The 222,288-nt window shown below is 68.2% G+C and carries 213 protein-coding genes and 1 tRNA gene (2 of these 214 cut by a window edge); 105 read left to right on the forward strand and 109 right to left on the reverse strand.

Annotated features, from left to right (window positions below; translation table 11 throughout):
* Positions 1-199, forward strand: partial view of a Do family serine endopeptidase gene (locus tag ACW9TV_RS00825; RefSeq protein WP_494303980.1) — the final stretch only. 1,283 nt of this gene lie to the left of the window's left edge; the window shows 199 of its 1,482 coding nt (coding positions 1,284-1,482); its start codon lies beyond the left edge, outside the window; the stop codon is at positions 197-199.
* Between the two features lie 69 nt (positions 200-268).
* Here ACW9TV_RS00825 and ACW9TV_RS00830 read toward each other — a convergent pair whose 3' ends face one another.
* The 3 genes from ACW9TV_RS00830 to ACW9TV_RS00840 form a co-directional block, all read right to left on the reverse strand.
* The gene (locus ACW9TV_RS00830; RefSeq protein WP_494303981.1) at positions 269-691 is read right to left on the reverse strand and encodes a hypothetical protein; all 423 of its coding nucleotides are present in this window, start codon (positions 689-691) and stop codon (positions 269-271) included.
* On the reverse strand, positions 666-2,654 hold the full coding sequence (locus ACW9TV_RS00835; RefSeq protein WP_494305002.1) for an acetyl-CoA carboxylase biotin carboxylase subunit: 1,989 nt from the start codon (positions 2,652-2,654) through the stop codon (positions 666-668). The genes ACW9TV_RS00830 and ACW9TV_RS00835 overlap by 26 nt, the downstream gene beginning before the upstream one ends.
* Positions 2,655-2,850: 196 nt before the next feature.
* Positions 2,851-3,411, reverse strand: a complete 561-nt coding sequence (locus ACW9TV_RS00840) for a YqgE/AlgH family protein (protein ID WP_494303982.1) — start codon at positions 3,409-3,411, stop codon at positions 2,851-2,853.
* 102 nt (positions 3,412-3,513) lie between these two features.
* Between ACW9TV_RS00840 and ACW9TV_RS00845 the strand changes: the two genes are divergently transcribed.
* Positions 3,514-3,996 carry a peroxiredoxin gene (locus ACW9TV_RS00845; RefSeq protein ID WP_494303983.1) on the forward strand — a complete coding sequence of 161 codons (483 nt, stop codon included), beginning with the start codon at positions 3,514-3,516 and terminating at the stop codon, positions 3,994-3,996.
* Positions 3,997-4,006: 10 nt separating this feature from the next.
* On the forward strand, positions 4,007-4,723 hold the full coding sequence (locus ACW9TV_RS00850; protein WP_494303984.1) for a dienelactone hydrolase family protein: 717 nt from the start codon (positions 4,007-4,009) through the stop codon (positions 4,721-4,723).
* A 160-nt stretch (positions 4,724-4,883) separates the two neighbouring features.
* Here ACW9TV_RS00850 and ACW9TV_RS00855 read toward each other — a convergent pair whose 3' ends face one another.
* From ACW9TV_RS00855 to ACW9TV_RS00865, 3 genes are all read right to left on the reverse strand, one after another.
* Positions 4,884-5,291, reverse strand: coding sequence for a DUF2147 domain-containing protein (locus tag ACW9TV_RS00855; RefSeq protein ID WP_494303985.1), 408 nt, complete (start codon positions 5,289-5,291; stop codon positions 4,884-4,886).
* A 109-nt stretch (positions 5,292-5,400) separates the two neighbouring features.
* Positions 5,401-6,240 (reverse strand): 2,3,4,5-tetrahydropyridine-2,6-dicarboxylate N-succinyltransferase, encoded by an 840-nt coding sequence (gene dapD / locus ACW9TV_RS00860; RefSeq protein WP_494303986.1) that lies wholly within the window; start codon positions 6,238-6,240, stop codon positions 5,401-5,403.
* A complete protein-coding gene (locus ACW9TV_RS00865) occupies positions 6,237-6,947 on the reverse strand; it encodes a pyrimidine 5'-nucleotidase (protein ID WP_494303987.1) in 711 nt (236 codons plus the stop codon). Before ACW9TV_RS00865 ends, dapD begins: the two co-directional genes overlap by 4 nt.
* Positions 6,948-6,974: 27 nt before the next feature.
* On the opposite strand from ACW9TV_RS00865, the gene ACW9TV_RS00870 reads away from it, so the two are divergent.
* Entirely contained in the window at positions 6,975-9,248 is a 2,274-nt protein-coding gene (locus ACW9TV_RS00870; protein ID WP_494303988.1) for a S8 family serine peptidase, read from the forward strand.
* Here the strand turns inward: ACW9TV_RS00870 and ACW9TV_RS00875 are convergent.
* Positions 9,245-9,904: an MBL fold metallo-hydrolase gene (locus ACW9TV_RS00875; protein WP_494303989.1), complete on the reverse strand. Its 660-nt coding sequence runs from the start codon at positions 9,902-9,904 to the stop codon at positions 9,245-9,247. The genes ACW9TV_RS00870 and ACW9TV_RS00875 overlap by 4 nt on opposite strands.
* A 143-nt stretch (positions 9,905-10,047) precedes the next feature.
* On the opposite strand from ACW9TV_RS00875, the gene ACW9TV_RS00880 reads away from it, so the two are divergent.
* On the forward strand, positions 10,048-11,808 hold the full coding sequence (locus ACW9TV_RS00880) for an ABCB family ABC transporter ATP-binding protein/permease (RefSeq protein WP_494305003.1): 1,761 nt from the start codon (positions 10,048-10,050) through the stop codon (positions 11,806-11,808).
* Here ACW9TV_RS00880 and ACW9TV_RS00885 read toward each other — a convergent pair.
* The 5 genes from ACW9TV_RS00885 to ACW9TV_RS00905 all read right to left on the reverse strand — a co-directional run bounded on the left by ACW9TV_RS00885 (position 11,790) and on the right by ACW9TV_RS00905 (position 17,012).
* The gene (locus ACW9TV_RS00885) at positions 11,790-11,939 is read right to left on the reverse strand and encodes a hypothetical protein (protein ID WP_494303990.1); all 150 of its coding nucleotides are present in this window, start codon (positions 11,937-11,939) and stop codon (positions 11,790-11,792) included. The two genes, ACW9TV_RS00880 and ACW9TV_RS00885, sit on opposite strands and share 19 nt — an antisense overlap.
* A 200-nt stretch (positions 11,940-12,139) precedes the next feature.
* Positions 12,140-12,910, reverse strand: a complete 771-nt coding sequence (locus ACW9TV_RS00890; RefSeq protein ID WP_494303991.1) for an ABC transporter ATP-binding protein — start codon at positions 12,908-12,910, stop codon at positions 12,140-12,142.
* Positions 12,907-13,701 carry an MlaE family ABC transporter permease gene (locus tag ACW9TV_RS00895; RefSeq protein WP_494303992.1) on the reverse strand — a complete coding sequence of 265 codons (795 nt, stop codon included), beginning with the start codon at positions 13,699-13,701 and terminating at the stop codon, positions 12,907-12,909. The genes ACW9TV_RS00890 and ACW9TV_RS00895 overlap by 4 nt, the downstream gene beginning before the upstream one ends.
* Before the next feature lie 48 nt (positions 13,702-13,749).
* Positions 13,750-14,292 (reverse strand): SixA phosphatase family protein, encoded by a 543-nt coding sequence (locus ACW9TV_RS00900; protein WP_494303993.1) that lies wholly within the window; start codon positions 14,290-14,292, stop codon positions 13,750-13,752.
* Positions 14,289-17,012, reverse strand: coding sequence for an ATP-dependent DNA helicase (locus ACW9TV_RS00905; protein ID WP_494305004.1), 2,724 nt, complete (start codon positions 17,010-17,012; stop codon positions 14,289-14,291). The genes ACW9TV_RS00900 and ACW9TV_RS00905 overlap by 4 nt, the downstream gene beginning before the upstream one ends.
* Between ACW9TV_RS00905 and ACW9TV_RS00910 the strand changes: the two genes are divergently transcribed.
* Together ACW9TV_RS00910 and ACW9TV_RS00915 are read left to right on the forward strand one after the other, a co-directional pair.
* Positions 17,011-18,624 carry a lysine--tRNA ligase gene (locus tag ACW9TV_RS00910; RefSeq protein ID WP_494303994.1) on the forward strand — a complete coding sequence of 538 codons (1,614 nt, stop codon included), beginning with the start codon at positions 17,011-17,013 and terminating at the stop codon, positions 18,622-18,624. The two genes, ACW9TV_RS00905 and ACW9TV_RS00910, sit on opposite strands and share 2 nt — an antisense overlap.
* The gene (locus ACW9TV_RS00915; RefSeq protein ID WP_494303995.1) at positions 18,624-19,379 is read left to right on the forward strand and encodes a hypothetical protein; all 756 of its coding nucleotides are present in this window, start codon (positions 18,624-18,626) and stop codon (positions 19,377-19,379) included. The genes ACW9TV_RS00910 and ACW9TV_RS00915 overlap by 1 nt, the downstream gene beginning before the upstream one ends.
* A 52-nt stretch (positions 19,380-19,431) precedes the next feature.
* Here the strand turns inward: ACW9TV_RS00915 and ACW9TV_RS00920 are convergent, their stop codons facing one another.
* Positions 19,432-21,258, reverse strand: coding sequence for a DUF885 domain-containing protein (locus ACW9TV_RS00920; protein ID WP_494303996.1), 1,827 nt, complete (start codon positions 21,256-21,258; stop codon positions 19,432-19,434).
* A 233-nt stretch (positions 21,259-21,491) separates the two neighbouring features.
* On the opposite strand from ACW9TV_RS00920, the gene rplU reads away from it, so the two are divergent.
* The 11 genes from rplU (at position 21,492) to ACW9TV_RS00975 (ending at position 29,464) form a co-directional block, all read left to right on the forward strand.
* A complete protein-coding gene (gene rplU / locus ACW9TV_RS00925) occupies positions 21,492-21,785 on the forward strand; it encodes a 50S ribosomal protein L21 (protein ID WP_374386397.1) in 294 nt (97 codons plus the stop codon).
* Between the two features lie 12 nt (positions 21,786-21,797).
* Positions 21,798-22,064, forward strand: a complete 267-nt coding sequence (rpmA, locus tag ACW9TV_RS00930) for a 50S ribosomal protein L27 (RefSeq protein WP_374386395.1) — start codon at positions 21,798-21,800, stop codon at positions 22,062-22,064.
* A gap of 136 nt (positions 22,065-22,200) precedes the next feature.
* The gene (obgE, locus tag ACW9TV_RS00935; protein ID WP_494303997.1) at positions 22,201-23,232 is read left to right on the forward strand and encodes a GTPase ObgE; all 1,032 of its coding nucleotides are present in this window, start codon (positions 22,201-22,203) and stop codon (positions 23,230-23,232) included.
* Positions 23,229-24,356 carry a glutamate 5-kinase gene (gene proB / locus ACW9TV_RS00940; RefSeq protein ID WP_494303998.1) on the forward strand — a complete coding sequence of 376 codons (1,128 nt, stop codon included), beginning with the start codon at positions 23,229-23,231 and terminating at the stop codon, positions 24,354-24,356. The genes obgE and proB overlap by 4 nt, the downstream gene beginning before the upstream one ends.
* Positions 24,357-24,382: 26 nt before the next feature.
* A complete protein-coding gene (locus ACW9TV_RS00945; protein ID WP_494305005.1) occupies positions 24,383-25,612 on the forward strand; it encodes a glutamate-5-semialdehyde dehydrogenase in 1,230 nt (409 codons plus the stop codon).
* Positions 25,609-26,220 carry a nicotinate-nucleotide adenylyltransferase gene (locus tag ACW9TV_RS00950; RefSeq protein WP_494303999.1) on the forward strand — a complete coding sequence of 204 codons (612 nt, stop codon included), beginning with the start codon at positions 25,609-25,611 and terminating at the stop codon, positions 26,218-26,220. The genes ACW9TV_RS00945 and ACW9TV_RS00950 overlap by 4 nt, the downstream gene beginning before the upstream one ends.
* Positions 26,217-26,594, forward strand: coding sequence for a ribosome silencing factor (gene rsfS / locus ACW9TV_RS00955; RefSeq protein ID WP_494304000.1), 378 nt, complete (start codon positions 26,217-26,219; stop codon positions 26,592-26,594). The genes ACW9TV_RS00950 and rsfS overlap by 4 nt, the downstream gene beginning before the upstream one ends.
* Entirely contained in the window at positions 26,591-27,007 is a 417-nt protein-coding gene (locus tag ACW9TV_RS00960; RefSeq protein WP_494305006.1) for a 23S rRNA (pseudouridine(1915)-N(3))-methyltransferase RlmH, read from the forward strand. The genes rsfS and ACW9TV_RS00960 overlap by 4 nt, the downstream gene beginning before the upstream one ends.
* A 110-nt stretch (positions 27,008-27,117) precedes the next feature.
* Entirely contained in the window at positions 27,118-28,455 is a 1,338-nt protein-coding gene (locus ACW9TV_RS00965; RefSeq protein WP_494304001.1) for a S41 family peptidase, read from the forward strand.
* Complete coding sequence (locus ACW9TV_RS00970) at positions 28,452-28,934, forward strand: disulfide bond formation protein B (protein WP_494304002.1); 483 nt, start codon at positions 28,452-28,454, stop codon at positions 28,932-28,934. Before ACW9TV_RS00965 ends, ACW9TV_RS00970 begins: the two co-directional genes overlap by 4 nt.
* Positions 28,931-29,464, forward strand: a complete 534-nt coding sequence (locus tag ACW9TV_RS00975; protein WP_494304003.1) for a demethoxyubiquinone hydroxylase family protein — start codon at positions 28,931-28,933, stop codon at positions 29,462-29,464. Before ACW9TV_RS00970 ends, ACW9TV_RS00975 begins: the two co-directional genes overlap by 4 nt.
* Before the next feature lie 55 nt (positions 29,465-29,519).
* Here the strand turns inward: ACW9TV_RS00975 and ACW9TV_RS00980 are convergent, their stop codons facing one another.
* Genes ACW9TV_RS00980 through metZ form a run of 3 tightly spaced genes read right to left on the reverse strand, consistent with a single transcriptional unit; the run spans position 29,520 to position 31,955 of the window.
* A complete protein-coding gene (locus ACW9TV_RS00980; protein WP_494304004.1) occupies positions 29,520-30,302 on the reverse strand; it encodes a LysR family transcriptional regulator in 783 nt (260 codons plus the stop codon).
* The gene (apaG, locus tag ACW9TV_RS00985; protein ID WP_494305007.1) at positions 30,302-30,709 is read right to left on the reverse strand and encodes a Co2+/Mg2+ efflux facilitator ApaG/CorD; all 408 of its coding nucleotides are present in this window, start codon (positions 30,707-30,709) and stop codon (positions 30,302-30,304) included. Before apaG ends, ACW9TV_RS00980 begins: the two co-directional genes overlap by 1 nt.
* A gap of 37 nt (positions 30,710-30,746) precedes the next feature.
* The gene (gene metZ, locus ACW9TV_RS00990; protein WP_494304005.1) at positions 30,747-31,955 is read right to left on the reverse strand and encodes an O-succinylhomoserine sulfhydrylase; all 1,209 of its coding nucleotides are present in this window, start codon (positions 31,953-31,955) and stop codon (positions 30,747-30,749) included.
* Between the two features lie 105 nt (positions 31,956-32,060).
* Here metZ and ACW9TV_RS00995 point away from each other — a divergent pair, with 105 nt between their 5' ends.
* A complete protein-coding gene (locus tag ACW9TV_RS00995) occupies positions 32,061-32,660 on the forward strand; it encodes a glutathione peroxidase (protein WP_494304006.1) in 600 nt (199 codons plus the stop codon).
* Positions 32,657-33,094, forward strand: coding sequence for an MliC family protein (locus tag ACW9TV_RS01000; protein ID WP_494304007.1), 438 nt, complete (start codon positions 32,657-32,659; stop codon positions 33,092-33,094). The genes ACW9TV_RS00995 and ACW9TV_RS01000 overlap by 4 nt, the downstream gene beginning before the upstream one ends.
* 12 nt (positions 33,095-33,106) lie before the next feature.
* On the opposite strand, the gene ACW9TV_RS01005 is transcribed toward ACW9TV_RS01000, so the two are convergent.
* The 4 genes from ACW9TV_RS01005 to ACW9TV_RS01020 are packed head-to-tail and all read right to left on the reverse strand — an operon-like array spanning position 33,107 to position 37,597.
* Positions 33,107-34,330, reverse strand: a complete 1,224-nt coding sequence (locus tag ACW9TV_RS01005; RefSeq protein ID WP_494304008.1) for an ABC transporter permease — start codon at positions 34,328-34,330, stop codon at positions 33,107-33,109.
* A complete protein-coding gene (locus tag ACW9TV_RS01010; protein WP_494304009.1) occupies positions 34,330-35,079 on the reverse strand; it encodes an ABC transporter ATP-binding protein in 750 nt (249 codons plus the stop codon). The genes ACW9TV_RS01005 and ACW9TV_RS01010 overlap by 1 nt, the downstream gene beginning before the upstream one ends.
* Entirely contained in the window at positions 35,079-36,248 is a 1,170-nt protein-coding gene (locus ACW9TV_RS01015) for an efflux RND transporter periplasmic adaptor subunit (RefSeq protein ID WP_494304010.1), read from the reverse strand. The genes ACW9TV_RS01010 and ACW9TV_RS01015 overlap by 1 nt, the downstream gene beginning before the upstream one ends.
* Positions 36,245-37,597 carry a TolC family protein gene (locus ACW9TV_RS01020; RefSeq protein WP_494304011.1) on the reverse strand — a complete coding sequence of 451 codons (1,353 nt, stop codon included), beginning with the start codon at positions 37,595-37,597 and terminating at the stop codon, positions 36,245-36,247. Before ACW9TV_RS01020 ends, ACW9TV_RS01015 begins: the two co-directional genes overlap by 4 nt.
* Positions 37,598-37,766: 169 nt before the next feature.
* Here ACW9TV_RS01020 and ACW9TV_RS01025 point away from each other — a divergent pair, with 169 nt between their 5' ends.
* Both ACW9TV_RS01025 and ACW9TV_RS01030 read left to right on the forward strand, forming a co-directional pair.
* The gene (locus tag ACW9TV_RS01025) at positions 37,767-38,480 is read left to right on the forward strand and encodes a response regulator (RefSeq protein WP_494304012.1); all 714 of its coding nucleotides are present in this window, start codon (positions 37,767-37,769) and stop codon (positions 38,478-38,480) included.
* A 113-nt stretch (positions 38,481-38,593) separates the two neighbouring features.
* Positions 38,594-39,961: a sensor histidine kinase gene (locus ACW9TV_RS01030; protein WP_494304013.1), complete on the forward strand. Its 1,368-nt coding sequence runs from the start codon at positions 38,594-38,596 to the stop codon at positions 39,959-39,961.
* Here ACW9TV_RS01030 and ACW9TV_RS01035 read toward each other — a convergent pair.
* The 6 genes from ACW9TV_RS01035 to rpmF form a co-directional block, all read right to left on the reverse strand.
* The gene (locus tag ACW9TV_RS01035) at positions 39,958-40,686 is read right to left on the reverse strand and encodes a ParA family protein (RefSeq protein WP_494304014.1); all 729 of its coding nucleotides are present in this window, start codon (positions 40,684-40,686) and stop codon (positions 39,958-39,960) included. The two genes, ACW9TV_RS01030 and ACW9TV_RS01035, sit on opposite strands and share 4 nt — an antisense overlap.
* 55 nt (positions 40,687-40,741) lie before the next feature.
* Entirely contained in the window at positions 40,742-41,239 is a 498-nt protein-coding gene (locus ACW9TV_RS01040) for a MerR family transcriptional regulator (protein WP_494304015.1), read from the reverse strand.
* Positions 41,239-41,544: an integration host factor subunit alpha gene (locus tag ACW9TV_RS01045; protein WP_494304016.1), complete on the reverse strand. Its 306-nt coding sequence runs from the start codon at positions 41,542-41,544 to the stop codon at positions 41,239-41,241. Before ACW9TV_RS01045 ends, ACW9TV_RS01040 begins: the two co-directional genes overlap by 1 nt.
* Positions 41,545-41,725: 181 nt before the next feature.
* Positions 41,726-42,688, reverse strand: a complete 963-nt coding sequence (locus tag ACW9TV_RS01050) for a beta-ketoacyl-ACP synthase III (RefSeq protein WP_494304017.1) — start codon at positions 42,686-42,688, stop codon at positions 41,726-41,728.
* 5 nt (positions 42,689-42,693) lie between these two features.
* Positions 42,694-43,731, reverse strand: a complete 1,038-nt coding sequence (gene plsX, locus ACW9TV_RS01055) for a phosphate acyltransferase PlsX (protein WP_494305008.1) — start codon at positions 43,729-43,731, stop codon at positions 42,694-42,696.
* 118 nt (positions 43,732-43,849) lie between these two features.
* Positions 43,850-44,029, reverse strand: coding sequence for a 50S ribosomal protein L32 (gene rpmF / locus ACW9TV_RS01060; RefSeq protein WP_494304018.1), 180 nt, complete (start codon positions 44,027-44,029; stop codon positions 43,850-43,852).
* A 143-nt stretch (positions 44,030-44,172) separates the two neighbouring features.
* Between rpmF and ACW9TV_RS01065 the strand changes: the two genes are divergently transcribed.
* Genes ACW9TV_RS01065 through ACW9TV_RS01075 form a run of 3 tightly spaced genes read left to right on the forward strand, consistent with a single transcriptional unit; the run spans position 44,173 to position 46,377 of the window.
* Complete coding sequence (locus tag ACW9TV_RS01065; RefSeq protein WP_494304019.1) at positions 44,173-44,580, forward strand: MAPEG family protein; 408 nt, start codon at positions 44,173-44,175, stop codon at positions 44,578-44,580.
* Between the two features lie 16 nt (positions 44,581-44,596).
* Complete coding sequence (locus tag ACW9TV_RS01070; protein WP_494304020.1) at positions 44,597-45,613, forward strand: glycoside hydrolase family 3 N-terminal domain-containing protein; 1,017 nt, start codon at positions 44,597-44,599, stop codon at positions 45,611-45,613.
* Positions 45,610-46,377 (forward strand): segregation and condensation protein A, encoded by a 768-nt coding sequence (locus ACW9TV_RS01075; protein WP_494304021.1) that lies wholly within the window; start codon positions 45,610-45,612, stop codon positions 46,375-46,377. Before ACW9TV_RS01070 ends, ACW9TV_RS01075 begins: the two co-directional genes overlap by 4 nt.
* A gap of 22 nt (positions 46,378-46,399) precedes the next feature.
* On the opposite strand, the gene ACW9TV_RS01080 is transcribed toward ACW9TV_RS01075, so the two are convergent.
* From ACW9TV_RS01080 to sseA, 3 genes are read right to left on the reverse strand one after another with little or no spacing between them, the layout of a single operon-like run.
* On the reverse strand, positions 46,400-47,827 hold the full coding sequence (locus tag ACW9TV_RS01080; protein ID WP_494304022.1) for an amidase: 1,428 nt from the start codon (positions 47,825-47,827) through the stop codon (positions 46,400-46,402).
* Entirely contained in the window at positions 47,824-49,062 is a 1,239-nt protein-coding gene (gene metC / locus ACW9TV_RS01085) for a cystathionine beta-lyase (protein ID WP_494304023.1), read from the reverse strand. Before metC ends, ACW9TV_RS01080 begins: the two co-directional genes overlap by 4 nt.
* Positions 49,020-49,859 (reverse strand): 3-mercaptopyruvate sulfurtransferase, encoded by an 840-nt coding sequence (gene sseA, locus ACW9TV_RS01090; protein WP_494304024.1) that lies wholly within the window; start codon positions 49,857-49,859, stop codon positions 49,020-49,022. Before sseA ends, metC begins: the two co-directional genes overlap by 43 nt.
* Positions 49,860-50,019: 160 nt before the next feature.
* On the opposite strand from sseA, the gene ACW9TV_RS01095 reads away from it, so the two are divergent.
* The 5 genes from ACW9TV_RS01095 to rplI all read left to right on the forward strand — a co-directional run bounded on the left by ACW9TV_RS01095 (position 50,020) and on the right by rplI (position 56,879).
* A complete protein-coding gene (locus ACW9TV_RS01095) occupies positions 50,020-50,697 on the forward strand; it encodes a hypothetical protein (RefSeq protein WP_494304025.1) in 678 nt (225 codons plus the stop codon).
* Positions 50,698-50,826: 129 nt separating this feature from the next.
* Entirely contained in the window at positions 50,827-55,476 is a 4,650-nt protein-coding gene (locus ACW9TV_RS01100; protein ID WP_494304026.1) for an NAD-glutamate dehydrogenase, read from the forward strand.
* Between the two features lie 139 nt (positions 55,477-55,615).
* Positions 55,616-56,044 (forward strand): 30S ribosomal protein S6, encoded by a 429-nt coding sequence (gene rpsF, locus ACW9TV_RS01105; protein WP_494304027.1) that lies wholly within the window; start codon positions 55,616-55,618, stop codon positions 56,042-56,044.
* Positions 56,045-56,047: 3 nt separating this feature from the next.
* Entirely contained in the window at positions 56,048-56,272 is a 225-nt protein-coding gene (rpsR, locus tag ACW9TV_RS01110) for a 30S ribosomal protein S18 (protein WP_140929080.1), read from the forward strand.
* Positions 56,273-56,285: 13 nt separating this feature from the next.
* On the forward strand, positions 56,286-56,879 hold the full coding sequence (gene rplI / locus ACW9TV_RS01115) for a 50S ribosomal protein L9 (protein ID WP_494304028.1): 594 nt from the start codon (positions 56,286-56,288) through the stop codon (positions 56,877-56,879).
* A gap of 110 nt (positions 56,880-56,989) precedes the next feature.
* Here rplI and ACW9TV_RS01120 read toward each other — a convergent pair whose 3' ends face one another.
* Positions 56,990-58,768: a hypothetical protein gene (locus ACW9TV_RS01120; protein WP_494304029.1), complete on the reverse strand. Its 1,779-nt coding sequence runs from the start codon at positions 58,766-58,768 to the stop codon at positions 56,990-56,992.
* Between the two features lie 21 nt (positions 58,769-58,789).
* On the opposite strand from ACW9TV_RS01120, the gene ACW9TV_RS01125 reads away from it, so the two are divergent.
* Genes ACW9TV_RS01125 through msrB form a run of 3 tightly spaced genes read left to right on the forward strand, consistent with a single transcriptional unit; the run spans position 58,790 to position 60,911 of the window.
* Entirely contained in the window at positions 58,790-59,398 is a 609-nt protein-coding gene (locus ACW9TV_RS01125) for a shikimate kinase (protein WP_494304030.1), read from the forward strand.
* Complete coding sequence (aroB, locus tag ACW9TV_RS01130) at positions 59,395-60,519, forward strand: 3-dehydroquinate synthase (RefSeq protein ID WP_494304031.1); 1,125 nt, start codon at positions 59,395-59,397, stop codon at positions 60,517-60,519. The genes ACW9TV_RS01125 and aroB overlap by 4 nt, the downstream gene beginning before the upstream one ends.
* Positions 60,516-60,911, forward strand: a complete 396-nt coding sequence (gene msrB / locus ACW9TV_RS01135; RefSeq protein ID WP_494304032.1) for a peptide-methionine (R)-S-oxide reductase MsrB — start codon at positions 60,516-60,518, stop codon at positions 60,909-60,911. The genes aroB and msrB overlap by 4 nt, the downstream gene beginning before the upstream one ends.
* 9 nt (positions 60,912-60,920) lie before the next feature.
* Here the strand turns inward: msrB and ACW9TV_RS01140 are convergent, their stop codons facing one another.
* From ACW9TV_RS01140 to typA, 3 genes are all read right to left on the reverse strand, one after another.
* Complete coding sequence (locus ACW9TV_RS01140) at positions 60,921-61,370, reverse strand: nucleoside deaminase (protein ID WP_494304033.1); 450 nt, start codon at positions 61,368-61,370, stop codon at positions 60,921-60,923.
* A 41-nt stretch (positions 61,371-61,411) separates the two neighbouring features.
* Positions 61,412-62,083 (reverse strand): PEPxxWA-CTERM sorting domain-containing protein, encoded by a 672-nt coding sequence (locus tag ACW9TV_RS01145; RefSeq protein ID WP_494304034.1) that lies wholly within the window; start codon positions 62,081-62,083, stop codon positions 61,412-61,414.
* A 114-nt stretch (positions 62,084-62,197) separates the two neighbouring features.
* Complete coding sequence (typA, locus tag ACW9TV_RS01150) at positions 62,198-64,021, reverse strand: translational GTPase TypA (RefSeq protein WP_494304035.1); 1,824 nt, start codon at positions 64,019-64,021, stop codon at positions 62,198-62,200.
* Positions 64,022-64,249: 228 nt separating this feature from the next.
* Between typA and ACW9TV_RS01155 the strand changes: the two genes are divergently transcribed.
* The 3 genes from ACW9TV_RS01155 (at position 64,250) to tilS (ending at position 67,210) form a co-directional block, all read left to right on the forward strand.
* On the forward strand, positions 64,250-65,170 hold the full coding sequence (locus ACW9TV_RS01155; protein WP_494304036.1) for a helix-turn-helix domain-containing protein: 921 nt from the start codon (positions 64,250-64,252) through the stop codon (positions 65,168-65,170).
* A gap of 75 nt (positions 65,171-65,245) precedes the next feature.
* Positions 65,246-66,235 (forward strand): tetratricopeptide repeat protein, encoded by a 990-nt coding sequence (locus ACW9TV_RS01160; RefSeq protein ID WP_494304037.1) that lies wholly within the window; start codon positions 65,246-65,248, stop codon positions 66,233-66,235.
* A gap of 27 nt (positions 66,236-66,262) precedes the next feature.
* Positions 66,263-67,210: a tRNA lysidine(34) synthetase TilS gene (tilS, locus tag ACW9TV_RS01165; RefSeq protein ID WP_494304038.1), complete on the forward strand. Its 948-nt coding sequence runs from the start codon at positions 66,263-66,265 to the stop codon at positions 67,208-67,210.
* Here tilS and ACW9TV_RS01170 read toward each other — a convergent pair.
* The 5 genes from ACW9TV_RS01170 to queF form a co-directional block, all read right to left on the reverse strand.
* Positions 67,207-68,718 (reverse strand): serine hydrolase domain-containing protein, encoded by a 1,512-nt coding sequence (locus ACW9TV_RS01170; protein ID WP_494304039.1) that lies wholly within the window; start codon positions 68,716-68,718, stop codon positions 67,207-67,209. The two genes, tilS and ACW9TV_RS01170, sit on opposite strands and share 4 nt — an antisense overlap.
* The gene (locus ACW9TV_RS01175; protein WP_494304040.1) at positions 68,604-69,773 is read right to left on the reverse strand and encodes a deoxyguanosinetriphosphate triphosphohydrolase; all 1,170 of its coding nucleotides are present in this window, start codon (positions 69,771-69,773) and stop codon (positions 68,604-68,606) included. The genes ACW9TV_RS01170 and ACW9TV_RS01175 overlap by 115 nt, the downstream gene beginning before the upstream one ends.
* A gap of 46 nt (positions 69,774-69,819) precedes the next feature.
* On the reverse strand, positions 69,820-70,695 hold the full coding sequence (locus ACW9TV_RS01180) for a hypothetical protein (protein ID WP_494304041.1): 876 nt from the start codon (positions 70,693-70,695) through the stop codon (positions 69,820-69,822).
* Between the two features lie 79 nt (positions 70,696-70,774).
* On the reverse strand, positions 70,775-71,905 hold the full coding sequence (locus tag ACW9TV_RS01185; RefSeq protein ID WP_494304042.1) for a CaiB/BaiF CoA transferase family protein: 1,131 nt from the start codon (positions 71,903-71,905) through the stop codon (positions 70,775-70,777).
* Positions 71,906-71,985: 80 nt separating this feature from the next.
* Positions 71,986-72,438: a preQ(1) synthase gene (gene queF / locus ACW9TV_RS01190; protein WP_494304043.1), complete on the reverse strand. Its 453-nt coding sequence runs from the start codon at positions 72,436-72,438 to the stop codon at positions 71,986-71,988.
* 87 nt (positions 72,439-72,525) lie between these two features.
* Between queF and ACW9TV_RS01195 the strand changes: the two genes are divergently transcribed.
* Together ACW9TV_RS01195 and ACW9TV_RS01200 are read left to right on the forward strand one after the other, a co-directional pair.
* A tRNA-Thr gene (locus tag ACW9TV_RS01195) sits at positions 72,526-72,601 on the forward strand.
* 969 nt (positions 72,602-73,570) lie between these two features.
* The gene (locus ACW9TV_RS01200) at positions 73,571-73,897 is read left to right on the forward strand and encodes a hypothetical protein (protein WP_494304044.1); all 327 of its coding nucleotides are present in this window, start codon (positions 73,571-73,573) and stop codon (positions 73,895-73,897) included.
* Positions 73,898-73,970: 73 nt separating this feature from the next.
* Here the strand turns inward: ACW9TV_RS01200 and ACW9TV_RS01205 are convergent, their stop codons facing one another.
* Entirely contained in the window at positions 73,971-75,491 is a 1,521-nt protein-coding gene (locus tag ACW9TV_RS01205; RefSeq protein WP_494304045.1) for an RHS repeat-associated core domain-containing protein, read from the reverse strand.
* Positions 75,492-75,809: 318 nt separating this feature from the next.
* Here ACW9TV_RS01205 and ACW9TV_RS01210 point away from each other — a divergent pair, with 318 nt between their 5' ends.
* Complete coding sequence (locus ACW9TV_RS01210; RefSeq protein WP_494304046.1) at positions 75,810-76,181, forward strand: Hsp20/alpha crystallin family protein; 372 nt, start codon at positions 75,810-75,812, stop codon at positions 76,179-76,181.
* Between the two features lie 80 nt (positions 76,182-76,261).
* Positions 76,262-76,711, forward strand: a complete 450-nt coding sequence (locus ACW9TV_RS01215; RefSeq protein WP_494304047.1) for a host attachment family protein — start codon at positions 76,262-76,264, stop codon at positions 76,709-76,711.
* Positions 76,712-76,809: 98 nt separating this feature from the next.
* On the opposite strand, the gene ACW9TV_RS01220 is transcribed toward ACW9TV_RS01215, so the two are convergent.
* The 5 genes from ACW9TV_RS01220 to ACW9TV_RS01240 are packed head-to-tail and all read right to left on the reverse strand — an operon-like array spanning position 76,810 to position 82,218.
* On the reverse strand, positions 76,810-77,172 hold the full coding sequence (locus tag ACW9TV_RS01220) for a carboxymuconolactone decarboxylase family protein (protein WP_494304048.1): 363 nt from the start codon (positions 77,170-77,172) through the stop codon (positions 76,810-76,812).
* A gap of 21 nt (positions 77,173-77,193) precedes the next feature.
* A complete protein-coding gene (locus tag ACW9TV_RS01225) occupies positions 77,194-77,559 on the reverse strand; it encodes an ArsR/SmtB family transcription factor (RefSeq protein WP_494304049.1) in 366 nt (121 codons plus the stop codon).
* Positions 77,556-80,813, reverse strand: a complete 3,258-nt coding sequence (locus tag ACW9TV_RS01230) for an efflux RND transporter permease subunit (protein ID WP_494305009.1) — start codon at positions 80,811-80,813, stop codon at positions 77,556-77,558. Before ACW9TV_RS01230 ends, ACW9TV_RS01225 begins: the two co-directional genes overlap by 4 nt.
* A gap of 14 nt (positions 80,814-80,827) precedes the next feature.
* A complete protein-coding gene (locus tag ACW9TV_RS01235; protein WP_494304050.1) occupies positions 80,828-81,859 on the reverse strand; it encodes an efflux RND transporter periplasmic adaptor subunit in 1,032 nt (343 codons plus the stop codon).
* Positions 81,860-81,861: 2 nt separating this feature from the next.
* Positions 81,862-82,218 carry a rhodanese-like domain-containing protein gene (locus tag ACW9TV_RS01240; protein ID WP_494304051.1) on the reverse strand — a complete coding sequence of 119 codons (357 nt, stop codon included), beginning with the start codon at positions 82,216-82,218 and terminating at the stop codon, positions 81,862-81,864.
* 116 nt (positions 82,219-82,334) lie between these two features.
* Between ACW9TV_RS01240 and ACW9TV_RS01245 the strand changes: the two genes are divergently transcribed.
* The 7 genes from ACW9TV_RS01245 to ACW9TV_RS01275 all read left to right on the forward strand — a co-directional run bounded on the left by ACW9TV_RS01245 (position 82,335) and on the right by ACW9TV_RS01275 (position 90,454).
* Entirely contained in the window at positions 82,335-83,618 is a 1,284-nt protein-coding gene (locus ACW9TV_RS01245) for an NAD(P)/FAD-dependent oxidoreductase (RefSeq protein ID WP_494304052.1), read from the forward strand.
* A 12-nt stretch (positions 83,619-83,630) separates the two neighbouring features.
* A complete protein-coding gene (locus ACW9TV_RS01250) occupies positions 83,631-83,834 on the forward strand; it encodes a YgaP family membrane protein (protein WP_494304053.1) in 204 nt (67 codons plus the stop codon).
* An 8-nt stretch (positions 83,835-83,842) separates the two neighbouring features.
* Positions 83,843-85,084, forward strand: a complete 1,242-nt coding sequence (locus tag ACW9TV_RS01255; protein WP_494304054.1) for a TolC family protein — start codon at positions 83,843-83,845, stop codon at positions 85,082-85,084.
* A gap of 108 nt (positions 85,085-85,192) precedes the next feature.
* Positions 85,193-85,828: a TetR family transcriptional regulator gene (locus ACW9TV_RS01260; RefSeq protein ID WP_494304055.1), complete on the forward strand. Its 636-nt coding sequence runs from the start codon at positions 85,193-85,195 to the stop codon at positions 85,826-85,828.
* Positions 85,829-85,955: 127 nt separating this feature from the next.
* A complete protein-coding gene (locus ACW9TV_RS01265; protein WP_494304056.1) occupies positions 85,956-88,244 on the forward strand; it encodes a TonB-dependent receptor in 2,289 nt (762 codons plus the stop codon).
* A 276-nt stretch (positions 88,245-88,520) separates the two neighbouring features.
* The gene (locus tag ACW9TV_RS01270; protein ID WP_494304057.1) at positions 88,521-89,609 is read left to right on the forward strand and encodes a branched-chain amino acid aminotransferase; all 1,089 of its coding nucleotides are present in this window, start codon (positions 88,521-88,523) and stop codon (positions 89,607-89,609) included.
* The gene (locus tag ACW9TV_RS01275; protein WP_494304058.1) at positions 89,576-90,454 is read left to right on the forward strand and encodes an EamA family transporter; all 879 of its coding nucleotides are present in this window, start codon (positions 89,576-89,578) and stop codon (positions 90,452-90,454) included. The genes ACW9TV_RS01270 and ACW9TV_RS01275 overlap by 34 nt, the downstream gene beginning before the upstream one ends.
* A gap of 75 nt (positions 90,455-90,529) precedes the next feature.
* Here ACW9TV_RS01275 and ACW9TV_RS01280 read toward each other — a convergent pair whose 3' ends face one another.
* The gene (locus tag ACW9TV_RS01280; RefSeq protein ID WP_494304059.1) at positions 90,530-93,007 is read right to left on the reverse strand and encodes a hypothetical protein; all 2,478 of its coding nucleotides are present in this window, start codon (positions 93,005-93,007) and stop codon (positions 90,530-90,532) included.
* Positions 93,008-93,503: 496 nt separating this feature from the next.
* Here ACW9TV_RS01280 and ACW9TV_RS01285 point away from each other — a divergent pair, with 496 nt between their 5' ends.
* The 6 genes from ACW9TV_RS01285 to ACW9TV_RS01310 are packed head-to-tail and all read left to right on the forward strand — an operon-like array spanning position 93,504 to position 99,823.
* Positions 93,504-94,256: a glucose-1-phosphate cytidylyltransferase gene (locus ACW9TV_RS01285; protein ID WP_494304060.1), complete on the forward strand. Its 753-nt coding sequence runs from the start codon at positions 93,504-93,506 to the stop codon at positions 94,254-94,256.
* Positions 94,249-95,403 carry a CDP-glucose 4,6-dehydratase gene (rfbG, locus tag ACW9TV_RS01290; RefSeq protein ID WP_494304061.1) on the forward strand — a complete coding sequence of 385 codons (1,155 nt, stop codon included), beginning with the start codon at positions 94,249-94,251 and terminating at the stop codon, positions 95,401-95,403. The genes ACW9TV_RS01285 and rfbG overlap by 8 nt, the downstream gene beginning before the upstream one ends.
* Positions 95,394-96,602 (forward strand): DegT/DnrJ/EryC1/StrS family aminotransferase, encoded by a 1,209-nt coding sequence (locus tag ACW9TV_RS01295; RefSeq protein ID WP_494304062.1) that lies wholly within the window; start codon positions 95,394-95,396, stop codon positions 96,600-96,602. The genes rfbG and ACW9TV_RS01295 overlap by 10 nt, the downstream gene beginning before the upstream one ends.
* A 13-nt stretch (positions 96,603-96,615) precedes the next feature.
* On the forward strand, positions 96,616-97,830 hold the full coding sequence (locus ACW9TV_RS01300; protein WP_494304063.1) for a class I SAM-dependent methyltransferase: 1,215 nt from the start codon (positions 96,616-96,618) through the stop codon (positions 97,828-97,830).
* An 11-nt stretch (positions 97,831-97,841) separates the two neighbouring features.
* The gene (locus ACW9TV_RS01305; RefSeq protein ID WP_494304064.1) at positions 97,842-98,798 is read left to right on the forward strand and encodes an NAD-dependent epimerase/dehydratase family protein; all 957 of its coding nucleotides are present in this window, start codon (positions 97,842-97,844) and stop codon (positions 98,796-98,798) included.
* Positions 98,792-99,823, forward strand: a complete 1,032-nt coding sequence (locus ACW9TV_RS01310; protein WP_494304065.1) for a glycosyltransferase family 2 protein — start codon at positions 98,792-98,794, stop codon at positions 99,821-99,823. The genes ACW9TV_RS01305 and ACW9TV_RS01310 overlap by 7 nt, the downstream gene beginning before the upstream one ends.
* On the opposite strand, the gene ACW9TV_RS01315 is transcribed toward ACW9TV_RS01310, so the two are convergent.
* From ACW9TV_RS01315 to ACW9TV_RS01325, 3 genes are read right to left on the reverse strand one after another with little or no spacing between them, the layout of a single operon-like run.
* On the reverse strand, positions 99,708-101,054 hold the full coding sequence (locus tag ACW9TV_RS01315; RefSeq protein WP_494304066.1) for a pectate lyase family protein: 1,347 nt from the start codon (positions 101,052-101,054) through the stop codon (positions 99,708-99,710). The genes ACW9TV_RS01310 and ACW9TV_RS01315 overlap by 116 nt on opposite strands.
* Positions 101,051-102,373 carry a lipopolysaccharide biosynthesis protein gene (locus ACW9TV_RS01320; protein WP_494304067.1) on the reverse strand — a complete coding sequence of 441 codons (1,323 nt, stop codon included), beginning with the start codon at positions 102,371-102,373 and terminating at the stop codon, positions 101,051-101,053. The genes ACW9TV_RS01315 and ACW9TV_RS01320 overlap by 4 nt, the downstream gene beginning before the upstream one ends.
* An 18-nt stretch (positions 102,374-102,391) precedes the next feature.
* The gene (locus ACW9TV_RS01325) at positions 102,392-103,657 is read right to left on the reverse strand and encodes an outer membrane beta-barrel protein (RefSeq protein ID WP_494304068.1); all 1,266 of its coding nucleotides are present in this window, start codon (positions 103,655-103,657) and stop codon (positions 102,392-102,394) included.
* Positions 103,658-103,840: 183 nt separating this feature from the next.
* Between ACW9TV_RS01325 and ACW9TV_RS01330 the strand changes: the two genes are divergently transcribed.
* On the forward strand, positions 103,841-105,067 hold the full coding sequence (locus ACW9TV_RS01330) for a glycosyltransferase family 4 protein (RefSeq protein ID WP_494304069.1): 1,227 nt from the start codon (positions 103,841-103,843) through the stop codon (positions 105,065-105,067).
* On the opposite strand, the gene asnB is transcribed toward ACW9TV_RS01330, so the two are convergent.
* From asnB to ACW9TV_RS01365, 7 genes are read right to left on the reverse strand one after another with little or no spacing between them, the layout of a single operon-like run.
* On the reverse strand, positions 104,979-107,081 hold the full coding sequence (gene asnB, locus ACW9TV_RS01335; RefSeq protein WP_494305010.1) for an asparagine synthase (glutamine-hydrolyzing): 2,103 nt from the start codon (positions 107,079-107,081) through the stop codon (positions 104,979-104,981). The genes ACW9TV_RS01330 and asnB overlap by 89 nt on opposite strands.
* Complete coding sequence (locus tag ACW9TV_RS01340) at positions 106,975-108,540, reverse strand: hypothetical protein (protein WP_494304070.1); 1,566 nt, start codon at positions 108,538-108,540, stop codon at positions 106,975-106,977. Before ACW9TV_RS01340 ends, asnB begins: the two co-directional genes overlap by 107 nt.
* A 4-nt stretch (positions 108,541-108,544) precedes the next feature.
* Positions 108,545-109,087: a polysaccharide biosynthesis/export family protein gene (locus tag ACW9TV_RS01345; RefSeq protein ID WP_494304071.1), complete on the reverse strand. Its 543-nt coding sequence runs from the start codon at positions 109,085-109,087 to the stop codon at positions 108,545-108,547.
* A gap of 17 nt (positions 109,088-109,104) precedes the next feature.
* The gene (locus ACW9TV_RS01350) at positions 109,105-110,391 is read right to left on the reverse strand and encodes an O-antigen ligase family protein (protein WP_494304072.1); all 1,287 of its coding nucleotides are present in this window, start codon (positions 110,389-110,391) and stop codon (positions 109,105-109,107) included.
* Positions 110,358-111,203 (reverse strand): sulfotransferase, encoded by an 846-nt coding sequence (locus ACW9TV_RS01355; RefSeq protein ID WP_494304073.1) that lies wholly within the window; start codon positions 111,201-111,203, stop codon positions 110,358-110,360. The genes ACW9TV_RS01350 and ACW9TV_RS01355 overlap by 34 nt, the downstream gene beginning before the upstream one ends.
* Positions 111,200-112,402 carry a DegT/DnrJ/EryC1/StrS family aminotransferase gene (locus tag ACW9TV_RS01360; protein ID WP_494304074.1) on the reverse strand — a complete coding sequence of 401 codons (1,203 nt, stop codon included), beginning with the start codon at positions 112,400-112,402 and terminating at the stop codon, positions 111,200-111,202. The genes ACW9TV_RS01355 and ACW9TV_RS01360 overlap by 4 nt, the downstream gene beginning before the upstream one ends.
* Positions 112,399-114,450 (reverse strand): polysaccharide biosynthesis protein, encoded by a 2,052-nt coding sequence (locus ACW9TV_RS01365; protein WP_494304075.1) that lies wholly within the window; start codon positions 114,448-114,450, stop codon positions 112,399-112,401. The genes ACW9TV_RS01360 and ACW9TV_RS01365 overlap by 4 nt, the downstream gene beginning before the upstream one ends.
* A gap of 399 nt (positions 114,451-114,849) precedes the next feature.
* Here ACW9TV_RS01365 and ACW9TV_RS01370 point away from each other — a divergent pair, with 399 nt between their 5' ends.
* From ACW9TV_RS01370 to ACW9TV_RS01415, 10 genes are all read left to right on the forward strand, one after another.
* Entirely contained in the window at positions 114,850-116,088 is a 1,239-nt protein-coding gene (locus ACW9TV_RS01370; protein WP_494304076.1) for a glycosyltransferase, read from the forward strand.
* Positions 116,085-117,257 (forward strand): glycosyltransferase family 4 protein, encoded by a 1,173-nt coding sequence (locus tag ACW9TV_RS01375; RefSeq protein WP_494304077.1) that lies wholly within the window; start codon positions 116,085-116,087, stop codon positions 117,255-117,257. The genes ACW9TV_RS01370 and ACW9TV_RS01375 overlap by 4 nt, the downstream gene beginning before the upstream one ends.
* Complete coding sequence (locus ACW9TV_RS01380) at positions 117,257-117,853, forward strand: sugar transferase (protein WP_494304078.1); 597 nt, start codon at positions 117,257-117,259, stop codon at positions 117,851-117,853. The genes ACW9TV_RS01375 and ACW9TV_RS01380 overlap by 1 nt, the downstream gene beginning before the upstream one ends.
* Positions 117,825-118,730: a methionyl-tRNA formyltransferase gene (locus ACW9TV_RS01385; protein ID WP_494304079.1), complete on the forward strand. Its 906-nt coding sequence runs from the start codon at positions 117,825-117,827 to the stop codon at positions 118,728-118,730. The genes ACW9TV_RS01380 and ACW9TV_RS01385 overlap by 29 nt, the downstream gene beginning before the upstream one ends.
* Positions 118,727-119,413 (forward strand): PIG-L deacetylase family protein, encoded by a 687-nt coding sequence (locus tag ACW9TV_RS01390; RefSeq protein ID WP_494304080.1) that lies wholly within the window; start codon positions 118,727-118,729, stop codon positions 119,411-119,413. The genes ACW9TV_RS01385 and ACW9TV_RS01390 overlap by 4 nt, the downstream gene beginning before the upstream one ends.
* Position 119,414: 1 nt before the next feature.
* Complete coding sequence (locus ACW9TV_RS01395; protein ID WP_494304081.1) at positions 119,415-120,386, forward strand: ATP-grasp domain-containing protein; 972 nt, start codon at positions 119,415-119,417, stop codon at positions 120,384-120,386.
* Positions 120,383-121,060 carry an HAD family hydrolase gene (locus tag ACW9TV_RS01400; RefSeq protein ID WP_494304082.1) on the forward strand — a complete coding sequence of 226 codons (678 nt, stop codon included), beginning with the start codon at positions 120,383-120,385 and terminating at the stop codon, positions 121,058-121,060. The genes ACW9TV_RS01395 and ACW9TV_RS01400 overlap by 4 nt, the downstream gene beginning before the upstream one ends.
* Before the next feature lie 12 nt (positions 121,061-121,072).
* Positions 121,073-122,140, forward strand: a complete 1,068-nt coding sequence (locus ACW9TV_RS01405; protein WP_494304083.1) for a glycosyltransferase family 4 protein — start codon at positions 121,073-121,075, stop codon at positions 122,138-122,140.
* 284 nt (positions 122,141-122,424) lie between these two features.
* Entirely contained in the window at positions 122,425-123,114 is a 690-nt protein-coding gene (locus ACW9TV_RS01410; protein ID WP_494304084.1) for a LuxR C-terminal-related transcriptional regulator, read from the forward strand.
* 107 nt (positions 123,115-123,221) lie between these two features.
* Complete coding sequence (locus tag ACW9TV_RS01415) at positions 123,222-125,432, forward strand: GumC family protein (RefSeq protein ID WP_494304085.1); 2,211 nt, start codon at positions 123,222-123,224, stop codon at positions 125,430-125,432.
* 48 nt (positions 125,433-125,480) lie between these two features.
* Here ACW9TV_RS01415 and ACW9TV_RS01420 read toward each other — a convergent pair whose 3' ends face one another.
* From ACW9TV_RS01420 to ACW9TV_RS01435, 4 genes are all read right to left on the reverse strand, one after another.
* On the reverse strand, positions 125,481-126,935 hold the full coding sequence (locus tag ACW9TV_RS01420) for an AMP nucleosidase (protein WP_494304086.1): 1,455 nt from the start codon (positions 126,933-126,935) through the stop codon (positions 125,481-125,483).
* Between the two features lie 68 nt (positions 126,936-127,003).
* Positions 127,004-127,339 (reverse strand): 2Fe-2S iron-sulfur cluster-binding protein, encoded by a 336-nt coding sequence (locus ACW9TV_RS01425; protein WP_494304087.1) that lies wholly within the window; start codon positions 127,337-127,339, stop codon positions 127,004-127,006.
* Positions 127,336-128,487, reverse strand: a complete 1,152-nt coding sequence (locus ACW9TV_RS01430; protein WP_494304088.1) for a cysteine desulfurase family protein — start codon at positions 128,485-128,487, stop codon at positions 127,336-127,338. The genes ACW9TV_RS01425 and ACW9TV_RS01430 overlap by 4 nt, the downstream gene beginning before the upstream one ends.
* Positions 128,477-129,550 (reverse strand): cysteine desulfurase family protein, encoded by a 1,074-nt coding sequence (locus ACW9TV_RS01435; RefSeq protein ID WP_494304089.1) that lies wholly within the window; start codon positions 129,548-129,550, stop codon positions 128,477-128,479. Before ACW9TV_RS01435 ends, ACW9TV_RS01430 begins: the two co-directional genes overlap by 11 nt.
* A gap of 85 nt (positions 129,551-129,635) precedes the next feature.
* Between ACW9TV_RS01435 and ACW9TV_RS01440 the strand changes: the two genes are divergently transcribed.
* From ACW9TV_RS01440 to ACW9TV_RS01455, 4 genes are all read left to right on the forward strand, one after another.
* Positions 129,636-130,283: an alpha/beta hydrolase gene (locus ACW9TV_RS01440; protein ID WP_494304090.1), complete on the forward strand. Its 648-nt coding sequence runs from the start codon at positions 129,636-129,638 to the stop codon at positions 130,281-130,283.
* A gap of 260 nt (positions 130,284-130,543) precedes the next feature.
* Positions 130,544-130,861 carry a UrcA family protein gene (locus ACW9TV_RS01445; protein WP_494304091.1) on the forward strand — a complete coding sequence of 106 codons (318 nt, stop codon included), beginning with the start codon at positions 130,544-130,546 and terminating at the stop codon, positions 130,859-130,861.
* A 135-nt stretch (positions 130,862-130,996) separates the two neighbouring features.
* On the forward strand, positions 130,997-132,295 hold the full coding sequence (locus ACW9TV_RS01450) for a cytochrome P450 (protein ID WP_494304092.1): 1,299 nt from the start codon (positions 130,997-130,999) through the stop codon (positions 132,293-132,295).
* A gap of 9 nt (positions 132,296-132,304) precedes the next feature.
* The gene (locus tag ACW9TV_RS01455; protein ID WP_494304093.1) at positions 132,305-132,484 is read left to right on the forward strand and encodes a rubredoxin; all 180 of its coding nucleotides are present in this window, start codon (positions 132,305-132,307) and stop codon (positions 132,482-132,484) included.
* A gap of 6 nt (positions 132,485-132,490) precedes the next feature.
* Here ACW9TV_RS01455 and ACW9TV_RS01460 read toward each other — a convergent pair whose 3' ends face one another.
* A complete protein-coding gene (locus ACW9TV_RS01460; protein WP_494304094.1) occupies positions 132,491-134,281 on the reverse strand; it encodes a flavin-containing monooxygenase in 1,791 nt (596 codons plus the stop codon).
* A 150-nt stretch (positions 134,282-134,431) separates the two neighbouring features.
* Between ACW9TV_RS01460 and ACW9TV_RS01465 the strand changes: the two genes are divergently transcribed.
* On the forward strand, positions 134,432-134,755 hold the full coding sequence (locus ACW9TV_RS01465; protein ID WP_494304095.1) for a hypothetical protein: 324 nt from the start codon (positions 134,432-134,434) through the stop codon (positions 134,753-134,755).
* Positions 134,756-134,764: 9 nt separating this feature from the next.
* Here the strand turns inward: ACW9TV_RS01465 and ACW9TV_RS01470 are convergent, their stop codons facing one another.
* Complete coding sequence (locus tag ACW9TV_RS01470; protein ID WP_494304096.1) at positions 134,765-135,877, reverse strand: anhydro-N-acetylmuramic acid kinase; 1,113 nt, start codon at positions 135,875-135,877, stop codon at positions 134,765-134,767.
* Between the two features lie 25 nt (positions 135,878-135,902).
* Between ACW9TV_RS01470 and tyrS the strand changes: the two genes are divergently transcribed.
* Positions 135,903-137,117, forward strand: coding sequence for a tyrosine--tRNA ligase (gene tyrS, locus ACW9TV_RS01475; protein ID WP_494304097.1), 1,215 nt, complete (start codon positions 135,903-135,905; stop codon positions 137,115-137,117).
* On the opposite strand, the gene ACW9TV_RS01480 is transcribed toward tyrS, so the two are convergent.
* Together ACW9TV_RS01480 and ACW9TV_RS01485 are read right to left on the reverse strand one after the other, a co-directional pair.
* Positions 137,107-137,529 carry a vgr related protein gene (locus ACW9TV_RS01480; protein WP_494304098.1) on the reverse strand — a complete coding sequence of 141 codons (423 nt, stop codon included), beginning with the start codon at positions 137,527-137,529 and terminating at the stop codon, positions 137,107-137,109. The two genes, tyrS and ACW9TV_RS01480, sit on opposite strands and share 11 nt — an antisense overlap.
* Positions 137,530-137,584: 55 nt before the next feature.
* Complete coding sequence (locus ACW9TV_RS01485; RefSeq protein ID WP_494304099.1) at positions 137,585-138,046, reverse strand: copper chaperone PCu(A)C; 462 nt, start codon at positions 138,044-138,046, stop codon at positions 137,585-137,587.
* 235 nt (positions 138,047-138,281) lie between these two features.
* Here ACW9TV_RS01485 and dnaK point away from each other — a divergent pair, with 235 nt between their 5' ends.
* The 3 genes from dnaK to ACW9TV_RS01500 all read left to right on the forward strand — a co-directional run bounded on the left by dnaK (position 138,282) and on the right by ACW9TV_RS01500 (position 142,990).
* Positions 138,282-140,183 (forward strand): molecular chaperone DnaK, encoded by a 1,902-nt coding sequence (gene dnaK, locus ACW9TV_RS01490; RefSeq protein ID WP_494304100.1) that lies wholly within the window; start codon positions 138,282-138,284, stop codon positions 140,181-140,183.
* Positions 140,184-140,238: 55 nt separating this feature from the next.
* On the forward strand, positions 140,239-141,378 hold the full coding sequence (dnaJ, locus tag ACW9TV_RS01495) for a molecular chaperone DnaJ (protein WP_494304101.1): 1,140 nt from the start codon (positions 140,239-140,241) through the stop codon (positions 141,376-141,378).
* A gap of 190 nt (positions 141,379-141,568) precedes the next feature.
* Positions 141,569-142,990, forward strand: a complete 1,422-nt coding sequence (locus tag ACW9TV_RS01500) for a RyR domain-containing protein (RefSeq protein ID WP_494304102.1) — start codon at positions 141,569-141,571, stop codon at positions 142,988-142,990.
* A gap of 34 nt (positions 142,991-143,024) precedes the next feature.
* Here the strand turns inward: ACW9TV_RS01500 and ACW9TV_RS01505 are convergent, their stop codons facing one another.
* Positions 143,025-144,590 (reverse strand): AbgT family transporter, encoded by a 1,566-nt coding sequence (locus ACW9TV_RS01505; protein WP_494304103.1) that lies wholly within the window; start codon positions 144,588-144,590, stop codon positions 143,025-143,027.
* Positions 144,591-144,738: 148 nt separating this feature from the next.
* Between ACW9TV_RS01505 and ACW9TV_RS01510 the strand changes: the two genes are divergently transcribed.
* Positions 144,739-146,580, forward strand: a complete 1,842-nt coding sequence (locus ACW9TV_RS01510) for an SLC13 family permease (protein WP_494304104.1) — start codon at positions 144,739-144,741, stop codon at positions 146,578-146,580.
* 193 nt (positions 146,581-146,773) lie between these two features.
* Here the strand turns inward: ACW9TV_RS01510 and ACW9TV_RS01515 are convergent, their stop codons facing one another.
* The 4 genes from ACW9TV_RS01515 to ACW9TV_RS01530 all read right to left on the reverse strand — a co-directional run bounded on the left by ACW9TV_RS01515 (position 146,774) and on the right by ACW9TV_RS01530 (position 149,649).
* Entirely contained in the window at positions 146,774-146,953 is a 180-nt protein-coding gene (locus ACW9TV_RS01515) for a hypothetical protein (RefSeq protein WP_494304105.1), read from the reverse strand.
* A gap of 53 nt (positions 146,954-147,006) precedes the next feature.
* A complete protein-coding gene (gene hslU, locus ACW9TV_RS01520) occupies positions 147,007-148,338 on the reverse strand; it encodes an ATP-dependent protease ATPase subunit HslU (RefSeq protein WP_494304106.1) in 1,332 nt (443 codons plus the stop codon).
* Positions 148,338-148,880: an ATP-dependent protease subunit HslV gene (gene hslV / locus ACW9TV_RS01525; protein ID WP_494304107.1), complete on the reverse strand. Its 543-nt coding sequence runs from the start codon at positions 148,878-148,880 to the stop codon at positions 148,338-148,340. Before hslV ends, hslU begins: the two co-directional genes overlap by 1 nt.
* 148 nt (positions 148,881-149,028) lie before the next feature.
* Positions 149,029-149,649 carry a PEPxxWA-CTERM sorting domain-containing protein gene (locus tag ACW9TV_RS01530; protein WP_494304108.1) on the reverse strand — a complete coding sequence of 207 codons (621 nt, stop codon included), beginning with the start codon at positions 149,647-149,649 and terminating at the stop codon, positions 149,029-149,031.
* A gap of 207 nt (positions 149,650-149,856) precedes the next feature.
* Between ACW9TV_RS01530 and ACW9TV_RS01535 the strand changes: the two genes are divergently transcribed.
* Positions 149,857-150,972, forward strand: coding sequence for a DUF2157 domain-containing protein (locus tag ACW9TV_RS01535; RefSeq protein WP_494304109.1), 1,116 nt, complete (start codon positions 149,857-149,859; stop codon positions 150,970-150,972).
* The gene (locus ACW9TV_RS01540) at positions 150,969-151,466 is read left to right on the forward strand and encodes a GDYXXLXY domain-containing protein (protein ID WP_494304110.1); all 498 of its coding nucleotides are present in this window, start codon (positions 150,969-150,971) and stop codon (positions 151,464-151,466) included. The genes ACW9TV_RS01535 and ACW9TV_RS01540 overlap by 4 nt, the downstream gene beginning before the upstream one ends.
* Here ACW9TV_RS01540 and ACW9TV_RS01545 read toward each other — a convergent pair.
* The 3 genes from ACW9TV_RS01545 to ACW9TV_RS01555 form a co-directional block, all read right to left on the reverse strand.
* A complete protein-coding gene (locus tag ACW9TV_RS01545) occupies positions 151,438-152,538 on the reverse strand; it encodes a M48 family metallopeptidase (protein ID WP_494304111.1) in 1,101 nt (366 codons plus the stop codon). The two genes, ACW9TV_RS01540 and ACW9TV_RS01545, sit on opposite strands and share 29 nt — an antisense overlap.
* A complete protein-coding gene (locus tag ACW9TV_RS01550; protein WP_494304112.1) occupies positions 152,507-153,616 on the reverse strand; it encodes a DUF898 family protein in 1,110 nt (369 codons plus the stop codon). The genes ACW9TV_RS01545 and ACW9TV_RS01550 overlap by 32 nt, the downstream gene beginning before the upstream one ends.
* Before the next feature lie 108 nt (positions 153,617-153,724).
* The gene (locus ACW9TV_RS01555) at positions 153,725-155,170 is read right to left on the reverse strand and encodes a lipopolysaccharide biosynthesis protein (protein ID WP_494304113.1); all 1,446 of its coding nucleotides are present in this window, start codon (positions 155,168-155,170) and stop codon (positions 153,725-153,727) included.
* Between the two features lie 73 nt (positions 155,171-155,243).
* On the opposite strand from ACW9TV_RS01555, the gene ACW9TV_RS01560 reads away from it, so the two are divergent.
* The gene (locus ACW9TV_RS01560) at positions 155,244-156,584 is read left to right on the forward strand and encodes an MFS transporter (protein ID WP_494304114.1); all 1,341 of its coding nucleotides are present in this window, start codon (positions 155,244-155,246) and stop codon (positions 156,582-156,584) included.
* Here the strand turns inward: ACW9TV_RS01560 and ACW9TV_RS01565 are convergent.
* A complete protein-coding gene (locus ACW9TV_RS01565; protein ID WP_494304115.1) occupies positions 156,581-157,666 on the reverse strand; it encodes a GGDEF domain-containing protein in 1,086 nt (361 codons plus the stop codon). The two genes, ACW9TV_RS01560 and ACW9TV_RS01565, sit on opposite strands and share 4 nt — an antisense overlap.
* 138 nt (positions 157,667-157,804) lie before the next feature.
* On the opposite strand from ACW9TV_RS01565, the gene acnA reads away from it, so the two are divergent.
* The 3 genes from acnA (at position 157,805) to ACW9TV_RS01580 (ending at position 161,640) form a co-directional block, all read left to right on the forward strand.
* Positions 157,805-160,489, forward strand: a complete 2,685-nt coding sequence (gene acnA / locus ACW9TV_RS01570; protein WP_494304116.1) for an aconitate hydratase AcnA — start codon at positions 157,805-157,807, stop codon at positions 160,487-160,489.
* A gap of 112 nt (positions 160,490-160,601) precedes the next feature.
* Positions 160,602-161,393 (forward strand): hypothetical protein, encoded by a 792-nt coding sequence (locus ACW9TV_RS01575; RefSeq protein WP_494304117.1) that lies wholly within the window; start codon positions 160,602-160,604, stop codon positions 161,391-161,393.
* A complete protein-coding gene (locus tag ACW9TV_RS01580) occupies positions 161,383-161,640 on the forward strand; it encodes a CBU_0592 family membrane protein (RefSeq protein WP_494304118.1) in 258 nt (85 codons plus the stop codon). The genes ACW9TV_RS01575 and ACW9TV_RS01580 overlap by 11 nt, the downstream gene beginning before the upstream one ends.
* On the opposite strand, the gene ACW9TV_RS01585 is transcribed toward ACW9TV_RS01580, so the two are convergent.
* Complete coding sequence (locus tag ACW9TV_RS01585; protein ID WP_494304119.1) at positions 161,628-162,263, reverse strand: TetR family transcriptional regulator C-terminal domain-containing protein; 636 nt, start codon at positions 162,261-162,263, stop codon at positions 161,628-161,630. The two genes, ACW9TV_RS01580 and ACW9TV_RS01585, sit on opposite strands and share 13 nt — an antisense overlap.
* Positions 162,264-162,333: 70 nt before the next feature.
* On the opposite strand from ACW9TV_RS01585, the gene ACW9TV_RS01590 reads away from it, so the two are divergent.
* Together ACW9TV_RS01590 and ACW9TV_RS01595 are read left to right on the forward strand one after the other, a co-directional pair.
* Positions 162,334-163,509 (forward strand): aromatic ring-hydroxylating oxygenase subunit alpha, encoded by a 1,176-nt coding sequence (locus ACW9TV_RS01590; RefSeq protein ID WP_494304120.1) that lies wholly within the window; start codon positions 162,334-162,336, stop codon positions 163,507-163,509.
* Between the two features lie 4 nt (positions 163,510-163,513).
* Positions 163,514-165,142 (forward strand): phytoene desaturase family protein, encoded by a 1,629-nt coding sequence (locus ACW9TV_RS01595; RefSeq protein WP_494304121.1) that lies wholly within the window; start codon positions 163,514-163,516, stop codon positions 165,140-165,142.
* On the opposite strand, the gene ACW9TV_RS01600 is transcribed toward ACW9TV_RS01595, so the two are convergent.
* The 4 genes from ACW9TV_RS01600 to ruvB form a co-directional block, all read right to left on the reverse strand.
* Positions 165,113-166,342 carry an APC family permease gene (locus ACW9TV_RS01600; RefSeq protein ID WP_494304122.1) on the reverse strand — a complete coding sequence of 410 codons (1,230 nt, stop codon included), beginning with the start codon at positions 166,340-166,342 and terminating at the stop codon, positions 165,113-165,115. The two genes, ACW9TV_RS01595 and ACW9TV_RS01600, sit on opposite strands and share 30 nt — an antisense overlap.
* A gap of 77 nt (positions 166,343-166,419) precedes the next feature.
* Positions 166,420-168,819: a TonB-dependent receptor gene (locus tag ACW9TV_RS01605; RefSeq protein ID WP_494304123.1), complete on the reverse strand. Its 2,400-nt coding sequence runs from the start codon at positions 168,817-168,819 to the stop codon at positions 166,420-166,422.
* A 123-nt stretch (positions 168,820-168,942) separates the two neighbouring features.
* A complete protein-coding gene (locus ACW9TV_RS01610; protein ID WP_494305011.1) occupies positions 168,943-170,541 on the reverse strand; it encodes a sulfotransferase family protein in 1,599 nt (532 codons plus the stop codon).
* Between the two features lie 33 nt (positions 170,542-170,574).
* Entirely contained in the window at positions 170,575-171,606 is a 1,032-nt protein-coding gene (gene ruvB / locus ACW9TV_RS01615) for a Holliday junction branch migration DNA helicase RuvB (protein ID WP_494304124.1), read from the reverse strand.
* A 36-nt stretch (positions 171,607-171,642) separates the two neighbouring features.
* Between ruvB and ACW9TV_RS01620 the strand changes: the two genes are divergently transcribed.
* A complete protein-coding gene (locus ACW9TV_RS01620; RefSeq protein ID WP_494304125.1) occupies positions 171,643-172,755 on the forward strand; it encodes a dipeptidase in 1,113 nt (370 codons plus the stop codon).
* Here the strand turns inward: ACW9TV_RS01620 and ruvA are convergent.
* The 5 genes from ruvA to ACW9TV_RS01645 form a co-directional block, all read right to left on the reverse strand.
* Positions 172,752-173,351, reverse strand: a complete 600-nt coding sequence (ruvA, locus tag ACW9TV_RS01625; protein WP_494304126.1) for a Holliday junction branch migration protein RuvA — start codon at positions 173,349-173,351, stop codon at positions 172,752-172,754. The two genes, ACW9TV_RS01620 and ruvA, sit on opposite strands and share 4 nt — an antisense overlap.
* A complete protein-coding gene (gene ruvC, locus ACW9TV_RS01630; RefSeq protein WP_494305012.1) occupies positions 173,348-173,830 on the reverse strand; it encodes a crossover junction endodeoxyribonuclease RuvC in 483 nt (160 codons plus the stop codon). The genes ruvA and ruvC overlap by 4 nt, the downstream gene beginning before the upstream one ends.
* Positions 173,830-174,570: a YebC/PmpR family DNA-binding transcriptional regulator gene (locus ACW9TV_RS01635; protein ID WP_494304127.1), complete on the reverse strand. Its 741-nt coding sequence runs from the start codon at positions 174,568-174,570 to the stop codon at positions 173,830-173,832. The genes ruvC and ACW9TV_RS01635 overlap by 1 nt, the downstream gene beginning before the upstream one ends.
* Before the next feature lie 220 nt (positions 174,571-174,790).
* Positions 174,791-175,570 carry an FAD binding domain-containing protein gene (locus ACW9TV_RS01640; RefSeq protein ID WP_494304128.1) on the reverse strand — a complete coding sequence of 260 codons (780 nt, stop codon included), beginning with the start codon at positions 175,568-175,570 and terminating at the stop codon, positions 174,791-174,793.
* Positions 175,571-175,575: 5 nt separating this feature from the next.
* Complete coding sequence (locus ACW9TV_RS01645; protein WP_494304129.1) at positions 175,576-176,061, reverse strand: (2Fe-2S)-binding protein; 486 nt, start codon at positions 176,059-176,061, stop codon at positions 175,576-175,578.
* A 94-nt stretch (positions 176,062-176,155) separates the two neighbouring features.
* Between ACW9TV_RS01645 and ACW9TV_RS01650 the strand changes: the two genes are divergently transcribed.
* Entirely contained in the window at positions 176,156-176,644 is a 489-nt protein-coding gene (locus ACW9TV_RS01650; RefSeq protein ID WP_494304130.1) for a GNAT family N-acetyltransferase, read from the forward strand.
* A gap of 4 nt (positions 176,645-176,648) precedes the next feature.
* Here ACW9TV_RS01650 and ACW9TV_RS01655 read toward each other — a convergent pair whose 3' ends face one another.
* Complete coding sequence (locus ACW9TV_RS01655) at positions 176,649-176,894, reverse strand: DUF2312 domain-containing protein (protein WP_494304131.1); 246 nt, start codon at positions 176,892-176,894, stop codon at positions 176,649-176,651.
* Between the two features lie 77 nt (positions 176,895-176,971).
* On the opposite strand from ACW9TV_RS01655, the gene ACW9TV_RS01660 reads away from it, so the two are divergent.
* Together ACW9TV_RS01660 and ACW9TV_RS01665 are read left to right on the forward strand one after the other, a co-directional pair.
* A complete protein-coding gene (locus tag ACW9TV_RS01660; RefSeq protein WP_494304132.1) occupies positions 176,972-178,339 on the forward strand; it encodes an MATE family efflux transporter in 1,368 nt (455 codons plus the stop codon).
* A complete protein-coding gene (locus ACW9TV_RS01665) occupies positions 178,336-178,974 on the forward strand; it encodes a queuosine precursor transporter (protein ID WP_494304133.1) in 639 nt (212 codons plus the stop codon). Before ACW9TV_RS01660 ends, ACW9TV_RS01665 begins: the two co-directional genes overlap by 4 nt.
* A 245-nt stretch (positions 178,975-179,219) precedes the next feature.
* Here the strand turns inward: ACW9TV_RS01665 and ACW9TV_RS01670 are convergent, their stop codons facing one another.
* From ACW9TV_RS01670 to ACW9TV_RS01735, 14 genes are all read right to left on the reverse strand, one after another.
* Positions 179,220-179,987, reverse strand: coding sequence for an SDR family NAD(P)-dependent oxidoreductase (locus tag ACW9TV_RS01670; protein WP_494304134.1), 768 nt, complete (start codon positions 179,985-179,987; stop codon positions 179,220-179,222).
* Positions 179,988-179,998: 11 nt separating this feature from the next.
* Complete coding sequence (locus ACW9TV_RS01675) at positions 179,999-181,945, reverse strand: S9 family peptidase (protein WP_494304135.1); 1,947 nt, start codon at positions 181,943-181,945, stop codon at positions 179,999-180,001.
* A gap of 9 nt (positions 181,946-181,954) precedes the next feature.
* Positions 181,955-183,304 carry a flavin-containing monooxygenase gene (locus tag ACW9TV_RS01680; protein WP_494304136.1) on the reverse strand — a complete coding sequence of 450 codons (1,350 nt, stop codon included), beginning with the start codon at positions 183,302-183,304 and terminating at the stop codon, positions 181,955-181,957.
* A gap of 14 nt (positions 183,305-183,318) precedes the next feature.
* The gene (locus ACW9TV_RS01685) at positions 183,319-183,990 is read right to left on the reverse strand and encodes a YoaK family protein (protein WP_494304137.1); all 672 of its coding nucleotides are present in this window, start codon (positions 183,988-183,990) and stop codon (positions 183,319-183,321) included.
* Positions 183,991-184,095: 105 nt separating this feature from the next.
* Positions 184,096-184,269, reverse strand: coding sequence for a hypothetical protein (locus ACW9TV_RS01690; RefSeq protein WP_494304138.1), 174 nt, complete (start codon positions 184,267-184,269; stop codon positions 184,096-184,098).
* Between the two features lie 205 nt (positions 184,270-184,474).
* Positions 184,475-185,341 (reverse strand): N-formylglutamate amidohydrolase, encoded by an 867-nt coding sequence (locus tag ACW9TV_RS01695; protein ID WP_494304139.1) that lies wholly within the window; start codon positions 185,339-185,341, stop codon positions 184,475-184,477.
* Positions 185,338-185,700: a HesB/IscA family protein gene (locus tag ACW9TV_RS01700; RefSeq protein WP_494304140.1), complete on the reverse strand. Its 363-nt coding sequence runs from the start codon at positions 185,698-185,700 to the stop codon at positions 185,338-185,340. The genes ACW9TV_RS01695 and ACW9TV_RS01700 overlap by 4 nt, the downstream gene beginning before the upstream one ends.
* Positions 185,697-186,155: an SUF system Fe-S cluster assembly protein gene (locus tag ACW9TV_RS01705; RefSeq protein ID WP_494304141.1), complete on the reverse strand. Its 459-nt coding sequence runs from the start codon at positions 186,153-186,155 to the stop codon at positions 185,697-185,699. Before ACW9TV_RS01705 ends, ACW9TV_RS01700 begins: the two co-directional genes overlap by 4 nt.
* Positions 186,152-187,378, reverse strand: a complete 1,227-nt coding sequence (locus ACW9TV_RS01710) for a cysteine desulfurase (protein WP_494304142.1) — start codon at positions 187,376-187,378, stop codon at positions 186,152-186,154. The genes ACW9TV_RS01705 and ACW9TV_RS01710 overlap by 4 nt, the downstream gene beginning before the upstream one ends.
* On the reverse strand, positions 187,375-188,100 hold the full coding sequence (locus ACW9TV_RS01715; RefSeq protein WP_494304143.1) for a SufD family Fe-S cluster assembly protein: 726 nt from the start codon (positions 188,098-188,100) through the stop codon (positions 187,375-187,377). Before ACW9TV_RS01715 ends, ACW9TV_RS01710 begins: the two co-directional genes overlap by 4 nt.
* Entirely contained in the window at positions 188,097-188,837 is a 741-nt protein-coding gene (sufC, locus tag ACW9TV_RS01720) for a Fe-S cluster assembly ATPase SufC (RefSeq protein ID WP_494304144.1), read from the reverse strand. The genes ACW9TV_RS01715 and sufC overlap by 4 nt, the downstream gene beginning before the upstream one ends.
* Positions 188,837-190,321, reverse strand: coding sequence for a Fe-S cluster assembly protein SufB (gene sufB, locus ACW9TV_RS01725; protein ID WP_494304145.1), 1,485 nt, complete (start codon positions 190,319-190,321; stop codon positions 188,837-188,839). The genes sufC and sufB overlap by 1 nt, the downstream gene beginning before the upstream one ends.
* Positions 190,318-190,743: an SUF system Fe-S cluster assembly regulator gene (locus ACW9TV_RS01730; RefSeq protein ID WP_494304146.1), complete on the reverse strand. Its 426-nt coding sequence runs from the start codon at positions 190,741-190,743 to the stop codon at positions 190,318-190,320. Before ACW9TV_RS01730 ends, sufB begins: the two co-directional genes overlap by 4 nt.
* 96 nt (positions 190,744-190,839) lie before the next feature.
* Positions 190,840-192,675 (reverse strand): DUF885 domain-containing protein, encoded by a 1,836-nt coding sequence (locus ACW9TV_RS01735; RefSeq protein ID WP_494304147.1) that lies wholly within the window; start codon positions 192,673-192,675, stop codon positions 190,840-190,842.
* 68 nt (positions 192,676-192,743) lie between these two features.
* On the opposite strand from ACW9TV_RS01735, the gene ACW9TV_RS01740 reads away from it, so the two are divergent.
* Together ACW9TV_RS01740 and ACW9TV_RS01745 are read left to right on the forward strand one after the other, a co-directional pair.
* Positions 192,744-193,688, forward strand: coding sequence for a cation diffusion facilitator family transporter (locus ACW9TV_RS01740; RefSeq protein WP_494304148.1), 945 nt, complete (start codon positions 192,744-192,746; stop codon positions 193,686-193,688).
* Positions 193,688-194,254 (forward strand): thymidine kinase, encoded by a 567-nt coding sequence (locus ACW9TV_RS01745; protein WP_494304149.1) that lies wholly within the window; start codon positions 193,688-193,690, stop codon positions 194,252-194,254. The genes ACW9TV_RS01740 and ACW9TV_RS01745 overlap by 1 nt, the downstream gene beginning before the upstream one ends.
* Positions 194,255-194,360: 106 nt before the next feature.
* Here ACW9TV_RS01745 and ACW9TV_RS01750 read toward each other — a convergent pair whose 3' ends face one another.
* The 4 genes from ACW9TV_RS01750 to ACW9TV_RS01765 form a co-directional block, all read right to left on the reverse strand.
* Positions 194,361-195,185, reverse strand: a complete 825-nt coding sequence (locus tag ACW9TV_RS01750; protein ID WP_494304150.1) for a cold-shock protein — start codon at positions 195,183-195,185, stop codon at positions 194,361-194,363.
* A 249-nt stretch (positions 195,186-195,434) separates the two neighbouring features.
* Positions 195,435-195,848, reverse strand: a complete 414-nt coding sequence (locus ACW9TV_RS01755) for a hypothetical protein (RefSeq protein WP_494304151.1) — start codon at positions 195,846-195,848, stop codon at positions 195,435-195,437.
* A 92-nt stretch (positions 195,849-195,940) separates the two neighbouring features.
* Positions 195,941-197,023, reverse strand: a complete 1,083-nt coding sequence (locus ACW9TV_RS01760) for an NADH:flavin oxidoreductase (RefSeq protein WP_494304152.1) — start codon at positions 197,021-197,023, stop codon at positions 195,941-195,943.
* Positions 197,024-197,048: 25 nt separating this feature from the next.
* Positions 197,049-197,447 carry a DUF1244 domain-containing protein gene (locus ACW9TV_RS01765; protein WP_494304153.1) on the reverse strand — a complete coding sequence of 133 codons (399 nt, stop codon included), beginning with the start codon at positions 197,445-197,447 and terminating at the stop codon, positions 197,049-197,051.
* Between the two features lie 135 nt (positions 197,448-197,582).
* On the opposite strand from ACW9TV_RS01765, the gene pyk reads away from it, so the two are divergent.
* Positions 197,583-199,013 (forward strand): pyruvate kinase, encoded by a 1,431-nt coding sequence (gene pyk / locus ACW9TV_RS01770; RefSeq protein WP_494304154.1) that lies wholly within the window; start codon positions 197,583-197,585, stop codon positions 199,011-199,013.
* A 6-nt stretch (positions 199,014-199,019) separates the two neighbouring features.
* Here pyk and ACW9TV_RS01775 read toward each other — a convergent pair whose 3' ends face one another.
* The gene (locus ACW9TV_RS01775) at positions 199,020-199,277 is read right to left on the reverse strand and encodes a DUF6356 family protein (RefSeq protein WP_494304155.1); all 258 of its coding nucleotides are present in this window, start codon (positions 199,275-199,277) and stop codon (positions 199,020-199,022) included.
* Between the two features lie 116 nt (positions 199,278-199,393).
* Here ACW9TV_RS01775 and ACW9TV_RS01780 point away from each other — a divergent pair, with 116 nt between their 5' ends.
* Both ACW9TV_RS01780 and ACW9TV_RS01785 read left to right on the forward strand, forming a co-directional pair.
* Positions 199,394-199,873: an Lrp/AsnC family transcriptional regulator gene (locus tag ACW9TV_RS01780; protein WP_494304156.1), complete on the forward strand. Its 480-nt coding sequence runs from the start codon at positions 199,394-199,396 to the stop codon at positions 199,871-199,873.
* A gap of 107 nt (positions 199,874-199,980) precedes the next feature.
* Positions 199,981-201,273 (forward strand): MFS transporter, encoded by a 1,293-nt coding sequence (locus ACW9TV_RS01785; protein ID WP_494304157.1) that lies wholly within the window; start codon positions 199,981-199,983, stop codon positions 201,271-201,273.
* A gap of 27 nt (positions 201,274-201,300) precedes the next feature.
* Here the strand turns inward: ACW9TV_RS01785 and ACW9TV_RS01790 are convergent, their stop codons facing one another.
* The 5 genes from ACW9TV_RS01790 to map form a co-directional block, all read right to left on the reverse strand.
* Positions 201,301-202,464 carry an iron-containing alcohol dehydrogenase gene (locus ACW9TV_RS01790; RefSeq protein ID WP_494304158.1) on the reverse strand — a complete coding sequence of 388 codons (1,164 nt, stop codon included), beginning with the start codon at positions 202,462-202,464 and terminating at the stop codon, positions 201,301-201,303.
* On the reverse strand, positions 202,464-203,792 hold the full coding sequence (locus ACW9TV_RS01795) for a spinster family MFS transporter (RefSeq protein WP_494304159.1): 1,329 nt from the start codon (positions 203,790-203,792) through the stop codon (positions 202,464-202,466). Before ACW9TV_RS01795 ends, ACW9TV_RS01790 begins: the two co-directional genes overlap by 1 nt.
* 98 nt (positions 203,793-203,890) lie before the next feature.
* Entirely contained in the window at positions 203,891-204,979 is a 1,089-nt protein-coding gene (locus tag ACW9TV_RS01800) for an alpha/beta fold hydrolase (RefSeq protein ID WP_494304160.1), read from the reverse strand.
* Between the two features lie 51 nt (positions 204,980-205,030).
* Positions 205,031-205,672 (reverse strand): RadC family protein, encoded by a 642-nt coding sequence (radC, locus tag ACW9TV_RS01805; protein ID WP_494305013.1) that lies wholly within the window; start codon positions 205,670-205,672, stop codon positions 205,031-205,033.
* An 86-nt stretch (positions 205,673-205,758) separates the two neighbouring features.
* On the reverse strand, positions 205,759-206,565 hold the full coding sequence (gene map / locus ACW9TV_RS01810; protein WP_494304161.1) for a type I methionyl aminopeptidase: 807 nt from the start codon (positions 206,563-206,565) through the stop codon (positions 205,759-205,761).
* A 62-nt stretch (positions 206,566-206,627) separates the two neighbouring features.
* On the opposite strand from map, the gene ACW9TV_RS01815 reads away from it, so the two are divergent.
* From ACW9TV_RS01815 to ACW9TV_RS01850, 8 genes are read left to right on the forward strand one after another with little or no spacing between them, the layout of a single operon-like run.
* On the forward strand, positions 206,628-207,404 hold the full coding sequence (locus tag ACW9TV_RS01815) for a competence/damage-inducible protein A (protein WP_494304162.1): 777 nt from the start codon (positions 206,628-206,630) through the stop codon (positions 207,402-207,404).
* Entirely contained in the window at positions 207,401-207,730 is a 330-nt protein-coding gene (locus tag ACW9TV_RS01820; RefSeq protein WP_494304163.1) for a LapA family protein, read from the forward strand. Before ACW9TV_RS01815 ends, ACW9TV_RS01820 begins: the two co-directional genes overlap by 4 nt.
* Before the next feature lies 1 nt (position 207,731).
* The gene (gene pyrF / locus ACW9TV_RS01825) at positions 207,732-208,409 is read left to right on the forward strand and encodes an orotidine-5'-phosphate decarboxylase (RefSeq protein ID WP_494304164.1); all 678 of its coding nucleotides are present in this window, start codon (positions 207,732-207,734) and stop codon (positions 208,407-208,409) included.
* Between the two features lies 1 nt (position 208,410).
* Positions 208,411-209,049 (forward strand): phosphoribosylanthranilate isomerase, encoded by a 639-nt coding sequence (locus tag ACW9TV_RS01830; RefSeq protein ID WP_494304165.1) that lies wholly within the window; start codon positions 208,411-208,413, stop codon positions 209,047-209,049.
* A gap of 10 nt (positions 209,050-209,059) precedes the next feature.
* The gene (gene trpB, locus ACW9TV_RS01835) at positions 209,060-210,268 is read left to right on the forward strand and encodes a tryptophan synthase subunit beta (RefSeq protein ID WP_494305014.1); all 1,209 of its coding nucleotides are present in this window, start codon (positions 209,060-209,062) and stop codon (positions 210,266-210,268) included.
* Between the two features lie 29 nt (positions 210,269-210,297).
* Positions 210,298-211,074: a tryptophan synthase subunit alpha gene (trpA, locus tag ACW9TV_RS01840; protein WP_494305015.1), complete on the forward strand. Its 777-nt coding sequence runs from the start codon at positions 210,298-210,300 to the stop codon at positions 211,072-211,074.
* Positions 211,071-211,913 carry an acetyl-CoA carboxylase, carboxyltransferase subunit beta gene (gene accD, locus ACW9TV_RS01845; RefSeq protein ID WP_494304166.1) on the forward strand — a complete coding sequence of 281 codons (843 nt, stop codon included), beginning with the start codon at positions 211,071-211,073 and terminating at the stop codon, positions 211,911-211,913. The genes trpA and accD overlap by 4 nt, the downstream gene beginning before the upstream one ends.
* Positions 211,910-213,238, forward strand: a complete 1,329-nt coding sequence (locus ACW9TV_RS01850) for a bifunctional folylpolyglutamate synthase/dihydrofolate synthase (RefSeq protein ID WP_494304167.1) — start codon at positions 211,910-211,912, stop codon at positions 213,236-213,238. The genes accD and ACW9TV_RS01850 overlap by 4 nt, the downstream gene beginning before the upstream one ends.
* 105 nt (positions 213,239-213,343) lie before the next feature.
* On the opposite strand, the gene ACW9TV_RS01855 is transcribed toward ACW9TV_RS01850, so the two are convergent.
* A complete protein-coding gene (locus tag ACW9TV_RS01855; protein ID WP_494304168.1) occupies positions 213,344-214,099 on the reverse strand; it encodes an SDR family NAD(P)-dependent oxidoreductase in 756 nt (251 codons plus the stop codon).
* Between the two features lie 117 nt (positions 214,100-214,216).
* Between ACW9TV_RS01855 and ACW9TV_RS01860 the strand changes: the two genes are divergently transcribed.
* The 4 genes from ACW9TV_RS01860 to ACW9TV_RS01875 all read left to right on the forward strand — a co-directional run bounded on the left by ACW9TV_RS01860 (position 214,217) and on the right by ACW9TV_RS01875 (position 218,363).
* On the forward strand, positions 214,217-215,077 hold the full coding sequence (locus tag ACW9TV_RS01860; RefSeq protein ID WP_494304169.1) for an enoyl-CoA hydratase-related protein: 861 nt from the start codon (positions 214,217-214,219) through the stop codon (positions 215,075-215,077).
* Positions 215,078-215,119: 42 nt separating this feature from the next.
* Positions 215,120-216,388, forward strand: coding sequence for a serine--tRNA ligase (gene serS, locus ACW9TV_RS01865; protein WP_494304170.1), 1,269 nt, complete (start codon positions 215,120-215,122; stop codon positions 216,386-216,388).
* 16 nt (positions 216,389-216,404) lie between these two features.
* Complete coding sequence (surE, locus tag ACW9TV_RS01870) at positions 216,405-217,163, forward strand: 5'/3'-nucleotidase SurE (RefSeq protein ID WP_494304171.1); 759 nt, start codon at positions 216,405-216,407, stop codon at positions 217,161-217,163.
* A gap of 336 nt (positions 217,164-217,499) precedes the next feature.
* The gene (locus ACW9TV_RS01875) at positions 217,500-218,363 is read left to right on the forward strand and encodes a peptidoglycan DD-metalloendopeptidase family protein (protein ID WP_494304172.1); all 864 of its coding nucleotides are present in this window, start codon (positions 217,500-217,502) and stop codon (positions 218,361-218,363) included.
* 34 nt (positions 218,364-218,397) lie between these two features.
* Here ACW9TV_RS01875 and ACW9TV_RS01880 read toward each other — a convergent pair whose 3' ends face one another.
* Positions 218,398-219,024, reverse strand: coding sequence for a hypothetical protein (locus tag ACW9TV_RS01880; RefSeq protein WP_494304173.1), 627 nt, complete (start codon positions 219,022-219,024; stop codon positions 218,398-218,400).
* Positions 219,025-219,113: 89 nt separating this feature from the next.
* On the opposite strand from ACW9TV_RS01880, the gene gyrA reads away from it, so the two are divergent.
* Together gyrA and tsaD are read left to right on the forward strand one after the other, a co-directional pair.
* A complete protein-coding gene (gyrA, locus tag ACW9TV_RS01885) occupies positions 219,114-221,849 on the forward strand; it encodes a DNA gyrase subunit A (protein ID WP_494304174.1) in 2,736 nt (911 codons plus the stop codon).
* A gap of 13 nt (positions 221,850-221,862) precedes the next feature.
* On the forward strand, positions 221,863-222,288 hold the beginning of the coding sequence (tsaD, locus tag ACW9TV_RS01890; protein ID WP_494304175.1) for a tRNA (adenosine(37)-N6)-threonylcarbamoyltransferase complex transferase subunit TsaD. 609 nt of this gene lie beyond the right edge of the window; 426 of the gene's 1,035 nt are visible here — the first part of the coding sequence; its start codon is at positions 221,863-221,865; the stop codon falls past the right edge of the window.

Below are 222,288 nucleotides of genomic sequence, written 5' to 3' on the forward strand. Positions count from 1 at the left end.
GCCGGCCGCCCGCACAGGTTTCCCCCGGCCCGGCGACATCGTCGAAAGCGTGAACGGCACGCGCGTCACCAGCGTCGGCGATGTGCGCGCTGCGGTCGCCGCCAGCCCGGGGCGAACCCTGTTCGGCCTCAACCGCGGTGGCCAGCGGGTCGAATGCCTGTTCCAGGCCCCGTCCAGCTTCGGCTGCCGGGCGGCCTGATCCCCTGAACGACCGAAGGGGGCCTGCGCCGCCATGGCGCAGGCCCCCTTTGCATCGCCTTAGGCGGGATCAGGCCGGCAGCAGGCCCGTGGCGGGCAGGTTCGGCGTGCGCTCGCCCGGCTTTTCGCCGATGCCGTCACCCATCGCCAGGCCGAAGATCCCGGCCAGAGACACGCTGATCACCCAGAAGTGCGGCGAAACCAGGGTTTCGTATGTAAAACCGGAAAGTGCTGCAATGCAGATCGCGGTCAGAACCACCGAAGATGCAAGAGCGGCAGAGAATTTAGCGACGTTCATCATTGTTTTTCTCCCGGTTTCCTTATGTGCCCTCTTCGGGGCCCCGAGTGTTTCGTTGGGATCATATTGCGCATTAACCTTGACCGACGCAACGGCGTCATTGTGAAGGAATGCAACGATAAACGGCGCCGCGAGGGCGCCGTTCAGTCGATCCGAAAAATAATTTAAGTTACTCGAATTCAATGATAATTGCATCGACTGCCAGGCTGTCACCCGGCATGGCGTGCAATTTGGAAACCGTCGCAGCCTTCTCGGCGCGAAGGATGTTCTCCATCTTCATCGCCTCCACAACAGCCAGCGGCTGCCCGGGTTCGACCTTGTCGCCGACGGCCACGGAAATGGAAACCACAAGCCCCGGCATCGGGCACAGCAGGAAGCGCGAAAGATCCGGCGCGACCTTCGGCAGCATATGGCCCTGAAGCGCCGCCGCCCGCGGCGTCAGCAGCCGCATCCGGTGCTGCCGGCCCTTGCGGGTCAGACGGAATCCGGTGCCCTGGCGGTCCACCTGAACCGCCACAGGCTGGCCGTTCACCTTCGCCTCGACCACGCCGAAAGGCGGCACCCGCCCCTGGATTTCCACCAGCTGCAGCACGCCATCGACCGTCACCTTCGTGCCGGCCCCGTTTCCGGCCACCGTCACGCGATGCTGTTCGCCGTCAAGCTCCACCACCCAGTCGGCCCCGGCATCGCCGTCGCCGCCCAGCCGTCCATCGACATGCGCGGCGCGGTTCGCCGCCGCGCGGCCGACGACCGCGGCGACCGCCAGCAGCGCCGGCAGGTCAGACGGATCCGTTTCGGCGCCGTTGAAGCCTTCGGGATATTCCTCGGCGATGAAGGCGGTCGTCACCTTTTCGCCTGCGCGGAAACGCGGATGCTGCATCAGGGCCGACAGGAAATCGGAATTGTGGCTGATGCCGCGCACATAATAGCGATCGAGCGCCGCGATCTGCAGGTCCGCCGCTTCCAGCCGGGTCGGCGCATGGGTGATCAGCTTGGCGATCATCGGATCATAGAACATCGAGATCTCGCTGCCCTCGACCACGCCTGTGTCCACCCGGACACCGTTGCCGGCCTCAGGTTCCCGATAATCCGTCAGCCGGCCCGTGGAAGGCAGGAACCCGCGATAGGGATCCTCGGCATAGAAGCGCGTCTCGATGGCGTGGCCGTTGATCCCGACATCGGCCTGACCGAACGAGAGCTTCTCGCCGGCGGCCACGCGGATCATCTGCTCCACAAGATCCAGCCCGGTGATCATTTCCGTCACCGGATGCTCCACCTGCAGCCGGGTATTCATTTCCAGGAAGTAGAAGCTGCGGTCTGCGCCGGCGATGAACTCGACCGTTCCGGCCGAAAAATAGCCGACCTTCTTCGCCAGTTCCACGGCCTGCTCGCCCATCGCCCGGCGCATGTCCGGCGTGACGAAGGGCGACGGCGCTTCCTCCACCACCTTCTGGTGGCGGCGCTGGATGGAGCAGTCCCGCTCGTTCAGGTAGACGACATTGCCATGCTTGTCGCCCAGCAGCTGGATCTCGATATGGCGCGGCTCTGTGATGAACTTCTCGATGAAGACCCGGTCGTCGCCGAAGCTGGACAGGCCTTCCCGCTTCACCGATTCGAAGCCTTCGCGCACATCGGCTTCCGAAAAGGCCAGCCGCATGCCCTTGCCCCCGCCGCCGGCGGATGCCTTCATCATCACCGGATAGCCGATGCCGTTGGCGATCTCGACGGCGTGCGCGGTGTCGGTGATCTCGCCAACGAAGCCCGGCACCACGTTCACGCCGGCGGCCTTCGCCAGCTTCTTGGATTCGATCTTGTCGCCCATGGCGGCAATGGCGGAAGCCGGCGGCCCGATGAAGGCGATGTTCGCGTCCTCCAGCGCCTTCGCGAACCATTCCCGCTCTGACAGGAAGCCATAGCCCGGGTGAACGGCCTGCGCGCCGGTGGCCCGGCAGGCCTCGATGATCTTTTCGCCCAGCAGATAGGATTGCGCAGCCGGCGGCGGGCCCAGATGGACGGCTTCGTCGGCCATCTCCACATGCACCGCCGCGGCGTCTGCGTCCGAATAGACGGCAACGGTGCGGATCCCCAGCTTTCGAGCGGTTCGGATCACCCGGCAGGCGATCTCGCCCCGGTTGGCGATCAGGATCTTGTCGAACAGCTTGGCCAACGCCCACCCTTCCCTGCGATCATGTGCATCTTACCGCGCGTGCGCTGTCAAAGACGAGTAACTGCGCGTGCGCGGTCAAAGACGAGTAACTGCGCGTGCGCGGTCAAAGACGAGCGACGGCCACCCGTCAAGTCGGGCAGACCTATGCATTCCGCAAGCGCAGCGACGCCGGCCGGCTGCCAGGCGTTCAGGCGTGGCCCATCTCGGCCGAGAGCAGGCGGGCGTCGATCCCGGCGGCGCGGAAGCCTTCCGCCCAGCGCGTGCCGCAGCGGCCCTCCCAGATCAGGCCGACGGTCGCCGGGGTGGGGAACCAGCCGTTCAGCGACAGTTCCATCTCCAGCTGGCCCGCAGACCATCCGGCATAGCCCAGGGCCGCGAGCCATTTGCGTGGCCCTTTCCCCTGCGCGATCGCGACCAGCACATCGCGCGAGCCCGTCAGCGCCCAGCGATCCGCGACATGGCGGGTATCCTGGCCGCCCCAGTCTGGCGAATGCAGCACGAAACCGCGCTGCGGATCGACCGGCCCGCCCATCAGCACCGGCACGTCCGGCGTGTTGCCCGGATCGATTTCCAGCTGGCGCATCAGTTCGGGAACGGTCAGATCCGGAAGTGCTTCGTGCAGGCAGATGCCCATCGCGCCGCCCGGATCATGCGAACACATCGCCACCACGCTCCGCTCGAATCGCGGATCGCCGATGCCAGGCATCGCCAGCAGGAACTGGCCCGGCAGATAGGGCGCCTCGGTCATGCGCCCTCCCTACGCCTGCCAGCCTGTCATGAACAGGCGCTAGACGTGGTGAACTCCGGGCATTAACGCCGAATTTCCGAACCCGAAGAGGAGGATTTTCCCATGACGATCAAGGTCGGCGATGCCGTGCCCCAAGCCACGCTCACGAAGATGACCGAAAATGGGCCGGAAGCGGTCGATACGGCCGCCCTGTTCGCGGGCCGCACGGTCGCGCTGTTCGCAGTGCCCGGCGCCTTCACCCCCACCTGTTCGGCCAAGCACCTGCCGGGCTTCATCGAGAAGGCCGACGAACTGGGCAGCAAGGGTGTGGACGAGATCGTGTGCATTTCCGTCAACGATCCCTTCGTGATGGCCGCCTGGGGCAAATCCGCCGGGGCCGACGGAAAGATCAGCATGCTGGCCGACGGCAATGGCGATTTCGCCAAGGCCCTTGGCCTGACGATGGACGCTTCGCGCTTCGGAATGGGCCTGCGTTCGCAGCGCTTCTCCATGCTGGTGAAGGACGGCAAGGTCGCCGAACTGAACGTCGAGGAACCCGGCGCGTTCAAGGTTTCCTCCGCCGACCATCTGCTGTCCCAGCTGTAAGGGGACACGCATGGACTTCGAATATTACGACGGCGGCCAGCGCTGCCTTGGCGTGCTGGAACTGCCGGATCCCGCGAAATTCCCCGGGCCGCGCCCCGGCGTGGTCGCGGTGCACGAAGCCTGGGGGCTGGGCGCACAGGTGCAGCGCCGGGCGAAGATGCTGGCGGATCTGGGCTATGTGGCGCTGGCCGCCGACATCTTCGGGAACCGGCACATTCCGGCCGATCCGCCGGAGGCCTTCAGGATCATCGGCGACTTCGCGGCCGACACCGCAGCCCTGCGCGCCCGCGCCGGGGCCGCCGTGTCTGCGCTGAAGGCGCATGCGGCCTGCAACGGGCAGATTGCCGCCATCGGCTATTGCTTCGGCGGCCGCACCGTTCTGGAACTGGCCCGGTCCGGCAACCCCGATGTGCTGGGCGTGGTGAGTTTCCACGGCGCGCTGGACAGCGTGACCCCGGCTGAAAAGGGCAAGGTCCGTGCGAAGATCCTGGTGTGCCACGGCGCGGAGGACGAACTGGTTCCGCACGAGCATCTGACGGCATTCCTGACGGAAATGGCGAATGCCGAGGCCGACTGCCAGACCATTGCCTATACCGGGGCGAAGCACAGCTTCACCAACCCGGAAGCGCAGGGGCAGCTGATGGCCACCATCATCTATGATGGCCGCACCGATGCACGCGCGTGGAAGGCGATGCAGACGCACCTGACCGAGGTGTTCGGCCAGTAACGGTTTTCCCGTGGAACAATCGATTGCCAAATCGGTTGTTCCACGTGGAACATCGTCCAACACTGCAAGATCAAGGAGTTGGCGCCCTACAGTGTTGGAAATTCAGGAAATTGTTCCACGCGGAGCGTGACCCGGGCCGCCCCGCCCCCGGGCCCGGGGCCTAGTTCCCGACCCGCGTCCAGGTTTCGCTGCGGCAGCCAGTGTTGCGCACCAGGCAGCCGCGCACGTTGATCGTGGTGGGGTTCGTGACGGTCAGTGTGCCGTTGAAGCTGCGGTTGATGTCCGGCACGAAAACGCGGCCGCTGAACGTGTTGGGGCCTGTCCGGCTGAAATTCTCGAACAGGTTCATGCCAACCAGATTGGGGTGGCCGCCGCGCGCGGCGTCCGCCTTGGCCTTCGGGCTGGCCCAGGCCACCTTGCCGCAGATGTTGGTACCGCATTTCGAAAGGCGCAGGCGGGTGTTGCCGCCCGGGCTCTGCCAGACGCCGGTGGGCGTCACCGGCTTCTGCGCCAATGCGGGCGCGGCGATCGCGGCCGCCGATACCAGACCCAGAAAGAACCGCTTCATCCTTACCCCCATGAACAATCCCCGATGATGCCGGCGGCGGGATGCCGCCCAATAACGCTGGCGGCGGGATGCCGCCCGATGATGCTGGCGGCAGGATGCCGCCGGGCCTTCAGTCCCGCAACAGCTCGTTGATGCCAGTCTTGGCGCGAGTCTGCGCGTCAACCCGCTTCACGATCACGGCGCAGGCAAGGTTCGGCCCCGGCGAGCCATCGGGCAGCGGCCTGCCCGGCAGCGTGCCCGGAACGACAACGGCATAGGGCGGCACTTCGCCGATGAAGACTTCGCCCGTGGCGCGGTCCACGATCTTGGTGGAGGCGCCCAGGAACACCCCCATCGACAGCACCGCGCCTTCGCGCACGATCACGCCTTCGGCCACTTCGGAGCGCGCGCCGATGAAGGCCCCGTCCTCGATGATGACGGGGCCGGCCTGCAGCGGTTCCAGCACACCCCCGATCCCCGCCCCGCCCGAGATGTGCACATTGGCGCCGATCTGGGCGCAGCTGCCCACCGTGGCCCAGGTGTCCACCATGCTGCCCTTGCCCACATGCGCGCCGATGTTCACGAAGCTGGGCATCAGCACGACGCCGGGCGCCACATGGGCCCCGCGCCGGACGACCGCGCCCGGCACCATGCGGAAGCCGGCCTCTGCGAACCGGTTCGCGCCCCAGCCCAGCGTCTTGAGCGGAACCTTGTCCCAGGCGGGGGCGCCGACGCCATCGGCCGGGGCATTGGCCGTCAGCCGGAAGCTGAGGAGCACGGCCTTCTTCAGCCACTGGTTCACCGTCCACTGGCCGTCCGCCCCGCGTTCGGCCACCCGCAGCGCGCCGGAATCGAGGCCCGCGATCGCGGCTTCCACAGCGGCCACGACAGCCGCTTCGCCGGGCGTCAGCGACTCGCGCGCGTCCCAGGCGGCCTCGATGGCGTCGCGGGTCTGGGTCCAGTCGGTCATAGGGGCAACTCCTCAAGCCAGTCAGTCAGGTCGGCGATCTCGTGGTCGATGAAATCGGGCGAATGCCCGTGATCGCCGCGTTCGGATCCATTGTTCACCCAGCCCGTCACCATGCCCAGCTGATGCGCGGGCTTCAGATTGTGGGCCATATCGTCCACGAAGAAGGCGCGGGTGGGATCGACCGCGTGGGCGGCGCACAGGCCGGAATAGGCCCTGGGGTCGGGCTTCGGGTGATAGGCCATCGCGTGGATGTCGTGGATGTCCTCGAAACAGTCGAGGATGCCGATCGCGGCGAGAACCCGTTCCGCATAGGGGCGGTCGCCGTTGGTGAAGACGATGCGGCGCCCCGGCAGCTTCAGCAACGCGGCCCTGAGGCGCGGATTCACATCCAGCACGGATGTGTCGATGTCGTGGACGAACGACAGGAAATGATAGGGATCGACGCCGTGGCTGAGCATCAGACCCTTCAGCGTGGTGCCATGTTCGTGGAAATAGCGCTTCTGCACGGCCCGCGCCTCGTCCCGGCCGAGGCCGAGCAACTGGCCGACATAGGCCTCCATCTTCCGGTCGATCTGGGCGAACAGGTTGACGCTGGCCTGGTAGAGGCTGTTGTCCATGTCGAAGAGCCAGCAGTTGACGCCCGCCAGCCGCCCCGGCAGGCTGGAGGTCAACGAGAAGTCGTTTTCGAAGGTCGCGCGGCGATTCATGCGCCGCCCATAGACGAGGACGAACGAATGAGGCCAGTTCCACTTTGGGCGGACGCCCGCCTGCGCGCCTGCCTGATGTCTGCCGTGGCGGCTCTTTCGCTTGCCGCCTGCGGCGGTGCGGGCGGATCCGTGACCCCGGTTTCGCAGGCGCCGGCGCCCGTGGCGCCCGCGCTGACCCCGACCCCCGCGCCCAGCCCGAATTTCGACACCGCGGAATATCGCCGGTCCACCGCGGCGGCGACATCCACGGCGATCACCGCCTGGCAGGCGAACGCGACCGGTCGCGGGATCACGCTGGGGTTCGTGGACAGCGGGATCGACACCGGCAGCGCCGAATTCGCGGGCCGGATTTCCGGACAGAGCCGCGACGTGAGCGGCCAGGGCCGGACGGTGCAGGACGCATCCGGCCATGGCACGGCGGTGGCCGCGGTGGCGGCAGCCGCGCGCAACGACAGCCAGATCATGGGCGTCGCCTTCGAATCGACCATCGCCAGCTTCCGGGCGGACAACGGGCAATGTGCCGACGGCTGCAACTATGCCGACAGCAGTATCGCATCGGGCGTGGATGCCGCCGCCAACGCCGGCGCGCGCGCGATCAACATTTCCCTGGGCGGATCGGCGGCCAATTCCGTGCTGCGCAACGCCCTGGCGCGCGCATCGGCCCAGGGCGCGGTGATCGTGCTTTCGGCCGGCAATGATGGCGCCGCAAGCCCCGATCCGCTGCCGCTGGGGGCGCTGGACGCGGCGGGGCCGGCCAGCGTGATCATCGTGGGGTCCGTGAACGCCGGCGGGACGATCAGCGGCTTTTCCAACCGGGCCGGTTCCGCGGCGGCGAATTATCTGGTCGCCGTGGGAGAAGAGGTGCGGAGCTTCGACCATCTGGGGCAGGCCTATCTCTATTCCGGCACCAGTTTCGCCGCGCCGACGGTGACGGGGGCGGTCGCGTTGCTGGCGCAGGCCTTTCCGAACCTGACAGCCGCGCGAATCACCGAGATCCTGCTGACATCGGCGGACGATCTGGGCGATCCCGGCACCGACCCGGTCTATGGGCGCGGGCGGCTGAACATCGGGCGTGCGATGTCGCCCATCGGGCAGACCCGCCTTGCAGGCACGGCCGTGCCCCTTTCCGCCACGGCGGGCGGGGCGCTGGGAAGCGCCCTTGGAACCGGGCTTTCGGCGGGTGCGGCGTTGAAATCGGTGCCGGTGGTGGACAGCTTCGACCGACCTTTCCAGTTCGCGCTAGCCGGGGCGCTGAGGCCCGCTTCGGCCGCCCGGCTGTCGGGGCGGCTGGCTGCCGCCGGGCTGGAAACGGCCGCCACAGACCTTTCCGCCGGCCCGTTCCGCGCCGGGCTGACGCTGCGTGCGACCGGCCTTCGTGACGTGCCGGCCGCCGACAGCTTCCGCGACGGGGACGCACAGGTGGCGCATCTGGGTTTTGCCCAGCGCGGGCTGGACGGGCGGGCCGCCAGCCGGAATCCCCTGCGGGAAACGCGGCTGACCTTGCGGCGGGGCGGGGAAGCGGGTTCCGGATCGGGGGATTGGGGACTGAGCCTTGCGAGCGGGCGGCTGGCGCGGGAGGCCCTGCCGGGCAGTTCGGCCGGGGGCCTTGCGGCCGGGGACGGGCTGACGCCGGACGACAATATGGGCACCGGGGGGCGGCAACTGGTGATGGCCGACTGGCGTGGCGGGGGGCTGACGCTGGCGCTGGCCGCGACGCACCGGCGGCTGGCGCTGCCCCGGCTGGAGGGGCTTTCCAGCGACAACCGGCAGGATCAGCTGCTGGCGGCAGCCAGCTGGACGCGCGGGCCGGTGGCACTGACCCTTCATGCCGCGGACACGCAGGAAAGCGGGGCCTTCCTGGGGACGCGCCTGTCGGCGGGCTACGGGCTTGTGGGCGGGCGGACGCAGACGATCGGGGCGGCGGCCGACTTCGGACGCGATGGGTTCGGCCTGCGGCTGGCGGGAACAAGGGGGTGGGCGACGCCGCACCTGTCCGCGAACAGCCTGCTTCAGGCCGATGGCGCGCTGGTGATCGAGAGCTGGTCTGCCCAGCTGCGGGCGCCGCTGGCCGGCGGGCAGCTGGACCTGTTCCTTGCGCGGCCGCTGGCAGTGACGGGGGGCGGGTTCCGGCTGGCGAACGGCGCAGTCCTTCCGGCGGGCGTGACCGCGCGGGAGACGAGCCGGGAAATCGGCTGGAGCCGGGGCGGACTGGGCGTGGCCGCGTTCAGCCGGCGCAACGCGGGGAACCAGCCCGGCCTTTCCGACAGGGGCGCGGCCCTGACCTGGAAGGCGGGTTTCTAGAGGACGGCATCACCCACGAAGGGGTTGGTCTGCCGTTCCCGGCCGAAGGTGCTGATCGGCCCATGGCCGGGGACGAACGCCGTCTGGTTGCCGAGCGGCCAGAGGCGGGTGGTGATGGATTGCACGAGCTGCTGGAAATCGCCCTTGGGGAAATCGGTGCGGCCCACCGAGCCCTGGAACAGCACGTCGCCCACGATGGCGAGGTTCGAGGGCGGGTGATGGAAGATCACATGGCCGGGCGTGTGGCCGGGGCAGTGCCAGACATCGAGCACGAGATTGCCGACCGTCACCTTGTCGCCATCGTGGAGCCACCTGTCCGGCGTGAAGGCGGTGGCGCCCTCAATGCCATATTGGGCGCCGGTGGCGGGGTTCATGTCGATCCAGAACTTGTCATCCGGGTGGGGGCCTTCGATGGGCACGCCGAGCCGTTCGGCGAGAACGCCGGTGAGGCCGCAATGATCGATGTGGCCGTGGGTGACGAGCAGCTTTTCGATGGTGACGCCATTTTCCGCGGCCACCTTCAGCAGATGATCGAGATCGCCGCCCGGATCGGTGAAGGCGCCCTTCATCGTTTCGGTGCACCAGATGAGGGTGCAGTTCTGCTGGAGGGGCGTGACCGGGATGATCACCGCCTTCATCGGAGGATTGGAAGCCATGCCCGACATGTGGCGTCGGCAGGCGCGCACTGCAACGGCTTATTGCGACAGGCCGCCCCGAGTGCCACATGGCGGGCGTGAGCCCCCCTGCCCGCCCCCCCGAGCGCCCTTCGACGGGCAGCCCCGAGCCCGGCCTTGCGACGATGCGGCGGTTCCTGCCCTATCTGTGGCCGGTGGATCAACCGCAGCTGAAGCTGCGCATCCTGATCGCGCTGGGGCTGGTGCTGGTTTCCAAGGCGATCCAGCTTTCGATGGGCTTTCTTTATGCGGGCGCCATCGACCGCATGGCGCCGGGGCTGGAATCCGGCGCGGTCATCGCCATCGCGCTGGTGATCGGCTATGCCGGCGCGCGCTTCGGTTCGGTGCTGTTCGACAATCTGCGCAATGTGGTGTTCGAGCGCGTGGGCCAGGACGCCACCCGGCGGCTGGCCGAGCATGTGTTCGCGCACCTGCACCGGCTTTCGCTGCGCTTCCACATGAACCGGTCCACCGGCGCGCTGGCGAAGATCGTGGAGCGCGGCACCAAATCCATCGACGTGATGCTGTATTTCCTGCTGTTCAACATCGCGCCGACGATCATCGAACTGGTGGCCGTGGGCGTGATCTTCTGGCTGCGGTTCGGCGTGGAACTGGTGATCGCAACGGCGATCATGGTGGTGGCCTATATCAGCTTCACCCGCCGCGTGACCGACTGGCGCAACGCCCTGCGCGAGGAAATGAACGAGCTGGACACGGCGACCGTGGCGCGCAGCGTGGACAGCCTGCTGAATTATGAAACGGTGAAATATTTCACCGCCGAGGACCGCGAGAGTCTGCATTACGGTCGGGTGGCGCGGCGCTATGCCGACGCCGCCGTGAAATCGGAGAATTCGCTGGCGTTCCTGAACATCGGCCAGTCGCTGATCACCAACCTGCTGATGGCGGGCGCGATGGCCTACAGCGTGTGGGGCTGGAGCCGGGGGCAGTTTTCAACCGGGGACGTGGTGCTGGTGAACACGCTGCTGACGCAGCTGTTCCGGCCGCTGGACATGCTGGGCATGGTCTATCGCACGATCCGGCAGGGGCTGGTTGACATGGCGGCGATGTTTGCCCTGATCGACAGCGAGGCGGAGGTCCGCGACACGCCCGGCGCGCAACCGCTGGCGGTGAAGGGGGGGGAGATCCGCTTCGAGGATGTGCGCTTCGGCTATGAACCGGATCGCGAGATCCTGAAGGGAATCAGCTTTGCCGCGCCCGCCGGAACGCGAACCGCGATCGTGGGGCCATCGGGGGCGGGGAAATCCACCATTTCCCGCCTGCTGTTCCGTTTCTATGATGTGGCGGGTGGGCGCATCCTGATCGACGGGCAGGACATCCGCGACGTGACCCAGGCGAGCCTGCGGGCCGCCATCGGCATCGTGCCGCAGGACACGGTGCTATTCAACGACACGATCGGCTTCAACATCGGTTATGGCCGCGACGGCGCGACAGAGGCGGAGATCCGGGCGGCCGCCGACGCCGCGCAGATCGGGCGCTTCATCGAAAGCCTGCCCGAGGGCTATGACACGCAGGTGGGCGAACGCGGCCTGAAGCTTTCCGGCGGGGAAAAGCAGCGGGTGGCGATTGCGCGCACGCTGCTGAAGAACCCGCCGATCCTGCTGCTGGACGAGGCGACGAGTGCGCTGGATTCCGCGACCGAGGCCGGAATCCAGGACGCGCTGGAACTGGCCGAGCAGGGCCGCACCACGCTGATGATCGCGCACCGGCTTTCCACCATCGTGGACGCCGACCAGATCCTGGTGATGCGGGGCGGGGAGATCGTGGAGCGGGGAACCCATGCCACGCTGCTGGCGGCGGACGGCCTTTATGCCGAATTGTGGGCGATGCAGGCGGCCGAAGAGGCCGATCAGCCCGCCGTGGCGTAATTGGCCGGGGAGTCGGCCGGCGCCTGCGCTGCGACCACGCCGCTCGCGACGACGACCGCCGAGAAGCCCCCGGCGAACCCCAGTGCGATCGCAATCAGCAGAATCTGCCTGTTCGACATAATGTCGCCCATGTCCCGAACCCTTTGCGATTTCGCCCGACCGCCGGATGCGGATCGAATGCGCGTTCGCGGCGACAGACTGATGACAGATGCCGGCGAATGCCAAGTGAACGATTGTAACGGGAGATTTACAGCCCGTTTTCAATGGATTGGGAAAGCGCTGCGCCGCCCTGGGGAACAGGAGGGAACAGGCGCAGGCGGGCCGGTGCGACTCAGGCCGAAGCAGCGGTTGTGATCGGGCCTTCGGCCCGTCCGTGGACGAACTGGTCCACATGGGCGTTGCCGCTGTGATCGAGCGCGGAGACCGGGCCGCTCCACAGGATGCGGCCGCCGTGCAGCATGGCGACCCTGTCCGCGATGTGGCGGGCGGAGGCCATGTCGTGCGTGATGGTGATGGCGGTGGCGCCCAGCGCCGTCACCTGCTGGCGGATAAGGGCGTTGATGACATCGGCCCGGATCGGATCGAGGCCGGTCGTCGGTTCATCGAAGAACAGGATTTCCGGATTGGCGGCGATCGCACGGGCCAGCGCCACGCGCTTCTGCATGCCGCCGGACAGTTCCGAAGGGCGCAGATCGGCGACGCGGGGCTCAAGCCCCACCTTCGCCAGCACCTCGACCGCGAGGGCGTGCATCTTCGCGCCACCGCCAAGCTTGCCCTGGGTGAGGGCGAAGGTGACGTTGCGCCAGACGGGCAGCGAATCGAACAGCGCGCCGCCCTGGAACAGCATGCCGAAGCGGGCGCGCGCCTGTTCGAGCGCACGGCCTTTCAGGCCGACCAGTTCCTGGCCGTCGAGCCGGATGGAACCTTCATCGGGGCGGATGATGCCGAGGATGCATTTCAGCAGCACCGATTTGCCGGTGCCCGACCCGCCGATGACGACGAGGCTTTCGCCGGCCGCGACATCGAGGTCGATGCCGTCCAGCACGACCTTGGGGCCGAACGCCTTCTTCAGGCCCCGGATGCTGAGGCGCGGTTCCGTCATGCGCCGAACACCAGCACGGTGATGGCGAGGTTGAACAGCAGGATCAGGATGAAGGCGGTGACGACGGCGTTCGTGGTCGCCCGCCCGACGCCGGCCGCGCCGCCGCCCGAGCGATAGCCGTGATAGCAGCCCGCGAGCGCCAGCAGGAAGCCGAACACGGCCGCCTTCACCAGCGACGAGACGATGTCGTCCGCCTCGAGATAGCGGCGCGTGGTGGCGAGATAGGTGCTGCCGTTGAAGCCCAGCCGCCCGACCGCAAGCGCATAGCCGCCGAGGATGCCGATGACGTTGGCGATGGTGACGAGGATGGGCAGCATCAGCGTGGAGGCGACGAGACGCGGGGCGATCAGGTAGGACCAGGGATCGGTGCGCAGCGTGACCATCGCATCCAGCTGTTCGGTGACCCGCATCGTCGCCAGTTCGGCCGCGATCGCGGAGGAGACGCGGCCCGCCACCATCAGGCCCGCGAGCACCGGCCCCAGTTCGCGCACCATGGCGATGACGGTAACGGCCGGGACGGTGGATTCCGCCGAGAAGCGCTGGCCGCCGACATAGATCTGCTGGGCGAGCGCGGCGCCGGTGAACAGGGCGGTCAGCCCGACGACGGGAAGCGAGAACCAGCCGACAAGCGCCATCTGTTCAAGCCAGCGCGCGGGATACCAGGGCGGCGCGAAGGCGGCCTTCACGCCATGGGCAGCGAAAATGGCGAGCCGGCCCACCCCGGCCAGCAGGGAGAGGAAGAATCGGCCCAGCGCGATCAGCGGGCGGAAGAAAAGGTCGGCTGCGGCCATCTGCGGCGCTCGTAGCGGGGGACGGGGGATCGCGGCAAGCCCGGCCGTTCAGTCATCGGGCCCCAGCGTCGGATCAAGATCCCTGGGGCGGACGAAATCGACCAGGCGCGCCGTCTGCATATGCTCTTCGGCGGCGGCCCAGCTTTCGACGTCCATCTCGATCCCGGCGAAGGTGGCGGTGGGATATTTGATCGCCGCTTCGGCCCTGAGCGCGGAGGTGTCTTCTTCGGTGGCGAGCAGCAGCAAATCCTCCAGACCGGGATTGTGGCCGATCAGCAGCAGGCTTTCATGGGCGTCGTCGGTTTCGCGGACGAGATCGAACAGGGTGGCGGCGGACGCCATGTAGATGCGTTTGTCGAACCGGGGGGCGAGTTTGCGGCCCAGCCCGGATTCAACGCCTTCGATCGTCTGCCGGATGCGCAGCGCGGGCGAGGCGATGACGAGATCGAACTGCCGGCCGCTTTCCTTCAGCCATTCGCCCATGCGGCGGGCGGCGCGGTGCCCCCTGCCGTTCAGCGGCCTGTCGAAATCGCGTTCCACCGGATCGTCCCAGCTGGACTTGGCATGGCGCAGTAGATTGAGACGCTTCATCCGGTCAGCCCGCTCTCCGTTCCGTCCGCCTGTGTTAGAGGCGGTGTGTGCGGCGCACAATCCCGAAGGAAGTCCCGGATGGCGCTTGCCGCATCCGCCAGCGACACGCGGGCGACGGGAACATCCGCCGGGAAGGCGGAGAGCAGGCGCGACGGGGTGGACGGGCCGAGCAGCACGAAGGCGCCCCTGTCCGCCGATGAGCGGATCAGGCGGCCGAACGCCTGCGAGAGGCGGTGCTTCACGGCCATGTCCTCGTGCGAGGCGCCGCCGAAGGCCGCCCGGCGCGCGGCGTTCAGGATGGTGGGGCGGGACCATGGCACGCCTTCGAACACGATGAGACGCAGCGAATCGCCCGGCACATCGACGCCGTCCCGGAGCGCGTCCGTGCCGAACAGGGTGGCGCGGCGATCCGCGCGGAACAGATCGACGAGCGTGCCCGTATCCACCGCGTCCACATGCTGGGCGTAGAGCGGCAGCCCGGCGCGGGCCATGCGATCCGCCAGCCGGGCATGGACGGCGCGCAGCCGGGCGATGGCGGTGAACAGGCCCAGCGTGCCGCCGCCCGACGCCTCGATCAGGGCGTGATAGGCGTGGGCGAGGCTGGCCGTGTTGCCGCGCTCCACATCGGTGACGATGAAGATACGGGCCTGTTCGGCATAATCGAAGGGCGACTGCACCCGGAAGACATGCGGCTCGACGGCGAGATGCGCGGCGCCGGCGGCGGCTTCGGGCGGATCGCCCAGCGTGGCGGAAGTGACGAGGACGCCATGGGCGGGGGCCAGCACCGCGCCCGCGAGCGGCTTCAGCGGATCGAGCCAGTGCCGCCAGATGCCGCAATCCAGTTCGCGCCCCTCGGTGCGGATCAGGGCGAACCAGTCGACATGGTCGGCCTCGGGCTCCCCCACGACGCGGGCGAGGAGGCGTTGCCAGGCGCCCAGCAGATCGAGGCGGAGCTGGAGCCCTTCGGCCGCGGCGGAGAGGCGGGCGATGCCGGGCTGATCGAGCCATTCGGGCTTTTCCTCCGCCAGTGCCAGCACACGGGATTTCAGCTGGATCATCGCCCGCGCCATGCGGGAAAGGCAGGCGGCGGCCGCATCGACGGCTTCGGGCAGGCCGGGCGAGAGGGCGGCAATTTCGGTTTCGAGGGAGAAGCCGCGATCTTCGTCTGTCGCGCGGGCCAGGACATGGGTCCGTATGGCGGCGATCAGCGCCTCGATCGGGCCTTCGGGTTCGCCCGCGCCGACGCGGCTGAGCCAGTCCGCGGCCGGAAGTTCGGTGGCAAGGTGCAGCACCTCTTCCAGGGCGGTGCCGCCTTCGCCGTCGTAGCTGGTGACATCCATCAGCCGGGCGGCGAGGCCCCGGCGGCGGCCGGCGCGGCGGCCAGGGCGATCCGGCCCGAGGAGCCAGCGGCGCAGTTCGATGGCTTCGCCGCCGGACAGGACGACGGCGAAGGCCGAATCGGCGGCGGCGTGCAGGTGGTGGCCTTCATCGAAGACCAGCCGCGTGAGCCCCTGCCCTTCGGCGCGGGCGCGCACCGCGTTCGCCATGACGAGGGCGTGATTGGCGATGACGAGGCTGGCCTTCTGCCCTTCGCGGACCGAGCGCTCGATGAAGCAGCGCCGCCAGTGCGGACAGGCCGAGCGGATGCATTCCCCCCGCCGGTCCGTCAGCGCGGGGAGCGCGGTGCCGCGCCGGAACAGGCCGGGGAGCCAGCCGGGAAGATCGCCGCCGACCATGTCGCCGTCGGCCGTGAAGCGCGCCCAGCGGGCGACCAGTTCCGCGAACACGGCGGGGCGGCCGGCGAAGGCGCCCTGCAACGCATCCTCCAGATTCAGCAGGCAGAGATAATTCTCCCGCCCCTTGCGGACGACGACCTGCCCGCTTTCCACCAGGCCGGGAAGGCTGCGGCGGGTTTCGGCCTTCAGCTGGCGTTGCAGGGCGCGGGTGAAGGTGGACAGCCAGACCTGTTCGCCCGTTTCGGCGGCATGCAGGCTGGCGGGGGCGAGATAGCCGAGCGTCTTGCCGATGCCGGTGCCGGCTTCCGCCACGACGAGATTGGGGCCGTCGCGGCTTTCGCGAGGCTGGAAGGCGCGGGCGGCGGCGAGCGCATAGGCTTTCTGCCCTTCCCGTGGTTCGCGGCGGCTGCCGGCGAGTTGGCGGAGGCTTTCCAGCACGGCCGTATCCGCGTGGGTGCGCACCAGCGGCGGCAGGCGGGGCGGCATATCCTGCCATTCGGGCAGGGCAACGAAGAGATCGGGCGCGTGGGCGCTGCTGCCCATCGCCTCCCCCACGGGGGCGGCCCAGAGCCAGCCCTTGCGGTGCAGCCGTTCGAGGCTGTCGCGTGCGCCGGCGCGATGCGGCCATTTCCGGTCTTCCAGCCGGGTGAGCAGGGCGGCGGCGGCGCGTTGCAGGAAGACGGCCTCGTCCGCTTCGCGGGCGGGGAGTTCGTGCCCGAGCGCATCGGCAAGGCCGCGCGCCGAGGGGACGAGGAAGGTGGCCGGCAGCACGAAGGCCCAGAGTTCGAGGAGATCGAGGCCGGAGACTTCGGGCAGGCCGAGGCGGGCGGCGACCTGCGGCGCATTGAGCAGAAGATGCGGGGTATCGGCCAGCCGCCGCACGGCTTCGGCGCGCGAAACGGCCCCGACTTCGCCACCCGCATCGGCGCGCCAGATGCCGGCATGGGTTGCAACAAGCGCGGGGATTGGCAAAGGGGCGACCATGTTCACCGGACTCGACAGCCTTTCGCCCACTGAATTGCAAGCCCTGCGCGACGAAGCGCTGGTGAGCAAGGCCTGGCCGTTCGAGGAGGCGCGCAAGGTGATTGCCCGCTATCCGCATGGCTTCCCGGCGGACGGGGTGATCTTCGAGACGGGGTATGGCCCATCGGGGCTGCCGCATATCGGCACCTTCGGGGAAGTGGTGCGCACGACCATGGTGCGCCGCGCCTTCGAACTGTTGCAGCCGGGCGTGCGGACGCGGCTGATCGCCTTTTCCGACGACATGGACGGGATGCGCAAGGTGCCGCCGCACCTGCCCAACCAGGACCTGCTGAAGGGCGCTCTGGACCTGCCGCTGACGGCGGTGCCCGATCCGTTCGGCACGCACGGCAGTTTCGGGGCGCACAACAATGCCCGGCTGCGCGCCTTCCTGGACAGTTTCGGCTTCGACTATGAATTCCTGAGCTCGACCGATTGCTACAAGTCCGGCCGGTTCGACGCCACGCTGCTGAAGGTGCTGGCGAAGTATGAAGCGATCATGGCCGTGATGCTGCCCACGCTGGGCGCGGAGCGGCAGGCGACCTATTCGCCCTTCCTTCCGGTTTCGCCCACCAGCGGCAAGGTGCTGCAGGTGCCGATCACCGCGCGCGACGAGGCGGCTGGGACGATTTCCTATGCCGACCCCGAAAGCGGCGAGACCGTGACCGTTCCCGTCACCGGCGGCCATTGCAAGCTGCAGTGGAAGGTGGACTGGGCGATGCGCTGGGTGGCGCTGGGCGTGGATTACGAGATGGCCGGCAAGGACCTGATCGATTCGGTGAAGCTGTCCAGCCAGATCGCGCGCATCCTGGGGGCGAAGCCGCCGGAAGGCTTCAACTACGAACTGTTCCTGGATGGCGAGGGCGCGAAGATTTCCAAGACCAAGGGCAATGGCCTGACGATCGAGGAATGGCTGCGCTATGCCCCGCCGGAAAGCCTGGCCTTCTACATGTTCCAGCAACCGCGCGCGGCGAAGAAGCTGTATCTGGGGGTGATCCCCAAGGCGATGGACGAGTATTTCCAGTTCGTCGCGGCCTTCCCGAAGCAGACGCCCAAGGAACAGCTGGGCAACCCCAGCTTCCATGTGCATGGCGGCCCGCCGCCGGCCTATGCGCCGCCGGTGCCGTTCGCGCTGTTGCTGAATCTGGTGGCGGTGTCCGGCGCGAGCGATGCCGACATGCTGGGCGCCTATCTGAAGCGCTATGCCCCGCAGTGCGACCCGGCGGGCGACCCCCGGCTGAAGGCGCTGATTGATGCGGCCATCGCCTTCCATGCCGATCATGTGGCCCCCACGCTGAAGCGGCGCGCGCCCGATGCGCGCGAGCGGGAGGCGCTGGCGGAGCTGGAAGTCTGGCTGCAGGGCCACCCGGACGCCGACGCGGAGGCGATCCAGTTCGAGGTGTACGAGATCGGCAAGCGCTATGGCTTCGAGCCGCTGCGCAGCTGGTTCCAGGCGCTCTACGAGATCCTGCTGGGGTCCTCTCAGGGGCCGCGCATGGGCACATTCTTCGCGCTGTATGGCGTGGACAACAGCCGTCGCCTGATCGGCGAGGCGCTGGGCGAGGTGCGGACCTGATGCGGGCTATGCTGCTGACGGCGCTGCTGCTGGCGGCGCCGGTGGCGGCCAGCCCTTCGGCGGATGCGTTCGAGGCCGGGAAGTTCGCCGAGGCGGCCGCTGCGGGCCGCCGGGAGGCGACGGCGCAATCGCTGCTCACCGCCGGGCGCGCGGCCGCGACCCAGGCGGCCTGGCAGACGACTGACCGGGAAGCGGCGCGCAGGCTGCTGGCGCAGGCGGAAGCCGATCTGTCGGCGTCGCTGGCGCTGGCGCAGGGCAATCCGGCCGCGCTGCTGCAGAAGGCGCTGGTGATCGGCTATCAGGCAAAGCTGGCGAAAAGCCCCGGCCTTGCGAAGCAGGCCCGCGCCGGGTTCGAGACCGTTTTGGCGAAGGAGCCCGGCAGCGCGCTGGCGCAGGGCGCGATGGGCGGCTGGCACGGCGAGGCGGTGGCGACGCTGGGGAAGTTCCTGGCTGGAACCGCGCTGGGCGCGAAGGAGGGCGAGGCCATCCGCTGGTTCGACAAGGCGGTGGCGACGCGGGGCGGCGACCCGGCGATCCCACTGTTCTATGCGACGACGCTGCTGGGGCTTTCCGGCGACAATGCGGCGAAGGCGAAGGCGCTTCTCCAGCGGGCGGTGAAGGCGCCGCCGGCCGACGGGTTCGACCGGCTGATGCAGGCGAACGCCCGCGCGATCCTGGCGCCGCTGGACAAGGGCGATGTGAAGGCCGCGCAGGCGACGGCGAAGCGGCTGGCCCCGCTGGGCACCGTGCGGTAGCGGCTGGGCACCGTGCGGTCGCGGGCGCCCCGTCGCGGGGCGCCCGGGCCGCTTACTTTCCGCCGGCGGCGATCCAGCGGTCGATCTTGGCGTCCAGCACTTCCAGCGGGAGCGCGCCCGTCATCAGCACCTGTTCGTGGAAGCCGCGGATGTCGAAATTCTTGCCCAGCGCCTTTTCGGCGCGCTTGCGGGCAGCCTGGATGCGCAGGTCGCCCACCTTGTAGGCCAGCGCCTGGCCCGGCATCGCGACATAGCGGTCCACCTCGTTCACGACATCGGTTTCGCCCTGCGACGAGTTGGCGAGCATGTAGTCGATCGCCTGGCTGCGGCTCCAGCCCTTGGCATGCAGGCCCGTGTCCACCACCAGCCGCATGGCGCGCAGCATCTCGTCGTCGAGGCGGCCATAATATTGGTAGGGATCGGTGAACATGCCCAGTTCCTTGCCGAGGCTTTCGGCGTAGAGGCCCCAGCCCTCGGCAAAGGCGGTGTTGCCGCCGAAGCGCTGGAAGCTGGGCAGCTTCGCGTTTTCATAGGCCAGCGCGATCTGGAAATGGTGCCCCGGCGCGCCTTCGTGGAGATAGAGGGTTTCCATCCCCGGCGTGGTGCGGCTGGGGAGATCATAGGCGTTGAAGTAGAAGATGCCCGGTCGCTTCCCGTCCGGCGAGCCCGGCTGGTAGGAGCCGCCGGCCATGTCCTTTTCGAGGAAGGGCGGATAGGGGCGGATTTCCAGCGGCGTCTTCGGCATGGTGCGGAACAGCTTCGGCAGCGCGGTGTCGACGCGCTTGCCGATGTCGTAATAGCCCTGGGTCATCGCCTCGCGGCTGGCGGGCTTGAACTTCGGATCGGTCTTGATGTGGGTGAAGAAGTCCTGGAGGCTTCCCTTGAAGCCCACTTCGGCCATCACCTTCTTCATTTCGCCCTGGATGCGGGCGACTTCCGACAGGCCGAGATTGTGGATCTCGTCCGGCGTCATGCGCGTCGTCGTCTGGGTGGAGACGAGATAGCTGTAGAGGGCAGGCCCGCCGGGCATGGAGACGAGGCCGGGGCGATCATTGCCGCGGCTGGCAGGCAGATACACATCGCGGGTGTAATCGCGCAGGCGGGCGTAGCGGGGAAGGATCTCGTCCTTGATCTTCGCCGCATAGGCCGCCTTCAGCCGGGCCTGATCCGCTGCCGGAATGGCATCGGGGAATTTCTGCACCGGCATCATCAGCGGCATCTTTTCGACCCCGCCTTCCACATGGCGGTTCAGCTGATCGAGCACCCGTTCGGACACGAGCTTCGGCTGCACCACGCCGGCGGCGACGCCCTGCTTCATGCGGTCCAGCACGCGATCCAGCGCGATTGCGAAGCCGTCGAGTCGCTTGAGATTGTCCTCATAGTCCTTCACCGTCTTGAACTGAGCGACGGAGGTTCCCGACAGGATGTCGGGCACGAACTGGTGCAGGCCGTTGAAATGATCGATCGGCAGCAGCTTGGAGACGTTCAGGATGGCGGGTTCATAGCCCTGCAGCGAGGATTCGCGCTGCCATTTGAAGACGTCGTAGCTGATCTGTTCGTCAGGCGAGAGGCTGGCCCGGTCGATCGCGGCGAGCGCTTTCAGATCGGCTTCGGCCGCCGCCTTTTCCGCCGCCAGATAGGCATCGGTGATGTAATCCCCGAACTGATCCGAAAAGCGGGTGTCGCCCCGGAACAGGGCATAGAGGGGGTTGCGCTTCAGATTCGCCTCGTCGGAGGCGGTGAAGAGCTGGGCGAGCTTCGCCGAGGGCGTGTCGGCCACCTGCCCGGCCGCGGCCTGCGCTGCGGGCTGCTGGGCCATGGCCGGCATGGCGAGCGTGAGCGCGGCAAGGGCTGCGCCGAGGCGGAAGATGTGCTTCATGCGTGCAGAGACTCCGATTGTTTGTTGTCGTCCTCTCCGTTGCAGGGGATAGCGGCTGCGGCGCCGTTCACAAGGGGGTTAGATTCCCGTGCGCGGATGTGGATTCCCGGGTGGCCCGCCGGGGCTTCGAGGTTGACAAAGGGCGAGTCGAGCCATAAAGGCGCTGGCTTTCGCGGCACCCCCTGCTTTGGCGGGGGCGGCCGCGTTTGCTATCTTGAGATGAGGATTTCCAGATGTTCGCGGTGGTGCGCACGGGTGGCAAGCAATATCGGGTTGCCGCCGATGACCAGATCACGGTCGAGAAGCTGGACGGCGAAGCCGGCAGCCAGGTGCAGCTCGACGTGCTGCTCGTTTCCGACGGCGGCGCGCTGAAGGATGCCGGCAAGGCGAAGGTGACGGCCGAGATCGTGGCCCACAACCGCGGCGACAAGGTGATCATCTTCAAGAAGCGCCGTCGCCACAACTATCGCCGCAAGAACGGCCATCGCCAGCACCAGACGGTGCTGAAGATCCTCTCGATCGCTTAAGGAGCCCCTGAAATGGCACATAAGAAGGCAGGCGGCTCGTCGCGCAACGGCCGTGATTCGAATGCGAAGCGTCTGGGCGTGAAGCTGTTCGGCGGCCAGGAAGCGGTGGCCGGCAACATCATCGTCCGCCAGCGCGGCACCCGCGTGTGGCCGGGCGTGAACGTGGGCCTTGGCCGCGATCACACCCTGTTCGCCACCGCCGACGGCCGCATCGAATTCCACGACGGCAAGCAGGGCCGGAAGTATGTTTCCGTCCGCGTGGCCGAGGCCGCCGAGTAAGAATTCCCTTTCAAGGGTTGGAATGGGGGCCGGGGCTATTCCCGGCCCTTTTTCGTTTGAGCACCCTGCAGCGCCCGGGCCCCTTGCAACTTGGGGACTTGAAGCGCGGCCGCATCTGATTGAAGACCCCAAAGCCATGATGTTCCTAGACCAGGCCAAGATCCATCTGAAATCCGGCTGGGGCGGGGACGGCTGCGTGAGCTTCCGCCGCGAGAAGTTCATCGAATATGGCGGCCCGAACGGCGGCAACGGCGGCAAGGGCGGCGACATCGTGTTCGAGGCGGTGGCCGGGCTGAACACGCTGATCGACTTCCGCTATACCCAGCATTTCCGCGCGCAGCGCGGGGCCGGTGGCATGGGCACCGACCGGCACGGCGCCAACGGCGAGACGCTGGTGATCAAGGTGCCGGTGGGCACGCAGATCCTGGCCGACGACGAGGATCGCACCCTGCTGGCCGACCTGACCGAGGTGGGGCAGACGGTGACGCTGCTGAAGGGCGGCGACGGCGGCAAAGGCAACGCCAGCTACAAGAGCAGCACCAACCGCGCGCCGCGTCAGTTCCAGAAGGGCTTTCCGGGGCAGGAAATGAGCGTGTGGCTGCGGCTGAAGCTGCTGGCCGATGTGGGGCTGGTGGGACTGCCCAACGCCGGGAAATCCAGCTTCCTGAACGCGGTGACCAACGCCAGCGCCAAGGTGGGGGCCTATGCCTTCACCACGCTGAAGCCGCAACTGGGGGTGGTGAGCCACCGGGGCCGAGAATTCGTGATGGCGGACATTCCCGGCCTGATCGAGGGCGCGGCGGACGGGGCGGGCATCGGCGACCGGTTCCTGGGCCATCTGGAACGCTGCCGTGTGCTGCTGCACCTGGTGGACGCCGACGGCGAGGCGCCGACGGCCGGATACGACATCGTCCGCGGCGAGCTGGAAGCCTATGGCGCGGGGCTGGAGGACAAGCCCGAGATCGTGGTGCTTTCCAAGAGCGATACCGCCACGCCGCAGAAGATCGCAGCTGTTTCCCGCGCAATCGAGCGGCGCACGGGGGTGCCGCCGCTGGTCGCCTCTTCCATGACGGGGGCGGGGATGGAAGGTGTGCTGAACGCGCTGGCCGAGGAGCTGTGGCCGAGGGGCGAGGCCGCGAAGACCGAAGGCGGCTGGTCGCCGCTATGACCCTGCGTGGGGGGCTTTTCGCGGCCGGGCAGGCCGCGCGGCTGACGCTGAAGGTCGGATCCAGCCTGCTGGTGGAGAAATCCGGCGAGGTGCGGACGCGCTGGCTGGAAACGCTGGTGGCCGACATCGCCGCCGCACACGCCGCCGGCCAGCAGATCATCGTGGTGTCCTCCGGCGCGATCGCGCTGGGATCGCGCCGGCTGAAGCTGGCGAAGGGCGGGCGCGCCAGCCTTGAGGACGCGCAGGCGGCGGCCGCGACCGGGCAGATCATCCTGGCGGGTCTGTGGGCCGACCTGCTGGGGAAGCATGGCATCGCGGCGGCGCAGATGCTGGTGACTCTGGGCGACTTCGAGGACCGGCGGCGGTTCCTGAACGCATCCGCAACGCTGGACCGGCTGCTGAGCCTGGGGGTGGTGCCGATCCTGAACGAGAATGACTCGGTGGCGACCGAGGAAATCCGTTTCGGCGACAACGACCGGCTGGCGGCGCGCGCGGCACAGGCAGCGCGGGCCGATGCGCTGGTGCTGCTGTCGGACATCGACGGGCTTTATACCGCCAATCCGGCGGAAGATCCTTCGGCCGAGCTGATCCCGACTGTGGGCGACATTTCGGCGGTCGCGCATATGGCGAGCCGGGCATCCTCTTCCGGGATGGGATCGGGCGGGATGGCGGCCAAGGTGGAGGCGGCACGGATCGCGCATGCCGCCGGCGTGCCGGTGGCGATCGTGGCCGGCGCGCCCGACCATCCGCTGAAACGGTTCGTCGAGACGGGGCATGGCACCCTGTTCGAAGCGCCCGATCCGCTGACGGCGCGCAAGGCCTGGCTGGCGGGCCGCATGCAGGTGGAAGGGCGGCTGACGGTGGATGCCGGGGCCGCGCGCGCGCTGAAGGCGGGCAAGAGCCTGCTGGCCGCCGGCGTGATCGGGATCGAGGGGCAGTTCCGGCGCGGTGACGCGGTGGACGTGCTGGACGAGGCAGGCAAGCTGATTGCGCGCGGGCTGGTGAGCTATGACGTGACCGATGCGCGGGCGATCGCCGGCAAGAGCCGCGAGGCGTTGCAGCCGATCCTGGGCTATGCGCCGCGCAGCGCGATGATCCACCGCGACCAGATGGTGATGCTGTGACCGCCGAGGCTGATACGGCGCAGCTGATGGCGGGGATGGGCGCGCGCGCCCGGGCGGCCGCGCGCCTGCTGGCGGCCGCGCCCACGGCCGTGAAGGCGCAGGCGCTGCGCGCGATGGCGGCGGCGATCCGGGCGCAGACGGCCGACATCCTGGCCGCCAACGCGCGCGACATGGCCGGTGCAGCGGCGCTGTCGCCCGCGATGCAGGACCGGCTGAAGCTGACGGAGGCGCGGATCGAAGGCATCGCCGCCGCGCTGGAGCAGGTGGCCGCCCTGCCCGACCCGGTGGGCGAGACGATCCGCGAGTGGCGACAGCCCAACGGGCTGGTCTTCCGCCGGGTGCGGGTGCCGCTGGGCGTGATCGGAATCATCTTCGAAAGCCGCCCGAACGTGACGGCGGATGCCGGGGCGCTGTGCCTGATGGCGGGCAACGCCTGCATCCTGCGCGGCGGATCGGATGCGATCGAAAGCAGCCGCGCCATCCATCGCTGCCTGCTGGCGGGGCTGGCGGCGGCCGGATTGCCGGCGGATGCCATCCAGCTGGCGCCGACCGCCGACCGCGCCTTCGTGGGGGCCATGCTGGGCGCTTCGGGACTGATCGACGTGATCATTCCGCGCGGGGGCAAGAACCTTGTCGCGCGGGTGCAGGCCGAGGCGCGGGTGCCGGTGCTGGCGCATCTGGACGGCAACAATCATGTCTATGTGGATGGCGCGGCCGATCCGGCGATGGCGCGCGAGATCGTGCTGAACGCCAAGATGCGGCGCACCGGCGTGTGCGGGGCAATGGAAACCCTTCTGATCGACAGGGCCTTCCCGGACGCGCGCGCCCTGATCGCGGCGCTGCTGGACGCCGGGTGCGAATGCCGGGTTTCGCCCGGGCTGATCGGCCTGGATGCGCGGCTGAAGCCGGCGACGGACGCGGACTGGGATACCGAATATCTGGAACCGGTTTGCGCCGTGGGGCTGGTGGACGGCGTGGACGGCGCGATCGCGCATGTGGAGGCGCACGGCAGCCATCATACCGATGCCATCGTGACGGCGGACGAGGCGGTGGCGGCCCGGTTCCTTGCCGGCGTGGATTCGGCGATCGTGCTGTGGAATGCATCCACCCAGTTCGCGGACGGGGGCGAGTTCGGCTTCGGCGCGGAAATCGGAATCGCCACGGGGCGGCTGCACGCGCGCGGGCCGGTCGCGCTGGAGGGCCTGACCAGCTACAAGACGCTGGTGCTGGGCAACGGGCAGGTCAGACGCGGTTGAGGAAGGGCTTCACAGTCGGGCTGCTGGGCGGCTCGTTCAACCCGGCGCACGGCGGACACCGCAAGATGAGCCTGGCTGCGCTGGAACGGCTGGGCCTGGATGAAGTGTGGTGGCTGGTTTCCCCCCAGAATCCGCTGAAGCCGGTGGCCGGCATGGCGCCGCTGAAGGCGCGCATCGCATCCGGCCGGGCCGTGGCGCGGCATCCGCGCATCCGGGTGACGGGGATCGAAGCGGAGCTGGGCACGCAGCTGACCATCGACACCATCCAGGCGCTGAAGCGGCGCTATCCGCAGGTGCGCTTCCTGTGGCTGATGGGATCCGACAATCTGATGCAGTTCCACCGCTGGGTCGACTGGCGCGACATCGCGCGGCAGGTTCCGATTGTGGTGATGGCCCGGCCGCTTTATGTTGGGCGCAGCCAGTTCGCCCCGGCCATGGGCTGGCTGAGGCGGTGGCGCCACGAAACCCCGGCCGGATGGAGGACATGGCGTCTGCCCGGGCTTGCGCTCGTGAACTTCGGACTGGACCAGAGATCCGCCACCGCGATCCGGCGGGCGGATCCGGACTGGGCGGACGACATCCTCTTGCAACAGGACACACCAGATTGACTGACGCCGAAAAGAGCGTGGAAGCGCTCCACACGCTGATCCTGAAATGCCTGGAGGACGGGCAAGCCGAGGACGTGGTGACCATCCCGCTGGCCGGGAAGAGCGCGATTGCGGACCATATGGTGATCGCATCCGGCCGATCCACCCGGCAGGTGGCGGCGCTGGCGCAGCGAATCGAAACCGAAGTGAAGCAGAAGCTGGGCCGCCTTGTGCGGATCGAAGGGCTGGCGAGCGCGGACTGGGTGCTGATCGACGCGCATGACGTGATCGTCCACCTGTTCCGCCCGGAAGTGCGCCAGTTCTATGGCCTGGAAAAGATGTGGGCCTTCGATGCCGATGGCGCGCCGCTCAGGGCTGCGGACGCCAAGCCCTGAAATTCAGCATCCTCGCCTATGGAAAGGCCGGGCGCGGAGCGGAATCCGAACTGGTCGGGCGCTATCTGAAGCGCATCCCCTGGGGTGCCAGCGTTGCCGAACTGTCGGACGGCGCGCCCATTCCGCCCGCCCCGCCGCAGAGCCGCACCGTGGTGCTGGACGAGCGCGGCACGGCGCTGGCCAGCGAGGCGCTGGCCGAACGTCTGGGCAGGTGGCGCGACGAAGGCGTGCGCGAGGTGCGCTTCCTGCTGGGGCCGGCGGATGGCCACAGGCCGGAAACGCGGCAGGCGGCAGACCTGGTTCTGGCGCTTGGGCCCGCCACCTGGCCGCACCTGCTGGCCCGCGCCATGCTGGCCGAACAACTCTATCGGGCCTGGTCCATCCTGACCGGGCATCCCTATCATCGTGAATGATGCGGGCCCCTCTTTTCAGCGGGGGTTCAAACTGCCAGTCTTACCAATTCGAATATGGGCGAATCCGGCGTGGAGGTTGCGCCGGATCCCAAGCCCGGGAAAGTGTGCCGATGAAGCCGATTGTACACACGCTTCTTGCCGGAACTGCGGGCGCCATTCTGGCGCTGACGCTGCCGACGGCCGTGAACGCCGCGCGCGGGAATGAAACCTGGCGCGAACTGGATACGCTGATGGACGTGTTCCTGAAGGTTCGCGAAGCCTATGTCGACCAGGTGGACGACCGGAAGCTGATCGAGGGCGCGATCAACGGGATGCTGGCAAGCCTGGACCCGCACAGTTCCTATCTGGATGCGCGCGCCAGCCAGAACATGCGCAGCCAGACCGACGGCGAATATGGCGGACTGGGCCTGACGGTGAGTTCCGAGGACGGCGCTGTCCGCGTGGTTTCCCCGACCGACGAAACCCCGGCCGCGCGCGCGGGGATCAAGGCGGGCGATTTCATCACCCATATCAATGACGAACTGATCTTCGGCTCCACCCTGAACGAGGCGGTGGACCGGATGCGCGGCGCGCCGGGCACCTCCGTGAAGCTGACGGTGGTGCGGCCCGGGGAAACGAAGCCGCTGACCTTCAACCTGACGCGCGAAGTGATCCGGGTGCGCCCCGTGCGCTGGGAGGCGAAGGGCAATGTGGGCGTGATCCGCATCGCCAGCTTCAACCGGCAGACGGGTGAGGCGACGAGACAGGCGGTGACCGAGCTTTCGAAGAAGCTGGGCCCGGATGCAGCCGGCTATGTGATCGACCTGCGATCGAACCCCGGCGGCCTTCTGGACCAGGCGATCGAGGTGACCGACACCTTCCTGGAGCGCGGCGAGATCGTGAGCCAGCGTGGCCGCACGAAGGAGGATATCGAGCGCTATTACGCCCGATCCGACGACCTGACGGGCGGCAAGCCGATCGTGGTGCTGGTGGACGAAGGCTCTGCATCGGCTGCGGAAATCGTGGCGGGCGCCCTGCAGGACCAGAGGCGCGCCATCGTGCTGGGGCAGCGCAGCTTCGGCAAGGGCAGCGTGCAGACTCTGATCCCGCTGGGCCCGGAAACCGGCCTGCGGCTGACCACGGCGCGCTATTATACCCCGGCCGGCCGTTCGGTGCAGGAAGCCGGCATCGACCCGGATATCCTGGTGCCGCAGCTGACGGATGCGAGCCGAAACGACAGGCCGCGCCTGCGCGAGGCCGATCTGCGCAATCACCTGGTGGCGGAGAAGAAGGCCGACGACAAGCTGATCGAGGACGACGGCAAGCCCGATCCCCGCTTCCGCATGACCGCCGACGAGCTGAAGAAGCAGGGCATCACCGACTTCCAGATGGATTATGCGGTGAAGCTGGTTTCCCGCCTTGGCGCACGGCCGGTGGCCCCGGCGCAGGTGGCGTCCGCCACGAAATGACGGAGGCCGCAAGGGTGCGCCAGGCCGCCTGGCTGCTGTTCGCGGTTTCGGGATCGCTTCTGCTGGGGGCACTGGGCTTCCAGTTTCTGGGCGGCCTTGCCCCCTGCGAGATGTGTTACTGGCAGCGCCACGCGCATCTGGCGGTGCTGGCCGTTGCGGGCCTTGCGCTGATCACGGGCAACCGGGCGGCCGGATGGCTGGCGGTGCTGGCGATGGTGGCTGCCGCGGGGCTTGGCCTGTTCCACGCGGGCGTCGAGCAGAAGTGGTGGCAGGGTGTCACGGCCTGCACCGCGCCGGTTTCGGCGGGCATGTCCACTGCGGAGATGCTGGACACGCTGATGAAGACGCCGCTGGTGCGCTGCGACGAAATCCCCTGGAGCCTTCTGGGCGTTTCCATGGCAGGATGGAATGCGCTTGTTTCGGCGGGCGCTGCCTTGTGCGGGGCCTTCATCCTGATCTTCACGCGGAGAAAGACATGACCCGGCTGGCCGGAGACCCTGCCCCCGACACGAAAGCGATGATCCGGGTGGATCAGGCCGGGGAATATGGCGCGAAGCGGATCTATGTCGGGCAGATGGCGGTGATCGGCAACCGCCATGCCTATTCGGGCGAAATCGCGCGCATGGCCGCGCAGGAGGAATCGCATCTGGCGGCCTTCAACCGGCTGATCGCGGAACGGGGCGTGCGCCCCACCCTGCTGATGCCCCTGTGGCATGTGGCCGGTTTCGCGCTGGGCGCGGCATCCGCGCTGGTGGGGCCGAAGGCGGCGATGGCCGTGACCGCCGCCGTGGAGACCGAGATCGACCGCCATTATCAGGCGCAGCGCGAAGCGCTTGCGGGCGACGACCCGGAACTGGAAGGGATGATCGCGGACTTTCAGGCGGAGGAAGTGGAACATCGCGACAGCGCCATCGCGCATGGCGCCGAGGAAGCACCCGCCTATCCGCTGATGTCGGCCCTTGTGCGCGCGGGATGCCGGGCCGCGATCCGGGTGGCGGAGAAGATCTAGCCCCGCCTGCCGGGCGGGTGTTTTGGTCGCCGCCGAGCGGGACGGCCCTGCCCGCCTATGCCAGCAGCTGTTCCACCAGCGCCTTCACCTTGGCGCTTTTCCACTGGGGCGCCGGGGCGCACAGCCAGTAGGCGTCGTCCGTCGGCACGCGACCGGCGCGTTCTTCCAGCTGGCCGGCGGCGAGGGCGGCGGCGGCGAGGGTGAGGGGCACCTGGGCTTCGCCAAGGCCGGCGATGGCCCAGTCGAGCGCCTGGCCGGCATCCGGCAGGGCGGCTGCGGGGCCTTCCATGGTGCGCCAGCCAAGGGCGCGGGGCGGGGCCCCGGGGGCGGCCACGGTGACGAGCTGTTCATCCGCCAGCTTGCGGCCGAACACGCCTTCGGCATCCGGGGCGGGGCCGAAGCTGAGCGCGAGATCGAGGTTGGCCTGGGCAAAATCGACGGGACTGTCGAGCGCGACCACCTGCACGCTGGCTTCGGGGTTCTGCTGAAGCCAGCCCGCGAGGCGGGGCATCAGCCAGTGGCGAATGGCGCCGCGCGCGCAGCCGAGGGAGAGGCGGGCTGCGCCCTGCCCTTCCTGGAGGGCGGAGACGGATTCCTCGAAGGCGGAGAAGCCGGCGCGCAGATGGGGCAGCGCGCGGGCCGCTTCGGGCGTGAGTTCCAGCCCGCGCGCGGTGCGACGGAACAGGATGACGCCCAGCGTTTCCTCCAGCGCGCGGATCTGCTGGCCGACGGCGGCGGGGGTTACGGCCAGTTCGTCGGCCGCCCGGGTGAAAGAGAGCGAGCGGGCAGCGGCGTCGAACACGCGCAGCGCGTTGAGCGGAAGGAGCGAACGCTTCATCAGTTGGCCGCCCCCCTTGAATCGGGCGAGAGGAGATCGAAGCCGGGAATTTCCACTTCGAAACGGCGGCCGCCACCGTCGATCATGCCGAAACGGCCCTGCATATGCCCCATCGGCGTGGCGAGCGGGCAGCCCGAGACATAGTCGTAGCTGCCGCCGGGCGCGATCACGGGCTGTTCGCCGACGACCCCTTCGCCCATCACGTCGCGGCGGGCGCCATGCCCGTCGATGATGATCCAGTGCCGGTCGATCAGCTGCACTTCCATCCCGGAGCCGTTTTCGACGCGGATGTGATAGTGCCAGACCCAGTGGCCGTTTTCGGGATCGGACTGGTCGCCGGCGTAACGCGGCTGCACGCGGACCGTGATGCCTTCCGTGGTGGCATTTGCCGTGAAGAGGCCCGGCAGGCTCATGCGGGTGGCCCGCTTTCAGGGACGCGCGCGTTCAAAGCCCGATGGCCCTGAGTGCCTGATCGAGATCCTCGATCAGATCGTCTGCATCTTCCAGCCCGACCGACAGGCGGAGCGTGCCTTCGCTGATGCCCATTTCCAGCCGCGCGGCTTCCGCCATGCTGGCATGGGTAGTGGAGGCCGGGTGCGTCATCAGGGTGCGGCTGTCGCCGAGGTTGTTGGAGATGTCGATCAGCTTCAACGCGTCGAGCAGGCCATGGGCCTGCGGGCGGCCGCCAGCCAGATGGAGGGCGATGATGGTGCCGCCTGCCGACATCTGCGCCATCGCCAGCGCGTGCTGCGGGTGGCTTTCGAGGCCGGGATAGAGGGTGCCGGGCGCGCGCGCTTCGAGGAAGCGGGCGACCTTCAGCGCATTCTGGCAGGCGCGCTGCACACGCAGATCCAGCGTTTCCAGGCTTTTCAGCAGCACCCAGGCATTGAAGGCGCTGAGGACGGGGCCGGTGTGGCGGGTGAAGGCGAGATAGGTCTTCTCCATCCACTCTTCCGGGCCCATCACCGCGCCGGCCAGAACGCGCCCCTGCCCGTCCATCAGCTTTGTGGCGGAATAGGCGACGATGTCGGCACCCAGTTCCAGCGGGCGCTGCACGATTGGGGAGGCGAAGGCGTTGTCGACCATCACCAGTGCGCCCGCATCATGGGCGATGGCCGAGACGGCGGGGATGTCCACGATGTCGAGCGTGGGGTTGGCGGGCGATTCCAGGAACACCGCCTTTGTGTTCGGGCGCATGGCCCGGGCGAAGGCATCGGTGTCGCGGCCGTCGACGACGGTGGTTTCGATGCCGAAGCGGGGCAGGATGGTATCGACCAGCACGCGGCAGGAGCCGAAGGCGGCGCGGCCCGCGATCAGGTGATCGCCCGCCGACAGGGTGGACATCAGCATCGCCGACATCGCCGCCATACCGCTGGCGGACACGCGGCAGGCTTCCGCGCCCTCAAGCAGGGCGAGGCGTTCCTCCAGCATTTCCACCGTGGGGTTCTGCAGGCGCGAATAGGTCATGCCCTTCGCCTCGCCCCGGAAGCGGGCGGCGGCTTCCTCGGCGTTGTCGTAGCAGTAGCCCGACGTGAGGAAGATCGCCTCGGACGTTTCGCCGTAATTGCTGCGCGCGGTGCCGCCGCGCACGAGTTGCGTGGCCGGGCGCCAGCCGCGGGTGATGGCCCTGTCCTGTCCTGTGAGCTTTTTCATTGCGCAGTCTCCCTAGCGCCAAAGGGCCGGGGGGCAAAGAGCAGGCGTTGCAGCGATTCGCCAGTTGGAGTATCGCTGATGGAATATCCTTAACGAAGGTCTCTCATGCGCATCTGGCTTCCCATCCTCAGCGCGGGCGTGCTTCTGGCCGCCGGCGGAATGGTCGTTTCCGCAACCCGCGCGCAGACCCCTTCCAGGCCGCCGGTTCCGGTGGCGCCAGCCGCGAAGACCGCCCATGATTTCACCCTGACCAGGATCGACGGCAAGCCCATGCCGCTGTCGGCCTACAAGGGGAAGGTGCTGTTGCTGGTGAACACCGCCAGCTTCTGCGGATATACGCCCCAGTATGAAGGGTTGCAGAAGCTTCAACAGGCCTATCAGGCGAAGGGCTTCACGGTGATCGGCGTTCCTTCGGGGGATTTCATGTCCCAGGAATATGACGACAACGGGAAGATCAAGGATTTCTGCGAGACGAAGTTCGGGATCAGCTTCCCAATGGCCGAGAAAGCGCATGTGAAGGGCGACAAGGCCATCCCCCTCTATCGCTGGGCGAAGTCGCAGCTTCCGGTCGAGAATGAGCCGAAGTGGAACTTCCACAAGATCCTGATCGGCCGGGACGGAAAGCCGATTGGCGGCTTCAACAGCAAGGTGGAACCCACCAGCCCGCAGCTGACGGGCGCGATCGAGAAGGCGCTGAAGGCATGAAGCAGATCCTGACCCTTTCCGCGCTGCTGGTTCTGGCCGCCTGCGGCCAGAAGGCAGAGGAAGCACCCAAGGCCGAAACCGCGGCACCCGCTGCGCCCAGCCTCGCCAAGGCGATCCGGACTGTCGCCTATACCTGCGAGAAGGATCTGCCGATCACGGCGATCTACGGCACCAATGCCCAGGGCAAGCCCGATGTCGCACTGGTCATCCGGGGCGACGATTTCACCCTGACGCCCACGGACGCCACGCCCGGCACGCGCTATACCACCCAATATGGGCTTGAGCCGGGCATGGGCCTTGCCTGGTGGGAACAGCCGGATGGCAGCGTGCAGCTGCAGCAGGCGCCCTTCAAGGAAATCGACGATCCCGCCAAGGCGACGACGCTGCGCACCTGCCGGGTGAAGACGGAGCCGGACGCCGCCGCCACGAAGTGACGGTGGGCAGCGTCAGCTTCTGAGGGCCTCGATCGGGCTGAGCTTTGCGGCGCGGGTGGCGGGCCACCAGCCGAAGAAGATGCCGATGCCGGCCGAGATGGCGAATGCGATCACCACCGAACCCGGCGAGATCACCGTGGGGAACGGGAGGAAGCGGCTGATGAACAGGCTGAGACTGCTGCCGATGATCACCCCGGCCAGGCACCCCGCGAGGCTGAGCATCAGCGCTTCCAGCAGGAACTGAAGCCGGATCGCGCCGCGTGGCGCGCCGATCGCCATGCGGATGCCGATTTCCCGCGTGCGTTCCGTGACGCTGACCAGCATGATGTTCATGATGCCGATGCCGCCGACGACGAGGCTGATGCCGCCGATGGCGCCCAGCAGCAGTGAAAGGGCCCCGGTGGTTTGCTTGAACGTGTCGCCCAGGGCGGAAACATTGGTGATGTTGAAATCGTCGACGGCGGACGGCGCAAGGCGGTGACGACGGCGGAGCAACTGGGTGATCTGCTCCTGCACAGATTCGAGCTCGTCCTGCCGCTCCACCGTGATCATGATCGTGCGGACGGAACGACGGAAGGCGCCGCCGCCCTGGACCATGCGCTGGGCGGAGTTGAGGGGCAGCACAATCGTGTCGTCCCGGTCGGCGCCGCCGATGCCCTGGCCCTTCGACGGCAGGATCCCGATCACGGTGAAGCTGATCCCGCGCACGCGCACCTGCCGGCCGATCGGATCGTTGGCGCCGAACAGTTCGTCCGCCGCCTTCTGGCCCAGCACCGCGACACGGGCGGCCTGTCGGTTTTCCATGTCCGTGAAGGCGCGGCCCTGATCAGGGAACCAATCCTGCACCTGAAACCAGGCCGGGGTGGAGGCGGTGACCGAGGTGAGCCAGTTTGCCGGGCCCGCGACGACCTGGGTGGAAAAGGCGGAAACGGGGGCGGCCGCCCCGACGCCGGCCAGCCGGCCAATGGCATCGGCATCGTCGAGGGTGAGTGTCGGCGCGGTGCCAATTCCCTGTGCGAAGCCGCCACCGGAGCGGGCGGCGCCCGCATTCACGATGAGGAGATTTGTGCCGAGCGAGGAGATCTGCCGTTCGATATAGGCCTGCACGCCGTTGCCGATCGCCAGCATCACGATCACCGCGGCGACGCCGATGATCATGCCCAGCATGGTGAGCATCGACCGCAGGCGGTTCGCCAGAAGGGCGCTCCAGGCCTCTGCGAGCATGGGGCCGAGCATCAGGCGCCTGCCCCGTCGGCGGCGACCTGGCGCCCTGCGCCCGCCAGCGCTTCGGGCGTAGGGGGGCCATCATAGGTGATGCGGCCGTCGTGGATCCGGACCATCCTGTCAGTCGAGGCCGCGACACCCGGATCATGGGTGACGATGATGGCCGTGACGCCGCGTTCGCGGTTCAGACGGCGGAACATGTCCAGCACTTCGCGCCCGGTCTTCGTGTCGAGCGCACCCGTGGGCTCGTCGGCGAGCAGCAGGCGGGGATCATTGGCGAGCGCGCGGGCGATGGCGACACGCTGCTGCTGCCCGCCCGAGAGCTGCATCGGGCGCGAGCGTTCCTTGCCGGCAAGGCCCACGAGCCCGAGCAACTGTTCCGCCTTGGCGTCGCGCTCGGCGCGGGACCGGCCTGCATAGACCAGCGGCAGGCCCACATTCTGCCGGGCCGAGAGCCGCGGCAGCAGGTTGAACTGCTGAAAGACGAAGCCGATCGAATTGTTGCGCAGATGCGCAAGCTCAGACTCCTCGAAGGCCGAGATGTCGCGCCCGTCGAACAGATACTGCCCTTCCGTCAGGCTATCGAGGCAGCCGATGATGTTCATCAGCGTGGACTTGCCCGAGCCCGAAGGCCCGACGATCGAGAGCAGTTCGCCTTCCATCACCGTCATCGAGACGCCGTGCAGCGCCCGGAAGACGCCGGCTTCCGAGGGGAAATCCTTGACGACGTTGCGCACGTCGATGACGGGGACGGCGCCCATCAGGCGGGCGGCGGGCCGGACGGCCGGGCGCCGTCCGACGGCTTCACGTCGCCCGTGATCACCCGTTCGCCGGCCTTCAGCTGGCCACCGAGCACCACGCTCCTGTCGTTGTCGGCCGCGCCGACGCGGATGCGGCGGGCTTCGGGTTCGCCCTTCGCGCCCGCCACGAAGATGGTGGTGCCATATCCCGGCAGCTTCTCCTCGTCGGGCAGGGGCCGGGGCTGCTGCTGACGGTTCCAGTTCGCGGGCTTCCAGCTCATCGCGGCGTTGGGGATCAGCAGCACATTGTCATACTGGCGCACGAGGAAACTGGCGTTCACCGTCATCCCCGGCAGCAGCGCGCCATCCGGGTTGGGCACGGCGACGATCACCGTGAAGGTGACGACATTCTGTTGCGTGGTGGGGTTCAGGCGGACCTGGCTGACGGTGCCGGCGAACTGACGCGTGCCATAGGCGTCGACGGTGAAGCTGACCTTCTGGCCCACCTTCACGCGCGCCACGTCGGCTTCGGCCACAAGCGCCTCGATCTGCATGTCCGTCAGATCCTGGGCGATGGTGAAGAGCGTGGGCGTCTGGAACGAGGCCGCCACCGTCTGCCCCACGTCCACCGAGCGGCTGACAATGACGCCCGAGACCGGCGCGCGGATGATGGAGAAGCCGAGATTGGCGCGATCCTGATCCGCCGCAGCCTGGGCGGACGCCACCTGCGCGGCCTGCGACCGGGCGGTGGCGAGCGCGGTTTCATAATCCTGCTGGCTGATGAAATCCTGCCGCCGCAGCTGGGCCGCACGGCTGGCGTTCGCCTGCGACAGCGCAGCCTGGGCGCGGGCATTGGCGAGCGCCCCTTCGGACTGGGCGAGTCGCGCCTTGAACAGCTGCGGATCCAGTTCCAGCAGCACCTGGCCCGCCGTGACCTTGTCGTTGTAGTCGGCGTAGAGCTTCTGGACGGTGCCCGATACCTGTGAGCCGACATTCACCACCCGCACGGGATTGATGGTGCCATTGGCGCTGATGACTTCGGTGAGGTTGCCCATTTCAACGGCAGCCGTCTGGAACCGTTCCGCTTCTTCCCGGTTGCGGAAGGCGAAGAACCAGATCGCGGCCGCAACCGCGGCGAGAAGCAGGGCGATGCCGAAAATCCGCCCAGCGGTGAATTTGGGGAGCGTCATTCCAGCGCATCTCCGACAGTGCCGACCGAGCGGGCAAGTTGCAGTTCCGACGCACGCAGTTGCAGATCGGCCAGAACCATCTGCTGCCGCGCGCTGATCAGGCTCGACTGCGCGTCGAGCAGTTCGGTGATTCCGGCAAGCCCGGCCTTGTAGCGGCCCTGGGCGAGGGTCGCCGCCTCTTCCGCGCTGACGAGCAGGCGGCGGGCGGTTTCGAGATTGGCGCTGGCCGTTTCCAGATCCTGATAGCGGCCCCAGACTTCCAGCGCGGCCTGCTGGCCCGCGAGGGCAAGATTTGCTTCCGCCCGGTCGCGCTCGGCCTCAGCCTCGCGCAGGGCCGCCGTGCGCCCGCCGCTGTTGAACAGCGGGATCGACAGGGTGACGCCGGCTGTTGCGATGGCGCTGTCCTGGCCCTGGGTGCCGACAGAGAGGCTGGGGCCCGCCCCCATCGAGACGCTGGGGCGGCGAGCGGCCTGTGCCTGCGCCACCGCCGCCCGGGCGGATTCGAGCGTTGCGGCCTGCAGGCGGAGATCGGGGCGGAGCCGCGCGGCTTCTTCCAGCAGGGCGCGGGCCGATGCGCGCGAGATGGCGCTGTTCGCGGGCGCGGGTTCCGCGACATCGATCGCGCCATCGGGCGGCTGGGACAGGGCTGTGAGCAGCCGCCCGCGCTGGGTTTCCAGTGTGCCCCTGGCCTGGCGCTGTTCCAGCAGGGCGCGGGCGAAGGCGGCATCGGCTTGCAGCCGATCCGACTTGATGGCGACGCCGGCCTTTTCCCGCGCCGTGGCGGCGGCCAGGCTGGCTTCGGCAAAGGCGACGCTGGCGTCGGCAGCCTTTGCCGAGGCCTTTGCGGAAACATAGCCATTGTAGGCGAGCGCGGTTTCCTGGACGACATCCTGAGCGGCGCCCGCGAACGTGGCGAGCGCGGCCGCCCGCGCGGCCTCAGCCCCGGCGAGCGCGGCCTGCCGGCCGCCGAAATCGAACAGCAGCCACTGGAGGGAGAGCTGGGCTGTTGCGGATGCGCTGCTGTCGGTGGTGGCGGGGAAGCCCGCGCCCCAGCGACGGCTGGCGCTGACATCCGGCCCAAGGGCCGCGGACAGCGACGGGCCGTAGCCGGCCCTGACCTGTGCTTCGCGGGCGGCGGCGGCGCGGACGCTGGCCCAGGCCGCGCTGGTGGCCGGTGCGCGGCAGAGCGCGATATCGAGCAGATCGGACAGGGTGAGCAGCCGATCGGCAATCCGGGCATCGGCGCAACCGGGCTGGCGCAGGCCCGCCGCCGCATAATCCGGGCGGGCCGCCGGCTGGGCGGCCTGAGCCGGCACGGCCGAAAGGAGAAGCAGGGCGGCAATCAGCAAGCGTGGCAAACAAATACTTTCTTCGGCACTTGCGAACCCCTACGCACCTAGTTCCAGACTTCCCCCGGCCTTCCGGTCAAGTCAAGCAATCAGCCGGACGGGAAGGCTTTTGCGGCAACGCGCCACGCGCTAGGGATTGTCGCCATACGTATCGAAAAGGGCGCCGCATATGCCGAATATCCTCGTGGTGGATGATGATCCCGGGATCCGAAATCTGGTTTCGGACTTTCTGGGCCGCCATGGATATTCTGTGACGACAGCGGAGGACGGCAGTTCCATGGACCGCGCCATTGCCGAGGCGGCGACCCCGTTCGATCTGGTGGTGCTGGACCTGATGATGCCGGGCGAACATGGGCTGGAGATCGCCCGCCGCCTGTCCACGCCGGGTGGCCCGGGGCTGATCATGCTGTCGGCCATGGGGGAGGACAGCGACCGGATCGTGGGGCTGGAAGTGGGCGCGGACGATTATCTGCCCAAGCCCTGCAACCCGCGCGAACTGCTGGCGCGCATCCGTGCCGTGCTGCGCCGCAGGCAGGAGCCGGGGGCGGAACCGGCGGCGGGCGTGGTGGCCGAGTTCGACGGCTGGCGGCTGGATCTGGTGCGGCGCGAACTGACCTCGCCCGAGAATGTGCTGATCGCGCTTTCGGACGGCGAATTCTCTCTGCTGCGCGTATTCGTCGAGCGGCCGCAGCAGCCGCTGGCGCGCGAGGAACTGCTGGAGCAGGCGCGCGGCCGAGATGCGGACAGCTATGACCGATCGATCGACGTGCAGATCAGCCGCCTGCGCCGCAAGCTGGACGGCGCGGTGAAGAACCGCGAGGAACTGATCCGGACAGTGCGCAACGAAGGCTATATGTTCACGCCGAAGGTCGTGCGCCGCTAGCGGTTCACGCAAGGAGAAGGTGCGCCGCGGAGCGGTTCACGAATGGACAAGGTGCGCCGCGGAGCGGTTCACGCAGGAGGAAAGGTGCGCCGCTGAGCGGTTCACGGGAACAGGTGGACGGACCGCTGAGCGGTTCGCGGGAAGCACAGGACGGCTCGCCGCGCGGCCGCGCCGCGCGCGACGTGCCGAGCAGCCTGTTCACGCAGATCTTCGCGCTGGTGCTGGCCACAGTCGCCATCGCGCAGCTGATCAACCTGGTGCTTCTGGCGCTGCTGCCGCCCGATCCGCCGCGCACGGTGCCGGTGACCGCGCTGGCCGAGGCGATCCTGACCCGGAACGACAAGGCGCTGACGTTCCAGCGCTTGCCCGTTGCCCCATTCCAGCCGGCGACGGCCGGGCCCGGCGCGCAGCGGGTGGAGGCGGAGCTTGCCGGCCTGATCGGGCGGATACCGGCGGAAGTGGCGCTGGACATGTCTGACGTGCAGGGGCGGAAGTTCCTGGAACTCTACCCCAGGGCCGGCGGCGAACCGGTTTCGGCCATTCAGGGGCATTTCCGCGTGGCCGTGCGGGAGCGGGACGGCTGGCTTCTGGCCGAGCCGCGCGACCAGCGGCTGCTCGCGACACGGGAACGGCAGTTCCTGCTTCTGTTCCTGCTGAGCGCGCTGGCCATGCTGCCGATCGCCTGGATCTTCGCCCGCCGGCTGGCCGACCCGTTCGAGCGCTTTGCGGACGCCGCCGAAAAGCTGGGCCGCGACCCGCGCGCGACGCCGCCCGGCGTGGACGGACCGGCCGAGATCGAACGCGCAGCGCAGGCCTTCCAGCAGATGCAGCAGCGCCTGCAGGCCTATGTGACCGACCGGACGCAGATGCTGGGCGCGATCGCGCATGACCTGAGGACACCGCTGACCCGCCTGGCCTTCCGGCTGGAATCCCTGCCCGAAGCCGACAGGGCGCGGCTGGCGGGCGACGTGGCCGAGATGGAGGCGATGGTACGCTCCACCCTGAGCCTGGCCCGGGCCGACAACCAGCCGGCCAGCCGACAGCGGCTGGATCTGGCCTCTCTCGCCGAGCAGGCGGCGGACGATCTGGCGATGACGGGACGCAAGGTGACGGCCGAGGCATCGGACATGCTGGTGGTGGACGGCGACCCCGGGGAGCTGAAGCGGCTGCTGACGAACCTGATGGAGAATGGCGAGACCTATGGCGCGGACGTGCGCGTGCGGGCCTGGCGCGATGGCGGAATGGCCGTTGTCGATATCGACGACAGGGGGCCGGGGATCCCTGAAAGCGAGCTGGAACGGGTGTTCGAGCCCTTCTACCGGCTGGAGCGCTCCCGCAGCCGCGAGACGGGCGGGACTGGCCTGGGGCTGGCGCTGGTCAGATCCATCGCGCGGGCGCATGGCGGCGACGTGACGCTGTCCAACCGCGACGGCGGCGGCCTGCGGGCTCGGGTGACCATCCCGCTGGCGCCGGATCGCTAGCGCAGCAGCGCCGCTTCGACCTGCGCCCAGAGCGCCGCGAAAGCGCGCGCGGGCGCGCCGGTGGGCTGGAATGCGGCGACGGGGGCGCGATGAACCGCCATCTGCTCGACCGTGCTGGAATAGGGGATCTGTGGCCAGTCCGGATGGGTCGCGACGGTCTGCCGGTGCAGCTTGCGGCGGGCATCGACCATGCTCCACACCGGGAGCAGTTTCGGCCTGTTGAAACCCCCGAGGGCCAGTTCGTCCTGTAACTGGGCGGCAGCGCGTTCCGACAGCGGGGTCGGGATCACGGGAAGAACGATCAGATCGACCGCATGGAAGATGCGCACGGCCAGTTCCGACAGCCCCGGCGGGCAATCGATCAGGATGCGATCATAGCTTTCGGTGAAGGCCTTCAGCTGCTTCCTCAGCTGCTTTTCCTTGTCGGACCGGGCGAGATCGCCTTCGAGCCGGCGCAGCGACCGATCGGCGGGGAGGATGTGGAGGTTGGGGAAATCGGTGTGCAGCACCAGCCCGGACAGGGCCTGTTCCCCGGCAAGCGCGGCGCGCGCCTTCCGGCCGGCCGCCGCTTCCCGCTGAAGGAGCCATGTGGCGGCGCCCTGCGAATCCAGATCCCAGAGCAGGGTGCGCCGTCCGCCGGCGGTGGCTGCGGCATGGGCGAGATTGACCGCTGCCGCCGACTTGCCGACGCCACCCTTGATGGAGAAGACCGCAACTGCTTTCACGCCCTGTTTATGGGGGCAGCCGCCGGCGGCGGCAAGCCGGCGGGCGTTGTGCCGGTCAGGCCGCGAGTGCGGCGGCGAGGCGGTCGCGCAGGACCAGCAGTTCCGTCAGCAACGCGGGCGAAGGGGCCGGCGCCGGTGCAGGGCCCGGCGTGGGGCCTGATGCAGGGGCAACCTCCGGCTCGGCCGTTGGTTGCGGGACCATGGCGATGACGGGCGCCGCGGCCGGGCGGCCACGGCCGCGCGGCGCGACCGGTTCCCCGTTGGCGAGTGCCACGAGGTTCGAGGCGCCATGATCGGTGATCAGCTTGCGCACACCCTTCACGGTGTAGCCATCCTGGTGGAGGAGCTTGTGAAGCGCGGCGGCGAAGGCGACGTCGCCGGGGCGATAGTAACGGCGGTTGCCGCCGCGCTGCAGCGGCTTCAGTTCGGGGAAACGGGTTTCCCAGAAACGCAGCACATGCTGGGGCACACCGAGAAGTTCCGACACTTCACGAATGGTGCGGAAGGCCGCCGGATCCTTGCCCGGCGCATCGGTTTCAGCAGGAGGCGCCATCAATCGTTGATCTTCTGCCGGAGCAGCTGGCTGGGCCGGAAGGTGAGAACGGTGCGCGGCTGGATCGGAACCTCCACCCCGGTCTTGGGGTTGCGGCCGACACGCAGCCCCTTCTTGCGAAGGATGAAGCTGCCGAAGGAGGAGAGCTTGACGTTGCCGCCCTTGAGCAGCGCTTCGCCGATGGTATCCAGAACCTGTTCGACAAGATCGGCCGATTCCGCGCGCGAAAGCCCGATGGTGCGGTGCAGTTCATCCGCCAGATCCGCCCGCGTGAGCGTCGGTACCGATTTCTGGGATTGCGCCATTCGACCCCCCGACACCTGACAATCGAATCCAAACGACTCGGACAAGACCAGCCTTGAAAAGGAATGCTAATCAAAAGCGTGACTTGGCGAAAGCCCTTACAGTCTCGTGAAATGCTTCGTCACAATGGCAACGGGGCATGGCGCCCCGGAGCGACGACAGGCCGATCCGCCGCCGGCAGGATCAGGCCCGGATCAGCACCGCGCCCCAGGTGAATCCGCCGCCCATCGCTTCCAGCAGACAGAGGTCGCCGGGCTTGATCCGGCCGTCGCGCATGGCGGTGTCCAGCGCCAGCGGAACCGAGGCGGCCGACGTGTTGGCATGGCTGCCCACCGTCATCACCACCCGTTCCATCGGCAGGCCCAGCTTCTTGGCCGTCGCCTCAAGGATGCGCGCATTCGCCTGGTGGGGCACGATCCAGTCGATGTCCTGTGCAGAAAGCCCTGCGTCGTGAAGGACTTCCTCCGTGACCGATGCAAGGTTGGTGACCGCGTGGCGGAACACCTCTCGCCCTTTCATGCGCAGCTTGCCGACGGTGCCGGTGGAACCAGGACCACCATCCACGAACAGCAGGTCGTTGTGCCGGCCGTCTGCGTGCAGCCGCGCCGCCAGCACCCCGCGCGCATCCGTTTCCTGCGCTTCGAGGACGACGGCGCCGGCACCATCGCCGAAGAGGACGGCCGTGGTGCGGTCTTCCCAATCAAGGATGTGGCTGAAAAGTTCCGCGCCGATCACCAGCGCGCGATGGTGCGCCCCGGTACGGAGCATCGCATCCGCGACCGTCAGCGCATAGACGAAACCCGAGCAGACCGCCGCGACATCGAAGGCCGCGCCCTGCCGGATGCCGAGCCGGGCCTGCACCGTGGTGGCGGTGGCCGGGAAGGTCTGATCCGGCGTGGCGGTGGCGACGATCACCAGATCGATGTCGGCCGCCTTGACGCCCGCTGCCTGCAGGGCGGCCTGTGCCGCCGCCGTGGCGAGATCGGATGTCTTGACGCCGGGCGCGGCGATCCGCCGTTCACGGATGCCGGTGCGTTCGACGATCCATTCGTCGGACGTGTCCAGGCGGGCCGCGAGATCGGCGTTGGTGACGGTTTCAGGCGGCAGCGCGCTGCCGGTGCCGGTGATGACGGAGCGACGGGCCATGGCGGTCAGGCCGCGTCGGCCGCCGGGCCCGCGCCGGGGCGGGGCGCGGGCCTGTGGGCGGCGAAATTCGCGAGATCCTGACGGATCCGGGCATTGATATCCTGCGTGACCAGATCATGGGCGACGCCGATGGCGTTGGCGAAACCCTTGATGTTCGCGCCGCCATGGCTTTTCACCACGACCCCGTTCAGGCCCAGGAAGACTGCGCCATTGTGGTTGTTGGGATCCAGCTGATCCCGGAGCGCGCGCAGGGCGGAGCGGGAGAAGAGATAACCGATCTTCGTGAGCAGCGAGGCGCGATAGGCGTTCGCCAGAAGCCCCGTTACCAGCTTGGCGGTTCCCTCCGCCGTTTTCAGGGCGATGTTCCCGGAAAAGCCGTCGGTCACGATCACGTCGGTGTTGCCCTGGGCAATTCCGTTTCCTTCGACATTGCCCAGGAATTCCAGCGGCAGATTGACGGCGGCCGTGCGGATCAGGGCGGCGGCATCCCGGATGGCTTCCGTGCCCTTCATGTCTTCCTCGCCGATGTTGAGGAAGGCGACCTTGGGCCGATCCAGTCCCAGCACGGTGCGGGCGAAGGCGGCGCCCATCACGGCAAACTGCACCAGGTTTTCGGCATCGCATTCGGTGTTCGCGCCCAGATCGAGCACGACCGAATCGCTTTTCAGCGTGGGCATCAGGGCGACGAGCGCGGGCCGTTCGATATCGGGCATGGTGCGCAGCGCCAGCTTGGCCATCGCCATCAGTGCGCCGGTGTTGCCGGCCGAGACGGCGGCCTGTGCCTCCCCCGACTTCACCGCTTCGATCGCGAGCCCCATCGAGGTGGATTTCGCGCGGCGAATGGCCTGGCCGGGCTTGTCGGTGCCGAGGACGACACCATCGACATGGACGATTTCGGCTTCCGCGGCGAGGCGGGGCGCCTGGGCGAGCGCGGCGCGGATCGCGGCTTCCTGCCCGAACAGTCGGAAGCGAATCTCGGGGTATCGCTCACGCGCGAGTTCGGCCCCGCCGATCACGACTTCGGGGCCGACATCACCACCCATTGCATCAAGGGCAATGAGCGGGCGCTTCTGTTTCTTTTCTGCAGTCACGCGGCGTGACTAGCCATGGCGGGGCGGGGCTTCAAGCGCGGTTTCGCGGGCTGTTCCCCTGATCCGCCGATCAGTCTTCCGACGCGATGACTTCGCGGCCGTCGTAGAAGCCGCAGGCCGGGCAGATGTGGTGGTTCAGCTTCAGCTCGCCGCAGTTGGAGCATTCCTGGGGCTGCACCGCGACGAGGGCGTGGTGGCTGCGCCGCATGTTGCGCCGGGAAGGCGAGGTCTTGCGCTTGGGGACGGCCATGAGGCACCTTCTTCAATCAAATGGGCGGGAAGCGCACAATCCTGCGCGCCCGAACCGCCCGGACAGTTGGGAATCGAGCGCGCGGTCTTAGCCAAAAATCGCGAAAAGGCAAGAGGCGTGCGCCCGCCGGGGGAGAATCGGACATGCAGCTGACCATGTTGACCGCCGGGCTTCTCGGCCTGCTGATCGTAGCGCTGGGCCTGCGCGTCTCCGCCATCCGGCGCAGCGCGCATGTTTCGCTGGGCGACGGCGGCAACCCGCTGCTGGAACAGCGCATCCGCGCCCATGGCAATGCCGTGGAGACGATACCGATCGCGCTGATCCTGCTGGGGCTGGCCGAACGGGCTCTGGGCCAGCCCTGGTATCTGGTGGCGATGGCGGTGGTGCTGGTGATCGCCCGGCTGATCCACCCGATCGGGATGGCGATGCCTTCCCCCAACGCGGCGCGCGTGCTGGGCATTCTGGGCACATGGGGCGTGACCGGCATTCTTGCACTGATCCTGATCGGCCACGGAATCCGTCTGTGCCGGGCTTGCCTGTTGGGGGGCTGAACGGCATGTGGGCGGCATGATCCCCGCCTTCTTCGGCCTGGCCGGCACCGAGCTTTCCCCCGACGAGCGCGCACTGTTCGGCGCCTGCGCGCCTGCGGGCTACATCCTCTTCCGGCGCAACATCGACACGCCCGCGCAGGTTCGGGCGCTGACCGATTCGCTGCGCGACCTTTCCGGCAATCCCGACGTGCCGATCCTGATCGATCAGGAAGGCGGGCGCGTCGCCCGGCTGCGGCCCCCGCACTGGCCCGAGTTCCCGCCGCCCGTGGTGTTCGGGGAGGCGTTCGCAAAGGCCCCGCTGACGGCGATGGCCGCCGCGCGCGCCAATGCCCAGGCGCTGGGCGTGATGCTGGCGGAACTGGGCATCAACGTCGATTGCCTGCCGCTGCTGGATGTGAAGGCGGACGGCATGCACGAGGTGATCGGCGACCGCAGCTATGGCAGCGATCCGGCGATGGTCGCCTCGCTCGGCCGCGCCACGCTGGACGGGCTGAAGGCCGGCGGCTGCGTCGGCGTGGTGAAGCACATCCCCGGCCATGGGCGGGGAACGCTCGATTCGCACCTGGCGCTGCCGACCGTGGCGGCGAGCGCGGCGGAACTGGAAACCGACCTGATCCCCTTCCGGCGGCTGGCCGATGCGCCGATGGCCATGACGGCGCACATCCTTTATCCGGCCTGGGACGAGACCTTCTGCGCCTCGCTTTCCCCCACGATCATCCGCGACATCATCCGGGGCGCCATCGGCTTCGACAATCTGCTGATGTCGGACGATCTCGGCATGCAGGCGCTGGGCCTGCAGCCGGGTGGCAACAGCATGGGCGGCCGCGCGACAGGCGTGATCGCCGCCGGTTGCGACATCGCGCTGCACTGTTCGGGCGACTTCGCAGAGATGCGGGAGGTCGCCGACGCGCTGGGGCCGATTTCCGGAGCGGCGGCCGAACGGCTGGCGCGCGCGATGCGCTGGACGATGGCGCCTTCGGGCACGGTCACGGAACTGGCCGCGAAACGCGACGCGCTTCTGGCCGCGGCATGACCGGGCCGTTCGCGGAGGATCCACCGCGGACCACGCCGCCCCCTGAGACGCTGATCGTCTCGTTCGAGAGCTGGGAAGGCCCGCTGGACCTTCTGCTGAACCTGGCGCGCCACCAGAAGATCGACCTGGCGAAGATCCCGATCCTGCCGCTGGTGGAGCAGTATCTGGAGCATATCCGCAAGGCCCGCGCCCTGCGGCTGGAGATCGCGGCCGATTATCTGGTGATGGCGGCCTGGCTTGCCTATCTGAAATCCGCGCTGCTTCTGCCGCGGGAGGAGCAGCCCGATCCGGACCCGAACATCCTGGCCGAACGGCTACGCTGGCGCCTGCAGCGACTGGAAGCCATGCGCGACGCCGCCGACCGGCTGATGCGGCGCGACCTTCTGGGCCGCGACGTGTTCGCGCGCGGCAGGCCCGAAGGCCTGCGCACCATCCGCCAATCGCAGTGGGATGCGACGCTGTATGATCTGCTGCAGGCCTATGGCGCGCTGAACCAGCGGCCGAAGCCCGGCCCCTGGACCCCCCACAACCGGGGCGCGATCTGCACGCTGGAAGAAGCGCTGCAGCGACTTTCGGGCCTGATCGGCACCGCACTGGACTGGACCGATCTGGCGAAATTCCTGCCCGCCACCGAAGACCCGCAGCTGACGCGCTCCACCATTGCCTCCTCGTTCGTGGCGGCGCTGGAACTGACGCGCACGGGCCAGGCGGAACTGAGCCAGTCCGGGGCGTTCGCGCCGTTGATGCTGCGTGTGAAGCAGTAGGCTGGCGGAACGGCGCGCGCCCTCAGATATGCGGGCGCCGCCCCGCCCAGGGCGCTTCGATTTCCAGTTCGGCCGCGACTTGCAGCAGCAGATCCTCCCTGCCGAAGGGGGCCATCAGCATCACGCCGACGGGCAGATGATCGTGGCTGGTGCCCAGCGGCAGGCTGATGGCTGGACAGCCGCTGATGTTGGCCAGCGAGGCGTAGGGGCTGAAGGCGGAGAATTCGGCGCCGAACTCGGCCGGGCTGTCCTGGTCCAGATCGAGGATGCCGAGATCGATGGGGGGTTTGGCAAGCGTGGGGCTGAGCAGCAGATCATGGCTTTCGAAAAAACCGTCGACGGCGATGGCGGCGGATTCGAAGGTTGCGATGGCCGCCTGAAGGTCTTCGCCGCTGCGACCGGCGGCGATGTGGCGCCACATGGCGGTGATCTTCTCGATCGAATCCGGCGTGGCTTCATGGCCGACGAGGGCCGCGTGGGTCGAAAGGGTGCGCGCGGTGCAGATGGCGATATTGGTGACGTTCGCGGCCATCAGCGCCGGCCAGTCGACATCGGGCCGGGCTTCGCGGACGCGGTGGCCCCTGTGGCCCAGCAGCAGGGCGGCATCATGCACGGCGCCATGCACATCCGGATCGACATGTTCGCCGCCGTAGGGGTATGTCATCAGGCCGATATCCAGGCGGGGCAGCCTGCGCTGGAGGGCGGCGAGCCAGCCGCCTTCGGGAACGGCGGGGCGGACCCGGTCCCCCGAGGCGGGATGCGCGAAAACATCGAGGAATGCGGCGGCGTCGCGGACGGAGCGGCTGATGGGGCCGATGCCGGACAGGCCGTTCCAGTCCTCCACCTTGCCCGGCCCGAGCGGGATGCGGCCACGCGATGTCTTGAGGCCGAGGAGGCCGCAGCAGCTGGCGGGCACCCGCACGGAGCCGCCGCCATCCGACGCCTGCGCCAGCGGAACCACACCTGCGGCCACGGCCGCGGCCGCCCCGCCAGAGGAGCCGCCCGTCGTCTTTGCGGTGTTCCACGGATTTCGGGTGATGCCGTGGGCCAGCGATTCCGTGGTGACGGTGAGGCCAAGTTCCGGCGTCGTCGTCTTGCCGAAGGTGATGAGGCCAGCGGCATCGGCGCGATCGATGAAGAGCGAGCTGGTGGCGGCGATATGATCGAGGTAGCGGCTGCCCGATCCGGTGCGGACCCCGGCGATGTCGATGCCCAGATCCTTCACCAGAAAGGGAACCCCCGCGAGCGGCGAATCGGGCAGCGGCCTGGAAAGCTGCGCCTGCGCGCGGTCCGCGCAATCCTGCGCCATGAAGTTCAGCAGCGGCTGGGTGGCCGTCGCCCGGTCGATCGCAACCTGGAGCAATTCCCCTGCCGTGACATCCCCCTTCTTCACCAGCTGCGCGAGGCCCACGGCATCTGTGTCGCGATAAAGGGATGCGATGTCGGTCATTCCAGTCTCCCCAGCCTGTCGAGCGCTGCGGACAGATCCGCGATCAGATCATCCGGATCCTCCAGCCCGACAGACAATCTTAGGCTGAGGCCGGACGGCTTGAAACTGTTGAGTCTGCGAATTTTTTCCGGGCTGGTGGGGATGGCGAGGCTTTCAAAGCCGCCCCAGGAGAAGCCGATGCCGAAGTGGCGCAGACCGTCGAAGAACAGGGGCGCATCCGCGCGGGAGCCGGTGTTGAGGACGACGCCGAACAGGCCGGAGCTGCCGGAAAAATCCCGCTTCCAGACCTCGTGGCCGGGGCAGTCGGGGAAGGCGGGGTGCAGCACGCGGTCCACAAGCGGATGCGCCTTCAGCCAGTGCGCGATCTTCAGCGCGGACTGTTCGTGGCGCGCCATGCGGACGGGCAGCGTGCGGAAGCCGCGCAGCGCCAGCGCCGCTTCATCCCCGGATACGCACTGGCCAAGCTGCCAGGCGGTGTTGCGCAGGCGGGGAAAATGTTCGGCCGTGGCGGAAACGGCGCCCATCATCACGTCGGAATGACCGCCGACATATTTGGTGAGCGCCTGGACGACCATGTCGCAGCCGGCGGCGATTCCCTTGAAGACATGGCTGGCGGCCCATGTGTTGTCGAGCAGGGTGGGAATTCCGGCGGCCCGGGCGGCGGCCGTGATGGCGGGCACGTCCTGCACCTCGAACGTGAGGGAGCCGGGCGATTCGAGCAGGACCAGCGCGGTTTCGGGGCGGAACAGGGCGGAAATGGCGCCGCCGATCAGCGGGTCGTAGGGCTGGGCATCCACGCCCAGCCGTTTCAGCAGCCCCTGTCCCATCAGCGTGGTGGGATCATAGGCGCTGTCGGGCAGGAGGATATGGCTGCCGGGCTTCGCGACCGACAGGATCGCGCCCGCGATCGCTGCCACGCCCGAGGGATAGAGCATGGTGCCGGCCGCGCCGGGTTCGAGGCCGGTCAGCGCTTCGCGCAGGGCCCAGGTGGTGGGGGTGCCCTTGCGGCCATAGAACAGGGTTTCATCCTGTGCGAGATTGGCCGCGTCCATGTCCGCGATGGTGGGATAGAGGATCGTGGACGCCCGCCAGACGGGCGGGTTCACGATCCCGCCCGTGCCCTCGCGATTCTGCGTCCATTCCGGCCGCCGCCCGGCGGCCGAGGCCCAGGTTTCGGGCTTGTCCGGCCCGCTCAAGCCCCCGTCACGACCGGCGTATCGGCCTGCGCGCCCCATTCCGCCCAGCTGCCGTCATAGAGCGCCGGCGCCTTGACGCCCAGAACGGTGGCGGCCAGCACGATGCTGGCGGCGGTGACGCCGGAACCGCAGGTGGCGATCAGCGGCTTTTCCGGATCGACGCCGGCGTCGGCGAAGGCGGCCTTCAGCCCGGCTGCATCCTTCAGCGTGCCGTCGGCGTTGTAGAGGTTCGTGTGCGGAAGGCTCTTCGCGCCGGGCATGTGGCCGGGGCGGACACCCGGCCGCGCTTCCGGTTCGCTGCCGGCAAAGCGGGCGGCCGAACGGGCATCGACGACCTGCGCCGCGCCCGACTTCAGATTTTCGCGCATCGCATCGAGATCGCGCACGCCGGAGAAATCGGCCCAGACGGTGAAGTGGCGGTGGCGCACGACCGGCTTGCCGCTTTCCAGCGCGCCGCTGGCGGCCTTCCAGGCCTCGAGCCCGCCATTCAGAACGGCGACCTGATGGGCGCCGAACACATGGAACATCCACCAGGCCCGCGCGGCGGATTTCAGGGGTGAATTGTCGTAGACGATGATGCGCGAACCGTCGCCCAGGCCCATCGCCTGCGCGCGGGAAGCGAATTTTTCCGGCTTCGGCAGCATGAAGGGCAGACCCGACGAGGCGTCGGCCACTTCCTCGAGATCCAGGAAGACGGCGCCGGGAATATGCGCGGCCTCGAACTCGGCACGGGCGTTGCGGCCATGTTCCGGCAGGAACAGGCTTGCATCGACGACGCGCACGTCGCTTTTTTCCAGTTCGCCCTTCAGCCACTCGGCGCTGACAATCGCGTCCATTTAGTCCCCCAAGATCACCATGGGCCAATATTGCCCGGACAGGCAGGCCTGGCCGGTTCCTCGGGCCTTTACCGGCCCCGGATGGCGGCGACAAGCGGCACGACATGCGGCGCGGCACGCGGATTCAAGCCGGCACCCGCCCAGCCGTGAAAGGGCCGTGATGAATGCAGGCGCCGGAACAACAGAGGCCCGCGAAGGGCCGGGCCCGTGGGCGGCACGCCGGCAGCGCGCGGCGGCCGGGCGCGTCGCGGGCGCCGGCGAGGATCTTGCGGAACCGACGCGCCCCTGCGGGCAGGCGCCGCTGGGTGTGGAACGGCGGCTGCCGAACCGGGCGGAGGCGCTGTGGATGCGGCTGCGCGGGGGGCAGCGACTGCCGCCGGCATCCGCCGCCGGGGCACTGCTGGCACCGCCGTTCGCGGCGCAGGCGTTGCGGGTGGATCTGTTCCCCGGCGGCGCGGGTGCGGTGACGCACGTGGGCGCGGACCTGGCGCAGATGGGATTCGCGGCCCCGACCAACGAACTTGTGATGGCGGGCCTTCGCGCGGACGATGCGACCCTGGACGTGGGCGCGCGGATGGCGGCCCTGGCGGTTTCGGCGATCGCGGCCGAAACCCCGCTGCACCTGGACAGCGATTTCGACCCGGACATCGGCGCCCCCCGCCCCGGCCTGCTGTTCCGGGCGGTTGCCCTGCCCTTTGCCCCGGAAGCCGGCGACGGCACATCGGGCCTGGCCGTGGCGCTGCTGTCCTGGCGGCATCTTCTGCCAGCTGCGGAAACCGCGGCCCTTTACCGCGAACTGCGCGCCGCAATCGGCTGGATGGACCAAAACAGCCGCTGAAACGCCCTGTTTTCCGCAGAATATTCGGCCCCTGCCGCAAGATTCCGACGCTCCCGCTGCGACAAGCCCTGTATGTGTAAGGAATAGCGACAAGATGGCCAAAGGCCGCGGCACAGGAAGAGCGATCAAATGCCCAGCAAGGCGAAGCCGGCGAACAGCCCCGCAGACTCCGATTCTTTCCCGCAGGCGCTGAAGCGCCAGTTCCGCGACCTGCTGTTCGGCAGCGCATCCGACAGTGAAGTGGAGGGGCTGAGCGAAGCCGATCTGGACCGGCTGGCCGATTTCGCCTTCCGCGCCTTTGCGGTGCGGCTGCCGGGCACCCACAGCGTGAACGTGGGGGCGGGCGAAGGCGAAGTGGGCCACCGCCACATGGCGGTGGCGCTTTCGACCGACGACATGCCCTTCCTGGTGGATTCGGCGACGGCCGCGATCGGGGGGTTCGGGCTGGAGATCCAGCGGCTGTTCCACCCCATCCTTTCCGTGCGGCGCGATGCCGCCGGGCAGGTGGTTTCACTGGGCGAGGCGGACGCCCCGCGCGAGAGCCTGATCCTGATGGACGTGGAACGGGCACCGGCGAAGAAGCGGGCAGACCTGACGCTGGCGCTGGAACAGGCCTATGCGGACGTGCGCGCCGCCGTGACCGACTGGCAGCCGATGCTGAAGGAACTGCGCGCGGCCGCTCGCGGGCTGAACGACAGCCCGCCGCCCATCGCGCCGCACGTGCTGGCGGAAACCATCGCCTTCCTGGAATGGCTGGCTTCGGACAATTTCACCCTTCTGGGCTTCGCCGACGGGGACAGCCGGCTGGGCCTGCTGCGGGACCGGGCGCGCTGGCCCGCGCCGGAAGAAGACGGGCAGTCGGCAGAGCCCGTCAGCATCCACAAGTCGCCGAGCCGATCCACCGTGCACCGCAGCGTGCCGCTGGACCTGATCACCGTGCGGCGATTCGATTCGAAGGGCTCGGTGACGGGTGCGGCGCACTTCCTGGGCCTGTTCGCCAGCGCCGCCCTGCGCGAAAGCCCCCGGCGCGTGCCGCTGGTGCGCCGCAAGGTGGCCGAAGTGGCCGAGGCGCTGGGCTATGCCCCGCGCAGCCACGCGGGCCGGGCGCTGACCCATGTGATCGAGACTTTCCCGCGCGAGGAAATGTTCCAGATCGACACGCAGGAACTGCTGGCGATGGCCAGAGGGCTGCTGAGCCTGCTGGACCGGCCGCGCCCGCAGCTGTTCGCCCGGCGGGATGCGCGATCGAACAAGGCCTCGTTCCTGGTCTATATTCCGCGCGAAACCTATTCGGCGGATCTGCGCGCGCGGATCGGCCGGATGCTGGAGGCGGAAACCGGCGGCCGGCTGGAAAAGTTCGATGCCGAGCTGCGCGCCGAGGGACTGGCGCGGGTGCATTATGTCGTCGACGGCGTGGCCGCCGACCCCGGCACGGCTGCGCTGAACCAGAAGCTGGTGCTGCTGACCCGTGGCTGGGATGACGAACTGGAACTGGCGCTGGTGGACAGGGCCGGGGCGATCCGGGCGGCTCGGCTGGCGCTTTCGCACGGGCGGGCCTTTTCACCCGGCTACCGATCCGAATTCACGCCGGCGGAAGCCGCCGACGACATCCTGCGGCTGACGGAACTGTCCACCCCGGAGGACCGGCATGTGGCGCTGTACCGGCGCGAGGGCGATCCGGACACGACCATCCGGCTGAAGATCTACCGCCTGGGCGAGATCATCCCGCTGTCGGAATCGGTGCCGATGCTGGAGAATTTCGGCTTCCGGGTGATCGAGGAAGTGCCCTACGACCTGGCGGACGGGGAACTGGGCTGGATCCACGACTTCAAGCTGGAAGCAACCGTGCCGGCCGAGGAGCTGGACCCTTTCTGCCGGGTGGTGAACCCGGCGCTGGACGCGGTTCTGACCGGCACGCAGGAAAATGACGCCTTCAACGCGCTGATTCCGGCCTGCGGGCTGAGCGCGGAGGAAGCCAACTGGCTGCGGGCCTGGTTCCGCTATCTGCGGCAGACGGGCAGCGCCTATTCCATCCAGACGGTGGTGGACGTGCTGAAGCGCAACCGCCCCGCGACCCTGGCGCTGGTGGCCCTGTTCCGGGGGCTTCACGGCCCGGACGCTTCGAAGAAGGCGGCCGATGCCGCGGAAGAGAACTTCCGCGAAGCACTGGACGCCGTGCAGGCGATCGACGACGACCGGATCCTGCGGCTGTTCCTTGGCCTTGTGAAGGCGATGCTGCGCACCAACGCCTTCGTGCCCGGCGGGCCGGCGGCGCTGGCGTTCAAGCTGGAATCGGCGCGGGTGCCGGGGCTGCCCAAGCCGCTGCCCTGGCGGGAGATCTGGGTGTACAGCCCGCGCGTGGAAGGCATCCACCTGCGCGGCGGCCCGATCGCGCGCGGGGGCTTGCGCTGGTCTGACCGGCGGGATGATTTCCGCACCGAGGTGCTGGGGCTGGTGAAGGCCCAGATGGTGAAGAACAGCGTGATCGTGCCGACCGGCGCGAAGGGCGGATTCTTCCCGAAACAGCTGCCCGACCCCGCGCAGAACCGGGACGCCTGGGCGGCCGAGGGGCTTGAAGCCTACAAGCTGTTCATCCGCACGCTGCTGTCCATCACCGACAATCTGGATGTCGACGGCAAGGTGGTGCCGCCGCCCCATGTGAAGCGGCTGGATCCGGACGATCCCTATCTGGTGGTCGCGGCCGACAAGGGCACCGCGACCTTTTCCGACACGGCCAACGGCATCGCGCTGGACGCCGGATTCTGGCTGGGCGACGCCTTCGCCAGCGGCGGCTCCGTCGGCTATGACCACAAGGCGATGGGGATCACGGCGCGCGGCGCCTGGGTTTCGGTGACGCGCCACTTCGCCGAAATGGGCATCGACGTGCAGTCAGACACCGTCACCGTGGCGGGCGTGGGCGACATGAGCGGCGACGTGTTCGGCAACGGCATGCTGCTGTCGAAGAGCCTGAAGCTGGTGGCGGCCTTCGATCACCGCCACATCTTCCTCGATCCCGCGCCGGACCCCGCGAAAAGCTGGGCGGAACGCGCGCGGCTGTTCGCCCTGCCGCGTTCCAGCTGGGCGGATTATGATGCGAAGCTGATCTCGAAGGGCGGCGGCGTGTTTCCGCGCAGCCAGAAATCCATCCCGCTGTCGCCCGAAGTGCGGGCGCTGCTGAAGACCGAGGCGGAGGAACTGGCGCCGGCGGAGCTGATGTCGGCCATCCTGAAGGCGCCCGTCGACCTGCTGTGGTTCGGCGGTATCGGCACTTATCTGAAGGCTTCGACCGAATCGAACGCCGATGTGGGCGACCGGGCGAACGACGCGATCCGGGTGAACGGGCAGGATGTGCGCGCGCGGGTGATCGGCGAAGGCGCGAACCTGGGCGTGACACAGGCCGGGCGCATCGAGTTCGCCAGCCATGGCGGGCGGCTGAACACCGACTTCATCGACAATTCCGCGGGCGTCGACACTTCGGACCATGAAGTGAACATCAAGATCGCGCTTGGGGCGGCCAGCCGCGCCGGGCGGCTTTCCGGCGACGCGCGCGACAGGCTGCTGGCCGACATGACGAGCGAGGTCGCCGCGCTGGTGCTTTCGAACAATGCGGCGCAGACGCTGATCCTGTCCGTCGTCGAGGCGCATGCGCGCGAACAGCTGCAGGGCCATGTGCGGCTGATGGAGATGCTGGAAGCCTCCGGCCGGCTGGACCGGCAGGTGGAAGGCCTGCCGGGGCCGCGCGACATCGAGGAGCGCAAGCGGCTGAACCGGGGGCTGACACGGCCCGAACTCGCCGTGCTGCTGTCCTACACCAAGATGGAGCTGAAGGACGCGCTGGTCGAATCCGATCTGGTGGCGGATCCGCTGCTGGAAGCGGATCTGTTCCGCGCCTTCCCGCCGATGATGCGCAAGCCTTACGAGGCGGAGATTCGCGGCCACCAGCTGCGCCGCCAGATCGTGGCCACCAAGCTCGCCAACCTGCTGGTGAACCGGGGCGGCGTGACGCTGGCCCACGACCTTTCCGCCGAGCTGGGCGTGTCGCTGCCGACGGTTGCGGCCGCTTTCGTTTCCGCGCGGACGCTGTTCGACCTGGAAAGCCTGTGGGCGGCGATCGACGCCGCGAAGGTGCCCGCCGCGCAGGCCCTGGCCTTCCACGGCGAAGCGGCCGCCGTGACACGGGTGCTGGTGGGCGACCTGGCCGTGCGCACCGGCGCGGAAAGCCCGGAACGGCTTTCGGCCCGGCTGGCGCCCGGCCTGAAGCGGGTGCTTCCCCGGCTGGACACGCTGCTGCGGCCCGAACCCCGCGCGCAGGTGGAAGCCATCCGCCAGCGCCTGACGCTGGCCGGCGCGCCGACCGACGTGGTGGACTGGATCGCGACGCTGCATGCCCTTTCGGGAGCCGCAGGCGTTGTGGCGCTGGCATCCGACCTGAGGCTGGACGAAGGCAAGACGGCGCAGGCCTATACAAGGCTGGGCGAAGCGCTGGCGATCGACTGGGCGCATGGCGCGACCCGCGCGCTGACGCCTGCCGACAGCTGGGAGCGGCTGCTGGCAGCGACCACGACGCGCGCATTCGAAACGATGCGGCTTGACCTGATCGGCCGGCTGACATCCGAAGGCGGCGACCCACTGGCGGAAACGGAAGGCTGGCTGAAGGCCCATGCCGGTGCCGCCGACGCGATCACCCGCACCATCCAGACGGCACGCAACGGCGGCGCGCCGACGCTGGCGATGCTGGCGCATCTGGCGACGGTGGCGCAGGCGGCGCTGAAGAGTTGAGCCTTCGCCCGCGCGAGGCGGCTGCGAACCTTGCAAACCGGGGCGGCTTCCGCTAGGGGCCGCCCCTTCAAGACAGCCGGAGGGGCCATGCGCGGAATTCGCCGCGAGGTCAGCGATCGGCACAGGAAGAGAGAAACGCATGCCGTTCTACGAGCATGTCTACCTCGCGCGTCAGGATCTGGCGCCGGCGCAGGTGGAAAGCATCACCGAAGCGTTCACGAAAGTCGTGGCCGACAATGGTGGCGAAGTGAAGAGCACCGAATATTGGGGCCTTCGCAACATCGCCTATCGGATCGCGAAGAACCGCAAGGCGCATTATGTGCTGCTGAACATCGAGGCCCCGGCGGCCGCGGTGCAGGAGCTGGAGCGCCAGGTGGGCCTGAACGAGGACGTGATCCGCTATCAGACCATTCGCGTGGACGCCCTGGAAACCGGCCCGTCCGCGATGATGAAGAAATCCGACCGTGGCGACCGCGCCGAGCGCGGTGAGCGTGGCGAACGCGGTGACCGTGGCGGTCGTGGCGAACGCGCGCCGCGCGCCCCCCGCGTTGAAGAAGGAGCCTGGTAAGCCATGGCACGCCCGTTTTTCCGTCGCCGCAAGAGCTGCCCCTTCTCGGGCAACAATGCGCCGAAGATCGATTACAAGGATATCCGCCTGCTGCAGGGCTTCGTTTCCGAGCGTGGCAAGATCGTCCCCTCGCGCATCACGGCGGTTTCCGCCAAGAAGCAGCGCGAGCTTTCGCAAGCCATCAAGCGCGCACGCCACCTCGGCCTGCTGCCCTATCTCGTGAAGTAAGGGAGGCGCGACAATGGATGTGATCCTTCTCGAGCGCGTTGAAAAGCTCGGCCGCATTGGCGACGTGGTTTCCGTGAAGCCCGGCTTCGCGCGCAACTTCCTGCTGCCGCGCGGCAAGGCCCTTCGCGCCACCGACGCCAACAAGGCGAAGTTCGAAGCGCAGCGCGCAACGATCGAAGCCGACAACGCCAAGCGCCGCGAAGCGGCCGAAGCGCAGGCCGCCACCATGACCGATGTTTCGGTCGTGCTGATCCGCCAGGCTTCGAACGCCGGCGCGCTGTACGGTTCGGTTTCGGCCCGCGACATCGCGGACGCCGTGACGGAAACCGGCCACAAGATCGCCAAGAATGCCGTCGTGCTGGACAAGCCGATCAAGACGCTGGGCATTTCCACGGTGAAGCTGGTGCTGCACCCGGAAGTGACGGTTTCGGCCAAGGTGAACGTCGCCCGTTCGCCGGAAGAAGCGGAACTGCAGGCCCAGGGCGTCGACGTGACGGCCGACCTGTTCGAACGCGAGGAAGCCGGCTTCACCGAGGAATTCGACGCGACGGCCGAACCGGGCACCCTGCCCACGGACGAAGCGGCCGAGGAATCGACCGAAGCGTAAGCGGCGGCCGGGGCACTGGCCCCGGACAATCCGAATGACGAAAGGGCCCCGGATATCCTCCGGGGCCCTTTTTCAATGGCCGGTATTCTGCCGGCCGTGCCGCCTGCGGGTCAGCCGCGTGTTGCGGCTTCGGCCACGATCAGCCGGGCTTCCGGCGCATGTCCGATGGCGACAAGGGCCCGCGCGATTCGGCGGAGCTGATCCGGGTGGACTTCCGCCCAGCTGCCGCGAAGGGCGCTGGCTGCGATCAGGATGACTTCGCCGGACCGGCGGGCAGCGACGGCGCGATCCAGTGCACGCGTCCAGTCATTGTCGAGCGGGGCGATATCCGGGCCGACCTTGCCGCGCCCCAACCCATCCAGACCCGCCGCCAGCAGCTGCGCACGATGCGCGGGCACGGATTTCGCCCAGCCGTCGAACAAGGTGGATTCAACCGGCGTCCGAACCGAGGCGGCCGCCAGCGGCCCCCAGGCGGCTGATCGGTCGTCGCCCTCCAGAACCGGCCACCAGCGATCGGCGATAGGTGTGATCCCCGCCGCAAGCAGGCTCTGGATCAGTGCCGGGGCGTCGGCCGACAGGGCTGCATCGGGCCGGATCCGGGCGGCGGCCGGCGCGGTCGCCACCTGCCAGCCATATGCAGCGAGCGAGCCTTTCGGGGCCAGACCCCAGAGCGACTTCATCGCCGAGATCCTGTCCGCCACACCGGCTGCGACATTGGCGGTGCGCAGGCGGCCGCCGGGGCTTTCCCCGGCAGCGGCCGGATCGAGCGCGTCCGCCTCTGCCGCGAGGATGCGGTTCACTTCGGCCGTGCTGATGGCGCCGGTGGCAACGGCTTCGGGCGCGACACCGGCACGGCTTTCCAGCGATTGGCCGGGCAGGCGCACATACCAGGCCTTCTGCTGTGGCGTGGCGGCGCTGAGGAGCGGGGCCGGAATATCCAGCCCGGCCGCGCTGGCAAGCCCCAGCCGCCAAGCCGTCAGGCCCGATGAGGCCTCTTCCCATTCCGGGTTCGCGCCGCGCCGCCCCGCGCCCGTTGCAGAAGCGACGCGTTCGGCGAGGCCGATATCGAACGCGGAGACCTGTTCCCGCCGCCGCAGCTGATCGAACTGGGCGGCGGCCCCCACATCATCGCCCAGGATGGCAAGGCACATGGCATCCGCCAGCGCCCATGTGGGGCTTTCGGTGACGACCCGTGCCAGCGGCGAGAGCGGACACAGCGCCATCGGATCCCCTGCCGCGACGGCCGCCAGAACCGCCGCATTGTAGAGCGGCGCGGTGTAGCGATCGACGGCGATCCCCGAGACGAGGCGATGTGCATCGGTTGCAGCGCCCATCGCCACCAGGGCCCGGGCGCGGGCGGACACCCAGTCTGCCGGGTTGATCGGGCCGGGGGCTTCCGCTGCCGTCAGCAGGGTGCGCTGCAGCAGCACCTGCCCCCAGCGGCTGGCCAGCGGCCTGTCGATGCGGGCGAGGAGCGCGGTGAGGAAGCGGGCGTCGGAGCCGGTGAACAGATCCGCCCGGTAGCCGCCATTGCCCGGCCCCAGCAGGCCGGCGCGTTCCGGCTGGACGGTGGGCCCCGCCAGTTCGGCCAGCGGATCCGTCGGCGCCTCTTCCTCCGGCGGCGGGGGCGGCGCTTCGGGCGCGGGGAGCGGTTCGAACCCCGGCAACGGGGTGGGCGCCGTGGATGGCGCCGTGGAAACCGCGCCCTCCACGGTGCCGGGCGGGGGGGGCGCGGTGTCCGCGATGTCGTCCGGCAGGAGCGACTTCGGCGCGCCGCCGGCCGGCGGCTGGGCCTGGGCCTGGGCCTGGAGGGGGACGACAGGCAGGAGCGTGACGCCCAGAAGGAGAATCCAGCGCCGCAGGGCCGGGACGTTTGCGCTAGCTGGCATGCGGACCCTATAGCGGGGCCGATGAAGCCTGTGGAAGCCCCCCCGCACACGCAAGTGACGAAGAGCGGCGTCGTGCATGCGGGCGCGATCCGGCGCGACTGGCGGCGGCGGCCGATCGTGCTGGTCGGGCTGATGGGCAGCGGCAAGACCACGGTGGGCAAGCGGCTGGCGGCCCGGCTTCGGTGGCCGTTCGTGGACGCAGACGCCGCCATCGAGGAAGCGGCGCAGATGCCGATCTCGGAAATCTTCGCCCGCTTCGGAGAGCCGCACTTCCGCGACGGCGAGCGGCGGGTAATCGCGCGGCTGATGGATGGCGGGCACAAGGTGATCGCAACAGGCGGCGGCGCCTTCGTGGACCCGGAGACGCGCGCCCTGATCCTGGCCGAAGGCACGGCGGTGTGGCTGGATGCCTCCATCGACACGCTGGCCGCCCGCGTCGCCAAGCGCAGCCACCGGCCGCTTCTGATCGGCAAGGATCCCAGACAGGTGCTTGGCGAGTTGATGGCCGTGCGCGCACCCTGCTACAGGCAGGCCCCGATTCACATCGTGTCGGCAGACGGCCCGCATGAGGATTCCGTGACGGCGATCCTCGATGCCCTGCGCGGCCGGAGCCCGGAGAGCCTGACTTGATCGACGTGCCCGTGCAGCTGAACGACCGGAGCTACCGGATTTCCATCGGAGCCGGCGTGCTGGCCTCTGCCGGGGACCGGATGGCCGCGCTTGTCCGCAGCCGCCGCGTTGCCATCGTGACCGACGAGACAGTGGCGAAGCTGCACCTCGACCGGCTGATCGCCGGGCTTTCGGGGTTCGAAACCGTTCCGATCGTGCTGGCGGCCGGCGAGGCGACCAAGGGCTTTGCGGCGCTGGAGCAGCTGGTGGACCAGCTGCTGGCGCTGGAAGTGACGCGAAGCGATGCGGTGATCGCGCTGGGCGGTGGCGTGATCGGCGACCTGACCGGCTTTGCGGCCGCCATCGTGAAGCGCGGCATGGGCTTCGTGCAGGTGCCGACGACGTTGCTGGCGATGGTAGACAGTTCCGTCGGCGGCAAGACGGGAATCAACACCAGGGCCGGCAAGAATCTGGTGGGCGCGTTCCACCAGCCGCTGGCCGTGTGGGCAGATCTGGATTGCCTGCGTTCCCTTCCCGACCGCGAGATGAAGGCCGGCTATGCCGAGATCGTGAAATACGGGCTGATTTCCGACCCGGCCTTCTACGAATGGTGCGAAGCGAATGCCGCCCGGCTGCTGGCGAAGGACGTGACCGTTCTGGCCCATGCCGTGGCGCAGAGCTGCCGCGCAAAGGCTGCCATTGTCGCCGCCGACGAGCGGGAGACGAACGACATTAGGGCGCTGCTGAACCTGGGCCATACCTTCGGCCATGCGCTTGAGGCCGAGACGGGCTTTTCCAGCAACCTGCTGCATGGCGAGGCGGTGGGGATCGGCATGGCGCAGGCCCTTCGATTTTCAGCCGCGCGCGGGCTGATGCCCGCGGCCGATTCGGCACGCTTCACCCGCCACCTGGAGGCCGTGGGCATGATGGCCTGGCCCCGACAGGCGGGTATCGCCGCAGACGCGGCGCCACGCCTGATCCGCCACATGCGGCAGGACAAGAAGCGGACGAACGACGGCCTGCCGTTCATCCTGGCGCGGGGCCTGGGCGACAGCTTCCTGGCGAAGGACGTGCCGCTGGAGGCCGTCGAGGCCTTCCTGGCGGCGGATCTTTCCGTCCCGCCCGCACGGGTTGCGGCATGAGCTTCCCGTTCGAGCTGAGCGACGCCGAATGGCGGGAACGGCTGACGCCGGAGCAATATCGCATCATGCGGCAGCACGGAACGGAGCCGCCCGGCAGCTGCGGGTTGCTGCGCGAGAAGCGCCCAGGCGTGTTCCATTGCGCGGGCTGCGGCGCGCCCCTGTTCCAGGGCGGTACGAAGTTCGAAAGCGGAACGGGCTGGCCCAGTTTCGACACCCCGATCGAAGGGGCGCTGGGCGCATCGCGCGACACCAGCCACGGCATGATCCGGGTGGAGGTGCATTGCGCCAGTTGCGGCAGCCACATGGGGCATGTGTTCCCGGACGGCCCGCCGCCGACCGGGCTTCGATACTGCATCAACGGCGTGGCGCTGACATTCGTGCCCGAAGCCTGACACGGGCGGTCAGCGGCGGGCGGCGAAGAAATCCCTGAGCAGCGCGGCAGCCTCTGCCTCTGCGATGCCACCGATGATTTCCGGCCTGTGCCGGGCATGGGCGAAAATGCGCGGGCCATGTTCCACGCCGCCGCCCTTCGGATCGGAGGCCGCATAGACCATGCGGGCGATGCGGGCCTCTGCGATTGCCGCTGCGCACATGGGGCAGGGCTCCAGCGTGACCCACAATGTGCAGCCTGTCAGCCGTTCATTGCCCAGCAGGCGGGCGGCCTCACGCAGCACCAGCATTTCCGCATGTGCGGTGGGATCCGGCAGGCTTTTCGTCAAGTTGTGCGCCTCTGCCAGAACGGCGCCATCCGCCCCTGTCAGCACGGCGCCGACGGGCACTTCCTCGGCCGCTGCCGCGACACGCGCGAGTTGCAGCGCGCGGGCCATGTGCGGGCTGGGTGGAAAGCTCATGGGCGTGGCATTGCCACGCCCATGCGCGGAAGGAAATGGGATCAGGCCGCCGCGGGCCGCTGCCGGCGGATGGCGGCGCCGATCAGCCCGAAGCCAGCGATCAGCATCGCCCAGGTCGCGGGTTCCGGAACGGCCCCAGCCTCCACCCAGGTGCGGAAGCCGCGATCGAAGCCGGTGACGGACCAGCTGTTGCCGCCGTCTTCGGACACATGGTTGTCACCCCCGGCATAATCGGCAAAGGCGCCGACGGTGCCGTTGCCGTCGATATCGTTGCCGAAGGCCCAGCCGAAGCGGTTTCCGATCGAATCCTGCGACGCGGCGAGATGGATGGTGAACTGCTGGCCGGCGCTGACATTGAAGCCCAGCGCCGAGACGTCGATGCTGGTGAAGCCGCCGTTGTTGAGATCGGTGTAGCTGGCGATCGAGGCGCGATCGACAACGAGGCTGACCGCGTTCGCATAGCCGGCATCGGTGACGAGCCCATGGCCGAGGCTGAGGACGAGCGTGCCCGTTCCATTGCCTTGCGCCACCAGCAGGTCGACCCGGGACAAGAGGCCGCTCACCCCGGCGGTGACGCCATGGGCCTGCATGCGGAAGAGCCCGCCCGGCACCGTCGAGATGGACGACAGCTGGAGCGGATATCCCCCGGCATCGAAGAAGCTGGACTGATCCACAACGGCGGCCGAGAGCGGCTGAGCCGCAAGCGCCGCCAAGGCGCTAACAAGCGTTAACCTTTTCATATTCCCCCCAATATTGCCCTGAAGGCAGATTGCAGGAAGAATTGTCAGGTAACAAGCCCGCCCCCCTCCGGAGGGGGGCAGCGCTTCTCAGCCGGCTGCCTTCAGCGCCCGCGAGTGGCGCTTGCGCTCGTGCGGGTCGAGGTAGAGCTTGCGGATGCGGATCGACTTCGGCGTCACCTCCACCAGTTCATCCTCGTCGATGTAGGCGATGGCCTGTTCCAGCGAGAGACGCTTGGGCGGGGAGAGGCGCAGGGCATCGTCCTTGCCGGACGCGCGGAAGTTGGTGAGCTGCTTGGACTTCAGCGGGTTCACTTCCAGATCGTCGGACTTGGCGTTCTCGCCCACGACCATTCCGGCATAGATGGGCTCCCCCGGGACCACCATCAGCTCGCCGCGCTCTTCGAGGTAGCCGAGCGCATAGCCGACGGCTTCGCCGGTTTCGGTGGAGATCAGCACGCCGTTCTGGCGGCCCGCGATCGGGCCCTTCCAGGGGCCATAGCGGTCGAACAGGCGGTTCATGATGCCCGTGCCGCGGGTATCGGACAGGAATTCGCCATGATAGCCGATCAGCCCGCGCGACGGGCCGGAGAAGCTGAGGCGCACCTTGCCGCCGCCCGAGGGCCGCATGTCGGTCATTTCCGCCTTCCGCATCGCCATCTTCTCGACGACGGTGCCGGAATATTGCTCGTCCACGTCGACGACAACGGTTTCATAAGGCTCGGTGCGGTTGCCGTTCTCGTCCTTGCCGAAGATCACGCGGGGGCGGCCGATGGACAGCTCGAACCCCTCGCGGCGCATCGTTTCGATGAGAACGCCCAGTTGCAGTTCGCCGCGGCCGGCGACGTCGAACGAATCCTTCTCGTCGCTTTCGGTCACGCGGATCGCGACATTGCCTTCGGCTTCGCGCATCAGCCGGTCGCGGATCATGCGGCTGGTGACCTTGGAGCCTTCCTTGCCGGCGAACGGGCTGTCGTTCACGGCGAAGCGCATCGACAGCGTCGGCGGATCGATCGGCTGAGCCGACAGGGGCGCCGTGACCGCCGGATCGGCGATGGTGTTGGCGACGGTTGCGACCGTGAGGCCCGCGATGGAAACGATGTCGCCGGCCCGCGCTTCCTCGACCGGCACACGTTCCAGACCGCGGAAGGCGAGGATCTTGGTGGCGCGCCCTTCTTCGACGATGTTGCCGTCGCGGTCGATCGCGCGGATGGGCATGTTCAGCTTCAGCGTGCCTGTGGCGATGCGGCCCGTCAGGATGCGGCCCACGAACTGGTCGCGATCCAGCAGCGACACCAGGAAGCTGAAGGGCGCGTCGACATCCGCGACAGGCGCGCGCACATGGTTCACGATGGTCTGGAACAGCGGCTCCAGCGTGCCTTCGCGGACATCGGTATCCAGCCCGGCATAGCCGTTGCGGCCCGACGCGAAGAGAACCGGGAAGTCCAGCTGTTCGTCGTTGGCGCCCAGCGCCACGAACAGGTCGAACACTTCATCCAGCACTTCCTGCGGGCGGCCATCCGGCCGGTCGATCTTGTTGACGACCACGATGGGGCGCAGGCCGAGCGCCAGCGCCTTCGACGTGACGAACTTGGTCTGCGGCATCGCGCCTTCGGCGGAGTCCACCAGCAGGATCACGCCGTCGACCATGGAGAGGATGCGTTCAACCTCTCCGCCGAAGTCGGCGTGGCCGGGGGTGTCCACGATGTTGATGCGGGTGCCCTCCCACTCGACCGAGGTGCACTTCGCAAGAATGGTGATCCCGCGTTCCCGTTCCAGATCGTTCGAATCCATCGCGCGTTCGGCGACGCGCTGGTTGTCCCGGAAGGTGCCGGACTGGCGGAAGAGCTGGTCGACGAGGGTGGTCTTGCCATGGTCGACGTGGGCGATGATCGCCACGTTGCGAAGTTGCATGCGGGATTTCCAGATCGGGAGGGAGGATGGTTGGCGCGGCGCATACATGAAATGCCGCGCTGCAACAAGCGCGCTGACCCGATGCCTGCGCCGGACGGGCGCGGTTGACTTTGCAAGCGGGCGGGGCCTATCGAAATCATCGGTGTCGAACAAAAGTCGGTCGGACGCTGCAAGCGTTTCAACTGTCGCGGAAAACAGGCCCCGCCAACGGCCTGAAGGGACTTTCAGGTGGACGACGCGAACGCCCCCCCGCAGGATGATGCGCCGCAGGGTGAAGACACGCCGGCGACCCAGCCGTCACACCATCAGGACACACAGGATTCCGACGAATCCACCGGGGGCGTCGAACCGGCCCGAACCATCGGTGAAGCCCTGCGTCGCGCGCGGGAGGCGGCCGGCCTGACGCTTGCGCAGGTGGCGGAGCGGACCAAGGTGCGCCCCGGCATCCTTACGGAGATCGAGGCCGACGATCACGACAAGCTGCCCGCGCTGACCTACTCGCTGGGCTTCGTGAAGGCCTATGCCCGCACGGTGGGCCTGGACCCCGCTGAAACGGCCGAACGCTATCGCCTGGAAAGCCAGAAGGGCGACCCGGTGCCGACCATGGTGGACCTGATGCCGCTGGAGGAGAAGCGCCTGCCCTCCCCCGCGCTGGTCGCCGGAAGTGTGGCGGCCCTGCTGCTGGTTCTGGGCGGTTTCTGGGCCTGGGGCGCCGGATGGCTGACGCCGGCCGCGCCGCCGGTTCCGGAAACGCCCGTCGCCATCGAGGAAGCCGAGGCCGACGCCCCGGATCCGGCCGCGGCCCCGGCCGCCCCGGCCGCCGATCCGAATGCCGTCGTGACCCTGACGGCGAAGGAAGAGGTGTGGCTGCGCATTTCCGACGGGCAGGAAACCCTGTTCATGGGCACCATGAGCAAGGGACAGACAATGACCCTGCCGCAGGGTCGCAACTGGACCTTGCGGACGGGCCGGGCCGGCGTGCTGGATGTGAAGGTGGGATCAATCGCCATCGCGCCGCTCGGCGGGCCGGCGGAACAGGTTCGCAACCTGTCGCTGAAGCCTGAGGATCTGCTGGCGCGGCAGGCCCTGGCTGCCCCTGTGCCGGGGCCTTCGCAGCCGGCTGCCGCCGGGGCGGTCGCCGCCGGCTGATTCAGCTTGCCGCAAGGCGGCCTGTGGCTCCACTGCGCCGCCAACCGGCCGAGGAAAACAGGACTTCAGATCGAGATGAACAGGCACGCACTCACCGCCCTGCCCGCAATCGCGTTGTGGGCGCTCGCCCTGCCGGGTGCAGCGCAGGCCCAGCCCGCGCCGGCCACCCAGGATCAGCTGCGGCAGGTCGACAAGCGGGTCGGCGTGCTGGAAAGTCAGATGCGCGCCGTGCAGCGCGAAGTGTTCCCCGGCGGCGACAAGCGCTTCTTCGCCCCCGAAGTGGTGCCGGACGCCCAGCCGCAGGCCCCTGCCCCCGGCGCGCCCGCCACGGCTCCGCTGATCGATCTGACCCAGCGGGTGACGGCGCTGGAAACCCAGCAGCGCACCCTGACCGGCCAGGTGGAGGAACTGCAGTTCAGGCTGCGCCAGCTGGAAGGCGCGATGCAGAAGCTGGAAGCAGGCACTGTCGCCCGGTTCGATGCCCTGGAAGGCAAGGGTGCAGCAGCACCGGGAACGCCGCCGGAGGCCGCCGCGCCGGTGCCGGTTCCGCCACCCGCCGCAAAGCCACCCGCCGCCGGCCTGCCCCCGGCCCGGGCCCCATCTGCCGCGCCGCCGGCAGCCGCCCCGGCGTCGGCGCCCGGTGCAGCCGCCACCCCTGCGGCCGATCCGCTGACAGCGCAGTACGAGGCCGGATATGCCCTTTATGAAAAGGGCGATTACGCCGGGGCCGAAAAGGCGCTGAAGGCTTTTGTCGCCGCGAACCCGAAGCATGCGCGCGCATCCAATGCCGCCTTCTGGGCCGGGCGGGCGCAGATGCAGCAGGGCCAGCCCGCGGATGCGGCCCGCACCTTCTATGCCGGCTACCAGAACAGCCCCAAGGGCCAGCGTGCCCACAACAGCCTGTTGTGGCTGGCGAAGGCCTTGCTGGAAACCAAGGGGCCCAAATCCGCGAAGGCGGCCTGCGACACGCTGGACCAGCTGAGCAAATCCTTCCCTGACCGGCTGACGGGCCAGTTCGCCGCCGATGCGGCCGCCACGCGCGCCCAGGCAAAATGCACGCCCTGACCCCCGGATGGGGGCGTTGACGCACGGATGGGGGCGTTGACGCCGGAGGCCTTCGCGGCCGGGGTCGCGCGCCTGTCCGGGCCGGGCTTCGGCCCGGACGCGCCCCTGGCGCTGGCCGTTTCGGGCGGCGCGGATTCGCTGGCGCTGATGGCGCTGGCGGCCGATGCCTTCGGGCCCCGCGCGCAGGTGCTGAGCGTCGATCACGGGCTTCGCGCGGCGGCTGCCGGGGAATGCGCGATGGTCGCCGGGCTGGCGGCCGGGCTGGGGCTGCCGCATCAGACGCTGACGCTTTCGCTGGCCCCTGGCGGGGATATGCAGGCCCGCGCCCGCGCGGCGCGCTATGCAGCCATGGCCGGCTGGTGCCGCGCGCACGGCATTGCGCGGCTGCTGACAGCGCATCACGCCGACGACCAGGCGGAAACGCTGCTGATGCGGCTGGCACGCGGCAGCGGGCTGGCCGGGCTGAGCGGCGTGCGGGCGACGGCACGGATCGAGGGGTTGACGGTGCTGCGCCCGCTGCTGGGCCACCGGCGCGCAGAACTTGCGGCGATCACGGCTGCGCGGGGATGGGCAGCGGCGGACGATCCCGCGAACCGGGATCCGCGCTTTGACAGGACCGCCGCACGCAAGGCGCTGGCACGGGAGCGCTGGCTGCGGCCGGATCGTCTGGCTGCCAGCGCAGCGCATCTGGCCGAGGCCGAGGCCGCGTTGGCCTGGGCGGCGGACCGTGCCTTTGCCACGCGGTCGGACTGGCGCGGCCCCGAGCTGTGGCTGGATCCGGAGGGCCTGCCCGCCGAACTGCGCCGCCGGCTGCTGGCGGGCGGACTGGATGCCTTTGGCCATCGGGCAGACGGCCCCGGGCTGGCCCGGCTGCTGGCGCGGCTGGAGGCGGGGGCAACGGGCACGCTTGGCCCGGTGCAGGCACAGGCGACGGGCGGGCGCTGGCGGCTGCGCCCGGCCCGCCCCCGGCGCTAGCGGAGGGCGGCGGCCACGTCGCCTGCAAAGGCGGTGATGTCGAAACCACCCCCGGCCGGATCGAACCCGCGCCGCACGACCACCAGCCTGTGCGCGGGCACGATCACCGCATACTGGCCCCGGTTGCCATAGAAGGCGTAGCTGCCCTGCGGCAGCTTCCCGGGAAGCCAGATGGCGCGGCCATAGCATTCCCCGCGGGCTGCTGGCGGCTGCGGGCCCCGCGGCGTTATGGCCTCCCTCACCCAGCCTTCGGGCAGCAGTTGTTCGCCGTTCCACCTGCCATCGTTCAGATGCAGCAGCGCCAGCCGCGCGAGATCCCGCGCCGTCATCCACACCTGCGAGGAGAGGATTGGATTGCCCTGCCAGTCCCCCTCGATGGTGGTGCGGGTCATCCCCAGCGGCCAGAGCAGGTGGGTGTAGGGGAAGCTGGGCGCGGCCTCGCCCAGATCGGTCATCAGCGCGCGGGCCGCCAGCAGCGTATCGTTGTTGGCATAGTTGAACCGGGTGCCGGGCGCGGCCTCCAGCGGGGCGACGGCGGCGGTTTCCGCCACGGTGGAGCCGCCGAAATAGAGCGCGTCTGTGCGATTGCCGGGGCCGTTGGTGAACAGGCCGGACTGCATCCTGAGCAGTTGATCCACCGTGATGTCGGCGCGCGGATCGCCGGCGTCGCTCCATTCGGGCACATGGGCGGGCGCCATCGGATCGATCACGTTCAGCGCCGCAGCCCGGCCGATCAGAGCGGATGTCAGCGACTTCGCAACCGACCAGGTGCGCTGCGGCGTGTGCATCCCGACACCGCGGGCATAGCGCTCCGCGACGATGCGGCCATCCAGAACCACCAGCACCGCCGACGTGCGCGCGTCCTTGCCATAGCGCCCGCCAGTCAGCGCTTCGGCCACCAGCGCATTCAGCGCGGCCCTGCGCGCCGCCGGCAGAGAGGCCGTCGCCGCCACGTCCCCCTGTGGCCAGGGACGGGCATCGGTTCTGGCGCGATCCGGGCCGCCGATCAGCTCTGGCGGGGGCATGACCTTCCCGGCATCCGCCCCCACGGGCAGCAGCGCGCAACCCTGCCCCGGCGTGAAGCGGGCGACGCGTGGCGGCAACGCGGGATCGAAGGCAACGGACACCTGCCGCATCGGTTCGGACACGGTTGCGTCCAGGCCAGCCAGGTGGGGCTGAAGCTCAGGGTAGCCGCCCTGCAGGTCGGTCGCCTCGATATCGGCGGGCTTCATCCGCGCGACGAAGGTGCCCGAACACAGGAACAGGGCCTTCCAGCCGGCCGCAAGCGCCAGCGTGCGCTGATCCGGCGCGGGCCGGGCCGATACGGGTTGCGTAGCCGGCTGGGCAGTGGCGGGCTGGGCGAGCGCGGGCGTCGCCAGCAGCAGCGCGAGGGCTAGAAGCCGGCGTCGTCCGGCATGACGGTCCGGCCTGTCAGGCGCCGGTGTTCGCGGATCGCGAACCGGTCGGTCATGCCTGCTACATAATCCCCCACGATCCTCGCCCGCCATGGTTCCTCCTCAGCCTCGCAACGCTCCCGCCAGCGGTCCGGCAGGTTGCCGGGCGTCTGGTGCAGGATCGAAAACAGCTCTTCCACGATCTGTTCCGCCGGTTCGCGGATGCGCTTCACCGTGGCGTGCGTGTACATTGTGCGCATCAGATAGAGGCGCAGCGGCGCCAGTTCCGCCAGCATGGCCGGGGTGAAGCCCGCCGTGGGCCGGCCTGCGGCGCGCACCGCCTCGACGGAAGCAGGCCTGAAACCGGCCAGCCTTTCGCGCGTTTCGGCCAGCAGCGAATCCACCATCGCACCGATCAGATCGCGGACAAGCTGCGGCACCAGCCGGCTCAGCCGCGCTTCCCGGGGCCAGCGGGCCTTCACCTCGCGCCACAGCGCATCGACCAGCGGAACCGCCGCGCAGACGGCCTCGACATCCAGCAGGCCGGCCCGCAGCCCGTCATCGAGATCATGGGCATTGTAGGCGATGTCGTCGGCCAGCGCGGCGACCTGCGCCTCAAGACCCGCATGGCTGGTCAGATCCAGCGGCCAGGCCCGATCCTGCGCCGCCAGCGCCCAGCCGGGCGCCGGGACCGGGCCATTGTGCTTCGCCAGCCCCTCCAGCACTTCCCAGCTGAGGTTCAGCCCATCGTGGGCGGGGGTGCGCGCTTCCAGCAGGCTGAGGATGCGGATGGCGTGGCCGTTGTGATCGAAGCCGCCATAGGGCGCCATCGCGCGGCCCAGCGCATCCTCCCCGGAATGGCCGAAGGGCGGGTGGCCCAGATCATGGCCCAGCGCCACCACTTCGGCCAGATCCTCGTCGATCGCCAGCACACGGGCGATGGTGCGGGCGATCTGCGCCACTTCAAGGCTGTGCGTCAGGCGGACCCGGAAATGGTCGCCGTCGGGCGCGACGAACACCTGTGTCTTGTAGCGGAGGCGGCGGAACGCGGTGGAATGGATCAGCCTGTCCCTGTCACGCGCGAAGGCGGAACGGATGGGGCTGGCGGGTTCCGGATACAGGCGGCCGCGCGAACGATCCGGATCGGTGGCGAAGGGCGCGCGCGACATGATGCCCGGTCGCAAGGGCGGGCGGCCAAGTCAAGCTGTTCGCGGTTCAGAAGCCGAGGCGGGCGAGAATGGTGGGGCCGATGATGAAGTTGGTGAAGCTCTGGCCCGGCAGGTTGCTGTCCGTCCGGTGCAGGTCGGCCGTCAGCTGCATGTCCACCGCGTACGACAGCGGCAGAATGGCGCGCACGCGCAGCCGGGTGCGCAGCTGCCGTTCGCGCCCCGTCTGCCGCCAGTCGAAGCGGCGGCCCTCGATCTCCCCCCGCAGGTTCAGCACACCGCGCCCCAGCGGCAGGTTGTGGAACGCCGTCGCCCCGATGCTGGTGCGTTCCGCAATGTCGATCGTCGCTTCCTGCCGCCGGGCATGGACATCCAGGAAGGTCGGCCCCCAGCTGCGCCGGATGCCCGCCGAAAAGGTGTGGAGGGTGACGATGTGGGATTCGAAGGTGCCGTCATAGGCCCGCCAGGGTTCCCACGCGACATAGGGAACAACACCGGCGCCAGGGGTGCCGCCCTCCAGCTCGAACGTGCCGAACAGGCCGGAACTGTCGAGCCGCGAATCCGTCAGCGACGTGGGGGCAATGGCGCCGAATTCCGTGAACAGCCTGAGGCCGCCGATGGACCAGCGACGCCAGAGGCTGATGTCGGGTGCGATCGTGGCGCCCGGGCGCGGATCATCCTGGGAAAGGTCGCGGTTGGTCCGCCAGTCGCCCGCGAAGCGCATCTGGAAGGTCCAGGGCGGACGGGGGCCTGCGCGCAGATCCTCGGACTCCGTCTCGGGCCCGTCCTGGCCATAATCCTCGCGGTAATCCTCGATCCGGTCGATCTCGCCGGGAAGGTTCTGCGCAAGGGCCGGCACGGCCATCAGGCCGGCCAGGAAGGCCATGGAAAATCGAACCGACATACGCGACACAGCCTCCGCCATGGCTGCCTTATAGGCCCGCGGGGAGGCTGCGCGTCAATCGCTCCCGCGGGCCTGGGAAGGGCTAAGTTCCGGCCAGTGCTCAGCGGCCGAAGGCCCCGGCGGCCTTCAGCGCCTCCACCTTTGCGGCATCGTAACCGAGCCCCGCCAGCAGTTCCGCGCTGTGGGATCCGGCCTGCGGCGCGGCGGCGGGTTTCGCCGTCGGCGTGCCGGAATAGCGCGGCGCGGGCATCGGCTGGGTCATGCCACCCACTTCCGCGAAGGTGCCGCGTTCCTTGTTGTGGGGGTGTTCGGGCGCTTCGGCCATGGACAGGACAGGCGCGAAGCAGACGTCGGTCGTTTCCATCAGCCGGCACCAGTGATCGCGCGGCTGTGACTTGAACAGGGCGGTCAGCTTCGCCTTCAGCGGGCCCCACTGGCGCTGATCCATCTGGGCGTCGAAATCCGGATCGGCATCCAGCCCGGTCAGCTGGCGCAGCAGGGCATAGAATTGCGGTTCGATGGAACCGATGGAGACGAATTTCCCGTCGGCGCATTCGAACGTGTCATAGAAGTGGGCGCCGGTATCCAGCATGTTCACGCCGCGTTCGTCCTGCCAGATGCCCATGCCGCGGAAGCCCCAGATCATGGACATCAGCACGGCGGCGCCTTCCGTCATCGCGCAATCGATCACCTGGCCCTTGCCGGTGGCGCGAGCGCTGAGGATCGCGCAGACCATGCCATAGGCCAGCATCATGCCGCCACCGCCGAAGTCGCCCACCATGTTGATGGGCGGCGTGGGCTTTTCCCCGGCGCGGCCATAGGCATGAAGCGCGCCGGCCAGCGCGATATAGTTGATGTCGTGGCCCGCGGCGGGCGCGTAGGGGCCTGTCTGCCCCCAGCCCGTCATCCGGCCATAGACCAGCCTGGGATTGTCGGCGAGGAGGGTATCCGGCCCCAGACCCAGCCGCTCCATCACGCCGGGGCGCAGGCCTTCGAAGAAGCCGTCGGCGGATTTCGCCAGATCGCGCACCACCTGGATGCCTTCGGGCGATTTCAGATCGACCACGATCGATTTGCGGTTGCGGCCCAGCACCGGCTCGGGCGCCTGCCGGCCGGGGCGATCCACCCGGATCACCTCTGCGCCATGATCGGCCAGCATCATGCCGGCGAACGGGCCGGGCCCGATGCCCGCCATCTCGATGATCCGAACGCCTGAAAGCGGCCCTGCCATGTCAGTCTCTCCCAATTGATACCGGGCCTGCGTGGCGCGGGGGCCTTGGGGAATCAACCTGACGGATGGGCGGGGTGCCTTCAGCCGCGGCCGCGATAGGGGGGCACGCCCTGATCGGGCAGCCACAGGCCTTCGGGCGGCGGGCCCGATTGCCAGAACACATCGATCGGGATGCCGCCGCGCGGATACCAGTACCCGCCGATGCGCAGCCAGCGCGGCTGCATTTCGTCGAACAGGCGACGGCCGATGCCCACGGTGCAGGCTTCATGGAAGCCGGCATGGTTCCGGAACGACCCCAGGAACAGTTTCAGCGCCTTCGATTCGACGATGCGTTCCCCCGGCACATAATCGATCACCAGATGCGCGAAATCCGGCTGGCCGGTCACGGGGCAAAGCGAGGTGAATTCCGGGGCGACGAAGCGGATCAGATAGGTCGCATCCGGGTGCGGGTTGGGCGGATAATCCAGCACGGCCTCTGCCGGAGAGGCGGGAAGGCCCGTGGACTGGCCCAGATGTTTCGGTTCGAACGACATGCCCCCCAGATGGCCTTTGCAGACGATGATTGGAAGAGCCTTGAAGCCGGCCGTCCATGCTGCTAAGGCCGCGCCCCTGCTGGTTTCGCCGCTTTAGCTCAGCCGGTAGAGCACATCATTCGTAATGATGGGGTCAGGTGTTCGAGTCACCTAAGCGGCACCAGCTTTGCACGCGGAAGCGAAACATCCCCAACCGGGCAGCCGATACAGCGACCGTCTGACAGGCCTGACGGGCTGGAAATCCGGGGAAATACGGGGACACAATACCTATTTGACCCATTTCAGCCTGATGGCACGCTCTCCCCATGGCGCGCTTGGCACGAGTGGTGGTCCCCGGCATCCCGCACCACATCACCCAGCGCGGCAACCGGCTGCAACAGACTTTCTTCGCGGACGACGACTATGCCGCCTACCGCGATCAGCTGGCCAAAAGCTGCGTGAAGGCCGGCGTCGCCGTGTGGGTCTGGCGCCTGATGCCCAACCATGTCCACCTGATCCTGGTGCCGGGTACGGCCGAAAGCCAACGCCCATCGGCGCGGAGGCGAAATATGTATAGCGTCCCCGGAATTCGGGCGAACTGGGGCCGGTGGCGGCGGCTAATTAGTATACTGTCCCCGGAATTCTCCCCAGCCTCGGTCAGATTTCCGTCGCACGTCAGATTCGACGGAGATGCTGCCACCGCCCCGGAACGCCGATTTTCCACGCTACTTCAACACCATAACACCCGCAAGGACTCGCGTAGGGTGTGCCGATCAGTCACTCGCTTTCGGGTCACGTTCCAGACAACGAGCCTGAACCGGATCGAAGGATTTGCAGAGCCGCACCGGCGGGACCAGGCCCGCCCTCGGGCCGTGGGAGAACGTGGGCGCGTGGGACACTGTCCCATAGGCAAGCCATTGATCGAGCATGATACTCCCGACCCGCAGAAGCTGTTCCACAACGTCCCACACCCGGCTTGCCGCGGAAACCACTGTTCTGGAAAGATAACACCCTGCACGGGCGTGAGTTCTGTGTGTGAACATATTACTGCTCATCGGCTCGATCGCGCCTGACCTGTCGCCCGTCGATCTGGACCCGATAATTGGGTCCAGCGGGCTGCGTTGGCGGCCACGCAACGCTATCCTTCAGGAAAGTGGCCAATATGCTTCACGTTCGGTGTTCGGGCAAGGCGCTGAGCAAGGTCCGAACAGTCCATATCCTGCTTGGCGCATACAATCACTCTGATCCTGCTACCGATTGTGCCATCAGAAAAATACTCGCTATCCAGCGAGTAAAATTCCAACCTGTCGGCCACTATCGCCAGCGTATCCGCCGCGACCCATCCTATCTGGCCATTTTCGATCTGGCGGAAAGTGGCTGTACGTTCAGGTTCATCGCGAAAGGAGAGGACAAGATTCCCTTCTATTGTGCCTCGGGGCTGGAAGCCGTTAAGGACAGCCTTCCGTCCCCCGTCTGGTGAGGGAACGGAAAGCGTGAAATCAGGAACTGCCTTTTGACAGGATGCGAGCAAAAATGCCGCCCATAAAGCCGACTTAGCAACCCGCATTATAGCCCTGCCTAATCTGCTCTTGGCCCGCCCGATTATCTCCATAGGGGGCGCTGCCGAACGGACTGCCTTCTCCGGTGTTGCCGGAACCAGTCCGCCCAGTGAGGGCCTCTAGTTGCTCAGCCGCACCTGCTCCACGCAGAAGAACATTTAGAGGGATGCCGGCAGCTCGCCCAGTCGCGCCATAATTCCAGTTGCCCCAAGGCTCGCCAATTCGGCCAGCCCATTTCCCGCCAGGAGCAACTCGACCAAACCAGAAACCGACAGTACCGGAGCCTGCGGCGGCCTGCTCACTACTTGACCATCCAGCAGAGTCGATTTCGCTCTGAAGCATCGCCTCAATCTGAGCGACATTCTGGCTGATCGTGCCTCCTGTCCGGAGAGGCGTGTTACAAATCTTCCCACTTTGCGGCTCTCCGCCCCCACTTCCGCGACCGCTACGATCTCCGGACGAAGCACCTGTCCGAGTCCATCGTTCGTATAGCTCCACGAGGGTGAAGCGTGCCGCAGCCAGCGTCGCCCTGCACCTCGCATTGCAAACAAAAGCGGTAACAACGATGTCCGGAGACGGAATGTCTGGGGCTTCGGTTGCATTTGAAGCCTTGGGATCGGTCGCCAACCCCGTAGAATCCCTTCCATTCACCGGATCCCCGCCCACATAGGCATAGATATTCATCCCATCGCCGTATCCGATGGGGTCCGTCTGCAGGAACCGGCCGAGCGTGGGGGAATAGGCCCGGGCCTTGTAGTGGTAGAGCCCGAACTCGGGGAGCCAGGCCTGGCCGGTGTACTGGAACCGGCCGACGTTGGCGGAGCCGGGGATGCCATATTGTGGCTGCGCCACGCCTTCGGCTCCATCATAGCTGTTGATGTTCGTCACCGTGCCAGACCCGTTCGACACCGCGATGATCGACCCCCGCTCGTCCGCGTGCAGCCAGCGCCTGTCGCCGGTGCCGGAGCCCTCATACCACAGCAGCGGCTCGTCCACACCGGGGCCGTGCACATAGCGGCGAAGCAACGGGCCAGAAGCATCATACTCCGCAATCAGATCATTGCCATCGTAACGGAAGAAGGTCCCGTTCGGGGTTGCCGTATACCATAGCCTCCCCACAGGGTTATAGCCCAGCGTCCCGACCCCGCTCGCGCTCGTCAGGCTGTTCTCCGCCGAATAACCATAGGTCGGACCGCCCGCAGCCGTCAGATTGCCACGACCATCATAGCTGGGCGTAACCGTGCCAGAGAGCGTATACTGGTTCAGACCGTTCGAGATGTAGGGACGGTTCACATTGTAGTGCCCCGTCCAGGCGTAGGCATCGTTCGAATTGGTCAGGCTCGTGATCAGGTGGCGGGCGATCCGTGCACGGGCCGCATAGAATTCATGTGTGCCATGAGTCGCCGCGCCCGGCAGCACGACGCGCGCATCGGCATAACGATCGAAGGTGGTGGCAAAATCCGGTGCGTCGGGGCTGGGCAGATTTTCGGCATAGCTGCGCAGAATGGCCGGCAAGCCGGTCGATCCTGCCCGATCTGCCCGTGTGCAATAATGTCTCGCCTCCGGGCGACAGCTCGAACGCCTTGCCCCCCAAAGATCAGGCGTCCTGCTTCCAAAGTTTGACGGCAGCTTTCTACCCGAAATCGGCAGGATTTTCCATCGATGGTGACATCAGGCCTGCGTCACCAGCAAAATTTGACCGCTGGTTCCGCCTGATGGCAAATTCATCTTCTTGCGACTCGGCCTGCCTCGTTCGAACCAGGGAGGAGTAGTGCTATGCCCGCCAGATTGCCGCGATCCCGCTTCTTCGACGAATTCTTCAGGGAATTTCCCATGAGCCTGACGGTCCAGCCCCTGCATGGCGACCCCTTGCCTCCGCCTGACAAGATCCGGATCGACGTGAAGGAAAATGGCACGGCCGTGACCGTGAATGCGGAAATCCCGGGCGTCGACAAGCAGGACATCCATGTCTCGGTCGACAACGACATCGTGACGATCAGAGCCGAGATCAAGCAATATGATGCCGATACGGAAGATGAGAAGATACTCCATTCCGAGCGCTATTTCGGCGCCGTGGAACGCAGTTTCTCGCTCCCTTGCCCTGTCGACGAGGCGAAGGCGAAAGCGACCTACGAAAACGGCGTCCTGATCCTGACCCTGCCCAAACAGAGCCCCGGCAAGGTGAAAAGGATTGCGATCGAATAGATTGTCCCGGTCTGCGCCGGGCCGCGGATGGCCAGGGCGGCCCGGCACGGTTTGCCTGAACACTGGCAAAGGACATTCCCATGTTGATCCGGCACAACGCACTGGTCCTCGTCGCGGACGGACGGAAATATCTGCTTCTTCGGAATACCGGCGATTTCCGCCATGTAACCCTCAGCCATGAAGGTGGCGGCGAGAAAGCGAATCCCGCCACGCACGAACAGGGCAGCGATTCGCCCGGACGCGCCTTCTTCAGTGCGGGCACCGCGCGCAGCGCCATGGAGGAGGTCGACTGGCACCAGATCGAGGAGGATCGGTTCGCCGGACGGATCGCGGATCTGCTTGGCGCGCTGGCCGCTGAGGGCAAGTTCGAGGAACTGATCGCCGTGGCGCCCCCGAAGACACTGGCCGCACTGCGCGAATGCTGGGGCCACCCTGTCGCATCCCGCCTGGCTGGCGAAATCCCCAAGGATCTGACCAAACACCCCGTCGAGGAAATCGCCAGGATCCTGGAGCGGGAGGGTGAGACGTGAAGCGCGGATAGCGCGCGCGGGATCCGACGGGGCGGCGCGGTCGGCTGACGACGCATCCGCCCCTTGCTGGTCAGACCGGGGCCCCCACCCTTGCCGGATCAGACCGGCTGGCCGGGTTCGCCCACGCCGAACTGGCGCGCCGCTTCCAGCGCCTTGGCGGCGTACATGGCGCTGGGGCCTGCCCCCATGTAGACGGCCAGGCCCAGTGTTTCGGCCACTTCGGCCTCGGTCGCCCCGGCCTTCACCGCCGCCTTGGCATGATAGGCGATGCAGGGATCGCAGCGGACAGCCACCGAAATGCCCAGCGCCACCAGTTCCTTGGTGCGGGTATCGAGCGCATTCGTGGCGGTGGCGGCCTGCGCCATCTGCGCGAAGGCCTTCATCACATCGGGCTGAAGGCCGCGCAGCGCGGCCACCTGCGGGTTCATTTCCTGTACCAGTCCGGGCCAATCCTGTGCCATGTTCCTCTCCTTCGGGGTCATTCAGCCCGTGCCACGGGCAGACGGTGGCAACCCGGCTTCGCACAGGTTGCACAGGGCTTCCATTACGGCGCGGATGCGGGCATCGGCCAGACGGTAACGGACCGTCTGGCCTTTGCGCTCGGGCGCCACCACGCCGGATTCGCGCAGCAGCGCCAGATGTTGCGACACGCGGGATTGCGACAGGCCCGTCAGCGCCACCATCTCGCCGACGGTCGGGGTCGTTCCGTGATCGCCGTCACCCATGCCCATCCGGCACAGCATCTTCAGCCTGTCGGCGTTGGAGAGCAGTTTCAGCGCCTGCGCCATGGCCTCTGCATCCCGCCCCAGCGGGGCCATCTGCCCGCCCGGATCGGGCCGGCGGCTCATGCCGCGACGGCCCCTTCCGGCGGCCCGGCCGGTTCGCCGGACTCCGGCAGGCCATCGTCGCGCAGCAGGATATAGATCGCCGGGATCACCAGCACCGTCAGCAGCGTGGACGAGGCAAGCCCGAACAGCAGGCTGATGGCCAGCCCCTGGAAGATCGGATCCATCAGGATGGTGGCCGCCCCGATCATCGCCGCCAGCGCCGTCAGCACGATCGGCTTGAAGCGGATGCGCCCGGCTTCCAGCAGCACGTCGCGCATGGGCTTCCCGGGCGCGCGGGCGTGGTTGATGAAATCCACCAGCAGGATGGAATTGCGCACGATGATCCCGGCCAGAGCGATGAAGCCGATCATCGAGGTGGCCGTGAACGGCGCGCGGAACAGCATGTGGCCGATCACGATCCCCACCAGCGTCAGCGGGATGGGCGTCAGGATCACCAGCGGCACCTTGAAGTTGCGGAACTGGGCGACGACCAGCACATAGATGCCCAGCAGTGCCACCATGAAGGCGCCGCCCATGTCGCGGAAGGTGACCCAGGTGATCTCCCACTCCCCGTCCCACAGCAGGGTCGGCACGCCTTCATCCTCCGGCTGGCCGTTCAGGCGGATCACCGGCTTCACCAGCCCGGCCTTTTCCCAGTCGAACCCGTCGATGGCGTCGCGCACGGCGATCATGCCGTAGATCGGCGCTTCCTGCGTTCCGGCAAGTTCGGCCATCACCATGTCGGCGGCGCGGCCGTTGCGACGGAACAGCATGTGCTGCCCCTCACCGCGATCGGCGGTGACGAGCTCGCCCAGCTCGACGAGGCGCGGGCCGGCGGGCGTTGCCGCCAGGGCGACGGGCGTTGCCTGCAGCGCTCCGCCCCACACCCGCTGGGCCTGATCCAGCGACACTTCGATGGGCAGCGGGCTTTGCCCGCCGCCGCGCGGCGCGTAGCCGACCACCTGCCGGCCCATCACCGCGCCCACGCTGTCCAGCAGCTGGCGTTCGGAAAGGCCCAGATGATCGAGCGCGGCCCTGTCCGGCACCAGCCGCAGTTCCGGGGCGGGCGTGCGGAAGCTGTTCTGCACGTCCACGATGAAATCCACCTGCCGGAACAGCTTTTCGACCTGCATCGCGGTAGCCCGGCGGCTTGCTTCGTCAGGGCCGTAGATTTCGGCCAGCAGCGTCGCCATCACCGGCGGGCCGGGCGGCGTTTCCACCACCCCCAGCGTCGCGCCTTCGGGCAGGGGCACGGCCTTCAACGCCTGTCGCAGATCAAGCGCCACCTGGTGGCTGGACCGCGCCCGATCTGACCGGTGCTTCAGCGTGACCATCACATCGCCCTGGTTCGGATCGCGCCGCAGGAAATAGTGCCGCACAAGACCATTGAAGTTGAACGGCGCGGCCGTGCCGGCGTTCAGGTCCATCGCCGTCACTTCCGGCATTTCCGCCGTGATCGAAGCCAGCGCGATCAGCGTGCGCTGGGTGTCCTCCAGCGTGGTGCCGGCGGGCATGTCCAGCACCAGTTGCAGTTCCGATTTGTTGTCGAATGGCAGCAGCTTCACCGTGACAGCGCGGAAATAGAACATCGAGCCCGCGACAAGGGTGGCGATGCCGACCGCGATGAGGAAGGTGCGCGCCGTGCCGCGCGTGGCGATCACCCGCCGGGCCACCACTTCATAGGCGCGGCCCAGCCGGCCGCCGTGCGCGTCGTCGGCATGGTGGCCCTGCCCGAAGATCGCCATGCGCGCGAACCGCACCATCAGCCAGGGGGCGATGATGACGGCGACGAAGAAGGAGAAGATCATCGCCGCAGACGCGTTCACCGGAATCGGCGCCATATAGGGCCCCATCAGGCCCGAGACGAAGAGCATCGGCAACAGCGCCGCGACAACGGTGAGCGTGGCGACGATGGTGGGGTTGCCCACCTCCGCCACGCCGTCGATCGCCGCCTCGATCTTCGAGCGGCCGTCGGCCATCGCCCAGTGGCGGGCGATGTTCTCGATGATGACGATCGCATCGTCGACAAGGATGCCGATCGAGAAGATCAGCGCGAACAGGCTGACGCGGTTGATGGTGTAGCCCATCAGGTTCGAGGCGAACATGGTGAGGAGGATGGTGGTGGGGATGACGATCGCCGTCACCGCCGCTTCCCGCCAGCCGACGGCGAAGCCCACCAGCAGCACGATGGAAACCGTGGCGAGGCCAAGGTGGAAGATCAGTTCATTCGCCTTCTCGTTCGCCGTCTCGCCATAGTTGCGGGTGACTTCGGCGCGCACGCCATCCGGGATCAGGCTGCCCTTCAGCCCTTCCAGCCGGGCCACCGCCGCGTCGGAGACCGTCACCGCGTTCGCGCCCGAGCGCTTGGCGATCGCGACAGAAACGGCTGGCGCCAGCGTGAAGGCGCCGCCTTCGTCGCGCGTCATCCGCCAGCTGCGGGCCTGCCCGTCGGACGGGCCCTGTTCCACCCGTGCCACATCCGACAGCAGCACGGGCGCGCCCGTGACCGAGCGAAGCTCGATCCGTTCGAGATCGGCGGCCGACGCCACCCGGCCGCCCGCCACGACCATATCGGCGCTGCCAGCGCCGCGAACCGTGCCAGCGGGAAACTGCCGCGCCGCCTGCTGCACACCCTCCATCAGGGCCGACAGCGGCACGCCGTGCGCCGCCAGTCTCGCCGGATCGGGAACGACACGGATCGCGTCCGCCCGCCCCCCCACCAGGAAGGTCAGCCCCACGTCCGGCACCTTCAGCATCTCCGACCGCACCCGTTCGGCAAGCTGGCGAAGCGCCCGGTCGGACCAGCGATCCGCCACCGCCGGATCGGGCGAGAGGGTCAGCACCAGGATCGGCACATCGTCGATCCCGCGCACCGTCACCTTGGGCCAGGGCACGCCGGGCGGCGCGCGGTCCGCATTGGCCTCCAGCCGCTCCGCCACGCGGATGGCCGCATCTTCCGGGCGGGACCCCACTTCGAAGCGGGCCGTCACCAGCACACCATGGTCGCGCGCGTTCACATAGACATGCTCGACCCCGGGCGTCGCCAGCAGGATCTCCTCCAGCGGCTTCGCCACATGCTCGACGGCGTCGGTGGCGGACATGCCCGGCACCGCCAGTTCCAGATCCACCATGGGAACGGAAATCTGCGGCTCCTCCTCGCGCGGGATCGTCAGGATCGCCAGCAGGCCGACGAGGATGCTCGCCAGCAGCAGCAGCGGTGTCAGCGGGGACTGGATCGTCGCCCGCGTCAGCCGCCCGGCGATCCCCAGCGGCACGGCCGGCCTGCCCGTCATGCTCCGGCCTTCGCGGGTGCAGGCGCCAGGATCACGTCGCCCGGCTTCAGGCCGGAGAGGATTTCGACCCGGTCGCCGGGCAGGGCCCGCACTTCCACCGGCACGTCGGCGGCGCGCTTGCCGTCCGCCGACAGCAGCTTCACGAAATTCAGACCGAACCGGGCCGACACGAAGCGCGACGGCACGGCGATCCCCTCGCGCTGGCCGGCGTCGACGGCGGCGGTGACACGCTGGCCCACCAGTTCCGGGGCGAGGCCGGGCACATGGGCATCGGCGCGGATGCGCCCGGCCTCAACGCCCGGATAGAGTTTCACTATCCGACCCACCGTCTGGCCGCCGGAAAGCCCGTCCACCCGCACCTCGGCGCCCGTGCGCAGCCGGGTTGCCAGCCCTTCGGGCACATCGAGCCGAATGATGGGCGGCCCAGCCGTGATGGTGGCGACAACCATGCCCGGCGCGACGGCGGATCCTTCCGGCAGATCCGCTGCCAGCACCCGGCCCGCCGCCGGCGCGCGCACCACGCCCTGTCCCTCAACCGCCTTCACGGCGCCCTGCTGGGCGCGCGCAGCCGCCAGCAGGGCATCCGCCGCGCGCGAAGCGGCGACCGCTTCGTCGAGCCTGGCCTTCGCATAGACGCCTTCGCGGTGGAGGAACCGGATGCGATCGAGATCGGCCCTCGCCCGCGCCGCCTGCGCCTCGGCGGCCGCCGCGCCGGCGCCATAGGCCGCCGCTTCCTGCCCCAGCCGCGTGTCGGTGATGGTGGCGACGGGCTGCCCGGCAGACACGACATCCCCCGCACGCACATGAAGGCGTGTGATGACGCCCGGAATCCGGGCCCGCGCCTCGGCCATGTCGCGCGTGGTCACTGTTGCGGGCACTTCGGCCATGTCCGCCAGCGGGCCTGCGGCAATCGTCAGCCGCGCCCCCGTCGCCGCTGCTTCCGCCTTCGGCCGGGCAGCCTCCGGCTCGGTGCCGCACGACGCCAGCGCAAGCGCAAACGGCGCGGCGAGGACAAGCGCCGCACGCATCGTCAGGCCCCGCGCTCGACCGGCAGGCCGGCGGCGGCCCAGGCGCCGATCCCGCCGGCCAGGTGCCCATCCACCGATGCCCGTGCCGCTTCGCAGGCGGCCAGCGCCCTGGCGGATCGCCCGCCCGCGGCGCAGTTCAGCACCAGCTTGCGGCCGGCGGGATCAGGCAGTTGCGAAGGCGAAAAGCCCGAAAGCGGCAGGTTCAGCGCGCCCGGAATATGGCCCGCGGCGAATTCGCGCGGCTCCCGCACGTCGACGACGATTGCCGCCCCGGCCTTCACCATCTCGGCAAGCGCCGCCGGGCTGATGTCGCGGGGGTCTGCCGCCCCGGAACCTGTGAACTTGCGGAATCCGAACATGGACCGAACTCTCCCGATTGAATACTTGCATATATCGTATAAAGCTAATATACAGTCAAGAGTGATGGAGGCCGGTCCGGTGAGGCTCTCGCTGACCGGAGGGGATGGAGACCGACATGGCATTGCCGAAGATCATCGTTCTGGGGGCAGGACTCGGCGGCACGATCGCCGCCTATGAAATCCGCGACGCCGTGAAGGGCCGGGCCGAGGTGATGGTCGTCTCGAACTCGGACGACTATTGGTTCGTGCCGTCCAACCCCTGGGTCGCCGTGCGCTGGCGAGAGGCGGAAGCGATCCGGGTTCACCTGCCGCCGGTGATGAAGAAGAAAGGCATCGGGTTCACCAGCGTCGGCGCGAAGCGGGTGCATCCGGCCGAAAACCGGCTGGAACTGAACGACGGCACGAGCCTCGCTTATGACTGGCTGGTGATCGCAACCGGCCCCGATCTCGCCTTCGACGAAATTCCGGGCTTCGGCCCGCACGCCAACACGATATCCATCTGCCAGACGGATCATGCCGTCGCCGCCGCGGAAGTGTTCGACCGGCTGGCCGCCGATCCGAAACCCGTGATCGTGGGCGCGGCACAGGGCGCCTCCTGCTTCGGTCCGGCTTATGAATTCGCCATGCTGCTCGATACCGAGCTGAAGCGCCGCAAGGTGCGCGACCGCGTGCCGATGACCTTCGTGACTTCGGAACCCTATGTCGGCCATCTCGGCCTCGACGGCGTGGGCGACACCAAGGGCCTGCTGGAAAGCGAGATGCGCGACCGGCACATCAAATGGGTCACCTCCAGCCGCATCACCTCCGTCGATCCCGGTCTGATGCACATCGAGGAACTGGGCGACGACGGGCAGGTGAAGAAGGTGCACGACCTGCCCTTTGGTCTGGCGATGATGATGCCGCCCTTCCGGGGCGTGCCCGCCGTGTTCGGGGTGGAGGGGCTGAGCAACCCGCGCGGCTTCATCCTGGTGGACAAGCACCAGCGCAACCCGACCTTCCGCAACGTGTTCGCGCTGGGCGTCTGCGTCGCCATTCCGCCCACCGGCCCCACCCCCGTCCCCGTGGGCGTGCCGAAGACGGGCTTCATGATCGAGAGTATGGTGACGGCCATCGCCCACAACCTGTCCGACCTGCTGGACGGCCAGGAGCCGACGTTCGAGGCCAGCTGGAACGCCATCTGCCTTGCGGATTTCGGCGACGGCGGCGTCGCCTTCGTGGCCCAGCCGCAGATCCCGCCGCGCAACACCAACTGGTCGTCCAGCGGCAAATGGGTCCACCTCGCGAAGATCGCCTTCGAGAAATACTTTCTGATGAAGGTGCGACGGGGTGAATCCGAGCCCTTCTACGAGAAGCTCGCGCTTGACGTGATGGGCGTGAAGAAACTCCGCACCCGCAAATAGAGGAGAGTTGCCATGAACATCGATCGCGCCGTCCTCGCCTTCGCAGGCAGTGTCGTGCTTGCCGGCCTTGCGCTGGGGCATTTCGTGAATCCGCTGTGGTTCTGGCTGTCGGCCTTTGCCGGGGCCAACATGGTGCAGGCGGCCTTCACCGGCTTCTGCCCGGCCGCCATGCTGTTCCGCAAGCTGGGCCTGCCGGCGGGCAACGCCTTCCGCTGAGGACAACCATGCGCCTGATCGTCGCCACCCTGCTGCTTGGCGCGACCGCCCCGGCGGCTGCCGTCACCCTTGACGAGGCGCTGGCCGCCGCGCTTGCCTCCAACCCCGCCATTGCCGAAGCGGATGCCCGGCTGGCGGCGGCAAGGGCGCGCGTGGCGCAGGCCGACGGCGCGCTGCTGCCGACAGCCACCCTGTCGGGCACCTATGGGACGGGACATCTGGATCCGAAGGGCTATTTCGGCCTTCAGGCCGCGGACGTGACCCCGCGCGCCGCCATGGCGAGCCTGGAGCAGCCGCTGTTCGCCGGCGGCCGTATCCTGGCCGGGCGAGAGGCCGCACGCGCCGCGCGCGGCAGCGCGGAGGCCGCCGCCCGCCTGTCCCGGGCGCAGATTTCCGTGGAGGTGGCGGCGGCCTATGCCGCGCTGGTGACCACGGTGCGCGAGCGTGACCTGCGCCGTCGCCAACTGGATCAGATACGCGAGATCGAACGTCAGGCCGGGCTGCGCTTCAAAGCCGGGGACGCGCCCTCCACCGATCTCAGCCAGGCCCGCGCCCGGCTGGCGGAGGCGGAAGCCGGGCTGGAAAGCGCGCATGCCGCCGAAGCCGCCGCAGCCGCCCGCTTCACGGCGCTGACCGGCCTGCCCGCTGACGCGCCCGGCCCGATCCCGCCCCCGCCCGAAGGACCGGCCAGTCGGGAGGCGGCGCTTGCCGCTGCACTTTCCGGAAGCCCGGCCATCGCCGCTTCGGCCGGCGCTGCAAAGGCCGCCGATGCCCAGGCGAAGGCCGCCCGGGCAGACTGGCTGCCGACCGTTGGCGCCTTCGCAGAAGCATCGGCGGTGCGCGACCAGTTCTTCCCGGATTATGTGGCCGATCAGGCCGTGGTGGGCGTGCGCGCCCGCTGGACCCTGTTCGACGGCGGCCGACAGGGCCGGATCGCGGAGGCCCGTGCAAATGCAGGGGCCGCGCAGGCGGCCAGCGACGGGGCCCGCCGCGAGATCGAGGCCGAAACGATCGCCGCCTTCGAAGGCCTTGCAGCGGCCCGCCGCATGACGGAAGCCGCCCGCCGCCGCGAGGAGGCCGCCGCCGAGGCGCTGAGATCGACGCGGCTGGAGGTGAAGACCGGCATGAAGCCGCAGCTTGCCCTGCTGGATGCCGAACGCGAGGCGCTGGATGCCGCCGTCGCCGTCGCCCGCGCCGATGGCGGGCTGCTTGTCGCCGGGTGGCGGCTGAAGGCCCTGACTGGTCAGTAAGTCCCACCTGAATAAATTGGCAGCGCCTCTGCCGCAATTCCTGTCTCGCACCGTCCCTTATCGCGCGCTAGGATGGTGCCGGACCTGGGGAACACCGGGGGAGGGATGATGGCAGAGGCAGCAGTGGCGGATCGCCGCTGCGCCGGCATGGGGCGTGCGCAGCTGATGGAGGCGGCGTGCGCACTGATGACCGAGCGCGGCAGCATCGACGTTTCGATTCACGACATCGCGCGGCGCAGCGGCGTCAGTTCGGCGCTGATCAAATATCATTTCGGCCACAAGGAAGGGTTGTTGCTGGCCCTTCTGGAAAAGGTGGTGGGTGATTCCGTGCTCCGCCTGGAAACGCTTGTCCGACGCGACATGCCCGCACCGGAAAAACTGCGGCTGCACATCCTGGGTGTGCTGAATGCCTATTACCGGCATCCCTATCTGAACCGGCTGATTCACTATCTTCTGTCCTCCAGCGAGGAGGCGCGCCGCCGCATCTCGCTGATGATCGTCCAGCCGATGCTGGCGGCCCAGGCGGCCATTCTGGCACAGGGAAAGGCCGCGGGCGAATTCCGCGACGTGAACCCCATGAGTTTCTATTTTCACGTGATCGGCGCCTGCGACCATCTGTTCTATGGCCTGTACGCGATGAAATACGCGTTCGGGATCCGGGAAATGGGCGAAAGCCTGAAGCAGACCTATGGCGAGGATCTGGTGCGCACGATCCTGAACGGAATCGCCGCGAAGGCCGGCTGAAGCATGCCTGCTCGCCCTCTCCATTCCGCAAGGTTCGGGCCGGTTGCAGCACACTGACTGATCGGTTAGTCAGCCCGCAATGAAGGGCGCCCACCTGGGAGTGCGCGCCTCCGGGAGGAGCATGATCTTGAACATCCGTTTCTGGCTGGCCGCCAGCGTGGCCGCCATTTCGCCCGCAATGCCGGCGCTTGCACAAACCGTCGATACCGGCGAAGGCCTGGAAGACATCATCGTCACGGCGCAGCGCCGCAGCCAGGATCTGCGTGACGTTCCGATCTCGATCACGGCCGCCAATGCCGAGGCGCTCGCCAATGCGCGCGTGGACAATGTCTCGAACATCCAGGCGATCAGCCCGTCGGTCAGCTTCCGCGTCACCAACATCGCCACCTCGTCGGCGAACCTGATCATCCGCGGCCTCGGCACCACCGGCAACAGCCGTTCGTTCGAAGGCTCCGTCGGCGTGTTCATCGACGGCGTCTACCGCACCCGCGCGGCCGCCGCGCTGAACAACTTCCTCGACATCGACAACCTGCAGGTCCTGCGCGGCCCGCAGGGCACGCTGTTCGGCAAGAACACGACGGCCGGCGCCCTGCTGCTGTCCTCCGCCACGCCGAGCCTCGATGACGCGAGCGGCATGCTGGACGTGACCTACGGCAACTACAACACCGTCGTCGCCCGTGCAGCCGGCAACATTCCGCTGAACGACAAGCTGGCGCTGCGCGTCGCCGGTCTCGGCTCGCTGCAGGGCGGCTATTATACCGATCCGACCAACGGCCGTCGCTACAACAACAACGACACCGTCGCCGCCAAGGCGCAACTGCTGTTCGAACCCTCGGACGCCGTCTCGATCCGGCTGGTCGGTGATTACAGCAAGAGCGAAGGCAACTGCTGCTACGCCACCTCCAACTACATCGATGGCCCCACCCAGCCGCTGATCAACGCGCTGACGCTGGCCAATGGCCGCAAGCTGCCGTCGTCGAAGCTCGGCGACTTCCAGCAGTCCCTCAGCACCGACGGACGCCAGCAGATCAAGGATTACGGCGGCACGCTGCTCGTCGACATCGATGTCGGCGACGATGCGCTGAAGTCCGTCACGGCGCTCAGGAAGTTCGATGTCTCGCAGGTGAACATGGACGCCGATTTCTCCGGCGCGGACATCCTGATCCTCGACGAAACCTTCGGCAGCCGCTTCTTCTCGCAGGAACTCACCTTCAACGGCCGCATCTCGTCGCTCAACACCGACTATGTGCTGGGCCTGTTCTTCTCTGACGAGAAGCTCGACATCACCCGCGTGCTCGACTGGGGCACCCAGGCACAGACCTACTGGAACGTGCTGCTGTCCTCGCAGGGCGTGCCGCCCGGCACCGTGCGCGCCGCGCCCGGCCTGGTCGCCAACGAAGTGATGGCCGGCACCTCCAAGTCCTATGCCGGCTTTGCCCATGCAAACGCCGAACTCGGCGGCGGCTTCAGCCTGCTCGGCGGGATCCGCTATTCCGTCGAGAAGAAGACGGGCTCGTTCGCCTACAACTATTATGATCCGGCCCCGAATGCCGTGTTCCGCGTGCTGGGCGTTTCCCCCGGCCCGGATTATTCCGACAGCCGGACGGACAAGGCCTTCAGCGGCACGGTGGGCGCGCAATACCGGCCCAACGAAGACGTGATGCTCTATGCAACCTACAACCGCGGCTTCAAGGCGGGCGGGGTGAACATGGACTCGAACGGCGGCGGAACCATCTTCAACAACCCGGCCGTCGTGCCCGGGGCCACGCCGCTGGATCCGACCTACAAGCCGGAAACCGTGAACGCCTATGAACTGGGTGCGAAGACGGAATATTGGGGCGGCCGCGCGCGCACCAACGTCTCGTTCTTCTACTACGACATCAGCAACATCCAGGTTGCCCAGTTCGTGGGCCTGCGCTTCACCGTGCTGAACGGCAAGTCGGCGGTGGATTACGGCGTGGAGCTGGAAAACACCTTCAAGCTGACCGACAGCCTGATCCTGAACCTGGACGGCACCTGGATCCCCGAAGCGAAGATCAAGACGGATGCGAACATCGATCCGGTCCTGTCCGACACCCGCTTCCGCTTCGCGCCGGAATTCCAGGGCAATGCGGCGATCAACCTCGATACGCCGCTGAACGATCGCGCCAGCCTCATCGGCCGTGTGCAGTATCAGTACAGCGGGCCGCAATACATCAACAACGCCTCGCTGGCGCGCCGTGGCGCCGTCAGCCTGGTGAACGCCAACCTGGGTGTCCGTCTGGACTCCGGTGTCACGGCCGAGCTGTGGGCGCAGAATCTCTTCAACGAGATCTACCCCTCGCAGCTGTTCGCGACCCCGCTGCAGACGGGTGACCAGAACGCCTATCTGGCGCCGCCGCGGACCTTCGGCATCCGCTTCCGCGCCAACTTCTGATGTGTTTCCGGGGCGTGCGATCCGCACGCCCCGGCACGGCGCCGGCCCGGCCGCCCAGATCCCTGACGCGCTGACATCAAGCGTTCCTCCCCCGGAACAGGATCCGTGGCAGCCGGGCCGGACAGCCCCGGCAATCGTTCCGGAAAGGTCCGCCCGACCTGCGAATTAGGGCAAACCCCCTGTCCTATTCTTTGACCAGCCGCCTCGATCGGGTCTATGGCACCCGCGCGAGTCCCCCCTTGCCGTTCCACGGGGGCTCGGATGAGGACATGGACCATGGCATTCAGGCACATCCCGCACCCAGATCCGGTACCGGCAGACCGCCGCGCCCGCCTGCTGAAAGATCCCGGCTTCGGCCAGGTGTTCACGGATCATATGGTCACAATCCGCTTCACCCGGGAAAAGGGCTGGCATGATGCGGAAGTGAAGCCGCGCGGGCCGTTCCTGATCGATCCGGCCGCCGCTGTCCTGCACTATGCACAGGAAATCTTCGAAGGCATGAAGGCCTATCGGACGGCGGGCGGCGAAGTCGCGCTGTTCCGCGCCGGTGCCAATGCCGAGCGTTTCAACGCATCGGCCGCCCGCATGGCCATGCCCGAACTGCCCGTCGACCTGTTCCTGCAAGGGGTGGAGGAACTGGTGCGCATCGACAGGGACTGGGTGCCCGGCGGCGAAGGCAGCCTCTATCTCAGACCGTTCATGTTCTCGGACGAACCCTTCCTGGGCGTGCGCCCCGCGAACAGCTATGTCTTCTGCGTTATCGCCTGCCCGGTCGGCCCCTATTTCAAGGGCGGGGCCAAGCCGCTGAAGCTGTTCGTTTCCGAAGATTACACCCGCGCTGCGCCCGGCGGCACGGGCGCCGCCAAGTGCGGCGGCAATTATGCCGCCAGCCTTGTCGCGCAGGCGGAAGCGGCCGCGAAGGGCTGCGACCAGGTGATCTTCCTGGATGCGGCCGAGCATCGCTGGATCGAGGAACTGGGCGGCATGAACATCTTCTTCGTGTTCGAGGATGGCACCCTCCTCACCCCGCCGCTGACGGGGACAATCCTGCCGGGCATCACTCGTGACAGCCTGATCCAGCTAGCCAGGGCAGAGGGCCTGACCGTCGTGGAGCGCCCCTATTCGCTGGACGAGTGGCGTGCGGATGCCGCCAGTGGCCGGCTGACGGAAGCCTTCGCCTGCGGCACCGCCGCCGTGGTGGCCAGCATCGGTGAAGTGGTTGCCGCATCAGGCGACTTCCGGATCGCAGGCGCGGCCGCCGGACAGGTCACGACCCGGCTGAAGACCTTGCTGACCACGCTCCAGCGGGGCGAGCCGGGCGACGCCCGGGGTTGGGTGCGCGCGGTGCCGGGCACCCGCGCCTGACCGGCCGGACACAGGGCGGCGCCATCGCCGCGGCGCTCGGCGCGCTGATCTCTCTGCAGACGGGCGCGGCCTTCGCCAAATCCCTGTTTCCGGCCGTCGGCGCAGAAGGGGTGGCGGCGCTGCGCATCGGCCTTGCCGCCCTGCTGCTGGGCCTCGTGCTCAGGCCGTGGAAGCTGCGGATGGCGGCGGATGGCTGGCGCAACCTTCTCGTCTATGGCGCGATGCTGGGGCTGATGAACATCCTCATCTACCGGGCCTTCGCCACCATTCCGCTCGGGATCGCGATTTCGATCGAAGTGCTCGGCCCCCTTGGTGTCGCCCTGCTCGCCTCGCGGCGGGGGCTCGATCTGCTGTGGATCGCGCTGGCGCTGGCCGGGCTGGTGCTGCTGCCGCTGGGGGCGGGGGAAAGCGGGCTCGACTGGCGCGGCGTTTCCTTCGCGCTGGCCGCCGCGCTGTGCTGGGGCCTTTATGTATCGGTGGGCGGCAAGATCGCCCATCTCGGCGGGCAGGGGGTTGCGGCGGGAATGGCAGTCGCGGCCCTGATCGTCGTGCCGCTGGGGGCGGCCCATGCCGGACGGGCGCTGATCGCGCCCCAGGTGCTGGCAACCGGCCTTGTCATCGCCCTGCTGTCCAGCGCGCTGCCCTTCCTGCTGGACATCCATGCCCTCAGGCGGCTGCCGCAAAAGCTGTTCGGCGTTCTGATGAGTGCTTCCCCCGCCGTCAGCGCGCTGGCCGGGTTCCTGATCCTGGGCGAAAGGCTCGGCCCGCTGCAATGGGTCGGCATTGCCGCAATCACGGCCGCCTGTGCCGGCAGTGCGGTCGCCGGCGCGCACCACAGGCCCTGAAACCCAACTCAAGCGAATGGCCGCGCACCCCTGCCGGGATGCGCGGCCATCACAAGGCCCGGGCCGTGCCGGTGATTACTGCACAGGCGCCTTCGGGCGGTTGCAGTTGTAGGCCGGAACCCGTGCCGTGCCGCTGTTCAGCAGCCCCGCATAGCGGACGTCGTCCTTGGCGAGCGCATTCAGATACTCCTCGATATTGGGGTATCCGTCGCCGTCCGGATCGGCGTTTGCGTCCCAGACCTTGGGATTCGTGCCCTTGAAGCGCGACTCCCACTCGTCGGGCATGCCGTCGTTGTCGCTGTCCAGCTTGGCCGGGCCCTGCGTCAGCTGTGCCCAGCCGCCCGAGGTCGCGACCGTCGAGGTCCAGTCCTTTTCCATCAGATAGGGCGGAAGGTCGCAGGTGCTGACATCTTCCATGTACAGCTTGTCGACATTGTCGCGGCAGGATCCGTCGCGGCACTGATCGGCCCCGGCGAACGACAGGACGGACCGCATGGCGGCTTCCGGCCGCGCGATCTGGTCCGCCCGCAGCGACAGGCCGGCGTTGCCCGGCGCGACCGCCGGCTTCACATCCTGCACCACGGCCTTGCCCAGCTTGGAACAATCCTTCTGCCCCGCGGCGTTCAGGCCGCACACGGTGGAAGCCGTGTTGTTCGTCGCAACCACCATCCCGGCCAGATCCCGGAAGAAGTCCGTGACGGTCTGGCCGAACTGGCCCGCGATGCGGGTGTGCGGCGTCACATTGTCCTTCGCGTGGATGTCGAACCCGAAGGCATATTGCGCCGCCGCGCCGTACAGGCCCACCAGGAAGTTGCCGTCGCCTGCGCTGAAGCGGGGCCCGCGCAGGTTCACATTGCCCACGAAGTTGGCATAGCTGTTGCCGAACTGGTTGGAAACAAGGCCCGTTTCAGACACGAAGTGGTAGATTACATTGTTCACCGCATCCAGCTGCATGGCCGTGCCCGGCGCCGCCGGGTGCAGGCCGACAGCCGCGTTCAGGCCGCGCTGCTCCCCATGCTGGATCAGATTGTAGGCGATCGTCACGTTGCCGGCCGGCTTCAAGAAGAAGCTCTTGCAGTGCAGCGACGAGGTGTGGCCCGCGTTGCGGCAGATGTTCGGCCCGATGATGGACCATTGCACCGTGCAGTCGCGGCACACCATGTCCAGGCTTTCATCCGTTCCGAACATGGTCGAGACATGGTCGAGGATCTGGTAGCGCGTGCCGGACAGGCGGATCGGATCGCCATTCTGCGACGTGCGGCCCACATGCTCGCCCGTCCGCGTGCGGACATGGCGCAGGATCATGTGATCGCCGCCGTTGCGGGTGTCGATCAGGCTGTCCACCGGGTTGTAGTTGGCACCCAGCCGGAACTCGATCCCGCCCGGAGAGGTCTGCCCCGCGATGTAGAGCTTCGGCACGGTGATCCGCGCAGGCGCCGTCATCACGATCGCGCCGGAGACATCGAACACGCAATAGCGCGGCCGGCCTGCCGGGATCGCGTAGGGCGTGTTCACCGCCAGCGCGAGCGCGCATTCGCGGTAGGTGATCTTGCCATCGTTCGGATCCGCGACATCGGCGAGCGAGTTGATCTTGTAGACGACCGCATTCGGCGACCGCACAGAGGCGACACGCCCGAAACCGACGGCCGTCGGGAAGGCGATGGGGTGCATCGCGCGATCGGGGATATTGCCATTGTCAGGGTCGGCGAAGGCCGAAGCCATGCCGGCGCCACCCGATCCCACGTCCACGATCGCAAGCGCGCTGCCGCTGCCGCCCGCGCCCGTGCAGGTCAGTGAATAGGCAGTCGAGGCGGCGGGCGAAACCACGACATAGCCGCTGGTTGCCTTCGCGCCGGAGAAGGCCGCGTCGCCGCTGGCCGTGCAGGCGGTTGCGTTGCTGGCAGACCAGCTGAGGGTGCTGCTGCCGCCCGAGGTGATCGCCGACGGAGAGGCCGTGAGGCTGACGACCGGGGTTGAGGCGGAGGGCGCCGCCACCGTCACCGTCACCTGCCTGACGGTGCTGCCGCCGGCGCCCGTGCAGGTCAGGCCGAAGCTGGTGGTGGCCGAGGGCGACAGGCTGGCGCTGCCCGAGAGGGGCTTCGCGCCGGTAAAGCCGCCGCCCGTGCCGGTGCAGGAGGTGGCATTCGAAGCGGACCAGCTGAGGCTTGTCGTGGCGCCCGGCGCGATGCTGGCGGGCGCCGCCGTGAAGCTGAGCGTCGGTGCGGCGACCGAACTGCCGATGCCGGCAAGGCTGGTGGCGCTGACCCAGCCATCCACCCCGGAATCGAAATCGATGAACCACCAGGTCTTGCCCGTGCTGGATTTGACGGGCCCGGCCGTAATGCGCCCGGTCGCCCCGCTTCCCTGCAGGCCGACACCTGTCACGAGATCGGGCTTCATGACCCGGAATTTGGATGTCAGCCGAACCACTTCGCCGACGGCCAGCGCCGTGGCGCCTGTTGCATAGAGGATTGCGGCCAGCCCCAGAGCAAGGATGAAGGCAAGCGCCGCCCAGCGCCCGGACGGGCGCGACAGCAAGACGGAAAGTGACATTTTCGCGTTATCCTGATTAACGCAGGTATCCCGGCGCAGTCATGCTGCACCTGTTCGGCGGCTTCTTGCGGGGATAACTGAGTTGCGACCTACCTTTTGATTGCTTGATTTCTTTTTGACTGGCCCTGCTTTGCGCAGTTGCAGCAGCGGCAAAATACCTAATGGATATTAACTGTCAACATGAGAGATCAAGCACCTCAGATTCTGCAAATTTTTTCAAATTTGTTTGATTTTTTCGCCGCCTTTCATGTGGCTGGCCGCGCGCGCCGGGCCCTCCTCCTCACCGCAGGGATAGGTCAGGGGCCGAAGGTATAGTCTCCCGAATGGGCTTTGGGGCTCAGGCCCGTCGTGAATAGCATTCCCAGAGAATGGGGGGAGTCGGATTGGCCGGCTTCCCTGCCCGGGCATGGCAAGCCTGGCACGGAGGGAGGGCGCGATGCAGGTTGTGCTTCTGGCCGGAGGGCTCGGATCAAGGCTCGCCGAGGAAACCGTGAGAGTGCCAAAACCCATGGTGGAAGTGGGCGGGCGGCCCGTCATCCTCCATGTGATGGATATCTACAGCCGCTGGAACCACACGGATTTCGTCGTCGCCTGCGGTTTCAAGGCCATGCAGATGAAGGCCTTCTTCCAGGGGCTCCACCTTCTCAACAATGATTTCACCGTCGCGCTGGGCAACGGAGAGATGCAGCTTGCCCCCTGCCGGCCGGTCGACTGGCGCGTATCCGTCGTCGATACCGGGCTTTCCACCATGACGGGCGGCCGCCTCAGGCGGCTGAAGGGCTGGCTCCGCGACGAGACCTTCATGGTCACCTACTCCGACGGGGTAGGAAATATCGATATCGACGCGCTCCTCGCCTTCCACCGCTCTCACGGGCGGCTCGCCACCGTAACTGCCGTCACCCCGCCCGCGCGCTTCGGCAGCCTGGAGATCCAGGGTGATCAGGTGATGGAATTCTCGGAAAAGGTGCAGAAGCAGGAAACCTGGATCAACGGCGGCTTCTTCGTGTTCGAACCCGGCGTGCTGGATTACCTCACCGACGACGCCGAGCCGCTGGAAATGGCGCCGCTGCGCCGACTGGCGGAGGACGGGCAGCTGTTCGCCTACAAGCACCACGGCTTCTGGCACCCGATGGACACGGTGCGCGACCGCGACATGCTGGATTCGATGGCGGGCGAGGAGCCGCCGCCCTGGCTGCGTTTCGCCCGCGAGCCGAGCGGTACGCGCCAGCTCGAACTGGCCCATGCCTGAAGCGGCCGGCTTCGATCCTGCCCGGCTGCGCGCCGCGTTCGCGGGCCGGCGCGTGCTTCTCACGGGGCACAGCGGCTTCAAGGGCGGCTGGCTGGCCCTGTGGCTGAGGCAACTGGGTGCGCATGTCACCGGCATCTCCCTGCCGCCGGCCACCACCCCGTCGCTGCACGACGTGCTGGGGCTCGACACGCTGATCGACGGCCGCTTCGGCGACATCCGCGACGAGGGGAATTACGCTCGCGCCCTGAACGGGCTCGATGCCGACCTCGTGATCCACATGGCGGCCAACGCCATCGTGCGACAGTGCCACCAGTCCCCGGTGGAGGCCTATCGCACCAATGTGGTCGGCACGGCCGTCGTGCTGGATGCCGCCCGCGCAATGCCCGCGCTGAAGGGCATCGTCGTCGTCACCAGCGACAAATGCTATGAGAACAACGAATGGCCCTGGGGCTACCGCGAGACGGACGCCCTGGGCGGCAAGGATCCCTATTCCAGCAGCAAGGCCGGCACCGAACTGGTCGCAAGCGCCTTCCGCCGATCCTATTTCGCCGGGCCCGGCGCGCCCCTGCTGGCGACGGTGCGGGCCGGGAACGTGTTCGGCGGCGGCGACTGGGCGGCGGACCGGCTGATCCCCGACATCGTCCGCGCGACGCTGGCCGGCAGCCCCACGCTGATCCGCAACCCTGGCAGCACCCGGCCCTGGCAGCATGTGCTGGAGCCGCTGTCCGGCTATCTGCTGGTGGCCGAGGCGCTGCTTTCCGGCCGTTCGCAGGCAGCGACCGCCTGGAATTTCGGGCCGGATGCGGACGGCACCGTCGATGTCGCCCGCATGACGGCGCTGATGGCCGAGGCCTGGGGACCGGGCGGCCCCACCTTTCACTACGGCCCCGGCGGCGACAGCCGCGAGGCGGGCCTGCTCGCGCTCGACAGTGCGAAGGCGCGCGCCGAACTGGGCTGGCGGCCGCGCCTATCCCTGCCGGACGCGCTCGGGATGACGATCGACTGGTACCGGCGCTGGGCGGCCGGGGCCACCGACATGCGGGAATTCACCCTGGCACAGATCGACTGGTTCGCCGGGGGGGGTGCGGCCGACGGAGGGGTGTCGGCGGTTTCGTTGCCAGATGGGGGTCTACAGCAATGCGCGTGAATTATGGTCAGACCGTTCACGGAGAGCCGGAGATCGCGGCGGTTGTCGCCGTCCTGCGCAGCTCCACGCAGATGGGCACCAACGTGCGCGAGATGGAATGCCGCGTCGCCCGCCTGTTTGACAAGCCGCACGGCATCATGGTCAATTCCGGCAGCTCGGCGAATTTCCTCGCCGTGAAGCTGCTCGACCTGCCACCCGGCAGCGAGGTCATCACCCCCGTCCTCACCTTCGCGACGACCGTCGCGCCGCTGGTGCAGAACGGGCTGGTGCCCGCCTTCGTCGATGCCGCCCCCGGCACCTACAACATCGACGTGGAGGCGATTCCGGCGATGATCGGCCCGGACACCCGCGCCATGATGATCCCCTCGCTGATCGGCAACCTGCCCGATTGGGATCGCATCCGCGCCATCGCCGATGCGCATGGCCTGATGGTGGTGGAGGACAGCGCCGACACGCTGGGCGCCACGCTGCACGGCCGTTCCACCGGCTCCCGCGCGGACATCAGCACCACCAGCTTCTATGGCAGCCATGTCATCAACGCCGGCGGCAACGGCGGCATGGTCTGCGTGAAGACGCGCGAACATCACCGGCGCGGGCTGCTGCTGCGATCCTGGGGGCGCAGTTCGTCGCTGTTCGTGGATTCGGAATCGATCGAGAATCGCTTCAACGTGCAACTGGACGGCATCGATTACGACGCCAAGTTCCTGTTCGAGGAGCTGGGCTACAATTTCGAGCCGAGCGAGATGGGCGCGGCCTTCGGGCTGATCCAGCTGGAGAAGCTGGAGGCGAACATCGCCGCGCGCGAAGCCAATTTCGCCCGCCACCTGCAATTCTTCACCGCCTATGAGGACTGGTTCCTGCTGCCCCGGCAGCTGCCGGCCGCGCGCACCGGCTGGCTGGCCTTCCCGCTGACCATCCGGGCCGACGCGCCCTTCACCCGGCGCGACCTGCAGATCTTCCTGGAACAGCGCGACATCCAGACCCGCCCGGTGTTCACCGGCAACATCCTGCGCCAGCCGGCGATGAAGGCGGTGCGCCACAAGGCGGCGCCGGGCGGCTATCCGGTGGCCGACGACGTGATGCGCGGCGGCATCCTGCTCGCCTGCCACCACGGCCTGGGCGATGCGCAGATCGATTACATGCACGAGACGTTCCGGGCCTTCGCGCGGCAGTTCGCGCGCACCCCCGAACTGGCCTGAGGAGCGCGAAGCCATGGACAAGTGCAGATGCTGCAACGCCCCCTCGCCCTATGTGTTCCTGCCGATGGGCGCGCACCCGCCGGCCAACATGTTCGTGCCCCCGGCAGACGCCGCCAAGCCGCAACCGGCCTTCTCGCTGGACATGGCGGCCTGCCTTGATTGCGGGCTGATCCAGATCGAGGATCAGATCCCGGCCGATTTCTTCCGCCATTATCTCTATGTCCCGTCCGGCGCGCAGACGATGCACGGCCATTTCGAACAGACGGCGCAGGTGCTGACGACGCTGGCGGATGGCGGGCTCATCGTCGACATCGGCTGCAATGACGGGCTGCTTCTGGGGGCCTGCATCCGCCTTGGGGCGAAGACGCTGGGCGTCGATCCGGCCGCCAACCTGGTGCCGCTGGCGAAGGAGCGCGGGGTGGAGGTGCATGTCGCCTATTTCAACCCCGAAACCGCGCACGACCTGCTGGCGACGCGCGGGCCCGCGAAGGTGATCGTCACCACCAACACATTCAACCATATCGGCGATCTCGACAGCTTCATGCAGGGGGTCGCCATCCTGCTGGCGGCGGACGGCAGCTTCGTGATCGAGGTGCCGCAGGCGCTGGAGCTGCTGAAGCGCAACCGCTTCGACAACATCTACCAGGAACATGTCTCGGAATTCAGCCTGCTGTCCCTCAAGCGGCTGGGCGAGCGCTTCGGCTTTCGGCTGGTGCATGTGGATCCGATCGCCGTCCATGGCGGGTCGATGCGGGTCCGGCTTCAGCGGGAAACGCTTGACACCCCGCCGTCTGACGCGGTGCGGGAACTGCTGGACGCGGAAGAAGCCTACGGGATCCACGACCGCGCCACCTACGACGCCTTTGCCGCCCGGATCGAGGCCGTGCGCCGCCAGCTGATCGACAAGATCGACGCGCTGAGGTCACAGGGCAAGAAGATCGCAGGCTATGGCGCGCCGGCCAAGGGCAACACGCTGCTCAACTATTTCGGGATCGGCCCCGACAGGATCGACTTCCTGGTGGACAAGAACCCGCTGAAGCACGGTCTCCTGTCGCCGGGGATGAAGATTCCGATCCGCGGCGTGGAGGCGATCGAGGCGGAAAAGCCGGACGTGCTGCTGGTGCTGGCGTGGAACTTCTTCGACGAGATCCGAAGCCAGCAGGCCGGGTTCGAGCAGGGGGGCGGCAAGTTCCTGATGCCCCTGCCGGAACCGGCGCTCCTGCCCTGAACGGAACCGGGGTGCGGGGGGCGCGCATCCTGGTCACCGGGGCGGCCGGGTTCATCGGCCGCCACCTGTGCGCGCGGCTGCTGGCGGACGGCGCTTCGGTGCATGCGCTTGTCCGCCCGACCACGGATGTTGCGCCGCTCGCGCCGCTCTCCGGCATCGCCGTGGAACGGGTCGACCTGTCCGACCGCGCCGCCGTCGAGGCGCTTGCAGCCCGGCTGGAACCGGACATCGTCTTCCACCTGGCCAGCGGCGATCACCGCCGGCCGGCCGACGGGCTTTCGGATGCCCGGAATGCCATCGCCGAAGGCCCCGCCCTGTTCGTGGATCTGCTGGCCGCGCTCGCCGCCGCCCCGCGCCCGCCTGCTGCGCTGGTGCGTGGCGCATCACTGGCGGAATATGGCCCCATCGCCACCCCCTACCGGGAGGATCAGCGCGAGGAACCGGCCGACAGCCATGCGGCCGGCGCCATGGCCGCCACCCGCTTCGGCGCGATGCTGGCCGCCCGCCTGCCCTTCGCCACCGTCAGCGCCCGCCTCGCCCTCATCTACGGGCCGGGGCAGTCTGCGCGCTTCCTCGTGCCCAGCCTGATCCGCCGACTGATGGCGGGCCATCCCGCGCATGTCGCCCGCCCGACCGACCGGCGGGACCTGATGCATGTGGACGACGCCGTCGAAGGGCTGATCGCGGTCGCCCGAAAGCCCGCCAGCCCCGTCGTCAACCTCTGCACCGGGCAGGGGCCGACGATGCGCGCCGTCGCGGAAGCGATCGCCGCCGAACTGGGCACGCCGCCCACCCTGCTCAGCTTCGGCCCCGCCGACCCGCCGGGCGGCACCCCCACCCTGATCGGCGCACCGGAGGCCGCCGCGCGCGGCTGCGGCTGGCAGGCGCGCATCCCGCTCGCCGAAGGCCTCGCCCGCACCATCGAGGCCGAGCGGCAGGCCGCCGCGGCGGAGGTGCTGGCATGCTGATCACGGTGATCGTCCCCTGCTACAATGAGGAGACGACCGTCGATCGCGCCTATCAGACGATTTCCACCGTGCTTCGGGCTATCCCCGACGCAACATATGAAATCCTGTTTTCCGACAATCATTCAACCGACCGCACCTTCGAACGGCTGTCGCGCATCGCTGCAACGGACAGCCGGGTGCGGGTGATCCGCTATTCGCGCAACTTCGGCTACCACCGCTCCGTCCTCTATGCCTATCAGCAGGCGCGCGGCGATTGCGCGGTGCAGGTCGATTGCGACCTTCAGGACCCGCCGGCGCTGATCCCGCAGATGCTGGCGATGTGGCAGCAGGGCCACCAGGTCGTCTATGGCATCCGCCGCTCCCTGCCCGACGGCGCGACGACAGCCTTCGCCCGGCGCCTGTTCTACCGCCTGATCCGCGCCATGTCGGATGACGACCTGCCCCTGAACGCGGGCGAGTTCCGCCTCGTGGACCGGCGCATCCTCGACGAGCTGCGCGGTATCGAGGACACGACGCCCTATGTGCGCGGCCTGATCAGCGCGATGGGCTTTTCCCAGGTCGGCATCCTCTATGACCGGCAGGAACGGATCGCGGGCGAAAGCAAGTTCCCCTTGCGCAAGATGGTGTCGATGGCCGTGGACGGGCTGCTGAACCACAGCCTCGCGCCGCTGCGCTTCGCCTCCGCCGTGGCGCTGATCGTGGGCGCCATCACCTTCCTGCTGCTGATCGGCTATCTCGGCGGGCGGCTGCTGTTCGGGGCGGACTGGCCGGCGGGCTTCGCCACCACCACGCTGCTGCTGCTGCTTTCCATCACCCTCAACGCCATGTGCTTCGGCATCCTGGGCGAATATGTGGGCCGGATGTTCCAGCAGACGAAGCGCCGCCCCCTGCCCATCGTGGAACGGCAGATCAATCCTGCGGCCGCTGCCCCTTCAGCGCCGCCCTCAGGGCATCCGCCGACTGCGCAGCCTCTGCCGAGCGAACCCGTTCCCGATGCCGCGATTGCAGGAAATCCTCGAGATTAGCCCAGCCGTTCCGGTCTGAATCCGCCCAGGGATCGGGCCGCTTCGGATCGGCCCCGTGCCGCGCCTCCCACCGGTCGTCCATCCCGTCCGCGTCCGCATCCGGGTCGGGCGCAGCCGGGGCGATCATCGGCATTGGGCCGGGCGCGGGCCGGATCCGCCCCTTGCGGGCGATGGTTTCCGCCACCACCCGCTGGTCCACCGCGTCGCGCGGCAAGGCCCCCGCAACCGAAAGCACCTCCACCCAGGCGCGTTCCGCCGGCCGGATCCGGCTTGCCGCGCGGCAGGGCGCAGCCGCCTTGCGAACCTCGGCAGCGGCTTCGTTCATCAGCAGCATGTTCCCGTCCACCATATTGCCCGCGGCATGGATCGCCGCCGGCCCGCGCGAGGCGATCATCATCCGCTCGATCGCAACCGCCGACCCGGTGCTGTTCGGGCCGCGCCGGAAGATATTTCCGGACAGCGAAACCGGCGTTCCCCCTGCCCCCTCCCAGACTTCCGCGAACTGGGACTGCGCATTGTAGAAGATGTTGTTCGTCACCTCCACGCAGGAACCGGGCGGGAAGTTGGCGTCCGGGTTGCGGTCTCCGTTGTGGGCGCACAGGCTGCGGATCAGGCTGAACCGCTGCGCCTTCACCGGGTCGCTCGCCAGCAGCGCGCATTTGTCGTGGCGCGGGATGCCTTCCGCGAAGATGGAATTGGAAACGGTGATCCGCGTGTTGAAGCCCTGCGCGCTGAAATTCTGATCCTGCGCCCAGCTGCCGCTCACATGGTCCAGAATCACGTTTCGGCTGTCCTCGATCGTGAAGGCGGCGTTTCCTGACCGGCTCTCGCTCAGCCGGTCGGCCCGCACCCGGATGTGCCGGATCACGATATCGTGCGTGCCCTTGATCGCGATCGGCGTCTGCCCGTCACGTCCGCCGCCGTTGGTCACGATGATCCCGCCGCCCGGCGCGCTTTCGCCCGCGATCGTCAGCTGCGGGTTGCGGATCAGCGGCCGCCGCGTCGTGAAGCGGATCACCCCGGCCACCCGGAACACGCACACACGGGGGCCCCGCGCCTCGATGCAGGCCCGGAGAGAACCCGGGCCCGCATCCGCCAGGGTCGTCACCGGGATGATCCGCCCGCCGCGACCGCCCTGCGCCATGGCGCCATGGCCCTCCGCACCGGAAAAGGCAGGCCGGTCGCCGACAGGAACCGTCGCCGCCGACAGCGCCACAAAGGCGGCGATCACCGCTCGAGAATCCTGATCTTCCGGCGGAAGCCAATGATCATCTGCGCGCCGCATACAAGGCCCAGCAGCGCATGCGCGACGTTCGCACCCATCGGCCCGATCACCGGCACCAGTGCCAGCAGCGTGGCATGGAAGATCAGGATTCCGATGATGGTCGCCTTCAGCACCAGCCGGTCCTCTCCCATGGCGAGCAGGCCGGATCGCGCGCCGGTGCCCGCCATCATCAGGGTCACGGCTGCCATCTGCACCAGCATCAGGTGCCAGGCGCCCGCGAAATTGTCGCCGATGGCAATGCGGATCAACGGCTCGCCCACCAGCAGCACGGCCAGCGTGCCCAGCAGGCCCAGCCCGAACAGCAGCAGCTCCATCTGCATCACCGCGGCCCGCACCTCGGCATATTCCCGCCGCGACCAGTGCCTGGACAGATCCGGATACAGCACCGCCTGCGCCTGGGTTCCCACCTGCTCCGCCACTTTCCCGGCCCGCTTGGCGATGTGATAGAGGCCGGCGGCAGCCGGGCCGGCAATCGCCCCCACCATCAGGATGTCCAGCTGGTTCGCGCTGGATCTCAGCGTCAGCGACAGGTTGGCGGAAAGGGCGAAGCGCCAGATGCCCTCGAACCGGTCCGAAACGGCGTAGGTCGGGGCGGCAAGCACCCGCGTCACCCCGTGGCGCCGCAGCACGCGGAAGGAATACCACAGGAACAGGATGCCCGCCGCGATCTGCCCCGCCACCCAGGCCAGCGTGAAATCAAAGATGTCGCCGCCCAGCGCCCAGGCCAGAAGGGAACCGGCCAGCCTCAGGCCCGTGCCGATCGTGCTGACCCAGGCGATGGACTTGTAGGCGCCGAAGATCCTGAGCGCGGCGGTGGGCATGCCCATCAGCCGGAACGGCAGGATGGAACAGGTCAGCAGCATCACCCGCCGGGTTTCCTCCGACCAGCCGAAGAAGAACCCGCCGGCCAGCGCAATCGTCACCCCGATCGCCCATCCGCCGAACGCTCCGATCAGGTCCAGCCCCAGGCCGAACTTCAGAAGCGAGCGCAGATCGTCGCGCTGATCCGCGCCCGTCAGCCCCGCGCCATAGCGGACCAGCGGCTGCCAGGCCTGGAACGAGATCAGCCGTTCGATCGCCCACACGAAGGAAAAGGCCAGCACCAGGATGCCATAATCCTTCGGCCCCAGCGCGCGCGCCGCAACCGCGATCACCAGCAGGCCGATCAGCGCTTCGGCGAAATTTCCCGTCAGCAGATGGCCGACGCTCCGCAGCCGCCCCCTCAGCGCCAGGAAGCGCTCATCCTGCGCAACGGTCCGCAACATGGTCAGCATTGCCGGATGTCAGGTCCGCACCCGGATGCCGACGCCGATGTCCGTCCGCCGGAACCGGTCGCTCGCCAGATCCGATCGCCGGTTCTCGTGGCGCACCGTCCCGAACAGGCTCAGCGTGCGGCTCATCAGCCACTCCACCTCCGCCTCCACCGGAACCGACCAGAGGCGGTTCGGGTTCGAACCGCGATAGCGGGTCTGCCGCCAGCCGATCCCGGCAAAGGCCAGCAGGTTGTGCCTGATCTCCTGCTCGATGCGGACGCCTGCGCGCGTGTCGATCCGTCCCGTCGCGCCGGATCGCACGGTCGCCACGTCGCCGGAAAAGCCGGTGAACACCACCCGCGTGCGCGGATCGGGGGACCAGACGAGGTTGCCGCTCATCGAAAAGCCGGAATAGCCCGAAAGCGTCGGATCGTCCGGGTTGCTGCGGAAGGCGCCGATGCCCAGCGACCCGTTCCAGCGGTCGGCAATGTCCAGTTGCGCGCCCGCCTGCGCGCCCCAGGTCGTCAGGTCGCGGTCGATGCCCGTGCGGTCAGCCGGCAGGCGCGCGTCGCGCCGGTTCACGAACGGCTCCACGAAAACCGTCAGCCGGGGCGACGCCCGCCAGCCGATCCGGACCGGCAGCTGGTAGCTGGTCAGGTCCTGGTCCTCCAGCCGCGCCCGCTCCACCGGATCGGATTCGCCGGACGCCAGGTAGTTCACCTTCTGGATGGTGCCGTCCGCCCCGATGCGCAGCGGCCCGGCATCGCCCTCCGCACCCAGACGCACCTGAAAGCTGTTGTAAAGCGCCGGCCGTTCCAGCGTCGGGCTTGCCTCCGGATCGGATCGCGCCTGCGCCCCCCGGTCAAGCCGCAGGCCGAATTTCAGCGCGCCCGTCTGCCCCAGATGCTGTCGCCCGGCCGTGCCCAGCCCGAACGTCACCCGGTCTTCCGTCGTGTAGCGCGAATGCAGCGAGACATTGGCATAGGCGGATGTCTCCAGCGTCAACCGCCGCCCGCGCGAGATGGCGTCGATGCGGGGATTGATCCCGAAGATCACCGCGCTCGCCGGGTTGGTGGATGTCGCGAACACATTGTCCGTCCAAACCGCCTGCGCCGTCAGCACCGGCAGGAAGACGGTGTTCCCCGCCTGCCATCGCCCGGTTTCATAGCCCGGCCTCGGCAGGTCGCGCACCGACAGGCCCGGCCGGATGTCCTGCGCGCCCAGCGGGGCCGGCAGCGCCAGCGCCGCCAGCACCATCGCCACCGCGCCCTTTGCCCACATGTGCCCAAGGTTCATGGCCAACTCCCGTCGGGCCGTGCGCTTGCCCGGCGCCCGAACCCCGCTTCAGCTTTGAACCTAACGCCTTGCCGGCCCTGAAAGAACAGGGGCGAACGGGTAGCAACATACCCCTTCGGGCTATTCCATTCGCGCCGCTATTCCGAATTCCGCTCGCGCCGCGCCCGGCAGACGCTAAACCCGGTGCATCACGATCAGGAGGTAATCCGCCCGGCCATGTCGCCCAGCCGCATCCTCTTCCCCTTCGAAGGCGGGCTCGCCGGGGGCAGCCACATGTCGGCGCTGATGCTGGTCGAAGCGCTGGACAGGGCGCGCCACGATCCGCTGATCCTGCTGCACCGGGCGGAAGGAACCCTGCTCGACGAACTCCGGCGGCGCGGCCTGCCCTGGGTCGCGGCACCGGCCGCCATCGCGCCGCTTGGCAAGGCCGCCCTGCTGCTGCGCGCGCCCGCCCGCGCCCGCTGGCTGGCCGAAAACCGCATCGATATCGTCCACAGCAACGAAGGGCTGATGCACGTGGCCTGGGGCACCGCCGCGCGCCTCGCCGGCGTGCCGCAGCTGTGGCACCACCGCGCCAGCCCGGATGCCCGCGCCCTGCGCCTCGTCGCGCCCTGGACCGCGCGGGAACTCGCCAGCGTCTCGCACTTCTCCCTGCCCGAAGGACACCGGCTCGCCCGGCTGGGTCGGGCGCATGTGGTGCGCAGCCCCTTCGCGCTCGGCCCCGTGCTGGAGGAGGCGAGGCGCGCCGCCCCCGGCCTCAGGCGGCAGCTGGACATCGCGGATGATTGCACTGTCATCGGCTTCTTCGGCCATTATGCCGCCCGCAAGCGCCCCATCCTGTTCCTGGAAGCGCTGGCCGAAGCGCGCCGCCGCACGGACCGCCCCCTCTTCGGCCTGATGTTCGGCCTGCCCTATGATCCGGGCAGCGCAGAGGAAGTCAGCGCTGCCATCCAGCGGCTCGGCCTATCCGGCATGGTACGGCAGATGGGCTTCCAGCGCCCGGTCGAAGGCTGGATGGCCGCCTGCGACATCAACCTCGTCACCGCTGTCGAGGAACCGTTCGGGCGCACGCTCGTCGAATCCATGCTGCTGGGCACCGCCCTGGTCGCGGCGGATTCAGGCGGCAATCCGGAAGCGATCCGCCAGGATGAAACCGGGCTGATGGTGGCGCCGGACGATCCATCGGCCTTTGCCGATGCCATCGTCCGCATGGCCGATCCCGCGCTGCGCGCCCGTCTTTCGGCTGCCGCCCGCGCCGACGCGCAGGAACGGTTCGGAATCGAAACCCATGTGCGGCAGGTGGCACGGATCTACGACCGGCTCAGCGGGGCAGGGCGGCCAGCCGCTCGGCCACAGCCGGATCAGCACCCGCCGGGGCCGGCGCCTGCCAGCGATCCTGCCAGGCCCTGAACATCAGCAGGCTCCACAGCGGCGCGGCATGGTTGCGCGCGCCCGATTGATGTTCGCGCCACAGCCGGTCCACGATGCCGGGGTCCAGCAGCCCGTCCTCCCGCACCCGCGCCGCCGTCAGAAGGTGATCGCCCCACGCCTTCAGCGGCCCGCGCAGCCAGTCCGCCACCGGCACCGAAAAGCCTTCCTTGCCCTGGTCGATCAGCGCGGCGGGCAGATGCCGCGCCAGCAGGGCGCGCAGCGCCCATTTGCCTCGCCCGTCGCGCAGCTTCATCCGCAGCGGCAGCCGCCAGGCCAGCGCCATCACCCGCCCGTCCAGCAACGGCGCGCGCGCCTCCAGCGCGACCGCCATGCTCGCCCGGTCCACCTTTGCCAGCACATCGTCCGGCAGATAGGAAATCGTGTCGGCCAGCATCATCCGGTGCATCGGGTCCAGCGCGGCCACCGCCGGCGCAGGTCCCGGCCAGGCGCCCCGAAAGCCCGGCACGGCACCGATGTCCTGCAGGGCGGCATAGCGCGCGTCCGGGCCCGGCGCGCGCGCGCACCCGGCGAGCTTGCGCAGCCGGTCCGTCGTGACGCCCCCGCGATAGCCGGCCTGCCCCCCGCCCGCGCCTGCCAGTGCCGAAAGCAGCCCGTCCGGCGCATGCGCCAGCGCCCGGCCGCCAAGGTCGCGCGCCCATTGCGGCATCGGGTCCAGCCAGCAGCCCAGCCGCGCCGCCAGCAGATAGCGGCCATAGCCGCCGAAACTCTCGTCCCCGCCGTCACCCGAAAGCGCCACGGTCACATCCTGCCGCGCCAGCCGGCAGATCAGGAAGCTCGGGATGATGGAGGCGTCCGCGAAGGGTTCATCCGCGATGTCGGGCAGCATCGGGATCACCGCGCGCGCCTCGTCCGCCGAAACCGGCAGGCTCAGATGGTCCGTCTCCAGATGCCGGGCAATGGCCTGCGCCTTGCCCGATTCGTCGAAGCCAGCCTCCCCGAAGGCCGCGGTGAAGGTGCGCACCTTGCCGCCGCCCATCCGGGTCATCAGCGCCACCACCAGCGAACTGTCCACCCCGCCCGACAGGAAGGCGCCCAGCGGCACATCCGCGATCATCCGTTCCGCCACGGCCGTTTCCAGCACGGCTTCCAGCCGGTCGAGCAGGGCGCCGTCATCCCCCTCCAGCGGCCGGGCCTGCCCCTCCACCGCCCGCGCCACGGGATCGAACCAGCGGATCAGCCCGGCGCGCAGCTCGTCCGCGGATCGCGCGGCCCCCGCGCGCAGCGCCAGCCGCGTCCCGGCAGGCAGCTTGATCGCGTCGCGCCAGATGCAGAAGGGCGCCGGCACATATTGGCGCCGCAGCATGTGCCCCAGCGCATCGGCATCCACCTCCCGCCGGAAACCCGGCACGGCGGCCAGCGCCTTCAGCTCCGATCCGAAGCAGACGGCGTCGCCCGCAACCCCCACATACAGCGGTTTCTTGCCCACCGCATCGCGCACCAGGTGCAGCACCCGCTCCCGCCGGTCCCACAGGGCGATCGCGAACATCCCCGCCAGTTGCGGCAGCGCCGCCTCCAGCCCCGCCTCCTCGATCAGCGCCAGCAGGATCTCGGTGTCGGAATGGCCGCGAAAGCGATGCCCGCGCTGTTCCAGCCCGGCCCGCAATGTGCGGAAATTGTAGATCTCGCCATTGTAGGCCAGCATGTAGCGCCCGCTTCCGGACTCCATCGGCTGATGCCCCTGCGCGGACAGATCCACGATCGCCAGCCGCCGGTGCCCCAGCGCGATCCCGGCCGCTTCATCCTGCCACAGGCCGTCGCTGTCGGGCCCCCGGTGCGCCAGCACGGCTGTCATGGCCGCGGCGACCACGGCGGGCCCCGGCCCCTGCCATGCAGGCCCTGTCAGAATGCCGGCGATCCCGCACATCTCAGCGGCCGTCCGCCACGAACAGTTCCAGCTGCCCGTAGCGGGTGGCGGCGCCCGCCAGCGGGATTGGGCGCATCCCCTGCCGCGCGGCATGGGCCCGCAGCGCATCGTCCAGCGGGCCATGTTCCCCCACCAGCACCCCGGCTGGCGGGGCGGCCGCCAGGAAGGCGGCCAGATTGTCCGGCCCCACGATGGCCCGGTAATAGGGCCGCTGCGCGGCCGGGATCAGATGCGCGACGCGATATACGAACGGCCCGCCGGCGAGTTCCGGATAGATGCGCCCGCCCGCCTCCAGCACATAGACCGGGGACAGGGTGACCACCGGCCCGGCGCCAGTCGCGGCGACCACCTGCCGGGAAATGTCGTGCACCTTCATGGGCACCCACATGGCCGGCCGGGCGAGCTTCGGCAGATCGCGCGCCAGTCGCGGCCCGTCCACCGCCAGCACCATCAGCCCCAGCGCCAGCAGGGCCGGCGCGGCAAGGGCCCGGCCCTGTCCTTCCAGCGCTCCCGCCAGCAGCAGCAGCATCAGGATCAGGAAAGGAACGGGCAGGCTGAAATATTGCGGAAACGACGGCGTGGGAACCAGACCCATCACTGCCCCCAGCAGGATGATCGCGCCCAGCAGCCAGAAGCCCCGGCCGGGCCGCCACCCCTGCCGAAGCAGCAGCAGCACCAGCAACACGCACAGGAAGCCCGTCAGCAGCGTGCCGCCATCGCCCCACAGTTGCCGCGCCAGCAGGATGCGGTCGCCAAGGGAAATGACCAGATCTTCGGAAGACGCCGCGGCCTGCGCCCGGTGCGGCCCGGTATGATAGCCCACCACATGCGCCAGCAGCCCCTGCGGATCGCGCGCCAGCCGGATCAGCGTCGGCGCGCCGCCGATCACCCCGCCCACCAGCAAGGGCCCCGCCACGTGCAGCAGCCGTTGGCCGGGTGACAGCCGGGCCGGCATCAGCAGGGCGGCGACGCCAACCGGCACGATCACGAACAGGTAATTGGCCTTCAGCCCCGCCGCGAAAGCCAGCAGCACACCCGCCGCCAGCAGCCGTCGGGCGTCGGGCGGATCCGCCTCCACCGCGCGCAGGAAAAGGATCACGCCGGCCAGCGCGAACGGCACGGGCAGCAGATTGTTGCTGAACAGCGTCCCCGTCTCGTTCAGCAGCAGCGGGCTGGAGGCGAGCAGCAGCAGGGACAGCCCCGCCAGCGCGCGACTTCCCGTTTCCCGCAGCGCATGAACGCCGATCAGCCCCAGGCTTGCCAGCCAGGCCACGAACACGATCAGCCGCGCCACGAGGAAGGGCCTGTCCGCAGCCTGCAGCAGCGGCCCCGTCAGCAGCGGCAGGTTGGGCAGGTGGTTGAATCCCAGCACGGAATAGAGATCATGCGCACCCGCCAGCAGGGAAACCGAAAAGAAGATCTGCTCGTCGCGCGAAACCGGCGCGTTCAGGATCCGCGCCAGCAGGCAAAGCGCCATCGCCAGCCCGGCCAGCCACAGCCAGCGATCCGCGCGGCGGCCGGCAGGCGCCAGCAGCCCCGGATCATGCTGTGGGTTCAGCCGGTCCATCGGCTCAGAACCAGGCCTCCGCGATGATCACCGTATCGCCCGGCATCACCCGGGCGTCGGGTTTCACGCTGGACTTCACCGCCTGACCGTTGCCGGGTCGGCTGATCGTCGCCTTCTTCTCGTTCGCGCGGAAGGTATAGCCGCCGGCCATGCTCACGGCCTGGATCACCGTAAGGCCGGGGGCATAGGCATATTGGCCCGGCTTCTGCACTTCGCCCAGGATGTAGAAGGGCCGGTATTTCACCATCTGCGCGCTGACGCTGGGTTCCTTGATGATCTGCTTCGCCTTCAACGCCTCGCCGATCGCCGCCTCCAGCTCGGGCAGCGTTCGCCCCGCTGCCGGAACCGCGCCGATCAGCGGCAGGGAAATGCTGCCCCCGTCGCCCAGCGCATAACTGCCGTTTGCGGCATCCAGCCCGAAGACGAAGATCTTCACCTCGTCGCCGGTGCCCAGCCGGTAGGGGCCGCCCTCGTCCTGCGCGGTGGCGGGGGTCAGGGCGATCAGCGATGCCAGCAGCAGCATCAGGGTCCGCAAGATCCGTTTCATGGCGTCGTCAGCTCCTGTCATGGCAGTCGGTGCAGCTGCGTGCGCCCGCGCCCCACGCGATAGGCAAGGCCCATCATCAGCAGCAGGGGCACGATCCACATCCGGGCATACATGTGCGGGTTTGCGGTGGTCTGGATCAGGAATACCAGGAAGCCGGCCGCCGCCAGCCCGGCGGTCTGCCGATCGATCCGCGCGCAGACCCCGGTGATCACGCCCATCAGCACCAGCAGCCCGACCCAGCCCAGAAGCGCGAACAGGCCCCCTTCGGTCCACAGCAGCAGATAGATGTTGTGCACCGGCGCGCCATGGGCGCTGACCAGGCGATACTGATCGACGCCCAGGCCCACCAGCATCGTCTGGTCGGTCATGTTCCAGGCCTCCACCATCAGGTCCCATCGGCCCTGGAAGGTGCCGGCGTCGTTCAGGTCGCCCCGCTCCAGCGCCGGCGCGACACGCTTCGCAAACGCCTGCGGCAGCGGCCCGCCGGCCAGCAGATACACCCCGGCCATCACCCCGGCCGCCATCGCCAGCCGCAGGCCACGGCGCATGCCGGATGCAGCCCCCACCACCAGCAGCGCCAGCGCGGCAGACATGAAACCGCTGAAAGATCCCGACAGAAGAACGCCCAGGCCCAGCGAAACCAGCAGCAGGCCCGCCAACCACCAGCGGATCACCTGCCGGTTCAGCAGGTAAATCACGCAGGGAAGCGCCATCGCGCACATGGCGGAATTCCAGTTGGCGTCCGCCAGGAAGGCGCCCAGCCGCCGGCTGCCGGACACGAAGGCGTGTCCGAACATCGCCTCGATCTCCAGATAATCGCCCTTGTAGCCGAAATAGACCGCCGCGCCGAACAGCTGCATCGCGGCAACGCCCATGGCAAAAGCCAGCAGCAGCAGGCGGGACTGCGGCTGGGATGGCATCACCAGCAGCATCGGCAGCAGCAGATAGGCAAAGCTGTACTGCAGGGCGACGACCAGCCAGCGTTCGGGATCGCCGTTCACCATGCTGCCCAGGAACAGGCCCGACAGCAGCACCAGCACGCACAGGTACCAGGGGCCCGAAAGCGGCCCGAACGGCGCCAGCGGCAACTGCCCGGCCTGAACCGCCAGCACCAGCGCCACGCAGAACAACGCGTCGCTCAGCGTGAACAGGATCTCGAACGGCCGCCAGCTGATGTAGGCCGCCGTGAACACCGCAGCGAACAGAACCCAGAAACGAGCACCCCGGCGTCCGTCGTCTGCCGAAGCCTCCAGCCGCGCCGGCAGGGCGTTCACGCGGCCACCCCCGCCTTCGGCCGGATCCACCCGGAAAGATCCCGCCCGACATGGCGGGCAAGCGCCGCCACATCATCGGCATAGAGATCTTCCAGCCGTCGCCGGATGTCGGCATCCATCGGCGGATAGACGACCGGTCGCGCCAGCCGTCCGTGGAGGGACTGGAACCAGCCCGTGTCGCGGAACGGCGCCACCACCGGCTTCAGCGGCGCCACCGCACGCCGCAGCGGCAACGGCAACATTCGCGCCTGGCTGTCGTTCCGGCGCTGCCCGGGGGCAACGGGGGTTACAGCCCCCAGCCGCAGATGCGCCGACACCCGGGCCAGTTCGCCTTCGGCATCGGCCAGGACATCATCATAGAACAGGATGTGCATCTGGCCGGGCCGAAAATGCCGCAGCCAGCGGGAAAGGTGCCGCCAGTAGAAGCCATCTTCCAGGAAGCGCGGATGTTCGCCCCGAGGGGAAAGGTGCCGGCGGATATCGCCATCCACTGTCCCCCGCCGGAACAGCATGCAGTAATCCGAATAGGCCCGGTCCACCGGGTTCCTCAGCTGCACCACAAGCCGGGCGTCGGGCAGCAGCGCCGCCAGCCGCGCCGCCGCCCGGGGGTGGGCCAGATAGTCGGCGGATTTCTCCCCGATCCGCGCGCCCGCGGGCGCTTCGCGGAACAGGTTGGCGTACCAGTCGATTCCGCGATCGAAGGCAGTGCTGAAATAATGCGGTTCCTGCTGCGGCATGAAGATGCCGGGCTGGCTGCGCAGCTGGTGCGCGACCCAGGTGGTCGCCCCCTTCACCGCGCCGATGATCACGAACTCGGGCAGCCGGTCTGCGCCGTTCGTCATGGCAGGCCAGCCTCCATCACGATTTCCGCAAGGCGGTGCGCCGTCCGGCGCAGGTCCGCAGGCGTCAGCGTGGGATCCACCTGCAGCACCAGGCTGGTTTCGCCCAGTTCGCGCGCCACGGGGAGCCGCTCGAACGGGCCCAGCCGCTCGAAGGCCCGCTCGCGGTAGATTTCGGGGCAGCTGCCGCTGAAGCAGGGCAGCCCTTCCGCCTGGGCGCGGGCCAGGATGCTGTCGCGGCTCTCGCCCGGCTTCAGCCGTTCGGGCCTGACGAACGCCGTCAGCCGGTACCAGGCGTGGCCGATCCCCGGCCCGGGCCACGGCAGGCGGATGGCCGGCACGGCGCGCAGTTCGGCGGCCGCCGCCTCGGCATTGGCGCGGCGCGCGGCCAGCCACCGGGCCAGCTTCGTCATCTGCCGAAGCCCGATCGCCGCCTGCATCTCCGTCAGCCGCAGGTTCGTGCCGAACCCGTCGTGCAGCCAGCGGAAGGCGATTCCGGGCGGCTGCGGCGGTTCCAGCCGCTTGCCATGATCCTTCAGCGACCAGGCCTTCGCATGCACGGCCGGATCCTTCACCAGCAGCATTCCGCCTTCCCCGCCGGTGGACAGGATCTTGTCCGTGCAGAAGGAAAAGGACGCCGCATCCCCGAACGAGCCGACGGGCTGGCCGCCGATGGTCGCGCCATGGGCCTGGGCGCAATCCTCGATCACCAGCAGCCCGCGCGCCCGCGCAAGCGCAAGGATGGCCGGCATGTCGGCGGGCCAGCCCGCCAGATGGACCGGCATGATGGCGCGCGTGCGCGGTGTCAGCACCCGCTCGATCGTGGCGGCCGTGATCGACTGGCTGTCCGGATCCACGTCCGCGAACAGCGGCCTGGCCCCCACACGGACGACCGCGCTGGCCGAAGCCATGAAGCTTCGCGGCGACACCACCACCTCATCGCCGGGGCCGATGCCCAACGCCTCCATCGCCACTTCCAGCGTGACCGTGCCGTTCGCCATGGCGATGGCATGCGCACCGCCGAAGCGCGCGGCGCAGGCCTGTTCGAATGCCCGGCAATTGTCGCCATGCTGCAGGGAATTGACCCGCCCGGATCGCAGCACCGCCACAACGGCGTCCACCTCGTCCGGGTCATGGACAGGCCAGCCAGACCGTGCGAACCCGGCCACGTCCGGGCGCCGTTCCGTCAGCAGCAGGCTCATTCCGCCGCCTCGGCCACCCGGGGCTGCTGCCCCCAGCCCACCACCATCAGATCCCTCAGCGGATCCACGTTCGGCCGCCAGCTGCCGTCCACGATCTGCGGCAGGATCGTCCGCACCGTCACTGCATCATCGGCGGCGGCCGCCGCCGCCAGCCGGTCGAACGCGATGTTCAGATCCGCCAGCGGGCGCGCGGCGGGCACCGCCTCGAAAATGCCCGGCAGGCTGGAATCCAGCCGCGCCTCGCCGGAATCGAACAGCTCTTCATACAGCTTCTCGCCCGGCCGCAGCCCGATGATGCGGATCGCCACATCCCTTTCGGGCTGCAAACCGGCCAGCCGGATCATCCGCCGCGCGATGTCCATCACGCGGATGGGTTCCCCCATGTCCAGCACGAAGATGCGGCCGTAGTGATCGTCGGCCTGCATCGCCAGCGCCGCCCCCTGCAGGATCAGCAGCACCGCCTCGTTCACCGTCATGAAGAAGCGGCGGATTTCCGGGTGGGTCACGGTCAAGGGTCCGCGCCGGCTCAGCTGCCGCTGCAGCAGCGGGATGAGGGAGCCCGAGGATCCCACGACATTGCCGAACCGCGTCGTCAGGAAGCGCGTCTTCACCGGGGCGTTCAGCCCCTCCAGATCCAGCGCCTGGCAATACAGTTCGCCCAGCCGCTTGGTCGCGCCCATCACGCCCACCGGGTTCACCGCCTTGTCGGTTGAAACCTGAACCATCGCCCGGGCCCCGTACCGCTTCGCCGCATCGGCCACGTTGCGGGTGCCGATCACGTTCGTCATCACCCCCGCACAAGGGTTCGTCTCCACCAGCGGCACATGCTTCAGCGCGGCGGCATGGAACACCAGGTTCGGCCGGAACTTGGCGAACACGTTCATCACATTGTCGCGCTGACGGATGGAACAGAGCACGGGGTAGCGCGGCAGGTCGGGGAAGGTCTCGCCCAGTTCCTGATCGATGGCGTAGAGGTTGAATTCCCCCGCATCGAGCAGCACGATCTCCGATGGGCCCGCCTTCGCCAGCTGCAGCACCAGCTCGCGCCCGATGGTGCCGCCGGCCCCCGTCACCAGCACCCGCTGGCCGGCCACGAACCGGGCGACGGCCGCCGGGTCGCCTTCCCGCGGGGGGCGGCCCAGCAGGCTTGCCAGATCCATGAAATCCAGTTCCAGCGGGCCGGCCTTGGCGGGCTGGGTTCCGATCCCCGCCGGAAGCCGCGCGACGGAAAGACCCAGCCGCTCCGCCTCTGCCACGAAGCGCACCAGCGCCTGTCCGGTCAGCCGGTCCATGGGCTGGGTGATCAGCAGCGCGCTCGGGCGCCGCCCTTCCGCCGCCAGCTGGGTCACGGCGGGTTCCAGGGCTTCCAGCCCGCCCATCATCGGCACCCCGCGCACGCGCATCCGCAGATGGCCGGATTGTCCGTCCAGCACCCCCACGGGCACATAGCCGGCCGCCGGGTTCGCCTGCAGCAGCCGCAACGCCAGCTCCACCTGGTCGCCTTCCCCCACAACCAGCGCCAGCCGGCTTCCGGCCGACCGGGTCGGGGCCCCGGGCTCGGGAAACCGCCGCAGATAATCCAGCCCCGCCCGGCGGGCCATGCGCGTGACCGTCAGCCCAGCCAGCAGCAGCAGCCAGCTGATCGGCGGAACCGAAGCGGGCAGCCAGTTCATGTGGCCCAGCGCCACCAGCGCCGCCATCCAGGCCACGGTGGAAACGGTCGCCGCCAGGATCAGCACCGGCACATCGTTGAAGGACATGTAGCGCCAGGCCCGCCGATACAGGCCGGCAAGGTGGAACACCGGAACCGAAACCAGAAGGATGACGGGCGCCGCGAACACGAAGCCGCGCGCCACGAAGGTCGGGACATCCATGTTGAACCGCAGCAGCAGCGCCAGCGCCACGGCAGTCAGGGCCGCCAGCGCATCGAGCGAGGCCAGAATGGCGTGCCTGCCATGCCGGCCAGGCAGATGCGTGCGAACCCAGCCGGCCAGCCGCGCGCCCCGGCCGGCGTCCCCGGCCCCTTCGCCGCCCCGGTCCTGTGCCACCCTCTCCGGCAATGACCTTTCCATCCTGTCTCCGTCCCCCGTTCACGGGCCGCAGCACACGGTCTTCCGGCCATGCCGGCAGGCCCCTGACCGACCCCCTTGCCCAATGCGTCGGCCTTCGAAGCCGGTTCTTAATAGGACATCCGGCCGCACGCCCCGCATGGGCTTAGGGGGAGTATCCGAACAGGGATGGCATCCCCCAAAGGAAGCATGCCGCCCTTTCGAAGGGGCGCCGGATCGCGACATGCCAAAGGTATGATGCCCGAATGTCCACGCGCCGCGGGAACCCGTCCTGCCTATCCTGAAGGCGACTGACCGGCCTGCCGCACCGCCCGCGCCGCACCGCGCGCAGCCCGGGCGACAGGCCCGGCGGATCAAGGGGGCGCGGGAAAGGTCGGGATGAGAGGGGTCAGCGATCAATCCGGCATCGACGATGGCCTGGATGGCCGGATCGACGTGCTGCACATGATCACCGGCCTGAACGTCGGGGGCGCGGAAACCATGCTCGCCCGCCTGCTGGCCCATCCCGCGCTGCGCACGGGCGGGCTCAGCCACCAGGTTCTCAGCCTGCTGCCGCCCGGCCCGCTGGCGGACAGGCTGAGGTCGGCGGAAATCCCGGTCCGCTCGCTGGGCATGCGCCGCAGCCTGCCCGGCCCCGGCGATGTGCTGCGCCTTCTGCGCCATGTGCGGGGGATCCGGCCGCGCATCATCCACGGCTGGATGTATCACGGCAATCTCGCCGCCACCGTGGGGCAGTTCGCAGCGCCCCGGCCCTGCGCGCTGATGTGGAACATCCGCCATTCCGTCGCCGATCTCGCACGGGAACCGCCGCACAGCCAGCGCATCATCCGCATGGGCGCACGGCTGTCGAACCGGCCGGTTTCCATCATCTGCAACAGCCATGCCGCCGTCGATCAGCATGCGGCGCTCGGCTATCTGCCCGAACGGATGCAGGTGATCGGCAACGGCTTCGATTGCGACCGCTTCGCCCCCGACAGGGCCCTGAACCAAAAGCTCCGGGCGATGTTCCGGATCCCCACCGGCGGAATCGTTGTGGCGATGGTCGCACGGGCCCACCCGATGAAGTCGGTGGACGTGCTGGTGAACGCCGTGATCCTCGCACGGGAAATGGGCAACGACATCCATCTGCTGCTGGTGGGCGACAGGATGGACGAGCCCGGCCCCGACCTGCGCCGGCTGCTGGAGCGCATCCCGGCCGGGCGGCGGACGCTGTCGGGCGCACGGCTCGATGTCGCCGCATGGCTGCCGGGCGTGGATATCCTCGCCATGCCGTCCAGCTGGGGTGAAGGCTTTCCCAACATCCTGGGCGAAGCGATGGCCTGCGGCATCCCCTGCGTCGCCACCGACGTGGGAGACGCCGCCCGCCTGATCGGCCAGACAGGCCTCGTCGTTCCCGTGGGCGACGCACCGGCAATGGCGCAGGCGCTTGACAGGCTTGTCCGCCTCGGCCCCTCCGGGCGGGAACTGATGGGCAGCGCCGCCCGCAAGCGGATCCGCGACAATTATTCCCTCCAGCGTATCGCGACGGACTATGCGGATCTCTACCTGCGCCACGCCGGCCTGACGCCCAGGCCGCAGGGCGACGCGGCGGCACACCCCAGGGCGCTCGTCGCATGAAGCCGCCGCCGCGCCGCGTGCTGGTGATCGGCAGCCTCGCCTGGTCGCTCGTGAACTTCCGCGGGCGCCTGCTCCGCGCGATGGTCGAAGCCGGCCATAAGGTGATCGCCGTCGCGCCGGACGAGGATATGGCGGTCCGAGACGCCCTGCACGCCATGGGCGTCCGCTTCGTCACCGTCCCGATGGAACGCACCTCGCGCAATCCGGCGGCCGATCTGCGCACCCTTTCGGCCCTCGTCGGCCTGATGCGCACGGAACGGCCGGACATGGTGCTCGCCTATACCCAGAAGCCCATTGTCTATGGCGGCATCGCCAGCCGCATCGCGGGTATCCCCGCCTTCCACGCCATGATGTCAGGCCTGGGGTTCGCCTTCACCGCCGACACCGGGGGCCCGCCCTCGGCGCTGCTGCGGCTGGTCGCGGCCCTCTACCGGGTCGCGCTGGCGGATGCGCGCAACCTGTTCCTGTTCAATGCCAGCGACGAGGCCGACATGCGCCGCTTCGGAATGATCCCGCCGGGCGTGCCGGTCAGCCAGGTGCCCGGCTCCGGCATCGACACCCTGCGGTTCCGCAGCCAGCCGCTGCCACCGGGCCCGCCGGTGTTCCTGCTGGTCGCCCGGCTGATGGTCCACAAGGGCCTGCGCGATTTCGCGCAAGCCGCCCGCATCGTGAAGCAGCGCCACCCCGGGGCACGATTCCAGATCCTTGGGCCGCCCGATCTGAACCCGGCTGGCCTGCCCATGGAAGAACTTGATTCCTGGGTGACCGAAGGTCTTGTCGACTATCTGGGCGAAACCCGCGATGTCCGGCCCCATCTCGCCGCCGCCACCGTCTTCGTGCTGCCCAGCTGGTATCGCGAAGGCCTGCCCCGCTCCATCCTGGAGGCGATGGCGACCGGCCGCGCCGTCGTCACCACCGACACCCCCGGCTGCCGCGACGCGGTGGTGGCCGGCGAAACCGGCCTGATTGTCCCCCCGCGCGATCCGCAGGCCCTCGCCGACGCCCTGCTGATGCTGGCAGGCGATCCCGCCCTCGCCGCCCGCATGGGCGAGGCTGCCCGCCGCCGTGCCGAACAGGTCTATGCGGTCGAGAAGGTCAACGCCCAGCTGATGCAGGCAATGGGCCTTGCCGCCCCGGCCACCACCCCCGCGCTGGAGGCGGCCGCCTGATGCGGCCCCTCGCCGACAGGGTGCTGGCACTTCTCGCCGCCGTCACCCTGCTGCCGCTGGCAGCCGCAACGGCGCTGGTCGTCGCCCTGGCGATGGGCCGCCCCCTGCTGTTCCGCCAGCAGCGCGCGGGCCTCGGCGGCAGGCCCTTCCAGCTGCTGAAGTTCCGCACCATGCATCCGCCCCGCGCAGGCCAGCATCCGCTGGCCGACGATGCGGCGCGCACCTCCCGGGCGGGCGCGATCCTGCGCCGTACCCGCCTCGATGAGCTGCCCCAGTTGCTGAATGTGATCCGGGGCGACATGGCGATCGTCGGGCCCCGGCCGCTGCTGCCGGAAACCATCGCCACCCTCGGCGAACGCGGCGTCCGGCGCGGCAGCGTGCGCCCCGGCCTCACGGGGTGGGCACAGACGCACGGCGGCCCGCGCCTCGGCGAAGCCGACAAGATCGCCCTCGACCTCTGGTACATCGACCATCGCAGCCTCTCCCTCGACCTACGAATCCTTTTCCTCACCCTCAACGTCATCCTGTTCGGCGACCGGCCAGACCGGGCCGCCGTGGACATCGCCCATGCGCGCCCTGCTGATCGGCGCGGTTGAATCGACCGCCGTCGCGCTGCGTGCGCTGGCCGCCAGTCCACTGTGGGATCTGGCGGGCCTGCTCACGCTGCCGGTCGAGCTTGCCGCCCGGCACAGCGACTTCGTCGATCTGGGGCCCGCCTCAACGCAGGCGGGCGCAACCCTCATCCGCGTGGCGGACGGCAACAGCCCGGCGGCCATCGAACAGGTCCGCGCCCTCCGCCCCGACATCGCCTTCGTCATCGGCTGGTCGCAGATCTGCCGCCCCTCGCTGATCACGGCCGCCGGCGGGCGCATGATCGGCTATCATCCCGCCCCCCTGCCCCGGCTGCGCGGCCGGGCCGTCATTCCCTGGACGATCCTGCTGGCGGAACCCATCACCGCCGCAAGCCTGTTCTTCGTGGACGAGGGCGTCGATTCCGGTCCGATCATCGGCCAGCGCTTCTTCCATGTCGCGCCGGACGAAACGGCGACAAGCCTGTATGCCCGCCACATGGAGGCGCTGGGACTGCTGCTGGACGAGATGCTGCCGGCCCTTGCCCGCGGCGAAGTCCGCGGCACGCCGCAGGACGACCGCTTCGCCACCTGGGCCGCCCGCCGCACCGACCGGGATGGACGGATCGACTGGCGTGCCCCGGCGGCCGAGGTTGCAAGGCTGATCCGCGCCGTGACCCGTCCTTATCCCGGCGCCTTCAGCGGAGACGGCGACAAGCGGTTGCGCATATTCGCCGCGACACCCGCGCCCGAAGGACGCCGGCACGCCGCCCGGCCCGGACAGGTGATCGCCGTATCGGCCGGGGAATTCCTGGTGGCCTGCGGTGATGGCGACGCCGTCGCCTGCACGGACTGGCTGGGCCCCGCCCCGAAACTGCACCAGTTGCTGGGGGATGCCGCATGAACGACCTCGCCGTCCGCTTCGGGAAGACCCTGGTGATCGCGCCCCACGCCGACGACGAGGTGCTCGGCTGCGGCGCGCTCCTCGCCGCCCTTGCCGGGGCCGGGCTCGCCCCCGAAGTCGCCATCGTGGCGCAGGGTCATCCGCCCGATTATCCGGCCGCGCAGGTGGCCGCGCTGAAGCTTGAGGCCGCCCGCGCCCACGCCATCCTGGGCATCGCGGCCGCCCACTGGCTCGGCCTGCCGGCCGCCCGGCTCGATACGCTGCCCCACGCCGATCTCAATGCCGCCATCGGCCGGCTGGTCGCGGATGTCCGCCCGGATACGCTGCTGCTGCCCTTCCCCGGCGACATCCACCTCGATCACCAGCTGGTGTTCCGCTCGGGCCTGGTCGCGGCCCGCCCCACCGGGCCCGTCCAGCCGCGCACCATCCTGTGCTATGAAACCCTGTCGGAAACCAACTGGAACGCCCCCGCGCTCAGCCCGGCCTTCGCCCCCACCCTGTTCGTGGAAGCGACCGCCACGCTGCCCGCAAAGCTGCAGGCCTTCCGCGCCTATGCTTCGCAGGTCAGGCCCGATCCGCACGAACGCTCCGTTGGCGCACTGGAAGCGCTGGCCCGGCTGCGCGGCGCCACCATCCACCTGCCGGCGGCCGAAGCCTTCGTCCTTGTCCGCGCCATCTGCTGACATGCGCATCCTCGTCACCTCGGCCGGGCGGCGCGTGGAACTGCTTGGCTGCTTCCGCCGCGCCGCGCGCGATCTGGGGCTGAAGCCGGTTGTCCACGCCGCCGATCTGGCCCCGGATCAAAGCGCGGCCTGCCGGCTGGCCGATGCCCGCCATGCCGTGCCCAGGGCCGATGCGCCCGGCTATGCAGAGGCCATCCTCGCCATCGCCGTGCGCGAAGGCGTGAACCTGGTGGTGCCGACGATCGACACCGAGCTGCCGGCTCTGGCCGATGCACGTCCGGCCTTCGAAGCGCAGGGGATCCACCTCGCCATCGGCAGCCCCGCGCTCGTGGCCATCGCGCGTGACAAGCAGCGCACGGCCGGCTTCCTGCAGGCGGCCGGCATCCCCGGCCCGCGCACCGCCCCGCTCGAACAGGCGCTCGCCGACCCGGGCCACTGGCAGGGCCCACTGTTTCTGAAGCCACGCCACGGCAGCAGCGGGCGCGGCATCCGCGCGGTGGACACGCTTTCGGGTTTGTTCCCATCGGATTTCCCCGAACCGATGCTGGTGCAGGATCGGCTACTGGGGCCGGAATTCACCGTGAACTGCTATTTCGACAGGGCCGGAAAGCTGCGGGCCGCCGTTCCCCACCAGCGCCTGGCCGTGCGCGGGGGCGAAGTGGAAAAGGGCGTCACCCGCCGGGAGGCGGAGCTGGAAGCGCTCGCCCGGGCGCTGGCCGATGCGTTGCCGGGGCCGTCGGGCGCGCTCTGCTTCCAGGCGATGCGCGGCGCGGACCAGCGCTTCCGGCTGTTCGAGATCAACGCCCGTTTCGGCGGCGGCTACCCCCTGACGCATGCGGCGGGCGCCCCCTTCGCCCGCTGGCTGATCGAGGACTGCCTCGGCCTTCCCTCCACCGCAGGCAACGGCTGGACCGAAGGGATGCAGATGCTTCGCTACGACAGCAGCCTGTTCGTGCAGCCGGGCCCCGCATGACCCGCCGGCCGCCTGTCGCCGTCGTCTTCGACCTTGACGACACCCTCTATGCCGAACGCGACTATGTGCTGAGCGGCTTCCGCGCGCTCGACCGCTGGCTGGGGCGCAGTGAAGGGATCGGCGGCTTCGCAGAGGCCGCCTGGGCGGAATTCTGCGCCGGACACAGGGGCGATATCTTCGACCGGGCGCTCGTCCGGCTTGGCGTGCCCCCCACGGCCACACGCATCGCAGAAATGGTGCGCCGCTACCGCAGCCACCGCCCGCAGATCCGGCTGGCGCCGGATGCCGAACGCTGGCTCGCACGGGCGGCGGGCCGCAGGCCACTGGCGCTCATCAGCGACGGTCCCACCGCGAGCCAGAGCCGCAAGGTCTCCGCGCTGGCGTTGCGCGACCATGGCTTCCGCCCGATCCTGCTGACCGACCGCTGGGGACTTGCCTACCGCAAACCGCACGAGCGCGCCTATCGCGCCGTCGAACGGCGGCTGGGCCTCAGCGGGGCGGAACTTGTCTATGTGGCGGACAATGCCGCGAAGGACTTTCTCGCGCCGCGCCGCCTGGGCTGGGCAACGGTGCAGATCCGCCGCCCGGACGCTCTGCACGCCGGGCCACCCGCCACGCCCGAGTTCGGCGCGGATCGCAGCATCGACAGCCTCGACCAGCTGGATCCGGGCTGAGCGTCGCCCGCCATGCACATCGCAATCGTGACATCCGCACTGGGCGCGGGCGGCGCGGAACGGGTGATTACACTCGTCTCCGCGCACTGGGCGCAATCCGGTCATCAGGTCACGCTCTTCACCTTCGATCGCCCCGACGAGCCCATCTTCCATCCGCTTGATCCGCGCGTCCGCCTCGTCCGTCTCGGTCTGCCGCCGGGCGGCGCCGTGGCCGGCACGATGCGGCGCATCCGGGCGCTCCGGGCCGAACTGCGTCGTCACCGGCCCGATGCCGTCATCAGCTTCCTGTTCAAGATCAACGTGATAACCCTGCTGGCGGCCAGCGGGCCCGGGCTGCCGGTCGCGGTGTCGGAACGCAATCACCCCCGGCTCCAGCCCGGCCATCCTGCCTGGCGTTGGCTTGCCCGGCTCAGCTATCCTCGCGCACGTGCGATACTGCTCCAGACAGAGGCGAGCCGATCCGCCCTTCCGCCCGCCCTTCATCGCCGCTGCCATGTCATCCCCAATCCGGTCAGCGGGTTCGAACGGGTGCCCGAAAGCGACGGGCGGAAACATCTCGCCGCCGTCGGACGCCTGGATGCGCAGAAGGGCTTCGACCATCTGATCGAGGCCTTCGCACGCGCCGCGCCCGCCCATCCGGACTGGACGTTGCGCATCTGGGGCGAAGGCCCGCTCCGGCCGGTGCTCACCGCGCAGATCGAACATCTTGGGATGGCGGGCCGGATCGAGCTGCCGGGCCTCAGTGACGGGCCTGGCGGCTGGATCCGCGACAGCGCCGCCTTCGTCATGACCTCGCGCTACGAAGGCTTTCCCAACGCCCTTGCCGAAGCCGGGATCGCAGGCTTGCCCCGCATCGCCACCCGGTTCCGCTTCGGCGCCGAAGACCTGATCGAGGACGAGGTCGATGGCCTGCTTGTCGAAGCCGGGAATGTGGCGGCGCTGGCATCGGCGCTTGACCGGCTGATGGGCAACCGGAACCTGAGGGATCAGCTCGGCGCAGCCGCCCGCGACTCGGGCGGGAAATTCCGGACCGACAGGATTCTCCACCTTTGGGACGCAATCCTACCCCTTATGGCGTAGGCCGAATTCGCCTGATTTGCCGAAGTTGCCGGCTTCTAACCCCCATGCAGGCGCAAACAAGGCGCGATATGCCCCCATTTGGCGCGCAGATGCCAATCTATTCTTGTTAACAAGCCAGATCAGGTGATAGTCTGCAACATGAAGTCGAGGAGTGGGGCAATGCTCCAGACTTCGGAAACAGGGTAGCAACTGACAATTCGGCTTTTTTGTTCAGGCTCGTAGCCTGCGCAGGCACGCGTTTTTTGCGCAGGAACTGGCCTCTCGGGCGGGAGAGGGTGGTTGACATGATACATGAGGTGATCGGGGGCGATGTCGTGATCGTCGGTCGGAATGCAATTGTTCGTGAAGGACTTCGGCGAATACTGACGGATGAAGGATTTCATGTCCGGTCTGCACAGACAGACGATACGGGATGGATTCCGGAAGACGAGGATATCGAGCCAGCTCTGGTTGTCGTCGACTCGCCGGCCACCGACGAAGGGGTGGACATGTGCGCCCTTCTGCGAGGGGCCTATCCGCAGTCCAAGATCGTGATCATTTCGGAAAGCCATGACCTCGACTCCGTGTGCAGGGCCTGCTCGGCGGGCATCGACGGCTATGTGCTGAAGGCGATCGGCTGCGAAGCGCTCGTCGGCGCGCTGAAACTGGTGATGCTGGGCGAAAAGATCATCCCGGCGCAGAGCCTGGCCCTGCTGACCAGCAGTCGCCAGCCTGCGGGCCCGGTCGAGGCGCCCGCCGCGCCGGCGGACGTGGATCTGACCGACCGCGAGATCGAGATCCTCGGGCGGCTGGTTCATGGCGACGCGAACAAGATCATTTCGCGGCGACTGCTGATCACGGAAGCGACCGTGAAGGTGCATGTGAAGGCCATCCTCAGGAAGCTGAAGGTGATGAACCGGACTCAGGCGGCGATCTGGGCGGTCAACAACGGGCTTTTCGCCCTGCCGGAAACCCACTTCCAGAATGCGGCCTGACCAGAAACGCCGGGGCCCCGCTCCACGGGCGCTGACGGCGTAATCCCATTGAAACAGCGCCGGATACGGCGGTTGTGCTACTCTCATCGGACATGTCGGCGACCGGCATGCGCGGACTGGAACAGGCGGAAACCATGGCAACACGCGCAGCCAGAAACATGCTGAAGGGGGCAGAGGGTAGGTCGCCCCCGGCAGACGAGATGGAGATGGATCCGCACGATCTCGTGCGGATGCTCTGGCGGCACAAGCTCGTGATTCTCGGAACGGTCCTGGCGGCTGTCGCGGCCGTGCTCGTCTATCTGGCGCGCGCAACGCCGCTCTACACCGCCACCACCACGATCGAGATCAAGACCGGTCAGGACATGGGCGCCCAGATGCAGGGCGCCACACGCCCGATGACGCCACAGGACGAAGTGCGGATCGCCACCCACATGGAGCTTCTGCGCTCGCCGGTGCTCGGCCAGGACGTGGTGAAGGATCTGAATCTCGACCAGGATGCCGAATTCGTGCCGCCCGGCCTCGATGCCAGCCTGCCGGATGACAAGGACGAAGCCGCAGCCATTCGCCTCGCCGCCGTGACCGAGCAGCTGTTCGACCGTGTGCAGGTGGCGCGCGTGGGCCAGTCGGCGCTGATCTCCGTTTCGGCCACCACGACCGATCCGGAAAAATCGGCCCGGATCGCCAATGTGATCGCCGGCACGCACCGGAAGAATCTGGTGCGGGAACAGAAGTCCGTCACCAAGCGCGAAATCGCCGCCGCCGAGGAACGGGCGGGCTCCCTCCGCCGCGAAGCGCTCGAAGGCGAACGCATGGCCGTCGCGCAGAGCAAGGCGGCGGGCGCCGCCGGCGGGCTGGACAGCCAGAACATGGTCAGCACGGCCGGCCTTTCCGCACAGCTGTCGGAAGCCAAGGCGGCGCGGGCAGCCGCCGAAACCCGCTTCAGCCAGCTGGGGCGCATCGGCGGCGGTGTCGCCGGCCCCGGCTCGGCGGCGTCGCCGCTGCTCGCCGATCTGCGCAGCCAGCAGGCCACGCTGGACAAGCGGATCGCGGAACTGTCCGCCCAGTTCGGGCCGGGCCATCCGGATCTGCGCGCCGCCATGGCCCAGCAGGCGGAAATCAGCGGCCGCCTGACCGAGGAGATGGCGCGCGTGCGGCAGGAAGCGGCCGCGGAGGTGTCCGCGGCGCGGGCCCGCGAAGGGCAGATCGCCGCCGATCTTGCGGCGGCGCAGGGCCGTGTGACACGGGCGGCCGACGCCTCCGTCGCAGTGACGGACCTTCAGCACAGCGCCTCGACCAACCGGCAGCTTTACCTGTCGCAGCTCGCGCGTCTGCAGGAACTGCGCGGAGAGGAGAACAGCCTGCGGCCGGATGCCTCCATCGTCGCAAAGGCGCTGGTGCCGATCACTCCCGCCAGCCCGAAGCCGGGCCGCCTACTGGCGGTCGCCGTTGCGGGCGGTCTGTTGCTGGGTCTGGTGCTGGCCTTCGCGGTGGAGGTGATGGACCGGCGCATCCGCACCAGCGCCCAGATCCGGCGGATCGCGGGGTTGAACACGCTGGCGATGGTGCCGGAACTGACGGCCGGCCGGAACGAGGTGGACCCGCTGGTCCAGCTGCGCGAGGAACCCGGTTCGGCCTTCTCGGAAACCATCCGCTCGCTCATGCTCGACATCGTCGGCTATGTGCGCGGCGTGGGGCGGGTGCTTGTGATCACGTCCTCCCTGCCGAAAGAGGGAAAGACGCTGCTCTCCGTCTCCATCGGGGCTGCCGCCGCCCTGTCCGGCCGCCGTACGGTGGTCGTCGATCTCGATCTGCGGCGGCCTGCGGTTGCTGCCATGCTGAAGGTCGAGATCGGCGAGACGGATCTGAACCACTGCCTGACGATGCCGGGGGTGCTGGATTCGGAAACGGTTTCCGCCGCGATCGTGCCGCATCCGCTGGTGGAAAAGCTGGGCGTCATGGGGGCACGGGACCTGCCGGCGGATGCCGGCTCGCTGCTCGCGTCGGAACGGGTGGACGATCTGATCCGCATCCTGCGCAAGCGTTATGACCTGGTGATCCTGAATGCGCCGCCGATCCTGCCCGTGCGCGACGCGAAATATCTGGCCCGCCTGTCGGACGTGTGCCTGCTGGTGGTGCGCTGGGGCCGGACAGGGCCGGATGCGCTGCGCGCCGCCAGCGAGATCCTGGGCCGCAGCGTGACGGCGGCGGTGATCAACCGGGTGAACCTGAAACGCCACGCCGACAGCAAATATGGCGATCAGCTCCAGCACCTCCAGAGCTACGCCAGCTATTACGGCGGGCGGACGGAAGCGGCCTGAGGCAGGCGACAGGCGGCGGGCGTCGGGGGCAGCCCGACGCGCCGCCCCTTACCGGAACGGCGGCTCGTCGAACGCCCTCAGCTTCCGGCTGTGCACCCGGCCCCGTTCCGCGCGCAGCATCTCCACCGCTTCGATTCCGATCTGGAGATGCTCCGAAATCGCGCCCTCGTAAAAGCGGTTGGCCTGCCCCGGCAACTTGATCTCGCCGTGCAGCGGCTTGTCGGAAACGCACAGCAGGGTGCCGTAGGGCACGCGGAAGCGATAGCCCTGCGCGGCGATCGTGGCGGATTCCATGTCAACCGCCACCGCCCGGCTCTGGTTGAAGCGCCGGGCAGAGAGGCCGAAGCGCAGCTCCCAGTTGCGGTCGTCCGTCGTCACCACGGTGCCGGTGCGCAGCCGGGGCTTCAGCGCCTCCGAATCCAGCCCCGTCACCTGCCGGGCTGCGGCGGAAAGCGCCAGCTGCACCTCCGCGATCGCGGGGATCGGAATTTCGGGGGGCAGCATGTCGTCCAGCACATGGTCGTCGCGCAGATAGGCGTGGGCCAGCACATAGTCGCCGATGGTCTGGCTGGGGCGCAGCCCGCCGCAATGCCCGATCATCAGCCAGGCCTGCGGGCGCAGCACGGCCAGATGGTCGGTGATCGTCTTGGCGTTGGACGGCCCCACGCCGATGTTCACAAGGCTGATGCCCGCGCCATCGGGGGCCATCAGGTGCCAGGCCGGCATCTGGTGCTTGCGCCAGCTGCCGTCGCCCTGCGCCGCGTCGGGCGTCGCCGTCGCGGCGTCCAGCAGCGCCCCGCCCGAACAGCTGAGGTGCGTGTAGCGGCTGCCGGGCTTCTTCAGCTCGGCGCAGGCCCAGCGCACGAACTCGTCCACATAGCGGTGATAGTTGGTGAACAGGATATGGTTCTGCGTGTGGTGCGCGGGCGCGCCCGTGTAATGCTTCAGCCGGGCAAGCGAGAAATCGGTGCGCGGCCCGTCGAACAGCGCCAGCGGGCGCGGCTCGGCTGGATCCTGCAGCCACAGCCCGTCCGGCAGCTCGTCGCCGATATGCTTCAGGTCGGTCGTCGGAAAATGCCGCGCCAGCTCCTTCGCGGCGGTGGCGTCCAGCACCAGGTCCTTCGCGCCGTCCAGCACATAGGGGAAGGGAATCTCCACGGACGACCGGCGCACCGACAGCGTCGCATCATAGTCGCGCAGCAGCAGGGTGATCTGCTCCGTCAGGTAGCGGCGGAACCAGTTGGGATGGGTGATCGTCACGGCATAGCGGCCGGGGGTGTTCAACCGGGCGAACGCTCTCGACAGGCGGGGAACGCCATCATGGGCGGCCCAGTCCAGCACCAGTTCGGGATAGGCGAACAAGCCGGCGGCGCGTTCGTCCGCGCCGGGCGGGGGGCCACCCTCCAGGAAGCTTTTCAGCCCTGTCCTGAGATTTTCAACGGAGCGTTCGTGAATTTCGGCCAGCTCATCAACCAGCCGTTCTGCCTGTTCTTTTTCGTTCATTTCCATTCCCCCCTATGCCACCGGCGCGGCCACCAGGCTAGAGGGGGCAGATGACGCGGGGATTGCAGCTATCGCCCCTGCATGTTGGTGTGGCCCGGCGGCAGGCTCACGGTGAACGTCCCAATCCCCGCCGGCAGATACAACTGGCAGCTCAGCCGGCTGGTCGGCGCCACATGGGCGGTGAAATCCAGCATGTCCTCTTCATGCGCCGTTGGCGGCGGCAAGGCCCGGAACAGTTCGGCCGGCAGAATCACATGGCAGGTGGAACAGGCCATGGCCCCCTCGCATGTGCCTTCCAGCGGCAGGCCCAGCGCCTGCGCCAGATCCAGCAGCCGCGCGCCGGGGGCCGCCTCGGTCTCGGCAGCCAGGCTGCCATCCGCGTTCAGGAAGCGCACGCGGATCATGGGCGCAGACGCTTCACGGTTTCGGCAAGCTGGCCAAGGGCATCCTGGAGCATGTCCGCCGGCATGCCGGGCTGCCAGCCCAGACGCAAGGTCTGGCGCGCCTGCTGGGTAGAAAGCCCCAGCGCCGCCAGCACATGAGAGGGCCGGCCCGAACCGGACGAGCAGGCAGACCCCGACGACAGCGCGATCCCGGGCAGGGCCGAGATCAGGCGCGATGCATCGAGCCCGGGGAAACAGACGGAAAGATTGCCCGGCCAGCGCAGCCCGCCCTGCGGATCCGGGCCGTTCACCCGATGCGGAATCGCGGCCAGCGCCGCGATCGCCACGTCCATCAGCCGCCGCGCCGCCGCATGCGCGGCCGCCGGATCGGCGGCGGCGGCAGCGGCGCCAAAGCCGGCGGCAAGCGCGGGCGATTGGGTGCCGGACCGGAGGTTGGCTTCCTGCCCGCCGCCATCCAGCAGGGGAACAAGCCGGAGGCCCGGCCGAACCCACAGCGCGCCGATCCCCTTGGGGCCGCCGATCTTGTGCGCGGACAGGGACATGAGATCGATGTCGCCCCCCAGATCCACCTTGCCGAAGGCCTGGGCGGCATCACAGTGGAAAAGTGCGCCGGCCGCCCGCGCCTCGGCCGCCATGTCCGCGACCGGCCAGATGCTGCCGACCTCGTTATTGACCCGCATCGCCGAAACCAGCGCCACGTCACCCCGACCGAGCGCCTCGGCATAGGCCGCGCGATCGGGCATGCCGTCTGCCCGGACGGGCAGGATGGTGACGGGCGTGCCGAGCGCTTCCAGATGACGGGCGGATTCCAGCACGCAGCTGTGCTCGGTGGCAAAGCTGACAAGGCGCCTGCCCGGGTGCCTCTCCATCACGCCTTTCAGCGCCAGATTGTTGGATTCGGTCGCGCCGGATGTGAAGATCAGGCCGGACGCCGGGCGGCCCAGACGCGCCGCGACCGCTTCGCGCGCAGCTTCCAGCGCCGCCTTCGCCAGCCGCCCGCCCCGATGGACGCTGTGCGGATTCCAGTGGTGCCGCGCCAGCCAGGGCAGCATGGCCGCCAGCGCCTCGGGCCTGAGCGGGCTCGTCGCCTGCGCGTCCAGGTCCACAGGCCCCTCCGGCAGCGACCGGGCTTGCGGCTCAGGCGGCATGGGCCCGCCGCGCCAGCGGCGCCCAGGCCGAAAGGAAGCGCCGGATGTCGGCTTCGGTCGTGGACCAGCCCGTGGAAATGCGCAGCGATTGTCCGGCCGCTTCGCCAAGCCCCATCGCCGTCAGCACCGGCGAAGATTTCAGCGTGCCGGAGGAGCAGGCCGATCCCTGGGAAACCGAGATCCCGGCCATGTCCAGCTGCATCAGCTGGGTCGCGGCCGGCACCCCGGGCAGGTGCAGACTGCTGATGGTGGGCAGGCGCGGCGCATCCGCCGCGTTCACCCGCGCGCCCAGGGCCGTCGCTTCCCGTTCCAGCAGGGCCTGCAGGGCGGCCGCACGCACGGGAAAATCCGGATCCCAGGCCGCCAGCGCGGCCGCCCAGCCCAGGATGCCGATCAGGTTTTCGGTTCCCCCGCGCCAGCCCTGTTCCTGCCCGCCGCCCCTCTGCACCGGGTGGAAGCGGTCCTTGCAGCGCACGATCAGCGCGCCCACGCCCATCGGCCCGCCCATCTTGTGGGCTGAAACCGCCACGAAATCGGCCGGCGGAATGGGCAGCTTGCCCGCCGATTGCACGCAATCCGCCACGAGCCGGCCGCCGGCCGCATGCACCGCTGCGGCAATCGCCGCCATGTCCTGCACGACGCCGCTTTCATTGTTGGCCTGCTGGATGGCGACCAGCGCGTCGGCGGGAAGGTCGGGCAGAATTGCGCGCCCGTGCACGTCGACGGCGATGCGGATCGCCTCGGGGGCCGCTTCCAGCACGGCGGGATGTTCCGTCGCCCCGGCCAGCCGGGCGCCGGCCGCCGCCCCGTTCAGCGCCAGTGCCAGCGCCTCGGTTCCGCCGCTGGTGAAGATCAGGCTGTCGGCCGGCACACGGAAGAAGGCCGCGATCCGGTCCCGTGCCTCGTTCAGCGCCCGGCGGGCAGCACGGCCGGGGCCATGCACGGACGAAGGATTGGCCCATTCGCCGCTGGACAGCCGGGCGGCGGCCTCCGCCATGGCAGAGGCCGCTTCGACACGAAGCGGGGCTGTTGCAGCCCAGTCAAGATAGGCGCGATCATTCATGAAGCTTGCAATTTCCTCATCCGTCTCCTTATAGCCCGTCTTTGCCGGAAGCCATGCCCGGCGCCTCAAGCTTCAAGGAACCTGCGTGCCGGAAGTCATCTTTCCTGGACCCGAAGGCCGCCTGCAAGGCCGCTACCAGCCCGCCGGCAAGCCCCGCCCGCCCGTCGCCATCGTTCTGCATCCACACCCGCAGGCCGGCGGCACCATGAACAATCCGCTGACGCTCGCGCTCTACCAGATGTTCGTGAAGCGCGGCTTCGCGACGTTGCGCTTCAACTTCCGCGGCGTCGGCCGGTCGGAAGGCGTTTTCGACAACGGCGTCGGCGAACTGTCCGATGCGGCCTCCGCGCTGGACTGGCTGCAGGCGATGAACCCCGAATCCTCCGGCACCTGGGTCGCTGGCTACAGCTTCGGGGCGCTGATCGGTATGCAGCTGCTGATGCGGCGGCCGGAAGTGAAAGGCTTCATCTCCATCGCGCCGCCCGCAAACCTCTATGATTTCGGCTTCCTTGCACCCTGCCCGTCCTCCGGCCTGATCGTCCAGGGCACCGCGGACGAAGTGGTGACGGAACCGGCCGTGCAGAAGCTCGTCGACAAGCTGAAGACCCAGCGGCACATCACCATCGACTATGAGAAGATCGAAGGCGCCAACCACCATTTCGCCCAGGAAACGGACGAGATGATGGGCAAGGTGGAAGCCTATCTGGACCGCAGGCTTCTGTCTGGCCGCTGAGCGGACACGCCTTCCCCGATCAAGGAGGGGCTCCTGCGAAAGCAGGGGCCCTTTTTCATGCAATTGCAGGCAGATGCGCCCGGCGACAATGGATTTTCGAATCGGGCAAAGCAGTATAAGGATTTTTGTTATAGTTTTGTGACAGTGCGTTGACACATTTCTGACACGGGCATAGCTTTTCCCCTGAGAGGAAGAGGCGTCCGCCATCGTCGGAATCGCGTGAAGCGGCCCTTCCGCCACGGACGAGGGAGAAGACCGCCATGTTCACGAAGACCTGCCTGATCCTTGTTTCGGCCGCCGCACTGGCCGTTCCGGCCACCGCGGCGGATCCTCAGGTGACACGCGCCGTCCAGTTCACGGATCTGAACCTGGAAAGCGATGCCGGCCGCATGGAACTTCAGCGCCGTCTGGCGCGCGCCGCGAAATCCATGTGCGATACCAACCCCGTTCTGGAATCCGCCGCCGTCCGCGCCGAGCGCGAGCGGTGCGAAGCCGCCACCGCAGCCCAGTTCGAAGACAGGATCGCGGCCGCCATCCAGGCCAACCGCACCCGCAGCACCGCCTTCGCCAGCAACTGAAGCGGGATTGCCCCCCTGCGACATTTCGCCGGGGGGCCGACCCGAACGCCTTTGATCAGGGTCAATCCGCGCGCGGGGCCGGCGCATAACATCCCTTCCGAAGCAGGATAAGAATCCGCTTCAGGAGGAGGACAAATGCAACAGCCCGCCACCGGTGCTGCGCCGGCCATTCGCGCGGATCTCGCCACCACGATCGTCGATCCGCGCGCTTATGCCGATGGTACCCGCATCGACGACGCCTTCCGCGCCATCCGGGCCGAAACGCCCTTCGCCGTTGCCCAGCCCGAAGGCTATGACCCCTTCTGGGTGGTCAGCCGCCACACGGATCTGCTGCATGTGGAAAAGCGGTCCGACATCTTCCACAATGGCGACCGCTCCACCTTCGTCAGCCCGCGCGAGTCCGAGGCGATGGTGCGCATGATCACCGGCGGAGAGCCGAACCTGATCCGCAGCCTGGTGTCGGTGGACGGGCAGGAGCACAAGGATCTGCGCGGGATCATCTTCCCGGCCGTCACGCCCAAGGCGCTGAAGGCGATGGAAGAGGACATGCGCGGAATCGCGCGCGAATTCGTCGATCACATGCTGTCGTTCGACGGCGAATGCGATTTCGCGGCCGATGTCGCCTTCCTCTATCCGCTGCGGGTCATCATGTCCGTTCTCGGCGTCCCCAAGGCGGACGAGCCCTTCATGCTGAAGCTGACGCAGGAGCTCTTCTCCAGCGCGGATCCCGAACTCAACCGCGACGGGCGCGAAGTCACGTCCGCCGAGGCGCTGATGAGCCTGAAGGCGACCGCCGACGAGCTGGAAGCCTATTTCGGCGAGGTGACGCTGACCTTCCGCGCCAACCCGAGCGAACATCTGAACAGCCTGATCGCAAACGCCAGGATCAACGGCGACTATCTGAACCAGCGCCAGCTGATGGGCTATTACATCATCGCCGCGACAGCAGGCCACGACACCACCTCCAACACCACGGGCGGCGCGATGTGGGCGATGGCGGAGGATCCGTCGATCTTTGCCGCGCTGAAGGCCGACCCATCGAAGCTGAACGCCTTTGTCGAGGAATCGATCCGCTGGGTGGTGCCGGTCAAGCATTTCATGCGCACGGCGACAGTCGACACGGAGGTGGCCGGCCAGGCCGTGAAGGCGGGCGACTGGCTGATGCTGGCCTATCAGTCGGCCAACCGGGACGAAGCCGTGTTCGACGACCCCTTCCGTTTCCGGCTGGATCGCGAACCCAACCGGCAGGTGGCCTTCGGCTATGGGGCGCATGTGTGCCTGGGCCAGCATCTAGCGCGCATGGAAATGCGCATCCTGTGGGAAGAACTGCTCCCGAAACTGAAGTCTGTCGAACTGGCCGGCCAGCCGGAACGCACCATCTCCAACTTCGTGTGCGGGCCCAAGCATGTGCCCGTACGCTTCACCCGGGCCTAGGGGCCGGCCATGGCGGACCCCTGGAAGATCTGGCGCTGCGCCTACTGCGGCTTCGAATATGACGAGGCAAAGGGCTGGCCGGACGACGGCATCCCGCCCGGCACGCGCTGGGCGGACGTGCCGGCGGACTGGTACTGCCCCACCTGCGGCGCCGAAAAGGCGGATTTCGACATGGTGGAAGCGGGCTGATCCCGCTCAGGCCATCGTCAGGCCCCTGAACGCGCCGGATTTCCGCCACTCGTCGATATAGCGGAACCAGGCCATCGGGCCGCCGGGGTGGCCTGTGCCGAACAGCGCGTTCTCGCCATAGCCCTTGCCTTCATTGTTGTAATAACCGGGCGTGCAGTCCGGGGCGGCGCCGGCCATGCTGCCCTGGCCCGTCAGCAGGAACTTCACCCACTCGGCCTGGGCAACGGGATCGGCATCGATCCGCCGGATGCCGGCCGCCTTCGCATGGGCGACGATCGCGGCGATCGTGTCGCCATGATCCGTCCAGTTGTGGGGCACATTCACCACGAAGTTCGCGGCCTGCGCGAACTGGACGATGAAGGCGTTTGGAAATCCCGCGACATGAAGGCCGTGGAAGGTCTGCATGCCGTCGGCCCAGGCTTCGGAAAGCCGTCGCCCGCCCACGCCCTTCAGGTCGAACCCGGCGCGGCGTTCGTGCGCGGTGCCCACCTCGAATCCCGAGGCATAGATGATGCAGTCCACCTCGTAGTGGCGCCCGTTCACCCACAGGCCCGTCTCGTCGATCCGCTCGACGCCCTTGCCATCGGTGTCCAGAAGATGCGTGTTCGGGTTGTTGAACGCCTGCAGATAGGCGTCGTGGAAGCAGGGCCGCTTGCAAAGCTGCCGATACCAGGCCTGCAGCTTCCGCGCCGTTTCCGGATCCGCCACGATGGCTTCCGCCCGCGCCCGGATCTCCGCCATCTTCTCGATGTCGGCATCCTCATAGGCGGCCATCATGCCTTCCGGCGTCATCTGCTCGGGCGGCAGGCCCAGGATGCGGGCCCGGATGCGCTTGGTCAGATCGGTCCAGCCGTCCTGCACCAGATCCTCGTCGGGCACATCGCCCATACCCACATTCAGAGCGAAATTTTCCAGCCAGCGGGTCTGCCAGCCGGGTGTCGCGATGCTTGCGAACCACTCGGGATCGATCGGCGCATTGGCACGCACATCCACCGAGGACGGCGTGCGCTGCACCACCAGCAGCGACTTCGCCGCCCGGGACAGGTGCGGCACGCACTGCACCGCCGTCGCGCCCGTTCCGATGATCGCGACCCGCTTGTCGGCCAGCTTCGACAGCGGCGCGCCATGGGTGTCGCCCCCTGTGTAATCATAATCCCAGCGGCTGGTGTGGAAACTGTGCCCCCGGAAGCTGCCAAGCCCGGGAATGCCGGGCAGCTTGGGCACATGCAGCGGGCCCGTTCCCATGCCCACATAATCCGCCGTGAACCGGTCGCCCCGGTCGGTCTCGATCACCCAGAGGCCCCGGTCGTCGTCCCAGGCCATCTCCGTCACGCGGGTGTGGAACAACGCCTTGTCATACAGGCCGAAGGTGCGGCCGATCCGACGCGACTGCTCCAGGATTTCCGGCGCATGGGCATATTTCTCGGTCGGCACATGGCCGGTTTCCTCCAGCAGCGGCAGATAGATCAGCGAAGCCGTGTCGCACTGCGCGCCGGGATAGCGGTTCCAGTACCAGGTGCCGCCGAAATCGCCGGCCTTGTCCAGGATGCGGACATCGCGGATCCCCGCCTGGACCAGTCGCGCGCCCACGCACAGGCCGGCGAACCCGCCGCCCACCATTGCGAAGGTCACATGGTCGGTCACGGGCGCGCGTTCGGCCACGGGCGTATAGGGATCTTCCAGCAGATGGTCGAAATGGCCGGCCATCTCCTGATACTGGTCGTTGCCGTCTGGCCTCAGTCGCTTGTCGCGCTCGGCCCGGTACCGCGCCAGAACGGCGTCCTTGTCGATCTGCATGTTCCTCTCCCTCAGCCACGGAGGCTAGCCCGGCAGGGCACGGCCGGAAGCTGGCAGTTGCGGGAGAAAAGGGCGCCCCATCCCCGCGGCGGACGTGAACCGGGCCCCGAATTGTGCTAGGAAGAAAGCTGCTCTGCACAGGAGGGCACGATGGTGAACGAAGGCAGCGGCCCCGGCTTCCGGAACGACCCGCGACGACTGTTCCTCACGGAAATCCACGAGGCCGGGATCGGCACCCGGCTGATCGGCTATGCCGTCAGCGAACGTGTCGGATTCATCCCGGCAGATCTGGCCGAGCCGGAGATCATGACCCGCACGGTGCTGGACGGCCTGGAAACGCTGTTCGAAACGGCCGGGTCGCAGGGCGTGGTCATGCGAAGCCTCTGCATTCCGTCGGAAGCGGATCCGGGCGGTCACGGCGTCGTCGTCACCAGCCTCTCCGGCCATTTCGCCCACCGCCTGGACGAGGATTGACGGCAGGGCTCAGACGGCGAGCCTGCCGCCTGTCATCGGCATCGGAACCCCTGTGGTTTCCGGCCAGCTGAGCGGCAGACCCTTCAGATGGCGCACCGCCAGCCAGGCGAAGGCCTGCGCTTCCAGCGCATCGCCATGCCAGCCTTCCTGCTCCACAGGGGCGACCGGCACGCCGGTCCTGTCGGCGATCATGCGCATCAGCGTGGGATTGTGCCGCCCCCCGCCCGTCACCAGCAGCCGCTTCAGCCGGATCGGAAGGCCGGCCAGCGCCTGCGCCACCGTTTCCGCCGTGAACGCCGTCAGCGTGGCCGCGCCGTCCGCCGCGCAAAGCGCTTCGGCCGCCTGAATCGAAAAATCCGCCCGGTCGAAGGATTTCGGCCCCGATCCGCCCGGCCCCGATCCACCCGACCCGGCCGCCGCCGACAGCCGCGCCAGAACGGCGGCATCCACCCGTCCCGCCGCCGCCAGCGCGCCCCCGGCATCGAAGCGCGCGCCGCTGTGCCGCTGCACCCAGTCGTCGATCAGGCCGTTGCCCGGCCCGGTGTCGAACGCGCCCCAGCCGCCCGCCTCGTCGAACCAGGTCAGATTGCCGACGCCCCCCAGGTTCAGGATCCCCACCGGCCGTTCGACATTCGAGGCCAGCGCCCGGTGATAGCCCGGCGCCAGCGGCGCGCCCTCCCCGCCGGCGGCCACGTCGGCGCTGCGGAAATCATGCACCACCGGCCGCCCCGTCAGCCGCGCCAGCAGCGGCGCATCCCCGATCTGCCAGGTGAAGGGCGAAGGATGGCCCGATCCGGGCGGCCGGTGCGCCACCGTCTGCCCGTGGAAGCCGATCAGCGTCGCCCGTTCCTGCCCGGCAAGGCCGGCCACCGCCTCGGCGTGCGCCAGCGTCAGCACCCGCTCGGCCTCGGCGATCAGCGGATCATGGGCGGGCGCGGGCAGTTCCAGCGCGCGGGCGGCGGCGCGGCGGATCAGCGCCCGCTCGGCATCGCTGTAGGGCCGGTCGTGCGCGGACAGGCCCCGCACATGGCCCTCGCCATCGGTCTCGATCAGTGCCGCATCCACAGCATCGACGGACGTGCCGGACATCAACCCGATGACGAGATGCTTTTCAGACACCATGCTTTGCGCCTAGAGCGGCCCCGCCATGACCTACAAGAGCGAATTTCTGCAAACCCTGGCGCGCCGGGGCTACATCCACCAGCTGACGGATGCCGACGCGATCGACGCGCGCGCCGCGAAGCCGGGGCTCATCGCCTATGTGGGCTTCGATCTGACCGGCCCTTCGCTTCATATCGGCCACCTGATGTCGATCATGATGCTGCGCCGGTTGCAGCAGCATGGCGGCAAGCCGATCGCGCTGATGGGCGGCGGCACCACCAAGGTCGGCGATCCATCCGGCAAGGACAGCCAGCGCCAGATGCTGGACCAGGCCACCATCGATGCCAACAAGGCCAGCATCCGCCGCGTGTTCGAACGCTTCCTGACCTTCGGCGACGGCCCTTCGGACGCCATCATGGCCGACAATGCCGAATGGCTGGAACAGCTGAACTACATCGATTTCCTGCGCGATTACGGCCGCCATTTCAGCGTCAACCGCATGTTGACGATGGATTCCGTGCGACTGCGTCTGGAACGGGATCAGCCGCTGTCCTTCATCGAGTTCAACTACATGGTGCTGCAGAGCTACGACTTCGTCGAGCTCCACCGCCGCTATGGCTGCGTCATGCAGATGGGCGGCTCCGACCAGTGGGGGAACATCACCCAGGGCATCGATCTCGGCCGCCGCGTACTGGGTGCGGATCTCTACGGCCTCACCACCCCGCTCATCACCAATGCCGACGGCTCGAAGATGGGCAAGACGGCGGGCGGCGCCGTCTGGCTGAACCGCGAACAGCTGCCCGACTGGGATTACTGGCAGTTCTGGCGCAACGTGGACGACCGCGACGTGGGCAAGTTCCTGCGCCTGTTCACCGACATGCCCGATGCGGAGATCGCCCGGCTGGAAACGCTTCAGGGCGCGGAAATCAACGACGCCAAGATCGCGCTCGCCAATGCCGCCACCGCGCTTTGCCGCGGGGCAGAGGCGGCGGCCGCCGCCGAAGCCACGGCGCGCGCCACCTTCGCGGAAGGCGGCGCCGGAGAGGCCCTGCCCAGTTTCGCGATCCCCACGCCGCTGCCGCTGGTCGATGCCCTCGTCCTCACCGGTCTCGCGGCCTCGAAGGGCGAAGCCCGGCGCAAACTGGGCGAGAACGCGGTGCGGATCGACGGCGAGCCGGCCAGCGATCCCAACCAGCCCGTCGCCGCCCCCGCGAAACTCAGCCTTGGCAAGAAGCGCCACGCCCTGCTGATCAGGCCATAGGGTCCACCGAAAATGGCAGCAGCGCCCGATAGGCCTCGATCGGCGGCCGACCGGGCAGGCGCACGCCTTCGCCCAGCAGATAGGCGTCCTTCACGATCTCGGCCTGCTGCTCCAGCCCATAGCGCTGGAAGGGCTTGCCCGGCACCAGCGGCAGATAGCGATAGCGGGCGAACGGCGGCCGCCGGAAAATCAGACTGATGCCCTGCTGATGCTGCCACACATGCGTCATCTCGTGGACGAAATGCCCGCGAAGCACCGGCCCCTCAGCGGAAAAATCCGCGCTCCACGCATCGCCGTTGGGGTGGAACCACAGGTGCCCGTCCGGCGCCATGGTGATCCAGGCAGGCTGCCACATCCACCATTTCAGCCGGTTGATCCGCACCGGTCCGGGATCCAGCGCAGGGCCGAACACCCGGGCCGCAAGCGCCTGCTCACCCTCTGTCAGCGCCCGACGGGCGGGCCACTCCTCAGTGCTGGTGGCCAGGCTCAGCCGCCTTCACGGGGGCGTTGGCGGCACGGGTTTCGGCGTTCAGCGTCACCTTCGCGCCCGATTGGAAGCTGAAGGTCAGCGGAATGGTCGCGCCCGGCTTCACCTCCGGGGAAAGCCCGAAGATCATCAGGTGGCTGCCGCCCGGCGCGAACGTCAGCGCCCCTTTGGCGGGCACTGCAAAGCTCTTTTCCGCGCGCATCTTCATGATGCCGCCCTCGTTCACCATGCTGTGCATCTCGATCCGTTCCGCCCTGGGCGATGTCACGCCCACCAGCGCATCCGCCTTCGCGGTGCCGTGGATCAGGAAGAAGCCGCCAGCCGGCCGGCCAGACACGGCGGGAAGGCGAACCCAGGCATCCTGGACATGCGGCACGGGCGCCTGGGCAACAGCCGCAGCGGGCGCCAGCAGCAGGGTGGAAAGGGCAAGCGCGCGCAGCATGTTCGGTCTCTCTCCCGGGTTGCTCTGGGTGGAAATCCTATCCTCAGCACCATCGCCGCTGCAACAGTCCGCCTTTCGCGCGGATGAACGGCGGGGAAAAAGCGCTCCGAAACCATTGATGCCGGAAATCCCCCCCCTATATGCCGCCATGAAAGGGCGCCTTCGCGCGTCCCAGAAAAATCTATCGGAAAGGTGCGCTGCGGGCCTCTGCAGCGCAAGACAGGCAAGGAAGACTATGGCGAAGGTTATCGGGATCGACCTCGGCACCACCAACAGCTGCGTGGCTGTGATGGAAGGTGCGACGCCCAAGGTGATCGAAAATGCGGAAGGCGCGCGGACGACCCCGTCGCAGGTCGCCTTCGCGAAGGACGGCGAGCGTCTGGTGGGCCAGCCCGCCAAGCGGCAGGCCGTCACCAACCCGGAAAACACCGTGTTCGCGGTGAAGCGCCTGATCGGCCGCCGTTTCGACGATCCGATGACCCAGAAGGACATCGGCCTTGTCCCCTACAAGATCGTGAAGGGCGGCAACGGCGACGCCTGGGTTCAGGCCGGCGGCAAGGATTACAGCCCGTCGCAGATCTCCGCCTTCATCCTGCAGAAGATGAAGGAAACCGCGGAATCCTATCTCGGCGAAACCGTCACCCAGGCGGTCATCACCGTTCCGGCCTACTTCAACGACGCCCAGCGCCAGGCCACCAAGGATGCCGGCCAGATCGCCGGCCTCGAAGTGCTGCGCATCATCAACGAACCGACCGCCGCGGCGCTCGCCTACGGCCTCGACAAGAGCACGTCGGCCCACACCATCGCCGTCTATGACCTCGGCGGCGGCACCTTCGACGTCTCGATCCTGGAACTGGGCGACGGCGTGTTCGAAGTGAAGTCCACTTCGGGCGACACCTTCCTGGGCGGCGAGGATTTCGATGCGAAGCTCGTGGAGTTCCTGGCCGACGGCTTCAAGAAGGATGAAGGCATCGACCTCAGGGGCGACCGGCTTGCCCTTCAGCGCCTGAAGGAAGCCGCCGAAAAGGCCAAGATCGAGCTGTCGTCCTCGGCCCAGACCGAAGTGAACCTGCCGTTCATCACGGCGGACGCCACCGGTCCGAAGCACCTCGTGAAGACGATCTCCCGCGCGGATCTCGAAAAGCTGGTTCTCGATCTCATCGAACGCACCCGCAAGCCCTGCGTGGATGCGATGAACGAAGCCGGCGTGAAGGCTTCCGACATCAACGAGGTCATCCTCGTCGGCGGCATGACCCGCATGCCCCGCGTGCGTCAGTTCGTGAAGGATCTGTTCGGCAAGGAGCCGAACACGTCCGTCAACCCGGATGAAGTGGTCGCCATGGGTGCCGCCATCCAGGCCGGCGTGCTGCAGGGCGACGTGAAGGACGTGCTGCTGCTGGATGTCACCCCGCTCTCGCTCGGCATCGAGACGCTGGGCGGCGTTTTCACCCGCATGATCGACCGCAACACCACCATCCCCACCAAGAAGTCGCAGACGTTTAGCACGGCCGACGACAACCAGTCGGCGGTCACCATCCGCGTCTTCCAGGGCGAACGGGAAATGGCAGCTGACAACAAGCTGCTCGGCCAGTTCGATCTCGTCGGAATCCCGCCTGCCCCGCGCGGCGTGCCGCAGATCGAAGTCACCTTCGATATCGACGCCAACGGCCTCGTCGCCGTCAACGCGAAGGACAAGGGAACCGGCAAGGAACAGCAGATCCGCATCCAGCCCTCGGGCGGCCTGTCGAAGGACGACATCGAGAAGATGGTGAAGGAAGCGGAGCAGTTCTCCAGCGAGGACAAGAAGCGCCGCGAAGCGGCCGAAGCCCGCAACCAGGCCGACAGCCTCGTCCACGCCACCGAACGCCAGCTGGCCGAACATGGCGACAAGGTCGATGCCGGAACGAAGACGGCAATCGAAGCCGCCATCGCAGAGGTGAAGGCCGCGCTGGATTCCGGCGACGCCGACCAGATCAACCAGAAGGCGCAGGCGCTCGCCCAGGTGGCGATGAAGCTGGGCGAAGCGGTCTATGCCGCCGAACAGGCCAAGGCCGAAGGGGCCGCCCCCGCCGGCGAACAGCCTGCCGACGATGTCGTCGATGCCGACTTCACCGAAGTCGACGACAGCAAGAAGTAAACATCTGTGGCCGGGGGCTTGACCCCCGGCCCCTTCCTGCGAAGGGCTGGCGCGGATGTACGCGGAAGTCGATTACTACGAGTTGCTCGAGGTTCAGAAGGGCTGCGACGAGGCGGCGCTGAAGTCCGCCTATCGCAAGCTCGCCATGCGCTGGCACCCGGACAAGAACCCCGGCGACGCCGACGCGGAGGCGCGCTTCAAGGCCATCAGCGAAGCCTATGGCGTGCTGTCGGATCCACAGAAGCGCGCCGCCTATGATCGTTTCGGCCATGCCGGCGTGCGCGGCCAGCCGGGCAACGGCGGCGGCAACCCCTTCGGCGACGCCTCGCCCTTCTCCGACATCTTCTCGGACATCTTCGACCAGTTCATGGGCGGGGCGCGCGGCGGCCGCCGCGCCGGGCCGCAGCGCGGCGCCGATGTCCGCTACGATCTGCAGGTCAGCTTCGAGGATGCCTTCCACGGCGCGGAGGCGGACATCTCCCTCGATGTCGCCGCCACCTGCGACCATTGCGTCGGCACCGGTTCCAAGCCCGGCTCCCGCGTGACAGCCTGCAACACCTGCGGCGGCCGGGGCCAGGTGCGCATGCAGAACGGCATGTTCATCGTGGAACGCACCTGCCCGCAATGCCACGGCTCGGGCCAGGTCGTTTCGGACCCTTGCGAACATTGCCATGGCGAAGGCCGCGTCGAACGGCGCAAGCAACTGAAGGTGAAAATCCCGAGGGGCGTCGATGACGGCACCCGGATCCGCCTCGCCAGCGAAGGCGAAGCCGGCCCGCGCGGCGGCGAGAATGGCGATCTCTACATCTTCATCCACATGAAGCCGCACCCCATCTGGAAGCGTGACGGCACCACCCTGTTCGCACAGGTTCCGATGAGCTTCGTGGACGCGGCGCTCGGCGGCGAGATCAGCATCCCCGGGCTCGACAAGCAACCGGTGGAGGTGAAAATCCCCGCCGGCACCCAGTCCGGCCGCCAGTTCCGCGTGCGCGGACGCGGGATGCCCGCGCTGAACGGCCATGGCATGGGGGATCTGGTGGTGCAGGTGGAACTTGAAACCCCCACCAGGCTGACCAGCCGGCAGAAGGAACTGCTGGAGGAATTCCGCGGCACCGAAAGCCCGCACGAGGCCTGTCCGAAATCGAAGGGCTTCTGGGACCGGCTGAAGGGCGCTTGGGACGAACTGACGGACTGAGCACCGACGGACTGGGCACCGCATCTCGCGGCACGTCTTGCCCCTCAGATTGTAACGAACTGGGAACTGCGCCTTCCGCGGCCCTTGCCTCGATCCCGCGCGCCCTCCATGCTTCGCTTGGGTTGCCATGGGGAACAGATCGCAGCCGATGCCGGGCGCAGGAAAAGCCTTCAGCGGACAGGTCCGGTCCATGCCGCCGGGTGCCGATCCCGCGCAGCCGCTCCTCGTGGTTGGCGATCACCCGCTGATCGACGGTGTCGTCGCGGCCGCCGCGCTTCGGCAAACCCGCGTCACCTGGTTCACGACGGACAAGGCGCGGCCAGGCGTACCGGGCGCGCAGCTCGTCTCAGGCCCGCTGTGCCCCTCCACGGCACGGGAACATGCCGCCGGCGCGCGGCGCGCCATCGTCGCCTTCACGGATGAAGCCCGGCAGCTGTCCGCGATCCAGGCCCTGCGCGAAGGCGCGCCCGGCCTGCCCATCACCGTGAATGCCACCCATGGCTGGCAGGGCGGGCGCAACACCGCGTTCGGCCCGATGGCCGGCGTGCGGGTCGTCAACCAGTTGCAACTGGCCGTGCGCGATCTCCACTGGCGCAACCCGCCACCCCTGATCGCCCGGCAACTCGGGCAGGATCGTGTCCATGCGCTGCTGTTCGGCTTCGGCCGCGGCGGTGACGCGATCCTGTCGGATCTCCTGCTCTGCTCGCTCACAGGCTTCCAGCCGTCGCCGCGGATCACCATCGTGGACCCCGAGGCAGAGGCCCTGCGCGCGGATCTGTTCCGCCGCTGCCCCGAACTGGGCGAATCCGCCGACATCCGCTTCCTCGATCCGGGCCCGGTCGACGATCCGCGCCACCTGCCCGAACAGGCGCTGATCCGGGCCCATGGGGAATGCCCCGTCACACTGGCCCATGTCTCCATCGATTCCGATCCGCGCGCCCTGTCGCTCGCCCGCGCGCTCCACGCCCTGGCCGGGCGGGAACACTGGAACATGGGGCCCGTGTGCGTCCGCCTCGGCGGCAATGCCGGCCTGCCCCGCGTCCCGGTCGCCTGCGAATCCGCAGAGCTGATCGGCTTCGGCGCCCATGCCGAATTCGCGGAATCCCTGGGCCTGTTCGATCCCGGCAGCGACTATCTCGCCCGCCTGTTCCACGAAGCCTATCGCCGCACCGCAAAGCCCGGCCTGCCCGCCAACCGCCCCTGGGACGATCTTGACGAGGAGTATCGCGAATCCAACCGCCGCCTGCTCGTCCATCTACCCGCCAAGCTGCTGACGGCGGGCGTCGATCTCGCCGCCTGGCTGCGCGTTCCCCTGCCGCGCCCCAACAATATGGGCGGCATCCCGCTGCCACGGCTGGGCCCGGCCCTGCTGGAACGGCTTGCGGAACTGGAACATCGCCGCTGGATGGTTGACCGCCGCCTGTCCGGCTGGCGCCACGGCCCCGTGCGCGACAACGAAGCCAGGCGCCACCCGGATCTGATCCCCTACGCCGACCTCGACGACTATACGAAGGAACTGGATCGCGCGATCGTGCGAGAGGCCTGGGAAACGCTGGGCTCCGCCCGGGGCAGTGGCTTCTTCGCGCAAGGGGCGCAAAAGCGCGCCGGCTGACCCCGCCGGCACCCTCCCGCGCGGTCCCCGAGCCTCAGAAGCCCCAGGAAACCCCAAGCATGTACCAGGCCACCAGCAGCGCGGTCCAGATCGGCACCAGCCACATCGTGTAGGGCAGCATGATGGCGATCACCGTGCCCACGCCGGCATCCTTCACATATTGCTGGCAGAAGATCACGATCAGCGGGAAATAGCCCATCAGCGGCGTGATCACGTTCATGGGCGAATCCGCCACGCGATAGGCCGCAAGCACCGTCGCCGGATCGCTGCCCAGCTGGATGAACAGCGGGATGAAGATCGGCGCGAAGATCGCCCATTTCGGGATGGAACCGGGCATCAGGATATCCAGCAGCAGGATCGCCGCCACAAAACCCAGCAGCAATGTGATCGAACCCAGGTTCGCCGCCACCAGCGCATCGGCCATGTTCACCGCCAGCACGGTCGCGATGTTGGTGAACCCGAAGAAGGCCAGGAACTGCGCGATCACCAGGAACAGGAAGATCAGCGGCCCCATGTTGCGGAAGGCCTTGTCGATCATGCCGATGGCTTCCGACGTGCTCTTCAGCGTGCCCGCGCCGGCGCCATAGGCCGCGCCCACCGCCAGGAAGATGATGGCGACCAGCACGATCAGCCCCTTCATCAGCGGCGAGTCCGAGATGAGCGAGCCTGTTTCCGGGTTGCGGAACACCGCGCCCTCGCCCCAGCTCAGCGCCACCACGGCCGCCAGAACCGCCAGCAGCGCCCAGCCGGCCCAGCGAAGCCCGCGCGCCTCGGCATCCGGCCCGGGCCCTTCGTCCTTCGCGTCGGCGGGGCCCGCCCCTTCGGATGCGACAGGCCCGGCCTGCGCCGGATCATATTTGCCCAGATGCGGCTCCACGAACTTCTCGGTGATCCAGGCGCACAGCGCCGACATCGCCACCAGGCTGACGATCGAGAACCACATGGTCGCCGTCAGGTCCAGCGTCGTCCCCGGCCGCACAAGGGCGATCGCATCGTTGGTGATTTCCGTCAGCGCGCCGTCCAGCGGCGTGATCAGCAGGTTCACCCCGAAGATGGCCGAAACCCCGGCAAAGGCCGCGGCGATCCCGGCCAGCGGGTGCCGGCCCAGGCTCATGAAGGCCAGGGCGCCAAGCGGGATCAGCACCACATAGCCCGCGTCCGCCGCGATGGAGGACAAGCCGCCCAGCAGCACAATGACGAAGGTGATCAGCCGGGGGGGCGTCACCGCCACGATCTTGCGGATCAGCGCGGCGACAAGTCCCGTCTGTTCCGCCACGCCCACGCCGATCATGGCCACAAGAATCATGCCGGTGGCCGAGAATCCCATGAAATTGTCGACCCAGCTCGTCAGCATGAAGCGCAGGCCCTCGGTGGAAAGCAGGCTGTTCACCGCCACCACCCGGCTGGTCAGATTGCCGTCCGCATCCGTCGTTTCCAGCGAGACGGACGATCCCAGCGCCGACAGGATGACAGAGGCAATGATCACCACCCCGATCATCACCAGGAAGATCACCGCCGGGTGCGGAACCTTGTTGCCCACCCGCTCGATCACGTCCAGCAGCCGGTCCATCCCGCCGCGTTTTGCTGCCGCCTCTGCCATGCCCCAAACCTCGTTTTACGCGAACGCGATTGATCCGCGCCTGCTTTCAGCGGACAGCACTCCTTTCCGCACGGGCTGTCAAGCGGCTCCAAAGGTTGATTTAACGGCTCCGTTGCCGCAGCGTGCGCCCTGCACCGGGAGAGAGCCTTTGAGCGACATCACAATCGTGTTCCTGATCATCGTCGGCGCCGTCATCCTGTTCATCCAGAACAGGCTGCCGGTGGTGATCGTGGCGCTTGCCGTGCCCTTTGCCCTCTACATGACAAACGTGCTCTCCCTGCAGGAGGTGTTCTCCGGCTTCGGCGATCCCACGATCATCTTCATCGCAACCCTCTTCGTCGTCTCCGCCGGGCTGGAAGCCGCCGGCGTCACGGCCTGGGTCGGCCAGAAACTCATCCAGTGGTCCGGAACCGACAGCCGCGCCCGGCTCCTGACCTTCATGATCCTGATCGTCGCCGTGCTCACCGCGATGATCAGCGTGAACGGCGCCGTCGCCGCCCTGCTGCCCGTCGTCGTCGTCATGGCGATCCGCACCGGCACCAAGACATCACAGCTGCTGATGCCGCTGGCGTTCGGCGCGCATTGCGGATCGATGCTGGCGCTGTCCGGCACCCCAATCTCCGTCATCACCAATGATGCGCTGGCGGATGCGACCGGCGGGCGGACCTTCGCCTTCTTCGAATTCGCCTGGGTGGGTGTGCCGCTGGTGATCGGCGGCATCCTCATCATGTATTTCCTCGGGCCAAGGCTGCTGCCCCATACCCAGGGCCCTTCGCTGCCGGGGGATTTCTCCCGTCACGCCAACACGCTCAGCGAACAATATGCGCTGGAAGGCCGGTTCTTCCGCCTGAAGCTGCGCGACGATTCGCCCCTGGCCGGCAGCCGTGCCCGCAATCTTGACCTGTCCGGCTATCCGGGCGTACGCATCATCCGCCTGAAGGATGCCGGCAACGCCCCGATGGCAGAGGATGAGGCGCTGCAGCCCGGCCATTCGCTGATCGTCTCGGGCGAACCTGCAACCATCGCCGCCCTCGCGCAGGACAAGGCGCTTGCCCTCATCGGCTCGGCCCGGCACGAGGAGGAGGAGATCAGCGACGGCCCCGCCATCACGGATTCCTTCTTCAACCGGGCATCCGGCCTTGCCGAAGTGATCGTCCCGCCGCGCTCCCGTCTTGTCGGCACCATGGCCTTCCCCGGCATGACGGCCGGGGATGGCGAACTCGTCGTCCTCGCCATCCACCGCGCGGGCGAAACGCTGCCGCCCGGCGCGCAGAAGCTGGCCGCGGGCGACACGATGCTGGTGCAGGGCAGCTGGGCCGCGCTCGATCGGCATCTGGCAGACCCGGCCGTGCTGGTGGTGGACAGCCCCGCCGTGGTGCGCAAGCAGGCGGTTCCCATGGGCCTTGGCGCCAGGGCCGCGATAATCATCCTCATCGCCATGGTGGCGATGCTCGCCTTCGATCTGGTGCAGCCCGCCATCGCGGGCCTGATCGCGGCAACCGCCGTCATCCTCACGGGCCTGCTGAAGGTGGAGGAAGCCTATCGCGCCATCAACTGGACAACGGTGATCCTGGTGGGCGCAATGATGCCGCTGTCCACCGCGATGTTCCAGACGGGCGCAGCCCAGTTGCTGGCCGACAATCTGATCCTGCTGCTGGGCGATGCCGGGCCCACCGCGCTGCTGATCGGCCTGTTCATCATCTCGGCCATCCTGGGGCAGGTGATCTCCAACACGGCGACCGCCCTCATCGTCATCCCCATCGCCGTGCTGGCGGCCAAGGGGCTGGGCGTGAACGTGACGCCGGTTCTGATGAGCGTGAACGTCGCCTGCGCGGCGGCCTTCCTCACGCCGATCGCAACGCCGGTGAACCTGATGGTGATGGGCCCGGCCGGCTACAAGTTCACCGACTACTGGAAGCTGGGCGGCGTGATGATGCTGCTGTTCTTCGTGGTGGCGGTGTTCTGGGTGCCGGTCGTCTGGCCCTTTTAGGGCCAGCGGCGGCCGGAGTTAGCGCGCAGCGCTAACCTCCGGACTCGCCGGAGACCCGGCCGGCGGAATCGGCGATCTCTATCGCCGGTCCGTCCCCGGTCCGTCCGACGAGTCCGGCTTTGCCGGACCCTTCCTTCTTTTCCTTCTTAGACTCCGCAGCCGGACTCGCGCGGCCCAGCCGCGCGGCCGGCCCTCACCGCAACTTCGCGATTTTCAGCCCTTCATCCCGCGCCTTGTCCTGAACCGATTCCTCGCTGCGCGTCAGCGCCTTGGCGATGGCCTTCAGCCCCATGCCCTTCGCAGCCAGAGTCCTGAGCTTGGCCTGCTCCTCCGGCTTCCACGGCTGCCGATGCCGCACGAAATCCTGTGCCATGCCTTTGTCCTTTCGGAGCCGCCTCCACACGGGCGGAAGCGACGCCCACCGGCCTAGAGAATAAATTTCGACAGATCATTATCCCGCGCAATCGGGGCCAATTGCTTCTCCACATAGGCGCCGTCCACCACCAGCGACCGGGTCATCCCGTCCGCCGCCTCGAAGCTCAGATCCTCCAGCAGCTTTTCCATCACCGTCTGCAACCGCCGGGCGCCGATATTCTCCACCCGGTCGTTCACTTGCGCCGCGATGTCGGCAATGGCCTCGATCCCCTCGGCGGTGAAGCTCAGTTCCACCCCTTCGGTTCCCATCAGCGCCACATACTGCCGCGTCAAAGAGGCTTCCGTGTCGGAAAGGATGCGCACGAAATCCGCCTTCGTAAGCCCGCCCAGCTCCACCCGGATCGGCAGGCGGCCCTGCAGTTCGGGCAGCAGGTCGGCGGGCTTCGCGACATGGAAGGCGCCGGATGCGATGAACAGGATATGGTCGGTCTTCACCGGCCCATATTTGGTGGCGACAGTGGTGCCCTCGATCAGCGGCAGAAGATCCCGCTGCACACCCTCGCGGGAAACGCTCCCCCCGCGCACGTCAGAAACGGCGATTTTATCGATCTCGTCCAGGAACACGATGCCGTTGGCTTCCGCGTTCTTCACGGCCTCGCGCGTCAGGTCATCGGTGTCCAGCCGCTTGTCGCTCTCCTCGTTCACCAGCAGTTCCCAGGCGTCCTCCACCGGCATCTTGCGCCGCTTCGTCCGCTTCGGCCCCATGCCCTTCAGCATCTCGCCCAGGTTGATCATCTGCATGCTTCCGGGCTGGCCGGGGATCTCGAACGGCAGGCCGCCGCCGGCATCCTCCACCTCGATATCGACTTCCTTGCCCTTCAGCTGGCCGGCGAACACCCGGTCACGGAAGGCCAGGCGTGTCGCCTCGCTGGCGTCCTTGCCCACCAGCGCATCCAGCAGCCGGTCCAGCGCGGCGGCTTCGGCCGCATCCCGCACGCTCGCCCGCTTCAGGTCGCGGGTCAGGCGGATGGATTCCTCCACCAGGTCGCGAATGATGGAATCCACGTCGCGGCCCACATAACCCACCTCGGTGAACTTGGTCGCCTCGATCTTCAGGAACGGCGCCTCGGCCAGCTTCGCCAGCCGGCGGGAGATCTCGGTTTTTCCGCAGCCCGTCGGCCCGATCATCAGGATGTTCTTCGGCGTCACCTCGTCGCGCAGCTCGGGCGGCAGCTGCTGGCGCCGCCAGCGGTTCCGCAGCGCCACGGCAACCGCCTTCTTCGCATCTGTCTGGCCCACGATATGGCGGTCCAGCGCGGCCACGATGGCCTTGGGGGTCAGCGCCGCAACGCCTGCGATTTCCGGATTCATGATTGCATCCATCAAAGGGATTCCACGGTCAGATTGTTGTTGGTGTACACACATATGTCGGCCGCGATCCCCATCGCCTTGCGGGCGATGGCCTCGGCGTCGGCATCGGTGTCCATCAGCGCGCGGGCCGCCGCCAGCGCATAGTTGCCGCCCGATCCGATGGCGGCGACGCCGTCATTGGGCTCAAGCACGTCGCCTGTGCCCGTCAGGATCAGCATGGTCGTCTCGTCGGCCACGATCATCATGGCTTCCAGCCGGCGCAGGTAACGGTCCTGCCGCCAGTCCTTCGCCAGCTCCACACAGGCCCGCGTCAATTGGCCGGGGTAACGCTCCAGCTTGGCTTCCAGCCGCTCGAACAGGGTGAAGGCGTCGGCAGTCGAACCCGCGAAGCCGCCCACCACCTTTCCATCCGCGCCCAGGCGGCGCACCTTCTTCGCATTCGGCTTGATCACGGTCTGCCCCAGGCTCACCTGGCCGTCGCCTGCAACCACTGTCCGCCCGTTCTTCCGCACGCCCAGGATGGTCGTGCCGTGCCAGGTGGGTATCTCGCTCATCAGGGAAATCTGCCTTTCCGTCGGGCCGCGCGGCGCGGCCTGCGGCGCAGATGTAGGAAGCCTCGCGCGCCAGAAAAGAGAGGGGGCCGGCATTGCTGCCGACCCCCCGCCTTGTGCAACTTGTCTCGCGTGGAACCGGTGCTGCGGCTCAGGCCAGCACGGATCCGGCACGACGGCGGCGCGCGGCGGCGCCCACCAGCCCGAAGCCCGCGATCAGCATCGCCCAGGTGGCAGGTTCCGGCACGGCGCCCGCGCCGCCGCCCTGATAGTCGACCAGCTTGTCGAAGGTGAAATCGTCGCCCACCCAATAGCCGTTGCCCTGGCCGTTGGCGGTGATGCGGATCTCGTCGATACCGCCCGTCCAGTTGGTCGCCAGGAACTGCGGCGTCCCCGAAAGCGCGCCGCTCGATACCGAGGTCTGCAGCACGCCGCCCGAATAGAGCGACAGCGTGATGCTGTTGAAGTCATAGCCGGCGAACCAGGCGCCGTCGAACACAGAACCCGCGCCCAGCAGGATCGGCATCTGCCCCGTGAAGCCGGCCGGATAGAGATTGTAGTTGCCATAGATGCGCGTCGCGCCCGACCGCGCGCTGAACGGCGGTTGCACATCGTCATAATAGTTGAAACCACCGCCCCAGTTCACGCCCATGTAGCCCGTCGGCACCACGCCGTCTGCCGGCAGGTCATCGAAATCGATCACGACCGAGGCCGCCACCGGCGCAGCCACAACCAGGCTCAGCGCCGCAACAGTGGCCAGAAATCGAACCATGTCTCACTCCCATCCTATGCGCCGGACTGCCCAGCTCTCGGAAAGCAATCAGCAATTCTCATGCCAAAATTAATTTTCTCGCAAATAATTGAAATTATGATATTAATTTCCATTAACTATCAGATTTCCGTCAAACCTGCCGACAGCGTTAACCTTCTGCGCACGGCAGGGCTTGCATCTCGCGCACCAAGGCTGCACCAGTCAGCCATGTCGCTCGACAGTCGCCTCGAAGCCTGGGTGGGGGCAGGCCTGATCGACCTTGCGGCCGCAGACCGCATCCGTGCCCATGAAGCTTCCCGCGAACGGCCCGTCGCCCGCTGGGCCATCGCCGGCCTCGGCCTGTTCGCCGTCGTCCTCGGCATCATCCTCCTGATTTCCGCCAACTGGGATCGTATCCCGCACGGCGCGAAGCTCGCCGCGCACATGGCGCTGCTGCTCGGCGCCGCAGCCGCGCACTGGCACTGGAAAAGCCGCCACCGGCTGTGGCCGGCCGAAGGCGCGCTGTTCCTGTTCGCGGGGCTGGTGCTGGCCGGAATCGCGCTCCAGTCGCAGGTCTATCAGCTCACCGGCCCGGCCTGGCATGCGCTCCTGCTGTGGCTCGCCATCACCGGGCCCGCCCTCCTCCTCTCCGGCCAAACCCGGCTCACCGGCCTCGCCTTCGCGGGCCTCGCCCTCATCGGTCCTGCCGCCATGGCGGCGGACAGCATCGATGCGGGCGGCTGGTGGCGGCTGGCGCACGGGGCCGCGATGGCCGTCCCCGCCCTGCTCGTCGCCCTTTCCTTCCTGCTGTCCGAACGCGGCCCCGGCTTCCGCCTCGCCCTGCGGGAAGCCGGGATCGTGGCCCTGCTGGCGGGCGCCAGCATCGTCCATTTCGCCTGGGCCTCGCACATCACCCCCGCCCAGGCCGCCGACAACGCCCTGCGCCTGCTGCCCGCCACCCTCGCCTCGGCGGCCGCGCTGGCGCTTGGCTGGCGCCGGGAAGTCCCGCGCGGCATCCTGCTGCCCCTGCTGGCCGGCCCGCCGCTGGCTTTCGCCCTTGCGCTCGCGGTTCCGCATCCCGATGGCATGGCCAGTCGCCTGGTGGGGATCGCGGCGTTCATGGCGCTCTGGTCCCTGATCGCCCGGGGCGCGGCCGCCGCCGGCTGGACCAGCCTGTTCGCCGTCGCGATCGCCGCCATCGGCCTCAGGATCTTCATCATCTACATCGAACTTTTCGGCTCGCTTGCCGCCACCGGCGGCGGCCTCGTCGTGGGCGGGCTGCTGCTCGTCGGCCTCAGCTGGCTGTGGCACCGTCTTGTCACAAAGCGGCGCGAACAGGCATGATCCGCCGGCCTCTCCTTCTGGCCGCGCTCGCCCTGCCCGCGCTCTGGCTGGCCGCCAGCATCTGGGGGAATGAACGCGCCCTGTCGGCCGCGCCCGAATGGCGGATCCCGATTCGGGGCTATGATCCGCGCGATCCCCTGCGCGGCCGCTATGTGCAGTTCAGCTACGCCTGGCAGATGCGCGGGGATGCCGCGCTCTGCAACGATCCCGCGCAATGCCGCCTCTGCCTCGAACGGCAGGGCGAAACCGTCATCGCCACGATCAGCACCCTGCCCCCCGCCTGTGCCCATCCGGTGGATCCGGCCGTCTCGGGGCTGGATCTGCGCCAGGGATTCGGGCCGCGCCTGGAGCCCGCCTTCACAAGCCGGATCTTCGTCTCCGAAACCTCGGCTCCCCTGCTGGAAGCCCAGCTGCGCGAAGGCCCGATGGTCGTGGTCGCCGCCCTCGCGCCGGATGGTCGGCTGATCAATCGCCGGCTCGAACCGGCCGACTGAGGCAGGCGGCCTTCAGCGCGGCCCAGTCGGCCGCGGTCATGGCCGGCCGTGTCCGCGCCGACGCCCCGGCCGCGCGGATCGTTTCCAGCCGCTCGGCATCCGGCGGATGGGTGCGCGCCCAGCTCCCCGCTTCGGCCAGCACCTGCCGCAGCCGCTCCTCCGCCTGACCATCCGGCTTCGTCCCACTCTTCATCTGCCGCTCGAAGAAGGCGGAAAGGCCCGCGGTGGAAACATCCGCCGCCGCCAGCGCCTTCAGGGCATGGGCATCCGCCTCCCGCTCCGCATCCCGGGTGGAGGCCAGCGCCAGCCCCACATCCGCCAGCTCCGCGCTGCGCCCGCCCAGCGAACCCGCCAGCAGCGAAACGCCATAATATCGCAGCAGCGCCTTCGTCGGATGATGGTGCGCCACATGGCCCATTTCATGCGCCAGCACGCCCGCCACCTCGTCCGGGCCGGATGCCGTCTCGATCAGCCCGCGCGTCAGCACGATTTCCCCGCCGGGCCCGGCAAAGGCGTTGGCGAACGGCCAGTCCGCAACCGTCACGTTCAGGGGCCGGGGCGCGCCGATCCGCGCCGTCAGCCGCGCCAGCGCGGCATCGGCCGCCGGGCTTTCGCAGGCCCGGTCGCCCACCAGCTGCGCCACCATGCCCTTGCCCAGCGGCCCGGTCACGCTGTCGGGCACCAGCGGCGCGGCGGCCGCCAGCACCACGCCGCCCCACAGCCACATCATCGCAACCACGGCCGCGGCCCCGCCCAACCCCAGCGCCAGCAGCCGCAGGTCGCGCGGGCGCACGGCATCGGCGCGCGCCACACCCGTCAGCCAGTCGCGCGGCAGCGGGGGCTCGGCCACCAGCCGCCAGTCCGGATTGTCGAAGCGGCCCAGCACCGTCCGCGGCCCGCCATCGGAAACCAGCCGCAGCTCGGCGCGGGCCAGCAGCAGGTCCGCACCACCCGAAAGCTGCAGCCCGCCCGCCCAGGGCGTCACACGCACCAGGCGGCGGGCGGCCGTTTCCCCGTCGAACAGCTGTGCTGTGTGCGCGTCAGATTCCGCCGATGTCGAAGGCGTCGGCAAGCCCGTCTCCATGAACAGGGGCCCTCAGCACGGATTGCCGGATATCGTCGGTGTCCAGCTCGCCATACAGCTCCAGATGTTCCATCCAGAAGCGCCACAGCCGGAACCGCAGCAGAAGCAGGCCCACGCCCAGCGTCAGCACCACCCAGGCCGCATTGCCGGCATAGAATTTCAGCCAGTCCAGCGTGTTTGCGGAAAAACCGAACCGCAGCCCGCCCACGGCGGTCGCGCCCAGCGCCTCCTGGTGAAAATGCGCCCGATAGCCCAGCATCAGGAAGGTGGAGGCCAGGAAGGCGATCGCCAGATAGCCATAGAATTTCGTCATCGCGAAGCCGACGGAAGGATCCAGCGTCGCCCCGGCATCCCCGGCCATCACCCTGCCCGCCGCTTCAACGCCTTCGAAGCCCATGGCGAACGCCAGGCCAAAGGCGATGATGGACCCGATGTAGGCGGGCCAGAAGTTCTTTGTCAGCGTCTTCCAGTCAACCTCCGCACGCACCTGTTCGGTCCCGAACATCGCATCGCCCCAAAGGGCGTTCCAGCGCCGGGCGTCGGAATAGGGCGTGGCGAATCCCAGCGTCACCAGGTTCAGCAGGCTCATGCGGAAGCTCAGCCAGGCATAGGCCAGGCCATTGCCCGTCATTCCCGCGCGGATGCCGCGCCAGCTCGTCCGGCTCAGCATGTAGCGGCGCGCCCGATAGACAGCGAAGCCGAACAGCCACAAAAGCCCAAGGATCAGCACCAGCTGCAACAGCGCCGCCGCCCAGGCCAGCCCCATGCCCTGCATCACCGCCTGCGCGATCGAGATGGCAGACAGGGGCAGCAGCAGCAGCGCGAACACCAGAAGGGCGCCCACGAACATCTCGATCCCGCGACCGCGATATTCCAGCGGATCGCCATCCACGGTCGTGTCCGTCCACAAACGGCGACGGATCGCCGTCTTCCACCAGAAGCGGTGAACCCCCAGCGTCAGAACCGTCAGGATCAGGCGCCCGATCTGCGCACCGAAAAACGGGCCCATCTGCCCCTCGAAGCGAATCCGGTCGCCAGCCGGCCGCCCTGCAACGCGTACATCCATGTCAGCCCCTTTTAACATGGCTCCGGCCGGTAATCCCGGCTCGGGCCGTCGCCCGAAAGCGACAGGGCGGCAGACTAGGCGGCAACAGGCTGCCTGAAAAGGGTCCGCCTAAGCGCCGCGGCGGAAAAGCGCGCGGTCGTCCGGGCCATAGCCGAAACGCCACATCAGCCCCGCGAACAGCAACAGCACGCCGGGGATCAGCAGGATCATTTCCCACAGTTCCGGCAGCGCCCGCAGCAGCAGCCCGAAGGCGAACGCCGCCGCCCCCGCGCCAACCAGGCTCCAGCGCCAGAAGCCGACACCAGCCCCCAGCGCCCGGCTCAGCACCAGTTGCCGCGCGACGGCAGCCGCCGTCAGCGAAAGCAGCAGCGCGCCGGCCGCGCCCGCCCCGCCGAACGCCGGCACCAGCAGCAGGCTCAGCACCGCCTGCAGCGCCAGGCCGCCGGCCGCGATCACCAGGTTCGCCCGGGGCCGGGCATAGATCAGGCCCATTTCCGCAAGGCTGCTGCCCGCCGCCGCCAGTTCCGCCGTCAGCAGTAGCGCCAGCACCAGCGCCCCGGCCGCGAATGCCGGCCCGAAAAGCCCCAGCACGCCTTCGCCCGGCAGCCCCATCGCCAGCACCACCGGAAGCTGGAAGCTCAGCACCCAGAAGCCCACCTGGTTCAGATGCGCCGCCGCCGCCCCCGGCCGGCCGTCCTTCACCGCCTTCGAAAGCATCGGCGCCAGGATCGGATCAAAGCTGACCCGGATCTTCCCCGCCAGAGACGCCACCTGCTGCGCCGCATAGTAAAGCCCCACCTCCTGCGGCCCGGCGAAGCGGCCAAGGATGAACAGGTCCAGCCGGCGGCTGCTCCACTCCACAAGGTCGGCGCCGGCCAGCGGCAGGTTGCGCCACACCATGTTCCATGTCCGGCCGGCCGATGGCCGCCAGCCGCGCGGCAGCCCGAAGGTGCGCAGCGCCGGCAGCAGCGAAGCGGCCGAAGCCGCCAGAAGGCTCAGCGAATAGGCCAGCAGCAGCCCCCAGTGCTTCGCCGCGGTGAAGGCCAGCACCGTCGCCGCGATGGTCAGAACCCAGGGCTCGATCAGCGATCGCGCCCGCACCGCCACGTCGATCCTGTGCCGGAAGGCCAGACCCGCCAGCGACACGTCCGAAAGCACGATGGCCGGCACGATCAGCGCAAGGCCGCGCAGGCCGCTGTCCGCGCCGGCGGGGAACATCAGGGCCGGGAACAGCCACAACAGGGCCGATCCGGCCATCGCAAGCCCCAGCCCCAGCAGCCAGCCGTCGGCCAGCGCATGGGTTTCGGGATGCCCGCCCCGCGCCATCTCCGCCGAAAGGCCGCGCTTCAGCCCCATCGTCGCCAGCGCGGCGGTGAACTCCACCACCATCACCGCATAAGCGAATTCACCCAGCTCCCCCGGCCCGTACAGACGCGCCGCCAGCAGAAGGAAGGGAAAGCGCGCCGCCAGCCGCAGCAGGAAACCGGCGAAGTTCGTCCGCCCGCCACGCGCCAGGCTCGCCGCCGCAAGGGCCGGTTCGGCATCTCTCGCCATCCATGCCCCCTAGCCCCCGGCCCGGCTATCCGGCAAGAAGCAGGCCGAGGGAACAGGGAGTGTGGATTTGCGGGTGAAGCTGAAGCATCTGCTCGCCTGGTGCGGGCCGTGCCTGCCGGTTGCGGCGCTTGGTCTGCCGCTCGTCGTCTATCTGCCGCCGCACTATGCCGGAACGCTGGGTCTGCCGCTGGCGACGGTGGGCTTCCTGTTCGCGCTGGTGCGCATCATCGACATCCCGATCGATCCGCTGCTGGGCGCGCTGATGGATGGCACCCGCACGCGCATCGGCCAGTTCCGCCCCTGGATGCTGGCGGGCGGCGCGGTGCTGGCGGCGGGCGTATGGCTTGTGTTCATGGCGCAGCCCGGCGTTTCGGCCACGGCCGCCTTCTTCACCCTGCTGCTGCTCTATGTCGGCTGGTCGATGATCTCCCTTGCGCAAACAGCCTGGGGCGCCCGCCTGTCGCCGGATTATGCCGAACGCGCCCGCATCTTCGGCGCATGGACGGCGGCCAACGCCATCGCCACACTGCTGGTGCTGCTGATCCCACCGCTGATGGCCCGCGCCGATCCCGGCCAGGGCTCCACACCCGGCATCCATGCCATGGGCTGGTTCGTGCTGGCGCTGATCCCGCTGACCGTGCTGGCCGCCGCCGCGATCGTGCCCGAAGGCGCAGACGCGGGCGAAGGCCATGCCATCCGCCTGGCAGATGTGCGCCGCGTGCTGGCGGATCGGCGGATGCAGCTGCTGCTGGGCGCCGATCTGCTGCTGTCCGTGGTGCCGGGCATCACCGGCGCGTTGTTCCTGTTCTATTTCACCACCGTGCGCGACTTCGCGGCTGCGACCGCCTCGGCCCTGCTGCTCGGCTATTTCCTCGCCGGGCTGCTCGCCGCGCCGCTGTGGGTGAAGGGCGCGGCGCGCCACGGCAAGCACCGCATGGCGGCGCTGGCCGGACTGTGGCTGGGCGGCGCGCAACTGGGCATATGGATCCTGCCCGATGGCGCCGTCACCCTTACCGCCATCGCCTTCATCCTGGCGGGCGCACCCATATCCGCCCCGGCCTTCCTGCTCCGCGCGATGCTGGCCGATCTCTCCGATGCACAGGCGCTCGATCGACGCCGGGCCGGCAGGCCCGCCGCCGAAACCACCGGCCTCAACTTCGCCATCCTCACCGCCACGCAGAAGCTCGGTTATGCTGTTCCCGTTGGCCTCACCTATCCGATCCTCGGCCTGGTGGGCTTCGATCCCGCACCCGGGGCCGTCAACGGCCCGTCGGCGCTGGCCGGGCTCACCTTCCTGTTCGTAGGGCCTCCGCTGCTGTTGGGCATCCTCGCCGCCCTTCTCGTCTGGCGCTGGCCCATCACCGCCGAAGCCCACGCCCGGATCCGGCACGAGCTGGACAGCATGAACGTCTAGGCGGATTTTTCCGGCTGCACCCGATCCCGTCCGGCGCGCTTCGCGCCATACAGCGCGGCGTCGGCCCGATCCACAAGACCCTCCACGCTGTCGCCGGGCCGCAGCAACGCCACGCCCGCCGAAAAGCTCACCCGGCCCAGCACCTGCCCGTCGTCGGCCTTGCGCAGCACCTGCCGCGCCAGGATCGCGCGTGCCGAATCCAGCGCGGCGGCCGCTTCCGCCAGCCCCAGCCCCGGCAGCATCACCAGGAATTCCTCCCCACCGTGCCGCCCGGCCATCGCCCCATCTCCGGCGCTTCGCTTCGCATGGGCCTGCAGGTGCGTCGCCACGCAGCGCAGCACTTCATCGCCGATTCCGTGGCCCCATCTGTCGTTCATCCGCTTGAAATGATCGATGTCCGCCAGCCCGACCGCCAGCGGCTGGCCGTCCTCCATCGCCTCGCGCGCGGCCTTCTTCAGGGCATCCAGGATGCCGCGCCGGTTGGGAAGGCCGGTCAGTGGATCGGTGCGCGCCGCCCGCTCGGCGGTATCCAGCCGTTCCAGCAGCCGCCCGGTTTCCAGCCGGGCGGCGTTGATGTCCCCTTCCAGCCGCCGGTTTGCCGCCATCATCACCGCGTTCGCGCGCCGCAGGCGCTCCACCATCTGCGCCAGTTCGGTCACCCCGCGCGCCACTGCCAGCGCCTCGTCGCCGGCCGCGATCTCCGCGTCATAGGCCTTCAGTTCCTCATGGCCACGCTCCAGTCGCCCGGCCAGATGCGTGGCGCTCGCCTGTGTCGCCTCCAGCAGCGCCAGAACCTCGGCGGCTGCGATATCGCCCAGATGCCTGCGCCTCAGCTCCTTCACGGCGTCGGCGTCCAGCCCACCCGCCGCCATCCGCTCCCCCAGCGCGCGCGACAGCGCCGGATCCGCGCCGGTCACATGCAGCCAGAACAGCTCATAGGTCTCGGGCTCGGGCGCAAGCCCCGTTTCCACGAACAGCCGACGGACGGCATCATAGTGCAGCAGCGTCGGGTGCCCCATGCCGGCATGATCGCCCGCGCCATCGGCCACCCGCACCGCGTCCAGCCCGCCCGTCTCTTTCATCCTCGCCCTTTCCGCGCCTGCGTCCGCCTTCCCTAACGGCTCGCGGCATTTCCCACTTAAGGCGCGCTTGCCGCCTGGCTCCCCCCGTTCTAGGAGGCTCCGGCATCCCACGAACCGTTCGAACCAAAGGGACCAGACATGACCGCCACCGGCCACGACAGGCTCGCCACCCGCCGCACTCTCTCCGTCGACGGGAAATCCTACGATTATTTCAGCCTGGAGGCCGCCTCGGCCCACATCGGCGACGTCTCCCGCCTGCCCTTCTCGATGAAGGTGCTGCTGGAAAACCTGCTGCGCTTCGAAGACGATTTCACCGTGAAGGTGGCCGATGTCGAAGCCATCGCCGCCTGGCTGAAGAACCCCTCTTCCGATCATGAAATCCAGTATCGCCCCGCGCGCGTGCTGATGCAGGATTTCACCGGCGTCCCCTGCGTCGTCGATCTCGCCGCCATGCGCGACGCGATGACGAAGCTCGGCGGGGACCCGCAGAAGATCAACCCGCTCGTCCCCGTCGATCTCGTGATCGACCACTCGGTGATGGTGGATGAATTCGGCACGCCAAAGGCGTTCGAACAGAATGTGGAGCTGGAATATGCCCGCAACATCGAACGCTATGAATTCCTGCGCTGGGGTTCCTCGGCGCTCCGCAACTTCCGCGTGGTCCCGCCCGGCACCGGCATCTGCCACCAGGTGAACCTCGAATATCTGGCGCAGACGGTGTGGGTCTCCGAAGGCGCGGACGGCAAGCAGATCGCCTACCCGGATACGCTCGTCGGCACCGACAGCCATACCACCATGGTCAACGGCCTCGGCGTGCTGGGCTGGGGCGTCGGCGGGATCGAGGCGGAGGCCGCCATGCTCGGCCAGCCGGTTTCCATGCTGGTGCCCGAAGTCGTCGGCTTCAAGCTGACGGGCACGCTCGCCGAAGGCATGACCGCGACCGACCTCGTGCTCACCGTCACCCAGATGCTGCGCAAGAAGGGCGTCGTCGGCCGTTTCGTCGAATTCTACGGCCCCGGCCTCGACAATCTCTCGCTCGCCGACCGCGCCACCATCGCCAACATGGCGCCCGAATATGGCGCCACCTGCGGCTTCTTCCCGGTCGATGCGCAGACGCTCGATTATCTCCGCCTCACCGGCCGCGACGAACATCGCATCGCCCTGGTGGAGGCCTATTCGAAGGCCCAGGGCATGTGGCGCGACGCCAGCACCCCGGATCCCGTCTTCACCGATACGCTGGAACTCGATCTCGGCGCCGTCCTCCCGTCGCTCGCCGGCCCCCGCCGCCCGCAGGACCGCGTCCTGTTGAACCAGGCGGACGAAGCCTTCGAAGCCGAACTGCTCGGCGGCTACGGCAAGTCCGGAAACCCGAACCAGCGCGTTCCCGTCTCGGGCACCACGCATGATCTGGGCCATGGCGATGTCGTGATCGCGGCCATCACCAGCTGCACCAACACCTCCAACCCCAGCGTCCTCGTCGCCGCCGGCCTCGTCGCCCGCAAGGCGCGCGCGCTCGGCCTCCAGCGCAAGCCCTGGGTGAAGTCCAGCTTCGCGCCGGGCTCGCAGGTCGTCACCGACTATTTCGACAAGGCCGGCCTCACCGCCGACATGGATGCGCTGGGCTTCAACCTCGTCGGCTATGGCTGCACCACCTGCATCGGCAACTCCGGCCCGCTGCCGGAACCGATCTCGGAAGCGATCAACGCGAACGACCTCGTCGCGGTCTCGGTGCTGTCGGGCAACCGCAACTTCGAAGGCCGCGTCAGCCCGGATGTGAAGGCGAACTATCTCGCGTCCCCGCCGCTCGTCGTCGCCTATGCGCTGGCCGGCACCATCCGGTCCGACATCACCGAAACCCCGCTTGGCAAGACGGCGGATGGAACGGACGTGTTCCTGAAGGACATCTGGCCCACCAACGGCGAAGTCGCCGCCCTGGTGCAGCAGGCGGTCACCCCGGAAATGTTCCGCAGCCGCTACGCCGACGTGTTCAAGGGCGACAGGCACTGGCAGGCCATCCGCGTGACGGGCGGGCAGACCTATCAGTGGAACCCCGCCTCCACCTACGTCCAGAACCCGCCCTATTTCGAAGGCATGACGATGACGCCCGCCCCCGTGGCCGACATCGTGAACGCCCGGGCGCTGGCCGTGCTGGGCGATTCGATCACCACCGACCACATCAGCCCGGCCGGTTCCATCAAGGCGGACAGCCCCGGCGGCCGCTACCTGACGGAACGGCAGGTGCCCAAGGCCGAATTCAACAGCTACGGCGCGCGCCGCGGCAACCATGAAGTGATGATGCGCGGCACCTTCGCCAACATCCGCATCCGCAACCGGCTGGCGCCCGGCACCGAAGGCGGCGTCACCACCTACCTGCCCACGGGCCAGGTGGAATCCATCTACGACGCCGCGATGAAGTACAAGGAAACGGGCACCCCGCTCATCATCCTGGCCGGCAAGGAATATGGCACCGGCTCCAGCCGGGACTGGGCCGCCAAGGGCACCAACCTGCTGGGTGTCCGCGCCGTGATCGCGGAAAGCTTCGAACGCATCCACCGCTCCAACCTGATCGGCATGGGCGTTCTGGCGCTGCAGTTCGTGAACGGCGAAAGCGCCGAATCACTGGGCCTGAAGGGCGATGAGACCTTCACCTTCGGCAGCCTCCAGTCGCTGAAGCCGCGCCAGACGCTGAAGGTCAGCTACACCCGGCCCGACGGCAGCAGCGGCGAGTTCGAAACGCTCTGCCGGATCGATACCGAAAACGAGATCGAATATTTCTACGCGGGCGGCATCCTGCCCTACGTGCTGCGCAAGCTCGCCGCATAACGCCGGACCGCCGCTTCGATTGCAGGACGGGCGCGGGGCTTTCCCCGCGCCCGTCTTTTTTCTAAGGCCCGTTCACGCGCCCGCCAGCCCCGGCGGGCAATGGACCCCACCGATGCCGTTTGCCGCCAGCCTGTCCCGCCCGGATTGGCGCCTGTCCGAAGGCGTCCGACGCCGCGCGGCCGGGCTGACTGCGGTCGCCATCGTCCACCTGGGTCTCGCGCTCCTCCTCCTCAGCCTCGCGCCGCCCACGCTCAAGAAGAAGATCGTGGAGATGGCGATGTTCACGGTGAACGTCCCGTCCGAAACGGCTTCGGAAGAACCCGCGCCCGAAGCGGAACAGGCCCCGCCGCCGCCCGCCGCCGAACAGCCCCGCCCCCGGCCGGCCCCCCCGGCCCAGCCACAGCCAGCCCCGGCGCAGACCCCGCCGTCGCAGCCCGCGCCCGAACCAGCCCCGTCACAGCCCACGCCCGAACCCCCGCGCCCGCCCGCGCCCATGGGCCCGCCAAGGCCGTCCTATGGCCCGCCCGACCTTCGCGCGTCGTCAGCCATGGCCAGCCGCTGGGCCGACAGCCGCAGGGTCGATGGCGCCGGCCCCAACGGCGAACCCCTCTATGCCGCCGCCTGGGTGCGTGAACCCTATGACGACGAACTGCGCGGCTACCTCTCCACCGCGCAGGGCCCCGGCTGGGGCATGATCGCCTGCCGGACCGCGCCGGGAAACCGGGTGGAAGCCTGCATCATCGTCGGCGAAGGCCCCGAAGGATCGGGCATCGCGCGCGCCGTCCAGGCCGCCGCCTGGCAGTTCAAGGTCCATCCCCCACGCGTCGGTGGTCGGCCGCAGATCGGGGAATGGGTGCGAATCCGCATCGATTATGGCATCCGCCGCAACCGTTATGATCAATGATCCCCTTTCCCTACTGATCGAGGTCGCCGGCTGGGCCGGCGCAATCCTGATTCTCGCGGCCTATGCGCTCGTCAGCACGGGCCGGCTCCAGCCGCGCTCCCACGCCTTCCAGTGGATGAACCTGCTGGGCGCGGCCGGCTTCGTGCTCAACTCCGGCTTCCACGGCGCCTGGCCCAGCACCATCCTCAACATCATCTGGATCGGGATCGCGGCCGCGACCCTGTGGCGGCTGCGTCAGCCGGGCTGAGGCGCGCAGACCCCTTCGCGCGGCAAGGATCCGGGCAGCCAGGCGGCCAGCCATCGATCCGCCAGCGCCCCGGCTTCGGCGGGCGTGAACGCACCGGCGTCCAGCGAAAGTTCCAGCCACAGGCCATCGACAAGCGCGGTGACTGCGATCGCCGCCAGGCGGACATCGCCCTCAGCTACCCCGGCCGCCCGCAACAGCGTCTCCAGCTCCGCCAGCGATGCCGAATAGATCTCGCGGTGCAGCGCGGCGATCTCGGGCCGGGTCTTCACCAGGCTCCAGAAGGCGAGCCAGGTCGCCAGCAGCCCGGGGGTGGCGACAGGCGGCAGGAAGCTGGCGGTCACGAAGGCCCGCAACCGCGCGACAGGCGCCGGTCCCGCCGCCGCAACCGCCGCCTGCAGCGCCGCGCTCACCTGCGCGGCGACATGCGCATAGGTTCTGGCGATCAGGTCGTCGATGCCATCGAAATAGTGGCGCAGAAGCCCGGCCGACACGCCGGCCCGGGCGCAGATGCCGCGCACGGAAACACCCGACGCGCCATCTTCCGCCAGCCCGGCGGCACAGGCATCCATCAGCGCCAGACGCCGGTTGTCCGGATCGCGGACGAAGGAAGCACGGGACGACACCCCCCGTGGATAGCAGGATTGCCGCCCGGGCGCGAGCTTGTTATACACTTGTGCAACAACGGAGCAGACCATGGCCGCGCAGCCCGACGAAACGCCCGATCCCGACGCCGACTGGTCGCTGCCCGCCTGGATCTACCATGATCCGGAATGGCATGCCGCCGAATGCACGCGGGTGCTGCGGCCGTCCTGGCAGATCGTCTGCCACCTGAACGATATCCCGAACCCGGGCGACTGGCAGAGCCTGGAATTCCTGGGCGAAAGCATCCTCGTCGTTCGCGGCGAGGATGGGCGCCCCCGCGCCTTCACCAACGTGTGCCGGCACCGCGGGTCCCGCATCGTGGACGGGGTGTCGGGCTGCGCGAAGAAGCTGGTCTGCCCCTATCACGCCTGGGTCTATGAACTGGACGGCCGGCTTTCGGGCGTGCCGATGAAATCCGCCTATCCCGCCTTCGACATGGCGGCGCACGGGCTTTCCCCTGTCGAGCTCGAGGTGTGGCGCGGCTTCCTCTTCGTGCGGCTGGCTGCCGGGCTGCCCAGCGTGGCGGAGATGATGGCCCCCTGGGATGCCGAAGTCGCACCCTGGCGCTTCGAAGCGATGCAGCCGCTCGCCCCGGTCCGGTCCCGTCCGCGCGCGGTGAACTGGAAGAACCTCTGCGACAATTACAGCGACAATCTGCACATCCTGCCCGCCCACCCCGGCCTGCGGCGGATGTTCGGGCCGAACTATGAGACGAAGGCGGCGAAATGGTCCGACTGGCTGGGCGGGCCGCTTCAGGAACCGGGCAGGGGCGCAAGCTGGTCGGAACGCGTCTATCACCGCTTCCTGCCCTCGGTGGCGCATCTGCCGGCCGATCGGCGCAAACATTGGTGGTACATCAAGCTGTGGCCCAACATCGCGTTCGACATCTACCCGGACCAGATCGATTTCATGCAGTTCATCCCCACCGGGCCGACCACGACGGTGCTTCGGGAAATCAGCTATGCCCTGCCCGATGACAGGCGCGAAATGCGCGCCGCCCGCTATGCGAACGGGCGCGTGAACCGGCTCGTGAACGCCGAAGACACCGAACTGGTGGCGCGCGTGCAGGCCGGGATGCAATCCGGACGCTTCACCGTGGGGCCGCTTTCCGAAACCGAGGTCTGCCTGCGCAGCTTCGCGGCGAAGCTTCGCACCATCCTTCCGGAGGCGCGCCTCCATCACCCGCCGGCTCCGGGCTGGAGCCGCCGCTACCTGCAGGGCGCCTGACCCCATGACCAGCCGATACGACGCCCTCATCATCGGCGGCGGCCACAACGGCCTCGTCTGCGCCTTCTATCTGGCCCGCGCGGGGCTGAAGGTGCGGGTGCTGGAAGCCCGCGACATCGTCGGCGGCGCCTGCGTCACCGAAGAGTTCGCGCCCGGCTTCCGCAATTCCACCGCCAGCTACACCGTCAGCCTGCTCAGGCCGAAGGTGATCGCGGACATGAAGCTGCACGATCATGGCTTCCGCATCGTCGAGCGCACCATCTCCAACTTCTTCCCGCTGGATGGCGATTATCTGAAGCTGGGCGGCGGCGCGGCGCGCACCCGGGCCGAGTTCGCCCGCTTCTCGAAGAAGGATGCAGAAACCTTCCCCGCCTATGAAGAGGCACTGGAAGGCGTGGCCGAAGTGCTCCGCACGCTCTCCCTGAAAACCCCGCCCAACGCGGGCGGCGGGGTTCGGGCGCTGCTGGCCGCCGCCGCCCAGGGCCGCCCACTGATGGGGCTCGACACAGAGGCGCAGCGCGACGTGCTGGACCTTTTCGTCAAATCCGCACGCGACTTTCTGGATGGCTGGTACGAAAACGAAACCGTGAAGGCGGCCTTCGGCTTCGACGCGGTGGTGGGCAACTATGCCAGCCCCGACACGCCCGGCTCGGCCTATGTCCTTCTTCACCATGTGTTCGGCGAAGTGAACGGCAAGAAGGGCATGTGGGGCCATGCCGTCGGCGGCATGGGCGCGATCACCCAGGCGATGGCGAAGGCCTGCGAACTGGCGGGCGTGGAAATCAGCCTGGAGTCGCCCGTTTCCGAAGTGCTGGTGGATGGCGGCCGGGCCGCGGGGGTAAGGCTTGCAAGCGGCGAGGAGATCGCCGCCGGCATCGTCGCCGCCAATGTGGGCCCCGCCCTGCTCTACCGGCAGCTTGTGAAGCCGTGCGACCTGCCGGCCGAATTCGTGCGCCGCATGAAAACCTTCCGCACCGGTTCCGGCACCTTCCGCATGAACGTCGCGCTGTCCGAGCTGCCCGATTTCCGTGTGTTGCCCGGCCGGGAAAAGGCCGAACACCACACATCGGGCATCATCATCGCCCCCAGCCTCGATTACATGGACCGCGCCTTCACCGATGCGAAGACCGATGGCTGGTCGAAGCAGCCCATCATCGAGATGAAGCTGCCCAGCACGGTCGATGACAGCCTCGCCCCCGAAGGCCGGCATGTCGCCAGCCTGTTCTGCCAGCAGTTCGCCCCGGATCTGCCGCCGGCCGCCGACGGGCGCACTCGCAGCTGGGACGATGTGCGCGAGGAGGTGGCGGACCACATCATCGACTGCGTGACGCAGCACGCCCCGAACTTCAGAAGCGCGGTGATTGCGCGGCAGATCCATTCCCCGCTGGATCTCGAACGCAAGTTCGGCCTGATCGGCGGCGACATCTTCCACGGGCGGATGAGCCTGGACCAGCTGTGGGCGGCCCGCCCCATCCTTGGTCATGGCGATTACCGAAGCCCCATCGCTGGCCTCTACATGTGCGGATCCGGCACCCATCCGGGCGGCGGCGTCACCGGCGCGCCAGGGCACAATGCCGCGCACGAGATCCTGGCGGACCGCTCGCTATTCGGGCGGCTTTTCCGCCGCGCCTGAACGAGCGTCCGAACGCGCCCAGACATACAGCGGCAGCCCGGCCAGCATCAGTACAAGGCTGAGCAGGCTGACGCCGATTCCGGCGCCGAAGAGCGTCCAGACGGAAAAGGCCAGCGCCGGAAGCGCGGTCAGAACGCCGATTCGGAACTTCAGCGCCGTCAGCGCGCAGGCCAGGTACAGCCACAGGGTGGTGGAGGTGGTCAGCAGCGCCATCGCGTTGAACAGGCCGCCAAGCGTCGGTGATGCGGTGGATCCGATCAGTAGCGCGACCACCCCGCTACCCAGAAGCAGCGCCCGAACCGGCGTCCCCGCGCGGCCCGTCCGTCCCGCCCAGGCAGGCAGCATCCCGCGCCGGGCCATCGCACCGGGCAGCTCGCCGCTCATCAGAACGAAGCCGTTCATCGCACCCAGGGCGCTGACAGCCGCGAACGCGGCAATCAGCTTCGCCAGCCCGGGCGTTGACACCTGCTCGACAAAATCCGCAAACGGCGCGTTCGAGGCAGCCAGCCGCGCTTCGGGCATCAGCAGCACGATGCCGGAACAGACCAGCAAATAGAGCGCGCCGACGAACAGGGTGCCGGCCACCATCGCGCGCGGAATGTTGACCTCCGGCCGGATGATCCGGTCGGATGCGCCCGTCACCGTTTCGAAGCCCAGAAGTGCGAACAGGGTGATGGCGCCGGCCGCCGACACCGCCGGAAGCGAAAGCCCGCCGGCCGGAAAGGGCCGCACGGCGGCGACGCCCTCCCGGCCCAGCAGCAGGCCCATCAGCAGGATCACCAGCAAAAGCGGAACCAGCTTCATCAGCATGGTTGCGATCTGCACCCGCCCGGCCATGCGGACACCGGCAAGATTGATCAGCGAAACAGCAGCCAGAAACCCCAGCGACGCCAGCGCGGGCCAGCGGGCAAGGGCGGGCGCGAACACCGAGAGATAGCTGGCCGCCGCGGCCGCCAGCGCGGCGACGGACGTCCACAACCCCACCAGGAACGACCAGCCGATCAGGAAGCCGATGACGGGGCCGAAGGCACGGGCGACATAATCCGCCGGACTTCCGGAATCGGCGAAGCGGCGGCCTAGCGCCGCCATCGTCAGCGCGATCGAAACGGCGCCCAGGATGGAAACGCCCCATCCGGCAACCGCGTTCCACCCGAAGGGGGCCAGGCTGGCCGGCAGCAGGAACACGCCCGAGCCGATCATCGAGCCGACGACGAGCGCGAAGCAGGCGAGGAACCCCAGCCGCCGGTCCGGCGCCGGGGTTCGCTCGCCGCGTTCGGTCAGAACCGGCGGCCCAGCTTCAGGCCGATGGTCCGCGGACGCAGCGTATAGTTGTAGAAGATGCCGCCCGAAGCCGTCAGCCCGTCAGGATCCCCACAGGTCGTCTCGGGGCACTGGACACTGCGCGAGGTGATGGCGTTGCTGTCGAACAGGTTGGTCGCATAGAGCTCGAAAGACCATTTGTCGCGGCTGATGCCGGCGCTCAGATCAACCATCGTGTAAGAGGGGAAATCCCCCACGATGTCGCGCACGCCGACCCTGAGATCGCCGTTGCGAGACCCTTCGTAGATGATCGCGCCCTGCAGATGCGCATCGAGGCCGTTGCCCATCGTCCATTCGTAGCGGCCAACGGCGTTGCCCTTGAAGCGCGGCGTGTCCGGCAGGCGCGTGCCCGATGGCGCCAGCACGTCGTTCGGCAGGCCGCCCGGGCCGGGCAAGGTGCAGTCCTGGTTCGGGTTTGCAAAGGCGCAGAAGTCCGTCACCAGCTTGGCATCATTGTAGCTGCCGCTGGCTGACAGGGTGAGGCCCGGTGCCGGGGCCCAGGTCAGATCCGCCTCGAAGCCGCGGATGCGTCCGTCCCCTGCGTTGGTCACCACGGTCAGGCCGTTTTCGCCAAGCGCGGAAAACTGGATGTCCCGCCAGTTCAGCTGATAGATCGCGCCGTTGAAACGCAGGCTGTTGTCGGCCCAGCTCGTTTTCCAGCCCAGTTCGAAATTGTCGAGCTGATCCGACAGGTAGGGGGCAAGGCCGCCGCGCCGGTTGACCCCGCCGGGGCGGAACCCGCGCGAAAAGGTGGCATAGACCAGCGCATCATCGTTGAACTTGTAGGTGAGGTTCACCTTCGGCAGCCAGCCGGTGTCGCTGGTGGTGCGATCGAGGTTGGTGCAGGGCGCGCCGTTCACTTCGGAGGGCGCGAAGCACTGGGATTCGCCTGTCTTGCTGCTGAAACCCGCCGAATAGCCGAAGAAGCCGATCAGCGAATTCTTGTACTTGTACACCCGTGTGCCGCCGGTCAGCGTCAGCTGGTCGGTGATGTCCCAGGCCAGTTCGCCGAACGCGGCATAATCGCGGTCGATCCGCCGCTGGCGGGTCAGCCAGATGTTGCTGTCCGTGCCCGACACCGTGATCGAGTCGGCGATCCCGTCGATCACATAATGTTCCTCGATGTCGTTCTGCTGCCGCTGATAGAACAGGCCGACGATCGCCCGGACGGGCTTGTCCTGGGCAGATGTCAGCCGCAGTTCATGGCTCTGCCGCTTGTAGCGCGGGCGGGACTGGACATACTGGTTCGGGCTGATGATGTTGCCTGCGTTGTCGTAGATATAGGCGCCGGATCCGAACAGGCTGTCATAGAAATAGGCGTAATCGGAATAGTCGCTGTCGGCCGGCGTCTTGCGCTTCATGTAGCCGCCTGAATAGACGAGATCCCAGTTTCCGATATTTCCTTCGATGGTCAGCGCCGCCTGGAACCAGTCATCCTTGCCCCATTCGGGGTTGTACTGGGCCACCTGCCGCTTGCCCAGGCCGGTTTCCTCGCCGAAGAAGCCGTTGGCCTTCTGCTTCTGGCCCATGATCGTGGGCGTGATCGTCCAGTCGTCGTCCAGTTCGATCCCCAGCGCCAGGCGGCCGCCCAGCGTCTCCACGTCGTTGTAATCCTTCTTCACATACGGCGCGGTCGTCGCGGTGATGCCCGACGTGGGATAGACGCGCGTCTGAAGGATGTTGTCGATGTAGCCGGCTTCCTTCTTGTACCAGCCGACGGCCCGCACCGCGACCCGGTCGCTCAGCGGCGCATTGACATAGCCCTGCAGCACGCCACCGATGCCGCCATCGGCCACGCTGTTCACCTCCGCATCGACGCTGGCGGAAAAGGCCGACGTGTCGGGCCGGTTCGTGATCAGGCGGATGGTGCCAGCCATGCTGGACGCGCCGAACAGCGTGCCCTGCGGCCCGGCCAGCGCCTCGACCCGCGCCAGGTCATAGACATGCACGTCCACCGCGCCCGAAATGGTGGTGACGGGCTGTTCATCCAGATAGATGCCGACCGTCGGCTGCGAGGTGGAGTGATTGGCGTTCTCGCCCGACGAAACGCCGCGGAAATAGACCTTCGCCGTACCGGGGCCAGAGGACTGGAAGGTGACCGACGGCAGGAACCGCACATAATCGTTGAACGACTGCACCTGCAGGTTCGACAGCGTCTGCGTGTCGAACGCCTGCACGCTGATGGGCACGTCCTGAAGGTTCTGCGTGGTCTTGGTAGCAGTGATGATGATCTCGCCCAGGCCCGTTTCGGCGGTCGGGGCCGTCTGGGCCGAGGCCAGCGCGGGAAAGACGAGTGATGACGACAGCAGCAGGCCCCGCACGGCGATGCGCGCAGCCCTCTTGTCCTGGACTTCCATGGATACCCCCTGTGATCGGGCGGCCGTTCGCAGGACGCCTCGGATGGTCGGTGTCAATCCTCCCCGGGCCTGTGCCGGCCCCTGCACCCCCGCTTGTGGCACAGGGTGTGCAGGCACAGACTGCTACACGTCCGGGTAGCTGTCCAGCGCGGAACCGATGGCCGCCTTCAGCGGCCCCAACCATTCGTCATACTGTTGCCAATGATCCACAGCCGAGGCGTAGAGCGGGGTGCGCACCTGCTCGGAACTGGCGGTGCGCACCGCGCGCGCCGTCTCGTGGAAGTTCAGGCAGGCGGGCTCGAACGCCAGCCCGCAATAGTCCAGAAGGGCGCGGATCTCGGCCTCCGGGTCGGCCACCATGCGTTCGTAGATCACGCGATGAACCCGCCCCGGCAGCACCTCGTCGAAATGCGCCATCAGCCGGGCATAGTCCCGCCAGTAGCGGCCGATATCCTGAAGATCATAGCTGAAGGCCTGGCCGCGCGCGAAATGCTGCTTGAAGCCGGAAAAGCAGCAGCCCAGCGGATGCCGCCGTGCATCGATGATCTTCGCGTTCGGCAGGATCAGGTGGATGAGGCCCGTGTGCAGGAAATTGTTGGGCATCTTGTCGATGAAATAGGGCCTGTCCGTCTTTCGCTGGATGCGAGTCCGTTCCAGATACTCCTCGCCCAGCGCGCGGATCTGCGCGACGTCCAGCGCCGCCACCCGGTCCGCGAAGCGGGGGCCCTGCCCGTCCTTCTGCCGCTCCCCCAGTCGCCGCGCCATGGCGATGATGTCGGGCAGTTCCATCGTTCCCTCGACAAGACTGTGCGAGGACAGGATCTGTTCGATGAGCGTCGAGCCCGATCGCGGCAGGCCCACCACGAAGATGGGGTCGGGCGCGGGGAAGCCCATCCCTGCGCGCGCTTCGAAGAAGGCGCGGCTATAGAGCCCACGTACCTGCTCGACATTGGCCGTCGTGTCGTCCGCGCTGTAATCCAGCTGGGCGCGGCGAAGCGCGTTGCCTCGGGCATAATGGCCGAAGCTCGCCGCCCAGTTGCGCCGGTCCTCCTGCGCCTTGCCCAGCGCGAATTCCAGGTGGAACCGGTCCTCATCCGTCAGCGCATCGGATCCCAATGCCGTTTCCATCGCGGCGATGTCGGCCTCGGTGAACGTCACCGTCTTAAGGTTGGCGAGGCTCCACCAGGCCTCGCCCAGCGCCGGGGCCTGTTCGATGGCGCGGCGATAGGCGGCCACGCTGTCAGCCTGCCGGCCCACGGTCTTCAGCGAATGGCCATAGCTCATCCAGGCCATCGGCTGGGCCGGATGGCGCTCCAGCAGCGCCTCATAGACATCGATCGCGGCCTGATAATCGCCCAGCCGAACCAGGATCGCGGCCCGCAGCACATGATAGCCGGGCGCATCCGGATCGCGGGCCAACAGTCGGTCGATCTCGGCCAGCGCCTCCTGCGCCTTGCCCTGCCGCTGCAGCACCACGGCCAGATTGTGGCGCGCGGCGTGGAAATCCGGGGCGAGTTCCAGGGCCCGGCGCAGCAGCTTTTCCGAATCGGCATAGCGGCCGATCCGGCCCGCCAGTTCCGCCAGCATGCGGATCGCTGGCACATCGGTGGGGTGCTGCTTCAGCCGGGCCCGCAGCGCCCGTTCCGCCACGGGCAGATCGCCCGCCGCCAGCGCGGCAGCGGCCGAAAGCAGCTCAGGGTCGGCGGTGGCGGCGCGCAGCATCTCGTCGAGGTCAGACGCCTGCGTCGTCACGGGTCAGCCGCCGTTCTCGTCCAGCGGCAGCTCCGCCTGGCCCTGCGGCGCCTTGAGGCCCAGATGGGCCCAGGCCGGCGCGTTCAGCACCCGCCCCCGCGCCGTCCGGGCAACAAGCCCGGTCTGGATCAGATAGGGCTCCACCACATCCTCCAGCGTGTCCCGCGCTTCCGACAGGCCGGCCGCCAACGTCTCGATGCCGACAGGGCCGCCGCGATAGAGGTCCGCGATCATCCACAGATAGCGCCGATCCTGCGCGTCGAGCCCCAGCCGGTCCACTTCCAGCCGGCTGAGGGCATTGTCGGCAAAGGCGGCGTCGACAGGCTCCGCGCGGCCGGCGGCGAAATCCCGCACCCGCCGCAGCAGACGGCCGGCGATCCGGGGTGTCCCCCGTGCGCGCTTCGCGATCTCGCGCGCGCCGTCGTCCGTCAACGACAGGCGCAGCAGGCTGGCGGCCCGCGTCACCACCGAATGCAGCTCGGCCTCGGTATAGAAGACCAGCCGCACCGGAATCCCGAACCTGTCCCGCAGCGGCTGCGTCACGAGGCCGGCGCGAGTCGTGGCCCCCACCAGGGTGAAGGGCGGCAGATCCACGCGGATCGACCGCGCGGACGGCCCCTCGCCGATCATCAGATCCAGCGCCCGGTCTTCCATCGCCGGATAGAGGATTTCCTCCACATTGGGTGCGAGCCGGTGGATCTCGTCGATGAACAGCACATCGTTCGGCTCGAGATTGGTGAGCAACGCGGCGAGATCGCCCGCCTTGGCGATGACGGGGCCCGATGTCGCGCGGAAGCCCACGCCCATTTCCCGCGCCACGATCTGCGCCAGCGTGGTCTTTCCAAGGCCCGGCGGCCCCGCCAGAAGCACATGATCCAGCGCATCGCCCCGGTGGCGGGCCGCGTCGATGAAGACGCGCAGATTTTCGCGCGCGGCCTGCTGACCGACGAATTCGGCAAGGCTTTTCGGGCGGAGCGCGGCGTCCGCATCCTCGGGCCGGGCGGCCGGATTGATCAGCCTGTCGGCATCGTCCATGAACCAGGTCTCTAGCAGGGACGGAAGGGGCGGCAAGTGCTGACGCGGCGGATGGTGATGGCGGCAGGCGCCGCGACGATGCTGGCCCCTTCGATGCTGCGCGCGGCCACGCCGAAATGGTTCGCGAACGCCCTCGTGATCGACGGGCTTTCAGGCCTTGGCGACCCCTATGCGCCCGAGACGCAGACGCGGCTTTCCGACCGGGCAATGAAGGAGCTGCGACAGACGGGCCTGACGGCGCTGCGCACCACACTGGTGCCGGTGGGCAACCAGCCCGATGTGTGGGAACGGGTGAACGACTTCATGGACAGCATGGATTCGGTGTTCGCCGCGAACCCGGATTTCCTGATGAAGGTGAAGACCGCCGCCGACATCGAGGCCGCGAAGAAGGCCGGCAAGCTGGGCATCCTCTATGGCACGCAGGACACGGCGATGGTCGGCACCGATCTCGATCGGCTGGGCAAGATGAAGGAACGGGGCGTCCGCTGCGTGCAGCTGACCTACAACCTGCGCAACCTTTCGGGTGACGGGTCGCTGGAGCCGGACAATGCCGGGCTGTCCAGGCTGGCCAAGGCGACGATCGAGCGGATCGAGGCGGAGAAGCTTCTGTTCGACCTTTCCCACGGGGGCGCACGCACCATCCGCGAGGGGCTGGCGCAGGCGAAACGCCCGCCAACGATCAGCCACACCGGCTGCCGCGACCTGCACGACAATCCCCGCAACGTCTTCGACGCCGACATGCGGACGGTGGCCGACAAGGGCGGGGTGGTGGGCATCTACTTCATGCCCTTCCTGGTGGCGAACTCGCAGCCGACGACGGCGGACGTGGTGCGGCACATCGAACATGCCTGGAACGTGTGCGGCGAAGATCATGTGGGCATCGGCACAGACAACGGCCCGCTGGCGCAGCTGATCGACGACGAGGCCCGCAGGCGGGCGCGCGAGGAAAACGCCTATCGAACGAAGATGGGCTTCGCCGCACCGGGCGAAGGGCCCGATGTGTTCCCGCTGGTGATGGACCTGAACCGGGTGGACCGATTCCAGCATCTGGCCGAAGCGCTTGTGGCGCGCGGGCATGGGCAGGCGCGGCTCGAGAAGCTGTTCGGGCAGAACCTGCTGCGGCTGTACCGGGACGTCTGGGGCAGCTAGCGGCTGGCGCGCTTCAGCGATTCCCGGATGAGGGCCGGGGTGGACTGCCCTTCCCCCACATCCCGCAGGGCCTGTGCGACGGCGCGTGTGGCCTCGGCCGTGCGGAAGCCCAGGGACTCAAGCGCCGCGATCGCGTCCGCCTCGGACGAAGCTGGCCGGTGGACACCGGGCAGAACCTGATCGGCCACACCGCCGGCGGCCGGGGCCTTGCCCTTCAGTTCGGTGGTGATGCGGGCGGCAAGGCGCGGGCCGACGCCCTGGGCGCGGGCGATCATCGCCTTGTCATCCAGCGTGATCGCGCGGCTCAGTTCATCGGCCGACAGTGCGCCCAGGATCGCCAGCGCCACCTTGCCGCCAACGCCCTGCACACTGGTGAGGAGGCGGAACCAGTCCCGCTCGCCCGCATGGGCGAAGCCGAACAGGGTTATGGCGTCTTCGCGGACCTGGGTTTCGACCAGCAGGAAGATGGCCGCGCCCGGCTCAAGGCTGCCAAGCGTGCGGCTGGAGGCCTGTACCAGATAGCCGACGCCGCCCACTTCGATCACGGCATGATCGGGGCCGACATGCTGGGCGATGCCCTTCAGGGACGCGATCATGCGGCGCCCGCTTTCGGGGCGGTTCTTAGATGGGCGTGGGCAATCGCCACCGCCAGCGCGTCCGCCTCATCCTCGCCAAGACTGCCGCAGCCCGGAAGCAGCCGCTGCACCATCGCCATCACCTGCGCCTTTTCCGCCGCGCCGGTGCCGGTGACGGCCTTTTTCACCAGCCGGGTTGCATGTTCGGCAACCGGCAGATGCGCAACCGCCAGCAGCACGACGCCGCGCGCCTGCCCCAGCTTCAGCGTGCTCTGCGGGTTCCTGTTGACGAAAACCTCTTCCACGGCAGCTTCATTGGGGGTGTGCGCGACCAGCAGCGCACACAGGCCCGCATGCAGCCGGCCCAGCCGGGCCGCGAGCGGTTCGGATGCGCTGGTGGAAATCGCGCCGTGGGCGAGATGCCGCAACCTGTTCCCTTCGGCCTCGATGAGGCCCCAGCCGGTGCGCGACAGGCTCGGGTCCAGGCCGAGAATTCGGATCACAGCTGGGCCATCACCTCGTCCGGAACGTCGTAGTTGCCATAGACATTCTGGACATCGTCCAGATCTTCCAGCGCGTCGATCATCTTCAGCAGCTGCTGGGCGGTTTCGGCGCCGACTTCGACCCATTCCTTGGGCCGCCAGGCAAGCTTCGCGCCGGCATTGTCGCCCAGCGCGGCTTCCAGCGCCTTGGCCACTTCGTGCAGGGCGTCGGCCGCGGTCCAGATCTCATGCTCGTCCTCGCCGGATTCCACATCGTCGGCCCCGGCCTCGAGGGCGGCTTCGAATACCTTGTCCGCGCTGCCGGCAGAGGCCGGATAGGTGATGAGTCCGAGCCGTTCGAACCCGTGGGAGACGGAACCCGAGGAGCCGACATTTCCGCCGTTCTTGGAAAAGGCGGTGCGCACGTCCGTCGCGGTGCGGTTGCGATTGTCCGTGAGCGCCTCGACGATGACGGCGACGCCGCCGGGGCCGAAGCCTTCGTAGCGGATCTCCTCGTAATTCTCCGCGTCGCCGCCCTCGGCCTTCTTCAACGCCCGGTCGATATTGTCCTTGGGCATGGAATTGGCCTTGGCGGTGGCAATCACGGCGCGCAGGCGCGGATTGAATTCGGGATCCGAATTGCCACCCTTTGCCGCCGTGGTGATTTCCCGCGCGAGCTTCGAGAACAGCTTCGACCGCTTCGCATCCTGCGCACCCTTGCGGTGCATGATGTTCTTGAACTTGGAATGACCTGCCATGACGTCGCGCCTTAAGCCGGGACAAGACGTTTGAAAAGAGCAGGCGCGCAGCTGCCGCGCGACGAGCAGATCGGCATGCGATCAATCCCGATTATCCGTTTTGGTTATTGAAATATTGAAAATTGTTCCACGTGGAACATCGTCCTACACTATCTTTTCAAGATGTTATGCGAGTGCAGTGTAGGAAGATGGTCAGTAATCGGCACACGGACGCCGAAGATCATCCGAGCTGTGCCGCCGCCTTGCGGAGCATGACCCCGGCCAGATGCCCGCGGAATTCCGCGCTGGCGTGGATGTCGCTCGCCAGATCGTCGGAGGCGAGGCTGAGGCCTTCGAGGCTTTCGCCCGTGTCGAGGGCGGCTTCCGCGCCTGTCCAGCGCATCACGCCCATGGTCGCCCCCGTCACCGCCACGCGATGGCCTTCGGTGAAGCGCGCCACGAAAAGGCCCGCGAGCGCGTAGCGGCTGGCGGGGTGGGGGTGCTTGGCGTAGGCGGCGGCCTGCGGCACCCGGAAGCGGACGGCGGTGATGATCTCCCCGTCGGCGAGGGCGGTTGCGAACATGCCCTGGAAATAATCCTCCGCCGCGTGGCTGCCCTGGGTGGTTTCAAGGACGGCATCGAGCCCCAGCGCGGCGGCCGGCCAGTCGGCGGCGGGATCATTGTTGGCGAGGCTGCCGCCCAGCGTGCCCCGGTTGCGCACCTGCGGATCGCCGATGCCGCCCGCGAGGACGGCGAGCGCCGGGACAGACTGGCGGACGAGGGCGTCGCGCGCGACCTTCGCGTGGCGGGCGTTTGCCCCGATCCGCAGATGATCGCCTTCGCGGGCGATGCCGTCGAGGCCGGGAATGGCGGTGAGATCGATGAGCGTTTCCACCATCCGCAGCCGGGCCTTCATGGCCGGGATCAGCGTGTGGCCGCCGGCCAGATAGGCGGCGTCGCCCCGGAAGGCGCTGCCCGCTTCGGCAAGGCTTTTCGGTCGGATCAGGGTGAAGGGGTGCATGGGCCTTACTCCGTCTCGCCGGCGGGGGCGTGCATGGCGCGGGCGCCGATGCGGATCGCTTCGACAATGTGCTGGTAGCCGGTGCAGCGGCAGAGATTGCCTTCCAGTTCGTGGCGGATGACCTCGTCCGAAGGTTCCGCGCCATGGCGTTCGGCGATTGCGATTCCAGCGACGACCATGCCTGGCGTGCAGAAGCCGCATTGCAGGCCGTGGGCCTGACGGAAGGCGGCCTGCATGGGATGCAGATGCGCTTCCGTTCCCAGTCCCTCGATCGTGGTGACGCGCGCGCCTTCCAGCGTGGCGACGAGCAGGGTGCAGGCCTTGGCGCTTTCGCCATCCACCAGCACGTTGCAGGCGCCGCACTGGCTGGTGTCGCAGCCGATGTGCGTTCCGGTGAGGCCGAGCGTGTCGCGCAGATATTCGGTGAGGAGGATTTCATCCGGCGCCTCGGCGGTGTGCGCCGCGCCGTTCAGGGTGAATGTGGTTCGCATGCCGGCTGCCTCCTTCCATGCCTGTTAGCGCGGGGGCCCCGGCGGGGCCAGTGCGTTGATTGCACAGGCCGGCCGATGCCGATACCCGGGGAACATGCATATCCGCCCTGCCCGCCCCGACGACGCCGCCGCGATTGCCGGCATCATCCTGCCCGTCATCCGCGCCGGCGAAACCTATGCGCTGGACCCGGCCATGCCCGAGGCGGATGCGCTGGCCTACTGGCTGGGCACAGACCGGGAGACGTTCGTGGCCGAGGCGGACGGCGAGATCCTGGGCACCTACTATATCCGGGCGAACCAGGCCGGCGGCGGCGCCCATGTGGCCAACTGCGGCTACATGACAGCGGCGGCGGCGACCGGGCGCGGGGTGGCGCAGGCGATGTGCCTGCATTCGCTGGCGCATGCGAAGGCGCGCGGCTTCCGGGCGATGCAGTTCAATTTCGTGGTGAGCACCAACGAACGGGCGGTCCGGCTGTGGCAGCGGCTGGGGTTCGTGGTGGTGGGCCGGCTGCCCGGCGCGTTCCGCCACCCCGCGTTGGGGGACGTGGACGCGCTGGTGATGTTCCGGGCGCTGGCCGACTGAGTGCTCAGACCTCCAGACCGAGGGCGGCCTTGTAGGTTTCCAGCAGCGCTTCCATTTCGGCGCGGGCGTTGGTGTCCATCTTGCGCAGGCGGACGATGGTGCGCATCGTCTTCACGTCGTAGCCGTTCGCCTTGGCTTCGGCATAGGTGTCCTTGATGTCGTCGGCGATGCCGCGCTTTTCTTCTTCCAGTGTTTCGATCCGTTCGATGAACAGCTTCAGCTGCTCGGCGGAGACGTTCGCGCTCGACATGGGATTCCCTTGATTCGGATGGTCGGTTGCCTGCTAGGGTGCTTTGCGCGGGACGGCAACATCGCTATGCGCCGCCGATGGATGCGGTGCCGCACAGATCTGATGGCGCGCCAGAGGGCAGCTACCGGGAACTGCTGAAGCTGGCAGGCCCGAACGTGCTGTCGCGCCTGGGCATCATGGCGATGGGGCTGACGGACGCCATCGTCGTCGGCCATTATTCGGCGGTCGAGCTTGGCTATCATGCGCTGGGCTGGGCGCCGACGGTGACGGTGCTGGTGGCGGGAATCGGCCTGCTGCTGGGCGTGCAGGTGCTGACGGCGCGGCATATCGGGGCCGGGCGGCCGGAACGGACCGGGCCCGTGCTGCGGCGTGGCGTCTCCTATGCGCTGCTGATCGGGGTTGCTTCGACGGCGGTGCTGGTGGCCCTGGGGCCGCCGGTGTTGCGCAACATGGGGCTGGAGCCATCGCTGGCCGCCGGGGCGAGCGCGGCGCTGATCGTGTTTTCCCTGAGCCTGACGCCCTATCTGATCGCGGATTCGATGTGGTTCTGGCTGGAGGCGCAGGGGCGGCCGCAGGTGCCGATGGTGGCGATGTGGATCGCCAACGCCATCAACCTGGCGCTGGCGCTGTGGCTGGTGCCGGGGCTTTCGCCCTTCCCGGTGGCCGGAGCGGTGGCGGCCGGCTGGGTGACGCTGGTGGCGCGCATCGCGCTGATGCTGATGCTGGGCTGGTGGATCTGGCGCTGGCCGCAGGCGCACGAGATGGGCGTGTTCCGGCCGAGCCCGCCCGACCGGGCCGAGGCGCGGGAACAGCGGCGGATCGGCTATGCCTCCGGCGTGAGCTATGCGATCGAGGCGGGGGCCTTTTCCGGCATGAACTTCGTGGCGGCGCAGCTGGGCGTGCTGGTGGTGGCGGCCTGGGCCGTGGTGCTGAACGTCGCGGCGGCGGTGTTCATGGTGCCGATGGGGATCGCGGCGGCGACCGCCGTGCTGGTTTCGCGCGGGGTGGGTGCGGGCAATGTGGACGCCGTGAAGCGGGCCTTCGGCATGGGGATGCGCCTGGCGCTGGGGGCGCTGCTGCTGCTTTCGCTGTTCGTGTTCCTGGACCGGGAGCTGGTCGCAAGCGCCTATTCCGAGGACCCGGCGCTGCTGGCGATGGCAGGCAGCGCGCTGCTGCTTTCCTGCCTGTTCTTCATGGCCGACGGCGCCCAGGTCGTCGCTTCCAACGCGCTGCGGGCGCGGGGCGACATCTGGTGGCCGACGGGCATGCATTTCGTGAGTTATGTGGTGATCATGATCCCGGTGGCCTGGTGGCTGGCGGTGGTGCGGGGCGGCGGGCTCGACGGGATCATCTGGGCGGTTATCGTGGCGAGCCTGATTTCAGGGGGCGCGCTGACGGCGCGTTTCTACTGGCTGGGCGATCGGATGAAGCAGGTGGACGGATGAGTGACGCAACGGATGTGAAGGCCGCGCCGGCGAAATCGCTGCAGCAGTTCGCGGTTCTATATGGCGGCCTGCTGGTGGTGGCGGGGGTGCTGGGCTTCAAGCTGATCAAGCTGGGGCCGCTGGCGGTGCCCGGGGGGGTCTTCGGCTTCCTGCTGGCGATCGTGGTGACGAACGCGACGGCCGAGCTGCACGGGCGGCCGGTGGCGCAGCGCATGGTGCTGATGGGCTTCGTGCCGCTGCTGTTCTCTGTCGGGCTGATGCAGCTGGTGCTGGCGCTGCCCCCGGCGGCCGGCTGGGACGGGCAGGCGGTGGCCGAGCAGGTGATGGGCAGCTCGATGCGGCTGATCCTGGCCGGGATCGTGGCCTATGGCATTTCCCAGACGCTGGACGTGACGATCTTCACCTGGATGCGCGGGCAGCCGGGCGGGCACATGCTGTGGCTGCGCGCGACGGTGGCGGCCTTCGTGGCCCAGACGGTGGACACGCTGATCTTCGTGACGATCGCCTTCTACGGCAAGTTCGCGCTGTTGCCGGTGATCGGCGGCCAGCTGGCCGCCAAGGCACTGGTCTGGGGGCTGGCGATCCCGCTGCTGTATCTGGCGGTCGCGGTGGGCCGGCGGCTGGACCGGGGCTGAAACCGCGCGCGCCTGTCGGGGAAGTTTACAATTTCGCGACGGGCACCGAAAAATGGTTAACGGCTTGTTGGCCGTTTCCAGCGACTTGGCGAAGCGGCGGCAAATGGCACCGATCTTGCTTCGGGAATGCTGTAGCCGAGCTCTTCCGCTAGGGTTGGAAGAGGCCCCGGGGCCGGACGCGGTCCCGGGGTTCTTCTGCTGGTGCAGGCGGGCTTCCCGGCTGGTGGCTCAGGCTGTCAGCGTCCCTAGTGCGCTGTGTAGCCGCCGTCGACGACCAGTTCGGCGCCGGTCATGAAGCTGGATTCATCGGAGGCAAGGAAAAGGATTGCATCCGCGATCTCGCGCGGGACGCCGAAGCGGCCGATCGGGTGGGCGGCGATCAACTGGTCGCGCATCTCGTTGCCATTTTCGGCCTGCTGCAGTGCAGTCGCCACCATCGGCGTGTCGATGAAGCCGGGGTGGACGCTGTTCACCCGGATGCCGAGCGGGGCCCATTCCAGTGCCGCCGCCTTGGTGAGCAGCAGCACCCCGCCCTTCGAGGCGCAATAGGCCCCGGCGTTGGGAAGGCCCACCTTCCCGAGGATGGAGGAGAGGTTGATGACGGAGCCGCCGCCCGATTCCGCGATCACCGGCCCGCAGGCACGCATCCCCAGGAACACGCCATCGAGGTTGACCGACAGGATGCGCCGCCAGTGATCGAACGGCAGGTCGGCCAGCGGTGTGCTTTCGCCCGCTACGCCCGCGTTGTTCACCAGCACATGCAGCCCGCCGAAGGCGGCCTTCGTGGCCGCGACGACATCCGCCCAGCCCTGTTCCGAGGCGACATCCTGATGGTGGTATTCCGCCCGGCCGCCTTCGGCGCGGATGCCGCGCACCACCTCGTCCGCGCGTTCGTCGACCACGTCCGTCAGCATCACGGCCGCGCCCTCGCGCGCCAGCCGCCGGGCGGTTTCCGCGCCCAGCCCCATGGCCGCGCCGGTTACCAGCGCGACCTTGCCTGCCACCCTCCCCATGTGCGTCTCCTCTAGTCCTTCTTGAACAGCTTCTGCAGGAACAGCGTCTCGACCTCCCGGCGGAGGTCGTTGTTCGGCTTCTTCTGGAAGCCATGGCCTTCATCCGCGAACAGGACATACCATGTCTCGTTCCCGTTCGCGCGAAGCCGGGCCACCACCTGGTCGGATTCCGATTGCGGCACGCGCGGATCGTTCGCGCCCTGCATGATCAGCATGGGTTTCGTGATCTTGCCGATGTTCGCCATGGGGGAAATGCGGGCGAAGACCTTCTGCATCGCCGGATCGCGCTCGTCGCCATATTCGGCGCGGCGGTTATCCCGGCGATAGGCTTCGGTGTTGTTGAGGAAGGTGGTGAAGTCGCTGATGCCATAGCGGGCGACGCCGCCGGCGAGTTGATCGGAATAGTGCGTCATCACGGCGAGCGACATGTAGCCGCCGTAGGACTGGCCATAGACGGCGACGCGTGCGGGATCGAGATCAGGCTGGGCCTTCACCCAATCCAGAAGCGCGCCGATGTCCTTCACGCTGTCCTCTCGCTTCGCGGCATTGTCTAGGTTCAGATAGCGGCGGCCGTAGCCATCGGAGCCGCGGACGTTGGGGAGGATGACCGTCGCCTTCAGGGTGTCGGCGAAATATTGCGCGCCATAGTTCCAGATGGGCCTTGTCTGTGCTTCCGGCCCTCCGTGAATGTCGATGATGACGGGGGTGCGGGCATCGGCCGCCACGCCCTTCGGGCGATAGACGAAGGCGGGGATCGATTCGCCGTCGAACGACCGGAAGCGGATAAGGCGCGGTTCCGCGAGGGCGGCGGGATCGAGATCACCCAGTTCGGAGCTGGTCCAGCGGACGAGCTTCGCATCGGCGATGTCCCAGCTCCACACGTCGCCGGCGGAGGTGGCGTTGGTGAAGCCGATGGCGAGGCGCTTGCCATCCGGCGAGAAGCGCAGCGCCTGCAGCACGCCGTTGGGCAGCGCGGGCGCGGGCAGCGCTTTCCCACTGGCGAGATCGAGGAGATGCAGGCGGGAGAAGCCATCCTCGTTCAGCACATAGGCCAACGTGCGGTCATCGGGGGCGAGGGCGAATTCCTCCACGTCCCACTGGCGGGCGCGCTTCGCAGCCGGGGGCGGGGCGATGACGCGCTGCGCGCCTGTCGCCATGTCGAGTTCCACCAGTTGTCGGGTGTCGCTGTTGCGATCGGATATGGCGAGCAGCTTGCCCGGCACCGGGCTGTAGCGCACCGATTCGTAGCGCGCGGCGGGCGCATCGGGGGCGATGCGGGTGACGGCGCCGGTTGCCAGATCCAGTTCGAAGATCCGGTTTTCGCGGTTGGACAGGCTGCGCAGGAAGATGAGGCGGCCGTTACCGGGCGCAATGGCGGCGGGTGCAACCGCGCCATCCGACCTGTGGAGTTCGCGCAGAGGTCCGGGCGCCTGCGGATCGATGCCCAGAATCCTGTAGGCGGCGCTGCCCTTGCGCGCTTCGGCCCAGACGAGCAGGCGGCCATCCTTGCCGACGACGGCGGACTGGTTGCGGGTGCCGGGTTCGGTGAGCTGCCGGGCCGGGCCGGAGATTCCGCGCAGATAGAGCTGGAACCATTCATCGCCGCCGGTATCGCGGCTGAGGACGAAATCCTTCGTGCCCGGAATGGCGAGCGCATTCCCGACGGGTTCGGCCCCGAAGGTGAGCTGGGTGCGGGCAGCGCCGGGGGCTGCCACCTGGTGCAACTGCCGCGTCGTGCCGAAGCGGGTGCCGATCAGGATCGAGCCGTCCGCCAGCCAGTCCTCGAACTCGGCCGCGCGGTTCATCTGGTAGCGCTGCACCGCCGCCGAGACGTCGGCCGGCACGGGGGGCACATTTTCCAGCCGGGCGCTGCCCTGCTGGCGGATTTCCACCGGCGCGGGCGCGGCGAAAGCGGGGACTGCGGTAGCGAGGATCAGGGCAAGGATGACAGGTCGCATGGGGGACTTTCAGGCTGCGGCTCTGGCGTCTGTGTGCGCGCGGCGTTCCCCCTGCGCAAGTTCCGCCTTCAGATCGTGGCAGTAGAGATCGAAATCGACCTGGATCGTGTGCCGCTGGGAGGCATAGTAATGCCCCTTGTGGACGGCTTCGTCGGCGCTGATGATCCGCGCCATTTCGGCGGGCGGCGGCAGGGCGTAGCGCCCTGCGACGCAGGCCGCGAACAGTTTCGACTGCTGTTCCGCGAAGTTGACCAGCGTGGGCAGTGGCTGGGCGAGACCCATGAACCACAGGCCGTGAAGGCGCGGATCGGCCTGCACCATGCGCTTGAACAGCGGCAGGTGATTGTCTTTCAGGGCGACATCCGACGGCGAGAGGAAGGGGAAGCTGAGGCGGTAACCGGTGGCGTGGATGAGGATATCCACCTGTTCCCGGCTGCCATCCGCGAAGACCAGCTGATTTCCGGCCTTTTCGGTGACGATGGGCTTCACCTCTATGTCGCCGTTGCCGCAGCGCAGGAGGAATTCGGAGCTGACGGTGGGGTGCGCCTCCAGCGGTTTGTGGTCAGGCGCGGGGAGGCCGTAATCTTCCATGTTGCCGACCGCCTTGCGCACGGCCCAGGCCCCCAGCCGCCGCTTCAGCCAGCCCGGCACCCAGGCGGGCAGCGGCGTCTTGTCCATCGGCTTGCCGTTCAGATATTTCGGCAGCACCCAGACGCCGCGCCGGGCGGAGACGATGAGCCGGGTGCCGAGCGAGCGCTGGCCGAGTTCGGAAGCGATATCGACCGCGGTGTTGCCCAGGCCGATGACGACGATCGTCTTGCCGCGCGCATCCACGGGTTCGAACGGCGTGCGGTAATCGCGGGCGTGCAGTTCGGTGCCGGTGAAGGTGCCGGGGATTTCCGGGATATTTGGATCCCAGTGGTGGCCGTTGCAGACGGCGACATGGCTGTAGGGGCCGTGGATGGCGGTTTCGCCCCCTGACTTCACCTGTGCATACCAGCCGCCGCCATCCTGCCAGACGCGGACGACCTCGCTGTTGAAGCGGATCAGCGGGCGCAGGCCGAAGTGGTCGACATAGTCGTTGAAGTAGCCCAGCAGCAGGCTGTGGTGCGGAAAATCGGGCCAGTCCGCCGGGCAGGGAAAATCCTCGAACTGGAGGCGCCATTTCGACGTGTCGATGTGCAGCGAGGCATAGGCGGCCGACCGGCCGTTGGGATTGTTGTAGGCCCAGTTGCCGCCGATCCTGTCGGACAGTTCGAACCAGTCGAAGCGGAGGCCCTCGTCCTTCAGGCGCTTGGCGGTTGTGAAGCCGGAGCAGCCGGCGCCGATGAGGAGGACCCTGGGATGTTCATGTGCCATGCCGCACAGGATGTTCAGTTTGGCGGATCGGCGAAACCGGCAGACTTGGGAGTGCGGCGCGCCATCGCGTAGCCCGCCAGCGTGAGGAGCGCGGACAGGCCGGCCGCGATCCACAGGGCGCCCGTGGCGAAGCGCAGCCAGGCGAAGGCCCCCAGCATCCCGCCCGTGACGAGGCCAGCCCACAGCAGCAGCCAGGGGATCCATTCCCAGCGCGGACCGCCCGAGAGCGCAGCCGCCAGCCGGCTGCCGATGCGGACGAGCGTGCCCGTCATGTAGGTGAGGCCGACGGCGACTTCGCCGTTGCGCTGGAACACCATGTTTTCCGCCCCCATGGCGAAGGCGACGAGCAGGAAGGCCCCCGGCGCGGCGCCCGGCTGATGCAGCAGCGCGCCCAGCACGAGCGCCGAAGTGACCAGCAGCAGCACGGCGGGCTTGCGCCAGCGGCCGGCGCGTCGGGCGAGGAGCGAGGCCGATGTCACGCCGGCGACGAAGGCGGCGACGAGGCTGGCGGCGATGGCGGCGGCCGCGCCTTCGCTGGCGAGACCGACGCCGACGCGGGTGCTGTTCCCGCTCATGAAGGAGACGAAGAAGCCGCCCATGCCGAGGAAGCCGACGGCATCGGTGAAGCCGGCAAGGGCGGACAGGCTGGCGGCAAGCGCCTGGGCCGGGCGATCGAGCGACTGCATGGGCGGCAGACTAGGCGCTGAACCCGAAAATGGAAGCGGGCCGCCCCTCTTGCGAGGGACGACCCGTTCCGAGCCCTTTGGCGCGACCCAAAGGCTGTCAGTTGTTCAGTCTGCGACCCGACCGGTTCTGCGACGACGGCCGCTTGCGGTCATGCCGATCATCATCGCGCCCAGACCCAGCGTCAGCCAGCTGGCGGGATCCGGGGCGATGCCCGAGGCAGCCAGCGCGGGCGTTGCGAGCCCGGTTGCGGCCAGTGCAGCGATGATCGATGTCCGCATTGCCGTACGACCCCTTTGTTCTTGATTATGGGTTCTTGACGTTCGCATCCCGGTATTCCGGTGAAGCTTGCAGCCCCTCATTAACCCAAAATCAGGTGAGCGGCTGTTAACCTTTGTGACATCGGACGCCAGTGGGCGCGCGACAGCCGGTGCCAAACTCAGGCCATGTCACATATGGCCTGACGGGGCAGCGGACAGACCGATGCTATTCGGCGGCGAACGGGAGCTGACGGCCGAGACCGAGCGCGGGGAGTGCGGATTCCAGCAGCGCCAGTACCCCCGCGACGAGGGCGGAAAGAGAGCCGAATCCGCCATGCGGGCGCAGCGAGGCTGGATCCATGTAAAGCGTGCGGTCGAACTCGAGCTGGACGCAGTGGATGCCATCCGCCGGTGCGGCGTGGTGCTGCGTGGTGTGGCCGCCGGCATAAGGCGCATTGCGCGCCACCTTCAGTCCGCACGCGGTGAAGGCCTGGTCCAGCCAGTCGACGAGTTGCGGCGCCGCGCTCTGTCCGTGGCGATCGCCCAGCACCAGCGTTGCCGGGGAAGGCCCCTCCAGCCGGGGCATGGAATGGACATCGAGCAGCAGGGCGTGGCCGTGGCGGGCTGCGGCGCGGGCCAGCCCCTCGCCGATGGCACGGTGCCAGGGGCGGTGCAGGCGTTCGATGCGCGCCGTGCCTGTTTCGGCGGGCAGGCGCGCGAGGTGGATGGGCTGGTTCGGGGCCACGACGCGCGGGAACAGGCCGTATCCGCGCCGCACCCGGTCCGAGATGTTGGGAAAGGGCGTGACGGAGCCGGAGAACATCGCCGGGTCCAGTTCGTCCTCGGCGCGGTTCAGGTCGATCACGGCGCGGCTGTGGGTGGCCTCGATCAGCGGCAGGCCGGTGGCGGCGGCCGGGGCGAGCAGCGCGCCGACATGCGCGTCCCCGATGCGGCGCAGCGCATGGGTGTCGAGCCGGCTGTTGGCGAGGAAATCCGCCGGAAGATGAGTTCCGCTGTGGGGTGAAGCGAGAAGGATGGGGCGCGCGCCGTCGAGCTGGCCGGTCAGGCTGTAGGGGGCGGGCCCGCCGCTCATATCGTGAAGGATTCTCCGCAGCCGCAGCTGCCCTTGGCGTTGGGGTTGTTGAAGACGAAGCCTGCGGTGAAATCATCCTCCACCCAGTCCATCACCGAGCCGATGAGGTAGAGCAGCGAGCCGCCATCAACATAGAGGGTGCCTGACGGCGTCTCGATCGCCTCGTCGCCGGGCTTGGGCGTTTCGACATAATCGATGGAATAGGCGAGGCCCGAACAGCCGCGCTTCGGCGTGGAAAGGCGGACGCCCGCCACCGGGTGCGGGGCCTTCGCGATCAGGTCCGCGATGCGGGCGACGGCGCCGTCCGTCAGCGTGATGGGCGCGGGGCGCGGGGCGCGGGTGCGGGGTTCGGCGATCATAGCATTCCAAGCTCCAGCCGGGCTTCGTCCGACATGTTCGAGGGGTTCCAGGGCGGATCCCACACAAGGTTCACGTCGCAGGTGGCGACGCCGGGCACGGCCATCACGCGCAGTTCGACTTCGCCCGGCATGGATTCCGCCACGGGGCAGTGCGGGGTCGTCAGCGTCATGGTGACGGTGACGTGGCCGTCGGCGATGTCCACACCGTAGATCAGGCCCAGATCATAGATGTTCACCGGGATTTCCGGATCGAAGATGTCGCGCAGCGCGGCGATCACCTGATCCTTCAGCGATTCGCCCTCAAGCGCCTGTTCCGGCTGAGGGCGTTCCTTGAGGAAGCCTTCCAGATAGTCGCGCTCGCGCGGGGGGGCGGCGAGCGGCGGCGCCTTCGGGGGCGTGGGGGCTTCCTCCACCAGTTCCACCTCGAACCGGCGGATGTCGGGCTGGTCGGTCATCCGAAGATCCTCATCGTGCGTTCGATGCCCTTCACCAGCAGCGCCACATCGGCTTCGTTGCTGTGGGCGGAAAAGCTGGCGCGGGCGGTGGCCGGCACGCCCAGCCAGCGCATCAGCGGCTGGGCGCAGTGGTGGCCGGCGCGGATGGAGACGCCGCCTTCATCCAGGATGGTGGCGACATCATGCGGGTGGACATCACCCACCGCGAAGCTGAGGATTCCGGCGCTGTCCGCCGGGCCGAACGGGCGGACGCCGTTCAGCCGGGCCAGTTCGGCACGCGCCATGGCGAACAGCGCACGTTCATGCGCGTCGATCGCGTCGATGCCGACCTGTTCCACCCAGCGGATCGCGGCATGCAGGCCGACGGCACCGACGATGTGCGGGGTGCCCGCTTCGAACCGCTGCGGGGCGTCGGCATAGGTGACGCGTTCGAAGCGCACTTCATCGATCATGGCGCCGCCGCCCTGCCAGGGGGGCATGGCATCGAGGATGGATTTCCGCACCCACAGCACGCCGATGCCGGTGGGGCCATAGAGCTTGTGGGCGGAGAAGCAGTAGAAATCGGCGCCCAGCGCCTGCACGTCGAGCTTGAGGCGGGGCGCGGCCTGGCAGCCATCCACCAGCAGCTTCGCGCCCGCCGCGTGGGCGGCGGCGGCGATGCGGGCGATATCGGCCACCGAGCCCAGCACGTTGGAAACATGGGCGACCGCGACCAGCTTCGTGGCCGGGGTGAGGCGGGCAATCAGCGCATCCTCGTCGATGCGGCCATCGGGGGTGAGCGGGGCGACATCGATCTCAGCGCCGGTGCGATCCGCCAGCATGCGCCAGGGCACGATGTTGGCGTGATGTTCCAGCTGCGTCAGCAGGATGCGGTCGCCGGGGCCGATATTGGCGTTGCCCCAGCTGTTGGCGACGAGGTTGATCGCCTCCGTCGCGCCGCGCACGAAGATGGTTTCATCCGCCCGGCCGTTCAGGAAACGGGCCGCCGCCTCGCGCGCCGCTTCATAGGCCTCCGTCATGTGGGCGGAGCGGGCATAGACGCCGCGATGGACGGTCGCATAGTCGCGGGCATAGGCGTTGGTGACCGCCTCGATCACCGGGCGCGGCTTCTGCGCGGTGGCGGCGGCATCCAGATAGGCCCAGCCCTCGGGCAGGGCGGGAAATTCGCCGCGAAGGTCGAGAAGGCGCGGCGCGGCGGCGAAATGGGCGGCGAGCGGCTTCATGCCCGCGCCTCCAGCCAGGCGGCCGTTTCCGCTTCCAGGGCGGACGGATCCGCCAGGCCCGAGAGTGCATCGGCGACGAACGCGCGGGTGAGGAGCGCCGCGGCCTGCGGGCGGGGGATTCCGCGCGATTCGAGGTAGAAGAGCGCGGCCTTGTCCAGCTCGCCCACGGTGCAGCCATGGGCGCATTTCACATCGTCGGCGAAGATTTCCAGTTCCGGCTTCAGGTTCGCCGTCGCGGTGCGCTTCAGCACCAGGGCGCGGGCGGATTGTTCCGCATCCGTCTGCTGCGCATCGCGCGCGACGGCGATGCGGCCGAGGCAGGTACCCGTCGCGCGCTCGTCCACGACGAGGCGGATGCGCTGGCGGCTTTGCGCGCCCGGTTCCAGATGGCGGACATCGGTGACGATTTCCTGCACGGTTTCGCCGTCGCCCAGAAGGATGCCGCCAAGATCGAGCGACGCGCCCGCGTGCAGGTGCGCCTCCACCGAGACCCGCGCGTAGCGGCCCGACAGCAGCACCACCACGAGGCTGAGGCTGGCGCCCGCGCCGAGTTCGACGCGAAGGTCGTGGAGGCCGCCTTCGGTTATGCGCACGATCTCTTCACGGGATTGCCCGGCGGGCACCGGAATCAGCCGGGCGGGCGGCGGCGGCCACAATGCCTCCACCGCCTTCAGGTCGGCATAGCGCCAGCTTTCCGACTTCCGTGTCGGAAGGGCTGTCATGCCGCGATTCCTTCATAGCCCTGCGCTTCGAGTTCGAGCGCGAGTTCGGGGCCGCCGGACTTCACGATGCGGCCGGCCGCCAGCACATGCACCACATCCGGCCGCACATGATCCAGCAGGCGCTGATAATGGGTGATCAGCAGCACGGCGCGATCCGGCGAACGGAAGCGGTTGATGCCTTCGGACACGATGCGCAGCGCATCGATATCAAGGCCGCTGTCGGTTTCATCCAGCAGCGCGAACTTCGGCTCCAGCATGCCCAGCTGGAAGGCCTCGTTGCGCTTCTTCTCCCCGCCGGAGAAGCCGACGTTCACACCGCGCTTCAGCATGTCCATGTCGAGGCCGAGAACGGCGGCTTCGGCCTTCACCTTCTTCATGAAGTCCGCGCCCGAGATTTCAGGCTCTCCGCGCAGCTTGCGCTGGGCGTTCATCGCCGTTCGCAGGAACAGCAGGTTGGAAACGCCGGGGATTTCGACGGGATACTGGAAGCCGAGGAACAGGCCGGCGGCGGCGCGTTCATGCGGTTCGAGGGCGAGCAGATCCTGGCCCTCGAACGTAACGTCGCCCGCCGTCACCTCATAGCCTTCGCGGCCTGCGAGCACATGCGCCAGCGTGGACTTGCCGGCGCCGTTCGGCCCCATGATGGCATGCACTTCGCCGGCCTTCACGCTGAGGGTGAGGCCCTTCAGGATCTCGCGCGTGCCGACGGTGGCGTGGAGGTTGGTGATTTCAAGCATCAGCCGACTGAACCTTCGAGTGAGATACCGAGGAGCTTCTGGGCTTCGACGGCGAATTCCATTGGGAGCTGCTGCAGCACTTCGCGGCAGAAGCCGTTGACGATGAGGGCCACGGCCTCCTCGCCGGAAAGACCCCGCTGCATGGCGTAAAACTTCTGGTCCTCGCTGATCTTGCTGGTCGTTGCCTCATGCTCGATCTGGGCGGAGGGGTTCTTCACCTCGATATAGGGGATGGTGTGCGCGCCGCAGCGGCTGCCGATCAGCAGGCTGTCGCACTGGGTGAAGTTGCGGGCGTTTTCGGCGCTCGGCCCCACCCGGACGAGGCCGCGATAGGTGCTGTCCGACCGGCCGGCCGAAATGCCCTTGGCGACGATGGTGGAGCGGCTGCCCTTCCCCATGTGGATCATCTTGGTGCCGGTATCGGCCTGCTGATAGTTGTTGGTGACGGCGACGGAGTAGAATTCGCCGACGCTGTCTTCGCCCAGCAGAACGCAGCTCGGATATTTCCAGGTGATGGCGGAGCCGGTTTCCACCTGCGTCCAGCTGACCTTGCTGCGCGCGCCGCGGCAGAGCGCGCGCTTCGTCACGAAATTGTAGATGCCGCCCTTGCCGTCCCTGTCGCCGGGATACCAGTTCTGGACGGTGGAGTATTTGATCTCGGCGTCTGTCTCCGCCACCAGCTCCACGACGGCTGCGTGCAGCTGGTTCTCGTCGCGCATGGGGGCGGTGCAGCCTTCGAGGTAGCTGACATAGCTGCCTTCTTCCGCGACGATCAGCGTGCGTTCGAACTGGCCGGTGTTTTCCGCGTTGATGCGGAAATAGGTGGAAAGCTCCATCGGGCAGCGCACGCCCTTCGGCACCAGCACGAAGGTGCCGTCCGAAAAGACGGCCGCGTTCAGGCAGGCGAAGTAATTGTCGCGCACGGGCACCACGGAGCCGAGGTGCTTGCGGATGAGATCGGGATATTCGCGGATCGCCTCGCTGATGGACAGGAAGATGACGCCCGCCTTCTTCAGCTCCTCGCGGAAGGTGGTAGCGACCGAAACGCTGTCGAACACGGCGTCCACCGCGACCTTGCGCGCGCCTTCCACCCCGGCGAGCACCTTCTGCTCCTCGATGGGGATGCCCAGCTTTTCATAGGTGCGGCGGATTTCCGGATCGAGTTCGTCCAGGCTGGCCAGCGTCGGCTTTGCCTTGGGCGCGGCGTAATAATAGGCGTCCTGATAGTCGATCGGCGGGATCTTCAGCTTGGCCCAGTCCGGCTGCTCCATCGTCAGCCAGATGCGCCAGGCCTTCAGCCGCCACTCCAGCATCCACTCCGGCTCGTTCTTCTTCGCAGAGATGAAACGGACCGTCTCTTCCGAGAGGCCCTTGGGTGCGAAATCCTGCTCGATGTCAGTCGCGAATCCCCATTTGTAGGTGGAGAGTTCATCGACGGCGGCAGCAGCCTCGGCGTTGCGGGGTTCGGTGGTGGCGTTTGTCATGCGGGTTGCGTTTCACGAGGCGCGAGTTCGGCGAGGCTGACGCCTTCGAGCGCGGACTTCACGGCGCGGTTGACGGGCGCCCAGTGCGGACGGACGGCGCAGCTGGCGGACAGATCGCAGCATTGCGCGCCCGGCTGGCCGCAATGGGTGAGCGCGATGGGGCCGTCGATCGCTTCGACGATGTCCGAAAGGCTGATCCCCGAGGCGGGGCGGGCCAGTGCGAAGCCGCCGGCGACGCCGCGCTGCGAGGTGAGAAGCCCGGCGCGCCCAAGCTGGCCCATCAGCTTGGCGACGGTGGGTGCGGGAATGCCTGTCAGCTGGGCGACCTGGGCAGCAGACGTCAGCCGTCCGTCGGCGGCGGCGCGGGCAGCCGCCGTCATCACGACAACTCCATAATCGGCAAGGTTTGACAGGCGCAGCATGACTCGAATCGATTTCAGACCGGATTTGTCCGGTTTAGATGGGTTGGCGCGCCGACGCAATCAAGACGTCGTCGCGCGCGCCCGGGACCCCGGCCGTCAGCCGCGCTTGCGGGCGGCGATGTAGGCGTTCACATTTTCTTCCAGCACCTCCATCGGCACCGCGCCCGACAGAAGCACGGCGTCGTGGAAGTCGGCGTAGCTGAACTTCGGCCCCAGTTCCTTCTGCGCCTTGTCGCGCAGTTCGCTGATCTTCAGCCGGCCGATCATGTAGGCGGTCGCCTGGCCGGGGAAGACGGCATAGCGTTCGATCGCCTTCACCACGCCGCCCGGCGCATCGGCCGAGTTATCCAGCACATACTGGATCGCCTGTTCGCGGGTCCATTTCTTGTCGTGCAGGCCGGTATCCACCACCAGGCGGATGGCGCGGTGCAGCTCCAGCTGCAGGCGGCCGAAATCGCGGTAGGGATCGGTGTAGAAGCCCATGTCCTTGCTGAGCTTTTCGGCATAGAGGCCCCAGCCTTCCGACCAGGCCGTGAAGCCGCCGAAACGGCGGAACGGCGGCAGATCCTTCAGCTGGCTGGTGACGGCGCCATCGAGATGGTGGCCGGGAACGCCTTCATGAAAGGCCAGCGCCTCCACCTCGGTGTTGGGCATATCGGCCATGTCGTAGAGGTTCACATAATAGATGCCGGGGCGCGAACCATCCGGCGCCGGGCGGTTGTAGAAGGCCTTGCCGGCGGACTTTTCACGGAAGGGTTCCACGGCCTTCACCGTAAGCGGCGCCCTGGGCGTGGCGGCGGGGCTGAAATAGTCCGGCAGCTTTGCCGTCATCGCCTTTATCGCCTTGTCGGTTTCCGACAGATACTGGGCGCGGCCTTCCGCGGTGTTGGGGAAATAATTTTCCGGCCGGGTGCGCATGTGCTGGAAGAAGGCCTTCAGATCCCCCTGAAAGCCGACCTGCCTGCGGATCGCATCCATTTCGGAATGGATGCGGGCGACCTGACGGAGCCCCAGATCATGCACCTGCGCCGGGGTGAGATCCGTGGTGGTGTAGAAGCCGAGGCGTTCGGCATAGTATTTGTCGCCGTCGGGGAAGCGCCAGATGCCGTCGCCTTCAGGCGCGCGGGCCTGCTGGGCCGAAAGAAAGGCGGCGGTGCGGGCATAGGCGGGCTTCACCACCTGCACCAGCGCCGTACGGGCGGCAGCGATCAGCGCATCCTTTTCGGCCTGCGGGATATCGAGCGCGCCGACCTTGGCCTTGAAATCGGCGTAGAGTGCCGAATCCGGCCCGTCGTCGAACGGTGCGCCCCGGGTGATGTTGGCAATGTCGGACAGGACATAGGGGAAGGTCCAGCGCGGGGGGATGACGCCCTTCTTCTCGCTGTCCTGTGCATTTGCGATGGCCTGATCCAGCACCGTGCCGATGCCGTTCAGGCGGCTGACATAGGCCTCCGCCTCTGCCTTGCTGCCCACGCGGTGCAGGTTGATCAGGAAGGAGGGAATCCCGCTCTGCACGCCGTTCATCTGATCGAAGCTGTAGCGGAAGTGGCGCAGGGGCCAGGCCTTCGCCTGCCGGTTCATCTGATATTCGAACAGGCGGTAGCTGAGCTTCGACTGGCCGGAGAGCTTCGCCGGATCGAAGCGGCGCTTCATTTCGGCGAGCGCGTCCTGGCCCAGCTGATAGCGCGCCAGTTCTGCCGCGTCGCTGTCGTCCGTCCATTTGCCGTAGTCGGCATCGCGGATGCCCCGGAACGTCTTTCCTTCCGGGCTGAGCGCGAGCTGCCTGCTGTCGAACGCGTCGAAGAAGGCGGCGAGCGCCGCATCCTGTTCGCCCCGGGCCTGCTGGAGCGAAGCCTGACCGGCGCCCGCCGGCTGAGCGACAGCGGGGGCGGCGAGGACGAGGGCGGTGGACAGAAGGAAGGCGCGCAGCATCGGTTTCTCCGGATTGGCGGACTGAAGGGCTGTTGCACCGCCGCGCGGCTGACTGCAAGAGTGGCGCGATGGCCACCCATTCCCACCACCATGGACCTGCGCACGGGCATCATCCGCACGGGCCGCACGATCATCATGCGCATGCCCCCGTGGCCGGCTGGCGCTATGGGCTGGCGATCGCGCTGAACCTGGCGATCGTGGGCGTGCAGCTGGTGGCGGGCTTCGCGCTGCAATCGACGGCGCTGCTGGCGGATGCCGGGCACAACGCATCCGACGTGCTGGGGCTGATCCTGGCAGGCTGGGCGGCCTGGCTGATGACGCGGCCCGGATCGGAACGGCGGACCTACGGCTATGGCAAGGCCGGCGTTCTGGCGGCGCTGGCGAACAGCCTGCTGCTGGTGTTCGCCTGCGGCGCGCTGGCGTTCGAGGCCGTGGAGCGGCTGATCCACCCGCCGGCGGCGCCCCCGCCGGGCGGGATGGTGATGCTGATCGCGGGGATCGCCGTGGCGATCAACCTGCTGTCGGGCTGGCTGCTGATGGGGGGGCACCCCGAGGATGTGAACCGGCGCGCGGCCGTGGTGCACCTGTTCGCGGATGCCGCCGTTTCCGGCGGTGTGCTGCTGGCGGGCGCGCTGATCCTGTGGACGGGGGCGAAATGGGTGGACCCGATCGCCAGCCTGGGGATCGTGGCGGTGATCCTGGCGACGACCTGGCGCATCCTGTGGCAATCGCTGGACATGGCGCTGGACGCCGCCCCGCGCGGGGTGGACGTGAGCGCCGTGAAGGCCTGGCTGGCGCAGCAGCCGGGCGTGACCGACGTGCACGACCTGCACATCTGGCCGATCAGTGCCACGGAAACGGCGCTGACCGCGCACCTGGTCGTGCCGGCCGGCAGCGGCGACGGTCTGATCGAAGCGGTGACCGAGGGGCTGAAGCGGGAGTTCGGCATCGGCCACCCCACCATCCAGGTGGAACGGACGGACTGCGACCAGTGCGAAGTGGCCGCCGGCTGATGGCACAGCTCTACTTCTACTATGGCGCGATGAATGCGGGAAAATCGACGACCCTGCTGCAGGCAAGCTTCAACTATCGCGAACGCGGCATGACGACGACGCTGTGGACGGCGGCCGTGGACGACCGGGCCGGTGCCGGGCGGATCGGATCCCGTATCGGGCTGGAGGCGGACGCGCACATGTTCGGGCCCGGAACCGACCTGTTCGAGGCGGTCGCGGCCGCACCGTCCGATTGCGTGCTGGTGGATGAAGCCCAGTTCCTGACGCCCGCACAGGTGGACCAGCTGGCAGCCATCGTGGACCGGCTGGGCGTTCCGGTGCTGGCCTATGGGCTGCGCACCGATTTCCTGGGCCAGCTGTTTCCCGGCTCTGAACGGTTGCTGGCGATCGCGGACAAGCTGGTGGAGCTGAAGGCGGTGTGTCACTGCGGCCGCAAGGCGACGATGAACCTGCGCGTGGACGCGGCGGGCCGGGCGCTGACGGAGGGCGCGCAGACGGAGATCGGCGGCAACGACCGCTATGTGGCGGTGTGCCGGAAGCATTTCAGCGAGGCGTTCGCGGGCTAGGATCTGCCGCGACGCAGATGAGGGGGGCGGGGGCAGAAAAGAGGCGGACAAAGGAAAAGGGCGGAGGTTTCCCCCCGCCCTTTCCTGTTCGGAACCTTGCCGGAACTCAGAGGAGTTCGAGGTTCACGGCCGCCTGCTTGCCGCGACGATCCAGCTCCAGCTCGAAGCTGATGCGCTGGTTTTCGGGCAGATTGGACAGACCCGCGCGCTCGACCGCCGAGATGTGAACGAAGGCGTCAGCGCCGCCGTCATCCCGGGCGATGAAGCCGAAGCCCTTCTGGCCGTTGAAGAATTTGACCGTGCCTTCATAGCGCGTGCCGTCCGTGACAGGCGGCGGGCGGTTGCCGAAGCCACCACCAGCCGGGCGCGGACCGCGCTCGAAGCTGCCGCCTTCCCGCGGCGGGCGCGGTGCGCGTTCCTGCGGTTCGATCACGTCGCCAACGATGGTCACGTCCGTCGCGGAGATGCGGCCGTTGCGATCCGTCAGCGAGAATTCGATTTCCTGATTCTCGGCAATGTTGGTGAGACCGGTGCGTTCCAGCGCGGAAATGTGCAGGAACACATCCTCGCCGCCGTCATCGCGCACCACGAAGCCGAAGCCCTTTTGCGCGTTGAAGAACTTCACCTTGCCACGGCCCTGGCCGATCACCATGCCGGGGCCGCCGCGCGGGCCGCCGCCACCGAAGCCGCCGCCGCCGAAGCCGCCACCGCCGCCGCTGCGCGGGCCGCCGAAGCCGCCACCACCGCCGCCGCCGAAGCCGCCGCCGCCGAAGCCACCCTGACCGCCGCCGAAGCCGCCGCGACCATAACCGCCACCGCCGCGACCGCCGCCGAAGCCGGAATCGAATTCGAACCCGCCTTCTTCAAAACCGCGAGACCGCTTGTCGTCGCCCCGCCCGCGGCCGCCGCGCCGCTTGTCGTCGTAACTCATTTTGGGAAACCGTCTTTCAAACTTCGTACCGCCCAAGTCTTGCACCCCGGATCGCCCGCAAGCACCTGACCATGTTCGCCACCACTTCCATTTGCGACACGGATCCGGCGAATTCCGGAAGCCGAGCCGCAAGCCGCGCCCCCGGCAGACCCGGGAACAGCTCAGGCCGGCAAGCCAGTCTGAACCTTCACTATCATAGCTTATCCACAGCCCATGCGCGAGTCGGATTCTCGTGCGCCTATCAACCGATCAGGATGCGCCGGAATCGCGATGCGGCCATGGCTGCGGAGAGATGCCGGCCCGCCAGTCCGACAGGCTGACCCCCTTACCGGCCAGCGCCCTGTCGCGCCAGCGCTGCTGGGCCGCGAGGCGGCGCAGATCCCGGTCCCGGCGGATGACGTAGACGAGGATGCCGAGGCTGAGGGCGCACAGCGCCGCCATCATCGATTCCGCCGGCGAACTTCCCAGCCAGGCCGCACCCGCCGAACCGCCCGCGACCAGCACGATATCCAGCCGGGCGCGGCGGTGAATGCTGCGGGACAGGCGGCGCGACCGTTCCGCATCCGAATCCAGGCCGGCTTCTGCTGCAAGCCAGGCCCCGGAAAGCTCGGCTACGGGAATCCCGGCTTCGGTGGACGGGCGGAAATCATGCGACGGATCCAATGGCCTGCCCTTTCGATGGTCGGGCAGGTTCACGGCCGGAGGACGGCAGGGTTTAGCCTGCCGCCCGGCCGATCATCCAAGGAAATCGGGAATCAGTAGAGTGTCGCCAGCGCCTTGCGGTCGTAGGGGGTGAAATCGGAGCGGCCTTCGCGCACCTTAACGGCCCAGTCGGGATCGACGATGAGGGCGCGGCCCACGCCGACGAGGTCGAACTCACCGGTGGCGAGCCGGTCAACCAGCCCGTCGATGGGGGTGGGCTGGGAGGCTTCGCCGGCGAAGCCGGCGATGAACTCGCCCGACAGGCCGACGGAGCCGACGGTGATGGTGGGCTTGCCCGTCAGCTTCTTCGCCCAGCCGGCGAAGTTGAGGGGGGAGCCTTCGAACTCCGGTTCCCAGAACCGGCGCTGGGAGCAGTGGAAGATGTCCACGCCTGCGTCCGCCAGCGGGTTCAGCCAGTCCGCCAGGGCGTCGGGGCTTGCGGCGAGCTTCGTTTCATAATCCTGCTGCTTCCACTGGGAAAGGCGCAGGATCAGCGGGAAATCCGGGCCGATGGCGGCGCGGACAGCCGAGACGACCTCTCGCGCGAAACGGCTGCGATCCTGCCCCCACACGTCGGCTCGCTGGTTGGTGCCGCTCCACTGGAACTGGTCGATCAGATAGCCGTGCGCGCCGTGCAGCTCGATCGCGTCCATGCCGATGCGCTTCGCGCTGGCGGCGGCGTCCGCGAAGGCGTCGATTGCCGCCTCGATGTCGGCCACCGACATTTCATGGCCCCAGTCTCGGCCGGGCTTGTAGAGGCCGGACGGGCTTTCGGCGTTCGTGTCGTCGCGGTTGGCGGGGTTGATCGCCGAGCCGACGTGCCACAGTTGTGGCGCGATCTTCCCGCCTGCGGCATGCACCGCCTCCACCACGCGCGCCCAGCCTTCCAGCGCGGCCTCGCCATGAAAATGCGGCACGGCCGGATCGTTGGCGGCGCCGGGGCGGTTCACAACCGTGCCTTCGGTGACGATCAGGCCGACCTGCGCGGCTGCGCGGCGGGCGTAATAATCCGCCACATTCGCGCCGGGAACGCCCCCGGGCGAAAAGCTGCGCGTCATCGGCGCCATGACGATGCGGTTGGACAGATCCAGCTTCGGGGAATGGAAAGGCTGAAACAGGGCTTCGATGTTGGCCAAGGGGGAGTGTCCTTCGTGGGGTGAATCAACGGGGGCGGGTGATCTGCGGCGGATCGGAGGCGGGGAAGCTTTCGTCCAGTTCCTCGTCCAGCTCCCGGCTCTTCGCCAGCTTGCGGAGACGTTCGTTCGTCTCGAGGCTGGCGTTCATGCGGGCAAGTTGCTCGGGCGACGCCTCCAGCTGCCGCGCCTTGAAGTCGGCATAGGGCTCTGCATAGACGATGTTGCGCGCTTCTTCCCGGGTGAGGGGCGTGGGCGTTTCGACCGAAGCCTCCGCCAGCCAGTCCGCCAGACAGTTGCGGCAGAAGCCCGCCACGCCCATCAGATCGACATTGGCGACATCCTGCCGGAGACGCAGATGGTCCAGCAGGCGGCGGAAAGCTGCGGCTTCGAGCCGTTCCAGTTGCGGATGCGGGGAATCGGTCATTTCTGGTTGCCCTTCGTCTGGCCGTCTTCGGATCGGTGAAGTAAGGACCGCCGCAAAGGGTTGCCAGCCCCAAAGCGAACAGGAAATGTTGTGCCCGCCCAATCTCTGTCTCATCGTCCACCCCGTTCCCGCCATGTGCGCGTTCTTGCGACGCTGGGCCCTGCCTCGTCCACGGCGGCGGAAATCCGCGCCCTTTACGAAGCCGGGGCCGACGCATTCCGGGTGAACATGAGCCACGGCGACGACGCCTCGAAAGTGGCGCTGATCGACACCGTGCGATCGCTGGAGGCGGAGATCGGTCGGCCGATGACGATCCTGGCCGACCTGCAGGGGCCGAAGCTGCGCGTCGGGCGGTTCGTGGACGGACGGGTGGAGCTGGCAGCCGGTCAGCGGTTCCGGCTGGATGCAGACCCCGCCCCCGGCACCGCGCGCCGCGTGCAGTTGCCGCACCCGGAGATCCTGGCGGTGCTGCACCCCGGGCACCGGCTGCTGCTGGACGACGGCAAGATCGTGCTGCGCGTGACCGAGACGCTGGACGGCGCGGTGGAGACGCAGGTTGTGGTGCCCGGCACGCTTTCCAACAACAAGGGCCTGAACGTGCCCGACGTGGTGGTGCCGCTGCCGGCGCTGACGACGAAGGACCGGCGCGACCTGGCGCTGGCGCTTGAGGCGGGCGTGGACTGGATCGCCCTGAGCTTCGTGCAGCGCGCCGACGATGTGGCGGAAGCGAAGAAGCTGATCGGCGGCAAGGCCAGCCTGATGGCGAAGATCGAAAAGCCGGCCGCGCTGGAGGATATCGACGCCATCATCGAGCTGGCCGACGCCATCATGGTGGCACGCGGCGACCTGGGCGTGGAACTGCCGCCCGAACAGGTGCCCGGCGTGCAGAAGCGGCTGGTGGCGGCCGCCCGCTGCGCGGGCAAGCCCGTTGTCGTCGCCACGCAGATGCTGGAATCGATGATCCTGTCCCCCAGCCCCACGCGGGCCGAGGTGTCGGATGTGGCCAATGCCATCTTCGATGGGGTGGATGCGGTGATGCTGTCAGCGGAAAGCGCGGCGGGCAAATGGCCCGTGGAGGCGGTTTCGATGATGGATTCGATCGCGCGCGAGGTGGAGCAGGACAGCGCCTATCCGCAGCAGATGGGATTCGTGGAAACCACGCCCGAGCCGACGACCGCCGATGCGCTGGCCCGCGCGGCGCATTCCATCCAGAAGACGGTGGGGGCAACCGCGGTGGTGGGCTTCACCACATCAGGGTCCACCGCGCGCCGGATCGCGCGGGAACGAATCCCGGCCAATATCCTTGTCATGACGCCGAAGCTGACGACCGCGCGGCGGCTGGGGCTGACCTGGGGCGTGCATGCCGTGCACACGCGCGACATCGGCAGCTTCGAGGAGATGGTGGCGAAATCGAAGCGCATGGCGCTGCGGCACCACATCGCCACCCCCGGCGACCGGCTGGTGGTGATGGCGGGCGTGCCGTTCGGCGTGCCCGGATCGACCAATGTGCTGCACGTGGTGCGCGTGGTGGGCGACGAGCTTCAGCGCTACACCAAGAAGGACTGACGCGCTTCAGATATTGGCGGCGATCCAGAGCATCGCTTCGTCCGGCCGTGCCGGCTGGACCACCCGGTTGGTGACCATGCGATGGTGCAGGCGGATGATGATCCGGCTGCCCGTCCGTTCGCACAGGCCGGGCACCAGCGCGTGCAGGAAGCAGGCGCCGCTGGCCTTCAGCATGGCCCAGCCGAAGCTGCCGGCCATGCCCATGTGCTGAAGATAGGTTTCATTCACGGACGCGGGGTGATCGACGAACAGGCGACGGAACATGATGATCCCTTGGCAGTGGCTTACCGGCGGGGAAGCTAGGACAGGATCGCGAAAATTCGATTCCTTTTTTCACTGACTATTGGCGTGTTCGTGGAATCTCATTATTCATTTTCGCCGTGTCAGAGAAAATCCTTCTTGATGCGGCGGACAGGCGCATCCTGGCGTTGCTGCAGGGCGATTGCGCCCTGTCGCTGGCGGAGATCGGGGAGGCTGTGGGCCTTTCGGCCACGCCCTGCTGGAAGCGGATCCGGCGGCTGGAGGCCGAAGGCGTGATCCGGGGCCGTGTGGCGCTGCTGAATCCGGAAGCCGTGGGACTGGGGGTGACGGCCTTCGTGGCGGTGAAGGCGGGCGCGCATGACGAGGCCTGGCTGACCCGCTTCAATGAAGGGGTTGCCCGCATTCCGGAAGTGATCGAACTTTACCGCATGGCGGGAGAGACGGACTATCTTCTGAAAGTCGTCTGCAGGGACATCGCGCACTTCGACCGGATCTACAAGCGGTTGATCCGGGTGGCGCCGATGGGCGACGTATCATCCAGCTTCGCGATGGAGCGGATGAAGTCGACCACAATCCTCCCCCTGACGGAGACTGTCTGACCAGCCCAGCCCCAGCAGCGCCTTCCGCGCAGACGCGGCCGCCAGCCGGCGGCCTTTCCCGATCCGCCTGGTGCTGGGCCGCGTTCGAGGGGTTCCGAAACCCGGCCGTGGTTCTGATCACCATCTATGTGTTCATGCCCTATTATGTGCAGGCGGTGGCCGCGACCCCGGTTGAGGGGCAGGCCCTGGTGGCGCGCGCCGGGCAGATCGCGGGATGGGCCGTTGCGCTGACGGCGCCGCTGATGGGCATGGTGGTTGACCGGCTGGGGCCGCGCAAGCCGATGCTGACGCTGGTGGTGCTGGGGATGATGCCGCTGTACGCGGCCATGTGGTTCGTGACCCGCGACGGACCGATCGGCCCGGGCCTGTTCATCGCCATCGCTGCGACCAAGTCCGTGCTGTTCGCCTGGAGCGAGGTGCTGCACAACGCGCTGCTGGTGCCGGCCGCGCGCGGGCAGGTGGCGAAGACGTCCGGCCTGGGGCTTGCGCTGGGCAACGCCACATCCGTCGGCTTCCTGATCTTCGTTCTGCTGGCCTTTTCCCTGCCGGGGCAGGTGGACTGGGGCTGGGTGCCGGCGCAGCCGCTGTTCGGAGTCGACCAGGCCACGCATGAGCCCGCGCGCCTGACCGGCCCGCTGGCCGCCGCCAGCCTGGGCATCGGCCTCCTGCTGATCCTGTGGGGTGTGCCGGATGCCGCGGCGACCGGCGAGAAGGCGGGCGCAGCCCTGCGCAAGGGCTTTGGCGACCTGGTGGCCATGCTGCGCGAACTGAAGACCGAACGCGAGGCCGCCAAGTTCCTGGCGGCGCGGATGCTCTATGTGGACGGGAAGACGGCGATCCTGCTGTTCGGCGGCGTGCTGGCAGCGGGCACGATGGGCTGGGGCACGCTGGAAATGCTGGCCTATGGCATCACCCTGTCCGTCCTGGCCGTTGTCGGCGGGTTGCTGGCCGGAAGGCTGGACATGGCACTGGGGCCGCGCAACGCGGTGCTGCTGGAAATCGCCGTGACGGCCACTGCGCTGGTGGTCCTGCTTGGAACACGGCCGGGGATGGCGGCCTGGATGCCCGTTCCGACGGCGCCGCTGCACGACGGGCCGATGTTCCGCACGCCAGCCGAACTGGCCTTCATCGCCATCGCCGGGATATCGGCCATTTCGATCACGGCGGCCTATGCCTCTTCCCGGACGCTGCTGACGGTGCTGGTGCGACCGGAACGTGTGGGCACCTTCTTCGGGCTCTATGCCCTGTCCGGCACGGCGACGATGTGGCTGGGGCCGATGCTGGTGGCCTGGGGGACGCTGGCGACGGGCAGCCAGCAGGGCGGCTTCGCCACCGTGCTGGGCCTGCTGGCGGCGGGCTTCCTTCTGCTGCTGACGGTGAAGGCCCCGCGCCGCCACTGAAAGGCAGCAGGAGCGGCGCGCCCCGGATCAGCCGCTCCAGACCTGTTGGTAGAGCCGCGCCATGTCGTCGAGCGTCGGCACGCGCGGATTGTTCGCGGGGGAGCCCGACGCGAGGGCCTGTTCGCACATGGTGGGGATCAGGCCGTGCCATCGATCGCCATCGATGCCATGGCTGGCGGGCGTGGGAACTTCGAGATCGCGGTTGAGGGCCACAAGCTCCTCGACCAGCCGCACGACCGCGGACTGGTCGCCTTCCCCCTCTGCCGCGATTCCCATGGCGCGGGCGCAATCGGCGTAGCGGCGGGTGGCGAAGGGGGCCGACCAGGCCGTGACGGCGGGCAGCAGCATCGCGTTGGAAAGGCCATGGGGCACATGGAAATGGGCGCCGATGGGACGGCTCATGCCGTGGACGAGGGCGACCGAACTGTTGGAGAAGGCGATCCCGCCCTGCAGCGCGCCTGCCATCATCGCCTCCCGCGCGGGGCGGTCCGACGGATCGGCCCACACGCGGCGGAGGTTCGGCGCGATGAGGCGCATTGCCGACAGCGCGATTCCATCGGTGAACGGATTCGCGCGGCGGGATACATAGGCCTCGATCGCGTGGGTGAGGCTGTCGATCCCGGTATCCGCCGTCAGCCGGGGCGGCTTCGCCAGCGTGCGTTCGTAATCGACCAGCGCCGCGACGGGCAGATAGGCGAGGCCGGCGCAGAGCATCTTTTCGTCCGTCGCTTCATCGGTGATGACGCAGACGCGGGTGGCTTCCGAACCGGTGCCCGCCGTGGTGGGGATGGCGATGACGGGAAGCCCCGGCGCATCCTGCACATGCGGCACCCGGTAATCCGCCATGCGGCCGCCGTGGACGGCCAGCATGGCGATGGCCTTGGCGCTATCCAGCGGAGAGCCGCCGCCGAAGCCGACGACGCAATCATGATCGCCCTGTTGCAGCGCCGCCAGCCCGGCTTCGATCGAGGCGACGGTGGGATCCGGCACGGTTCCGGTGAAAACCCGCGCCGTCAGGCCGGCCGCCTTCAGATCCTGCAGCAGTGGATCGAGGAGGCCGCTTTCCGACAGGAAGGCGTCCGTCACGAGGAAGGGGCGGCTGAGGCCGAGCCCCGCGAGCAGATCCGGCAGCTGGCGCGACGCGCCGCCGCCCAGGCGCAGGATCCGGGGCAGCGCGATGGTGGCGACCATCAGCTGACCATTTCCTCGCGGATGCTGCCGCGGGCCATCCAGAACAGGACGGAGGCGAACACGCCGGACAGCGTGAACAGCGCAAGCGACCAGCGCACGCCCTGCGCCGGGCCGAGGCCGAACGGCCCGGCCAGCACGTCGCTGAGGGCGCCCACAAGCAGCGGCCCCATGCCCAGCCCGATCAGGTTCACGATGAACAGCAGGATCGCGGTGGCGGTGGCCCGGGTTTCCGGGCGGACGAGCCCCTGGATCGCGGCATAGGCCGGGCCATACCACAGGCCGTTCAGGATGGGCGGCAGCGCCATCAGCACGATGGCGAGCATGGCGGATTCGACGAACAGGGCGGTGATATAGATGGGGATTCCCAGCAGCGTCGAAATGGCCGGGATGCCCATGTAGTGCCGCAGATCCTTCGCCCCGAAGCGATCCGCCAGCTGCCCGCCCAGCCAGATGCCGAACGCCCCGGTAAGCCCCACCACCAGCCCCAGCGTGAGGCCGAGGAAGCCAGCAAGGCCGAGGCCATAGCCGGCCGCGATCTGGGTGAGTTCGGCCCCGTGATTGCGGAAGAAGAAGGGGGCGATGAAGGCGCCCGAACCATAGCCGATGAAGGCCTTGATGGAGACGCCCCAGGCGATCAGCCAGAAGGTCCGCTTGCCGCGGATTTCCGCCAGTGCATCGGCGAAACTGGGCCCGTTCGCCCGTTGCGCCGCGAAATCCGCCCCCATCTGCCGGCGCGGTTCCTTGAGGGTGGTGGCCGCGACAATGGCCATCACGACGCCGGGCGCCCCGGCTACGAAGAAGGCCGTGCGCCAGCCCCAGGCATCCGCGATCAGCCCCCCCAGCGCCATGCCCAGAAGCCCGCCGATGGGGGTGCCCAGCGAGTAGAAGGCCAGCGCCGATGCGCGCTTCTCGCGGGGGACATAATCGGAAATCAGCGAATGGGCCGGCGGCGTGCAGCCGGCCTCTCCGATGCCGACGCCCACGCGGGCCAGCACCAGCTGCCAGAAGCTCTGCGCGAAGCCGCACAGGATGGTGAAGAAGCTCCACGCGGCGACGGCTGCGGCGATGATGAAGGGGCGGTTGCCGCGTTCGGCATAGCGGGCGATCGGGATGCCCAGGATGGTGTAGAAGATGGCGAAGGCCAGCCCCGTCATCATGCCCAGCTGCCAGTCCTTCAGGCCCAGCTCGTTCTTGATCGGCTCGGCGAGGATGGTGACGATCTGGCGGTCGAGGAAGTTCAGGATGTAGATGACCAGCAGGACCCACAGCGCGTAGCGGCGATAGCCTGGCGACATGGCCGGTGCGGCAGCGCCGGTCTGCTGGGTCATCATCTGTCCTCCCGGCGGCGCCCTCCCCGGCGCGGCCCTCCGGGGTGCATGGTCGCGGTTTTCCGGTGGCGCGCCACCCTAGCCATGTGGGTAGGAAATCACTCCGACCGGGCCAGAAGGTCGATCAGGTCCTGCTTCCAGAAGACCGCCCATGTGTGGGTGGAGTGGCCGCGCGTGTCTGCGGTTTCCGGAATCAGGATGAACTTCGCCTTCGGCATCTTCGCCACCTCGGTCTCCGCGATCCTGAGGTTGGGAGGGTTGATGAAATCGTCGGCGGAGTTGATCCAGGTGACGGGCACGCCGATCTTCCCGAGAAGCGGCGCGGGGTTGTAGTTGCGGCTGCTGTCGATGCGGTAGATCACGTCATTGGCGTCGTCCGTCATGCCGGCTTCGACCCGGCCTTCGAGCGCCTTTTCGGCCGCCGCCCGCGTGGGCGCCTCTGCCTGCATCCGCAAGGGAGCGGAGCCGGCGATCAGGCCGAGCGCGGCCGCCGTGCGCAGGCCCGCCTTCGGCTGTTCCACATAATTGCCGCCGTTCCAGGCCGGGTCCGCCTTGATCGCATCGATGGACATCTTGCGCCACATGCGGTTGCGGCCCGCGATTTCGACCGGCAGGCAGGCGGTGGGGAACAGCGCCTTCGCGAAGCCGGGATGGGTGGTGCCCCAGACGAAACTGTGCATGCAGCCCATCGAGGTGCCGGCCAGCAGCCGCAGACCGTTGACCTTCAGATGATCGACGAGCAGGCGGCGCTGCGCTTCGACCATGTCGGCATAGTCATAGGCAGGGAAGGCCATGCGCAGCCCGTCCGACGGCTTGGAGCTGCCACCATGACCGATCGAATCGGGCAGGACGATGAAGTATTTCGTGATGTCGAGCGGCTGGCCGGGGCCGTAGAGCGCGTCGGCGAACTGCGGCCGCAGGAACTGCGCGCCGGTGCCGCCGGTGCCGTGCAGGATCATGATCGCGTTGGTGACCTGCCCCTTCGCATCGCGCCGGGGGCTCCCCAGGGTGCGATAGTGGATCTTCAGTTGCGGCAGGACCTGCCCGGTGTGGAAGCGGAAATCCCTGAAGGTCGCGTCGGCTTCGGAAACCGGCCACTTTTCCGACACCTGTGCAGCAGCCGGCGCTGCGAGGGTGACGACGGCGGTAAGGGCGGCGAAGGCCGCAGAGGTCAGGATGGTGCGCATGCGCCCTTGTGGCGTGGTGCGCGCGAAGATGGAAGGCCCTGTCGCGCAGGGTCAGATCAGGCCCTGCGCCCTGAGGCTGACATGGCCGGTGCGGGCGATCACCAGATGATCGTGCAACTGGATCCCCAACGGCTTGGCGGCATCCGCGATGGCGCGGGTGAGCTGGATATCGTCGCGGCTGGGGGTGGGATCGCCGCTGGGATGGTTGTGGACGAGGATGACGGCGCTCGCCTGAAGCTCCATTGCGCGCTTGACCACCTCGCGCGGGTAGGCGGGCGCCTGGTTGACGGTGCCTTCGCCGAACTTCTCGTCGCGGATCAGACGGTTCCTGTTGTCGAGAAACAGGACCCGGAACTCCTCCGTCAGTTCATGCGCGAGGCGGGCGTGGAGATAATCGGTGACGGCCTCGAAGTTGGACAGCAGCGGCTTTTCCAGCGCCCGGCGCTGAAGCTGGCGGACGGACAGCGCCTCGACGAACTTCAGCGCGGCGGCGACCGATTCGCCCACGCCCTTCACCCGGGTGAGTTCGCCCGGCGAGGCGGCGATCACGGCGGGCAGATCGCCGAACTGGGCGAGCAGTTCCTTCGCAAGCGGCTTCACATCCTGCCGGGGGATGGCGAGCGCGAGCACATATTCCAGCAGTTCATAATCATGGAAGCCATCGGCCCCGCCTTCCAGCAGGCGCTGGCGCATCCTGTCCCGGTGGCCGGCCTTGCGGGCGGGATCGTCACCCTCGCCCCAGAGCCCCGGGGTTTCCTTCAGCTGCCGGGGCGGCACCTTCAGGCCGCGTAGGGCGGGTTCGTCAGCCCGGCGGGAGAAAGGGTGAAGATCTCGCAGCCGGTTTCGGTGATGCCGATGGAATGTTCGAACTGGGCGGAAAGCGACCGGTCACGCGTGACGGCCGTCCACCCGTCGTCCAGGATCTTCGCGTCCGGGCGGCCGATGTTCAACATCGGTTCGATGGTGAAGAACATGCCGGGCCTGAGTTCCGGGCCTTCGCCGGGCCGGCCGGCGTGGATGATGTTGGGCGCCATGTGGAAGTGGCGGCCGAGGCCGTGGCCGCAGAAATCGCGCACGACCGACAGCCGGTTGCGTTCCGCATGTTTCTGGATCGCGGCGCCGATGTCGCCGACCGTGTTGCCGGGCTTCGCCTGTTCGATCCCCAGCATCAGCGCTTCATAGGTGAGATCGACGAGGCGGCGCGCCTTGAGCGGCGGATCGCCCACCAGATACATGCGGCTGGTGTCGCCATGCCAGCCATCCAGCACCACCGTGACATCGATGTTCATGATGTCGCCGGGCTGGAGCGGCTTTGCTGAAGGGATGCCGTGGCAGATCACATGATTGATGCTGGTGCACAGCGCATGGGAATAGCCGCGATAGAAGATGGTTGCCGAAACCCCGCCGCGGGCGACGACGAAATCATAGGCGAGCCGGTCGAGTGCGAGGGTGGAGACGCCCGGCTGAACATGCGGCACCAGCATGTCCAGCACCTCGGCCGCGAGGCGCCCGGCCTTGCGCATGCCTTCGAAACCCGCGGAATCGTGGATGACGATGGTGCGTTCGTCGCTGTCGAGATCGGTCATGGCTGGGGTTCCGCGCTTTCTGGGCCATGGATTTAGGCCGTGGCCTGCGTTAGGGCAATGGCATGGCGGAACTTCAGGCCCCGGGCGGCAGCGAGAACAGGATCTGGACGGCGGCGCTTGTCGTCATCGGGGACGAGATATTGTCCGGGCGGACCCAGGACGCGAATCTGGCCTATCTGGCCCGCTGGCTGAACATCCAGGGCATCCGCCTGAAAGAGGCGCGGGTGGTATCGGATGATGCCGCAGCCATCGGCGCGGCCGTGACGGCCTGCCTGGATGCCCATGATTATGTCTTCACGACGGGCGGCATCGGCCCCACTCACGACGACATCACGGTGGATGCGATTGCGGCGGCGCTGGGCCTGCCGGTGGTGCACCACCCGGAAGCCGTCGCCATCCTGACGCGCTATTATGGCGACCGGATCACCGAGGCCCGGCTGCGCATGGCGCGTGTGCCGGAAGGGGCGGACCTGATCCCGAACCCGGAAACAGGCGCGCCCGGCATCCGGCTGGGGCGGCTGTTCATCCTGGCCGGCGTGCCCAAGATCACCCAGGGCATGCTGCGCGGGCTGGACGGCAAGCTGGCCGGCGGGCGGCCGGTGATTTCCCGCGCGATCGGGGCCTGGGCGCAGGAAAGCGCCGTCGCAGACCTGCTGGCGCAGGTTCAGACCGATCATGAAGGCGTGCAGGTGGGATCCTATCCCTTCTGGCGCGAGGGCAAGGGCGGGGCCAATTTCGTGCTTCGATCCGTGGATGACGTACAGCTGGGCAAGGCCATCGATGCGCTGAAACTGGCGCTGACGGCCCAGGGGATAGACGCGCAGGAGGGCGAGATATGAGCCATATCCGGACCGCGCTGGTGGTGTTGCTGCTGGTTGGGCTGGTGCTGTTTTCGGTTGCGAACAACAATTTCGTACCCGTGGATCTGGGGTTCCAGCAATTCGATGTGTGGCTGCCGCTGCTGGTGATGGGCAGTTTCGCGCTGGGCTTCATCCCGGTATGGGCGCGGCTGGCGACGGACAGGATGCTGCTGAAGCGCAAGGTTGCAAAGCTGGAGGCGAGCCTGGGCCAGACCGAAAGCGAACTGGCGCAGGCCAAGGTGGAACTGCTGCGCCCGCCGGCCGCCCAGGCCGTGCCGACGCCCGCGCCGCCGCCGGGCACCTGACATGCGCGAAAACCCGATCTACGTGGGGCTGGACACGCCCGACATCGACCGCGCCGAATCGCTGGGACGGGCGGTTGCCCCGCATGTGGGCGGGCTGAAGCTGGGGCTGGAATTCTTCATGGCGAACGGGCCGGACGGCATCCGGCGCATGGGGAAGCTGGGCCTGCCGCTGTTCCTGGACGTGAAGCTGCACGACATTCCGAACACCGTGGCCGGGGCGCTGAAATCCCTTGCGGTGCTGGATGTGGCCATCGTGAACGTGCATGCGGGTGGCGGGCTGGCGATGATGCGGGCCGCGCGCGAAGCCTGCCGGCCGGGCACAAAGCTGATCGCGGTGACGGTGCTGACCAGCCTGGACGAAGCAGACCTGAGCGCGATGGGCGTGTTCGGCGACCCGGGCGCGCAGGTGCGCCGGCTGGCGGCGCTGACGCGCGAGGCAGGGCTGGACGGTGTCGTCTGTTCCGCGCACGAGGTGGTGCAGCTGAAGGCGGACTGGCCGCATGGCCTGTTCGTGGTGCCGGGCATCCGCCCGGCGGGCGCCGACGTCGGGGACCAGAAACGGGTTATGACCCCAAGCGCGGCGCTGGACGCAGGCGCGGGCGTGCTGGTGATCGGGCGGCCGATCACCGGCGCTGCGGATCCGGCGGCGGCGGCCGAGGCCATCGCCGCCAGCCTGTAAGGTGCGCACGCGGATCAAGATCTGCGGGATCACGGATCCCGATGCGCTTGTCGCCACCCTGTCGGCCGGAGCGGACGCCTGCGGCTTCGTCTTTTTCCCGCCGAGCCCCCGGGCGCTGACGCCGGAGGGGGCGCGCCCCCTGGCGGCGCGCGCACCGCACCTGCTGAAGGTGGGCCTGTTCGTGGATGCGGATGATGCGCTGATCGGAGCGGCCGTGGCGGCGGGCGCACTTGGGGCCTTGCAGTTGCAGGGAAACGAAACACCCGAACGAGTTGCCGCGCTGCGGTCGCGCTTTGGCCTGCCGGTGTGGAAGGCTGTGGGCGTGAAAACCGCCGCCGACGTTGCGGCCGCCGCGCGGAAATTCGCGGGTGCGGACCTGCTGCTGCTGGATGCGAAGCCGCCAGAGGGCGCGCCGCTGCCGGGCGGCAACGGCTTGCGCTTCGACTGGCGCATCCTGGAGGGCGGGCGACCAGCGGGCGACTGGGGGCTGGCCGGCGGTCTGACGGCAGGGACGGTGGCGGAGGCGATTCGCCGCACCGGCGCGCCGCTGGTGGATGTCTCTTCAGGCGTGGAACGGGCGGCGGGCGTGAAGGATGTTGCAAAGATCGCCGCTTTCGTGGAAGCGGCGCGCCGTGCCTGACAATCTGACAATCGAGCAGCCGGCGAGCCTGAGGGCGGGGCCGGATTCGCGCGGCCACTTCGGCCAGTTCGGCGGCCGCTATGTCGCCGAGACGCTGATGCCGCTGATCCTGGAGCTGGAAAAGGCGTATCGCGCCGCCCAGGCGGACCCGACCTTCCGTGCCGAGCTGGACTGGTTGCTGAAGCATTATGTCGGCCGGCCAAGCCCGATGTATTTCGCGGAAAAGCTGACGGCGAAGCTGGGCGGCGCGAAGATCTATCTTAAGCGGGACGAACTGAACCACACGGGCGCGCACAAGATCAACAACTGCATCGGCCAGATCCTGCTGGCAAAGCGGATGGGCAAGACCCGGATCATCGCGGAAACGGGCGCCGGCCAGCATGGCGTGGCGACCGCGACGGTGGCCGCCCGCTTCGGCCTGCCCTGCACCATCTTCATGGGCGCGCGCGATGTGGAACGGCAATCGCCCAACGTGTTCCGGATGAAGCTGCTGGGGGCCGAGATCGTGCCCGTGAAATCGGGCAGCCAGACGCTGAAGGACGCGATGAACGAGGCCCTGCGCGACTGGGTGACGAACGTGCACGACACCTTCTACATCATCGGCACGGCGGCCGGGCCGCACCCCTACCCCGAGCTGGTGCGCGACTTCCAGAGCGTTATCGGAACCGAGGCGAAGGCACAGCTGCACGAAGCCGAAGGCCGGCTGCCCGACGTGGCGGTGGCCGCTGTAGGCGGTGGTTCCAACGCCATCGGGCTGTTCCACCCCTTCCTGGACGATCCGGTTGAACTGGTGGGAATCGAGGCCGCCGGCCATGGGCTGGACAGCGGCGAACATGCCGCCAGCCTGAGCGGTGGGCGGCCGGGCGTGCTGCACGGCAACAAGACCTATCTTCTGCAGAACGCGGACGGGCAGATCGTCGACGCCCATTCGATTTCCGCCGGACTGGATTATCCGGGCATCGGCCCGGAACATGCCTGGCTGCATTCGATCGGGCGCGTCCGCTACGAGAGCGTCACCGACAGCGAGGCACTGGATGCGTTCCAGCTGCTGTGCCGCGAGGAAGGCATCATCCCCGCGCTGGAGCCGGCCCATGCGCTGGCCTATGTGGCCAGGCGTGCGCCGCAGATGGCGAAAGACCAGATCCTGCTGATGAATCTGTGCGGGCGCGGCGACAAGGACATCTTCACCGTGGCCGAAGCCCTGGGAGTGGCGCTGTGAGCGACCGGATCGCAGACCGCTTCGCGGAGATGGACGGCCGGTCCGCGCTGGTGACGTTCGTGTGCGGGGGCGACCCGGCACCTGAACTGACGGCGGCCATTCTGCACGCGCTGGTGCGCGGCGGCGCCGACATCATCGAGATCGGCATGCCGTTCACGGACCCGATGGCGGATGGCCCCGCCATCCAGGCCGGCAACATCCGGGCGCTGGGGGCGGGCATCACGCTGAGGAAGCTGCTGGCGATCGTGGCCGATTTCCGCAGGACCGACCCGACAACGCCGCTGGTGCTGATGGGCTATGTGAACCCCGTTCTGGCCTATGGCCCGGATTTTGCCCGCGATGCGGCCGCCGCCGGGCTGGACGGCGTGATCCTGGTGGATCTGCCGCCCGAGGAGGCGGGCGAACTGGATCTTACCGGCCTGCACCGGATCCGGCTGGCGACGCCGACGACGGACGACGTGCGGCTGCCGGCCGTGCTGAACGGCGCTTCCGGCTTCCTCTACTATGTCGCGGTGGCGGGTGTGACCGGGCAGAACAGCGCCGACGCTGGCGACATCGCGGCCGCCGTCAGCCGGCTGAAGGCCGCCACTGAACTTCCCGTCGCCGTCGGCTTCGGGGTGAAGACGCCGCAGCAGGCGGCGGACATCGCGCGGCATGCAGACGCGGTGGTGGTGGGCTCTGCCATCGTGGATCTTGTGGGCGCTGCAAGCGCAAGGCAATCCAACGACATTCCGGGCGAGGTGGAACGCTTCGTTTCCACGCTGGCAACTGCCGTGCGTTCGGCCCGGCTGGAGAGTGCGGCATGAGCTGGCTGACCCGTTCCCGGCAGCGCCTGACAAGTTTCATCGCGCGGCGCGAAACCCCGGACAACCTGTGGACGAAGTGCAAATCCTGCGGCGCAATGCTGTACACGCGGGAGTTCGAGGCGAACCTGAGCGTGTGTCCCGAATGCGGCCATCACGAACGCATCCGCGCCGACCAGCGCTTCGCCATGCTGTTCGATGCGGGCTGGGAAAAGATCGCGCTGACGAGCCCGCCCGACGATCCGCTGCACTTCAGGGACCAGAAACGCTATCCCGACCGCCTGAAGGCCGCCCGCAACGCCACCGGCGAGCAGGACGCGCTGCAGCTGGCGAAGGGCTGCATCCGGGGACAGCAGGCCGTGGTGGGCGTGCAGGATTTCGCCTTCATGGGCGGATCGATGGGCATTGCCGTGGGCAATGCCTTCGTGACCGCCGCGCGAACCGCCATCGCGGCGAGATGCCCCTTCGTGCTGTTCACGGCAGCCGGCGGCGCGCGGATGCAGGAAGGCATCCTGTCGCTGATGCAGATGCCGGCCACCACGGTCGCCATCCAGGAACTGAAGGACGCGAAGCTGCCCTATATCGTGGTGCTGACCGACCCGACGACCGGCGGGGTGACGGCGAGCTACGCGATGCTGGGCGATGTGCAGCTTTCGGAACCGAAGGCGCTGATCGGCTTTGCCGGCGCGCGAGTGATCGAATCGACGATCCGGCAGAAGCTGCCCGAAGGCTTCCAGCGGGCCGAGTTCCTGATGGAACATGGCATGGTGGACATGGTGGTGAAGCGCCATGACCTGGCCGAGACGCTGGGCCGTCTGATCGGCCTGCTGATGCGCGCATGAGCCTGCAGCCGGCGGATTTCGCCCGCTCTGACCACGCCGTGCTGGATCGGCTGCTGAAGGCGGCCGGACAGCAGCGAATCAAGGGTGTGGACCTGTCGCTGGAGCGCATCGAGCGGCTGCTGAAGCGCATGGCGAGCCCGCATCTGAAGCTGCCGCCGGTGTTCCATGTGGGCGGCACCAACGGCAAGGGTTCGACCACGGCCTTCCTGCGCGCCGCGCTGGAAGCGTCTGGCCAGCGGGTGCATGTGTTCACGTCGCCCCACCTTGTCCGCGTGAACGAACGCATCCGGGTGGCGGGCACGCTGGTTTCCGACGACGACTTCGCCGAGGCGCTGGCCGAGGTGCTGAAATTCAACGCCAGCCAGCCGCTGAGTTTCTTCGAGGCGATCACGGCTGCGGCCTTCCTGTTGTTCGCAGCGACGCCCGCGGACGCCACCATCCTGGAAGTGGGCCTTGGCGGGCGGCTGGATTCGACGAACGTGGTGCCGAACCCGCTGGTGACGGGGATCGCAAGCCTGAGCCTGGACCATGTGGCGATCCTGGGGCCGACGCTGCGCCACATCGCGGCCGAAAAGGCCGGAATCGCCAAGCGCGGCGTGCCGCTGGTGACGCAGAAATATCCCGCGCAGATCGCCGGCGCCGTTGCCGAGACGGCCATCCCGAAGGGGGCGAAGCTGATGATGCGGGGCGAAGCCTGGGATGCCGCCCCCTATGAAGGCGCGCTCGCCTTCCGGATGCTGGCCGAAGCGGAGGCGGAGCCGCTGAAACTGCCACTGCCCAAGCTGCCGGGATCGCATCAGCTGGACAATGCCGCGCTGGCGGTTGCGATGATCCGGGCCCAATCGGATCTGTCCGTGCCGGACAGCGCGCTGCGCAGCGCGATGGGCTGGGCGCAATGGCCCGCGCGGCTGCAGAGACTGTCCACCGGGCCGCTGGCGGCCGTGCTGACGCCCGGATGCGAACTGTGGCTGGACGGCGGCCACAATCCGGCAGCCGGCAAGGTGCTGGCGGCGCATCTGACCGGCGCGGCCCCGCCGCTTCCGGCGCATCTGATCCTGGGAATGCTGCCATCCAAGGATCATTCCGGTTTCATCCGCAGCTTCCCGCGCGGGACCCGGATGACGATGGTGCCCATTCCCGGACACACCCATGTGCCGCCCGAGGAACTGGCCGCCTTCGCGACGACGCACGGCATGAAGGCCGATGCGGCAGCAGATGTGCCGGCCGCGCTGGCGCTGGTTGAGGGCCCAGCCCGCGTGCTGATCTGCGGATCGCTTCACCTGGCGGGCGAAGTGCTGCGGGTGAACGGACCGCTGCCGGCCTGAAGATCCTGGCGGGCGGAGGCCCGCTGAATGGTACTCCGGGCGGAGCCCGCTGAATGGAGCCTCAGGCGGAGGCCCGCTTCAACGGATAATGGGTGCGCCGTGCCGTCAGGCGTTGCGCGCCATCAGCCCGCCATCCACCGGAATGGTCGCGCCCGTGATGTAGCTGGCGCCCGGCGTGCAGAGGCTGACGGAGATATGGGCGACTTCCTCTGGCCGGCCATAGCGGCGCATGGCGGTGCGGCGCTTCGCGTAGATCTGCTTGTCCTCCTCGGGGACGTTCGCCGTCATGCCGGTGTCGATCGGGCCGGGGCAGACGCAGTTCACGGTGATGCCTTCCTTGCCCAGTTCCACCGCGAGCGCGCGGGTGAGGCCGGTGACGGCGGCCTTGGCGGCGCAATAGGCGCTGTCCATCGCGGTGGCGCCCAGCGCCTCGGTGCTGGCGATGTTCACGATGCGGGGGTGGGCGGAGCGGCGCAGCAGCGGCAGGGCGGCGCGGATCACGCGCATTTCGCCCGTTGCGTTCACGCGGACGATGCGTTCCCAAAGGACCTCGTAATCCGGGTGGTCGATCGGGGCGAAGCCGGCGATGCCGGCGTTGTTCACCACCGCGTCCAGCCGGCCGGCCCAGGCTTCGATTTCGGCCATAACGCCTGCCACGCTGGCGGGATCGCCCACATCCAGCGCCCAGGCGCGGGCGGTCGCGCCGCAATCGCGGGCGACGGCTTCGGCGCCGGCGAGGTTCACATCGGTTACGGCGACACGCGCGCCCATCGCGGCGAACTGGCGGGCGGTCGCTGCCCCCATACCGCTGCCCGCCCCCGTGACGAGCGCGATGGCGCCTTCCAGTGAAAATCCGGTCATCTCTGTCTCCCTCTCCGCGCTTGTCTGGCACAGGGGTGCCGGGGCGCAACCCGCTATGAAAAGAGGCCGTGGAGCCGGGCGGGCCGCTTCCCCACAGTGCGCAGGGGAGAGAGACGCATGGAACCGACTACGCTGGAGCTTCGGCAGGACGGGCCGATCCTGTGGGTGGTGCTGCACCGGCCCGAGGCGATGAACGCCTATACCGCGACAATGGGGACGGAGATCGCCGCCGCCTTCCACCGGGCCGACAAGGATGATTCGGTGCGGGTGGTCGTGCTGACGGCAAAGGGACGGGTGTTCTGCGCAGGCGCGGACGTATCGGCGGGGGCAGGCGCCTTCGATACCGAAAGCGGGGCGGGCGCGGGGAATTTCGGTGGCGGCCGCCATGGCGAGGACGGCGATTTCGTCGCGGCGATGATGGACTGCCGCAAGCCCTCCATCGTGGCCTTCAATGGCGCGGCGGCCGGCGTGGGGCTGACCCTGACGTTGCCGTGCGACATCCGGATCGCAGTGGATACGGCGAAGTTCGGCTGTGTGTTCACGCGGCGCGGGCTGGTGCCGGAGGCGGGCTCTGCCTGGTTCCTGCCGCGGATCGTGGGGCTGCCGACGGCCCTGCGCTGGTGCCTGACGGGCGCGATGGTGCCCGCCGCCGAGGCGCTGGCGGCCGGGCTGGTGAGCGAGCTGTGCCCGGCGGACGCGCTGGAGGCGCGCGCGCGCGCGCTGGCGATGGAGATTGCAGAGAATACCGCGCCGGTGGCGGTGGCGCTGACGCGACGTCTGCTGTGGCGGCATTCGGCCGAGGACAGCCCGAAAGGAGCGCTGGCGGTGGATGCGCGGCTGAACATCGCGCTGGGAAAGGGCGCGGACGTGCACGAAGGGGTTTCGGCCTTTCTTGAGAAGCGGCCGCCGGTGTTTCCGGGAAAGGTATCGACCGACATGCCCCAGCCCGACCTGTGGGCCGAGCGGCTGCTGCGTTGACGGCTTGCCCGCTGAAAGCCGGGCGGCCATAGGCTTCGCCCCATGCATGACCTGAAGGCCCTTCGCGCGGATCCTGCCGCATTCGATGCCGCCCTTGCCCGGCGGGGTGTTTCCGGGGCGTCTGCCCCGATCCTGGCGGCGGATGCCGCACTGCGCGCCGTGCAGACCGCGCTGCAGACCGCGCTTGCCCGGCGCAACGAGGCATCGAAGGCGATCGGGGCCGCAAAGGCACAGAAGGACGAGGACCGGGCCGCAACTCTGATGGCCGAAGTCGCGTTGCTGAAGGCGGAGATCGCCGGGAGCGAGGCGGAGGAGCGGGAGCGGGCGGCCGCCCTGGAAGCGCTGCTGGCCGCCATCCCGAACGTGCCCGCCGATGATGTGCCCGACGGGGTGGACGAGCATGGCAATGTAGCGGTGAAACGCTGGGGCGCCCCGCAAAGCGGCGGCGCGGAGCATGACGCACTGGCCGAGAAGCTGGGGTGGCGGCCGGAGGCCTCTGCCCGGCTAGCTGGCGCGCGCTTCATGGTGCTGGAAGGGCAGCTGGCGCGGCTGCACCGGGCGCTGGGCCAGTTCATGCTGGACCGGCAGATCGCGGCCGGCTGGCGCGAGACGGTGGTTCCGCTGCTGGTGCGCGACGAGGCCGCCTTCGGCACCGGGCAGCTACCCAAGTTCCGCGAGGATCTGTTCCAGACGACCGACGGACGCTGGCTGATCCCGACGGCCGAAGTGTCGCTGACCAACCTGGTGCGCGAGCAGATCCTGGATGCGGAGACCCTGCCGCTGCGGCTGACGGCGCTGACGCCCTGCTTCCGCAGCGAGGCGGGCGCGGCCGGCAAGGATACGCGCGGGCTGATCCGGCAGCACCAGTTCGAGAAGGTGGAGCTGGTGACGATCTGCCTGCCGGAGCAGTCCGATGCGGAGCATGAACGGATGACGCTGGCGGCCGAGGCCATCCTGGAGGCGCTGGAGCTGCCCTATCGGCGGATGCTGCTGTGCGCGGGCGACATGGGCTTTTCCGCCCGCAAGACCTACGACCTTGAGGTGTGGCTGCCGGGCGCGGGCGCCTGGCGCGAGATCAGCTCGGTTTCGAACTGCGGGGATTTCCAGGCCCGGCGGATGGACGCGCGCTGGAAGTTCCGCGGCGACAAGGGCACCAGCTTTGTCCACACGCTGAACGGCTCTGGCCTGGCCGTGGGCCGGACGCTGGTTGCGGTTCTGGAAAACCACCAGAATGCCGACGGCAGCGTCACCGTCCCGACATTGTTGCGGCCCTACATGGGCGGCCTTGAAACACTTACCCCACAGAACTGACCCCGGAGGGCTGACCTTGCGCATCCTGCTGACCAATGACGATGGCATCAACGCGCCCGGCTTCGCGGCGCTGGAACGGATCGCGCGGCAGATTTCCGACGACCTGTGGTTCGTGGCGCCGGCCGAGGAGCAATCCGGCGCGGGCCATTCCCTGACCCTGACGCGGCCGATCCGGGTGCGACAGCTGGGCGATCGCCGCTTCGCCGTCGCGGGCACCCCCACTGACAGCGTGATGATGGCGCTGGGCCATCTGATGGACGGGCACAAGCCCGACCTCATTCTTTCCGGCGTGAACCGGGGACCGAACCTGGCGGAGGATCTGACCTATTCCGGCACCGTATCCGCCGCGATGGAAGGCACGCTGGCGGGCATCCGTTCGATCGCGCTGTCGCAGGCTATGGCGGACTACAGCTTCGGCAAGGAAAGCTTTTCCGCTGCCGAGGCGAGCGCGCCGGACATCATCCGCAAGGTGGCGGAGGCCGACTGGGGCGACGGCGTGCTGGTGAACATCAATTTCCCGCCGATGCCGATGCCGCGCGGCGTGCGGGTGACGGAACAGGGCTTCCGGGATTACGGCCATATCCGCATCGACGCCCGCATCGATCCGCGCGGCTTCCCCTATTACTGGTTCGGCTATGGCCGGGAGGTGGAAACGCCCGCCCACCGCAGCGACCTGGAAGCGATCCGCGACGGCTATGTTTCGGTGACGCCGCTGCACCTGGATCTGACGCACCGGCAGACGATGGCGGCGCTTCAGGCGAAGCTGGAAGGCTGAGCCGGGGCGGACCGGCCGGAACCGGAAAGCAACCGGAATTGAGAAGGGGCGGCGACGCCCCCGCGCCGCCGCCCCTTTCGTGACGATCCCGATCATCAACCCCTGTTCGGTGACGAACCTGTCTCGTGCCGGCTGCTTGCCCCCACCGGCCCCGCAAACCATGCACGATGCATGCCAAGTTTGGAATATTTTGAAAGTCGTTTTGATTCAATTGATTGAAACATGCGTTTCGCGCAGGCGCGGGGCCAGGCTGTAAAATCCTCCGACTCTTTTGCCGCAAAGCAGCATGAAACGGACGGGATTCCCCCCTGCGCCGCGATCCTCTAAGGCGGGGGCGTGCGCCGCTTTCCGATCCTTCTTCCCGCCCTGCTGTTTTCGGCCTGCACCACGCCGCAACCACCGAAGCCGGCCACCGGGGCCACCCGCATCACCGTTCAGAAGCCCGCCGGTCAGCCTGCACAGGCACCGCGCTGGCAGGCGGTGCAGGCCAGGGCTGACGGCGCTGTCGTGCCGGGCGGGCGCCGACACATCGTGAAGAAGGGGGAAACCGGCCTGTCCATCGCGCGCGCCTATGGCGTGCCGTGGAGCCGTATCACAGCCGCCAACGGCCTGAGCCGCGATTCCGTGCTGCAGGTGGGCCAGCCGCTGTTCATCCCGACGGCGCAGCAGCAGGCCGGCCGGCCAGCGCCGCGCCCCGGCCAGTCCGCGCAGGGCGGCTTCGCGATAGACGTGGACGACGCCATCACGGGATCCACCCCGGCCGGAGATGCCCCGCCCCCCGCCCGCCCGACAGTGCCGCCCACGCAGGCCGCCGCGACCGTGCCGCCGCTGGCATGGCCCGTGGACGGCCGGGTGATCCTGTCCCGCTACGGACCGAAGGCCGGCGGACGCTACAATGACGGGCTGAACATCAAGACGACGCGCGGCGCCACCGTTCGCGCCGCCGCCGACGGCGAGGTGCTGTATGTGGGAGACGCCATCGCCGGATTCGGCCTGATGATCCTGATCCGCCATCCGGGCGGAACCGTGACCGCCTATGGCCATCTGGAAGATGCGCTCGTCGATCGTGGCCAGAAGGTTCAGCGCGGCCAGCCCATCGCAAGGGCCGGCAGCAGCGGCGCGGCGACCGAGCCGCAACTGCACTTCCAGATCCGCCAGGGCCGCCGCACCCTGGATCCGGCGCTGCACCTGCCGCGCTGAACGCAGGGGCGTTGCCCCTGCGTTCAGCGCCGCCTCAGCGGCCGGGGCAGCTGGCTTCGGTGTTGACGGTGAAGCTGCTGGTCGATGCGTTGTTCGGGGTCGCCAATGTCAGGTCGATACGGGCCGGCGTGCCGGCGCGGGTGGTCAGGCGGATCAGGCGGCAGTTGTGCGGGAAGCAATCCTGCGTGTTGGGGTTCTGCGCGGCCGGAACATTCGCGGCGGTGGACCGGAGCTGGGTGATGGTGACGGCGGCCGAAGATGGCGCGGTCAGGGTGATATCCTGCCAGCCGACATTGGCGCCGCGCACGGCGATCACATTGTCGATCGAGGGGTTGGAGGGGCACTGCATGGTGGGCCGCTGCTGGCCACTGATGGCGCGCACGGGCCCCAGCGGCAGGCTGGCATAGCAGTCGCGCCTCGGCTCGCGGTCTTCCACGCGGGCCGGGCCGGGCTGGCGGCAGCGGGTGACGGGGCCGACGGTTTCGGTGGTGAAGCCGCGCGGGCAGGTGAAGCCGCGCGGGGTCAGCTGGGCGGGGATCACATTGTCGGGCCCGCGCACTTCCACCCGGGCCGTTGCCGGCAGGGACGCGCAATGGCTGTTCTGGGCCGCAAGGGGCGCCGCAAGAGTGGCGAGAAGGGCGGCGAGGATGGCGTTGCGCATGGCTTGATTCTCCCGGTGCTCGTTCGTCCGATCCATGGCCTTTCAGCGGGCGCTTTCCAAGTGCGGGCTGGCGCTGTAGGCGTTTTCGCATGTCCGAAACGATTGAACCGACAGCGCCCCGGCCCGGGGACGATATCGCCCCCGTGAATCTGGTGGAGGAGATGCGTTCCTCCTACCTTGACTATGCGATGTCGGTGATCGTGTCGCGGGCCTTGCCCGACGTGCGCGACGGGCTGAAGCCGGTGCACCGGCGGATCCTGTTCGGCAGCCACGAGAACGGGTTCACATCCGGCAAGCCGTTCCGCAAGTCCGCACGGATCGTCGGTGACGTGATGGGTAAATATCACCCGCACGGCGACAGCGCGATCTATGATGCGCTGGCCCGCATGGCGCAGGACTGGTCGATGCGGCTGACGCTGATCGACGGCCAGGGCAATTTCGGATCGATGGATCCCGATCCGCCGGCCGCGATGCGCTACACCGAGGCGCGGCTGAGCAAGGCGGCGGAAACGCTGCTGGACGATCTGGACAAGGACACCGTCGACTTCGTCCCCAACTATGACGGACAGGAAAGGGAGCCGAGCGTGCTGCCGGCGCGCTTCCCCAACCTGTTGGTGAACGGCGCGGGCGGGATCGCGGTGGGCATGGCCACCAACATCGCGCCCCACAATCTGGGCGAAGTGGTGAACGGCTGCCTGGCCTATCTGGACGACCGGGCCATCACCGTCGAGGCACTGATGGAGCATGTGCCCGCCCCCGATTTCCCCACCGGCGCGCTGATCCTGCGCACCAGCGGGATCGCATCCGCGATGACGACAGGCCGCGGATCGATCCTGATGCGCAGCCGCCATGTGATCGAGGACCGGCGCGGAACCGGCCAGCAGATCGTGCTGACGGAAATCCCCTATCAGGTGGGGAAGGCAGGCCTTGTCGAGAAGATCGCGGAAGCGGTGAAGGACAAGCGCATCGAGGGCGTTTCCGACCTGCGCGACGAGAGCAACCGCGAGGGCGTGCGCATCGTTCTGGAACTGAAGCGCGATGCCGTTGCCGAGGTGGTTCTGAACCAGCTGTGGCGCTACACACCCGCCCAATCCAGCTTCCCGGCGAACATGCTGGCCCTGCGCGGCGGCCGGCCCGAGCAGCTGAACCTGCGCGACGTGATCGAGGCGTTCATCGCCTTCCGGGAAGAGGTGATCGGCCGCCGGTCGCGCTTCCTGCTGCAGAAGGCGCGGGACCGGGCCCATCTGTTGCTGGGGCTGGTGATCGCGGTTTCCAACCTGGACGAGGTTGTGGCCATCATCCGCGGCAGCGCCAGCCCGGCCGAAGCCCGCGAGGCGCTGATGGCGCGCGACTGGCCGGTTTCCGAAATCGCGCCCTATCTGAAGCTGGTGGACGACGCCGAGCTGGAGATGGACGGCGAGGATCTGACGGCTGCGACCTACCGCCTTTCCGATGCGCAGGTGCGCGCCATTCTGGATCTGCGCCTGCACCGGCTGACGGCGCTGGGCCGCGACGAGATCGGCGATGAACTGAAGGAACTGGCGGCAACGATCGCCGACCTGCTGGACATCCTGTCCAGCCGCGCACGGCTGGAGCAGGTGATGCGCGACGAACTGATCGCCGTGCGCGACCAGTTCGCCACGCCGCGCCGGTCCGAGGTGGTGCAGGCCGACGATGTCGATGACGAGGATCTGATCGCCCGCGAGGACATGGTCGTCACCGTCACCCACTCCGGCTGGATCAAGCGTGTTTCGCTGGACAGCTATCGCGCCCAGAAGCGCGGCGGCAAGGGCCGGCAGGGGATGGCGACCAAGGAAGAGGATGTCATCACCGAGCTGTTCGTCGCCATGACGCATGCCCCGGTGCTGTTCTTCTCGAGCCTGGGCAAGGTTTACCGCATGAAGGTGTGGAAGCTGCCGGAAGGCACGCCGCAATCCAAGGGCCGGGCGATGGCGAACCTGCTGCCGCTGGAACCGGGCGAGACCATCCGCACCGTGCTGCCGCTGCCCGAGGACGAGGCGGAATGGAGCCAGCTGCATGTGATGTTCGCAACCGCCAAGGGGCTGGTGCGGCGGAACAGCATGGATGCGTTCGCCAATGTGCCTTCGAACGGCAAGATCGCCATGCGCTTCGACGAGGGATCGGACGACCGGCTGATCGGCGTGACGCTGTGCCACGAAAGCGAGGACATCCTGCTGGCTGCGCGCAGCGGCAAGGCGGTGCGCTTCGAGGTGACCGCCGTGCGCGAGTTCCAGAGCCGGACCGCGACAGGCGTGCGCGGCATGGACCTGGAGCCGGGCGACGAGGTCATCTCCTTGTCTGTGCTGCGCAGGGGCGGCAACAGCACCGAGGCGCGGGAGCAGTATCTGCGCTCTGCCGCGTGGAAGTCCGATCCGGCGCCGCTGGAGGGTCTGTCCCCCGAACAGTTCGAACAGATGGCGGCGAACGAGCAGTTCATCCTGACCATCACCGCCAACGGCTATGGCAAGCGCAGCTCTGCCTATGAATATCGGCGCACCAACCGGGGCGGCAAGGGCATCGTGAACATCGACACCTCGGAACGCAATGGCGAGGTCGTGGCCAGCTTCCCGGTGGAGCCCGCCGAGCAGTTGATGCTGGTGACGGACCAGGGCAAGCTGATCCGCATGCCGGTGAAGGACATCCGCATCGCGGGCCGCGCCACCCAGGGCGTCACCCTGTTCAAGGTGGCGGAGGCCGAGCAAGTGGTTTCCGCCGCGCGCATTCGCGAAAGCGACGACGAGGGCGACGACAGCGGCGAAGCGGCCGTCGAAGGCGTGACAGAGGGCGAGACCGCCCCCGAATGACGGCCAACCTGCCATGACGCTGGTGCTGGGCATCGAATCCAGTTGCGACGAGACCGCCGTGGCACTGGTGACGGCTGACCGGCGGGTGCTGGCCGAGCGCATCGCCAGCCAGGAGGCCGAGCATCGTCCCTGGGGCGGCGTGGTGCCCGAACTCGCAGCCCGCGCCCATGCCGAGCGTCTTGCGCCCATGGTGGAGGCTGTTCTGAAGGAGGCCGGCGTGACCCTGGGCGATGTCGACGCCGTTGCCGCCACGTCCGGCCCGGGCCTGATCGGCGGTGTGATGGTGGGGCTGGTGACGGCCAAGGCGCTGGCCTTCGCCGCCGGCAAGCCGCTGTGGGGCGTGAACCATCTGGAGGGCCACGCCCTGTCGCCGCGCCTTGTCGAACCGGATCTCCGCTTTCCCTATCTGCTCCTCCTCGTCTCGGGCGGGCATTGCCAG

This window comes from Sandaracinobacter sp. T42 (genome assembly GCF_059115405.1).

Excerpts from the sequence above, each read along its gene's own strand:
- queF (WP_494304043.1), bottom strand. The coding sequence starts at position 72,438 with ATGTCGTTCGAACCGAAACATCTGGGCCAGTCCACGGGCCTTCCCGCC.
- ACW9TV_RS01125 (WP_494304030.1), top strand. The coding sequence starts at position 58,790 with ATGAAGCCTGTGGAAGCCCCCCCGCACACGCAAGTGACGAAGAGCGGC.
- asnB (WP_494305010.1), bottom strand. The coding sequence starts at position 107,081 with ATGCGCTGCGGGCCCATGCCGCGCGGCAGGGGATGCGCCCAATCCCGC.
- sufC (WP_494304144.1), bottom strand. The coding sequence starts at position 188,837 with ATGCTTGAAATCACCAACCTCCACGCCACCGTCGGCACGCGCGAGATC.
- ACW9TV_RS01015 (WP_494304010.1), bottom strand. The coding sequence starts at position 36,248 with ATGACGCTCCCCAAATTCACCGCTGGGCGGATTTTCGGCATCGCCCTG.
- ACW9TV_RS01435 (WP_494304089.1), bottom strand. The coding sequence starts at position 129,550 with ATGAATGATCGCGCCTATCTTGACTGGGCTGCAACAGCCCCGCTTCGT.
- ACW9TV_RS01245 (WP_494304052.1), top strand. The coding sequence starts at position 82,335 with ATGGCATTGCCGAAGATCATCGTTCTGGGGGCAGGACTCGGCGGCACG.
- ACW9TV_RS01880 (WP_494304173.1), bottom strand. The coding sequence starts at position 219,024 with ATGCGCAACGCCATCCTCGCCGCCCTTCTCGCCACTCTTGCGGCGCCC.
- ACW9TV_RS01185 (WP_494304042.1), bottom strand. The coding sequence starts at position 71,905 with ATGGCAGGGCCGCTTTCAGGCGTTCGGATCATCGAGATGGCGGGCATC.
- ACW9TV_RS01775 (WP_494304155.1), bottom strand. The coding sequence starts at position 199,277 with ATGTTCCGTCGCCTGTTCGTCGATCACCCCGCGTCCGTGAATGAAACC.
- ACW9TV_RS00970 (WP_494304002.1), top strand. The coding sequence starts at position 28,452 with ATGACGGAGGCCGCAAGGGTGCGCCAGGCCGCCTGGCTGCTGTTCGCG.
- ACW9TV_RS01410 (WP_494304084.1), top strand. The coding sequence starts at position 122,425 with ATGATACATGAGGTGATCGGGGGCGATGTCGTGATCGTCGGTCGGAAT.
- ACW9TV_RS01380 (WP_494304078.1), top strand. The coding sequence starts at position 117,257 with ATGCGGCCCCTCGCCGACAGGGTGCTGGCACTTCTCGCCGCCGTCACC.
- ACW9TV_RS01535 (WP_494304109.1), top strand. The coding sequence starts at position 149,857 with ATGTCGCTCGACAGTCGCCTCGAAGCCTGGGTGGGGGCAGGCCTGATC.
- ACW9TV_RS01220 (WP_494304048.1), bottom strand. The coding sequence starts at position 77,172 with ATGGCACAGGATTGGCCCGGACTGGTACAGGAAATGAACCCGCAGGTG.
- metC (WP_494304023.1), bottom strand. The coding sequence starts at position 49,062 with ATGGGGCGCGCAGGCCGATACGCCGGTCGTGACGGGGGCTTGAGCGGG.
- rplI (WP_494304028.1), top strand. The coding sequence starts at position 56,286 with ATGGATGTGATCCTTCTCGAGCGCGTTGAAAAGCTCGGCCGCATTGGC.
- dnaJ (WP_494304101.1), top strand. The coding sequence starts at position 140,239 with ATGTACGCGGAAGTCGATTACTACGAGTTGCTCGAGGTTCAGAAGGGC.
- ACW9TV_RS01640 (WP_494304128.1), bottom strand. The coding sequence starts at position 175,570 with ATGCACCCCTTCACCCTGATCCGACCGAAAAGCCTTGCCGAAGCGGGC.
- ACW9TV_RS01705 (WP_494304141.1), bottom strand. The coding sequence starts at position 186,155 with ATGACCGACCAGCCCGACATCCGCCGGTTCGAGGTGGAACTGGTGGAG.
- ACW9TV_RS00850 (WP_494303984.1), top strand. The coding sequence starts at position 4,007 with ATGGACTTCGAATATTACGACGGCGGCCAGCGCTGCCTTGGCGTGCTG.
- plsX (WP_494305008.1), bottom strand. The coding sequence starts at position 43,731 with ATGGGTGGTGATGTCGGCCCCGAAGTCGTGATCGGCGGGGCCGAACTC.
- ACW9TV_RS00840 (WP_494303982.1), bottom strand. The coding sequence starts at position 3,411 with ATGACCGAGGCGCCCTATCTGCCGGGCCAGTTCCTGCTGGCGATGCCT.
- ACW9TV_RS01065 (WP_494304019.1), top strand. The coding sequence starts at position 44,173 with ATGCAGCTGACCATGTTGACCGCCGGGCTTCTCGGCCTGCTGATCGTA.
- acnA (WP_494304116.1), top strand. The coding sequence starts at position 157,805 with ATGACCGCCACCGGCCACGACAGGCTCGCCACCCGCCGCACTCTCTCC.
- ACW9TV_RS00920 (WP_494303996.1), bottom strand. The coding sequence starts at position 21,258 with ATGAAGCACATCTTCCGCCTCGGCGCAGCCCTTGCCGCGCTCACGCTC.
- ACW9TV_RS01420 (WP_494304086.1), bottom strand. The coding sequence starts at position 126,935 with ATGAACGAAAAAGAACAGGCAGAACGGCTGGTTGATGAGCTGGCCGAA.
- ACW9TV_RS01565 (WP_494304115.1), bottom strand. The coding sequence starts at position 157,666 with ATGAAAGAGACGGGCGGGCTGGACGCGGTGCGGGTGGCCGATGGCGCG.
- ACW9TV_RS01430 (WP_494304088.1), bottom strand. The coding sequence starts at position 128,487 with ATGCCGCCTGAGCCGCAAGCCCGGTCGCTGCCGGAGGGGCCTGTGGAC.
- ACW9TV_RS01320 (WP_494304067.1), bottom strand. The coding sequence starts at position 102,373 with ATGTTGCGGACCGTTGCGCAGGATGAGCGCTTCCTGGCGCTGAGGGGG.
- ACW9TV_RS01815 (WP_494304162.1), top strand. The coding sequence starts at position 206,628 with ATGGCGGAACTTCAGGCCCCGGGCGGCAGCGAGAACAGGATCTGGACG.
- ACW9TV_RS01240 (WP_494304051.1), bottom strand. The coding sequence starts at position 82,218 with ATGTTCGGATTCCGCAAGTTCACAGGTTCCGGGGCGGCAGACCCCCGC.
- ACW9TV_RS01635 (WP_494304127.1), bottom strand. The coding sequence starts at position 174,570 with ATGGCAGGTCATTCCAAGTTCAAGAACATCATGCACCGCAAGGGTGCG.
- ACW9TV_RS00910 (WP_494303994.1), top strand. The coding sequence starts at position 17,011 with ATGTTCACCGGACTCGACAGCCTTTCGCCCACTGAATTGCAAGCCCTG.
- ACW9TV_RS00895 (WP_494303992.1), bottom strand. The coding sequence starts at position 13,701 with ATGGCCGCAGCCGACCTTTTCTTCCGCCCGCTGATCGCGCTGGGCCGA.
- ACW9TV_RS01675 (WP_494304135.1), bottom strand. The coding sequence starts at position 181,945 with ATGCGACCTGTCATCCTTGCCCTGATCCTCGCTACCGCAGTCCCCGCT.
- ACW9TV_RS01555 (WP_494304113.1), bottom strand. The coding sequence starts at position 155,170 with ATGGCGAGAGATGCCGAACCGGCCCTTGCGGCGGCGAGCCTGGCGCGT.
- ACW9TV_RS01395 (WP_494304081.1), top strand. The coding sequence starts at position 119,415 with ATGCGCATCCTCGTCACCTCGGCCGGGCGGCGCGTGGAACTGCTTGGC.
- ACW9TV_RS01645 (WP_494304129.1), bottom strand. The coding sequence starts at position 176,061 with ATGCGAACCACATTCACCCTGAACGGCGCGGCGCACACCGCCGAGGCG.
- ACW9TV_RS00905 (WP_494305004.1), bottom strand. The coding sequence starts at position 17,012 with ATGGTCGCCCCTTTGCCAATCCCCGCGCTTGTTGCAACCCATGCCGGC.
- ACW9TV_RS01170 (WP_494304039.1), bottom strand. The coding sequence starts at position 68,718 with ATGGCGGGCGAGGATCGTGGGGGATTATGTAGCAGGCATGACCGACCG.
- pyrF (WP_494304164.1), top strand. The coding sequence starts at position 207,732 with ATGCGCGAAAACCCGATCTACGTGGGGCTGGACACGCCCGACATCGAC.
- ruvA (WP_494304126.1), bottom strand. The coding sequence starts at position 173,351 with ATGATCGCGTCCCTGAAGGGCATCGCCCAGCATGTCGGCCCCGATCAT.
- ACW9TV_RS00870 (WP_494303988.1), top strand. The coding sequence starts at position 6,975 with ATGAGGCCAGTTCCACTTTGGGCGGACGCCCGCCTGCGCGCCTGCCTG.
- ACW9TV_RS01735 (WP_494304147.1), bottom strand. The coding sequence starts at position 192,675 with ATGCTGCGCGCCTTCCTTCTGTCCACCGCCCTCGTCCTCGCCGCCCCC.
- sseA (WP_494304024.1), bottom strand. The coding sequence starts at position 49,859 with ATGGACGCGATTGTCAGCGCCGAGTGGCTGAAGGGCGAACTGGAAAAA.
- ACW9TV_RS01355 (WP_494304073.1), bottom strand. The coding sequence starts at position 111,203 with ATGACGAACGGCGCAGACCGGCTGCCCGAGTTCGTGATCATCGGCGCG.
- ACW9TV_RS01465 (WP_494304095.1), top strand. The coding sequence starts at position 134,432 with ATGGTGAACGAAGGCAGCGGCCCCGGCTTCCGGAACGACCCGCGACGA.
- ACW9TV_RS01500 (WP_494304102.1), top strand. The coding sequence starts at position 141,569 with ATGCCGCCGGGTGCCGATCCCGCGCAGCCGCTCCTCGTGGTTGGCGAT.
- ACW9TV_RS01605 (WP_494304123.1), bottom strand. The coding sequence starts at position 168,819 with ATGGAAGTCCAGGACAAGAGGGCTGCGCGCATCGCCGTGCGGGGCCTG.
- ACW9TV_RS01050 (WP_494304017.1), bottom strand. The coding sequence starts at position 42,688 with ATGGCCCGTCGCTCCGTCATCACCGGCACCGGCAGCGCGCTGCCGCCT.
- ACW9TV_RS00945 (WP_494305005.1), top strand. The coding sequence starts at position 24,383 with ATGGCGGGGATGGGCGCGCGCGCCCGGGCGGCCGCGCGCCTGCTGGCG.
- ACW9TV_RS01295 (WP_494304062.1), top strand. The coding sequence starts at position 95,394 with ATGCGCGTGAATTATGGTCAGACCGTTCACGGAGAGCCGGAGATCGCG.
- ACW9TV_RS00845 (WP_494303983.1), top strand. The coding sequence starts at position 3,514 with ATGACGATCAAGGTCGGCGATGCCGTGCCCCAAGCCACGCTCACGAAG.
- ACW9TV_RS00900 (WP_494303993.1), bottom strand. The coding sequence starts at position 14,292 with ATGAAGCGTCTCAATCTACTGCGCCATGCCAAGTCCAGCTGGGACGAT.
- ACW9TV_RS01175 (WP_494304040.1), bottom strand. The coding sequence starts at position 69,773 with ATGTCGCGCGCGCCCTTCGCCACCGATCCGGATCGTTCGCGCGGCCGC.
- ACW9TV_RS01370 (WP_494304076.1), top strand. The coding sequence starts at position 114,850 with ATGAGAGGGGTCAGCGATCAATCCGGCATCGACGATGGCCTGGATGGC.
- ACW9TV_RS00995 (WP_494304006.1), top strand. The coding sequence starts at position 32,061 with ATGCGCATCTGGCTTCCCATCCTCAGCGCGGGCGTGCTTCTGGCCGCC.
- ACW9TV_RS01005 (WP_494304008.1), bottom strand. The coding sequence starts at position 34,330 with ATGCTCGGCCCCATGCTCGCAGAGGCCTGGAGCGCCCTTCTGGCGAAC.
- tilS (WP_494304038.1), top strand. The coding sequence starts at position 66,263 with ATGGGGGCGTTGACGCCGGAGGCCTTCGCGGCCGGGGTCGCGCGCCTG.
- ACW9TV_RS01485 (WP_494304099.1), bottom strand. The coding sequence starts at position 138,046 with ATGCTGCGCGCGCTTGCCCTTTCCACCCTGCTGCTGGCGCCCGCTGCG.
- rpmA (WP_374386395.1), top strand. The coding sequence starts at position 21,798 with ATGGCACATAAGAAGGCAGGCGGCTCGTCGCGCAACGGCCGTGATTCG.
- msrB (WP_494304032.1), top strand. The coding sequence starts at position 60,516 with ATGAGCTTCCCGTTCGAGCTGAGCGACGCCGAATGGCGGGAACGGCTG.
- ACW9TV_RS01765 (WP_494304153.1), bottom strand. The coding sequence starts at position 197,447 with ATGACCGATTCCCCGCATCCGCAACTGGAACGGCTCGAAGCCGCAGCT.
- ACW9TV_RS00875 (WP_494303989.1), bottom strand. The coding sequence starts at position 9,904 with ATGGCTTCCAATCCTCCGATGAAGGCGGTGATCATCCCGGTCACGCCC.
- ACW9TV_RS01530 (WP_494304108.1), bottom strand. The coding sequence starts at position 149,649 with ATGGTTCGATTTCTGGCCACTGTTGCGGCGCTGAGCCTGGTTGTGGCT.
- hslV (WP_494304107.1), bottom strand. The coding sequence starts at position 148,880 with ATGAGCGAGATACCCACCTGGCACGGCACGACCATCCTGGGCGTGCGG.
- ACW9TV_RS01690 (WP_494304138.1), bottom strand. The coding sequence starts at position 184,269 with ATGCGGACATCGATCATCGCTGCACTGGCCGCAACCGGGCTCGCAACG.
- rpsR (WP_140929080.1), top strand. The coding sequence starts at position 56,048 with ATGGCACGCCCGTTTTTCCGTCGCCGCAAGAGCTGCCCCTTCTCGGGC.
- ACW9TV_RS00890 (WP_494303991.1), bottom strand. The coding sequence starts at position 12,910 with ATGACGGAACCGCGCCTCAGCATCCGGGGCCTGAAGAAGGCGTTCGGC.
- ACW9TV_RS01650 (WP_494304130.1), top strand. The coding sequence starts at position 176,156 with ATGCATATCCGCCCTGCCCGCCCCGACGACGCCGCCGCGATTGCCGGC.
- ACW9TV_RS01860 (WP_494304169.1), top strand. The coding sequence starts at position 214,217 with ATGGAACCGACTACGCTGGAGCTTCGGCAGGACGGGCCGATCCTGTGG.
- ACW9TV_RS01225 (WP_494304049.1), bottom strand. The coding sequence starts at position 77,559 with ATGAGCCGCCGGCCCGATCCGGGCGGGCAGATGGCCCCGCTGGGGCGG.
- ACW9TV_RS01745 (WP_494304149.1), top strand. The coding sequence starts at position 193,688 with ATGGCACAGCTCTACTTCTACTATGGCGCGATGAATGCGGGAAAATCG.
- ACW9TV_RS01360 (WP_494304074.1), bottom strand. The coding sequence starts at position 112,402 with ATGAGCCTGCTGCTGACGGAACGGCGCCCGGACGTGGCCGGGTTCGCA.
- ACW9TV_RS01590 (WP_494304120.1), top strand. The coding sequence starts at position 162,334 with ATGGCCGCGCAGCCCGACGAAACGCCCGATCCCGACGCCGACTGGTCG.
- ACW9TV_RS01045 (WP_494304016.1), bottom strand. The coding sequence starts at position 41,544 with ATGGCGCAATCCCAGAAATCGGTACCGACGCTCACGCGGGCGGATCTG.
- ACW9TV_RS01400 (WP_494304082.1), top strand. The coding sequence starts at position 120,383 with ATGACCCGCCGGCCGCCTGTCGCCGTCGTCTTCGACCTTGACGACACC.
- ACW9TV_RS01180 (WP_494304041.1), bottom strand. The coding sequence starts at position 70,695 with ATGGCGGAGGCTGTGTCGCGTATGTCGGTTCGATTTTCCATGGCCTTC.
- ACW9TV_RS01460 (WP_494304094.1), bottom strand. The coding sequence starts at position 134,281 with ATGCAGATCGACAAGGACGCCGTTCTGGCGCGGTACCGGGCCGAGCGC.
- ACW9TV_RS01740 (WP_494304148.1), top strand. The coding sequence starts at position 192,744 with ATGGCCACCCATTCCCACCACCATGGACCTGCGCACGGGCATCATCCG.
- dapD (WP_494303986.1), bottom strand. The coding sequence starts at position 6,240 with ATGACCGACTGGACCCAGACCCGCGACGCCATCGAGGCCGCCTGGGAC.
- ACW9TV_RS01160 (WP_494304037.1), top strand. The coding sequence starts at position 65,246 with ATGAACAGGCACGCACTCACCGCCCTGCCCGCAATCGCGTTGTGGGCG.
- ACW9TV_RS00830 (WP_494303981.1), bottom strand. The coding sequence starts at position 691 with ATGCAATTATCATTGAATTCGAGTAACTTAAATTATTTTTCGGATCGA.
- ACW9TV_RS01595 (WP_494304121.1), top strand. The coding sequence starts at position 163,514 with ATGACCAGCCGATACGACGCCCTCATCATCGGCGGCGGCCACAACGGC.
- ACW9TV_RS01710 (WP_494304142.1), bottom strand. The coding sequence starts at position 187,378 with ATGAAGCCGCTCGCCGCCCATTTCGCCGCCGCGCCGCGCCTTCTCGAC.
- ACW9TV_RS01270 (WP_494304057.1), top strand. The coding sequence starts at position 88,521 with ATGGCATTCAGGCACATCCCGCACCCAGATCCGGTACCGGCAGACCGC.
- ACW9TV_RS01040 (WP_494304015.1), bottom strand. The coding sequence starts at position 41,239 with ATGGCGCCTCCTGCTGAAACCGATGCGCCGGGCAAGGATCCGGCGGCC.
- ACW9TV_RS01850 (WP_494304167.1), top strand. The coding sequence starts at position 211,910 with ATGAGCCTGCAGCCGGCGGATTTCGCCCGCTCTGACCACGCCGTGCTG.
- ACW9TV_RS00980 (WP_494304004.1), bottom strand. The coding sequence starts at position 30,302 with ATGAAGCGTTCGCTCCTTCCGCTCAACGCGCTGCGCGTGTTCGACGCC.
- ACW9TV_RS01010 (WP_494304009.1), bottom strand. The coding sequence starts at position 35,079 with ATGGGCGCCGTCCCCGTCATCGACGTGCGCAACGTCGTCAAGGATTTC.
- ACW9TV_RS01820 (WP_494304163.1), top strand. The coding sequence starts at position 207,401 with ATGAGCCATATCCGGACCGCGCTGGTGGTGTTGCTGCTGGTTGGGCTG.
- ACW9TV_RS01665 (WP_494304133.1), top strand. The coding sequence starts at position 178,336 with ATGAGTGACGCAACGGATGTGAAGGCCGCGCCGGCGAAATCGCTGCAG.
- rpsF (WP_494304027.1), top strand. The coding sequence starts at position 55,616 with ATGCCGTTCTACGAGCATGTCTACCTCGCGCGTCAGGATCTGGCGCCG.
- ACW9TV_RS01070 (WP_494304020.1), top strand. The coding sequence starts at position 44,597 with ATGATCCCCGCCTTCTTCGGCCTGGCCGGCACCGAGCTTTCCCCCGAC.
- ACW9TV_RS00885 (WP_494303990.1), bottom strand. The coding sequence starts at position 11,939 with ATGGGCGACATTATGTCGAACAGGCAGATTCTGCTGATTGCGATCGCA.
- ACW9TV_RS01450 (WP_494304092.1), top strand. The coding sequence starts at position 130,997 with ATGCAACAGCCCGCCACCGGTGCTGCGCCGGCCATTCGCGCGGATCTC.
- ACW9TV_RS01300 (WP_494304063.1), top strand. The coding sequence starts at position 96,616 with ATGGACAAGTGCAGATGCTGCAACGCCCCCTCGCCCTATGTGTTCCTG.
- ACW9TV_RS01425 (WP_494304087.1), bottom strand. The coding sequence starts at position 127,339 with ATGATCCGCGTGCGCTTCCTGAACGCGGATGGCAGCCTGGCTGCCGAG.
- ACW9TV_RS00880 (WP_494305003.1), top strand. The coding sequence starts at position 10,048 with ATGCGGCGGTTCCTGCCCTATCTGTGGCCGGTGGATCAACCGCAGCTG.
- ACW9TV_RS01600 (WP_494304122.1), bottom strand. The coding sequence starts at position 166,342 with ATGATCGGCTCGGGCGTGTTCCTGCTGCCGGCCAGCCTGGCCCCCTTC.
- serS (WP_494304170.1), top strand. The coding sequence starts at position 215,120 with ATGCATGACCTGAAGGCCCTTCGCGCGGATCCTGCCGCATTCGATGCC.
- ACW9TV_RS01505 (WP_494304103.1), bottom strand. The coding sequence starts at position 144,590 with ATGGCAGAGGCGGCAGCAAAACGCGGCGGGATGGACCGGCTGCTGGAC.
- ACW9TV_RS01345 (WP_494304071.1), bottom strand. The coding sequence starts at position 109,087 with ATGAAACGGATCTTGCGGACCCTGATGCTGCTGCTGGCATCGCTGATC.
- ACW9TV_RS01670 (WP_494304134.1), bottom strand. The coding sequence starts at position 179,987 with ATGGGGAGGGTGGCAGGCAAGGTCGCGCTGGTAACCGGCGCGGCCATG.
- ACW9TV_RS01515 (WP_494304105.1), bottom strand. The coding sequence starts at position 146,953 with ATGGCACAGGATTTCGTGCGGCATCGGCAGCCGTGGAAGCCGGAGGAG.
- ACW9TV_RS01730 (WP_494304146.1), bottom strand. The coding sequence starts at position 190,743 with ATGCTGCGCCTGTCAAACCTTGCCGATTATGGAGTTGTCGTGATGACG.
- typA (WP_494304035.1), bottom strand. The coding sequence starts at position 64,021 with ATGCAACTTCGCAACGTGGCGATCATCGCCCACGTCGACCATGGCAAG.
- ACW9TV_RS01685 (WP_494304137.1), bottom strand. The coding sequence starts at position 183,990 with ATGCAGTCGCTCGATCGCCCGGCCCAGGCGCTTGCCGCCAGCCTGTCC.
- rplU (WP_374386397.1), top strand. The coding sequence starts at position 21,492 with ATGTTCGCGGTGGTGCGCACGGGTGGCAAGCAATATCGGGTTGCCGCC.
- hslU (WP_494304106.1), bottom strand. The coding sequence starts at position 148,338 with ATGGATGCAATCATGAATCCGGAAATCGCAGGCGTTGCGGCGCTGACC.
- ACW9TV_RS00865 (WP_494303987.1), bottom strand. The coding sequence starts at position 6,947 with ATGAATCGCCGCGCGACCTTCGAAAACGACTTCTCGTTGACCTCCAGC.
- ACW9TV_RS01800 (WP_494304160.1), bottom strand. The coding sequence starts at position 204,979 with ATGCGCACCATCCTGACCTCTGCGGCCTTCGCCGCCCTTACCGCCGTC.
- rpmF (WP_494304018.1), bottom strand. The coding sequence starts at position 44,029 with ATGGCCGTCCCCAAGCGCAAGACCTCGCCTTCCCGGCGCAACATGCGG.
- ACW9TV_RS01340 (WP_494304070.1), bottom strand. The coding sequence starts at position 108,540 with ATGGACCGGCTGAACCCACAGCATGATCCGGGGCTGCTGGCGCCTGCC.
- ACW9TV_RS01445 (WP_494304091.1), top strand. The coding sequence starts at position 130,544 with ATGTTCACGAAGACCTGCCTGATCCTTGTTTCGGCCGCCGCACTGGCC.
- ACW9TV_RS01000 (WP_494304007.1), top strand. The coding sequence starts at position 32,657 with ATGAAGCAGATCCTGACCCTTTCCGCGCTGCTGGTTCTGGCCGCCTGC.
- ACW9TV_RS01100 (WP_494304026.1), top strand. The coding sequence starts at position 50,827 with ATGCCCAGCAAGGCGAAGCCGGCGAACAGCCCCGCAGACTCCGATTCT.
- ACW9TV_RS00965 (WP_494304001.1), top strand. The coding sequence starts at position 27,118 with ATGAAGCCGATTGTACACACGCTTCTTGCCGGAACTGCGGGCGCCATT.
- ACW9TV_RS01695 (WP_494304139.1), bottom strand. The coding sequence starts at position 185,341 with ATGAGCGGCGGGCCCGCCCCCTACAGCCTGACCGGCCAGCTCGACGGC.
- ACW9TV_RS01390 (WP_494304080.1), top strand. The coding sequence starts at position 118,727 with ATGAACGACCTCGCCGTCCGCTTCGGGAAGACCCTGGTGATCGCGCCC.
- ACW9TV_RS01855 (WP_494304168.1), bottom strand. The coding sequence starts at position 214,099 with ATGACCGGATTTTCACTGGAAGGCGCCATCGCGCTCGTCACGGGGGCG.
- rfbG (WP_494304061.1), top strand. The coding sequence starts at position 94,249 with ATGCCTGAAGCGGCCGGCTTCGATCCTGCCCGGCTGCGCGCCGCGTTC.
- ACW9TV_RS01120 (WP_494304029.1), bottom strand. The coding sequence starts at position 58,768 with ATGCCAGCTAGCGCAAACGTCCCGGCCCTGCGGCGCTGGATTCTCCTT.
- ACW9TV_RS01405 (WP_494304083.1), top strand. The coding sequence starts at position 121,073 with ATGCACATCGCAATCGTGACATCCGCACTGGGCGCGGGCGGCGCGGAA.
- ACW9TV_RS01250 (WP_494304053.1), top strand. The coding sequence starts at position 83,631 with ATGAACATCGATCGCGCCGTCCTCGCCTTCGCAGGCAGTGTCGTGCTT.
- ACW9TV_RS01235 (WP_494304050.1), bottom strand. The coding sequence starts at position 81,859 with ATGCGTGCGGCGCTTGTCCTCGCCGCGCCGTTTGCGCTTGCGCTGGCG.
- ACW9TV_RS01790 (WP_494304158.1), bottom strand. The coding sequence starts at position 202,464 with ATGGTCGCCACCATCGCGCTGCCCCGGATCCTGCGCCTGGGCGGCGGC.
- accD (WP_494304166.1), top strand. The coding sequence starts at position 211,071 with ATGAGCTGGCTGACCCGTTCCCGGCAGCGCCTGACAAGTTTCATCGCG.
- tyrS (WP_494304097.1), top strand. The coding sequence starts at position 135,903 with ATGACCTACAAGAGCGAATTTCTGCAAACCCTGGCGCGCCGGGGCTAC.
- ACW9TV_RS01080 (WP_494304022.1), bottom strand. The coding sequence starts at position 47,827 with ATGACCGACATCGCATCCCTTTATCGCGACACAGATGCCGTGGGCCTC.
- ACW9TV_RS01680 (WP_494304136.1), bottom strand. The coding sequence starts at position 183,304 with ATGGCACATGAACATCCCAGGGTCCTCCTCATCGGCGCCGGCTGCTCC.
- radC (WP_494305013.1), bottom strand. The coding sequence starts at position 205,672 with ATGCGCCAGCGCCTGCTGGAAGGCGGGGCCGATGGCTTCCATGATTAT.
- ACW9TV_RS01075 (WP_494304021.1), top strand. The coding sequence starts at position 45,610 with ATGACCGGGCCGTTCGCGGAGGATCCACCGCGGACCACGCCGCCCCCT.
- ACW9TV_RS01700 (WP_494304140.1), bottom strand. The coding sequence starts at position 185,700 with ATGATCGCCGAACCCCGCACCCGCGCCCCGCGCCCCGCGCCCATCACG.
- ACW9TV_RS00915 (WP_494303995.1), top strand. The coding sequence starts at position 18,624 with ATGCGGGCTATGCTGCTGACGGCGCTGCTGCTGGCGGCGCCGGTGGCG.
- ACW9TV_RS01540 (WP_494304110.1), top strand. The coding sequence starts at position 150,969 with ATGATCCGCCGGCCTCTCCTTCTGGCCGCGCTCGCCCTGCCCGCGCTC.
- dnaK (WP_494304100.1), top strand. The coding sequence starts at position 138,282 with ATGGCGAAGGTTATCGGGATCGACCTCGGCACCACCAACAGCTGCGTG.
- ACW9TV_RS01715 (WP_494304143.1), bottom strand. The coding sequence starts at position 188,100 with ATGACAGCCCTTCCGACACGGAAGTCGGAAAGCTGGCGCTATGCCGAC.
- ACW9TV_RS01095 (WP_494304025.1), top strand. The coding sequence starts at position 50,020 with ATGAATGCAGGCGCCGGAACAACAGAGGCCCGCGAAGGGCCGGGCCCG.
- ACW9TV_RS01325 (WP_494304068.1), bottom strand. The coding sequence starts at position 103,657 with ATGAACCTTGGGCACATGTGGGCAAAGGGCGCGGTGGCGATGGTGCTG.
- ACW9TV_RS00855 (WP_494303985.1), bottom strand. The coding sequence starts at position 5,291 with ATGAAGCGGTTCTTTCTGGGTCTGGTATCGGCGGCCGCGATCGCCGCG.
- trpA (WP_494305015.1), top strand. The coding sequence starts at position 210,298 with ATGGACGGCCGGTCCGCGCTGGTGACGTTCGTGTGCGGGGGCGACCCG.
- gyrA (WP_494304174.1), top strand. The coding sequence starts at position 219,114 with ATGTCCGAAACGATTGAACCGACAGCGCCCCGGCCCGGGGACGATATC.
- ACW9TV_RS01655 (WP_494304131.1), bottom strand. The coding sequence starts at position 176,894 with ATGTCGAGCGCGAACGTCTCCGCCGAGCAGCTGAAGCTGTTCATCGAA.
- ACW9TV_RS01385 (WP_494304079.1), top strand. The coding sequence starts at position 117,825 with ATGCGCGCCCTGCTGATCGGCGCGGTTGAATCGACCGCCGTCGCGCTG.
- ACW9TV_RS01210 (WP_494304046.1), top strand. The coding sequence starts at position 75,810 with ATGAGCCTGACGGTCCAGCCCCTGCATGGCGACCCCTTGCCTCCGCCT.
- ruvB (WP_494304124.1), bottom strand. The coding sequence starts at position 171,606 with ATGGACGATGCCGACAGGCTGATCAATCCGGCCGCCCGGCCCGAGGAT.
- ACW9TV_RS01550 (WP_494304112.1), bottom strand. The coding sequence starts at position 153,616 with ATGGATGTACGCGTTGCAGGGCGGCCGGCTGGCGACCGGATTCGCTTC.
- ACW9TV_RS00975 (WP_494304003.1), top strand. The coding sequence starts at position 28,931 with ATGACCCGGCTGGCCGGAGACCCTGCCCCCGACACGAAAGCGATGATC.
- map (WP_494304161.1), bottom strand. The coding sequence starts at position 206,565 with ATGACCGATCTCGACAGCGACGAACGCACCATCGTCATCCACGATTCC.
- ACW9TV_RS01260 (WP_494304055.1), top strand. The coding sequence starts at position 85,193 with ATGGCAGAGGCAGCAGTGGCGGATCGCCGCTGCGCCGGCATGGGGCGT.
- ACW9TV_RS01750 (WP_494304150.1), bottom strand. The coding sequence starts at position 195,185 with ATGAGTTACGACGACAAGCGGCGCGGCGGCCGCGGGCGGGGCGACGAC.
- ACW9TV_RS01025 (WP_494304012.1), top strand. The coding sequence starts at position 37,767 with ATGCCGAATATCCTCGTGGTGGATGATGATCCCGGGATCCGAAATCTG.
- obgE (WP_494303997.1), top strand. The coding sequence starts at position 22,201 with ATGATGTTCCTAGACCAGGCCAAGATCCATCTGAAATCCGGCTGGGGC.
- ACW9TV_RS01575 (WP_494304117.1), top strand. The coding sequence starts at position 160,602 with ATGCCGTTTGCCGCCAGCCTGTCCCGCCCGGATTGGCGCCTGTCCGAA.
- proB (WP_494303998.1), top strand. The coding sequence starts at position 23,229 with ATGACCCTGCGTGGGGGGCTTTTCGCGGCCGGGCAGGCCGCGCGGCTG.
- ACW9TV_RS01280 (WP_494304059.1), bottom strand. The coding sequence starts at position 93,007 with ATGTCACTTTCCGTCTTGCTGTCGCGCCCGTCCGGGCGCTGGGCGGCG.
- ACW9TV_RS01455 (WP_494304093.1), top strand. The coding sequence starts at position 132,305 with ATGGCGGACCCCTGGAAGATCTGGCGCTGCGCCTACTGCGGCTTCGAA.
- ACW9TV_RS01660 (WP_494304132.1), top strand. The coding sequence starts at position 176,972 with ATGGATGCGGTGCCGCACAGATCTGATGGCGCGCCAGAGGGCAGCTAC.
- ACW9TV_RS01215 (WP_494304047.1), top strand. The coding sequence starts at position 76,262 with ATGTTGATCCGGCACAACGCACTGGTCCTCGTCGCGGACGGACGGAAA.
- ACW9TV_RS01795 (WP_494304159.1), bottom strand. The coding sequence starts at position 203,792 with ATGACCCAGCAGACCGGCGCTGCCGCACCGGCCATGTCGCCAGGCTAT.
- metZ (WP_494304005.1), bottom strand. The coding sequence starts at position 31,955 with ATGAAAAAGCTCACAGGACAGGACAGGGCCATCACCCGCGGCTGGCGC.
- ACW9TV_RS01310 (WP_494304065.1), top strand. The coding sequence starts at position 98,792 with ATGCTGATCACGGTGATCGTCCCCTGCTACAATGAGGAGACGACCGTC.
- ACW9TV_RS01140 (WP_494304033.1), bottom strand. The coding sequence starts at position 61,370 with ATGAGCTTTCCACCCAGCCCGCACATGGCCCGCGCGCTGCAACTCGCG.
- sufB (WP_494304145.1), bottom strand. The coding sequence starts at position 190,321 with ATGACAAACGCCACCACCGAACCCCGCAACGCCGAGGCTGCTGCCGCC.
- ACW9TV_RS01470 (WP_494304096.1), bottom strand. The coding sequence starts at position 135,877 with ATGGTGTCTGAAAAGCATCTCGTCATCGGGTTGATGTCCGGCACGTCC.
- ACW9TV_RS01580 (WP_494304118.1), top strand. The coding sequence starts at position 161,383 with ATGATCAATGATCCCCTTTCCCTACTGATCGAGGTCGCCGGCTGGGCC.
- ACW9TV_RS01415 (WP_494304085.1), top strand. The coding sequence starts at position 123,222 with ATGCGCGGACTGGAACAGGCGGAAACCATGGCAACACGCGCAGCCAGA.
- ACW9TV_RS01375 (WP_494304077.1), top strand. The coding sequence starts at position 116,085 with ATGAAGCCGCCGCCGCGCCGCGTGCTGGTGATCGGCAGCCTCGCCTGG.
- ACW9TV_RS01255 (WP_494304054.1), top strand. The coding sequence starts at position 83,843 with ATGCGCCTGATCGTCGCCACCCTGCTGCTTGGCGCGACCGCCCCGGCG.
- ACW9TV_RS01610 (WP_494305011.1), bottom strand. The coding sequence starts at position 170,541 with ATGCTGCGCGCCGCCACCGCCGACCCTGAGCTGCTTTCGGCCGCTGCC.